At 44.3% G+C, this 230686-nt stretch carries 180 protein-coding genes, 3 tRNA genes and 1 riboswitch (1 of these 184 cut by a window edge); of the genes, 77 read left to right on the forward strand and 106 right to left on the reverse strand.

Annotated features, from left to right (window positions below):
• The 5 genes in view from A8C56_RS11285 to A8C56_RS11305 are tightly spaced (at most 58 nt apart) and all read right to left on the reverse strand, a layout consistent with a single transcriptional unit that may run on beyond the window.
• Positions 1-303, reverse strand: partial view of an MFS transporter gene (locus A8C56_RS11285; protein ID WP_084490168.1) — the start only. The gene continues 1185 nt to the left of window position 1, outside the view; 303 of the gene's 1488 nt are visible here — the first part of the coding sequence; it begins with the start codon at positions 301-303; its stop codon lies off the left edge, out of view.
• A gap of 27 nt (positions 304-330) precedes the next feature.
• Positions 331-1452, reverse strand: coding sequence for an endo-1,4-beta-xylanase (locus tag A8C56_RS11290; protein WP_067761921.1), 1122 nt, complete (start codon positions 1450-1452; stop codon positions 331-333).
• An 8-nt stretch (positions 1453-1460) separates the two neighbouring features.
• The gene (locus A8C56_RS11295; protein WP_067755882.1) at positions 1461-4034 is read right to left on the reverse strand and encodes a glycosyl hydrolase 115 family protein; all 2574 of its coding nucleotides are present in this window, start codon (positions 4032-4034) and stop codon (positions 1461-1463) included.
• Between the two features lie 3 nt (positions 4035-4037).
• On the reverse strand, positions 4038-6221 hold the full coding sequence (locus A8C56_RS11300; RefSeq protein ID WP_245645857.1) for an alpha-glucuronidase family glycosyl hydrolase: 2184 nt from the start codon (positions 6219-6221) through the stop codon (positions 4038-4040).
• A gap of 58 nt (positions 6222-6279) precedes the next feature.
• Positions 6280-7311 (reverse strand): LacI family DNA-binding transcriptional regulator, encoded by a 1032-nt coding sequence (locus tag A8C56_RS11305; RefSeq protein ID WP_067761924.1) that lies wholly within the window; start codon positions 7309-7311, stop codon positions 6280-6282.
• A 324-nt stretch (positions 7312-7635) separates the two neighbouring features.
• On the opposite strand from A8C56_RS11305, the gene A8C56_RS11310 reads away from it, so the two are divergent.
• From A8C56_RS11310 to galB, 3 genes are all read left to right on the forward strand, one after another.
• Positions 7636-10767, forward strand: coding sequence for a SusC/RagA family TonB-linked outer membrane protein (locus A8C56_RS11310; RefSeq protein WP_067755884.1), 3132 nt, complete (start codon positions 7636-7638; stop codon positions 10765-10767).
• An 11-nt stretch (positions 10768-10778) separates the two neighbouring features.
• Positions 10779-12779: a RagB/SusD family nutrient uptake outer membrane protein gene (locus A8C56_RS11315; RefSeq protein WP_067755887.1), complete on the forward strand. Its 2001-nt coding sequence runs from the start codon at positions 10779-10781 to the stop codon at positions 12777-12779.
• A gap of 614 nt (positions 12780-13393) precedes the next feature.
• Positions 13394-16147 (forward strand): beta-galactosidase GalB, encoded by a 2754-nt coding sequence (galB, locus tag A8C56_RS11320; RefSeq protein ID WP_067755889.1) that lies wholly within the window; start codon positions 13394-13396, stop codon positions 16145-16147.
• Between the two features lie 945 nt (positions 16148-17092).
• Here the strand turns inward: galB and A8C56_RS11330 are convergent.
• The 3 genes from A8C56_RS11330 to A8C56_RS25050 form a co-directional block, all read right to left on the reverse strand.
• Positions 17093-18580, reverse strand: a complete 1488-nt coding sequence (locus tag A8C56_RS11330) for a xylulokinase (protein WP_067755894.1) — start codon at positions 18578-18580, stop codon at positions 17093-17095.
• 71 nt (positions 18581-18651) lie between these two features.
• Positions 18652-19380, reverse strand: a complete 729-nt coding sequence (locus A8C56_RS25045; RefSeq protein WP_245645859.1) for an apurinic/apyrimidinic endonuclease family protein — start codon at positions 19378-19380, stop codon at positions 18652-18654.
• Entirely contained in the window at positions 19377-19979 is a 603-nt protein-coding gene (locus tag A8C56_RS25050) for an apurinic/apyrimidinic endonuclease family protein (RefSeq protein WP_245645860.1), read from the reverse strand. The genes A8C56_RS25045 and A8C56_RS25050 overlap by 4 nt, the downstream gene beginning before the upstream one ends.
• A 1745-nt stretch (positions 19980-21724) precedes the next feature.
• On the opposite strand from A8C56_RS25050, the gene A8C56_RS11350 reads away from it, so the two are divergent.
• The 3 genes from A8C56_RS11350 to A8C56_RS11360 all read left to right on the forward strand — a co-directional run bounded on the left by A8C56_RS11350 (position 21725) and on the right by A8C56_RS11360 (position 29799).
• Positions 21725-25933 (forward strand): RHS repeat domain-containing protein, encoded by a 4209-nt coding sequence (locus A8C56_RS11350; protein ID WP_067755900.1) that lies wholly within the window; start codon positions 21725-21727, stop codon positions 25931-25933.
• 67 nt (positions 25934-26000) lie between these two features.
• Positions 26001-29417: a DUF6443 domain-containing protein gene (locus tag A8C56_RS11355; RefSeq protein ID WP_084490169.1), complete on the forward strand. Its 3417-nt coding sequence runs from the start codon at positions 26001-26003 to the stop codon at positions 29415-29417.
• A gap of 4 nt (positions 29418-29421) precedes the next feature.
• Complete coding sequence (locus A8C56_RS11360) at positions 29422-29799, forward strand: toxin-antitoxin system YwqK family antitoxin (protein WP_067755905.1); 378 nt, start codon at positions 29422-29424, stop codon at positions 29797-29799.
• Positions 29800-30283: 484 nt separating this feature from the next.
• On the opposite strand, the gene A8C56_RS11365 is transcribed toward A8C56_RS11360, so the two are convergent.
• The 8 genes from A8C56_RS11365 to tgt form a co-directional block, all read right to left on the reverse strand.
• Positions 30284-30357 (reverse strand) — tRNA-Ala (locus A8C56_RS11365).
• A gap of 15 nt (positions 30358-30372) precedes the next feature.
• Complete coding sequence (locus tag A8C56_RS11370; RefSeq protein ID WP_067755907.1) at positions 30373-30846, reverse strand: hypothetical protein; 474 nt, start codon at positions 30844-30846, stop codon at positions 30373-30375.
• Positions 30839-31180, reverse strand: a complete 342-nt coding sequence (locus A8C56_RS11375) for a phage holin family protein (protein WP_067755910.1) — start codon at positions 31178-31180, stop codon at positions 30839-30841. Before A8C56_RS11375 ends, A8C56_RS11370 begins: the two co-directional genes overlap by 8 nt.
• A gap of 126 nt (positions 31181-31306) precedes the next feature.
• Positions 31307-31600, reverse strand: coding sequence for a YtxH domain-containing protein (locus A8C56_RS11380; protein WP_067755913.1), 294 nt, complete (start codon positions 31598-31600; stop codon positions 31307-31309).
• A 210-nt stretch (positions 31601-31810) separates the two neighbouring features.
• Complete coding sequence (locus A8C56_RS11385) at positions 31811-33136, reverse strand: citrate (Si)-synthase, eukaryotic (protein WP_067755916.1); 1326 nt, start codon at positions 33134-33136, stop codon at positions 31811-31813.
• Positions 33137-33357: 221 nt separating this feature from the next.
• Complete coding sequence (locus tag A8C56_RS11390) at positions 33358-33819, reverse strand: hypothetical protein (RefSeq protein WP_067761926.1); 462 nt, start codon at positions 33817-33819, stop codon at positions 33358-33360.
• 115 nt (positions 33820-33934) lie between these two features.
• Positions 33935-35041, reverse strand: coding sequence for an LptF/LptG family permease (locus A8C56_RS11395; RefSeq protein ID WP_067755919.1), 1107 nt, complete (start codon positions 35039-35041; stop codon positions 33935-33937).
• Positions 35042-35081: 40 nt separating this feature from the next.
• The gene (gene tgt, locus A8C56_RS11400; protein WP_067755922.1) at positions 35082-36221 is read right to left on the reverse strand and encodes a tRNA guanosine(34) transglycosylase Tgt; all 1140 of its coding nucleotides are present in this window, start codon (positions 36219-36221) and stop codon (positions 35082-35084) included.
• Positions 36222-36538: 317 nt separating this feature from the next.
• Between tgt and A8C56_RS11405 the strand changes: the two genes are divergently transcribed.
• Positions 36539-37660: a glycosyltransferase gene (locus tag A8C56_RS11405; RefSeq protein WP_067755925.1), complete on the forward strand. Its 1122-nt coding sequence runs from the start codon at positions 36539-36541 to the stop codon at positions 37658-37660.
• 61 nt (positions 37661-37721) lie between these two features.
• Positions 37722-38954 carry a serpin family protein gene (locus A8C56_RS11410; protein WP_067761928.1) on the forward strand — a complete coding sequence of 411 codons (1233 nt, stop codon included), beginning with the start codon at positions 37722-37724 and terminating at the stop codon, positions 38952-38954.
• A 397-nt stretch (positions 38955-39351) separates the two neighbouring features.
• Here A8C56_RS11410 and A8C56_RS11415 read toward each other — a convergent pair whose 3' ends face one another.
• Both A8C56_RS11415 and A8C56_RS11420 read right to left on the reverse strand, forming a co-directional pair.
• Positions 39352-39864 carry a TlpA family protein disulfide reductase gene (locus A8C56_RS11415; protein ID WP_067755928.1) on the reverse strand — a complete coding sequence of 171 codons (513 nt, stop codon included), beginning with the start codon at positions 39862-39864 and terminating at the stop codon, positions 39352-39354.
• Positions 39865-40056: 192 nt separating this feature from the next.
• The gene (locus A8C56_RS11420) at positions 40057-40455 is read right to left on the reverse strand and encodes a VOC family protein (RefSeq protein WP_067755931.1); all 399 of its coding nucleotides are present in this window, start codon (positions 40453-40455) and stop codon (positions 40057-40059) included.
• A gap of 190 nt (positions 40456-40645) precedes the next feature.
• Here A8C56_RS11420 and pheT point away from each other — a divergent pair, with 190 nt between their 5' ends.
• From pheT to A8C56_RS11440, 4 genes are all read left to right on the forward strand, one after another.
• The gene (pheT, locus tag A8C56_RS11425) at positions 40646-43093 is read left to right on the forward strand and encodes a phenylalanine--tRNA ligase subunit beta (RefSeq protein WP_067755933.1); all 2448 of its coding nucleotides are present in this window, start codon (positions 40646-40648) and stop codon (positions 43091-43093) included.
• Positions 43094-43129: 36 nt separating this feature from the next.
• Complete coding sequence (locus A8C56_RS11430) at positions 43130-43420, forward strand: hypothetical protein (RefSeq protein ID WP_067755936.1); 291 nt, start codon at positions 43130-43132, stop codon at positions 43418-43420.
• 16 nt (positions 43421-43436) lie between these two features.
• Positions 43437-43736 carry a cell division protein ZapA gene (locus A8C56_RS11435; protein ID WP_067755938.1) on the forward strand — a complete coding sequence of 100 codons (300 nt, stop codon included), beginning with the start codon at positions 43437-43439 and terminating at the stop codon, positions 43734-43736.
• Between the two features lie 377 nt (positions 43737-44113).
• Positions 44114-45466, forward strand: a complete 1353-nt coding sequence (locus A8C56_RS11440) for a Gfo/Idh/MocA family protein (protein WP_067755941.1) — start codon at positions 44114-44116, stop codon at positions 45464-45466.
• 64 nt (positions 45467-45530) lie between these two features.
• Here A8C56_RS11440 and aqpZ read toward each other — a convergent pair whose 3' ends face one another.
• The 12 genes from aqpZ to A8C56_RS24465 all read right to left on the reverse strand — a co-directional run bounded on the left by aqpZ (position 45531) and on the right by A8C56_RS24465 (position 59425).
• A complete protein-coding gene (aqpZ, locus tag A8C56_RS11445) occupies positions 45531-46247 on the reverse strand; it encodes an aquaporin Z (protein WP_067755944.1) in 717 nt (238 codons plus the stop codon).
• Between the two features lie 1221 nt (positions 46248-47468).
• A complete protein-coding gene (locus A8C56_RS11450) occupies positions 47469-49001 on the reverse strand; it encodes a sulfatase-like hydrolase/transferase (RefSeq protein ID WP_067755947.1) in 1533 nt (510 codons plus the stop codon).
• A 304-nt stretch (positions 49002-49305) separates the two neighbouring features.
• The gene (locus A8C56_RS11455; RefSeq protein WP_067755950.1) at positions 49306-50304 is read right to left on the reverse strand and encodes a vWA domain-containing protein; all 999 of its coding nucleotides are present in this window, start codon (positions 50302-50304) and stop codon (positions 49306-49308) included.
• On the reverse strand, positions 50301-51251 hold the full coding sequence (locus A8C56_RS11460) for a hypothetical protein (RefSeq protein ID WP_067755953.1): 951 nt from the start codon (positions 51249-51251) through the stop codon (positions 50301-50303). Before A8C56_RS11460 ends, A8C56_RS11455 begins: the two co-directional genes overlap by 4 nt.
• A gap of 13 nt (positions 51252-51264) precedes the next feature.
• Entirely contained in the window at positions 51265-52149 is an 885-nt protein-coding gene (locus tag A8C56_RS11465) for a DUF58 domain-containing protein (protein ID WP_067755956.1), read from the reverse strand.
• Positions 52150-52234: 85 nt separating this feature from the next.
• A complete protein-coding gene (locus A8C56_RS11470; RefSeq protein ID WP_067755959.1) occupies positions 52235-53236 on the reverse strand; it encodes an AAA family ATPase in 1002 nt (333 codons plus the stop codon).
• A gap of 129 nt (positions 53237-53365) precedes the next feature.
• Positions 53366-55069 carry an NAD+ synthase gene (locus A8C56_RS11475; RefSeq protein WP_067755962.1) on the reverse strand — a complete coding sequence of 568 codons (1704 nt, stop codon included), beginning with the start codon at positions 55067-55069 and terminating at the stop codon, positions 53366-53368.
• 654 nt (positions 55070-55723) lie between these two features.
• Positions 55724-56212: a ribonuclease H-like YkuK family protein gene (locus A8C56_RS11480; RefSeq protein WP_067761930.1), complete on the reverse strand. Its 489-nt coding sequence runs from the start codon at positions 56210-56212 to the stop codon at positions 55724-55726.
• A gap of 710 nt (positions 56213-56922) precedes the next feature.
• On the reverse strand, positions 56923-58086 hold the full coding sequence (locus A8C56_RS11485; protein WP_245645862.1) for a PA0069 family radical SAM protein: 1164 nt from the start codon (positions 58084-58086) through the stop codon (positions 56923-56925).
• Positions 58087-58172: 86 nt separating this feature from the next.
• Complete coding sequence (locus A8C56_RS11490; protein ID WP_245645864.1) at positions 58173-58817, reverse strand: 2'-5' RNA ligase family protein; 645 nt, start codon at positions 58815-58817, stop codon at positions 58173-58175.
• A 53-nt stretch (positions 58818-58870) separates the two neighbouring features.
• The gene (apaG, locus tag A8C56_RS11495) at positions 58871-59257 is read right to left on the reverse strand and encodes a Co2+/Mg2+ efflux protein ApaG (RefSeq protein WP_067755968.1); all 387 of its coding nucleotides are present in this window, start codon (positions 59255-59257) and stop codon (positions 58871-58873) included.
• Between the two features lie 30 nt (positions 59258-59287).
• Positions 59288-59425, reverse strand: coding sequence for a hypothetical protein (locus A8C56_RS24465; protein ID WP_157097952.1), 138 nt, complete (start codon positions 59423-59425; stop codon positions 59288-59290).
• A 48-nt stretch (positions 59426-59473) separates the two neighbouring features.
• Here A8C56_RS24465 and A8C56_RS11500 point away from each other — a divergent pair, with 48 nt between their 5' ends.
• Positions 59474-60925, forward strand: a complete 1452-nt coding sequence (locus tag A8C56_RS11500; RefSeq protein ID WP_067755971.1) for an NADP-dependent isocitrate dehydrogenase — start codon at positions 59474-59476, stop codon at positions 60923-60925.
• A 216-nt stretch (positions 60926-61141) separates the two neighbouring features.
• Here A8C56_RS11500 and A8C56_RS11505 read toward each other — a convergent pair whose 3' ends face one another.
• Positions 61142-62281 carry a serine hydrolase domain-containing protein gene (locus A8C56_RS11505; RefSeq protein ID WP_084490170.1) on the reverse strand — a complete coding sequence of 380 codons (1140 nt, stop codon included), beginning with the start codon at positions 62279-62281 and terminating at the stop codon, positions 61142-61144.
• 152 nt (positions 62282-62433) lie between these two features.
• On the opposite strand from A8C56_RS11505, the gene A8C56_RS11510 reads away from it, so the two are divergent.
• Genes A8C56_RS11510 through A8C56_RS11520 form a run of 3 tightly spaced genes read left to right on the forward strand, consistent with a single transcriptional unit; the run spans position 62434 to position 66064 of the window.
• A complete protein-coding gene (locus tag A8C56_RS11510; RefSeq protein ID WP_157097953.1) occupies positions 62434-63003 on the forward strand; it encodes a hypothetical protein in 570 nt (189 codons plus the stop codon).
• A 19-nt stretch (positions 63004-63022) separates the two neighbouring features.
• The gene (locus tag A8C56_RS11515) at positions 63023-65182 is read left to right on the forward strand and encodes a cation:proton antiporter (RefSeq protein ID WP_067755978.1); all 2160 of its coding nucleotides are present in this window, start codon (positions 63023-63025) and stop codon (positions 65180-65182) included.
• A 54-nt stretch (positions 65183-65236) separates the two neighbouring features.
• Positions 65237-66064, forward strand: a complete 828-nt coding sequence (locus A8C56_RS11520) for an SMP-30/gluconolactonase/LRE family protein (protein ID WP_245645866.1) — start codon at positions 65237-65239, stop codon at positions 66062-66064.
• A 24-nt stretch (positions 66065-66088) separates the two neighbouring features.
• Here A8C56_RS11520 and A8C56_RS11525 read toward each other — a convergent pair whose 3' ends face one another.
• The 3 genes from A8C56_RS11525 to A8C56_RS11535 form a co-directional block, all read right to left on the reverse strand.
• On the reverse strand, positions 66089-67156 hold the full coding sequence (locus tag A8C56_RS11525) for a hypothetical protein (protein ID WP_071609336.1): 1068 nt from the start codon (positions 67154-67156) through the stop codon (positions 66089-66091).
• A gap of 72 nt (positions 67157-67228) precedes the next feature.
• A complete protein-coding gene (locus tag A8C56_RS11530; RefSeq protein ID WP_245645867.1) occupies positions 67229-67933 on the reverse strand; it encodes an EcsC family protein in 705 nt (234 codons plus the stop codon).
• Between the two features lie 88 nt (positions 67934-68021).
• Positions 68022-69701 carry a sodium:solute symporter family transporter gene (locus A8C56_RS11535; RefSeq protein WP_067755983.1) on the reverse strand — a complete coding sequence of 560 codons (1680 nt, stop codon included), beginning with the start codon at positions 69699-69701 and terminating at the stop codon, positions 68022-68024.
• Positions 69702-70156: 455 nt separating this feature from the next.
• On the opposite strand from A8C56_RS11535, the gene A8C56_RS11540 reads away from it, so the two are divergent.
• Positions 70157-70378 (forward strand): cupin domain-containing protein, encoded by a 222-nt coding sequence (locus A8C56_RS11540; RefSeq protein WP_067755986.1) that lies wholly within the window; start codon positions 70157-70159, stop codon positions 70376-70378.
• Between the two features lie 11 nt (positions 70379-70389).
• Here the strand turns inward: A8C56_RS11540 and A8C56_RS11545 are convergent, their stop codons facing one another.
• The 12 genes from A8C56_RS11545 to A8C56_RS11600 form a co-directional block, all read right to left on the reverse strand.
• Positions 70390-71061 carry an FAD-binding oxidoreductase gene (locus A8C56_RS11545; protein WP_067755988.1) on the reverse strand — a complete coding sequence of 224 codons (672 nt, stop codon included), beginning with the start codon at positions 71059-71061 and terminating at the stop codon, positions 70390-70392.
• A gap of 165 nt (positions 71062-71226) precedes the next feature.
• Positions 71227-72960, reverse strand: coding sequence for a sodium:solute symporter family transporter (locus tag A8C56_RS11550; protein WP_067761935.1), 1734 nt, complete (start codon positions 72958-72960; stop codon positions 71227-71229).
• A gap of 51 nt (positions 72961-73011) precedes the next feature.
• A complete protein-coding gene (gene araA, locus A8C56_RS11555; RefSeq protein ID WP_067755990.1) occupies positions 73012-74514 on the reverse strand; it encodes an L-arabinose isomerase in 1503 nt (500 codons plus the stop codon).
• A gap of 30 nt (positions 74515-74544) precedes the next feature.
• Positions 74545-75240 carry an L-ribulose-5-phosphate 4-epimerase gene (locus A8C56_RS11560; RefSeq protein ID WP_067755993.1) on the reverse strand — a complete coding sequence of 232 codons (696 nt, stop codon included), beginning with the start codon at positions 75238-75240 and terminating at the stop codon, positions 74545-74547.
• A 2-nt stretch (positions 75241-75242) separates the two neighbouring features.
• Complete coding sequence (locus A8C56_RS11565) at positions 75243-76913, reverse strand: ribulokinase (protein WP_067755996.1); 1671 nt, start codon at positions 76911-76913, stop codon at positions 75243-75245.
• Between the two features lie 81 nt (positions 76914-76994).
• Positions 76995-77654 carry an HAD family hydrolase gene (locus A8C56_RS11570; protein ID WP_067761937.1) on the reverse strand — a complete coding sequence of 220 codons (660 nt, stop codon included), beginning with the start codon at positions 77652-77654 and terminating at the stop codon, positions 76995-76997.
• A 401-nt stretch (positions 77655-78055) separates the two neighbouring features.
• Entirely contained in the window at positions 78056-79027 is a 972-nt protein-coding gene (locus A8C56_RS11575; protein ID WP_067755998.1) for a glycoside hydrolase family 43 protein, read from the reverse strand.
• A 59-nt stretch (positions 79028-79086) separates the two neighbouring features.
• Positions 79087-79506 carry an acyl-CoA thioesterase gene (locus A8C56_RS11580; protein WP_245645869.1) on the reverse strand — a complete coding sequence of 140 codons (420 nt, stop codon included), beginning with the start codon at positions 79504-79506 and terminating at the stop codon, positions 79087-79089.
• Between the two features lie 10 nt (positions 79507-79516).
• Entirely contained in the window at positions 79517-81559 is a 2043-nt protein-coding gene (locus tag A8C56_RS11585) for a protein-disulfide reductase DsbD family protein (protein ID WP_067756001.1), read from the reverse strand.
• A 154-nt stretch (positions 81560-81713) separates the two neighbouring features.
• On the reverse strand, positions 81714-82586 hold the full coding sequence (gene rfbD / locus A8C56_RS11590; RefSeq protein WP_067756003.1) for a dTDP-4-dehydrorhamnose reductase: 873 nt from the start codon (positions 82584-82586) through the stop codon (positions 81714-81716).
• Position 82587: 1 nt separating this feature from the next.
• Positions 82588-83136 (reverse strand): dTDP-4-dehydrorhamnose 3,5-epimerase, encoded by a 549-nt coding sequence (gene rfbC / locus A8C56_RS11595; protein WP_067756006.1) that lies wholly within the window; start codon positions 83134-83136, stop codon positions 82588-82590.
• Positions 83137-83213: 77 nt separating this feature from the next.
• Positions 83214-84338 carry a DegT/DnrJ/EryC1/StrS family aminotransferase gene (locus A8C56_RS11600; RefSeq protein WP_218917279.1) on the reverse strand — a complete coding sequence of 375 codons (1125 nt, stop codon included), beginning with the start codon at positions 84336-84338 and terminating at the stop codon, positions 83214-83216.
• Positions 84339-84520: 182 nt separating this feature from the next.
• Here A8C56_RS11600 and A8C56_RS11605 point away from each other — a divergent pair, with 182 nt between their 5' ends.
• A complete protein-coding gene (locus A8C56_RS11605) occupies positions 84521-85777 on the forward strand; it encodes a 3-deoxy-D-manno-octulosonic acid transferase (protein ID WP_067761941.1) in 1257 nt (418 codons plus the stop codon).
• Here the strand turns inward: A8C56_RS11605 and A8C56_RS11610 are convergent.
• Positions 85753-86499, reverse strand: coding sequence for a hypothetical protein (locus A8C56_RS11610; protein WP_067756013.1), 747 nt, complete (start codon positions 86497-86499; stop codon positions 85753-85755). The genes A8C56_RS11605 and A8C56_RS11610 overlap by 25 nt on opposite strands.
• Before the next feature lie 92 nt (positions 86500-86591).
• Here A8C56_RS11610 and A8C56_RS11615 point away from each other — a divergent pair, with 92 nt between their 5' ends.
• The 8 genes from A8C56_RS11615 to plsX all read left to right on the forward strand — a co-directional run bounded on the left by A8C56_RS11615 (position 86592) and on the right by plsX (position 92303).
• Positions 86592-87161, forward strand: coding sequence for a thymidine kinase (locus A8C56_RS11615; RefSeq protein WP_067756016.1), 570 nt, complete (start codon positions 86592-86594; stop codon positions 87159-87161).
• Positions 87162-87227: 66 nt separating this feature from the next.
• A complete protein-coding gene (locus tag A8C56_RS11620; RefSeq protein WP_245645897.1) occupies positions 87228-87830 on the forward strand; it encodes a heme exporter protein CcmB in 603 nt (200 codons plus the stop codon).
• Between the two features lie 152 nt (positions 87831-87982).
• Positions 87983-88648: a cytochrome c biogenesis protein CcsA gene (gene ccsA, locus A8C56_RS11625; RefSeq protein ID WP_245645871.1), complete on the forward strand. Its 666-nt coding sequence runs from the start codon at positions 87983-87985 to the stop codon at positions 88646-88648.
• The gene (locus tag A8C56_RS11630; protein ID WP_067756026.1) at positions 88645-88857 is read left to right on the forward strand and encodes a CcmD family protein; all 213 of its coding nucleotides are present in this window, start codon (positions 88645-88647) and stop codon (positions 88855-88857) included. The genes ccsA and A8C56_RS11630 overlap by 4 nt, the downstream gene beginning before the upstream one ends.
• A gap of 48 nt (positions 88858-88905) precedes the next feature.
• The gene (locus A8C56_RS11635) at positions 88906-90324 is read left to right on the forward strand and encodes a Glu/Leu/Phe/Val family dehydrogenase (protein WP_067756029.1); all 1419 of its coding nucleotides are present in this window, start codon (positions 88906-88908) and stop codon (positions 90322-90324) included.
• A 127-nt stretch (positions 90325-90451) separates the two neighbouring features.
• A complete protein-coding gene (locus A8C56_RS11640) occupies positions 90452-91003 on the forward strand; it encodes a YceD family protein (RefSeq protein WP_067756032.1) in 552 nt (183 codons plus the stop codon).
• Positions 91004-91059: 56 nt separating this feature from the next.
• On the forward strand, positions 91060-91254 hold the full coding sequence (rpmF, locus tag A8C56_RS11645; RefSeq protein ID WP_067756035.1) for a 50S ribosomal protein L32: 195 nt from the start codon (positions 91060-91062) through the stop codon (positions 91252-91254).
• A gap of 98 nt (positions 91255-91352) precedes the next feature.
• Positions 91353-92303 (forward strand): phosphate acyltransferase PlsX, encoded by a 951-nt coding sequence (gene plsX, locus A8C56_RS11650; protein WP_218917280.1) that lies wholly within the window; start codon positions 91353-91355, stop codon positions 92301-92303.
• Positions 92304-92344: 41 nt separating this feature from the next.
• Here plsX and A8C56_RS11655 read toward each other — a convergent pair whose 3' ends face one another.
• The 10 genes from A8C56_RS11655 to A8C56_RS11700 form a co-directional block, all read right to left on the reverse strand.
• The gene (locus tag A8C56_RS11655; protein ID WP_067756037.1) at positions 92345-93349 is read right to left on the reverse strand and encodes a vWA domain-containing protein; all 1005 of its coding nucleotides are present in this window, start codon (positions 93347-93349) and stop codon (positions 92345-92347) included.
• Positions 93350-93436: 87 nt separating this feature from the next.
• Entirely contained in the window at positions 93437-94840 is a 1404-nt protein-coding gene (locus A8C56_RS11660) for an MBL fold metallo-hydrolase RNA specificity domain-containing protein (protein ID WP_067756040.1), read from the reverse strand.
• 311 nt (positions 94841-95151) lie between these two features.
• Positions 95152-95643 carry a DUF4442 domain-containing protein gene (locus A8C56_RS11665; RefSeq protein WP_084490171.1) on the reverse strand — a complete coding sequence of 164 codons (492 nt, stop codon included), beginning with the start codon at positions 95641-95643 and terminating at the stop codon, positions 95152-95154.
• Between the two features lie 17 nt (positions 95644-95660).
• Positions 95661-96155: a thioredoxin family protein gene (locus A8C56_RS11670; RefSeq protein WP_067756043.1), complete on the reverse strand. Its 495-nt coding sequence runs from the start codon at positions 96153-96155 to the stop codon at positions 95661-95663.
• A gap of 230 nt (positions 96156-96385) precedes the next feature.
• Positions 96386-97330, reverse strand: a complete 945-nt coding sequence (locus A8C56_RS25055; RefSeq protein ID WP_317041113.1) for a TonB-dependent receptor — start codon at positions 97328-97330, stop codon at positions 96386-96388.
• Positions 97294-98772, reverse strand: coding sequence for a TonB-dependent receptor (locus tag A8C56_RS25060; RefSeq protein WP_245645873.1), 1479 nt, complete (start codon positions 98770-98772; stop codon positions 97294-97296). The genes A8C56_RS25055 and A8C56_RS25060 overlap by 37 nt, the downstream gene beginning before the upstream one ends.
• 478 nt (positions 98773-99250) lie before the next feature.
• On the reverse strand, positions 99251-99862 hold the full coding sequence (locus tag A8C56_RS11685; protein ID WP_067756049.1) for a fumarylacetoacetate hydrolase family protein: 612 nt from the start codon (positions 99860-99862) through the stop codon (positions 99251-99253).
• Positions 99863-99892: 30 nt separating this feature from the next.
• Positions 99893-100468 (reverse strand): aminoacyl-tRNA hydrolase, encoded by a 576-nt coding sequence (gene pth, locus A8C56_RS11690; RefSeq protein ID WP_067761945.1) that lies wholly within the window; start codon positions 100466-100468, stop codon positions 99893-99895.
• 77 nt (positions 100469-100545) lie between these two features.
• Positions 100546-101121 carry a 50S ribosomal protein L25 gene (locus A8C56_RS11695; protein WP_067756052.1) on the reverse strand — a complete coding sequence of 192 codons (576 nt, stop codon included), beginning with the start codon at positions 101119-101121 and terminating at the stop codon, positions 100546-100548.
• Between the two features lie 22 nt (positions 101122-101143).
• Complete coding sequence (locus A8C56_RS11700; protein ID WP_067761946.1) at positions 101144-102091, reverse strand: ribose-phosphate diphosphokinase; 948 nt, start codon at positions 102089-102091, stop codon at positions 101144-101146.
• A gap of 122 nt (positions 102092-102213) precedes the next feature.
• Here A8C56_RS11700 and radC point away from each other — a divergent pair, with 122 nt between their 5' ends.
• From radC to A8C56_RS11740, 7 genes are all read left to right on the forward strand, one after another.
• On the forward strand, positions 102214-102903 hold the full coding sequence (gene radC, locus A8C56_RS11705; RefSeq protein WP_067756055.1) for a RadC family protein: 690 nt from the start codon (positions 102214-102216) through the stop codon (positions 102901-102903).
• Positions 102904-103170: 267 nt separating this feature from the next.
• Entirely contained in the window at positions 103171-104508 is a 1338-nt protein-coding gene (locus tag A8C56_RS11710) for a dihydrolipoamide acetyltransferase family protein (protein ID WP_067756058.1), read from the forward strand.
• Between the two features lie 353 nt (positions 104509-104861).
• Positions 104862-105395 (forward strand): RNA polymerase sigma factor, encoded by a 534-nt coding sequence (locus A8C56_RS11720; RefSeq protein ID WP_067756067.1) that lies wholly within the window; start codon positions 104862-104864, stop codon positions 105393-105395.
• 66 nt (positions 105396-105461) lie between these two features.
• Complete coding sequence (locus A8C56_RS11725) at positions 105462-106577, forward strand: FecR family protein (protein WP_067761948.1); 1116 nt, start codon at positions 105462-105464, stop codon at positions 106575-106577.
• A gap of 174 nt (positions 106578-106751) precedes the next feature.
• A complete protein-coding gene (locus A8C56_RS11730) occupies positions 106752-110072 on the forward strand; it encodes a SusC/RagA family TonB-linked outer membrane protein (RefSeq protein WP_245645443.1) in 3321 nt (1106 codons plus the stop codon).
• A gap of 33 nt (positions 110073-110105) precedes the next feature.
• Positions 110106-111659 carry a SusD/RagB family nutrient-binding outer membrane lipoprotein gene (locus A8C56_RS11735; RefSeq protein ID WP_067756072.1) on the forward strand — a complete coding sequence of 518 codons (1554 nt, stop codon included), beginning with the start codon at positions 110106-110108 and terminating at the stop codon, positions 111657-111659.
• Between the two features lie 131 nt (positions 111660-111790).
• Positions 111791-114337, forward strand: a complete 2547-nt coding sequence (locus A8C56_RS11740; protein ID WP_084490172.1) for a phosphocholine-specific phospholipase C — start codon at positions 111791-111793, stop codon at positions 114335-114337.
• Between the two features lie 224 nt (positions 114338-114561).
• Here the strand turns inward: A8C56_RS11740 and pnp are convergent, their stop codons facing one another.
• Entirely contained in the window at positions 114562-116748 is a 2187-nt protein-coding gene (gene pnp / locus A8C56_RS11745) for a polyribonucleotide nucleotidyltransferase (protein ID WP_067756074.1), read from the reverse strand.
• A gap of 255 nt (positions 116749-117003) precedes the next feature.
• Positions 117004-117273 (reverse strand): 30S ribosomal protein S15, encoded by a 270-nt coding sequence (gene rpsO, locus A8C56_RS11750; RefSeq protein WP_067756076.1) that lies wholly within the window; start codon positions 117271-117273, stop codon positions 117004-117006.
• A gap of 639 nt (positions 117274-117912) precedes the next feature.
• On the opposite strand from rpsO, the gene A8C56_RS11755 reads away from it, so the two are divergent.
• The 3 genes from A8C56_RS11755 (at position 117913) to miaE (ending at position 119492) form a co-directional block, all read left to right on the forward strand.
• A complete protein-coding gene (locus A8C56_RS11755; protein ID WP_067756079.1) occupies positions 117913-118326 on the forward strand; it encodes a DUF6157 family protein in 414 nt (137 codons plus the stop codon).
• A gap of 48 nt (positions 118327-118374) precedes the next feature.
• The gene (locus tag A8C56_RS11760) at positions 118375-118713 is read left to right on the forward strand and encodes a YciI family protein (protein ID WP_067756082.1); all 339 of its coding nucleotides are present in this window, start codon (positions 118375-118377) and stop codon (positions 118711-118713) included.
• A 170-nt stretch (positions 118714-118883) separates the two neighbouring features.
• The gene (gene miaE, locus A8C56_RS11765; RefSeq protein ID WP_067756085.1) at positions 118884-119492 is read left to right on the forward strand and encodes a tRNA-(ms[2]io[6]A)-hydroxylase; all 609 of its coding nucleotides are present in this window, start codon (positions 118884-118886) and stop codon (positions 119490-119492) included.
• A 136-nt stretch (positions 119493-119628) separates the two neighbouring features.
• On the opposite strand, the gene A8C56_RS11770 is transcribed toward miaE, so the two are convergent.
• Both A8C56_RS11770 and A8C56_RS11775 read right to left on the reverse strand, forming a co-directional pair.
• Entirely contained in the window at positions 119629-120030 is a 402-nt protein-coding gene (locus A8C56_RS11770) for a copper resistance protein NlpE (protein ID WP_067756088.1), read from the reverse strand.
• A gap of 99 nt (positions 120031-120129) precedes the next feature.
• Positions 120130-120582 (reverse strand): GNAT family N-acetyltransferase, encoded by a 453-nt coding sequence (locus tag A8C56_RS11775; RefSeq protein WP_067756091.1) that lies wholly within the window; start codon positions 120580-120582, stop codon positions 120130-120132.
• Positions 120583-120905: 323 nt separating this feature from the next.
• On the opposite strand from A8C56_RS11775, the gene A8C56_RS24470 reads away from it, so the two are divergent.
• From A8C56_RS24470 to A8C56_RS11795, 4 genes are all read left to right on the forward strand, one after another.
• Positions 120906-121043 carry a hypothetical protein gene (locus tag A8C56_RS24470; RefSeq protein ID WP_157097954.1) on the forward strand — a complete coding sequence of 46 codons (138 nt, stop codon included), beginning with the start codon at positions 120906-120908 and terminating at the stop codon, positions 121041-121043.
• A gap of 74 nt (positions 121044-121117) precedes the next feature.
• Positions 121118-121252 (forward strand): hypothetical protein, encoded by a 135-nt coding sequence (locus A8C56_RS25280; protein WP_262492402.1) that lies wholly within the window; start codon positions 121118-121120, stop codon positions 121250-121252.
• Positions 121253-121604: 352 nt separating this feature from the next.
• Positions 121605-122087: a ribonuclease H-like YkuK family protein gene (locus A8C56_RS11790; protein ID WP_067756100.1), complete on the forward strand. Its 483-nt coding sequence runs from the start codon at positions 121605-121607 to the stop codon at positions 122085-122087.
• Between the two features lie 77 nt (positions 122088-122164).
• Positions 122165-123232, forward strand: a complete 1068-nt coding sequence (locus A8C56_RS11795; protein ID WP_067756103.1) for an AAA family ATPase — start codon at positions 122165-122167, stop codon at positions 123230-123232.
• A 170-nt stretch (positions 123233-123402) separates the two neighbouring features.
• On the opposite strand, the gene A8C56_RS11800 is transcribed toward A8C56_RS11795, so the two are convergent.
• Together A8C56_RS11800 and A8C56_RS11805 are read right to left on the reverse strand one after the other, a co-directional pair.
• Positions 123403-123846: a DoxX family protein gene (locus A8C56_RS11800; protein WP_067756106.1), complete on the reverse strand. Its 444-nt coding sequence runs from the start codon at positions 123844-123846 to the stop codon at positions 123403-123405.
• A 178-nt stretch (positions 123847-124024) separates the two neighbouring features.
• Positions 124025-124960 (reverse strand): exonuclease/endonuclease/phosphatase family protein, encoded by a 936-nt coding sequence (locus A8C56_RS11805; protein WP_067756108.1) that lies wholly within the window; start codon positions 124958-124960, stop codon positions 124025-124027.
• Between the two features lie 62 nt (positions 124961-125022).
• Between A8C56_RS11805 and A8C56_RS11810 the strand changes: the two genes are divergently transcribed.
• On the forward strand, positions 125023-125727 hold the full coding sequence (locus tag A8C56_RS11810; protein ID WP_067756111.1) for a DUF2490 domain-containing protein: 705 nt from the start codon (positions 125023-125025) through the stop codon (positions 125725-125727).
• Here A8C56_RS11810 and A8C56_RS11815 read toward each other — a convergent pair.
• The 3 genes from A8C56_RS11815 to A8C56_RS11825 form a co-directional block, all read right to left on the reverse strand.
• Entirely contained in the window at positions 125724-126395 is a 672-nt protein-coding gene (locus tag A8C56_RS11815; RefSeq protein WP_067756114.1) for a YggS family pyridoxal phosphate-dependent enzyme, read from the reverse strand. The genes A8C56_RS11810 and A8C56_RS11815 overlap by 4 nt on opposite strands.
• 32 nt (positions 126396-126427) lie before the next feature.
• Complete coding sequence (locus tag A8C56_RS11820; protein ID WP_067761952.1) at positions 126428-127672, reverse strand: glycoside hydrolase family 27 protein; 1245 nt, start codon at positions 127670-127672, stop codon at positions 126428-126430.
• Positions 127673-127832: 160 nt separating this feature from the next.
• The gene (locus tag A8C56_RS11825) at positions 127833-128987 is read right to left on the reverse strand and encodes an acyl-CoA dehydrogenase (protein WP_067756117.1); all 1155 of its coding nucleotides are present in this window, start codon (positions 128985-128987) and stop codon (positions 127833-127835) included.
• A 516-nt stretch (positions 128988-129503) separates the two neighbouring features.
• Between A8C56_RS11825 and A8C56_RS11830 the strand changes: the two genes are divergently transcribed.
• Positions 129504-130337: a hypothetical protein gene (locus A8C56_RS11830; protein WP_157097955.1), complete on the forward strand. Its 834-nt coding sequence runs from the start codon at positions 129504-129506 to the stop codon at positions 130335-130337.
• A gap of 43 nt (positions 130338-130380) precedes the next feature.
• Here A8C56_RS11830 and ftsY read toward each other — a convergent pair whose 3' ends face one another.
• The 4 genes from ftsY to rpmB form a co-directional block, all read right to left on the reverse strand.
• Positions 130381-131340 (reverse strand): signal recognition particle-docking protein FtsY, encoded by a 960-nt coding sequence (gene ftsY / locus A8C56_RS11835; protein WP_067756123.1) that lies wholly within the window; start codon positions 131338-131340, stop codon positions 130381-130383.
• A gap of 142 nt (positions 131341-131482) precedes the next feature.
• Positions 131483-131656 carry a DUF4295 domain-containing protein gene (locus A8C56_RS23905; protein ID WP_018628658.1) on the reverse strand — a complete coding sequence of 58 codons (174 nt, stop codon included), beginning with the start codon at positions 131654-131656 and terminating at the stop codon, positions 131483-131485.
• Between the two features lie 97 nt (positions 131657-131753).
• Positions 131754-131942, reverse strand: coding sequence for a 50S ribosomal protein L33 (rpmG, locus tag A8C56_RS11840; protein ID WP_067756126.1), 189 nt, complete (start codon positions 131940-131942; stop codon positions 131754-131756).
• A 25-nt stretch (positions 131943-131967) separates the two neighbouring features.
• A complete protein-coding gene (rpmB, locus tag A8C56_RS11845; RefSeq protein WP_067756130.1) occupies positions 131968-132204 on the reverse strand; it encodes a 50S ribosomal protein L28 in 237 nt (78 codons plus the stop codon).
• A 538-nt stretch (positions 132205-132742) separates the two neighbouring features.
• Here rpmB and lpdA point away from each other — a divergent pair.
• Positions 132743-134146, forward strand: coding sequence for a dihydrolipoyl dehydrogenase (lpdA, locus tag A8C56_RS11855; RefSeq protein WP_067756136.1), 1404 nt, complete (start codon positions 132743-132745; stop codon positions 134144-134146).
• Between the two features lie 216 nt (positions 134147-134362).
• On the forward strand, positions 134363-135127 hold the full coding sequence (locus tag A8C56_RS11860; RefSeq protein ID WP_067756139.1) for a MerR family transcriptional regulator: 765 nt from the start codon (positions 134363-134365) through the stop codon (positions 135125-135127).
• Between the two features lie 279 nt (positions 135128-135406).
• Here the strand turns inward: A8C56_RS11860 and A8C56_RS11865 are convergent, their stop codons facing one another.
• Complete coding sequence (locus A8C56_RS11865) at positions 135407-136081, reverse strand: 2-C-methyl-D-erythritol 4-phosphate cytidylyltransferase (protein ID WP_067756142.1); 675 nt, start codon at positions 136079-136081, stop codon at positions 135407-135409.
• Positions 136082-136169: 88 nt separating this feature from the next.
• Entirely contained in the window at positions 136170-137963 is a 1794-nt protein-coding gene (gene lepA, locus A8C56_RS11870) for a translation elongation factor 4 (RefSeq protein ID WP_067756145.1), read from the reverse strand.
• A 222-nt stretch (positions 137964-138185) separates the two neighbouring features.
• Between lepA and A8C56_RS11875 the strand changes: the two genes are divergently transcribed.
• Together A8C56_RS11875 and A8C56_RS11880 are read left to right on the forward strand one after the other, a co-directional pair.
• Positions 138186-139061, forward strand: a complete 876-nt coding sequence (locus tag A8C56_RS11875) for an inositol oxygenase family protein (protein ID WP_067756148.1) — start codon at positions 138186-138188, stop codon at positions 139059-139061.
• A 92-nt stretch (positions 139062-139153) separates the two neighbouring features.
• Positions 139154-140785 carry a sodium/sugar symporter gene (locus tag A8C56_RS11880; protein ID WP_067756151.1) on the forward strand — a complete coding sequence of 544 codons (1632 nt, stop codon included), beginning with the start codon at positions 139154-139156 and terminating at the stop codon, positions 140783-140785.
• Between the two features lie 364 nt (positions 140786-141149).
• Here the strand turns inward: A8C56_RS11880 and A8C56_RS11885 are convergent, their stop codons facing one another.
• Entirely contained in the window at positions 141150-142121 is a 972-nt protein-coding gene (locus tag A8C56_RS11885) for a M57 family metalloprotease (protein ID WP_067756154.1), read from the reverse strand.
• A gap of 199 nt (positions 142122-142320) precedes the next feature.
• Between A8C56_RS11885 and A8C56_RS11890 the strand changes: the two genes are divergently transcribed.
• The 6 genes from A8C56_RS11890 to A8C56_RS11915 all read left to right on the forward strand — a co-directional run bounded on the left by A8C56_RS11890 (position 142321) and on the right by A8C56_RS11915 (position 153580).
• Complete coding sequence (locus A8C56_RS11890) at positions 142321-143034, forward strand: DUF4397 domain-containing protein (protein WP_067756158.1); 714 nt, start codon at positions 142321-142323, stop codon at positions 143032-143034.
• Between the two features lie 93 nt (positions 143035-143127).
• Positions 143128-143688, forward strand: a complete 561-nt coding sequence (locus A8C56_RS11895) for an RNA polymerase sigma factor (RefSeq protein ID WP_067761954.1) — start codon at positions 143128-143130, stop codon at positions 143686-143688.
• A gap of 9 nt (positions 143689-143697) precedes the next feature.
• A complete protein-coding gene (locus tag A8C56_RS11900) occupies positions 143698-145071 on the forward strand; it encodes a hypothetical protein (protein ID WP_067756160.1) in 1374 nt (457 codons plus the stop codon).
• A 108-nt stretch (positions 145072-145179) separates the two neighbouring features.
• Positions 145180-146679 (forward strand): bifunctional ADP-dependent NAD(P)H-hydrate dehydratase/NAD(P)H-hydrate epimerase, encoded by a 1500-nt coding sequence (locus A8C56_RS11905; protein ID WP_067756167.1) that lies wholly within the window; start codon positions 145180-145182, stop codon positions 146677-146679.
• 151 nt (positions 146680-146830) lie between these two features.
• A complete protein-coding gene (locus tag A8C56_RS11910; RefSeq protein ID WP_245645445.1) occupies positions 146831-149065 on the forward strand; it encodes a sodium-translocating pyrophosphatase in 2235 nt (744 codons plus the stop codon).
• 366 nt (positions 149066-149431) lie between these two features.
• Complete coding sequence (locus A8C56_RS11915; protein WP_067756172.1) at positions 149432-153580, forward strand: hybrid sensor histidine kinase/response regulator transcription factor; 4149 nt, start codon at positions 149432-149434, stop codon at positions 153578-153580.
• A 28-nt stretch (positions 153581-153608) separates the two neighbouring features.
• On the opposite strand, the gene A8C56_RS11920 is transcribed toward A8C56_RS11915, so the two are convergent.
• A complete protein-coding gene (locus tag A8C56_RS11920) occupies positions 153609-156287 on the reverse strand; it encodes a glycoside hydrolase family 2 TIM barrel-domain containing protein (RefSeq protein ID WP_067756173.1) in 2679 nt (892 codons plus the stop codon).
• Positions 156288-156890: 603 nt separating this feature from the next.
• On the opposite strand from A8C56_RS11920, the gene A8C56_RS11930 reads away from it, so the two are divergent.
• The 4 genes from A8C56_RS11930 to A8C56_RS11945 all read left to right on the forward strand — a co-directional run bounded on the left by A8C56_RS11930 (position 156891) and on the right by A8C56_RS11945 (position 163704).
• Positions 156891-159848, forward strand: a complete 2958-nt coding sequence (locus A8C56_RS11930) for a SusC/RagA family TonB-linked outer membrane protein (RefSeq protein ID WP_067756176.1) — start codon at positions 156891-156893, stop codon at positions 159846-159848.
• Positions 159849-159865: 17 nt separating this feature from the next.
• Entirely contained in the window at positions 159866-161491 is a 1626-nt protein-coding gene (locus tag A8C56_RS11935) for a RagB/SusD family nutrient uptake outer membrane protein (RefSeq protein WP_067756179.1), read from the forward strand.
• 23 nt (positions 161492-161514) lie between these two features.
• Entirely contained in the window at positions 161515-162348 is an 834-nt protein-coding gene (locus A8C56_RS11940) for a sialate O-acetylesterase (RefSeq protein ID WP_084490173.1), read from the forward strand.
• Between the two features lie 204 nt (positions 162349-162552).
• On the forward strand, positions 162553-163704 hold the full coding sequence (locus A8C56_RS11945; RefSeq protein WP_067756184.1) for an alginate lyase family protein: 1152 nt from the start codon (positions 162553-162555) through the stop codon (positions 163702-163704).
• Between the two features lie 44 nt (positions 163705-163748).
• Here the strand turns inward: A8C56_RS11945 and A8C56_RS11950 are convergent, their stop codons facing one another.
• Complete coding sequence (locus A8C56_RS11950; protein ID WP_067756187.1) at positions 163749-165041, reverse strand: bifunctional folylpolyglutamate synthase/dihydrofolate synthase; 1293 nt, start codon at positions 165039-165041, stop codon at positions 163749-163751.
• A 126-nt stretch (positions 165042-165167) separates the two neighbouring features.
• Here A8C56_RS11950 and A8C56_RS11955 point away from each other — a divergent pair.
• The 3 genes from A8C56_RS11955 (at position 165168) to A8C56_RS25490 (ending at position 166126) form a co-directional block, all read left to right on the forward strand.
• A tRNA-Leu gene (locus A8C56_RS11955) sits at positions 165168-165253 on the forward strand.
• 432 nt (positions 165254-165685) lie between these two features.
• Positions 165686-165871, forward strand: a complete 186-nt coding sequence (locus A8C56_RS11960) for a hypothetical protein (RefSeq protein ID WP_067756194.1) — start codon at positions 165686-165688, stop codon at positions 165869-165871.
• Between the two features lie 69 nt (positions 165872-165940).
• Positions 165941-166126: a phage integrase SAM-like domain-containing protein gene (locus tag A8C56_RS25490; protein WP_157097956.1), complete on the forward strand. Its 186-nt coding sequence runs from the start codon at positions 165941-165943 to the stop codon at positions 166124-166126.
• Between the two features lie 102 nt (positions 166127-166228).
• Here A8C56_RS25490 and A8C56_RS24115 read toward each other — a convergent pair whose 3' ends face one another.
• From A8C56_RS24115 to A8C56_RS12015, 11 genes are all read right to left on the reverse strand, one after another.
• Entirely contained in the window at positions 166229-166735 is a 507-nt protein-coding gene (locus tag A8C56_RS24115) for a S8 family peptidase (RefSeq protein ID WP_084490175.1), read from the reverse strand.
• A gap of 325 nt (positions 166736-167060) precedes the next feature.
• Positions 167061-170792, reverse strand: coding sequence for an AAA family ATPase (locus A8C56_RS11975; RefSeq protein WP_067756207.1), 3732 nt, complete (start codon positions 170790-170792; stop codon positions 167061-167063).
• Positions 170789-172042 (reverse strand): exonuclease SbcCD subunit D C-terminal domain-containing protein, encoded by a 1254-nt coding sequence (locus tag A8C56_RS11980; RefSeq protein WP_067756212.1) that lies wholly within the window; start codon positions 172040-172042, stop codon positions 170789-170791. Before A8C56_RS11980 ends, A8C56_RS11975 begins: the two co-directional genes overlap by 4 nt.
• 1097 nt (positions 172043-173139) lie before the next feature.
• The gene (locus A8C56_RS11985) at positions 173140-174513 is read right to left on the reverse strand and encodes an efflux RND transporter periplasmic adaptor subunit (protein ID WP_067756213.1); all 1374 of its coding nucleotides are present in this window, start codon (positions 174511-174513) and stop codon (positions 173140-173142) included.
• Positions 174514-174537: 24 nt separating this feature from the next.
• Entirely contained in the window at positions 174538-175971 is a 1434-nt protein-coding gene (locus A8C56_RS11990) for a TolC family protein (protein ID WP_067756215.1), read from the reverse strand.
• Positions 175972-176128: 157 nt separating this feature from the next.
• On the reverse strand, positions 176129-176788 hold the full coding sequence (locus A8C56_RS11995) for a pirin family protein (RefSeq protein ID WP_067756217.1): 660 nt from the start codon (positions 176786-176788) through the stop codon (positions 176129-176131).
• On the reverse strand, positions 176785-176913 hold the full coding sequence (locus A8C56_RS25285; RefSeq protein WP_262492404.1) for a hypothetical protein: 129 nt from the start codon (positions 176911-176913) through the stop codon (positions 176785-176787). Before A8C56_RS25285 ends, A8C56_RS11995 begins: the two co-directional genes overlap by 4 nt.
• Before the next feature lie 7 nt (positions 176914-176920).
• Entirely contained in the window at positions 176921-177283 is a 363-nt protein-coding gene (locus tag A8C56_RS12000) for a hypothetical protein (RefSeq protein ID WP_067756222.1), read from the reverse strand.
• Between the two features lie 6 nt (positions 177284-177289).
• Positions 177290-177988: a dioxygenase family protein gene (locus A8C56_RS12005; RefSeq protein WP_067756227.1), complete on the reverse strand. Its 699-nt coding sequence runs from the start codon at positions 177986-177988 to the stop codon at positions 177290-177292.
• A gap of 116 nt (positions 177989-178104) precedes the next feature.
• On the reverse strand, positions 178105-178794 hold the full coding sequence (locus A8C56_RS12010; RefSeq protein ID WP_067756229.1) for a LytR/AlgR family response regulator transcription factor: 690 nt from the start codon (positions 178792-178794) through the stop codon (positions 178105-178107).
• Positions 178795-179931 (reverse strand): sensor histidine kinase, encoded by a 1137-nt coding sequence (locus A8C56_RS12015; RefSeq protein WP_157097957.1) that lies wholly within the window; start codon positions 179929-179931, stop codon positions 178795-178797.
• Positions 179932-179964: 33 nt separating this feature from the next.
• Positions 179965-180173: riboswitch (cobalamin riboswitch) on the forward strand.
• A gap of 102 nt (positions 180174-180275) precedes the next feature.
• Between A8C56_RS12015 and A8C56_RS12020 the strand changes: the two genes are divergently transcribed.
• From A8C56_RS12020 to A8C56_RS12035, 4 genes are all read left to right on the forward strand, one after another.
• Positions 180276-182279, forward strand: a complete 2004-nt coding sequence (locus tag A8C56_RS12020; RefSeq protein WP_067756235.1) for a TonB-dependent receptor — start codon at positions 180276-180278, stop codon at positions 182277-182279.
• An 18-nt stretch (positions 182280-182297) separates the two neighbouring features.
• On the forward strand, positions 182298-183374 hold the full coding sequence (locus A8C56_RS12025; RefSeq protein ID WP_067756238.1) for a DUF5074 domain-containing protein: 1077 nt from the start codon (positions 182298-182300) through the stop codon (positions 183372-183374).
• Positions 183375-183465: 91 nt separating this feature from the next.
• A complete protein-coding gene (locus tag A8C56_RS12030) occupies positions 183466-184056 on the forward strand; it encodes a MarC family protein (RefSeq protein ID WP_067756240.1) in 591 nt (196 codons plus the stop codon).
• A 98-nt stretch (positions 184057-184154) separates the two neighbouring features.
• A tRNA-Arg gene (locus tag A8C56_RS12035) sits at positions 184155-184226 on the forward strand.
• Positions 184227-185010: 784 nt separating this feature from the next.
• Here the strand turns inward: A8C56_RS12035 and A8C56_RS12045 are convergent.
• Entirely contained in the window at positions 185011-185427 is a 417-nt protein-coding gene (locus A8C56_RS12045) for a VOC family protein (protein ID WP_067756254.1), read from the reverse strand.
• 179 nt (positions 185428-185606) lie between these two features.
• Positions 185607-186044 (reverse strand): hypothetical protein, encoded by a 438-nt coding sequence (locus tag A8C56_RS12050; RefSeq protein ID WP_067756257.1) that lies wholly within the window; start codon positions 186042-186044, stop codon positions 185607-185609.
• A gap of 606 nt (positions 186045-186650) precedes the next feature.
• Between A8C56_RS12050 and ku the strand changes: the two genes are divergently transcribed.
• The 6 genes from ku (at position 186651) to rplS (ending at position 196275) form a co-directional block, all read left to right on the forward strand.
• Positions 186651-187430, forward strand: coding sequence for a non-homologous end joining protein Ku (gene ku, locus A8C56_RS12060; RefSeq protein ID WP_067756262.1), 780 nt, complete (start codon positions 186651-186653; stop codon positions 187428-187430).
• Between the two features lie 26 nt (positions 187431-187456).
• Positions 187457-190024, forward strand: a complete 2568-nt coding sequence (ligD, locus tag A8C56_RS12065) for a DNA ligase D (RefSeq protein ID WP_067756265.1) — start codon at positions 187457-187459, stop codon at positions 190022-190024.
• Between the two features lie 175 nt (positions 190025-190199).
• Complete coding sequence (locus tag A8C56_RS12070; RefSeq protein WP_067756267.1) at positions 190200-192590, forward strand: phosphoketolase family protein; 2391 nt, start codon at positions 190200-190202, stop codon at positions 192588-192590.
• Positions 192591-192857: 267 nt separating this feature from the next.
• Positions 192858-194417: a ribonuclease Y gene (gene rny / locus A8C56_RS12075; RefSeq protein ID WP_067756269.1), complete on the forward strand. Its 1560-nt coding sequence runs from the start codon at positions 192858-192860 to the stop codon at positions 194415-194417.
• Positions 194418-194562: 145 nt separating this feature from the next.
• Positions 194563-195792, forward strand: a complete 1230-nt coding sequence (locus A8C56_RS12080; RefSeq protein ID WP_067756274.1) for a multidrug effflux MFS transporter — start codon at positions 194563-194565, stop codon at positions 195790-195792.
• Positions 195793-195885: 93 nt separating this feature from the next.
• Positions 195886-196275 (forward strand): 50S ribosomal protein L19, encoded by a 390-nt coding sequence (gene rplS / locus A8C56_RS12085; RefSeq protein WP_067756277.1) that lies wholly within the window; start codon positions 195886-195888, stop codon positions 196273-196275.
• 231 nt (positions 196276-196506) lie between these two features.
• Here the strand turns inward: rplS and A8C56_RS12090 are convergent, their stop codons facing one another.
• From A8C56_RS12090 to A8C56_RS12105, 4 genes are read right to left on the reverse strand one after another with little or no spacing between them, the layout of a single operon-like run.
• On the reverse strand, positions 196507-197613 hold the full coding sequence (locus A8C56_RS12090) for a DUF5007 domain-containing protein (protein WP_067756279.1): 1107 nt from the start codon (positions 197611-197613) through the stop codon (positions 196507-196509).
• Positions 197614-197641: 28 nt separating this feature from the next.
• Positions 197642-198361 carry a fasciclin domain-containing protein gene (locus A8C56_RS12095; protein WP_067756281.1) on the reverse strand — a complete coding sequence of 240 codons (720 nt, stop codon included), beginning with the start codon at positions 198359-198361 and terminating at the stop codon, positions 197642-197644.
• Between the two features lie 47 nt (positions 198362-198408).
• Positions 198409-199914, reverse strand: coding sequence for a RagB/SusD family nutrient uptake outer membrane protein (locus A8C56_RS12100; protein WP_067756283.1), 1506 nt, complete (start codon positions 199912-199914; stop codon positions 198409-198411).
• 23 nt (positions 199915-199937) lie between these two features.
• The gene (locus A8C56_RS12105; RefSeq protein ID WP_084490176.1) at positions 199938-203174 is read right to left on the reverse strand and encodes a SusC/RagA family TonB-linked outer membrane protein; all 3237 of its coding nucleotides are present in this window, start codon (positions 203172-203174) and stop codon (positions 199938-199940) included.
• Positions 203175-203517: 343 nt separating this feature from the next.
• Here A8C56_RS12105 and A8C56_RS12110 point away from each other — a divergent pair, with 343 nt between their 5' ends.
• The 3 genes from A8C56_RS12110 to A8C56_RS12120 all read left to right on the forward strand — a co-directional run bounded on the left by A8C56_RS12110 (position 203518) and on the right by A8C56_RS12120 (position 206344).
• Positions 203518-203751: a Sec-independent protein translocase subunit TatA/TatB gene (locus A8C56_RS12110; RefSeq protein ID WP_067756287.1), complete on the forward strand. Its 234-nt coding sequence runs from the start codon at positions 203518-203520 to the stop codon at positions 203749-203751.
• Between the two features lie 47 nt (positions 203752-203798).
• Positions 203799-205220, forward strand: coding sequence for an Asp-tRNA(Asn)/Glu-tRNA(Gln) amidotransferase subunit GatA (gatA, locus tag A8C56_RS12115; protein ID WP_067756290.1), 1422 nt, complete (start codon positions 203799-203801; stop codon positions 205218-205220).
• A gap of 74 nt (positions 205221-205294) precedes the next feature.
• A complete protein-coding gene (locus tag A8C56_RS12120; RefSeq protein WP_067756295.1) occupies positions 205295-206344 on the forward strand; it encodes a lytic transglycosylase domain-containing protein in 1050 nt (349 codons plus the stop codon).
• A gap of 123 nt (positions 206345-206467) precedes the next feature.
• Here A8C56_RS12120 and A8C56_RS12125 read toward each other — a convergent pair whose 3' ends face one another.
• Positions 206468-206872, reverse strand: coding sequence for a hypothetical protein (locus tag A8C56_RS12125; protein ID WP_067756297.1), 405 nt, complete (start codon positions 206870-206872; stop codon positions 206468-206470).
• Positions 206873-207228: 356 nt separating this feature from the next.
• On the opposite strand from A8C56_RS12125, the gene A8C56_RS12130 reads away from it, so the two are divergent.
• The gene (locus A8C56_RS12130; RefSeq protein WP_067756300.1) at positions 207229-207852 is read left to right on the forward strand and encodes an ABC transporter ATP-binding protein; all 624 of its coding nucleotides are present in this window, start codon (positions 207229-207231) and stop codon (positions 207850-207852) included.
• A complete protein-coding gene (locus A8C56_RS12135; protein WP_067756302.1) occupies positions 207849-208970 on the forward strand; it encodes a hypothetical protein in 1122 nt (373 codons plus the stop codon). Before A8C56_RS12130 ends, A8C56_RS12135 begins: the two co-directional genes overlap by 4 nt.
• 20 nt (positions 208971-208990) lie before the next feature.
• Here A8C56_RS12135 and A8C56_RS12140 read toward each other — a convergent pair whose 3' ends face one another.
• The 10 genes from A8C56_RS12140 to A8C56_RS12185 all read right to left on the reverse strand — a co-directional run bounded on the left by A8C56_RS12140 (position 208991) and on the right by A8C56_RS12185 (position 224451).
• On the reverse strand, positions 208991-209779 hold the full coding sequence (locus A8C56_RS12140) for an endonuclease/exonuclease/phosphatase family protein (protein ID WP_067756304.1): 789 nt from the start codon (positions 209777-209779) through the stop codon (positions 208991-208993).
• A gap of 147 nt (positions 209780-209926) precedes the next feature.
• Entirely contained in the window at positions 209927-212119 is a 2193-nt protein-coding gene (locus tag A8C56_RS12145; RefSeq protein ID WP_067756306.1) for a BACON domain-containing protein, read from the reverse strand.
• 21 nt (positions 212120-212140) lie between these two features.
• A complete protein-coding gene (locus A8C56_RS12150) occupies positions 212141-212527 on the reverse strand; it encodes a BACON domain-containing protein (protein WP_067756309.1) in 387 nt (128 codons plus the stop codon).
• A gap of 41 nt (positions 212528-212568) precedes the next feature.
• A complete protein-coding gene (locus A8C56_RS12155) occupies positions 212569-214044 on the reverse strand; it encodes a RagB/SusD family nutrient uptake outer membrane protein (protein ID WP_067756312.1) in 1476 nt (491 codons plus the stop codon).
• Between the two features lie 128 nt (positions 214045-214172).
• Entirely contained in the window at positions 214173-217301 is a 3129-nt protein-coding gene (locus tag A8C56_RS12160) for a SusC/RagA family TonB-linked outer membrane protein (RefSeq protein WP_067756314.1), read from the reverse strand.
• 56 nt (positions 217302-217357) lie between these two features.
• The gene (locus tag A8C56_RS12165; RefSeq protein WP_067756317.1) at positions 217358-218464 is read right to left on the reverse strand and encodes a FecR family protein; all 1107 of its coding nucleotides are present in this window, start codon (positions 218462-218464) and stop codon (positions 217358-217360) included.
• Between the two features lie 67 nt (positions 218465-218531).
• Positions 218532-219131 (reverse strand): RNA polymerase sigma factor, encoded by a 600-nt coding sequence (locus A8C56_RS12170; RefSeq protein ID WP_067756320.1) that lies wholly within the window; start codon positions 219129-219131, stop codon positions 218532-218534.
• A 385-nt stretch (positions 219132-219516) separates the two neighbouring features.
• Positions 219517-222621 (reverse strand): SusC/RagA family TonB-linked outer membrane protein, encoded by a 3105-nt coding sequence (locus A8C56_RS12175; protein ID WP_067756323.1) that lies wholly within the window; start codon positions 222619-222621, stop codon positions 219517-219519.
• Between the two features lie 56 nt (positions 222622-222677).
• Positions 222678-223784, reverse strand: a complete 1107-nt coding sequence (locus A8C56_RS12180) for a FecR family protein (RefSeq protein ID WP_067756317.1) — start codon at positions 223782-223784, stop codon at positions 222678-222680.
• Positions 223785-223851: 67 nt separating this feature from the next.
• Positions 223852-224451, reverse strand: coding sequence for an RNA polymerase sigma factor (locus A8C56_RS12185; protein ID WP_067756320.1), 600 nt, complete (start codon positions 224449-224451; stop codon positions 223852-223854).
• 606 nt (positions 224452-225057) lie between these two features.
• Here A8C56_RS12185 and A8C56_RS12190 point away from each other — a divergent pair.
• From A8C56_RS12190 to A8C56_RS12200, 3 genes are all read left to right on the forward strand, one after another.
• Positions 225058-225324: a hypothetical protein gene (locus A8C56_RS12190; RefSeq protein ID WP_157097958.1), complete on the forward strand. Its 267-nt coding sequence runs from the start codon at positions 225058-225060 to the stop codon at positions 225322-225324.
• Positions 225325-225597: 273 nt separating this feature from the next.
• Positions 225598-226608, forward strand: a complete 1011-nt coding sequence (locus tag A8C56_RS12195; protein WP_067756330.1) for a sensor histidine kinase — start codon at positions 225598-225600, stop codon at positions 226606-226608.
• Positions 226605-227324, forward strand: coding sequence for a LytR/AlgR family response regulator transcription factor (locus A8C56_RS12200; RefSeq protein ID WP_067756333.1), 720 nt, complete (start codon positions 226605-226607; stop codon positions 227322-227324). Before A8C56_RS12195 ends, A8C56_RS12200 begins: the two co-directional genes overlap by 4 nt.
• A gap of 184 nt (positions 227325-227508) precedes the next feature.
• On the opposite strand, the gene A8C56_RS12210 is transcribed toward A8C56_RS12200, so the two are convergent.
• The 3 genes from A8C56_RS12210 to A8C56_RS12220 form a co-directional block, all read right to left on the reverse strand.
• Complete coding sequence (locus tag A8C56_RS12210) at positions 227509-228798, reverse strand: anthranilate synthase component I family protein (RefSeq protein WP_084490178.1); 1290 nt, start codon at positions 228796-228798, stop codon at positions 227509-227511.
• 28 nt (positions 228799-228826) lie between these two features.
• Complete coding sequence (locus A8C56_RS12215) at positions 228827-229246, reverse strand: hypothetical protein (RefSeq protein WP_067756341.1); 420 nt, start codon at positions 229244-229246, stop codon at positions 228827-228829.
• 85 nt (positions 229247-229331) lie between these two features.
• Positions 229332-230594: an adenylosuccinate synthase gene (locus A8C56_RS12220; RefSeq protein WP_067756344.1), complete on the reverse strand. Its 1263-nt coding sequence runs from the start codon at positions 230592-230594 to the stop codon at positions 229332-229334.
• Between the last annotated feature and the right edge of the window lie 92 nt (positions 230595-230686).

A 230686-nucleotide genomic window follows, 5' to 3' on the forward strand; every position in this document is an offset into this window, starting at 1 on the left:
GATCCAAGGGCGGAATTTTCCCCATCTGGAATTGGTTCTGTCTGCCAGTGCACCAATGATGGGATTAAATCCAAACGCCGCAACCAATCCTACGATCAGTATCAGCACAGAAGCATGTTTGGGCTCAAGGCCGTAAATATCCGTATAGAAATAGGCCAGGTAAGTCATTAATGTCTGAAAAACGAGATTGGCTGCAAGATCGCCCAGGCTATAACCCATCTTTTCATATACCGAAAGCTTCCCGGGAATACGGGATGTAGTTGTTATTACCTGCTCCCCTGCTGTGAAACCCTGTTCATTCATAAACTATTTTTAGAAGATGAAAATTTATTACCGGCCGTTTGCCGTTGCAATAACCTTATAAAAAGCAGACTTGGGCTTAAAGCTCCTGTCAAACAATAAAGGGTAGTTGGTACGCCCGCTGATCGGCCAGTCGTTCAGCCACGACTGCCCGTCGTTAACCCCCCAGAAAGTGATGCGGCCTATCTGCTTCTTATATTTTACAAAAAGCTTAAACAGGTCTTCATATGATTTTGCAAGGGTTTGCTGAACCGTATCCGGCAGACCGGTCGCATAGGGGTTCATCTTTTCATTTCCCTGCGCAGTAGCGCTCACATCGGCCGTGCTATGATCCCAGGGATTGGGCAGCACCGTTAAATCCAGCTCTGTAAACAGCACTTCAATGCCCAGAGCACCAAACGTTTTAATGCTTTCTTCTACGTCTTTCAGAGGCACGGCTCCTGCTTTCCAGTGCCCCTGAATGCCTACGCCATCAATACGCACACCGGCGGCCTGTATCTTTTTGATAATGGCAATAGCACCTGCCCTTTTTGCCGGCTGTTCAATATTATAATCATTATAATACAGCTTTGTATGCGGTGCGGCTTTTTGTGCCAGCCGGAAGGCTTCAACAATGTAGTTATCGCCCAATTTATCCAGGAATACTGATTTGCGCAAAGTACCATCATCATTCAGCGCTTCATTCACCACATCCCAGGAATACACTTTGCCATCATAGCGGCCGGCAACCGTGCTTATATGATTTTCGAAATACATACGCACAGAATCGGCATCCTGTATTTTATGAAGAAAAGCAGGCAACTGGCTATGCCATATCAGCGTATGTGCATTTACTTTCATATTGTTCTTTTGTGCATACGCCACAAGCTGATCTGCCAGATCAAAATCATAAGTATCCCAGCCTGGTTGGATATTCTCGGCTTTCATACAGTTTTCTGGTGTTACAGCATTAAACTGCTGTTGAATAAGCGCATCAGCTACCGCATCTTCCTTCCGTATCTGTCTGGCATCCATCGCTGTGCCAATAAGAAAGTCATTCTTAAACAGTTCCTTTAATGACGGTATTGGTTGCGCCATCATCCTTTTGCTGCCCATACAACCAGCCAGCAAAAGAGCCGGAACAGAAAGAATAAATAATTTTCTTTTTATCATATCCGTAATCATTTATTGTTGAAAATCGTTTCCGGCGGACCAAGATAAGATGGCTTCAGTCCGCCCAGATCAAGTACTATTTTTTGCAATACTACAGCCGGGCTGATCATCCGGTATTTTATACTGTGCTTACCGGCTTTGTTTATAAAATGTTTAGTAGTTTTTATAATACAATTATCGGCCGCCCATTTATCCCAAACGCCCGGTTGGTTTTCATCTTTATTGACAGAAATAATCTGTGGAGCATCATTGTCTATTGAAACGGCGTACTGCAGGCCTGTTGAATCATTATGAAAGTTAAGTGTGGGAGAAAAAAAGGCATTCAGTATGACGACCCCGGTATCATAGGTATAAAAATCATATTGCAAATACGGCGCAGCAGAGTGAATACCCTGTATGGAAGCCGTCACCGGAAAGGCGGTAATACCATCGCCCTCTCTGCCAATACCGGGTATGTTTTTCCAGTAAATACCGGCAGTATCCTTTTTTATTGTAAAATGAGATGCCCCTATGGAAACATACCCATCCTTTTCATAAAAAACAGTACCCGTTGTTCCTGATGGTATTAATTTCTGAGCTGTTGTTACCGAAGGGGGAATGGTTCTGATACTTTGGGCAGCTGAACCAGTAACCTTTTTTACTTCAGGCATTTTTTGTACAGGAGGTTCCTGCCAGTACGTGTAACCAATATGTTTCTGGTCCATCATATGATTCCACTTACCATTATTCAGTTGGTGATATTCAATAGTCAGCAATGAATCCTTCTTATAAAATCTTTCTGCTTCCTCTGCATACCTGTTCGCAAGCGGGTCGTTCCTTTGATAATAAAAATGATTCCAGCCAACAGCTGTATATAAATGCTGAAGATTGGAATAGGCTTTTACGGGATGCAATACCAGCTGAAAATAAGCAGCCTTATAGGTTTCCGGCAGTCTGCTGTTTATTTCACCTGCATCCGCCAGCAAGGTATTCCAATCCTTTGTCACTCTCTGCGCTTCATTATAATTTTCAAGGCTGTACGTTTCAGCATTCAGCAACTCCGGCTTTTTTCCTGATGCATATTGTGCATACTTTTCAAGAATAGCAGCAATTGCTTTCGCGCAGGTTGCTCCGAATTGCTCCTTTGCCCATTGCTGATAGTACACATTCAGGTTCTCTGCGGTCCACTGATCTGTATTGTAAGCATAATCCAGAAAGAAAGAAACAGGAAATTCCATCGGTTTCAGATCGCCAACATTGACGATCCATATCTGCCTTGCATTGTATGCATAGGCAAGGTGCATCTGCTCCCAGACCCGTGCAATATTATTGGTATTGATCCATTTATAATTCCTGGGGCCGCCAACATAATCAAAATGATAATAAATGCCATATCCGCCGCTTCGGGGCTTTTCGTTCAGCTTTGGCAGCCGTCTTATATTTCCCCAGTTATCATCGCATAATAATAAGGTAACATCATCCGGTACACGCATACCCTGGTCGTAATAGTCCTGCACTTCTTTATACAATGCCCAAAGCTGCGGGGTTTCCCGGGCGGGCTTACGGGTTACTTCCTCTATAATGTTTCGCTGATCTGCAACAATGCGTTCCAACAGATCTATGGCAGTGCCGCTGGTCATTGGCTCATCGCCATCACCACGCATTCCAATAGTAATAATGCTTTCGTGATGATCCATTTTTTCAATACCCTTTTTCCAGAAAGCACGCAATACCGAATCGTTTTTTGTATAATCCCATGTACCGCTGCCGTAACGCTTCCACTCCTGTTGTGCACGCAGCATGGGTTCGTGGTGCGAAGTACCCATTACAATGCCCCACTTATCGGCCAGAACAGCATTGAGCGTATCATCGTCATTAAAAGCATTTCCCCACATGGCGGGCCATAAATAATTTGCCTTCAGCCGGAGCAACAGTTCAAATACGTGCTCATAAACACGATGATTGATGCCTCCAAATTTCTCTTTGGCCCAACCACTGAATGCTGGCGCTTCATCATTGATAAAAATACCACGATATTTTACAGACGGGGTGCCATAAGTATATGCGCCTTTCTTCACAAACACTTCCGCTTTCTTTTTTACCGGCACATCTGCCCACCAATACCACGGTGATACACCTAATTGCCGGGATAAGGTAAACACTCCATATGCTGCACCCCGCTTATCATTTCCGGCAATTACCAAAGCATTCCGGACGCCCTTAACAGGATTGCTGATGGTTTGCACCTTAAATGCCTCCCAATTATTTTTAATACGGTCAACACTGATCTTTTTTGCTGCTATTAATTGCTGAAGGGCTTTTGACCCCGCAAGGGTGCCAATAACAATAACGTCGGGGGCAGAAAAAGGAGACGCAACCATTTCAGGTTTCTTACCGGTTACGGCTGCAATATCCTGTTGCAACAAAGCAGCAGCTTTATGCACCAGCCAGTCATCCTCCTTATCTACATAAATGGCAGCAACTCCTTCCCCAGATGCTACCGGGAAATCCGATCCGGTATTTGTTTGCGAAACAAAATGTTGTGCAAACAATATACCCGTTTGCACAGCGATAAATAATATTAAAAGAACACTTCGCTTCACAACTTATAAATTTCCACCTATACCGGGTGCATAAAGGAATTTGAGGGATTTATAGTACGTTAATGTTTTATCGGGCTGCTCATACTTTGATGGTATGGCCATTTTGGAAAACGTTTGAAAATACAGCAGGCAGGCGTTTCGCCACCATACGGCTTCTTTTTCCTGTATGCCCAGCAATAGTTTAATGCTGGTGAATCTTTCTGCATCCACATAAGCGTTCAGCCTGTTCCATTGTTCCCGCATCCACCTTACTGAATCAACACCGGCGTTATATTTATAGCACAATTCATCCCACAGGCTCCGGCCGGTATTCATTTTAAAGCTCCACGGAACATGATGAAACCACAATAAATATTTTTCATCGCAGGTGCTTCTATTGTTCCATTGCTTTTGCACCTCCGGCTGGTATTGCGCCAATGCATTGCTGCCGGCGGCTGTTCTGTCAAACCCGATCCCTGCCGCATCCGCTTTATGATAGTACACCGGGTTCCAGTCTGCCCGCCCGGCATTATCCACCCAGGGAGCTGGGCCATAATGATGCCCGGTACCCATAATATGATGCAGCCCAAGCGGTGTCATATAGTTCACCACTGCTTCCCTGGACGCAAGCATGATCTTTTGAGCTGCGGCTATAAAAATCTTATTGTTTGAAAAAGTTTGCCGTAACCATTCTTCGGCAACCTGTGCGGATGACAGATGATAATCCCACGCCAGCCGGCCAAAGGCATACCAGTTGGCCTGCCCAAAGGGGTGACCCGTCCAGTTAATGTCATTCCCTATATTGGCTACACCCGCTATTCCTGTTACAGGATGGTCGTTAAGCGACCCATCGATGACCCTTGCAACAGCAGATCCGCTGCCTTTTGCATAGGTGTCTGCATCGAGGCACTCTTTAAATAATGGCGCTTCATATACCAGGTGCGTGCCCTGCCCCAGATATTCCTGCGTAAGCTGGAATTCCATCATAAGCGGCGTTTGCGGCATTGCACCAAATAATGGCGAAAAAGGCTCACGCGGCTGAAAATCGATCGGCCCGTTCTTTACCTGCAGCAAAACATTTTTTCTGAATTTTCCATCAAGCGGCTTAAACTCATCATACGCCTGCTTAAAACGGTCTTCGGCGGCGATCGCATTCCCGGTTGCTTCCTGATGACCTTCCCCAAAGTGCTCGTTGGTGTTTTGCACCCGTACATCATACACGAAAGCCCTCCACATTACGATCCCGCCATGCGGGGCCAGCGCATCTGCAAATAGATTAGCGCCATCTGCATGTGTTCTGCCATAGCCTTGCGGCCCTGGCTGCCCTTCAGAATTGGCTTTGATAAGAAAACCACCGAAATCAGGGATCAGCGCATATATTTCATTACATTTCTGACGCCACCAGTTCTTCACTTCCGCATTCAGCGGGTCGGCCGTTTTCAACCCGCCGATCTCTTCCGGCGCACTGAACTTTGCGGTAAGAAAAACCTTAATACCGTATGGACGGAAGACATCTGCCAGCGCTTTGACTTTTTGAAGGTAAGGAGCTGTAAGTGTTAATGAATTTGCATTTACATTCGTGAGCACCGTTCCGTTAATACCAACGGATGCGTTGGCCCGTGCATAATCTATATACCGCTGATCAATATAGTCCGGCAGCGTATGCCAGTTCCAGATAGAAGCGCCCGCATAACCCCGTTCAACTGTCCGGTTCAGATTGTCCCAATGATTCAGGATACGGTATTGTATCTTCGGGCTGCTTTCTATAAACAGGTCATGAATATTCTGTTCGGTTTGCAGCAGCCGTAAAAAGGCAAAAACACCATACAGCACGCCGATATCATTATCAGCAGCGATCACGATCCTGCTTTTGCTGCCTGTTTTTTCTGACTGAATGATATAACCTTCTTTGCCTGGATGATAGTTGCCCGCGTCTAAAAAGCGCTTAATAAAAGCGGATGAGGCAGGAGTACCGGCAATAATACTATTATTTTCTGTACCCTGTGTTTCGTTGATTCTGTTTCCTGTTAAGCCCTCAATGCCTTTTAAGAGTTCGTTTTTAGCAACTGATAAGGTGGCTGAGGTTGTTTGGATAGCATAATACTTTAATGCAGACTGGTATTGCTTCAGCAATACAGGGTTCTGTACTCTTACATAACGCATCCAGAGTTCGTAACCATTCTCCGCTTTCAAACATAAGGAAGCCATCAGAAAAATATATAAAAAGCAGCTCTTCATCATTACAGCAATCAAAAAAATACCGGTATCATTTTCCCTTTTTAAGAGAGGATTCCCTGACAATAAGATCAGAATTAATAATCACAGTATTGATCCGGCTGATGTTACTCACACCTTTTAAATGATTGATCAATGCTGTGGCAGCCACTTCGCCCATCTCAATGCCCGGGTAGTTGATCGTAGTAAGCGTGGGCTCTATCAGGTGGCCGATCGCATCGTTATTAAAGCCTACAACCGCCACATCGCCCGGAACAGAGATGCCGTGTTCTTTTAAGGCTTTAATAAATGCTGCCGCCACAAAATCGTTGGTAATAAAAGCGCCGTCCGGCAGCGGATCTATTGCCATCATTTTTTTTGCAGATTCGATGCCGGCCCTTTCACTAAGATCATTTACAACCACCAGCTTCTCATCAAGGCTGATGCCATTATCAAATAACGCGTCCCGGTAGCCCCTGTACCTTTCAGCATACACATTTCTGCTAAGGCTGGAAGTAACATGCAGTATTTTTTTACATCCCTGCTCTATCAGGTGGCTGGTGGCCTCGTAGCCGCATTTGTAATTATCAATAACAACAACAGTAGTGTCTTTAACTTTTTCCACACGGTCAAAAAATATAACCGGTACCCCTTTATCAATAAACGGGCGAAAATGGTCGGTGCTCCTGGTATCGAAAGAGAGCGAAGCAATAAGCCCGTCCACTCTCTTATCAAAGAGGTTTCTTGCATTTGCCGCCTCTTTCGTATAGCTTTCTGAAGAGTGCGCAATAATCAGATCATAACCGGCTTCAGTAGTAATCTTTTCCACCCCGGAAAGCACAGAATTTATAAAATTACTGTTCAGTTCATGCACCAGAAAGCCGATGGTACGGGTAGCGCCGGTTCTTAAGTTACGGGCAAACAAATTGGTGCGGTAGCCCATCTTCTCTGCCAGATCGAAGATCTTCTTTTTTGTTTTCTTACTTACAACCGGGTCATCTTTTAAAGCCCGGCTTACGGTTGCAACAGAAATATTCAATTCATTGGCAAGATCATATATCGTTACATCTTTTTCCTTGGCCATATACCTGATTTTTTCAATAAAAAGTAAAAATAAGAAAAAAAATATTGTAATCGGTTTCATTTTTACAAAAAACTTATTATTTTAGCGCCTGAATTTGTTATTGTGCTGCCTTTTGAAGGGCTGACGACAAGTTTAAATGAGGCGTATGCTTGCTTTTATAGCACTTTTGAGGTAATTATAACGATGCTATTCGTATTTAAAACTAGCCGGGAAGCTATGGCTCATAAAGATCGCTATAGTTGCTTTTGAGGATCATAACAACAATTTTTAGAAAAAAAGATGTAATCGTTTAAAGTCTGTTCATATTCAAAAAAATCCATTTTTATGCAAACATTGCTTGTTAAATTGCAAAAGGCAATACCCGCCAGACTGCAGCCCAGAATCACTCAGATGGCTGGTCTGGCAGTGCTGTTATTGCTGCTGTCCGGCCATCTTTACGCCCAGAGTAACAAAATATTGGGACATATCAGTAACGAAGCGGGAGAACCGGTGTCCGGGGCCTCTGTACAGGTAAAAGGCACTACCAACGGTGTCATCGCCGATAATTCAGGCGACTTTGTTATTACGGCCCCGGCAAACAGCACCCTGGTTATTTCTTCAGTTGGTTACATAACACAGGAATTTAAAATAAATCAACGCTCTGTTGTAAACGTCCTGTTGGTACAAAACGCCGGTGATCAGAATACCGTGGTCGTTATCGGGTATGGTAACCAGCGTAAAGAGGCAGTTACGGGCTCTGTAGCATCCATCAGCGGAGCAAAACTCAATGAAATACCCGCTGCAAACATCTCCCAGGCCTTACAGGGCCGTATTGCGGGCGTACAGATGGCACAAACATCTACCAAACCGGGCGCCACCATGCAGATACGCATCCGGGGCACACGATCCATAAATGCCGACAACGACCCGCTGATCGTATTAGACGGCATTCCCTTTGCGGGAACCATTGCCGATATCAGCCCTGAAGACATTAAAAGCATCGATATCCTGAAGGATGCTTCCGCAACCGCTATATACGGCTCCCGTGGCGCCAATGGGGTGATACTGGTCACCACCAATAAAGGCAACAGGGGGCAAAAGGCCCAGCTAACCTATAGCGGCTACTATGGCATTAAGCAGGCAATCAAATACCCGATGATGGAAACACCCGAATACCTGGCATTACGCAAAAGAGCCGGTTTAAATAAAAACCCGGGAGCAGATGAAGATACTTCCGGAGCCGTGAATACGGACTGGCAGGATCTGTTTTACAGGAACGCCATTGTACAAAACCACGACCTGAGCGTTGCAGGCGGCACCGCAAAAAGCCAGTATAAGGTAGGCGTTGGCTACTATCAGGATGAAGCCCCTATCCCCTTATCTCAATACAGCCGTTTTTCCATACGGGCTTCACTGGACCAGGAAATAGGCAAACTGTTCCGTATCGGATTTACCTCAAACAATAATTATAATATAACGGATGGCGCCAACCTGGGTATGTATGGCGTATTAAGCATGTCGCCCCTGGCCAATCCCTATAATGAAGACGGCTCTTTTAAAAGAGTAGTAGCCATGCCACAGGACGTTCAGTGGGTGTACACAAGAGGAACAATGGGGGCGCTCGGCGATCAGTATGTTAACAGAACAAAAGCCTTTGGTTCCTATAACTCGGTATATGGAGAGTTGAAGATACCCGGCGTTCAGGGCTTAAAGGCCCGTGTTAATTTAGGGGGCAACTACCGCACCAGCAATACCGGCAGTTACACCGGTATCGGCGTTTTTAACTCGGACCCTGCAAACCCTAACTCCGCATCCATCAGCAATGCGCTTACCACACAATGGACCATTGAAAATTTACTTACTTACGACAGAACCTTTGCGGGAAAGCACAAAATAAATGCGGTAGCCCTGTATTCCGCGGAGCAGATTACCTATAACAGCTCTTCCATAAGCAGGAGAAATATAGCCGGGGATAATTTTCAGTATTTCAACCTGGGGCAAACATCTTCAGGCAGCAATGATGATATTACGATCGACCCTAACAATCAAAGCTACTGGCAAAGCGGCCTGATGTCATATATGGGGCGCATTATGTATTCCTATGCTGATCGCTACATGGTAAGCGCAACGGTACGTTCAGATGCTTCCTCAAGACTGGCGCCCGGTCATAAATGGCACACCTATCCCGCAATATCTGCAGGCTGGAACATCAATAAAGAGTCGTTTCTGCAAAATGTCACCTGGATCAATGCTTTAAAGCTGCGTGCAGGTTACGGGCAAACTTCCAACCAATCCGTAGCACCGTATGCTACCTTAGGGCTGTTGAGCACAAGGCCCTATAACTATGGCGCAACCAATGCGATCGGATATTACGTAACACAGTTGCCCAACCCAAATTTAGGTTGGGAATATTCCAAGACCCAAAACTTAGGTTTGGATTTTTCCCTCTTCCAGAACCGTTTATCTGGTACGGCAGAATATTACATTACAAAAACAGAAGATCTGTTATTGAGTGTTGGGCTGCCCGCAACATCAGGCGTAAGCAGTTATACAGGAAATGTTGGTTCCACACAGAACAAGGGCTGGGAACTTTCATTGAACGGGATCATACTTGATAACAAAAACGGATGGACATGGGAAGCCGGTGTAAATATTTACCGGAATGTAAACAGGATTGTAAGCCTTGCTTCCGGCCAGACCCGGGATGAAAGCAACTGGCTTTTTGTGGGCCATCCTTTAAATGTGATCTTTGATTATAAGAGGATCGGCATCTGGCAGGCCGATGAAGCCACTGCCGTAAAGGAATATGAAGGAAGTGGCGGGCAGGTGGGAATGATAAAGGTATTATACACCGGCACCTATAACGCAGACGGCTCCCCTGCAAGAGTGATCGGGTCTGATGACAGGCAGATCCTGGATGCCGACCCTGCCTGGCTGGGAGGTTTTAATACAAGGGTAGCTTACAAAAATATTGACCTGACCATTGTAGGAACTTTTCAGCACGGCGGTATCCTTAACAGCACATTATACGGGTCAAACGGTTACCTGAACCTGGAAGACGGGCGCAGAGGGCAAATAAAAATTGATTACTGGACAGAAGATAACCCCGGTGGAAAATATCCCGATCCCAGTGGTCCCAAAAACAGCAACAATCCGAAATACGGATCTACACTTGGATACTTTGATGCATCCTATATGAAGATCCGCACCGTGTCATTGGGATATAATTTCACTCAAAAATGGATGAGATCCATTGGTATAGACAGAATGCGCATTTATGGTACGGTTCAAAATCCTTTTGTATTCTTTTCACCTTATCATAAAGAGTCCGGCATGGATCCGGAAACCAATTCATACGCTAATGATAGTTCCAATATGGCTGTAGCATATGACTACGGACAAAGAAGATTGCTGACCGTGGGTTATAACACCCCTGCCACACGCAACTATTTATTGGGCATTAATGTAACATTCTAAAATACAGAATCATGAAACGATTATATACGCACGCATTTTTATTAACGGCCTTTGCTGCTGTATGCCTCTCCGGCTGCTCCAAAATTCTTGATGAGAACCCCAGAGCTATTTTTACCCCGGATTATTTTAAAACAGAAGCGGGTGTTAAAGGCGGCATCACCTCTCTGTATGGCCACCTCAGGTTAATGTATGGCAACGGCTATTTTCTCAATGCCAATGAAATCAGTACCGATGAAGCTACCTGGGGGCAAAACTCAGACGGCAATGTAAAAAACCTGGATTTTTCAGGTGTAGGAGATATTGACCCCAGCACCAGCAATACAGGGGTCCTTTGGGGTGCTGCCTTCCCCGCAATAAATACGGCAAGCGGTGTTATTGAAAACGGTGCTGCTGTTGGCGTTGCCGATGCCTTAATTGCTGAAGCCCGGTTCTTCAGGGCGTTCGATTATTTCCTGCTGGTACAAACCTTTGGCGGAGTGCCGCTGGACCTGGGTGCAGGTGAACTGAAATTTAATACATCCACAATAAGAACTTCAAAACGCAATACAGTGCCTGAAGTATATACGAAAGCCATATTTCCGGACCTGCTTACGGCAACGCAGCAATTGCCAGATGCAGGGCGCGTTACTGGTGGTGTTACCAAAACAGCCGCCCGTCTTTACCTGGCCAAAGCCTATCTTACTTACGGCTGGTGGCTGCAAAATCCCAACAATATTCCCACCTACCCCGAAGCTGCAAGAACCGATCCGGACGGTCATGATGCTGCCTGGTATTTTCAACAGGCTTATAATACAGCTACGGATGGTATTCAGAATGCCGGAACCAATTTTGGGCTTCAGGCCACTTTTTATGATGTAAATGTAGCCACTAACGACAGGAACAATGAGCTCCTGCTATATGCCGATCATACACAAAGCAGCAGCATTTATAATGGCGGTGATCTGAATTACAGTAGCGGTGGTTTCGGAACAGATAATTTTGCCCAGTGGTTTGAGCAATGGAACTATACCAATATAAAAAGCAGCAGTTCCGGCAGTTCATGGAATGCGGTAAACTCTGTGCAGCGTGCTGCAGTACAATCCCTGGGGCGCCCCTGGACCATGCTGGCGCCCCCTCACGGAATATTCAAAAACACGTTTGCGGATAAGGACAATGACTCGCGTTTTGACGGCACATTTGTGACCAGCTACCGCAGCAACTGGGTGGAAGCAGGTTTAAAAGTAAACAACGCAATACCCCAGCATTTATATAATGCCAATTTTTTGCCGGTATCCAACGGTGATGCCATTCTCACATTCCTGAAAAATGACGTTGGCGGGGTGGACTATTCCAACACCAGATTTAACAGTACCGTTGGTGCAGGGGTTTTACCCGGCAGGGCCGATTTTGTAATAGAGCCCAGCGCCATCAGCAGGATCTGTTACCCCGGCAACTGGAAACTGGGCCCTTATCGTACAGATAACAATGGCGGTTTAGGTGCTCCTAACGGAAGTATCACCCGCCCCTTTCCGGTTGCCAAATTCTCTGAGCTGTTTTTTATAGCTGCTGAAGCCGCTGTTAAAGGCGCTGCTACAAAAGCCGTAACAGGAACCTATGCCAATGATGGTACTGCAAGAGGGCTTATTAATATAATCCGTGCCCGTGCCGGTAAATGGCGCTGGGATAATGGAGGCAATATTGCCAAAACGCAGGATAACAGTGCTGCTATGATTGCAGCAACACCCGCCAATATCGATATCAATTATATTCTTGCAGAAAGGTCACGTGAATACTATGGCGAAGGTTACAGGTGGCTGGACCTGGTGCGCACACAAAAATGGATTGAGCTCAGCAGTAGTTTTGAAATTGCGGGCAAAACCAATCCCAACGACTGGCAGGATCATACCGTAGGTACTTTTTCACGCACAATAACAGCCCAGTACTATCTGCGCCCGATACCACAGTCGCAGCTGGATGGGATGGATATGAGCGCAGATGAAAAGAAAGCCTATCAAAACCCCGCATACCAGTAAACCTGGTTACAACAGGATTTCTGATAATGATAGGTACAGGAAGCTGTTTTAAAAAAGAAGTTGTCATATCTGAAGCAAAGCGGAGGTGACTAAAAGCAGCCTTCATCAGGCTGTTAATGACAGGTATCTTATTGTATTGAAAGCCAACAATATACAAGATCGTCGTCTCGACCGAGTTCGGAGAACGAGCGGAGAGATCTCTGTAACAGATCAGATCCCCTCTGCGCACCCGCTGAAAGCGCGTTTGGTCGGGATGACGATTTAAAAAAAAACTTGTCATCCGAATGAACTTAATGCCCTTTATTTGTGTCTGGTAATGACATGTGCTCTAAGTTGTTGAGAAATGAATCTACATGAGGAATGTCATTCCGACCGAAGTTTTGCCAAAAAGCAAAACGAGCGGAGGAATCTCTGATATTACAGAGATCCCTCGACTTCTCCCGCTATCGCGGAATGCGGGGTGACGATTGAAAAGAATTTGTTATTTCAATGAACCTAAATGCAAACGCATTTATGGTTGGCTCAGGCCGGCATTACTTTTTTGCCACTTCTTAAATGACAACTTTTGATACGAATCCTTTTTTTACTGATCTGATATTATATACTTCTTTATTATGTCGCCATTACTTTTTAAACAGAGCATATACAGACAAAAAATAATTTTTATCATCACTTTGCTGGCCGTATCCCTGCCTGCATTCCGGCTTTGTGCACAGCCACCTGCAGCCCAGCCTGCGGCACGTGAGCGCATTTGCCTGAATGAGGGCTGGCGTTTTATGCGTTATACAAAAGAGCCGGACACACTGATCTATGATGAATGGCCGCAAAGCTTTGACAGGAACGATAATAAGGTGGCAGATACCAGGGCTACGGAGTCAGCTGTTGTGATTTCATCAGCCCGGTCATTAAAGAACTGGATATTGCCCGCAATCAATGAGTTTGTTAAGGATCCTGCAGCACATTACCAGCGGCCACCAGGCAACCCCGGTAAAGACTTTGCGTTTGTTCAAAATAATTTTGATGATTCAAGATGGGCATCCGTATCACTGCCACATGACTGGGCCATTAAAGGGCCTTTCTATAAAGAGGAAAATGCCATCGTTGGCGGCGGTATGGGCCGGTTGCCCATCCAGGGAGTAGCCTGGTATCGCAGAAAAATAAATATACCCGAATCAGACAAAAACAAAAATATCTATCTGGATATAGACGGCGCCATGAGCTATACTATGGTATGGATCAACGGAATGCTTGCCGGAGGCTGGCCTTACGGGTATAATTCCTTCAGGATAAATCTTACACCCTATATTAAACCGGGTGAGGATAACCAGCTTGCCATCCGCCTGGACAATCCGGCAAACTCCTCCCGCTGGTATCCCGGCGCAGGCATTTACCGGAACGTTTGGCTGGTAAAAACAAACCGGCTGCATATAGCACATTGGGGCACTTTTATCCGCACAAACAATGTATCGGCAGCCTCCGCAACAGTAAGCTTAACTGCCCAGGTTGAAAACACATCTGATGCCAATGAGCAAATCAATACGGTAACAGATATTTTTTTGCTGAACAACCAATCACAAAGAACAGGCAATAAGATCGCTTCATTTCCGGCCCGTGCAATCAATATCAATGCCCGCAGTAAAACAACTGTTGAGAACACCGTTAAGATAAAAGATCCTTTACTATGGGGGCCGCCGCCCATGCAAAATCCCAATTTATATGTAGCAGTGACCCGTTTGTACCGGCAAGGCAAGCTGATAGATGAATATGAAACCCGGTTTGGCATCCGGGAGTTAACATTTGATGCAGACAAAGGACTTATAGTGAATGGCCGGCCGGTGCGCATTCAGGGCGTTAACCAGCATCATGATCTGGGCGCAATAGGCACAGCCTTTAACACAAGAGCGGCAGAAAGACAGCTGGAACTGTTAAAGGAAATGGGATGCAACGCCATCCGGCTGGCGCATAACCCCCCGGCTCCGGAGTTACTGGATCTTACTGACCGGATGGGCTTTCTGGTAATAGATGAAGTATTTGATTGCTGGGAAAAAGGTAAAACGCCGCTCGATTTTCATCTGATATTTAAAGACTGGCACGAAGCAGATATCAGGTCGTTCATAAGGCGCGACCGTAATCATCCGTCTGTAATTGCGTGGAGCTTTGGCAACGAAGTAGGCGAGCAATATACCGGGGAAGAAGGCGCTGCGATAGCAAAAAAACTACATGCTATTGTAAAGGATGAAGACAGCACCCGGCCTGCAACCGCATCCATGAACTATGCAAAGCCCGATATGCCTTTTCCGGCGGTTATGGATATCATCAGCCTGAATTACCAGGGGGAAGGTATCCGTGATGCACCGGCCTATGCTCATTTAAAAGGAATAAAAACAACTCCGCTGTACCCTGCATTCCATCAAAAATTTCCCGGCAAAATGATCGTAAGCAGCGAAACCGCATCCACGTTAAGCACCCGGGACACCTATATTTTTCCCGTTACCAGCGGTATCAGTGCGCCCGTAAGCGATACTACCGGTGGTGATCCGCAAAACAGTTTTGTCAGTGCTTATGATCTCTATACGGCACAATTTGGCGCTTCACCGGATAAAGTGTTTGCCGCCCAGGATCACAATCCCTATGTAGCCGGCGAATTTGTATGGAGTGGCTGGGATTACTTAGGGGAGCCTACCCCCTATTATACGGCGCGGAGCTCTTATTCAGGGATCATTGACCTGGCGGGATTTAAAAAGGACCGGTTTTATCTCTATCAATCCAGATGGAGACCAAACCTGCCAATGGCACATCTTTTACCACACTGGACATGGCCCGGCCGCACCGGGAAAATAACACCGGTGCATGTATTTACCTCTGGTGACGAAGCTGAATTATTTTTAAATGGAAAATCCCTTGGCAGAAAAAAGAAAGCTCCTTTTGAATACCGCCTGCGCTGGGACAGTATTATTTATGAACCCGGCGAACTGAAAGTGATTGCTTATAAAAACGGAAAGCCATGGGCAACGGATATTGTAAACACCGCAGCAGCTCCGGCTGCGCTGCGTTTAAGCGCAGACAGGGATACAATTGCTGTTGGAAATAATGACCTTTCTTTTATCACAGCAGCTGTTACCGACCATAAAGGCACTTTAGTACCTGATGCTGACAACAGCATTCGCTTCTCGATAAGCGGGCCCGGTGAAATTGTAGCAACTGACAATGGGAACCCTGCTGATATGACCTCCTTTTCCTCCGGAGAACGGAATGCATTTAGCGGAAAAGCCCTGGTAATTGTTCGCGCAACAGGAAAAGGAGTGATCCGCTTAACGGCGGCATCCAACAACCTGCCCACAGCATCAGTAACCATCAGGACTCAATAATACCGCTTAGACTTTTATATGGCAGCAGGTGACGGTATGTCACCCTGAGGGTAAGATTACAATCGAATCATGGTTCGTCAGACTCCTTGACACTTGCTTTGATAACCTCCGGCTTATTTGTTATTTCATAGAGCATAATGCAACGCTTTTATGATTGCCTATAGTGTCATGTCCATTATAATGTGTAGGGCAATATTTCCGGCAGATTTCGCAGAAAAGCGCAGAATGATTTGATTATCTGCGTAATTCAGTGGGAGAAAATTTAGGCTTGACACGACACTAGGGAACAGTGTTCTTTTTATATCGAAATAGTATAAGAACAAAACCTTGTTTATCTGTAAAAAACGATCCGGGCGCTAATGATCCCATCAGGCTACTGACTTCAGTGTTCTAATACGGACGTGACATTTTAATCAGACCAAAAAGTCCCTTTTGTCATGCTGAATTTATTTCAGCATCTAAAATGGCATCTGATTGTCAATAGATTCTGAAACAAGTTCAGGACGACAATCTACTATAAACAGACTTTTTGGTCGGCCCCAGGTGAAATTATTATTTTTGATACAGTTCATTATCTGCTATCTGTAATCCGTAAAAGGATGCATAACATTTTTTCAGTTCGTGAGACAAAAACCGAGGCTTTTCGCTGTGGCTTCGCTGCATATGCCATGCCAGCCAAAAAGGTACTGAAGAATCCATCAGGATATATACTTCTGCCGGGTGTATAACATTTCTTTGAAGACCGCATCTCTCCCGCTGGCCTGCCTGCCGGTAGGCTGGCGGGAGTATCCGCCGACTGGCGGAAGAGTGGGAAGGCCTCCCCCGGCCTTTGCCACCCTCCTCCTTGAGGGGGACATTTATTCCTCCCATTATTTTGTTATCCATTCTAAATGGAAAATGTAATGCACTCCTTCTGTCGTTCTAAGTATAGATCCATGCGGCTGGTTATACAGCAACCTGTTGCAATTCTTTATCCAGCAGTTGCTTCCATTTTCCATATAAGTCATCATACAAACGGGTTTGTGCTGGTTGTACGCTATTTAATACTTCCTGTTTTTTAAAGGCATCAGCAGTATCCGAAAAATAACCAGATCCTATGCCGGCGCCTAAGGCAGCTCCTGTGCTTCCGTCACAGTCATACAACTCCACCGGCACCGCGGTTGCGTTTACAAAAGCCTCAGTAAATACAGGGCTTAAAAACATATTTGTGTGACCGGCTTTAATAACGGCCGGCTCCATGCCATTGCTGCGCATAATATCCAATCCGTACCGAAAAGAAAATGCAATGCCTTCCTGCCCGGCTCTGATCATATGAGCGTTGCTGTGTTTATTCAGATCTATATACCGGATGTGCGCACCAATGATCCTGTTATTGAGCACGCGCTCTGCGCCATTGCCAAACGGCAATACCAGCAATCCCTCACTGCCCGGCTTTACTGATGCAGCCAATTCATTCATTTGCGAATAGCCGGTATTGCCGGTCATATTCTTTATCCACCGGTTTAAGATGCCTGTTCCGTTCAGGCAAAGCAACACGCCAATCCTTGTACGATCCTTGCTGTGATTTACATGAGCGAAGCCATTGACACGGCTTTGAGCATCGTATGTCAGCTGGTCACTTACACCATAAATAACGCCAGATGTACCCGCCGTTGCAGCTACATCACCGGGCTCAAAAACATTCAGGGAAAGCGCATTGTTCGGCTGGTCACCGGCCTTGTAGGAAACAGGAATCCCTTCATTCAGCGATAATTCATCAGCTACTGCTTTTGATAAATTTCCATGCGTTGTAAAAACATCTTTTACTTCAGGAATATGCTCCCTGTCGAACCCGAAATAATCCATTACAGCCCCGGAAAGCGCGTTGCTCTTAAAATCCCAGAAAATACCTTCCGATAAAGCGGAAGGCGTTGTAGTTACGGTGCCTGTTAAACGTTGCGCTATAAAGTCACCGGGCAGCAGGATCTTATCTGTCTTTTCAAAAACATCCGGCTCCTTTTCTTTTACCCACGCCAGCTTTGCCGCCGTAAAGTTTCCGGGAGCATTTAAAAGGTGCTGTAAGCAATAGGTTGTGCCAAGTGCCTCAAAGGCCCTGGCGCCATAAGGCACCGCCCTGCTATCGCACCAGATGATACTATTGCGCAAAACGCCTCCGTCCTTATCCAGTAATACAAGGCCATGCATCTGATACGATATGCCGATGGCACCAATATCATTTTTATTGTACCGGCCTGTTTGGTTTACTTTTTTTATCGCCATCTTTACATCCTCCCACCATCGCTCCGGCGATTGTTCCGCCCAGCCCGGCTGAAGCGAAATAATGTCTCTTTCAGTGTCCGGGTACTGCGCCGTTGCAAGCGTTTGCCGGGTTGCCCCGTCCACAACAGCTACTTTAACAGATGAGGTACCCAGATCAATACCTAATAACAGCATAACCTTATGATTTTTTTAAAACAGCTCCTGGTACTATAAGCTGTCAAACATCTGCCCTGTGGGCATCGCCTCTAAATATACCGGTTGATGATATTTTCCAGGTATTCCTGTTTACCACTTTTACGAGCGGGTTCGCCGGCCTCAATGGCATAAGCACGCAGCGCTTCAATTGAAAGCTTACCTTCTTCAAATTCTTTTCCTTTTCCCGTATCAAAAGAAGCATACCGTTCCCTGCGGAACTGTTTATAATCCGAATGATTTAAAACTGCATCTGCTGTAATCAGTGCCCGGGCGAAAGTATCCATGCCTCCTATATGCGCATAAAAGAGATCAACCGGATCTGTAGACGACCGCCGGATCTTGGCGTCAAAGTTGATGCCTCCGCCCTGTAATCCTCCCGCTTCCAGAAAAACCAGCATCGCTTCCGTCAGTTCGTTCAGGTTATTGGGAAACTGATCAGTATCCCAGCCATTCTGATAGTCGCCACGGTTGGCGTCTAACGATCCCAGTGCATTATTATCTGCAGCCACCTGCAATTCATGCTGAAACGTATGCCCTGCAAGGGTGGCATGATTTACTTCGATATTCACTTTAAAGTCGCCCAGCAAATCCCACCGGCGCAAAAAACCGATCACCGTTTCGGTATCGTAATCGTACTGATGCTTGGTAGGCTCCATAGGCTTGGGCTCTATCAGGAAGGTACCTTTAAAACCATTTTTACGTGCATAATCTTTGGCAGTATGAAGGAAACGCGCAAAATGTTCTTTTTCACGGTTCATATCGGTATTCAGCAACGTCATATAGCCCTCTCTTCCGCCCCAGAACACATACCCGTCCCCCCCAGTTCAATTGTTGCATCAATAGCAGCTTTTACCTGGGCCGCAGCATGTGCCAGCACATGAAAATCGGGGTTGGTAGCCGCTCCGTTCATATACCTTGGACTGGAAAAAACATTGGCAGTGCCCCACAATAACTTAACACCACTTTCTTTCTGCTTTTGTTTGGCATATGCCACCAGGGCCTGCAGGCGCTTTTCATTTTCCTGTACGTCTGTTCCATAATCTACCAGATCCACATCATGAAAGCAATAAAAAGGGAGGCTCATTTTGGTTATAAATTCAAAAGCTGCATCCATTTTGTCCTTAGCGCGCTGTATAGCATCGGGATTGCTGTTCCATTCAAAAATATGCGTTCCCGGGCCAAAAGGATCATTACCGTCATTACAGAAGGAATGCCAGTAAGCGCAGGCAAAACGCAGGTGCTCTTTCAGCGTTTTACCCGCTACCACCCTGTTCTCATCATACCAGTGAAAAGCAAGCGGGTTATTACTTTCGGGCCCTTCGTATTTTACCTGAGGGATACCTTTAAAATATTCTTTATTACCTAAAAGAACGTTCATAGTTTAATTGATTTTATATATTTTTTAAAAGTAAAATTAAAATGCCGGTTTAAGCAATCCATAACAAGCTTTCGCTAATCAATAAAATATTCATTATACCGTTAAAATATCTGCAATAATATAAAAAAAATGTAACCGATTTCATAAATAGTCTTATTTTTTTATTTTTTTGGTGTATAAATTTTATTAAAATTCCTTTTTATAAGATAAAAAACCATATAAAATCTGTCGCTTTATTTTTAAAAACGATTACATTTCATAAGGCATCCACTTAAACGAATAAAACTTTCTGTTGCATTCAATACAGAAAAAATGGATTATAATAGCAAATAAATTATTTAAAAATTCTACCAATTGAGTTAATCATGGTTCTCCTATAAAGGTACCAATGCGCTTCATGATGAAAATCCTTTACAATCAGATGAATTCTATTCACCGATCCTGCAGGGTTGTTACCCTGATCCGGGCATTACCCGAAAGGAAATGATTATTTCCTGGTAAACGCTTCCTGCTCCCGGGGTGTTCCCATTTTTCATTCAACAGACCTTGCATATGATAGACTGAGTGAGGCGTTCAAATATGTATTCGGGATCACAAAGAAAACCAAGATGATTACCTGCCAATTCTGGCCCAGGCCGGTGCTCAGGCGGGGCGTATGCTTAAAGGCTACATTGGCACCCAGGTCCAGCAATGCCTGGCGCAGACCGTCTGGAGTGGCGCGGATGGTCTGGAAGTTGTACTGTACTTCCAGCCTTTGCCAGAAAGAATTGCCGCGCTCGGGGTTCTTTTTGAAGGAAGGCTTTTCTATATATATTTTTCAGCTGGAAGAGGATGGCAACACAGGCTATGCTGATGTGTTTATAAATTGCAAAGCGACGGTGAGTAAACTACTTAATAGTCAAGACAAATATTTCTTCGGTTTATACCCGGATATTGCTTTCCAAGTCGAAATATTACTTCATAACGGCTCATTCCCTGCAACTGAATATTCAATATTATTATATTTGGCTGCTCTCTGATAGTCAGGAACATTAGTTTCTTAAATAATTGCCCTCCCCTTTCCACATGAAAGACAATCTCAAACCCGCCCTGCCCGGCGAGTACTTTTTCGATTCCTTCCGATACAAAGGGGCGATCATCTACTATTGCTATCCTGGTTGGCTCCATGCTCTTAATACTGAAAAATCTACTCAAAGTGTTTGCTTCACAAAATTATAACGTCGACCTTCTACCAAGTACCGTTGAAAGACGGTTTTTAATTATTGTACGATTGGTGACGAGTTATTAATACCAAATTTTGATTAAAAAAAAATTATTTTTTTTCTATTTAATTCATTAAATTGCATATAGAGTTTTTTAATATAATTATACTGCTTTCTAAACAAAACCTTTAAAACAACAACCTAATACCATGGAAAAGTTAGACTGCTTAGGGCCGACAAGCACATCTTGTTTTAGCTTTTATGCCAATAAAGATCTACTATTAGTCTTGGACCTCATCGAAATAGAACGGATAGAGAGCTTGCACAAATCAAAGACGAAACTGCAAGCCATAGATTAACATCACCGAGCTTCTCTAGTAATCGGAATTTCAAAATCGCATCAAGTTTAGACGAAGGGACAATCTCGTCTTTATCAACGTTGTAATTCAAATGTGACAACGCTGGTATGTGATTGATATGAAATCTATGTTTATCCCTTACTCTATCGCAATTAATCAATAACAAACCATCATCATAATACGTATGTGCAACTACCTAACTAAGCTGGGCATTCAGCTTCTAATATTGTTTTCCCTAACCATTTCTTTAAATGCGCAAATAAACCAAGTCAGTAGTAGCCCTGCTTCTGCATCTTCAGATGTCGCATTAAATAAAACAACAATTCAAGTAGACAACGATCCGTTTAATGGGAAAGTAAACATATCCTGTCCTTTATTTAACTATACCTTTGAGGGAATTCTGTTTCCTGTTTCTCTTAATTATGTAAACTCAAACGGTGTAAAACCAGATCAGTTGCCCAGTTGGGTCGGGAATGGTTGGGACCTGGAAACAGGCGCCGGTTATGTCCACAGGATTGTAAGAAGTAAGCCCGATGAAATACGTGATTTTAGCACAAAGATTGAGCGAACTACTATATATACTAATGGAGTACCATCTACTACGGTAACAAAGGAAACAATAGCTAACACAACAGATTTTTCCTATTTCACGAATAAATCACTACTTCAAAATACGCAATGGAGCTCCAGTGCATTTGCAATGTCAAACAGAGGTAACACCACTTCAAACGCACCATATCCACTCTCCGCTAGTCCTGACTATACACTATTCGGCTATAATCTCTATCCATTTAAAGATCTGGCACCTGATGAATTTACATTCTCGGTTGGTAGTATTTCCGGAAAGTTTTATCTGGATCATAATAATAAATGGATAGTCGTTTCTAATGATGGAAAATTATACGATATCAAAGTAAACACGGGTCCACAAACAGTAGTAGACTATACACTTTCTCCTCCTTTCAATTTCAGATACCTTTACACAATTCCGTTAATTATAAAAAACTTCATTATCACTTCAACCGATGGAATAGAATATATTTTTGGAAATGAAAATATTAACGCTCCCTGGAATCAGCAATATCTTGAATATTCGCGAAGCTCTCTCTTAATGAACTCTATGGATGTTCCGACACCCAAGTATAGCGGAAGCGTCAAACCTGGTTATCTTGACATTGTCCCAAACGCCTGGCACATAACCAGGATCACTAACAAAAAAACAGGGTCTCAAATATTATTCAATTACAACCGGTTGAATCCAGAAATCTATACAAGCGCCAACGCGTGGAGTCCAATGCTATGGAATAACGGAAGTACATCAGCTATAATCTATCAACCATTACAAATTTTTCCTTCCAGCGATGCAAACAGTCCAGACTACTACAGTTTTTCTGCGGTAACTGGGATATGGAACAGAAAATGGACACTTGGGAGTATAATATTTCCGAACGGCGTTAGTGTTAAATTCAATACGAGCGAATCTGCTCAATTGTCGGCTGGCCAGCGTTGGAACTTTGGAGCTTATGATGAGATTAAAAATTGGCTGGAAACTAATGTGTTGATAAAACTGGATAGCATTCAATATTTTGATGGTGCCGATCTCACCAAGCAATTTGACTTTACTTATCAATTAAGTCCAAGTAGCCGTCTTCAGTTATTAAAAGTAACTCAAAAACGTTATGGCCAAGCACAAACACTTGACAGCTTTTCATATAATAACACAATACCTCTCCCCGGCTATGGGAGCAGGAAAACAGATCATTGGGGTTATTATAACAATAAAGATTTCTTCTCGTCGGTTGCCGAACCCTACAATATGACTAAAATGCAGCAATATACTACGTTTAAGGCCCCTGACACGTCGTATGTCAAGGCAGAATTACTCAACAAGGTATTTTATCCTTTTGGCGGGTATTCCGAATTTGAGTATGAACCGCATACCTATTCCAAATATAACGACTTAAGTGGTCATATTTTGAGTACCGTCAACACAATAGCTGGCGGAGTGCGTATAAGAAATATAAAATATTATCCTGCGGCCAATCAGTTAGCGACCAATACGAGCTTCGATTATACTGTGCCCGGAAGTCCTACAACGTCTAGCGGGGTTCTGGGAATAGGAATCCCTCAGTACATAATTCCAGAAACTAATGATTATTCCAAATTTCTGGCTAATGGATTCAGTCCGGTAAATTATAACGGAAATAATGTCACCTACACCAATGTGGCCGTGAAAAGAGAAGGTGCTGGAAAAATCCAATACACTTACACGAATTATGACAATGGGTTTATGGATGGCAGACCAACTGCCAACACGATAAGTTTATATACTACTAATCTATTAGGAACTATCTATTCAAATAAGGCATTCAAGCGAGGGAGGCCAACGATAGTCAGCACTTATGCAAATAATGGAACGTTATTAAGGGAGAGCAAATTTAAATACGAACATGACTTCGGAGAAAGCGGTAAAAATCAAATAAGGTCGGTCTATTACGATCAGTATGCTCCTACAACTTATGCATCTGTTACCGACACCGTTTATCAGGATTGGTTACGAGAGGAAGAAACTAATGAGCTTTATTCAGGTGCAAGCGTAACGAAGCGCACAACATATACTTATGATACATGTGGAAATATCAAGGAAACCGTACAACCGGACGGAAAAGGGGTTTATATAAAAACCAAGTATAAGTATTGCTATGAGTATGCTACAGGCACTGACGACATTTCTCTAGGCGTTGCCTACCAAAACCAATTGGGACTAAAAAACAGTATTGTAGAAAAAATTGTTATCAGGCAAAATGAAAATGCCACTGTAGCGAATGTAATAGATGCTACTTTGTATGTATATAATAAAAGTTCCGCCTGGAAAAAGCAGGAGTACAAACTTAACACTTTGCAGCCGATAGCTATAGCCTCGTTCCAGGAGTCTAAGATACAAAGCGGTACATTCTCCAAGGATGCCCACTATAGTTCGTTGCCGGAAATTGAATATTCAAGATATAATGCCTATGGCGACCTTTTAGAGTCATATCGAAAAGACAAAAAGCCTGTCAATTATATATGGGGTTATGATAACCAATACCAAGTAGCAAAAATTATCAATGCGAAAAGCTATGACCCAGTATATACTATTCAAGAACAATATAAAACAGTTTCAATTCCTTCGAATCCAAGTTACACCTTTACAAGTACAGGAGGCACTATGACACTTAAACTTCTGATAAGCGTAGGGTATATGTATAAATTACAATACACGTTGTATGGCCCATCATCAAAGGGTGGAGTATTATGTGCATCAGGTACCAATACTACCTGTACGTCCCCACAAACGGAAACTTTCACAAATATGCAACCAGGAACTTATACATTGGTAATTTCTGATTATGAATCTATGGGAATACCAAGTAAAGAACTTTCGATAACCTACTCTGGATGGGCAATAAGCGTTCCTGAAAAACGGGAATTCTTTTATGAGGGCTTTGAGGAGATCGGCAACGCGTCAGGTACACCATTTGCGGGAAAAAAATATTATACTGGAGGTTATACGGTTCCATATGAGAAGATTTCAAACGAAGTTTACGTAATTGATTATAGATACCTGGAGAATGGTGTCTGGAAGCTCAAAACACTGTCATTTGCAAACAATATGACACTTCCAGAAAATATCATCGATGAAGTTCGGGTATATCCCAAGAAAGCAGAAATGTGGACTTATACCTATGATCCGATGGTTGGCATGACTTCTGAAACAGATCCAGCCGGAAATATAGCAATCTATGATTATGATGCATTTGGGCGTCTAAGCACCGTAAAAGATGAAAAAGGAAATATTCTAAAAAAAATCTGCTATAACTACGCCGGTCAACGTGTTGATTGTTTTGCCGGAACTTCGTTAGATCAGACACCTCAGTGGGCTCCAGACGGGAATTTACGTTGCGTCACGGACGCCGGAGGTGACAATACCGGAAATCAAGAGCGAGAGGAAAAAGATATTAATACCAATAGCCAGACCTATAATCAAACTAGGTGGGTGGACAATGGTCAAGATCTCGCCGCTTGTCCTTTGCCTATACCTACGGTGAGAGTGATTTTAAAGAAAACATCATCTGGAGCTGCCGATGGCATATTAGTGAATAAAGCTACGAATCAAAGCTTCAGCATTTCTCCCATTAGTTCCGCAGCAGCGAGTACTTCAAATGGATATATTATTTATAATGTTCCACTGGGAACATATACTTTGAGTGTCTCTCCTATTATCAGCTCGCTGCCTCCTGGAAAAAGCTTTAGGTTCAATGTCAATGGTACCAACTGGACTACAAATAACCCGTTCAGCACTGATGTATCAATTCAAAGCGATTTTACTATTACTATGTCTCTCATACCGTAAAAACCCCGGATATAGATTGAATGGTATTCGAGCTTAAAAATATACGACAATCAACAACATTAATGTTATGCAAATTTCAAGTCAACACAGATTGCATTTATGGATGTATCTGAACATTCTATTGCCTGTACTTCTGGTATTACCAGGCTTCGACGCACTGGGCCAAATCTCACCATCTACTAATCAGAACTACATTTATACCCGAACAATAGTAAAAGAGGGTGTAAAGACAGTAGCTGACCTCGCAGCTCTCCCGTCAGACAGCGTCCGAGCCGAAATTCAATATTTGGATGGCCTTGGACGGCCTGTTCAACATATAGCAGTGCGCAATTCACCCAATAAAAAAGATATTATCGTTCCCATAAAATTTGACGCTTACGGAAGGCAGGACAAAACCTATTTAGCCTACGAGCATAATAGTCAGACTGGAGCTTACCAGTCTACAGCCATAGAATCTCAAGCATCTTTTTTCAACAGTGCGGGTTCCGGGTCCATCCCTAAAATTTCACTTAATCCTTACGGCCAGGTTCTGTTTGATGACTCTCCCTTAGATCGCGTGATGGAAACAGCCGCACCTGGAGATAGCTGGAAGCTCGGCGCTGGGCATACCATACGTAAGAATTACGAATCTAATAGCACTGCCGACCAGGTACGTCTATGGAATATGACAACATCGGGGAATAACAACACCGGAGCAAGTAGTTCAGGTTATTATGCCGCGGGTGAACTGTATAAAAATATTACCTGGGACGAGAACCGTAACCGAATAATTGAATATAAAGACAAAGCAGGGCTGGTTATATGTAAAAAGATACAAGATGGAGGTGATACATTAAGTGCTCCAACTTACATGATTACACAATATATCTACGACGCCTTTAATCGTTTGGCTTATATTGTACCCTCTGCGTTAGAAGCTATTTCCAGTTTTACAGAGAGTGACGCAAATTTTCTGAATTATATCTACGCTTATCATTATGATGCTAAACGAAGAGTGACCGAAAAGAAGATTCCGGGCAGCGGCTGGATATACATGGTATATAACAATGCCGATATGCCAGTACTCGCCCAGGACAGTATGCAACGGGTGCGAGGAGTTTGGGGTTTTATAAAATATGATACTTTGGGAAGAGCAATTATGACTGGTGAAACAGCAAATACCTCGTCAAGATCAGCTTTACAATTAAATGCAGACGGGAGGACCCGCCAATTTGAAAATCGAGACAGTACACTTTCCTGGGGCTATACAATTAGTGCAATTCCAACCAGCATTAGTAAGGTTTTTACTGTAAATTTCTATGATGACTATAGTTTTTTGCGTAGCACAGTTAACCAAAATCCAATTCCCTCGCTAATTACTCAGCCAGCAGGAACGGCAACAGAAAGTAACCGGACAAAGGGTTTTGCTACAATAGCAATTATAAACGTTCTGGACAGCAACCGCTATCTATACAATGTCACCTACTACGATGAAAAAGAACGTCCAACAAAAGTGGTGAAACAACACCTTTTGAATGGAGCGGATGTAACCACTAACACGCTGAACTTTGTTGGTGAAGTCACTAGTAGCACCCGCAAGCATTATGCCAATGGCAATATAACAACGCCTGTCGTTACTATTACCACAACAAATCAGTATGATCATGCGGGTAGAATCGTCCGGGCAATTGAGAAAATTGATGCTTTGACTCCGGACACGATCACCTACGCTTATAACGAGGTAGGCCAGCTTTTCCAAAAAAAAGTTGGCAACCAAACAATTGGGACCTTTTTTAATGCCCGCGGATGGGTCAAAAAGCAAACCTCTCCCTTGTTTACCCTGGAACTGAAGTATGACAGTACTGCAGTAGCAATCAATAAACAGTTTAATGGCAATATTGGCCAACAGCTATGGAAAAGCGGTTCCGGTACACAAACACAGCACACTTATACGTATTCTTATGATAAAGCCGATCGTATTACCTCCGGTATTAGCGATGAAGGTTATAACGAACAGCAGATCACCTACGATAAGATTGGTAACATTAAAACCCTTACCCGCCCTAAAGACAGTAGTATGGCTATCACTTATAGCTATGGCGCTAAGGGCAACCAACTGCAAAACGTATCTGGCGGATATGCAAGAGCCTTTACCTACAATGGTAATGGTAGTGTGCTTAGTATTACCGGAACGCAACCTTTAACTATTAGTTACAACGCTATAAATTTGCCTAAGGCAATAACAGGTAGCGCAACGGTAAGTTATGTATATGATGCAGCAGGAAACAAACTAAAGAAGTCCACTCCAACGGAAACAAGGTGGTATATTGATGGCATTGAATACATTACAAACTCCACTATTCCGAACCCAGTCATAGATCTTCTACACACTCAGGAAGGTATAGCACGAAAAAATGGAGCATTATACAACTATGAATATTTCCTGAAAGATCATTTAGGTAATACCCGAATTGTCTTTAATAAAGCGGGAACAGTATATCAGCAGACAGATTACTACCCATATGGAATGAGTATTATGAGAGCTGTTTACCCTCAAAATCGCTATCTGTATAATGGCAAGGAACAACAACAGGAATTGGGAGGCACTACTAAAGGACAATATGATTTCGGATCGAGATTTTATGATCCTATACTTGGAAGATGGCATGTAGTGGATCCGTTAGCTGAGCTAATCCCCAGACATAGTGTTTACAATTACACACTTAACAATCCTACAAGATTTGTGGACCCGGACGGTATGGCAGCGCTTCGTTGGGATGACTGGTATGAAACAGTCAATCCAGACGGGTCAATATCACGAGGATACTGGGACGCATCGGATGACGAATTAAGTTGGAATGGGCAGACCTGGCACAACGTTGGTAAATTTGAGCCTGTGGATCTGCCGGGAGGCTCTCAAATCTACGACAACATCGCCCAAGGTATATCATTTTTAGAGCTTACGAATTCCTATCTATCGGAGCTGAACGAGGCCCAGCTTGCTCCTGTCTTATCTAGCGTATATTACACCCCTCAAAGCTGGATTAACATGAATATTAACTACGGCCCCACTATGTATACAAACAAGATATTCTCGGCTGTTGACAACGCGACAGGTCTTTTCGGGGCCGCTAATGACTTAACAGCATTTGCAATGAACCCAACTAAAAACCCAATTCCACTCGGTTTCGATGCAGGGGTGATAGGAATGATGGCAAGCAATCAAAAAAACCAAGAAATGATGGAAGTAGGAGACGATATGTATAAATATTCAGTTAAACAGGGATATGAGAAATTTAGGATTTATCTCAGGAGTAAATTTAATACGGCCTATGCATATGGTTGGTCTGATACATCCTTATCTAACAATGGATATATTTTGAGGAAAGGAATAAAAGAGGAATATGACGCACCTGCAATACCGACGCGCTCATTTTTCTATTGGTATAATTCACGAGACGGAGACACAATTCGTAACTTCGGTTCATATTATACAGGAAAATAAATATATGAAAAAGATAATTTTTATTTTTGTTTTGCTATCTACATCTTGTGTCACTCAAAACAAGACTGATTTATATAATTTGTCGAACTATCAACTCGATCCCGATACAACTAATGTTCAATATCAAGGGGGGCGGTTCTACGTATATCTAAAGGACACAAATTATACGGCTGTTAAGATTGATAAAGGAGGTGGAGATAGCGCTATAGCTTTTTTTTATAAAAGAAAAAAAAATGGGCCTTTTACAACATACGTAAATGGTCATGTTTTTTTCAAAAAAAATTTCAAGAATGGTTTAGAAGATGGGATACAACTGTGGTTTGACGAGAAAGGTGACACCACAGAAAAAGAGTTCTATAAGGACGGAGCAAAGATTAGGTAGTTATTTAGTTCAGGAGACTTCCAGACAGATACGCTACTAACTTTGCAAAATAAAAGATAGGATACGGTTCTAAGCGTTAAACTCAAATTGGTCATGAAGGAAATCGACACTTGTGATAATCTGCCTAAATTGCTTTACAACATTTGGGCCTTCAAATTCTTTAGTGAAAGCGAAGAATATTTTATCAAGTGTTGGAGCAGATGAACCACAGATAAACAATAATCCATAAGTTTTTGTCGAAGTTGGAAAGTGCCAATGAATATACATAGTTTCTTTCAATCCTCGTGCTAAACAGAGATGCCCTATTTAAGCAATCTCTCATGTAAGGTCTGCCCGGTACAAATCATGAAAAGCATATAAGAAAAAACGGAGTTTCATGCCAAATCCAGTCAATATGGATTAAAATCTGGTTTTAAAATGGTTTTAAAAAAAGTTTTTTCAAAAAAATGAGTTGTGAAAAACTCACAACTCATTTATTATCAGGTGGAGGATATCGGAGTCGAACCGACGACCTCTTGCATGCCATGCAAGCGCTCTAGCCAGCTGAGCTAATCCCCCAAACGGAGCGCAAACTTAATTGATTGGCACCTTATTACCAACATTTTTTTTCGGATCCGCTGCTTTTGCCGGCAGCTTATTGTTGGCAACTGTGCCTGCTCCCCCGGAATGGCTTCCGCGGAGGATTCCGGCAAATGCATGCATCTTTTCAGCAATCTGGCCGGAAGCCTGCACGGCTATTAAATAAGTAGAAATCTTTTTTACCAGGAAAGGCGCTACAAGCCTTGGCAGCCAGCCGGCTTTTCTTAAAATACCTTTTCGTATAATCAGGTCAGTCAGCTTTTCAACCCCTAAACCAATTAAAGGAAAATCATTATCAGCAGTAAATATATCCCTGGTGGTACGGGCTGCTTTTGCTATAGGGTTCAATTCGTCTTTAATAGCGCTAAACGATTCTTTTAAATCGGTCTTTCGCTGTTTCAGGCTGGCTTTCAGGCGTTCTTTTTCTATCAGCAAATCCTCGTGGGAGCGTATAATGGGCTTAGTCATACAAATTTTTAATAATCAGGTTACGGATAAGCGGCATGATGACTTTTTTCTTCAGCGCAAGGATCAGGAGCAGCAGCAGAATCAAAAATCCGGCTACAATCAGAAAGCCCCACATAGGGTTTCCCAATGCATTACCGATCCACCAGCTTACGCCAAAACCTATAAATAAAAAGCTGAAAAATGCCAATGCCGTTACAAGGCTTACAATAAGAAAAGAAGCTCCCAGCTTACTGCCTTTTTGTACAATGTTTATTACGGATAGCTGATAATAATTCTTGGCTATTTCTTCAATATCTTCAGCCACATTCTCAATCTTGTCTTTTAATTCAAACATAAGACCTGACGTTTAAACAGTATTAAAAAAAAAGTTGTCTAAAAAGTAGATTGTATTTTAGCAAACTGCAATGCCAAACTGAACAATGAACTTATCAGACAACCGGTGAGGGTATAAATACGGTAATTATCTCACTTTATTTGCATATTCATCAGCTAAATCGTTATACTTTTCTTCGGCTTCTCCCTTAAGCTTGCTATAACCTTTTTTGGCTTTCTTCATTGCTTTATGAGAAAGGTCGGAAAGATTTTCCTTCCCGGAAGCGATCAGGCTTCCTAAAGAATCAGCCCAGTCATTGGCAGTATTCTTCATTTTTTTACGGGTTTTCTTTCCTTCGTCAGTATAAAACAACAAACCGATAGCAATTCCTGCCAAAGCAGCACCTGCAATACCAATGATGTACTTATCTCTATTTTTCATAAATGCTTTTTTTAAGTTTATAAAATAGAATACCTATATATACCGCATTAAAAACCGTACCAAAACCAATTGTTTTCTCTTTTTTCACAATATACTAAATAATAATCAGTTGTCCTATTTTAGAGGCAGCAATTCTGATATTGACAGGGTGCCCCTGTTTTTTCCGGTTCTGCTTGTTCAGACGCGGCCTCATCTTACAACTATCATCTTTTAGTCGCCCAGGTGCTCTACTTCTTTATTCAGCCACCTTTTTACAGCAGCGGTTGTTACCGATTTCGGGCGTTCCAGGGGCATGCCCAGGGCCCTGTCCCAGCAAAGGCTTGATAAAACGCCCAAAGCCCTGCTCACTGCAAAAAGCACAGTGTAATACTCATACTCTTTTAACCCGTAATGCACCAGCAGGGCTCCGCTGTGCGCATCTACATTTGGCCAGGGGTTTTTTACTTTACCAAGGGATTGTAAAATACCCGGAACGGTTTCATAAATTCTCCAGACAGTATTCACCAGCAGATCATCAGGCATATGTTTTTTCCCGAATTCCATCTGGGCAGTAAAACGCGGGTCTGTCTGGCGTAAAACAGCGTGCCCGTATCCCGGAACCACTTTTCCCTCGTTTAATGTTTTCTTTACATAATCCCCGATCTGTTCGGCGGTAGGCGCATCCGTTTTCAGTTCCTGCTGCATTTCAAAGATCCACTTGATCACTTCCTGGTTGGCAAGACCGTGCAAAGGACCGGCAAGACCGTTCATACCAGCTGCGTAACTCAAATAAGGGTCACTCAATGCAGAACCCACCAGGTGGGTAGCATGGGCCGACACATTTCCCCCCTCATGATCCGCATGTATAACCATATATAAGCGCATCAACTCCTTAAACTCTTCATTATCGTAACCCAGCATATGGGCAAAATTGGCTGCCCAGTCCAGCATTCCATCCGGCTGCACCATTTTGCCCCCTTTATATTTCCTGCGATAGACAAATGCTGCAATATGCGGCAGTCGGGCAATCAGGTTCAGCGTATCCTCCAGGGTGGCTTCCCAGTAATCCTTTTTATTCAGCCCGTTTGCATAGCGCTGTGCAAAAACACTTTCATTCTGTAATGCCATAATGCCTACTACAAACATCGTCATCGGGTGAATTTCCTCTGGTAAGGCTTCCATTGCATCAAACACATAAGCCGGAACATGACTGCGGCGCTGCAGCATGGCACTCAGGTTCTCCACATCTTTTTCCTCCGGAATTTCACCAATCATCATAAGGTAAAATAACGCCTCCGGCAGCGGTTCTGCGCCTCCTTTGGCTTTGGGCAATTGTTCCCTTAACTCCGGGATAGAGCGTCTCTTAAACCGGATACCATCCTGTGCATCTAATAAAGAGGTTTCAGTGACCAATGCCGTCATTCCCCTCATCCCCTGGTAAATCTGGGCCAATGTAGTTTCTCCGATTACGGTGTTCCCATGCTCCTGCAGCAGGGTCTTAATTTCCGCACCAAGCTTATCAGCCTGTTCTTTAAACTTCACTTTAAACTGTTCCATATATCATATACAGATTATCTATTATAAAATAGGTTTGCGCTAAAGATAACTAAAGCCAATTGCCACAACAAATTATATCTGAGTATTTTTTCAATGGCAACAAATAGTTAACAAATAAACTATAGAAGAGTTGGGGCAAAACCAAATATTCTGCACTGTATCCTCCTGCAGTTCCTGTTAAATAAGATATCCTCCGTTCATCCTAACAATAACCAAATGAATCAATCCTTCTTTTCACGTATATATTTTTCAATATTTATACGGTTTATGCCAATACTGTCGATCCGTTCAATACCGGTTATCAGCAGGGTGTCTTTATTAAGCTTATAAATAAAATGAAAATCGTTGTTTTCCCAATCCCTGGCGTTACAGTATTCCAGATGCTCTGTATAGGTGCTGTCCTTTACGGTACAGGTACCGCCGCCGGAAGAAAAGAACGCCATGGAATCCTGTCCTTTATTCAGGTCATGCCCTAAAAAAGCAAAATGCCTGCCCTGAATGATCTTGATAAACGATTTTCCCTTCTGGTAATCTGTAACCAGGGTATCCTTTTTTTCAATGGTAGTGCCGGTTATCAGCTTCCACACTCCCTGCAACGGGTTTTCAGCAGATTGCTGCACCGGGTTTTTACAGGAGGCCAACAGCAGTATATAAATAACAGCAAGCGAAAGGATCTTCATCATGAAACGGTTTTTAGCAGACAAAATGAGCATATGCCTGTTTCCGGTGCATGGCTCTGGTAATTATTACTATTTAAAAAGTTCTTTAATAGCTGCCGCCTGTTTTGCAACTGTCTTTTTATTTTGGCGCCATTTTGTACAGTTGCACAGCCACCAGCGAAAAAACAATATTGGGTATCCATGCTGCAAGCAAGGGAGGAAAATTGCCCTTCACAGAAAACACGGTTGAAAACTGATCCGCAATAATAAAAACTGCGGCAATCACAATGCCTACAGCCAGGTGCATACCACTTCCCCCGCGGGTTTTGCGGCTGGCTATTACTGCACCAATGAATGTAAGCAGCAATACCGTAAACGGCGCAGCAGTTCGTTTATATAATTCTACTTTAAGCGCATTCAACCCTTCGGTACCGCGTAACTGCTCATTCCTGATCAACCGCTTCAGATCTGGTGTGGTTAACTTATCTTTCAGGTATTCGTCCTTGATCAGTTCATCCGGCGCCATATTCAGGCGTACCACCTTTTCCGTTAAATGCCTGATGCGCTCCCCCAGACTGTCCACCTGCCGTTCCACCACATTTACAGCAATCCATCTTCTTTGTTTATTGGTAGTATCCCACCTTAAGGATTCGGCCCTCAGGTTATAGATCACTTTTCCTTTTTTTACCCGGTCCATAAAAAAGGCACCATTGCTTTTCCTGGCAGTCATATCAAAATTCTTCACACCCATATAAGTATCAGCATCCACCCTCTTATAAAAACACGTAGCGCAGGCTGCTTCCGACCGTTGTTTGAGCGCGTCGTTTTTATCAATATAGTTTTTTTTAAAGGTGCTCATGATGCCGTTTGCCATAGGAATGAAATAGGCCCGGCCAAAAAACAATATGGTCGCCAGCAATACCCCGCCTACCATATAGGGCCGGAGGAAACGGCTGAACTTTGTACCGCTGGCAAGTATGGCAATAATTTCTGACCGTAAGGCCATTTTACTGGTAAAAAAGATCACGGCTATAAAAACAAACAAGGGGAAGAGCAGGCTCCAGATAAAAGGAATAAACCCCATATAGTACTGGGTGAATATCTGCCACCAGCCTAAGCCGGATTTTACAAAATCATCTGATTTTTCGCTGGTATCAATGGCTACGGCAATTACTGTAAACAGCAGCATACAAAACACAAATGCCACCAACAGCTTGTTCAATATGTACCAGTCAAGTTTCTTCATGAACGATTCTCCTTCAAAAATAACCGAAAAACAAATAGGACTATAAACGCGTTTTTAACTTAACAATCATTTGGTTTTTCCAGGAAGCATAGCTTCCGGCCCGGATCTGCCGGCGCGCTTCACCTACCAGCCATAGGTAAAAGGCCAGGTTATGCACACTGGCAATGGTCAGCGCCAGCAGCTCCCCGCTTTTAAACAAGTGGCGCAGATAAGCTTTGCTGTACAGGTTGCTCATGGAATTGGGCAATTCTTCATCAATGGGAGAGTAATCAAATTCCCATTTTTTATTGTCTATATTAATAACGCCTCCGGTTGTAAAAAGCATGGCATTTCTTCCGTTACGGGTAGGCATAACGCAATCAAACATGTCAATGCCCATACCAATGCATTCTAAAATATTCCACGGCGTGCCTACCCCCATCAGGTAGCGGGGCCTTTGTGCAGGCAGGTGCGCACAACACCAGTCGCAGATCTCATACATCTTCTCTTCCGGCTCTCCAACGCTCAAACCGCCAATGGCATTGCCGGCCGCATCTTTTGCTGCCACAAAATCGCAGGACTCTTTTCTCAGGTCTTTAAAAGTGGCCCCCTGCACAATCGGGAAGAGGTTTTGGGTATACCCGTACCGGTCAGGCGTACTGTTGAACCGGTCCCAGCAGCGGTCCAGCCAGCGGTGCGTCAGGTCAAGGCTTTTGCGCGCATAGCCGTATTCGCTTCCCCCGGGTGGGCATTCATCAAAGGCCATAATAATATCACCGCCTATGATCCGCTGAATATCCATTACCCGCTCCGGAGTAAACAAATGCTTGCTGCCATCAATATGCGAGGCAAAAGTGACCCCCTCTTCTTTTATCTTTCTTGTACCGGCCAGGGAAAACACCTGAAACCCACCGCTGTCTGTAAGGATCGGCCGTTTCCATTGGTTGAACCGGTGCAGACCACCTGCTTTTTCCAACACTTCCAGCCCTGGTCTTAAATACAAATGATAGGTATTTCCAAGAATGATCTGTGCTTTTATATCATTTTCCAGCTGTGCCTGTGTTACCGCCTTAACCGAACCTGCGGTGCCCACCGGCATAAAGACGGGTGTTTCTATCTGGCCATGATCGGTGGTGATCAGACCCGCCCTTGCTGAGGATTGTGCATCTGTGTGTTGTAACTGAAAACTTAATTGCGCCATAACTGGCGGCAAAAGTACAGCAACGGTCAGAAATAAGGGAGATGAAATAAGGAATAAGGAATAATAAATAATAAATGTAAAATTTGGAATGCAGAATAATTTGGAGCAGCAGTCAGCCCTGATAATTATAGGGATCAGTTCTCAGCAGATAACCCTGACTCTATCAACCATGAGCCATGAACTATCCCCTCTACTTTCTACTTGCTATTCCCCACTTACCAAGACTATGAACCATGGACTATCAACTATAGACTATCAACCATCAACAATGAACCCGTTCTCTGCGAAAATAAACAATTAGCACCTATATTTGCCGCATGCTGATCCTGATCCCGGGTTACCTGTTATTTGTGGCACTGCTGTTCTTTACAGCTGTTCTCCTGTTTTATTATTGCTATTTTTTTGCCCGGCTGGTGTTTTACCGGAAAAAGAAAAGGAGCAGTTCCCAGGAGCACCCCGTAAGCATGATCGTTTGCGGGAAGAACGAAGCCGCCAGTTTTGCAAGAAACATTCCGGGGCTGATCTTTCAGGAATACCGGACCAGCCACCAGATCCTTGTAGTAAACGACAATTCGGAAGACAACAGCAAGGATGTGCTTGAAGCGCTGAATGCAAAATACCACTGTCTTACACTGGTACACCTCCGGCAAAAAGCCCTGCACATTCCCGGCAAAAAATACCCGTTGTCTGTAGGCATCCGGGAAGCGATCCATGAAATACTGCTACTGACCGATGCAGACTGTGTGCCTGCAACGGAGTTCTGGCTGCAGAAAATGCAGGAGCCGTATGATGACGATATCGAAATTGTTCTGGGCTATGGCGCTTATCATAAATACCCCGGGTTCTTAAATAAAGTGATCCGTTATGAAACCTTTCACAGCGCCCTCCAGTATTTGTCTTACGCGCTGGCCGGTGTGCCCTATATGGGGGTGGGCAGGAACCTGAGCTATAAAAAAAGCCTGTTCCTGGAGCACAAAGGATTTTCTGATATCAATCATTTGCCCGGCGGCGATGATGACCTGTTCATTAATAAAGTAGCTACCAAAAACAATACAGCAATCGTGATTGAGCCCGAAGCACACACCCTCAGCAGCCCAAAAAGAACCTGGGCCGAATGGAAAAAGCAGAAAACCAGGCACTTCAGCACTTCTAAATACTATAAAACCAAACATAAGATCTTACTGGGATTATACAGTTTGTCTCATTTTTTATTTTACTTTCTGGTGATTGGCACTGCCATCTGGTTCGACTGGAGAGCGGGGGTAACGGTGCTGGTTATAAAATCAGCCATCCAGCAATGGATCTTTGGTGACGTAATGAAAAAGCTTAACGAGGCCGACCTCAGGAAATGGGTATTGCTTTTGGATCTGTGGATGCTGTTTTATTACCTTTTCTTTGCTCCTATGCTGATCAAAAAAGAGAAAAAAACCTGGAATTAACACCACCTGCTGTTGCAGAACAGGCATTTTCTACGTTATGGTTATATATAATTATATAATCATGAGAAATCCGCTTGCAATTTCACTAACAGGCCTGGCAATAACTTTTTTAATCAGTTGCTCCAAGACTAATAACGGAGGAACAGATCCCGGGGCCGATGCGCCTATTACACCCATTGCGCTTTCCGCACCTGTACACCATTCCCTGTCTGGTTTCGCGTTTAATTGTTTCCGGCAACTACAAAAAGAAAAAGACCCGGGCGATAATATCTTTATTTCGCCCCTCAGCCTGCATATCGCAATGGGAATGGTTGCCAATGGCGCTACGGGCGACACCCGTAGCGAAATTATAAAAACACTGGGTGCGGAAAACCTGTCGATGGATGAGCTCAACCAGTCCTATCTTACGCTTTTGGAAAAGTTGCCCAAGGCAGATCCGAAAGTGAGCCTGGCCCTGGCTAATTCCATCTGGTACAAAAACAATTTTAGTGTTGAAGCATCCTTTCTCAATATCATGAAAGATTATTTTAAGGCCCAGGTCACCGGGTTGCCTTTTCAGCCTTCTGATGTAGCCACTATTAACCAATGGGCCAGCGATCATACCAATGGGAAGATCCCGGAAGTGATTGATCATTTCGACCCGAAACTTGTAATGCTCTTAATGAATGCGCTCTATTTTAAGGGCGACTGGAAATCAAAATTCAATACCGCAGACACCCGAACCGAGAATTTCACCAAACAGGGCGGCAGTAAGATGCCCGTAAAAATGATGCACCTGAAAGATACTGTGCAATATGCAGCTACTCCGGGTTTTGATGTAGTACAAAAGCCTTATGGCAACGGGCAGTTCACGATGACTATCCTACTCCCCAAACGGGTACCGGTCAGTGAGCTGTTTGCACCAATGGACGCAGATCAATGGCAAACTGTCCAAAGCGGTCTCCGCACCGCTACGGTTGATATTGGCCTTCCAAAATTTACACTGAAACAGGAGTACAATTTAAACAGCACGCTCCAGGCACTGGGCATTAAAAAAGCATTTACAGATGCCGCCCAATTTGATGGATTCAGTAAAACACCTACAAAGATCAGCTTTGTAAAGCAGAACACTTTTGCAGCAGTTGATGAAGAGGGCACCGAAGCAGCTGCCGTCACTACCGGCGGAATTGAAGTGACTTCGCTCCCTGCTAATCCGCAATTTATCTGTAACCGTCCTTTCGGGATCATTATCAGTGAAACAACCTCTAACAGTATCTTATTCATGGGCCGTATTGCACAGCCTGTAAGCCAGTAAATAAAGAACAAGCCCTCAGCTACGCCTCGTACCATCCATTTCCGGACTGCGGGGCGTTTTGCATTCTGAGAAAAAATTGCCACGAATGCATGGATAATACCGTTTGAACTTTAAAAAGACAATAGCGCCCTGCCCTGGTGAAGGACAACGCTTACATGGATCTTTGACAAAGGGTGAGGGTTCAATCAAAACATGCTTCGTTATTTTTGTCTGGAGCGCACCAATAGCAGCGCTTATTGAACCCAACCAGGCAAAAAGTTGCAGAACGGCATATGACCCGCTGTCCCTAATCTCCGGAACACAGCCTCTGCCCTTGGCGAAAGCACAGATAGAGCGCATTCATGCGTAAAGGATCTCCGTTTTTATAACTTCCCTTTTCAGGCAACAGGCGTTAATATTACTGAAGGTGCTCTTTTAAGACACTCAGCAACTTTTCAAACTCCTCATTGTCATAGCCAATAGATTGGTAGATGATCTTCCCGTCTTTATCGATGACCACATTCCTTGGAATGAACTGGTCCGCAAACTGAGAAAATATTTTCCGTTCAGGATCTGCAAGAACGGGAAATGTAAATGCTGTTCGCTTCACAAAGCTATCCAGCTTTTCCTTTGTTTCCTCCCGGCCAAAAACAAACAGGGCAAAGTCCGGGTTATTTTTATATACTTCCCATATCTCCTTTTGAACCCTGGGCAGCTCCGCCCGGCAGGGACCGCACCAGGTAGCAAAAAAATTGATCAGTACCACCTTCCCCTCATAAGCATGAATCGAAACCGAATCTGCCTGGCCTTTTGGTAAAAACCTAAAACCGGGCACCGGTGCACCGGCTGCTGCCTTCCATTGCACCTGTTTTTGGGCGGTTGTAAATAAACAGCCAATAATGGCAATGATGCCTAATGTCATTTTCTTCATTATTCAGTAAGTTAAAGCTCCAAATTAAGCACTCTATGTGGGTCGGACAAATAGTTCCGGAAAAACAAACGCTTTAGCCGGTCTTTTATTATAAACTATTTCTCTAAAAAACTGTGATATTACACCGGTTACACTGCTATGCAATATACGCAAAGTATGCAGATGACAAGCAATACTCTAATGCCTGATCTTCTATAGCTTCTTCTGTATTTGCCAGTAATGCCCAAACGGGTCTTTAATTGTTCCCTGCCTGTAGCCGTATTCGTAATCCTGTGCAGGGGTTATTTCAGTTGCACCTGCTCTAATTGCCCTGGTCATTACTTCATCCACATCAGCAACAAACAAGCCGATACAAACAGTAGTAGCATTATGTTCTTCAGGCGGAAAAAAATAGCGCTTCGCTGTTTTTTCGTGTAAATGAAATATAGATCCGCCAATGGAAAGTTCAACAACATGGATACTTCCGTCATCGTTGGAAAAGCGCATTTGTTCAGTTGCCCCGAATGCTTTCTCATAAAAAGAAATGTTTTTAACTCCATTGTTGATGAAAAGTTCCGGGGCAAAAAAAGTTTTATTATCTTTTATTATCATGCTTTATTTTTTAAAAAAGCAGAAATCTTAGTTCCGGCTATTATAAATATACAAAAAGATCAAATCCGTTTCAGCAGGCCAGGTATCATAATCCAGCGGGGCTAACCAGTATTAGCCAGTCCCCTGTTTTTAATTCCTGAAACCTAAATTGTATATTCGCAGTCCCAAATTTTATTAATAGTTAAGAAGAATGATAATATCCTATAAATGGCTGAGTGAATACCTGCCTGCCGGACAGGCCGGGCTGTCTGTACCTGTTGGTGTGGAAAGATTAAGCCAGATACTGACTTCCATAGGGCTGGAAGTAGAAGCCATCCATGAATATGAAGAGCTGAAAGGCGGACTAAAAGGGCTGGTTATTGGAGAGGTGCTGGAAACCAGGCCCCATCCAAACGCCGACAAGTTAAAACTGACCAGGGTCAATATTGGTAACGGTACGCCGTTAAATATTGTATGCGGGGCTCCCAACGTAGCAGCAGGACAAAAAGTAATCGTAGCACCGGTGGGCGCCACTATTTACCCAATAAACGGAGATCCGGTAACCATGAAACTGGCAAAAATCCGGGGTGAAGAAAGCCAGGGAATGATCTGTGCCGAGGATGAAATAGGTCTGGGCACTTCCCACGAAGGCATCCTTGTATTGCCTCCGGATGTAAAACCGGGCACACCAGCAGCAGAATACTTCCAGAGCTATTCCGATACCATTATTGAAATAGGCCTCACCCCCAACCGCATGGATGCTATGAGCCATTGGGGCGTAGCCCGGGATGTTTGTGCCTATCTCAGCCACCACGATAAAAAAAACCTGAAACCCCGGTTACCTGAAACCAATCACTTTAAAGCGCCCAAAACAAAAGCGCCGCTGACAGTTATTGTTGAAAATAAAAAGGCCGCGCCAAGATACAGCGGTATCTGCATTGATGGAGTTACCATCGCCGAATCACCCAAATGGCTGCAGCAGCGATTAAAGTCTATTGGTCTGAAACCCATAAACAATATAGTAGACATCACCAATTTTATTCAATATGAAACCGGACAACCCCTGCATGCCTTTGATGCTGATAAAATCAGGGGGCAGAAAGTCATTGTAAAGAACCTGCCGGAAGCAACTCCTTTTATAACGCTGGATGGAAAGGAGCGGAAACTAAGCGCCGATGACCTGATGATCTGCGATGCAGAAGGAGGCATCTGCATTGCAGGTGTTTTTGGCGGACTGGAAAGCGGGGTAACCAATAATACCAGGCGCATTTTCCTGGAAAGCGCCTATTTTGATCCTGTAAGCATCCGTAAGACCTCTTTTCGCCATGGTTTAAGAACAGACGCTGCAACGCGTTTTGAAAAAGGAACAGATATTTCTGCAACCGTCAGGGTATTAAAAAGGGCGGCTGCCCTGATCACTGAAACCTGCGGGGGTGAACTTTCATCGGATATCTATGATATTTATCCCGAGCCACAACCCAAAAAGGAGATTGCCCTGAAATATCATTATCTGAAAAAACTAAGCGGCAAGAACTACCACCCTGATGCGGTTAAGGAGATTCTTAAATCATTAGGCTTTGAGGTAGAAAAAGACAATATCGACTCCCTGCTGATCAGTGTTCCTTATCACAAACCGGATGTAACACTTCAGGCAGACGTGGTGGAAGAGATATTAAGAATTGACGGCCTGGATAATGTGGAGATTCCTACATCAATAAAAATAACACCATCGGCAGATGAAAATATTGGTTCAGAGTTAATTAAAGAAAAAATACAAACTTTTTTGATTGGTTCCGGTCATAATGAGATCTTAACCAACTCTATTACTAACAAGGCCTATTATGCGCAAGAGGAACTGTATACCGTAGTAAAGATGAAAAACAGCCTGAGCGCGGAACTGAATATCATGCGCCCCAATATGCTGGAAACCGGTCTTGAGGTTATACAACATAATATCAATAGAAGGAGTGAAAATTTAAGATTATTTGAATTTGGCAAAACATACAGTATCAACTTAAAAGGAAAATTTGAAGAGCCGGAGCATCTATGCATTTACCTCTCCGGCCAGGAGCAGGCAGCCGGCTGGAAACAGCCCGTTGTAAAATATGATTTTTATGCTCTGAAAGGGATCGCTGAAAACCTGCTGACACTTGCCAGTGTCAGCGGCTGGCATTATGATGAGCTGAAGGAACCGAATTTCCAGTATGGTCTCGAGGTAAAATCCGGGCCTGCCCTTCTTGGTAAAATAGGTGCCGTGCACAAAAAACTGTTAGACCGTTTTGATATTAAACAGCCTGTGTTCTTTGCAGATCTCAGCTGGAACACTATTTTGAAAGCAGCACTGAAGCACAAGACCCAGTACAGCCCGGTTCCCCGCTTTCCGGCAGTACAGCGAGACATTGCCATGATTGCTCCGCTGGAGCTTCCTTACAGTTCCGTGGAAGCTGTTATACAAAAACTAAATTTAAAAAAATTGCAATCGGTGCAACTTTTCGACGTTTTTGTAAATGACAAGCTGGGAGCAGGTAAAAAATCACTGGCTGTAAACTTTACCTTCCTTGATGCCGAAAAAACATTAACGGACCGTGAAATTGACAGCTGGATGAAAAAGATTATGCAAAGTTTGGAAAGAGATTTGCAGGTAGAAATCAGAAAATGATCCGTTACTTTAAAAGTATGCAATAAAAATTTGCCAATGAGTCGGTTAATAGAAGACAAGATCAAACAGATACAGGAAAAACTGGTGCAGCTTTGTCGCAAGAATGCTGCTATTGAAAAAGAGAACAGTGCTTTAAAACAGGCCCTGGAGGAATCGAAGGCTTCGGCAGCAGCGGCTGCCTCAAATATGGAAGCCATGCAGCAACAACTGGACATAGCCAGATATGGCAATACGCAAATGAGCCCTGAAGAGCGTAAGGCCTTTGAAAAACGGATCAACAGCTACCTGAGAGAAATTGATAAATGTATTGCTCTATTAAGTGTTTAACCGAAAAATTAAGACTATGCCGCAACAGGATAATCTGATCCCTGCCAATATTATGATCGCTGACAGGCATTTCCGTATAAAAGTGGAACCGGCAGATGAAGAAACCGTTCGCCATTCTATCAGGATCATTAATGACAAGGTCATGGAGTTCAAAAAAACATTCCCCGGCAAGGATATGCAGGACTATGTTTCCATGGTATTGATCTGGTTTGCCACAGAATTCAAGGCAGAAGCCGCTTCCTCAATTGATTCAGACAGTATCATAGAAAAGCTCAGCCAGTTGGAAGCGATCATTGACAGTGAGCTGGAACATTAAGCTTCTGGTTCTTCCGGCAGGGTGCTGTACGGCCATATTCCCGTTATGGAATAACAGAGCAGCAGGAGCACGCTATTTTAAAAGCTCACCAAAAGTATGGTCAGCCTGAATTCTGACTAAATGCAGGCTCGTTACCCACGCTGGCCTGCCGGAACACCGGGTCTTAAAGATCCTGCAAATGAGGGTACGCCTTTCTTCCCTTGAAATTACATTTTAACCTGCAGCCCTTTCACCCGCGATCCCAGCGATAAAAATGCCAGCCCCCGGATCTGCCCCCATTACAATACATAAAAAAGTGCTAAATTGGGAAGGCAATCTATCGCTGCACTGCAAACCGCAGGAAGCATAGAACATTTCATCATTTAACGATTCCTCTTATGCCTTCAAGAAGAAAATTTATCAAGCAATGCACGTTAGCCACTACAGGAACCTACCTCACCGCTGTGGGTTTTACCGCCAGGAGCTATGCCAATATCCTTGGCGCCAATGACCGGGTGCGCATAGGGGTTGTAGGGTTTTCCGACCGTCACCGAAGTTCCCATATGCCCAGTTTTATGAATCACTGCAAAGAATTGAATTTCCAGGTAGTGGCTGTTTCTGATATCTGGAAATTACGTCGGGAGCAGGGAGTTTCAATGTGGAAAGAAAAAATGCAAAATGATGTCAGAAGTTTTCGAAATAACGAAGAAATGTATAACAGTAAAATGGTGGACGCGGTTTTTATCAGCACAGCCGATTTTCAGCATGCACTGCATACCATTGAAGCCGTTAAAGCCGGCTGCGATGCGTATGTAGAGAAGCCCTTTGCAGAAACCATGGAAGATAACAGGGCGGCTTATAAAGCGGTAAACGAATCCGGGAAAATTGTACAGATAGGGTCGCAGCGCCGTAGTGGCGCCAATTATCAGGCCGCCAATGATTTTATCAAATCAGGAAAGTTCGGGCCCATTACGATGGTGGAGCTCACGTGGAATGTGAATCAACCCGGCCGCTGGCGCCGGCCTGAACTGCTGCAGGTATTAAAAGAAGAAGATACCGACTGGAAGCGTTTTTTAATGAACCGGCCCTTTGAAAAATTCGATCCCCGCATCTATCTGGAATATCGTCTGTTCTGGCCATACTCTTCCGGACTACCAGGTCAATGGATGAGTCATCAGATAGATACCGTGCACTGGTTCACCGGCCTCAAACATCCCCGGAGCGTAGTAGCCAATGGCGGCATTTATCAATGGAAGGATGGCCGACGCAATTGGGATACTATAATGGCAGCATTCGACTATGGACCTGCAGATGATCTGTCCAGCGGCTTTCAGGTAACATTTGGCTCCCGCATGCACAATGGCGATGAGCATCCGTCAGAAATATACTATTCCAACGGTGGCGAACTCAATTTAATCACCAATAAAATATCTCCAAAGGGAGGGCTAACAGAAAAAATGGCCGCAGCCATGCATATGAAGGCCAACCTGCTGCCCAATATTGAGCTGCCCAATAATGAACAGGTGGTCGCATCAGCCAATACAGGCGGCGATATCTTAACCTCCAACCACATACGCAACTGGATGGAATGTGTACGCAGCCGCAAACAGCCTCATGCTCCTGTTGAAGCAGGCTATATGCATTCCATTGCAAATATTATGACAACCGCGGCATCCAGAACCGGGATGAAGGCGACTTTTGATGAAAAAACACAGGAAGTAATGGTTGGGGGGAAAATATTTCAATACTAATAAGCAATTGCATCAATAAAAAGACCGGCGGGAGAAATTTTCTCCCGCCGGTCTTTTATGACGATTATGCTGTTGCTTTTTTATCCGGCCGCTCCAACAGTATATTCCAAATCAATGCACTCAGTATAGCACCAATAATGGGGGCTACAATAAACAGCCATACCTGGCTCAATGCCGCTCCTCCTACTAAAACGGCTGGTCCTATACTTCTTGCAGGGTTCACAGACACTCCTGTAACGGGTATGCCTACAATATGGATCAGCACCAGCGATAAGCCAATGCTTAACCCGGCAAAACCACCATGGATATTTTTGCTGGAAGTAGCACCAAAAATAACCAGCAAAAAAATAAAGGTAAAGACCACTTCGGCAATAAACCCGCTGACCATGGAATATTTTTGCGGTGAGAGCTCGCCGTATCCATCCTGGCCTAAACCTCCGGTATAATCTGCTTTACCACTGGCAATCACATAAAGCAATGCTGCGCCAATGATCGCCCCAATGATCTGGGCTATGATATAATAAGCCGCTTCGCCGGCTTTCATACGGCCGGCAACCACCATACCTATTGAAATAGCCGGGTTTATATGGCAACCGGAAATATGACCGATCGCATAGGCCATTGCCACCACACTCAGCCCAAAGGCAAAAGCTATTCCCAGTAATCCTACGCCTGTAGTGCCGTCTGCACCGGCAATAACGGCACTTCCACAGCCCATAAGGACCAATACCATGGTGCCCAGCATTTCGGCAAAAAATTTTGATACAGTTGTTACTTTCATTTTAAATTAGTTTTACGTTTTTAACATAAGGAGCAATTATCCTAATAAAGTTAGGAAAAAGGAAGCAATAGCCGCTTTTACTTTCCGGCAGGGGCACTAAAGGATGCATTGAACGATGGCCCGAGGCTACGCTTCTACATTCATTATTACACCAATTCCAGGTAATGCGTTGGTAAACTTTTCAATCCGGGAAAGCCATCGGCCCGTCCGAACGCCAGCCCGAAAGATTCATTCTGGCGGGGTTCATCCGAGCGGGCCCGTCCGCCCAGGATTCGGCCCCGTCAGTCCGGGCGGGCCTGATTTCATAGAACAACTGAGGGTGACCAAAAAGCCTGTTTATAGTAGATTGTCGTTCTGCCCGCCGGTAGGCGGATCAGCATTTATCGGCAATCAGACGCCATTTTAGATGCTGAAATAATCCCGAATCTATCGGGATAGCCTGACAAAAGGGTCTTTTTGGTCAGCCCCGGGTTAAAACATCTCTGTGAAGCGTTGATTGCCCTGGGGCCCGCCTACAGGAACAGCTACTCTGTATACACAACTTTTCTCTTCTATTACAAGGTTCGTGCAACAGTGATGTAAATTGTCTTAATTGAATTACGGAGTTATTGAAACAATAACAGACCTTCAACTCCTCTATTTTCTTTTCAACCTTTTGTCGCCACAAAAGGTTGCCAAAAAGGCTTCGTCAAACGAATGCCTCCGGCCGTTTGACTGCCCACGCACACGGACAACCACATGAAAAGTTATAGCTGGCCTTACTGAAAAGGTTCATTGAAGTACCTGCTGCCTGGCTGTTGTAGTTTCCTTACTGCGCTGCTTTTTTACGTACTCCTTTTATTTGATAAGAAAACATCCGTTGCGTAAAAAAGAGGCGCTATGAAGCCGGTTGGCTGCAGTAGTTTCAATTGTGTTCCGGAATCCGAACATTCGGATGAAAAACAAGAAAAAAGCAGCACATAATAATCAGAAACACTTATACCTGTTAGCAAAAGATATGTATACAGGATAGCTACCGGAACAGGCAGGCACGATACGTTTCTTTAGTCCTGACAGCGATACACAAAAATCATGCTTCCGCTCTTAAATTCACGGCTATGGTGCGGACATAAACTACGGCTATGCCCCGGTCATAGTCTTCACTGACCGGAAGTGCAATTACTATTTTGATTCCGGTTTATTATGAACAGGAAAAATCAATACTCCAATAAGAAGTTCAGGCTATTCTGACGCTGCCCGTACTTTTTTCAGCAGGGTTTTCAGTTGCAGCACCCGTTCCGGGTGTTTTGCAGCTACGTTATTTTTTTCACCAGGATCCGTTTTCAAATCATAGAGCTGGTCTTCTTTACTGTACCCGGTTTCTATATTCACCCCTTCCATAAATGCCCGCCCGTTAGAAGGCGTCATGTATTTCCAGCCGTCCTTTAGAATGCACAGGGCATGGTTGGCCGGTTGCTCTATAATATATTCCCTGTCTGCAGTGCTTTTGCCCAGCAGGGCGGAAAGAGAATTCCGGCTGTCAGTAAACTCTTTTGCAGGAAGCGGTATGTGCAGGAGCGCCGCAAAAGAAGCCATCAGGTCCACCTGGCTGAACAGGGCTGCTGATGTTTTTCCGGCAGCAACCTGCTGCGGCCATCGTATAATAAACGGAACCCTTGTTCCCGCTTCAAATGCGCTGTATTTGCCACCCCGGTAAATACCTCCGGGTTGATAATTTAACGAACGGGCAGTTGCTTCCGACTGATCCAGGTAGCCGTCATTCAACACGGGCCCGTTATCACTACTGAAAATAACAAGGGTATTGTTCAGCAGTCCCCGCTCCTGCAGCCCTTTCATAATAACGCCTACTGTATGATCCATTTCCAGGATCGCGTCCCCGCGGTAACCCAGCCCGCTTTTACCCTTGAACTCGGTACCGGGCATACGCGGCACATGAATGTTATGAATGGCATAATATAAAAAGAAGGGCTTCTGTTTTTTCAGGCTGTTATCAATAAAACGGAGCGCCTTGTTATTAAAAACATAACCCAGCTCCTCGTCCGTCCACTCACTGCGCTTCCCTCCCTTCATAAACCCGATACGGCCAATACCGTTTGTAATGTGCCCGTCATGGCCCTGGTTGGGATCATTAAGTATTTTCAGCAGTTCCGGGTGCTTTTTTCCCGTAAGTTCGCCCGGGAAGGGCTTTTGATAATTAACGGCGATCGGATCAGTTGCTTCCAACCCCAATGCCAACTGGTTTTCCATAAAGATCGTAGGCACGCGGTCTGCTGTTGCCGGAAAAATAAAAGAATAATCAAAGCCCACTTCAGCCGGCCCCGGCGTCACTTTTTTATTCCAGTCAACCGGTGACTGGCTGCCCAGGCCCAGGTGCCATTTTCCCACAACGCCTGTTTCATAGCCCGCCTGCTGAAATACTTTTGGAAGCGTGGTAATATCCGTTGGAATGACGAGGTTGGCATCTCCGGGCAAAATATTGGTTCCATCTTTTCGCCAGGCATACCGCCCTGAAAGCAGGGAATAGCGCGAAGGCGTGCAGGTAGAAGCTGTAGCATGCGCATTGGAGAAATTAATGCCTTCCTGTGCCAGCCGGTCCACATTAGGAGTGGCAATGGTGGTGGCGCCATTACAGCTCAGGTCGCCATAACCCAGGTCATCAGTATAAAGGATCAGTACATTGGGGTGTTGCTGTGCCCTGGAAAACAGGCAGCAGATGCATAACAACAACACTATACCAGCGGGCTTCTTTTTCATTATAAAAGATATAGATAAATTATTGTTTGTTATAAAACGGGCTGCTTTTTTATCAGGTAATTAAAAAACAGTCCCCGGTTTAAAACCGGATACGGTCCATTAAAAATACATACATTTAGGATAGCAAACAAACCTTACAGGTGCTTATAGGAACAATATTACTGCTACCAGTTACATAACGTCTTGTATGCCTGGGACCGGATCATGCTTCAGCAGCAATACTCAGCAGCAATGCTATAACAGGGCCACAACAAAATAAAGCTCCGGTACAGTACAGCCTGATAATATTTGTACACAATTTATGTTATGGGAACCCCTTAAATACCGTGTACCGCAAAACGATCTCCAGGAATAAAAGTGCCAATGCGGCCAGCACCAACGGCAGAAACATTTCTTCCACCTGTTTGTAATGAACAATCTCCACTTTGGTCTTTTCCAGCTTATCGATCTGGCTGTAAATAGACTGCAGGGAGTTTTTATCTACTGCATGATAATAACGGCCGCCTGTTTCGCCTGCGATCTTTTTCAGCAGGTCCTCATCTAAAAAGTTCCTGACACCGGATGCCATTTGCTCTTCAGTAAACTCGCTCACACCTAACCCTATACAATACACTCTTACGCCATTTGCTTTTGCTATTTCCAATGCCATCTGCGGATCAATGATCCTTGTGGGCGGTGCATCCTCTTTTCCATCCGTTAACAGGATGATCACTTTTGTTTTGCTGTTCCCTTTCCGTATCCGGTTTACAGCGGTGGCCAGGCCTTCACCAATAAGCGTCCCGGGCTCAATGTACCCGCCGTCCATTACTTTAAGATCTTCCAGTTGCTGCAGCAAGGTGCTTTTATCAAAGGTCAGCGGTACCTTTGTAAATGCCTCACCCGAAAAAATGACAAGCCCAATGCGGTCTGTTGGTCTTTTTTTTACAAAATCGACCGCTACCTCTTTTGCCACCGTAAACCTCCTGGGCTTAACATCCTGCGTAAGCATGCTGCCACTTACATCCATTGCCAGCATTATGTCGATCCCCTCTCCTTCACTGCGTGTCATTTGCTGCTGGTGCTGCGGCCGGGCCAGGGCGGTGATCAGCAATGCGATTACCAGCAGCCGCAAAATAAAAGGCAAATGCCGGAACCTTGTTTTAAATGTTGGCGGCACCTTATAATTAACACTTGATGCCATTATAACGCCCCTGCCCGTTTTATCCTTTTGCAGGTATTGCCATACCAGCAAAGGAATAGTGGCCATGAAAATAAAATTCTCCGGCCAGATGAATGTTATATTTTGGAACCATTCGTAAATCATTGCTGCTTTGTTGTTTCCTGCGCTTTGCTAAATACGGTTTCCGGATGCGGTTTCTGAACAGGATGCTTCGCCCCTGCTTCAACATGATCGATTGACTGATCAATTATTTTAAATGCTGATCCGGTCTCTGCATCCCCCGGGTCGTACTTTGCAAATTTTACCAGATCACAAAGAGACAGCACATTGCCGGTTTCTTTATACAATTCCTTATCGGAGAACAGGGGCCGTATCCTGGTGATCAGGTCGCCGGAGGTCTGGTGCAAAGAATTCACGCCGGTACGCTCCAGAAGGTATGCCCTGAATATTTCAACCAGTCTTGCATAAACCCTGTTTTTAGCTACACCGGAACGCTGCAGCTCCTTCAGCTGATGCTTTGCTTTTGCATAAGCTCCTTTAATAAGCGCTTCCTGTTTCCGGGGCTTTTTTTCTGCTGTAAGCCAGTATATGGCTACTGTAATCATTATAAGCAACAGCGCTGTAAGATACCACCACTGCTCTATTTTTTTGCTCAACCGGAAAGGCACAGTATGCACGTCCTGTATATCATGATAGGGCTGGCCGGGATCAAAAGGGCTGGTAAATACCACTTCCACAAAAAGGGCTTCTGTTTTTTTATCCGGGGTTAACGCAACCGGCGGAATAACCCAGCGGCCGGAATCAAAGCTGGTTATGCGATAGTATTGTGAAGTAACCTGCACCCCATCCACCATTTCCCTTACAATGCTATCTTTTTTCAGGAATTCAAAATGAGGCAGCGAATCTAAATGGAATTGTTCATTGCTGTCTTTGCCCGGCGCTCTTATTTCCAGTTTCAGCAGCAAGGGCTCCCCCAGCAGTATCTTCTGTTTGTTTACCGATGCCCTCACCTCCGTTTCCTGTGCAAAGGCGGGTAATGCTACCAGCAGTAACACCGACACAACAACTATTCTTGCTCCCTTCTTAAACATTCCTGCACTCCCTTTAATTAACACTCCCTTTTACCCGGCTCCTGAAAAAACGCCGCAATACATTTATATAATCATCTCCTGTTTTTAAATGCAACAGATCACTGTTGGCCTTTTTAAATATATCTGCACAATAGGCTGTAACCCTGAAGAACTCCTCCTCATACCTCCTTCTTACATAGGCATTGCCGGAATCAACCCATTGCACAGCCCCTGTTTCCGCGTCCATCAGCTGGATCAATCCTGCATCGGGCAGTTCTTTATCCATCCGGTCATATAATTTAATGCCGATCACATCATGCTTTTTGCCCGCAACCCGCAAAGCATCTTCATAATGCGCATCGATGAAATCACTTAATATAAACGCAATGCATCCCTGTTTTACAGAATTGGTTAAAAAGCGGATGGCGGTAGCGGTACTGGTGCCTCTTCCTGCAGGTTCCAGGCTCAGCATTTCCCGCACAATAAACAGGGCATGCTGCCTTCCTTTTTTGGGAGGCACATACAGTTCCACTTTATCGCTATAAAAAACAGCGCCAACCTTATCTGCATTGGCTACTGCCGAAAAAGCAAGCACAGCGGCTATTTCAGCCGCCAGGTCACGTTTACGCCCGTAAGAAGTTCCAAACAATTCACTGCGGCTGATATCAATCAGCAGCATCACGGTCAGCTCCCGTTCCTCCTCAAACACCTTGCTGTAAGGATGACCGATGCGGGCCGATACATTCCAGTCGATGAACCGCACATCATCGCCCGGCACATATTCCCTCACTTCTTTAAACGACATGCCTTTTCCCCTGAAAGCACTGTGGTACTCTCCGGAGAACAATTGTGTGGCCAGCTTCTTGCTCCGGATCTCCAGCTCCCGGACCTTTTTTAATATTTCTTCACGCGTTCTCAATACATTTTATTTTGTTTGAAAAACTGAGCCCTGAGTGATCAGGTTTTGGTCTTCTACTACCAATAACTCAACACTCAATTCTCAATTACGGTACATTGACCGCTTTTAAAATTTCATCAATGATATTTTCGGCATTGATATTTTCTGCTTCTGCTTCGTACGTCAGCCCGATCCGGTGCCTTAATACATCATAGATCACGGTACGGATATCCTCGGGTATTACAAAGCCCCGCCTGTTTAAAAACGCCTGCGCTTTGCCGGCCAGTGCCAGGTTAATGCTGCCACGCGGGGAAGCTCCATAGGAGATCAGCGGCGTCAGCTTACCCAACTGGTAACGCTCCGGGAAACGGGTAGCAAAAACAATATCCAGTATGTACTGTTCCACTTTCTCATCCAGATAAATATCCCTTACCAGCTCTTTTGCATTATTGATTTCTTCGATGCTTACTACCGGTTTTACGGGCTGCAATTTTTCCCCCTGTACGTTATATCTCAGGATCAGTTGTTCTTCCTGCATTTCCGGATAACGAACAATCACCTTCATAATAAAACGGTCTACCTGTGCTTCCGGCAGCGGATAGGTGCCTTCCTGCTCCAACGGGTTTTGTGTAGCCAGCACCAGAAAAGGATCATCCAATTTAAAGGTATTATCGCCGATGGTAACCTGCCGCTCCTGCATAGCCTCAAGCAAAGCAGACTGCACTTTTGCCGGTGCGCGGTTAATTTCATCTGCCAGGATAAAATTGGCAAAAACAGGCCCTTTCCGCACTACAAATTCGTTCTGTTGCTGGTTATAGATCAGGGTACCGATAACGTCTGCCGGTAAGAGATCCGGCGTAAACTGTATACGGTTAAAGTTGGCATGGATGGCTGTGGCCAGTGATTTGATCGTTAATGTTTTTGCCAGTCCCGGCACACCTTCCAGTAACACGTGCCCATTGCTCAGCAGGCCGATCAGCAACCGGTCCAACATATGGTTTTGCCCGATGATCACATGCCCTATTTCATGACGCAACGCATCTACAAAATAACCGGCCCCGTTTATTTGCTCATTCAATTGCCTTATTTCTTCTGCTGTTTTTGCCATATCAATAATTTCTGATTTCTAAATGCTGATACCTGATGTTTTTCAACCATTCATCCTGCAAATAACCTGCCGGAATAGCTTTTGCTCATCGTTTATAATGCATTATACATTGTTAAATGTTACTATTGGCTATGAAAGATATTTTCCGACAATCGGCATTCTTCTGCCTATACCAAATGCTTTATAGCTGACACGGATGATGGGGCAGAATTGTTTCCGCTTATATTCGTTCATATTGACCATCTTTAAGATCCTTGATACCAGTTGCTCATCATACCCCAATGCGATGATCTCCGCAGGCCCTTTTCTTCCTTCAATATATTCTACCAGAATCGTATCAAGGTCTGCATAATCCGGCAGGCTGTCACTATCTTTTTGCCCGGGCCTTAATTCTGCTGAAGGAGCTTTTGTAATGATGTCTGACGGAATTACAATACCGTTCCGGTTGATGTATTTTGACAAAGCGTATACCTGTGTTTTATACACATCTCCTAAAACACCAATGCCACCGGCCATATCGCCATACAACGTTCCGTAGCCCGTAGCCAGCTCACTTTTATTGGAAGTGTTCAGCAAAATATGCCCGAACTTATTGGAAAGCGCCATCACCAGGTTGCCCCGGCTGCGGCTTTGCAGATTTTCTTCCGCAACATTAAACGGCAGTCCTTTAAATACGGGCGACAACTCCGTTACAAAAGCATCATAAATATTTTTTATAGGTATAATATTGTACGGATTGCCCAGGTTTTTGCTTAACGTTTCTGCATCGCTCACAGAGTGTCCTGTTGAATAGTGCGAAGGCATCAGAATGGCCCATACATTTTCCTTCCCCAGCGCTTCCACGGCCAATGCCTGTACCAGAGCGCTGTCTATGCCACCGGACGCGCCCAGGATGGCTTTTTGAAAACCCATTTTTGTAAAATAATCCCTGATGCCCAGCACCAGCGCCTGGTGTATTTCTTCTATATTTTTTTCATCTGATAAATAGTCCAGGGTATTTTTTCCCAGGCCTACTTCAGATGCAGAAAAAAATACGGGCGTTTCCTGCCCTGTTCCGGCTTTTTCAGCTTTGGACAACGCATCCAGATCGGCAATAAAAAAGTCTTCTTCAAAATAGGCGCATTCCTTTACCCTGTTCCCTACGCGGTCATAGACGAGGCTTCCTCCATCAAAGACCACTTCCGTTTGGGCGCCTACCGCATTGCAATAGATCATTGGTAACCCATACTTTATTGTATGGGCTTTTACGATGCTGTTACGCACAGTATCCTGCGCATAGTTATAAGGAGAGGCCGAAAGATTGATCATGATATCCGGATGCTGTTTGATCAGCTCATCCATGGGTGTAATGCGGTAAAGCGGGTTATCGCCCATATTCCAGATATCTTCACAAATGGTAACGGCCAGCTTTTTCCCGTGAAATTCCAGCACCTGCCAGGTATCTGCCGGTTCAAAATAGCGGTATTCATCAAAAATATCGTAATTAGGCAACAGTGTTTTGTGCACAATGCCTTTTATTTGCCTGTTCTCCAGCAGATAAACCGCATTATAAAGTCTTTTTCCCTCCCGCTTTTCATTCCTGCGGGGCGCTCCGATGAGCACACCAATACCTTCTGTATGCTGACAGACCTCATTGACCGCTGCCTCACATTTATTAATAAAATCATTAAATTCCAGAAAATCCTGTGGCGGATAACCGCATACACAAAGTTCCGTAAATACGATAAGGTCGGCACCTGCCTGTTTTGCCTGCTGAATTCCTGAAATAATTTTTCCAACATTTGCATCAAAATTCCCAATATGATAATTCTGCTGTACTAAAGCAATTTTCATCGAGCACTGTTTAAAACATCATTTAATAGTTACAAATGTAACCTTATGACTACAAACAATAAAGCTAAATATACTTTAACATTTTATATAAACGGTTATACCAGGCAGATGCATAAAAATATAAAAATCTGCCACGAATATCCGCCTGAACGGAACGGGATTCGGGCGGGCATGGATAAAAAATACCGTTCTATACTTTTAATATAGTCACCAACAGCGCCTTTAGCACTCATTCGTGACTTAACATTATCGATTCCAATTACAGTTAAAATAAATTTATGCGTTCACCCTGAAGATTATACCTGTATTCAGCTAAAAGTTGCATATCGTTCTGTTGCAGCAGCTCAAAAGCGGGTTATAGAGGAAGTTTTATCCTCACTGGCCATTCCTGAAAAGGCGGTTTGTTTTTAGGATCAGTTCCGGTAAGCGCCCGTTAATGATCTATCTTCTTTTTTCAGACGGGCCTCATATCAGCAATTATGTGCAGACCATGAACCTGATCTACTCTTGTATTAACCGCGAATTCCACACCATCGATAAAAGCCCAGGGCCCGGGTATCTGGTAACTAATAGTAATAACTGGTTTTAAAACCGTACACAGGTCATTACGCCGGTACAACAGCGCACAAAAGGTCATTTCACAGGAAGTATAGTTTACTGTACCACTTTATTGGCGCAGCAGGAACTGGCAAATGCTTCGGGTTTTGCCTTAAATACAAATCCCATTCCCGTAATATACCCAATGGCCTCCTTTAAAGCATCGTGGCTTTTATACATGGGATCCGTGTTAATATCCACATGCACTTCCATATCCACCTGGTGCGATGTAAATACATTGCTGAGCGCATAAGCTACTTCAATGCTACGCGCTACTTCTGTCATCATCCGCTGACGGATGCTCATCTTTTCACGGGTGGTTTCATTGTTCAGGTACATAAAGCCTCCGCGTCCCTTACGGATAAAAACAATTGCAGTTGCAAACTCTGTATCGGCGCCTTTTACCTGGCTGTCGGTACCAATACAAACTTTTAGCTGGCTGCCCATTTCGCGTTCGCGCAGGATAGCGCCGCGTACTTCGTCTTCAATGTAGGCAGTGATCTTCTCTCCGGTTAATTTCCTCCATTGTTTTGTTCTATCGTGCATATGAAACTGGTTTTCTCTTTTTATGAAAGCGCACCACTCCTTTTCACCTATAAAATCCGGCCAATTGGAAAATTTGCAGTAAATTATCAATTCTCATCCGTCAGTCGTGAAAAATATTTTCCACCGGGTGCCGGATTATGTGGAAAACTCACTTCCAGAATTAATACCTGCTTAAACCTTTTTAGAAAGAAGATCCTTATGCCGTTTATGGTTCAGGCCATTGTTGTGGTTTCCCGGCCATTGACCAGGAACCCCCTAAGCACTCATAGCTGATCACTGAAAACCCATCCCGATAACTATCCTATCAGGTGAACATATCTCAAAAACAGTTCTGGTAACAACGGGCATCAGCTTTTCTGTTGCGTGAGAAGCATTTCCTCCGGTCATTGGCCACCCCGGCTCTGCTGCATTTTTTAATATTGCGGCGCTCCGCAGCGATGTTTCTACGTACCAAATGATAATCTCAGACAGTTATCTTTTTTATTAAAATATCCGTTCCCTGGTGGTTTGAGAATGCCTGCCATCTTTAACAGGGCAGGCAGGTCTGTACTGACCGGGAATAAAATTCATTCTGATTCCGCTTCACTTTCATTACCAAGGTGCAGCGCAGCAATATAAGTTTCCGCCGGTATGTTGCTGCCTGTAACATCATTTTAAAGAAGGAAGTTGTATCCACATGATAGGATCACTACAGGCCTCAACTTCATTTTCTAAAAAAGTGTTCCCTGCTGCCCCGGTCGCCGGAATGCGCTCCGGTCGAGGCCCGTTTCTCCTTCATTCATTTTATACAGCTTTCCGTATTTGGCATATTGCTGGGCAATGATCTGTGCAATGCTCCCCTCCCCGCGCATGCGCAGGCCCCATCGGGAATCATTTACCTTGCCATTATGGCTCTGCTCGATCATATGCCAGATCTTATCGGCCCTGTCCGGGAAGTTCTTATACAGCCAGTCATGAAATAAGAACTTGATGGCCCCGTTCAGCCGGATAAAAGTATAGGCCGTAAACGTAGCGCCTCTGTCTGCCGCCGCTTTCATGATGCGCTGCATCTCATGATCATTTAAACCGGGTATCATCGGCCCCATCATAATGCCCATGGTAACGCCTGCTTTGCTTAATTCTTCAATCACCCTTAACCGCTGCATCGCCGTGGTGGTGCGGGGTTCCATTACCCTTCTCAGCTCTTCATTAAAAGAAGTTACAGACACCATAGCCCGCACGATATTTTTCTTTGCCATTTCCTGCAGCACATCCTTATCCCTGAGAATACCGGCGTTCTTTGTAAGAATGCCAACAGGCTGGTTGAATTCATTGCATACTTCCAGCAGCCCTCTTGTAAGCCGGTATTTTTTTTCTGCGGGCTGATAGCAATCTGTATTCCCGCTCAGCATGATGGGAATAGGTTCCCACCTGGGATGCATCAGTTGCTTGCGCAGCAGCTGGGCGGCATTTTTTTTAACAATGATCTTCTGCTCAAAATCAAGCCCGGCGCTATATCCCCAGTATTCATGCACATTGCGGGCATAACAATAGATACAGCCATGCTCACAGCCTGCATAGGCGTTCATACTATACCCCATGCCCACATCCGGACTTTCCACCTTATTGACAATGCTTTTTGCTTCCTGTTCTATGTATTGTGTGGACAGGTCGGGCTCTTCCCAGTCATCAATAGCCTCCACATGTTCTTTTACCGTTTCATTTTTCAGAAAGCGGTTGCGCGTATTGATCTGCGCGCCACGGCCCTGATGATACTGCAGTGTTTCGTCCTTCTTAGAAGCTGTAACTTTAAAATGATCCTGTTGCAATTTGTTAACTGCGGTCTTACCGGCATCATTAAAAGAAGCTCCTTTATTTTGTTCGTTATTTTTCATTTTTAAGCTTTGAGAATTGAGCTATCAGCTTTCAGAAACTATTGACTATTGACCATCATTATTCACCATGAATCATGGACTATGAACTAAAACATCTGGCCCTGTCTGGGCAATACCGGCATGCCCCGGAACTGAAACCGCTCTACCATTTTATAAGGTAATTCCTGGCCTGCTCTTTTCAGCAAGGTCATGTGACCGGCTATAAATTTTCCGCTGAAGCTTTTATTACTGTATTCCAGCCAGCCACTTTCATACTGCCAGGGTTTTAACCTGCGGGCTATGGTAATGTGTGGCTCCAGGATAAAATGGGGCTTATTGTCCTTATCCAGTTTCATAAGGGCCTGTGCATCGGTGCGGATACTTTTTACCAGGTGCTGAATACTCAGCCGTGATGCTATATTGATATAAATAGTATGCGCCGGAAAACTTCCGTAATTCATCAGCTCCACACAAAAAGGCGACCACTCCTTTGCCCTGATGCGCAGCTTTTGACGGATGCGCTCTTCCGCCTCTTCATAGTGCCTGTAATGCACCAGTGTAATGTGCGGCTTGCCCCGTATAGCCTCCGCCGCTTTGTATTTTTCATAAAACAAATGTTTTTCCTGAACAATACGGTTAGAGAGATCCTCGTGAGGTTCCAGGAGTAAAAGATATTCAGCAACGGCCACCGCTTTTATAAGATCCACGCTTTGCATAAAAACAGTTTTGCACAAAGCTAATAATTTTAGCATTTAAATACTAATATTTTTAGCAAAAAATAGTTAAAAAAAAATCCCTCCGGTAATCAATTCAATTTTGAAGGGGCCAGCATTTCAAATTCAGGAATTTCAACAGAGAACAGTTGATGCGAATCCTGGTTTTCCATTTCATAAGAGCCTTTCATTTTTCCCATTTCCGAGCGCAGGTTGCACCCGCTCATATACTGATAGGTTTCACCGGGCGCCAGCACCGGCTGAACGCCTACAACACCTTCCCCTTCTACCTGTCTGTAGCTTCCGTTGCTGTCAAAAATATACCAGCTCCTGCGCAATAGTTTTACCGAAAAGGCATTATAATTTTCCAGAGTAATGCGATAGGCAAACATAAATTCAGATTGCAAAGCATTGCTGTATTCCGGCTGATAAAATACCTCAACGCTTACATGTATACCGGCTGAAATTAAGCTGCTCATGGATGGGATTTTTGGTAAATATAGTATTTTTTAATCGCGTTTCCATTTATTGCGGCCGGGTATTTTTTGTACCTTTGCCACTTTATTGAGCCCGTAAAACGGAATTACCTGTTTAACTTTTTCAGATAACAAACTATTATTATCTGAAACCCAGTAGTATTTAGGCATATGTCTTATTTCAAAAGCAAAACAAGTATACATTAAATAGCATTTTTCATGAAAATTGCAGTAGCAAAAGGTGATGGGATCGGTCCTGAAATTATGGATGCAGTTATCAATATTTTTAAAGCCGCAGCTGTGCCTTTAGAATACGCGTATGTGGAAATGGGCAAATGGGTATTTGACAAAGGCTTTAACAACGGCATGACGGATGAAGCCAAAAAGAGCATTGAAGAGCTGGGCATCCTGTTCAAAGGCCCTATGGAAACGCCAAAGGGAAAAGGAGTAAAAAGTATTAATGTAACGGCAAGAAAAACCTGGAACACCTATGCCAATAAAAGGGTTTTCCAGACATTGCACGGGGTGGACACCGTTTTCAGCAAAGCGGGCATTCCCATTGATATTACTATTGTGCGCGAAAATATTGAAGACACTTATGGCGGCATTGAGCACATGCTGACGCATGATGTGGCCTTAAGCCGCCGCTTTATTACGCGCCCGGGCAGCATGCAGGTGATCCGTTATGCTTTTGAAATGGCCCGGCAGAAAAATGCCCGCAGGATCACCTGTGGCCATAAGGCAAACATCATGAAAATAACCGACGGCCTGTTCCTGGAATGCTTTTATGAAGTGGCCAAAGAATATCCTGCACTGAAAGCCGATGATGTTATTGTTGATGACCTGTGCATGAAGCTGGTGGTACAGCCCAATAATTTTGATGTGGTGGTGCTTACCAACCTGCAGGGCGATATCGTATCTGATCTTTGCGCCGGTTTAGTGGGCGGACTGGGCTTTGCTCCATCCGCAAATATTGGCGATCACATCTGCATCTTTGAAGCCGTACATGGCACAGCACCGGATATTGCGGGTAAGAATATTGCCAACCCAACGGCCTTACTGCTGAGCGGCATTACAATGCTGCGCCACCTGGGTCTTCTGGAAAAAGCCGCACAGATTGAAAATGCCTTATTGTATACCCTGGAGCAGGGGGTGCACACGGGTGATTTTGGGAATACATCTGTTCCGCCGGTCAACACAACGGAATTTGCCAATACCATTATCGCGAATATCGGCAAAAAACCACAGCTGAATGCAAAGCCGGAACTGGCCGACGTCGCCAGCTCCTGCACGGTACTGCACCAGGAAAAAAATATCATGCTGGAATCAAAAGAAACCAGCCAGGAAAAAATTGTGGGCGTGGATCTGTTTATTGAAAGCTCAGAACTGCCTGAGGTCATTGCTCAGAAATCACAGCGCCACGCCGGTGTAAAGTTCAGGATCGTAAACGTCAGTAACCGCGGCACACAGGTATGGCCTACGGGATCCGTATATACCGATCTTGTGAATCAATACAATGTTCGTTTTGAAAGCATCGATGACCTGCCGTTGAACCAGCAGGATGTCATTGGCCTGTATGTAAGCATGAGCGGCGATTTTAAGATCTGCTCGCTGGAATTGCTGAATGAATGGGACGGGAAAAAAGCATACAGCCTGGCACAGGGGCAGTAAAGACTGATCTAATAGCTCCTGCAGCATGCGCAGAATACGCTGATGCTTTAACCTTTTCTGCGCTCATCTGCGGGATGATTCATATTGCCCAGGTTCGCAGGCCAGGGTCTCTATCATAGCACGACAGACAAAACGCTAAATTAAATAGCTCCCGCTGAATGCGCAAAACAGACTGATCATTTAAACCCTTCGGCGGTGTCTGTGAGATGGTTCTCTCTACTGCTCTGCATACAGGCTGTTCAGCCAGTTAAAGAGCGGTGTATGTGCAATGGCCAATGCTTTCGGGCCTATGCCCACCTGAGCTGTAATATCCTGGAAAAGGGCAGCGATCTTAAAATCATCCCGGTTCGAAAAGATGATCACCATTGTATTTTTATGGGGATTGATATAAACAATATTGTGGAAGCCTGTACTTTCACCAGAGTGAAAAACAGCGGTGCTTCCGTCTGCTTCCGTGCAAATAAACCAGCCCAGGTTATAACCAATACCATCCTTTACAGGAAAAGGATCTTTGATAATCGTGTTAAAATAACCGTTAGAGTCAGTTGCCGATTCTATAAGCACCCGGGCCCAGCGCGCATAGGCTTCTACAGACATATACACGCCTCCATCCCCTTTTGTAGCGCTGGTAAGGCTCTGGTCCGCAAACCGGAACCCATTCCCTTCCGGGTGATAGCCATAAGCGCGATGCGGGATGAACACCCCCGGGTGTGCAACAAGCGCTTCGTTGAGCGCTAACGGATCAAAGACCTGTTGCTTTACAAAATCTTCATACCGCATCCCGCCCAGCTTTTGTACAATCAATGCCAGTAAACAATACCCCGTATTACTGTAGCGGAACTTGGACCCCGGCTGAAAGTAAACCGAATCTTTTGTCTGGATCAGCCGCAGCACGTCCTCATCCGACAGTTGTGCATGCTGATCAGCAGGAATTAAATTTTCATAATCCAGGATACCGGAGCAATGTTGCAGCAGTTGCCGGACAGTAATGGCCCGAACGGCTTTTGGCAGATCATTAAAAAGCGTGCCCAATGCGGTAGTATACTGAAGCTTCCCGCTCCTGATCAGCTCATAAATACTCCTTGCGGTAAACTGCTTGCTTACAGATGCCAGCCGGAACTGGGTTTGTGGTGTAACGGGGAGCCTCTTCGTAAGATCGGCCAGACCATAGCCTTTTACAAAACGATCTTTACCCTGCAGAACAAATACCGCAGCGCCGGGCGCTGCCGCCGAAGCATATTGTCTCGCTACAAGCTTTTCCAGGGCAGCATCAAAACCCTGCGCGTTTGCCGATGCTAATCCATTCAACATGGTCATTGCCAATAACAGGTATAAAAAAAACGGGAACCGCATCATCGGTAGTAATGATTAAAGATACAAAATCAGGGAAAAAAATAATTCTGACCGTAATGGATTAATTCCTCCGATACCTGCCATACTTGCCGGTTCCCTTCTATTTTTCTATCTTAGCAGCAATACACCAAAACCCCGTTATAATGAAATTATGTTTGATATCAATAATAATCCTTGCATTGCTGGCCCAGTATGGGTGCGGGTTTGATGAAAGAAAGAAGCAGTTAGACCAGCGGGAGCAGGCATTGATCGCCCGTGAGCAATTGGTCATGATTAAAGAAAAGCAGTTGAAACTTCTGGAAGACAGCCTGAAAAAGAATTTTGAAAAAATTGATTCAGCCAACCTTTCCCAGGCAGAGCAGACATTTCCGCTGCCCGATTCCCTTGCAGGTAGCTGGAATGTAAATATGGTCTGCACACAAACCAACTGCACCGGCTTTGCCGTGGGCGATATCCGGAAAGAAACCTGGCAGATTGCGGGTGTAGATAATAACGTTACCATAAGGGCCCTTCAGGGGGAAAAGCTGATCCGTGTTTACACAGGGAAATTTACAGGAACCCAGTTGAAATTAGCCACGCCGGAAACGGCACAAACCGCCACTATTATGAAAGTAGAGCTAAATATAGACAATCAGAATAAAATGAATGGACAGCGCATCATTACGCAGCCAGACGGGTGCAATACCTCCTTTAAGGCAGATCTTGATAAACTGAAAACCCGTTAATCCTATATCAGGCTGTACTATGTTATTAAATATTACGGACATTACGCTGCCTATTACCGATCCGATCCTGAAGTATCTGATCGTAATACTCGTGGTATTACTGGCACCTATTCTTCTGAACAAACTAAAGATCCCGCATCTTATCGGACTGATCATTGCCGGTGCGCTGATGGGCCCGAACGGGTTTGGCGTGCTGGACAGGGACAGCAGCATTGTGGTTTCGGGCACTACCGGCCTGCTTTATATCATGTTCCTTGCCGGCCTGGAAATTGATCTTATTGAGTTTAAGAAAAACAAATGGAAAAGTATCACATTTGGTATGTACACCTTTTGCATCCCGATGATACTGGGCACACTGGGCAGCTATTACCTGCTCCATTTTGACTGGATGACCTCCATTTTATTAGGCAGCTTAATTTCATCCCATACGCTGCTTGCCTATCCTATTGTTAGCAAATTAGGCATTGCAAAAGATAAAGCCGTAAATATTACGGTTGGCGGTACCATGATTACCGATACGCTGGCCTTACTGGTTTTAGCCGTAATTGTAGGAATGACCAAAGGTGCCGTCAATACCGCTTTCTGGCTGCGGTTAACCCTGTCTATCCTGGCATTTGGGTTGATCGTATTGCTCGTGTTCCCGATCATTGGCCGGTGGTTCTTTAAGAAAGTGCCCGATAAGATTTCGCAGTTCATATTTGTGCTGGTAATGGTCTATCTCAGCGCAGTGTTAGCAGAGCTTGCAGGCGTGGAAGGCATCATAGGTGCTTTTCTTGCCGGTTTGGCGCTGAACCGGCTGATACCGTCTACATCACCACTGATGAACCGGGTGGAGTTTGTAGGCAATGCCTTATTCATCCCATTCTTCCTGATCAGTGTGGGCATGCTGATCGATTTCAGGGCTTTTGTAAAAGGAACGGAAACCATTAAAGTAGCCGCAGTATTAACGCTGGGTGTGATTCTTGCAAAATATCTGGCGGCATGGGCAACCTCCGGAACTTTTAAGCTGACAAAAAATCAAAGGAGCATTATCTTTTCCTTAAGCCTTGCACAGGCAGCCGCAACGCTGGCAGCAGTTATGGTGGGGTATAATATTATTATTTCTGAAACACCCGATGGAGAGCCGGTACGCCTTCTTAACGAAGCCGTGCTCAACGGCTCCATCCTGGTCATTCTGGTTACCTGTACCATTGCTTCATTGGTAGCGCAAAAGAGCGGTGAAAAAATCGCTGCTGAAATGGATGTGAAAAAAGAGGATACTGACAACAACAGCGAAGATGAGGAAAAGATCCTTATAGCTACCAATTCGTTAGAAAAAACAGAGCAATTGGTTCAACTGGCGCTTAGCATCAGGCCCGGGTATAAGGAGGACCAGCTCTATGCATTGAACATTATTAACAAGCAGGACGCGCCCGATGAGTCAGACAAAACAGGAAAAAAAATACTGGAGCTGGCCGTTCAGACAGGTGCGGCGGCAGATATAAAAGTAAACGATATTATCCGGTATGATGATGATATTGTGAATGGTATTACAGGAGAGCTTAAAGCAAACAAAATAACAGACCTGATACTGGGGTTCAGTACCAAACCCTACAGCTCGGCAAAGAACAGGGATTTTATGAAAGGGATCCTGGAAAATGAAAGGATCACCACTTATGTATATAATCCTGTGCAGCCCCTGTCAACCATAAAAAAGAATATTGTGGTCATACCCAGGAATGCCGAAAAGGAAGCGGGCTTTTCCTATTGGCTCACTAATATCTGGAGCCTTGCCAAGCACTGCGGCGGAGGTATCAAATTTTTTGCGCCCCTCAATATTGCCCCCCTGCTCAACAATCTTAACGAAAAGAACCCGATCGACTATAGCCTCGAAGAATTTCTTTATTGGGAGGATATCCTGATCCTGTCCAGAGAAATAACCCGCAATGACCTCATTACTTTTGTACTGAGCAGGCCTGAGCACCGCTCGTATAATCAGCATATGGATAAAATGTTCGCCTACCTGGATAAATACTTCAGGGCCAACAATTTCCTCCTTGTTTATCCGATACAACCCAAACCGGAAGAGGCTGATGACTTTTATATAAAAGACAACACCTTTCTAAACCCGACAGTGGATCTGCAGGGACTGGGGAAAGATATAGGCAGCTTATTTAACCGGCAAAAAAACAGGCCATAGCCGGTAATCGTATTTTAAAAAAAAAGCTTATATTTAACAATAATGCTGTTATATATGAAAATAAGAAAATGGATTCTCCTGCTTGCCCTGCCGGCCTTTACCATTACCGGTTTCGGGCAGCATACCATTGTGCAGAAATGGACGACCACAGACTCCATTCCTGTTCCGGAATCAGTAGTGCCGGTTGCCAATAAAAACGAATTATACGTTTCTCTTATTGATGGCAATGGCAATGAAAAAGATGGCAAAGGAGGGGTGGGCATCATCACCAAAAATGGTGCTGTAAAGGATCTTAACTGGGTTACCGGCCTAAATGCGCCTAAAGGGCTGGGACTGTATAAAAAACGGTTATACGTTGCGGATCTTACTGATGTAGTGGTCATTGATACCAAAGAAGGCAAGGTGATCAAAAAAATTCCGGTTCCTGATGCCGTTTTCCTTAATGATATTACCATAGACAGCAAAGGAGTGATATATGTTTCTGATACCCGCAAGCACAAGATCTACAGGATCATCAATGACCAGCCGGAATTATACCTCGATAGTGCAACCAACGCAAACGGGCTAAAGGCAATAGGAACCGATCTATATGTTTTAGCCGGTAAAGAACTCTGGAAACTGGACAGGAACAAGCGTAAAACCATCGTCGCTTCAGGCTTTGAGCAGGGAGGTGATGGCCTGGAACCTGCCGGCAATGGTGATTTCCTGGTTACCTGCTGGCCGGGCATTATCTACTACGTTCACGCTAACGGGCAGTTTGATAAACTGCTGGATGTGCAGGGGCGCATGAACACTGCTGATCTCTTTTATGAGGCCGCCACAAAAACACTTTACATACCCACTTTTAATAATTACAGCGTGGTGGCCTATGAATTGAAATAAACAATAGCTATCAACAGCCGGCGATTACTGGTATTGAATATATACAGGCTGCGGTTTCAGCTTTAACAATTCCGGAGGTGTAAGCATTGTACCTCCTTTTTTTGTATCATTTTTGTAAAACAGCTTAAAGCCTGCAAACTGTACCGGCTGCTTATAAATAAACGCCCTATAGGAATTTGTTTTCAGCGATTTTGACCCCCAGCCATCCATATCGATCACCACCTGTACTTCCGGAACGGTTTTAATGTTCTTATAATCCTTTACCATATCATTCGTAAACCGGTGAATGACCAGTATTTTGGGTGGCAGGTCATTTTCACGGACAATATCGGCCAGATAATCGATCACATAGTTGATATCAGCGGCATCCAGGGAGCCGATAACGCTGCCCGGCGTATCCCCGTTCTTCATTGAAAATTCCGGATCAATACCCAAATGAAATGTGGGTAATTTTAAATACTTCTTAAACCGGGGAATTTCTGCCTGTAAAGTGCTCTGCCCTACCTGCACATCAATAAAGGTCAGCGCATTGATCTCGTTTGCCCATTTTATAATGGTATCAATCTGCCGGAAAGGCATGCGCAGCCGGTATTTACCATCAGTGCCTGCGCTCCCCTGTGCCGTAACGGCAATATAATGTAAGGCAGGCAGCACAGGCGTTGCGGAATCTGCCTGTTCCCACTTCTGCACCTCCTCTTTCAGCTTTTGGATCATTTTTTCTTTGGGAAGTTCGCCAAGGATACCCATTGTTTTTGAAAAAAGATTGCCATAGTAAGCCACCACCCTGTAAAACGGGAATACAGCGCCCGGCAATGGAAGACCGGTTTTTACAGGCCATCGCCCCGATGCGTCCCCATTGGCCAGTTGTTGCATTCTTTGCTCATACTCCGCTGTATCTACCGGAAGTGCGGCCGTTATATCCGGCTGCCTGATCTTACGGGCCTTTTTATCTGTTGAATCCGGCAAGAGACCACCGGCTTTTTCATCCTGTGCAAACAGGTTCTTCGGAGCAATAAAAAAAATAGTGCTCCCTAAAATACAACCAATAATGCTGATCCTTTTGGGGAACCATCGTCCTGCGCTTTTTTTCATGTTTCAAAATAAAATCATTCATGGCATTGCCCCCGTTAAAATGAAGTTATAAAACCATGGCATACATTCCGGTTATTTCATCAAATCGTCAGGATGCCCCAGAAGCCGCATCCGGTAAGCGTTCATAGCTGTTTTTCCCAGTTTCTTTACCAGGCTGTAATTGGCGATCAGCCCAACAGGCGCACCGATCACAGGCAACAGCTGCGCCATTTTAGCCAGATCCAGGTAATCGCGGTACTCCTGCTGGAATTTCCGCCAGTCAAAATCATCCGCGCGCTCCGGCATTGACCGTGAATTTACCTCCCAGTCTGCAATTTTCCTGTAAATAGTGTTCCGGTGCTGGGCGCCAGAAAAAGCCAGCTCAAAAATACGCAGCAGATATACCCTTTCCTTATAATCCTTCAGGTCAAAGCCATAAATGGAAGCTATTTCATAAAGCAATTTCAGTTTTAAAGCCAGCAGCAGCGGAAAATCGGCCAAACCCAGCAGCAATCCTCCCGCACCGGTAATGCCTCCTTCTATAGCTGCCGTATTCCTGTAGAGCTCAATCCGCTCTTTTACTTTTTGCTCCCTTATAATAAGAGGCACATCTTTTAACGGTTTGCCTGTTGTATACCTTGCACCAAACAAAACTCCCCGGATCATTTGTTTTACGACCACTGTTATTGCCTGGTGTATCTTTTCAGGAATGAGCGCATTGATCTTATCCTGCGTGCCTTTTGAAACACGGTTCAAAATACCCGGCGGCCGCTGCATCTTCAGTTGCCAGCGCTTCATTTCATCATATGCTATTTTTTCATACAGATCCATCCTAAAACGCAAAAGCGGGCTGCCCCGCTTTTAGTAAAACCATTAACAGGATCAGTTACCAGTACACCGTATAAAGAGCTGCCAGCAATGCTACGATAATCAACGCCCCGATCGTAAAGCCTGTTGATGTTTTAAACATAGCGGCGTCTACTTCCAGGCCTTTGGCTATAATACCTCTTTTCCGGTCGGAAATACTGATGAAATACATGCCGATTGTGCACACCACAAATACGATGGCCATACGATCCAGGAAAGGTATTTCGTATACCCCGCCGGAGTTTTGTACTGCCCAGCCGATAGAATAAAGAGGCGACAGATCGACCATCTGAGGCAGGAATTTCAATATCACGGATACAATGAACCCGCCGATAGTAGCAAACAAGGCAGCATTGGATGTTGTTTTCTTCCAGAAAAAGCCGAATATGAACATGGCAAAAATACCGGGAGATACAAAACCGGTATATTCCTGAATGTACTGGAATCCCTGTTTGCCCTCGCCCATTAACGCATCTCCTATAACCAATGAAAGCAATACTGCCAGTAGCATGGAAACCACAACGGTTGTTTTTCCCACGCCTACCAGGTGCTTATCGGAAGCACTTTTATTGAACACTTTTTTATAAATATCCAACGAAAAGATGGTGGCAATGCTGTTTGCCTTGCCGGCAAGTGAGGCAACGATGGCCGCAGTAAGCGCGGCAAAGGACAGCCCCTTCAGCCCCGCAGGCAGCAGGCTTATTAATGCAGGATAAGCCTTATTAGGATCCTGAACACCGGTAGCTGTGAGCAACTGATTGCCAGTAATGCCGCCAAGGTTTTCTTTTACAATATAATACACCGCAATACCGGGAAGCACTACAATAACCGGCATCAACATTTTTAAAAATCCGGCAAATAATAACCCTTTGCGGGCAACAGGCAAGGAAGCGCCCAACGCACGCTGGGTAATATACTGGTTACACCCCCAATAGCTGAGGTTGGTGATCCACATTCCGCCAATTAAAACGCTGAGGCCCGGCAGGTCTATATAGTTGGGGTTGTCCTTTCTGAAGATCATATGAAAATGCTCAGGTGCTTTTGATTGCAGAATGCCAAAGCCGGCACCAATACCTTTTCCGCCGGAGATCAGGTTCAATGCAATATAAGTGGCTACCAGCCCTCCTAATACCAGGAAAAAGACCTGAACGACATCTGTAAACCCAATCACCTTCATCCCACCCAGCGTAATGATAATTGCAAAAATGGCCAGCGCTAAAATACAGATGTGCAGATCTATACCGGAGATACCACTAATGGCCAATGCTCCCAGATACAGGATGGACATAAGGTTCACCACAATATACAGAACAAGCCAGAAGACCGCCATAATAATGGCCACCTTTTCATTATAACGCTGGCTGAGAAATTGCGGCATTGTAAAGATCTTATTTTTCAGATATACCGGCATAAAGAACACGGCCACGATTATCAGTGTGGCAGCAGCCATCCACTCATAGGTAGCAATCGCTAACCCCAGCTTAAAACCGGAGCCGCTCATCCCGATCATTTGCTCTGCAGAGATATTAGAAGCAATCAGGGAGGCGCCAATGGCCCACCAGGTTAGTGAACCTTCCGCCAGGAAATAATCATGAGAAGCAGAAACGCTTTCTTTATTTTTCCGACGGTAAACCCAATACCCGTACGAGGCTACAACAATAAAATAGATGAAAAAAACAAGGTAATCCGTCGTTTTCATATGCTCTTCCAATTATTTATGTGTTAAAAATGTCAGCTAATATATTCTTTTTCAAAATATAAAAACGAAGTTTTTATTTCCCCGGGAAAATGAGCTTAGGAATGAGGGCGAAATACATTTCAATATTCGACCGCAAAGTGCCCTGTTTTGCCCGGCTGTGTAATTGTCCCCGCACAAGAAAGAGAAACCCTCCCTGCATTTACAATTAAATTGAAACAAGAATCCGAGGAAGTCATAACTGTTGATACGGCTATCAGGAAAAGTCTATAGCAGCCCATAGATCTGAATGCTCAAAAGACGGTTCGCTATTTTCAAAACGGGCGCCCTGAAGGCAAAAGACTGCTGGATGCGCCACTGGTAAAGATAGATCTGAAAGAATTTACTGCCAGCTCAAAGATGAAAAAACATAGAAGGCAAGAGACCGGGATGCCATAACCGTTTTTAAAACCCAGGGCATGAGCGGGGTATTGATTGCATTGCACAAAGATACTGTTATGCAAAAGCACAAAGCAAAAGGCATCATTAGCGCACAGGTACTTGAGGGGCATATCCGTTTCGCTACGAATGACCCAACGACCTCATTACTGGAAGAAGCCATGATAACGTTGCATAAAGATGTTGAACATAGTGTAACTGCGATAGAGCCCACCATGTTCCACCTGACAATTTCCGGCTGACCATGCAGTCATTATATTTCTACGGTAATTACAGATTCCGGGCTGCCGAGATTTTTCAATGCCTGCTGAACCGTTTGTACCATAAGATCAGGGCCACAGATATAAAAGTGCTGATCGAAATCGCGGATCATGTCTTTTAAATAGGCTTCGTCAATCCGGCGATGATCATAGCCCGGCGCATTTTCCTGCGTAATTGTATTGATAAAATTCTGTCCTAACATTTTTGTAAACTCATCCTTCAGGATAATATCTGCTACGGTCTTATTGGAAAAGAATAATTTATTATTCCCGGTTAAGCCCTCTTTATGCAATTGTCTGAAAATGGCAATAAACGGTGTAACACCCGCTCCGCCGGCTATAAAGCAGCCCGCTCCTTTGTATTGGATGGCGCCCCAAACATCATGTAAAATCAATTCATCTCCCGGTTGTAATAAACCCAGCTGATGTGTTACACCATCCTGGTTATCATATATCTTTATCGTAAATTCTAAGTGGTCCCATTCATTTAATGAAGTAAATGTAAATGGGTTCCGTTTATCCTGCCAGCCGGCTTTATGAATACTTATTTCTGTTGCCTGTCCGGGAATAAACCCGTAACCCTGCGGCTTTTCTACCTCAAATCTTTTCACATCATGGGTTATAGTATCCGTAGATAAGATCTTTACAATATGCTTTTCGCTCATTCTTTTGAATTATACCTTTAAAGGTAATTCATTTTACAACGGGAAAGCATCGCAAAAAATAAATACTATAAAAAGTTCAAGAGCTTATAGCAAGTATTAATGATCTTTTCATTGCAGTGAAGATCGGGTTCAGAAAATAAAAAGCCTGTTAAATTCCAGATAAAGCTACCAGAAGCGGACGTACAATGCCGCCAGTATCATTAAAGTAATCACAATAAGGACGATTGTCTGCGGCTGTAACCGGAACATGGACCGGTCAATCTCAAATGCGTTGGGATTTTCCTTTGGACCAGCCAGGCTGACAGCGATCATGACCAGTACCGTAAAAAAGAATGACCATCCCATATTGATAAGGAACGGGATCTCGGTAATCGTATGCAGCACCCCTCCTTCCATTTTCTGATAAGTGAATGCCGTGTACAACCAGGTTTCTTTTCCAAAAAGATCTACCGCATAATTATTAAAGAAGATGGCCAGCACGAAACCAAGGATCACGCCTACCAAAGCCGCCGTTCCCGTGGTCCGTTTCCAGAACATTCCCAGCAGGAACATGGCAAATACCCCGGGGCTGATAAAGCCGGTGTATTTCTGAATAAAAGTAAATCCTCCTTCGCCTCCAATGCCCAGCACATCGGTCCAGGTAAACAGCAAAGCGATCAGCATGGCAAGAATAACCGCCCATCTGCCGATACGTACCGTTTGAATTTCCGTTAACGATTTATTGAGGTACTTTTTATGCACATCCAGTGTCCAGATCGTGGCAATGCTGTTTACCTTTCCAGCCAGTGACGCCACTATAGCGGCTGTTAATGCAGCAATTGCCAGCCCTTTTAATCCTGAAGGTAAAAATCCAAGGATAGCAGAGTAAGCACCATCTTTTACCCCGCTGAATCCCGGCAAATGATTGTTCTTATACAATACATAAGCGGCAATACCGGGAAGCATTACGATGATCGGCATCAGCAACTTCAGGAACCCTGCAAATAAGATTCCTGTGCGCGCGGTCTGCATATCGGCGCCCAGCGCCCTCTGAGTGATATACTGGTTACATCCCCAATAATTCAGGTTCACGATCCATTGCCCTGCAAAATACATAGCAATGCCGGGCAGCACTACATATTTCTGCACATCCAGATTCCGGGGATGATCGATGGTTGTGGTGGTAACAGCGGGTTTGCTCAACATCAGCTTAAAATGTTCGGGCGCCTGCGCCATCAGCGTTTTAAAGCCTGTAATGGCATTGCCGCTTGCGGCCCCGTTGATGCGGACATCCACGATCTGCAGGGCCATATACACGGTGGCAAGGCCACCCAATATTAAAACGCCTACCTGTATTACATCTGTAAAGCCGATCACCTTCATACCGCCTAATGTGATGACCAGCGCCATTAGCAGCAGAACGATCATGATAATATGCAGGTAACCACCGCCAAGCAGCGCATCAATGGCTACCGAGCCCAGGTACAGAATGGAGGTAAGGTTTACAAAAATGTACAGCAGCAGCCAGAACACTGCCATGATCAGCGAAACGGTTGGGTTATAGCGCCGGTTTAAGAACTGGGGCATGGTATAGATCTTATTCTTAAGATATACCGGTATGAACCAAACGGCAACGATGATCAGCGCTACAGCGGCGATCCATTCATAAGCGGCTACGGCCACTCCTACAAAGAACCCTTCCCCGCTCATACCGATGAACTGTTCGGCAGAAATATTGGAAGCGATGAGGGAAGCCCCTATGGCCCACCAGGTAAGGGACCCCTCGGCAAGAAAATAATCATGTGAGGCCGATACAGATGCTTTTTTCTTTTTGCTGTATACCCAATAGCCATAGGAGGCTACCACAACAAAATAGATAAAAAACACCAGAATGTCCTGCCATGCCAGATTTTCTTTCATATGAAGCAATTATTGATATGAACAAAAATTTATATACAAAAAAACCTGTTCTCAGCTCCTGTTCAGCTGGTAATAAACATCGCTCCAGCGTAATTCATTTTTAAATTGATACAGATTCGTATTCTTATTGATCAGGGTAAACTCTATACCCGCCATACCAGCAAAGTCTTCCAGGTGCTCTGCCGTAAGGTTCTGGGAATAACAGGTATGATGCGCGCCTCCTGCCAGTATCCATGCCGCACAACCGGTATTCATATCAGGATAAGGCTTCCACAGTACCCTTGCAACAGGGAGCCTGGGCAGCTCATGCATAGGCGCAACAGCTTCTACTTCATTAACCAGCAGCCGGAACCGGTTGCCCATGTCCATAAGAGATGCATTTAAGGCATTACCGGAAGCCACGTTGAACACCAGTCGTACCGGGTCTTCCTTACCGCCGATGCCCAATGGATGTATCTCGCATGCGGGCTTTTTCATTGCAATGCTCGGACAGATCTCCAGCATATGAGAGCCTAATACCATTGCATCCTGCGGATCAAAATGATAGGTATAGTCTTCCATAAATGAGTTGCCTCCCTCTAATCCTTCAGCCATTGATTTCATGGCCCTCACCAATGCCGCCGTTTTCCAGTCGCCCTCCCCGGCAAAGCCATACCCCTTTTGCATCAGCCGCTGTGTGGCAATGCCCGGTAATTGCTTCATACCATGCAGGTCCTCAAAAGTATCTGAGAAACCTTTAAAGCCTCCCTGTTCCAGGAACCTGGTCATGCCTAATTCAATACGCGCCGCATCTCTCAGCGACTGATGTTTTTCCCCGCCCAGTTTTAATTCCGCGGCTACGGCATAGGCATCAAGATATTCCTGTATTAACCGGTCTACTTCTGCATCGGATACCTGGTTAATCACGGCTACGAGATCCCCGATACCATGTGTATTTACACTATAGCCCAGTTTTAATTCCGCTTCTACTTTATCGCCATCAGTAACGGCCACATAACGCATATTATCACCAAAACGCACAAACTTTGCTCCCTGCCAGTCGTTCCATCCAATGGCAGCACGGCTCCAGGCAGCAATACGCTCTAAAACAGTTCCTTCTTTCCAATGTCCCACAATCACCTTACGCTGTTTCTGCATCCTGGTCAGCATAAAGCCAAACTCCCTGTCACCATGGGCCGATTGATTGGTATTCATAAAATCCATATCAATGCTGCTCCAGGGAATGTCCCTGTTAAACTGTGTGTGAAACTGCAGCAGTGGCTTATACAGGATCTTCAGACCATTGATCCACATTTTGGCCGGCGAAAAAGTATGCATCCACGCTATAATGCCAACACAGCGCTTATTGTAATTGGCTTCTGCTAAGGTTGCGTAAATCTCTTCCGGGGTCTTTACCGTTTCTTTCCAGATGATCTTTACAGGTATCTTTGATGAAGCATTCATGTAATTGACCATTTCCTGCGAATGTGCGGCTACCTCTTCTAAAGTAGCAGCTCCGTAAAGATGCTGGCTGCCTGTAACAAACCACAATTCCGATTGCGCCTGATTGCTCATGATATTTTAATTACTGTTTATTGATCCCTTTTACTGCCCATAATAGCTGTTGGGCCCATGCTTGCGCTGATAGTGTTTTTCTATTAAAGCTTTTTTTAACTGAGGGGCCTGAGGATTGATCTGTAAAGTGATGTAAGCCATTTTGGCCACCTGCTCCAATACAGCACTGTTGTGCACCGCACGGGATGCATTTTTACCCCAGGTAAACGGAGCATGATTGCCTACAAGGATCATTTCAACTTCGTTATAATCCAATCCGTGTTGTTTAAAATGATGAATGATCTGAAAACCGGTCTGTGCTTCATAATCGCCTTTGATCATTTCATCATCCATCGGCAAAGCGCAGGGAACATTCACTATGTTGTAATCTGCATGTGTGGTTCCCAAAATGGGGATTTCCTTTTGCGACTGTGCCCATGCCGTTGCATAGGTGGAATGCGTGTGCACAATGCCCCCGATAGCCTTCCAGTGCTTATATAATACCGCATGTGTTTTTGTATCTGAGCTCGGCCGCAGCACACCGTCAACCGTATTGCCGTCAAAATCGACCACTACCATTTTTTCAGGGGTCAGTTCTTCATAAGCCACGCCGCTTGGCTTAATGGCAAATACGCCTTTTTCCCGGTCTGCTTCGCTGGCGTTACCAAATGTAAATAACACTAACCCCAGTTGTGGTAGCTGCATATTGGCCGCATAGGCCTTTTGCCGGATCTCTTCAAATTGCATGACTAAAGATTATTACTTTCTAAAAATGCCCCGATCTTTTTATACTGCTTCATCCGTTTCCTGTATAGTTCATGCCGCGCTGCATCCGGCAGATATTCCCGGTCAAAGCCCTGGCCCATAGCCAGCATGGCCTCTTCCACCCTGGGATAGATGCCGGCCACCGTTGCCGCAAACATTGCAGCACCGATGGCACAGGTCTGCTCCGATCTGTGAATGCGGATCGGCATGCCCATTACATCTGCCATTACCTGCATAATATAGGGTGATTTTTTTGCCACACCACCCACACCGATCAGCCCTTTCAGACGGATGCCTTCCTCCTCAAAACGATCCACGATCGCCTTAGCACCAAAACAGGTTGCTTCCACCAGGGCTTTAAAGATCTGTGGCGCATCGCTTCCCAGCCCCAGGCCTGTTAAGGCTCCATGCAGCAACTGGTTGGCATCCGGTGTTCGTCTTCCGTTTAGCCAATCGATGGCATACAGATCCTGCTCCTGCAATGGCAATTTTGCTGCTTCAGCAGCCAGCGCAGGAATGATTTTAGCGCTTATCTCTTCAATCATAGCATCTGCAGCTGCGGCATCTATCTTTTCTGATCCTTTAATGAGTTGCAGCGGCCAGGACAACAGGTTCTTAAACCATGCGTATACATCTCCAAAAGCGCTCTGCCCCGCTTCCAGGCCAATCATTGCGGGAATAACAGAACCCGTCACCTGTCCGCAGATCCCTTTTACGGTTTTACCTTCCGTAAGATCTTCTTTTGGAACCACAAGCATATCGCAGGTGGATGTGCCCATTACTTTACTTAAATAGTAGGGCTCAATTTGTCCGCCCACTGCCCCCATATGCGCATCCATAGCGCCAATGCCTACCAGAACATCTGAAGGCAGGCCCAGGCGCCCGGCCCAGGCCTCGCTGATCGTTCCGGCCGGTACGTCTGCTGCAAAGGTTTCTTTCGGAAGGTGATCAACAAAGCCGTCCAGAACAGGATCAAGCGTGGCAAAAAACGCATTGGGAGGAAACCCGCCAAAGGCTTCTGACCATAAAGCCTTATGACCTGCGGTACATACGCCCCGTTTCAGCCGGCTTACATCACTGCCGCCTGTAAGCAAAAACGGGATCCAGTCTGCATGCTCCACCCAGCTGGCTGCTGCCGCTCTTACAGCAGCATCCGTCTTAAAAATATGCAGCAATTTTGCCCAGTACCATTCGCTGGAATAAATCCCTCCCACATATTGCAGGTAGTTGATATCAAATTTCTTTGCATGCTCGTTGATGGCCATGGCCTCCTTTGTGGAAGTATGATCTTTCCATAAAATGAATAGGGCATTGGGGTTGTCCTTAAATGCATCGTTCAACGCCAGGGGTGTTCCGGTTTTGTCTACTGCCACGGGGGAAGAACCGGTGGTATCCACAGAAATGCTCCTGATCTGCGCGGCAACTTCAGGGCCCGCTTTTTGAATACAATCTTTTATTGTAGCTTCCAGGCCTTCAATATAATCCAGCGGGTGCTGGCGGAACTGCTTTTTTGCAGGGTCGCAGTACAGCCCCTTTTTCCATCTCGGGTAATAAAAAACGGAGGCGGCAATTTCCTGCCCGTTTAAAGCATTTACGATAACGGAGCGAACTGAATCTGTTCCATAATCCACCCCGATTACATACGCTTTCTTCATTGGACGACGATCGTTTTAAAAGTTAAATATACGATTTATTCAATAATAATTGTACTTTTTACAATTATTTTTCATCATAGTTTAATCAAGCAATGTATTCAGCACCGGGTCTGTAAAATCCCGGATATAGAAAAGGATGCGGTTAAGATGCGTAAATGCTGCCGGCTGGTGCCCGGTAGTGACGATCACCGTATCCATTCCCGCGTTCTGCGCAGCCGCTGCTCCCTTGGGAACATCTTCAAAAACAAGGCACTCCGAAGGTGGTATTCCTAATGCTTCAGCACATTTCAAAAAGGTTTCAGGGTGCGGCTTGCTCAGCGTAACATCGTTTGCGGTAATGATCGCTTTAAAGTATTTCCTTACGGACAGCTGATCGACCACAAAATCCACATTAAACGGAATGGCAGCTGTACCGATAGCCATTGCAATGCCCCGTTCATCAGCTTTTGCAAGAAAAGGATCAAGCCCGTTGATCAATTGAAGATGTGGCAGGAACGCTGCCTGGTATTGTTGCTCTTTACGAACAGAAATGGCTTTTTTTTCACCATCAGAAAACCGCCCTGCGCCAAAAATACGATCCAGCACTTCCTCATTTTTTCCATACATTTCTTTGGATACTTCTTCGGCCGTTAAACGGGCACCCAGTTCTTCATTCAGGATCCTGTGCCAGGCCCTGGTGTGAAAAGGCATGTCGTCAATAATGGTGCCATTCAAATCAAAAATAAACGCTTTATACCTCATTATGCTCATATTATTAGCCAGGTAATATACAGAGAAATGAACGGTTTTTGCCTGCTTAATTTATAAAACAATTTTAAGCAGGATGACAGATTCTTGCATCAATGCTTCCGCAGACATCGCTGACAAACACAGAAAAAATAACCTGCGCTGATCTGTGTATTCCGCGGGAGCTTTTTCTGCCCTTCCGGCGCCTTCATCAGTGATAACAAGTTTCTGAAAATCAATAAGCAGGAAATAGTTCTACGGCCGGTGAAAAAGCATCACTGTGGAAAATAAAATGATCGCCTGCCAGAATTCTGTACCAATGCTCCCGCATCGCTGACAAACGCAGGAAAAAGCAATCTGTTCTGAACTGTACATTCAGCGGGATGGCTCAAACAATCATTAAAGGGGCCATGTCTTTATGGGATCACCCTGGCCGGAACACCGGTATTGGTCAGTACAACGGGTTTGATGGCTCCATCCTTGTCAAAATACATACGCTCTATACAGGTTTCGCGGGAGTTACCGTCTTTTTCTGTAAGCGGGCGGCGATGATACACAATATACCATTCATCTTTCCCCGGAATTTTAATGACCGAATGATGGCCCGCGCCTGTTGCAATTTTGGGGTCCTGCTGCAGGATCTTTCCTACCCGTTTAAAAGGGCCTGTGGGTGCATCTGCAACCGCATAAGCCACGCAGTAATCAGGGCCGGTCCAGCCACCCTCCGACCACATGAAATAATACCGGTTGTTCCGGATAAACATTACAGGGCCCTCCACATAACCTTCCGGCGTGATCTCTTTAAACGTTGTACCCTCTTCAAGGGGAACAAATCCCGTAAAATCATTATTCAGCTTTGCAATGTTACAATGCCGCCAGCCGCCATATATTAAATAGTAGCTCCCGTCCTTATCATGAAAAACAAACTGATCAATGGGCTGCGCCCCGTTATGAAATTTGTCAACCAGAGGTTTTCCCAGGTAATCCTTAAAGGGGCCCTGGGGCTGATCGGCTACTGCCACACCTATTCCACCGGTTTCATTGTCGTTCTGGATATCATTGGCACCAAAGAATAAAAAGTAGCGGCTATCCTTCTTTATAATAGCCGGCGCCCACAGCGCCCGTTTTGCCCATTTTACGGCGGAGGTATCAATGACCCGGGGATGCTTTTCCCAGTTCGTAAGATCGGCAGATGAAAACGCATCCATAAACACCTGCTGATCGTAAGGAGCCGAAAAAGTGGGATAGATCCAATAGGTCTTATCAAAGATGGTTGCTTCAGGGTCTGCATACCAGCCCCTGAACAACGGGTTGCCTGAAAATTTCTTTTGTCCGTATGAAACGCCCAGGAATAGTAAACAGGTGAATAGTACAATCGTTTTTTTCATTCGTATGCTTTCTTTTATGCCTGCCTCACCGGCAGGCAGATTATTAAGATGAGAACTTTTTATTTCAAAAGACGGTCGGCCACAAATGTAATAGCAGTTTTGCCATGTGGCCTGGGATTGCCGTCCTTATCTAAATTGACGAATACCAGCCGGTCAATGGTCAGGATCTGCTGATGCGTCATCTTATTCCGCACTTCACAGCGGAGCGTTAAGGAAGTAGTACCGAATTTTGTTGCCACAATGCCGATCTCTATAATGTCGCCCTGTTTGGGAGATGCAATAAAGTTGATCTCCGAAATGAATTTGGTAACCACATGTGTATTCTCCAACTGTATGATGGCATATAACGCCGCCTCTTCATCGATCCATTGCAACAGGCGCCCGCCAAATAAGGAATGATTGGGGTTCAGGTCTTCCGGCTTTACCCATTTCCGCGTATGAAACCGCATTTCATTTGTTGTGTCTGTAAGATCTTCCATTGAATAGCTGTTAAGAGTTTCTTTTTTTATATTCAGCGATCACCTTCTCCAGGTGTGCTTTAAACTTACTTACAGAAGGATCATAGGGATATCCTTCCGGTGCCAGGCGCTGTTCATTCCCATCCAGGAAAAAATAAAAAGGCTGGGTGTTGGAGCCAAAACGGGATACCTGTATATCAGTGCTCAGATCCCCCAGGTCTTCTACCTGTTTTCCCAGGTCTTTTGAATAGTATTGTTCTGCCTGCGGGATGTCTACTCCGGTATGAACATCCACATACAATGAAACGATAACAAATTCATTTTTCAGTAATTTCATTACTTCCGGGTCGCTCCATACCTGTCCTTCCATTTTACGACAGTTCACACAATTGATACCCGTAAAATCAAGCATTAGCGGCTTTTTAACTTTCCGGGCTACATCCAGGGCTTCTTTATAATCAAAATAGGTAACCAATCCATTATTTACCACTACATCCGGCTCATTTTTTTTCATTACATCCGCATACTTCAACGGTGCCGGCAATGCGGCGCTGTAATGGGCGGAGCCGTCTGCCTTTCCGGATGTTTTTGATAAAGATCCCGGGTCAAAACCCGATGGCAGGTCATCCGCATTAAAGTCCTGCGTGCCCATTGGGGGCAGAAACGCAGACAGCCCTTTTAACGGTGCGCCCCAAAGCCCCGGCACCAGGTAAACCACCATGCTGAACGAGGCTATGGCAAAGAACAAACGGGTTACAGAAAGATAGGGCAATCCAAAATCATTTTTGGGCAACTCATCATCATGCCGGAACCTGAGCTTACCCAGCAGGTACAACCCCAGCAAAAAGAAGAGCACCACCCACAGCACAATAAATATTTCCCGGTCCAGTATCCTCCAGTTTTTGGCAAGATCAGCATTTGATAGAAACTTCAGCGCTAATGCCAGCTCTAAAAAGCCCAGTGTAACCTTAATGGCATTTAACCAGCCGCCGGCCTTGCCCAATACATTCAGCTTGCTGGGAAAGAAGGCGAATAATGCAAACGGCAATGCCAATGCCAGCGAAAAACCAAACATCCCTACTAACGGGCCATAATAGCTTCCTTTGGAAGCCACTACCAGCAAAGGTCCTATGATAGGCCCGGTACAGGAAAAAGAAACGATAACCAGCGTGAGCGCCATAAAGAAAATGCCCCAGAAACTGCCGGTACCGGCTTTACTGTCGGCTTTTGTAGACCAGGAACTGGGTAAAGAAATTTCAAAAGCACCAAGAAAAGAAATACCGAAGATTACAAAGATTAAAAAGAAAAAGATATTCGCGATCCAGTTCGTTGCCAGGTTATTTAATGCAGCCGGCCCAAAGATCAATGTGATCAGGAAGCCGATAAATGTAAAAATGAGCACTATTGAGAATGAATACTGAAAGGCATTTTTTATTCCCTCTTCTTTTGTTTTGCTTCTTTTTGTAAAGAAACTAACAGTAACAGGTATCATTGAATAGATACAGGGCGTTAATAATGCCAGTAAACCGCCTCCAAAGGCTGAAAGAAAAATCAGCAGCAACGATTTATTTTTTGTTCCGGCCGTGCCCGACAAACCCTCCGGACTGGTTCCGGTATTTTTTATGTAAAATTTAAAGGGGGCTTCCAGAGAAGAGAATTCCGCTCCCGATTTAAAAGTATAAGTGACCGTTCCTTTGATGACCGCGCTATCGTCCTTATTTATTTTTACAGCCTGGATCCATTGAAGGGAATCTTTCACAAAGAAAACAGCGGCATTCAGAACGGAATCATAGGCATGAATGATGTTGCCCTTTTCATGCAGACTGTCTTTCAGGTATTTTTTACCGGATGAATCAAAGGCGATCATAGAAAAAACGCTCTTGTTCTGAGGCGTTTCAAGGCTAAATAACTCAATCCCCGGTTGCACCACATGCGCTGTTATGACCAGTTGAATGGTTTCATCACCCATCTTTACCTGGCGGTAATCAAATTGAACCTTTGCAGCAGTATCCTGGGCTGTTGAACAGTGAAATAAAAAAAAGAGGGGTATGATAAATAAAACCAGTCGTTTCATGCATATACTATTTATTGGTTCACCGGGCTCAAATATATATAAATAAAAAACCGGAAAACGGTATTATACAGTATTCCAATTATTTACAGAATATTCAATATAAGATCCTTCCCTCTGAACAATCACTAATAAAAACAGCAAATCTTCCGATTTGTTATGTATTCATTAGAATTTCAATACATTTTTTTAAACTACTTTCCCAGTAGGGTATCTCTATCCGGAAGGTGTCTTTGAAGGAGGTTTTATCCAGAACAGAATAGGCAGGGCGTTTTGCCGGGGTTGGATACGCGGATGTTGGAATGGCATTTACCGTACAACTGCTCCGGATAAGCTCTTTAATGGCTACGGCAAAATCATACCAGCTGATGACGCCTTCATTGGTATAATGATAAATCCCGGGCACCCAGTTCCCGGACGCGATCACATCCAGGATCGCCTTTGCCAGGTCGTTTGCATAGGTGGGCGAGCCATACTGATCGCTGACCACATTTATGGATGACTTTTCGGTCATCAGCCGGATCATGGTTTTTACAAAATTCTTCCCAAACGCAGAATACACCCATGCTGTACGGATGATCACTGCATCGGTATTTGACGCGGCCAGCTGCTCTCCCTTTAATTTTGTTTTACCATAAACACTGACCGGGCGGGTAGGCGCACCGGGCAGGTATGGGCTGGTGGCGGTTCCGTCAAAAACATAGTCTGTTGATAGATGAATCAGCTTTGTGCCGTGCTGCCTGCAGGCCCTGGCTAAAATGCCAGCGGCATCCGCATTTACTTTTTCCGCGATCAGTGCCTCACCGGCTTCTTCTGCTTTGTCCACTGCGGTATAAGCCGCGCAGTTAATGCAGTAATCCGGCTGCAACCGGTTCATCAGTTGGTTCACAGCAGTTGCGTCTGTTATTGATACCTCCTTCTGGGTTGTAAATTCAAAAAGGAAGTCAGGATATAAAGCAGCCATGGTCTGCAACTCGGAACCCAGCTGGCCACTTGAACCCGTTACGAAGATTTTTACCGGCCTGTTCATATTAAAAATTATTTATGGCATTCTTAAACGAAGGCAACAGCAGGTCCTTATCAGAAATGATGACGTCCTTTTCAGGGATCTTCCAGTCTATTGCCAGATCGGGATCATTATAGATCACGCCGCCTTCACTTTCCTTGTTATATAATGCATCACATTTATACAGCACTGTAGCTGCCTGGCTCAAAACAGAGAACCCATGTGCAAATCCATGAGGAATGAGCAACTGTTTTTTATTGGCTGTAGAAAGTTCAATGGTAAAAACGGTTCCGTAGGTAGCCGCATTTTTACGCATGTCTACTGCCACGTCCAGTATTGTTCCTTCCAGTACGCGTACCAGTTTGCATTGTGCATGCGGCTGTAACTGGTAGTGCAGCCCCCTGATCACCCCGTAGGTTGAATAGGATTGATTATCCTGGATAAAACGGTCATGGACCCCTGCCTGGTTAAATACAGATTGATTATAAGCCTCAAAAAAATAGCCGCGCGCATCTTCAAACACACGGGGCTCAAATACAAGGAGGCCTTCCAGGCCGGTGGGTACAAATGGCATTATGAATTAATTAATAGGTTCTCGTTTTAGTTTAAATAAAAGACCCTGTGATAACAATACGGAAAGCTGTACCTGTATTACAGAGCAGAAAGCACCGCATCTTTAATAAAGGCCAGTTGCTCAGCATCCATTTCCGTATGGATCGGAAGCGAAATAACCCGATCTGTGAGATAGGTAGTGACCGGCAATTCCTGGTTGGCCACATCAAACTGAGCAAACATTTTTTGTTTATGCGCAGGCAGCGGGTAATAGATCATAGAAGGAACTCCTTTTTTCTCCAGCCGGTCTTTGAACGCATCGCGCTCTACATTATTTAAAATAAGCGTATACTGGTGATACACATGATCCGAATTGTCCGCTTTATAAGGTACCGTGATCTTATCATTTCCTGAAAAAGCCGCATTATAATAAGCGGCTACCTCCTGGCGTGCTTTGCAATAGGCATCCAGGTGTTTCAGCTTAATATTAAGTATGGCCGCCTGAATGCTGTCCAAACGGCTGTTACATCCTACCAGATCATGATAATAGCGCACTTTCTGACCATGATTGGCGATCATTTTTAATTTTTCTGCAAGCGCATCATCATTGGTGAACAGGGAACCCCCGTCTCCAAATGCGCCCAGGTTCTTGCTGGGGTAAAACGAGGTACAGCCGATATGCCCAATAGTGCCTGTTTTTTTAGAAGAACCGTCTGAGAAATGAAAATTACAGCCAATGGCCTGGGCATTGTCTTCGATTACAAAAAGGCTATGCTTTTCTGCAATTTTCATGATCGCTTCCATATTGGCCGATTGGCCGTAAAGATGCACCGGAACGATCGCTTTTGTCCGGGGAGTTATAGCCTTCTCTATAGCCGCAGGATCGATGCAAAATGTCTTTTCATCCACATCTACAAATACAGGTGTCAGCCTTAGCAGCGCCACCACTTCTGTTGTGGCAATATAGGTGAAGGAAGGGGTAATAACTTCATCCCCCGGTTTCAGCCCCAGCGCCATCAGGGCAATCTGTAAGGCATCTGTTCCGTTACCGCAGGGAATTACATGCTTTACGTTGAGATAGCCGGCCAGGTTACCCGCAAATTCCTGTACGATCTTTCCGTTAATGAACGCCGAGCTTTCCATCACCTCAATAACTGCCTTATCTACCTCGTCCTTAATTTTATGATACTGCGTATGCGTATCCACCATTTGCAAAGGTTTCATCCGTATAATTTTTATCTATTTTGACCGTCGTCCCAATCGTCAGGGATTCAGGAAAACGCCATTTAATCTTCCCCTATGTTAAATACTTTTACACAGGCGTTCCGGCACTTTATTTTTCGGCAGCAAAAGTAACTAATTTACTATTGGTAAACGATTGCTTTTATTTTTGCAGAAAACAAATTTTGTCAGTTGTTATATATACTATATTCCTGTATTTATACAGGTGGGGAATATCGGTTGCTTCGGTGTTCAATAAAAAAGCAAGGTTGTGGATCTCCGGAAGAAAGCGGTTAGCCGAATGGCTGCACCAGTCGTTTGGCAATAACAATTCCCCTGTGATCTGGATGCACTGCGCATCACTGGGTGAATTTGAACAGGGCCGCCCGGTGCTGGAGGCCCTGAAACAGCAATACCCTGGGCATAAAATACTACTCACTTTTTTTTCTCCTTCAGGCTACGAGATCCGGAAAAACTATAACCAGGCTGATTGGGTGGGCTACCTGCCACTGGATACCCCGGCTAACGTAAAGCAGTTCCTGGACCAGGTACGTCCGGAATTAGCCCTGTTTGTTAAATACGAATACTGGTATCATTTCCTGCACCAGCTTAACAGAAGAAACATCCCTACCCTTCTTATTTCAGCGCTTTTCAGGGAAAATTCCATCTTTTTAAAATCCTATGGCGGTTTCCATAGGAAAATGCTGGGTTTCTTTACGCATATTTTTGTGCAGGATGCAGCCAGTAAAGAACGGCTGGCACATATAGTGCCGGATATAAAAGTGACCGCTGCCGGCGATACAAGATTTGACCGGGTGGTGCAAATTGCGGATCAGTTTACCCCGATACCTGTAATTGAACGCTTTGCAAAAGACAAACCTTTTATCATCGTTGCCGGCAGCACCTGGCCGGAGGATGAGCACCTCCTGTCTCAATATATAAATAAAAACAAAAGAAATACATCGTTAATAATTGCTCCGCATGAAATTAATAAAGAGCATATTGACGAAATAATCAAATACTTCCCGGATGCTGTCCTTTATTCGGTAACAGAGCAGGATGCAGATGCAGCGCTGAACAGCAATATCTTAATTATTGATAATATTGGTATGCTTTCCAGGCTTTATTATTATGCATCGGTTGCTTATATCGGAGGGGGGTTTAATAAATCCGGCATCCATAATACCCTGGAGGCGGCTGTATTTTCCAGGCCGGTTATTTTTGGGCCTAACTACAGGAAGTTTTACGAAGCAATAAGCTTAATAAAAAAAGAAGGTGCCTTTTCCTATTCTACTGGTAATGAATTGGAAGATGAAATAAGAAAACTAAAAAATAATCCTGCCTTTTTAGAAATCTGTGGAAAAAATGCCGGTGATTTTGTACGGGCAGGCACCGGTGCAACAGCAATTATACTGAGTTATATTGAAGCAAACCTGCGATAGATCAGCCGGTCGAAATATTCTACATCACTGTTATTGATCCAGCCGAGCTTGGTCTTTAGCTCCCGAGTTACCCAGTATTCCGCCTGTTCCAGCGAATTGAAATTATTGATCGTTTTAATGCAACGGTTATACATTACCTCGTCGCCTCTGAACAGATTCTTTACAAACCGCTCTTTGTCTGCTTCTGAAATATCTTTTGTCAGGTCGTGGATCACCTGTGGCGATTTTGGCCGGATACCATCGTCTACGGTCTGTTCCGTTTTCACGGTCCCCCCGGTTCTGCCATTTTTTACCTGCTGGAACAAAGTAGGAACTTCAATCAATGGATCAAAGTCTTTACTTTTTATATCTTTACCATTCTTTATCTCATTTTTCCCTTCATGCTTATTTTCATCTTCTTCCTCATCCATATAAAGACCGGCATCATATTGAAGCTTCAGAATCCGGAACTCTTCTTCATCCACTTCATCTTCATTGATGCCTCCAAGAGAAAAATATTCCTTTTCCATGCCGGCTGCATCCTTTACAACAACCCGCTTGTTTAAAGAAGGCATGTTGGGCATCAGAACAGCAACATTTGTGCTGCCTAAAACGGCTGTCTCCTTCATAGCCCCGCTGATCTCCCGCTGGATCATCTGGGTGGTTATGAGCAATTGAGACAACTCTGCTTTGTTATTAAATTGAGTTCTTAATTTTTCTATCAGTGCTTCAATTCGCTGCATTATCCTACTTTTGATCAATTATGGACACAATGTATTTCATCAATATACAAATAATAGTCCAAAAAATGTTGTTAAATCAATAAAAGCAGCAAATGTTTATTGAACCGAACCTTACAGGAGAGCGGCGCGGATGGATTGAAGTGATCTGTGGTTCCATGTTTAGCGGAAAAACGGAAGAGCTGATCAGGCGGTTAAAACGGGTGCAGTTTGCCAACCTGAAAGCGGAAATATTTAAACCGGCCATAGATACCCGTTATGATGAAGAGCATATTGTTTCACATGATACAAACGTCATTCACTCAACACCGGTAGATAATTCACAGAAAATACTGCTGCTGGGCCAGAGCGTGGATGTGATCGGGATTGATGAAGCGCAGTTTTTTGATGCCGAGCTGCCCGATGTTTGCGATCAGCTGGCCTATAAGGGAATCAGGGTGATCGTTGCGGGGCTGGATATGGATTATACCGGGAAGCCTTTTGGCCGGATGCCCGATATTCTTGCAAGAGCAGACTATATTACAAAGCTGCACGCGATCTGTGTGAAATGCGGGAACATTGCCAATTACTCTTACCGTAAAATTCCGGATGACGACCAGATCATGCTGGGCGCAACAGACGCGTATGAACCCCGTTGCAGGAAATGCTATTTTGATAAAGTCTAAAACAGAATCCTTATCGCCGCAAATCATCCCATATTACAACTGATTAAAAAAGACCTGCTACTGGAAATCAGGCAGCAATACAGTTTTTATGGAATATTATTATATATAGCAGCCACGGTATTTGTATTGTTCCTGGTTATTGACGAGCCCGAAGGCAATATCTGGAACGGGCTGTTCTGGGTCATTCAACTGTTCATCTGCATCAATGCTGTTGCCAAAAGCTTTTTACAGGAAAGCCGGGGCCGGATGCTTTATTTCTATACCATAGCTTCTCCTGTCCATTTTGTGCTGGCTAAATTATTATTCAACTCGGCATTAATGCTTATGATGTCATTCATCAGCCTTTTATTGTTTTTTGCCTTGCTGGGCAACCCCGTGCAAAAAGTAACCCCATTCATCGCACTGGTATTATTAGGTGGCTGGAGCCTGAGCATGGTGTTTACCTTTCTTGCTGCCATTGCGGCCAAAGCACAGCAAAATGCCGCTATAATGGCGATCCTGGGTTTTCCGCTCATTATTCCCCAACTGATGCTGTTAATGAAAATAACTTCGGCCACCTTTAATCCTGCCCTTTCCATACAATGGAACGATATTGCGCTGCTGATAGCGCTTGACCTGCTGGTAGGTATCCTTGCCGTAATCCTGTTCCCTTTCTTATGGAAAGACTGAATATCAGGTTTGCCTGAAATAACTACCTGTATGAACCTGTTTTTTTAATTTTTATTTAATAATCAACTTTCGGCTTACATTTGCGTTTGTAGATTTCTAAGGTATACCGATAAGATTAGAATATGTATAAAAAGTGGTGGAAAATCCTTTGTGTGATTTTGTTGATTTATGCCATTGTGGCCGGAATGCTTGTCAAAACCCCCAACCTTCCTGCTCTTGATGAAACCATTCGCAACGTGTTCTATCATGTTGGCATGTGGAGCGCCATGATGGTATTGTTTATATGCTCGGTGGTGCATTCCATCCGGTACCTGCGCACCCTGGATCTGAAATATGATGTTTTAGCGCGGAACTACGCGGCAACAGGTCTCTTTTTCGGATTCCTTGGGTATGCTACCGGCGCTATCTGGGCCAGCTACACCTGGGCAGACCCCAATAATCCCGCTTTTGAATCATTTGGCGCTGTAGCACGGGACCCCCGGTTAATAGGCACCGCTGTAGCGCTTTTAATATACCTTGCCTACCTGATCTTAAGAAGTTCGATACCCGATATAGATAAAAGGGCCAAAGTAAGCGCAGTATATAACATTTTTGCGTTTGCCATGCTCTTCCCGACCATTTTTATCATCCCCAGGATCCTGCCCAGCCTGCATCCCGGCGGAGAGGGCAACCCGGCGCTGAATTTTAAGGATTCCAGCCCGGTAATGCGCATGGTACAGTACCCGGCCTTCATCGGATGGGCGCTGCTGGGCGTGTGGATCGCTACGCTAAAGATCAGGATCAGTTTATTGAAAGAAAAATCGCTATTAAAAAAATGAAACAGACAGGAACAGGGTTCATGATACTATTACTGCTGTCCTTACCGGGGCTGGCAATGGCTCAATCTTCAGTGGATTCCTTAATGAGAAGTGATGGCAGGATCTACGTTGTAATAGCAGTGCTGCTGATTATTCTGTTAGGGCTGTTTTTTTATCTGTTCCGTGTAGAGCGCAGGCTAAAAAAGCTGGAAGACCAAAACAAGGATTAGCCAAAGGAAAAGCACATCTGGAATTGCTAAATTGAAAATATAATAACTATGTCAGAAAACAATTACAGTTTTTTTGGAGCTGTTGAAAAGAGCTTCCATAAAGCTGCCCGGTTCACCAAATGGGATAAAGGATTGCTGGAACAGATCAATGCCTGTAATTCGGTTTACAGAATGCGTTTTCCTATTAAAAGAGAAAACGGAACCATTGAAGTTATTGAAGCCTACCGGGTGCAGCACTCGCACCATAAAACTCCCTGTAAAGGAGGCATCCGCTTTTCCATGCAGGTAAATCAGGATGAAGTAATGGCGCTGGCAGCACTGATGACCTATAAATGCGCTATTGTAAACGTGCCCTTTGGCGGCGGCAAAGGCGGTATTAAAATAGATCCTAAAAATTATACTCCTTACGAGCTGGAAAAAATTACCCGCCGCTATACTACCGAATTAATAAAAAAGAATTTTATAGGGCCGGCGACGGATGTTCCGGCTCCTGATTATGGTACCGGTGAACGGGAAATGGCCTGGATTGTGGATACCTATAGTGCTATGAAGCCGCAGGAAATAGATGCCGCCGGCTGTGTTACCGGTAAACCCGTAAGCCAGGGCGGTGTAAGAGGCCGCAGGGAAGCTACAGGACTGGGGGTATTCTTTGGCATCCGCGAAGTTTGTCATATGCCTGAAGAAATGGAAAAACTGGGGCTGACGCCGGGCGTGGAAGGCAAGCGTATCATTGTTCAGGGACTGGGCAACGTGGGGTATCACTCGGCAAAATTCTTTCACGATGCCGGGGCAAAAATAGTAGCCATTGCTGAATACGAAGGCGCCATCTATAATGAAAACGGGCTGGATGTGGAGGAAGTATTCCAGCACCGGAAACGCACCGGCTCTGTACTGAACTTTAAAGGAGCCACCAACTATAAAAATTCAAGAGAAGCGCTGGAACTGGACTGCGATATTTTAGTTCCCGCAGCGCTCGAAAATGTGATTGATAAGGAAAATGCCCCCAGGATCAGGGCCAGGATCATTGGTGAAGCAGCCAACGGGCCATTGACCCCCGAAGCCGATGAGATCTTCCTGGAAAGGAACATCCTGGTGATCCCTGATATGTACCTGAATGCAGGGGGAGTTACTGTTTCCTATTTTGAATGGCTGAAAAACCTGAGCCATGTACGGTATGGCCGCCTTGAAAAGCGCTTTACTGAAAACGTAAATACATCTATACTGGAAGAAATTGAAGGGCTTACCAATAAAAAAGTGGATGAAAAGAAACGTAAAATGATCATGCATGGTGCAGATGAGGTAGACCTGGTATACAGCGGTCTGGAAGAAACCATGATCACTGCCACAAGGGAAATTATGGAAGAATGGAGAAATAACCCGGAGATCCCGGACATGCGCACGGCAGCATATGTAGTGGCTATCAATAAAGTAGCCACAACATATGCAGAATTGGGTATTTTCCCGTAATCGCTAAAAAGACCCTATAAGATTTTATAGGGCTCCCCAACTTTATAAACTAATCTGCCGGTAATTAGGCCGTTTGAGATATTTTGTTTACCTTTGCATCCCTAAATTAAAGGGAGGTAGTTGAGTCATGGCTTACAGAAGGGTGTACGATATTGCTTTTGTGGGTTTAAAACCAGGAGTTCATGAGTTCAATTATGCAATAACAGACAAGTTCTTTGAGGCATTTCAGGAGCAGGACTTCACCAATTGCAAGGCACAGATCAAATTGCTGCTGGATAAAAAAAGCAGTTTTATGATGCTGAAGTTTGAAGTGGGGGGCACATTGGATGTAGTATGCGACCGGTGTAACAATCCGTTAACACTGGAGCTATGGGATGAATTTATCATTACGGTAAAAATGGTAGAAGAGCCCGGTTTAATGAACGACCAGGAAGAGGATCCGGATGTTTATTATATCAGCAGGGGCGAAAGCCATCTGAATGTAGAGGACTGGATCTACGAATTCATTAACCTCAGTATTCCCATGCATAAGACCTGTGGTTTTGATAATGCCGATGGACCGCAATGCAATAAAGAGGCCCTGAAGATGCTGAACAAGCTGGGTTCCGAAAAAACCTCTAAGAAAGAGGTCAACCCGCTTTGGAAAGATTTAGAAAAATTCAAGGGACTGGACAATTAGTAAACGTAGTTTAAAGAAAGAAAAAAATAATTTAGAACTTTTTAATTTTATCAGTTATGCCAAATCCGAAACGCAGGCACAGCCAGCAAAGAAGCGCAAAACGCAGAACTCACTATAAAGCCACTTCCACTACTTTAACCACAGATGCCACTACGGGTGAAACCCATGTACGGCACCGTGCTTATGTAAACGAAGGCAAGCTCATTTACAAAGGAAAAGTAGTAGCTGAAAAAGCACCTGCAAAAGCTTAAAAAAAACGTTAAGTCACCTTTACTTAACTTGTTCATTCCAAATTCATTGACGACCTTTGGTTGGTGATGTATTTGGAATTTTTAATTTTAGCCCGTATATGATGAATATTGGAATTGATACGATGGGTGGCGATTTTGCGCCCCTTGAAGCATTAAGAGGAGTTAAAAAATATCTTTCGCAAAATGAAGGGAACGGCATACAACTTACATTATTTGGAGATGAGGCAGCGATTAAAGAAATCATTGCAGAAGAACAGATTCCGGAAGAACAGGTTACTGTAGTTGCCACCACGCAGATCATTGGCATGCATGAGCACCCTACCAAAGCGCTGAAAGAAAAGACCGATTCCTCTATTGCCGTTGGGTTTCAATATCTGGCAAAGGGCAAAACCAATGCGTTTGTGAGCGCAGGAAATACCGGCGCCATGCTGGTAGGCACCTTGTTCAGCATCAAAACGATCGAGGGGATTTTACGGCCCGTGATCTCTTCTATTATTCCCAAAAAAAACGGTGGCACCGGCCTGGTCCTGGATGTGGGGCTGAATGCAGATTGTAAACCCGAGCAATTGAACCAGTTTGCTACATTAGGCGCCGTTTATGCAAAGCATATCCTGGAAATTCCTCATCCTAAAGTAGGGTTGATCAATGTGGGCGAGGAAGAAGGTAAAGGCAATATATTAACCCAGGGGGCTTATCCTTTGCTGAAAGAAAACCGGAATATCCGCTTTATAGGAAATATTGAAGGCAGGGATCTTTTTAATGATAAGGCAGATATTATGGTATGCGACGGTTTTACCGGCAACATTATTTTAAAGCTGGCAGAATCTATTTATGATATTTCAACAGCAGAAGCGCTGAATAATTCTTACCTGAACCGGTTTAATTTTGAAATTTACGGAGGCACTCCTGTATTAGGCGTAGAGCACCCGGTTGTGGTGGGGCATGGCATTTCAAAGGCCACCGCTTTCAGCAATATGATCCTTGTAGCTGAAAAAATGCTGCAGACCGATGTGCTTCAGAAATTAAAAGAGGCGGTTCAACAGAGTTAAACCGCCATCCGCACTTTTATTAAGCCAACGCAATAACTTTATTACTGATACGTTACAGACACCGGTACATCGATCGTATAATTGTAAGGTGTCAGCACTTTTAAAATAACATTATACGTACCCTTCGGAATGGTCGTATTGCCAACGGGTGTCATTTCCCATTCAATGGAATAGAACTTTGCAGAACCATCCAGCAGCTTGCCCAGGTTGCCAAACATGCTGATCAGTTGTTGTGCATCCTGCGCATACATAAATGCCCCTCCCGTAGCTATTGCCTGGTCAAAAAGATAGGCATCAGAAGAACTGCCCAGCCCTATATTATACAACCGCACATTTTTGGCAGTTGCTGCGCTTACTACAGCACTACTGCTTTTGGAGCTCAGGTTATCCTCACCATCCGTAAAGGTTAATAAAGCTTTTACGGATTTAGTGCCTTTCCCTGCAATATCCGTAACAGCAGCGATCTGCGAATCATACAGGCGGGTATTGCCTTTGGATTTATTGCGTACGCTTTCCACATCTTTTACTAACTGAGCAGTATCATTTGTAAATCCTGTTCCGATCTTGGCATAATTATCAGAGAACCACCATACCCAGGATTCATCCCCCTGATTCATATTCCAGCAGAAAATCTTACCTGCGTCAATCCTGAGATCGTCCGGGTCTGTGTTATCCGTGCTGCCACTCTGATCCATCAGCATAATTGAAGAATAATTGCCGGCAGCATTACCGCCCGATAAAGACGCTTTTACTGCTTTAAAAGCATAACTGCCATACAGCGTATCAATTTTAAATTCCCCGGCTCCAAAGCCGTATTCCATATTTTTTGAATCCTTAAACACGGCAAGGTCAACCGAAAAGCGCACCTTCTTCTCCCCCGCTTCCAGCACTTTTACATTATATACAGCAGCAGATGGAAGGGAATTGTCATTTAAGGGTGGTGTTATTTTAACAACATCATCTTTTTTACAGGAAAAAAGCAATACAGAGCTTAGAACAGCAGCAAAAGCAGCTTTTGCAATCAGACCGGTTTTTTTCATCATCATAATTATTTTTTGTGATGCGAAAATAGACCGGTCGTCCTGGTTATCAAATACTCAAAAACCAGTATTTTTTTATCAAGGGACCTGTCATCAGGATAACCCTGTTTCAAAATGCCTTTCAGGCACCAGTACATCCAGAAATCCCTTTTTAATTAACCGGTTTTTAAAGGCAAACTGTACTTCAGGCTCGCCATGAACCAGGAACAGTTTTTTCACCAGTTTGGGATCCTGGCAGGCCAGCCACTGGCACAGATCATCATAATCACCATGAGCACTCATGCTCCTTATCTGCCCTATTTCCGCATTCACCTGATGCTCCACGCCAAATATGCCCACTTCCTTTGCGCCTGCAAGCAGCCGGCCTCCCAATGAGTTGGGCTCACAGTAGCCGGTCATCACAATGGCATTACGGGAGTTTTCAATATTATTACTGATATGGTGTTTTACCCGGCCCGCGTCTGCCATTCCGCTTGCTGAAATAATGACCATCGGGCCATTCCTGAAGTTGAGGGATTTTGATTCCTCAACAGACTTTATATAAGTGACCCCGGGAAACATAAAAGGATCATCATCATTCTTCAGCACATTCTGGATCTGCTTATTAAAATACTGGGGAAAACGCTTTACCACATCGGTTGCTTCAATGCTTAGCGGGCTATCCACATAAAACGGGATCTTGGGAAGAACGCCCTGTGCCTCCAACTGATTCAGATCATAAAGAATTTCCTGGGTACGCCCAACACTAAATGCCGGTAAGATCAGTTTACCCTTTCGTTCCATACATACCTTATTAATCCATTCGTGCAATAGCTGCGGCGTATCTTTTACGTCTTCATGCAAAGAGTTACCATAGGTCGATTCCATAATAATATAATCTGCCTGCGGAAAAATCTCCGGAGAGCGCAGGATCACATCCCGGTACCGGCCCACGTCGCCGCTAAAGGTGATGCGGGTATCTTTTCCATCTTCTTTAACAACCAGATGCACACATCCGCTTCCGATGATATGACCGGCATCTGTAAACAGCGCCTGTACTCCCTCTATCACATCAAACCACTGGCCATATTCCACGGTTTCAAAAAGCAGCATGGCTCTTTTTGCATCTTCAATATTGTAAAGAGGCTGCAGCAGCTCCGGGGAGGTGCGCTGCCGCTTTTTTTCCAGGAACCGAGCGTCGCTCTCCTGTATCTCAGCGCTGTCCATCAGCAAAATATTGGTAAGATCTTTTGTTCCTGGCGTACAAAAAATCTTACCCTGGTATCCTTCCTTTACAAGTTTGGGAACAAGACCGCAATGATCTATATGAGCGTGCGACAGGATCATTACATCCACTTCACTGCTGATAAAGCCAAAATCATGATTCAGCTTATCAGTTTCATCACCCAGCCCCTGGTACATACCGCAGTCAAGTAATATTTTTTTTCCATTCTTCAGTGTAATCAGGTGTTTGGAGCCCGTTACGGTTTGGGCCGCACCATGAAAAGCAATTTTCATACAAGTACGTTTTAATTAGGATAAGAGTTATTTTAACAAACAAGGTAAGCAAAGAATTTTATATCCCCTACAGGTGTTTGCGTTTTATGAGAATTTGTTGATTAAACCGTGCAACTGAGAATTGAGAATCGGGAGTTGAGCATTCAGTTATCAGTCCCGGCTATGAACCATAAACTACCATTCAGCTCTCCTTACTGCCACAGCCTTCTCAGCAACTCGTGCAGTTCCTGCACCCCTTCAGTGGCGGTTTTTTCAATGGCAGCCAGGTTCGGCATGTGCTGTAAAATATGCAACCATGAGCCGGGGCTTAATTATGACAGTGCTTTATTCTTTGCTTTAAATGACCAGGTAATATGGAAGGTTGCAATCAGCTCGCCTGCTTCACTTTCACCGGTAGAAACTGCGGTCAGTTGCTGCGGCTGATCTTCTTTTATGGCTTTTTGGATCGTTTCTGAAAAAGCTACACCATCTTTGCACGTAAAAAAAGTAATGCCAGTTGCTTTTTTAAAGTAGGTTGCCTCTAATTTTACCACCAGCAATGAAATCTTTGCAGGTTGATCTATTGCTTTTGCCATCGCTAAAGCACCCGTACTTAACTCTCCGGCCATAGCCAGTGCGGCAAAATAGGTGGAGCGGAACGGGTTTTTGGTGATCCGGTTATAAGGAACGGTTACCATGCATTTCCGGTCATCAATTTCACGGATACGTACACCCGCTAATAAAGCCAGAGGAAGCTTTGACAGCAAAAACATCCTGAACTTTACAGGATGTTTCAATGCTTTTATAAACCTATCTGCTTTCATCAGTAATGCACCAGGATTTATTCCTTATATTTTTCCGGCTTTAATGCGTCCGGGGCCCAGTCATTCAGGAACCCGGATACTTTTTCTTTGCTGTAGCCTTTCCCTTCTTCCAGGTAGGCGGAGTTCTGGGTATGGATCAATTGCCCGTCGCTGGCAAGCACCAGGAATACGGGAAATCCGAACCGCTGAGGAAAAGCATATTTTGCCAGCAACGGAAGATTTTTATTTTCCTTGCTGTAATTTAAGTGGTAAACGACATAAGCGCTTTTGATCAGGGAATCTATCGAGGAGTCTGTCTTTGAAAAATGATCAAACCGCGCACACCAGATGCACCAATTGCCTCCAATAGAAATAAGAACATGCTTGTGCTCTTTTTGGGCCTGTGCCACGGCTTTTGCAATACCGGCTTCTGCATCGGCAGCGGGGTCATATGCGTTAAATGTTTTTAAATCCTGTGCCCGGCCACCCAGCATTATAAAAAAAGAAAAAATGATTATAACAAACTGTTTCATATCTTATAAAAATTAAAATCCGAACCCGGCACAAAGATAAACAGAAACGGGCGGCCTTACAGCCCTTTTTGTTTTTAAAGAACAGATAAGGTAAAGTGTAGCCGGGAGTGGAACGTAAAATGAAGATGCAGGATCCGCATAAACGATAACAGCACATCACCGGGTATCCAGACAGAAGAGTTGGGCCGCTCCTTTTTAGTCCGCACTCAGAACGTCCCCAGTTAAACGGCCTATTTCACCCTCCATTCAAACGGAATAATGATACGCGCTGTAAAGTTGCGTCCCATTTCAAAAACCCCTACCCTGCCGGTAACAGGATTTTCGGGAGCATACCGCAACCGGTTCAAAAAGTCCTGGTAAGCTACATTGCCGATATTATTCAGCGCCAGCACAATTGTAGCTCTTTTAGCGCCACCAAAATAAAGATCGCTGCCAATACCTGCATTGAACAGGATATACGATGGAGTTCCTGTTTCCGTATTATAACCGGAGAAGAAATGGTCCTGGGCCCATACATTATTCATTTCTGCTTTAGCGTAAAAATTTCTGAACGTTTTTAACTGATGCGGGAACTCTGCACGCAGCTCTGTTAACAACTTCATAGGCGGGATCAACGGAAGATTGCCGGATCCATCCACTGGTTGGGTGAATTTTCCACGGACATAGCTGAATGAATTTTCAAAATGCAGCCAGTCCAGCGGGTGCGGGTGAATATCCAAAGAGGCTTCAACACCATACATGTTAGCACTTTGCTGCGTAAACTGGTATACGGGCACCTCATTAATAGTTGAATCCGCCCCTGTGTCCGTCTGTAATTTCCGGAAATAAATATAATTGCTGATATGGCTGAAATAAGGCGACAGGTTTAATGAAACATGCTGCGTATTTACGTCAAGCCCCAGATCAAATGAATAGGAGTCTTCACTTTTTAACTGCCGGTTCCCAATCTCGTATCTGAAGGTTCCCTCATGCTCTCCATTTGCTGCCAACTCTGCCATATTAGGCGCTCTGAAACCTTTACTGGCATTGGCTTTCACCGTAACATACTCATTAATATCATGGGTAACTCCGATACTCCCGGATAAACTGGACAGGTTCTTGGTAAAAGGCTGAAACAGGTCTTCCCCTTCTGAAGCGGTCAGCTTACTGTTGATGTGCCTGCTATCAAACCGCAGCCCCCGGTAATGGTTGTTTTGTTAATGGTTTTAGAAGCGATACCATAAATGCCCCAATCAAACAGCCGGTAATTGGGTATCAATGCCTCTTCTGCCCTGATCCGGTTCTGCTGGCTCATTCCGTTTACTCCCAGCGAAGCTTTCCAGCCGTTTATAAAAGGCATCTGGTAGGCGGCATTATAATTAATCGTTCTCAGGTCAAAATAGCTTTCAGGAACATCCGGTGCTTCATAATCTCCAAACTCTTTCCGCTGGTTGCGCTGAAACCCGATCAAAGCGGTAATACGCCCGCCATTGCCCAGGTTAAAGCTGTTATCCAATGCCGCTTTAAAATGCTGAATATTCTGATCCGGCACCAGGGGCGATTTTCCTTTTTGCAGTTGAGGCGTGTTTTCATACCCGTCTATTACAAAATTGCCCGAATCATCCCTGTCGCCATCTACCATTCCCACATGCAGGTTATAATCAGAAAGGAGCAGATGGGAATAGCCCCAGCTTTTATTAACCCCAATATAACCACCAAAATTGTGCTCATTGTACCGGCTGTTCAAAACGTCTCCGTCATATTTATTCTGATAATCCCCTGCGCTCTTAATACTCCCGTAGGCATTCCAGTTAAAACCATTGATATTTCCAGCTACGTTTGCGTAGCCCCCCTGCATATTATTGTTGCTGTTAAGACTACCCGAAACATTCGCTTTGATCGTATTTTCAGCAACGGGAAGATTGGTAAGGATATTAATGACCCCGCCGGTGGCATCGCTGCCATACATTAAGGAAGCCGGGCCCCGCAGCACCTCTATTTTCTGTGCACTGTATTCATCAATTTCCACGCCATGCTCATCACCCCATTGCTGCCCTTCCTGTCTTACCCCATCATTTAAGGTAACCACCCTGTTGTAAGCCAGACCGCGGATGCTGGGCTTTGCAATTGCCGGGCCGGTTGTAATAACGGATACACCCGGTACCTTTGCTATTGCCTGCAATAAGTTAGTACCCGATGAGCGCTGCAGGTCCTTTTCAGAAATTACTGAAACATGCACAGGTGTGTGTTTAAGCTGAGTGGAGGCAGAAACGCCAGTAACCACCACCGCCTGATTTTCAACCACAGCTACATTCAGTTTAAAATCCTGAGTAGTGGCACCACTGATGGTCAGGATGCCTACATAAGACCGGTAACCAACATAAGATACCGTAATGGTAAATCTTCCGTTCGGAAGCGATCTTATAAAAAAACGGCCATCCTTATCTGTAACCGCGTCCACTTTCAGATCCGGGAAAGAGATTGTGGCACCTGGCAGGGGCAGATTGGATAAGGAATCTGTAACGGTACCTTTTAAAGAGCCGGATAGCTCCTCTTCTGCATTTTTGGGCACCGGCGATGCATAGATAATGCATCTGATCAATAGCAACACACTAAGGCTTAAAATTTTCTTTTGCATACATACATTTACTAAACCGCACCCGGGAAAGGTACTGGCGTTAAAAAATCCGGTTAGAACAATTCTGGAAGATGTATGCGGGTGGCCCTCTTAAAAAAGCATGCGATAAATGCAGATCGTGCGGCCCGTCCGCGTTTTTGCCCGATGACCTGACAGTTGTCAGGATAACTCCAATCGCAATCGGACCGCCGTTATAAACAAAAGGGAAAGTACGCTCTATACCCGTATTTATAAATCCACAACTGTACTCATACTTTACAATACTTTTCTGTTGCGGATCTGTATGCAGGAAGAGCTGATCCTTATGATGAGTAAATACGTTGTGTAAATACAATTTAGGCGTAACAGCAATCGTAAAAACGATCAGCAAACACCAGCTTAATATATATTGTATTTTCCTTTTGCCCCTCACCTTTTTGAAACTGAGTTGCAAAAATACAATAATAAATAATAATTGATTTAAAATTTTGTAAAAATGCTATTCCACCGTTAGCTGGAAAACGCTTTCATCTTCAAGGATGCCTTCAAGTACATCCCCCGGAAGCACCTCGCCCACCCCCTCCGGTGTTCCTGTAAAGATCAGGTCTCCAATATTCACTGTAAAATATTTGGAAACATGTGCCAGTATCGATTCAAAACTGTGGATCATTTTAGCTGAATTACCGTGCTGTACCAACTCATCATTTTTATAAAGCCCGAAGTTGATATTTTTGGTATTTTCAAAATCACTTAAAGGACGCCATTTCCCGATTATTGCTGAATTATCAAAAGCTTTTGCTTTCTCCCAGGGCAGGCCTTTTTTCTTCAGCTCATTCTGAATATCACGGGCCGTAAAATCAATACCCAATGTTATGGCATCAAAATACTGACTGGCATATCTTCTGTTAATATAACGTCCGTTTTTTGAAACCCGCATTACCAACTCACATTCATAATGCAATTCATTTGTAAACTCAGGATAATAAAAGGGCAAGTGAGGCCGCAATAAGGCGCTTTTAGGTTTCATAAAAATTACAGGTTCTTCCGGAACCTCATTTCCCAACTCCCTGGCATGTGCCGCATAGTTTCGCCCAACACAAATAATTTTCATAATAAAGCAGGATTTTTAAAACTCTTATAATTACAACGTATATATTTTATTATTTATTTCATTCATAGCTGCTTCAATGCCCTGGAACATGAATGTTTCTATAGCAATGACCGCCTTTTCAATTTTCAGCTGTACCAGCGCTTCTTCCTCCTTTCTCCATTTTCCTAATACAAAATCAACCTGCATACCTTTGGGGAAATCATTTCCGATCCCGAATCTTAGTTTTGGATAAGCAGTAGTATTTAATGATGCCTGTATGCTTTTCAAACCATTATGCCCTCCGTCACTGCCCTCTGGTTTTATCCTCATTTTTGATAAAGGTAATGCTAAATCATCTAAAATTGTTAAAGAACGTTCCAATGGTATTTTTTCTTTATCCAGCCAGTATTTGACCGCCTTCCCGCTCAGGTTCATAAATGTAGTAGGACAGATACAAACAGCTATGCGGCCCCTGACCTTTGCCTCTGCAACATAAGCCAACCGCTCACTCCTAAAGGTTGCCTCATGTTTGAGCGCAAAGGCTGCAGCGATATCAAAACCAATATTGTGACGGGTATGCGCATATTCATTACCAATGTTCCCCAAACCTGCAATTAAATACTTCATACTGTTTGTCAAATTTATTAAAAATAAAAAAACCTGCATCTATATGATGCAGGCTTTTTACCCGTTTTTTGTAAAAATTATTTTTTTGCTGCGGCTTCTTCCTGTTTTAACTGTCTTGTCATTACAATGGAAGCGATAGGAATACGCGGAGAGTTCATAATTTCCATATTATCAGCCTTTACGTCTTCCACGCGGATGTTCTCATTTATCTCCAGATTATCAACAGGCACTTCAATTACCTCTTTCAGGTCTTTAGGGAATGCTTTTACTTTTAATGATTTGATCTTGGAAACAAAGCGTCCGCCATCTTTAACACCTTTTGCACTTCCGGTAAATTTAACCGGTATAGCTGCTATTACTTTTTTGTTATCTGTAAGTTCCAGCAGATCTACGTGAATTAATTCGTCGCTTACTTTATCAAACTGAAGATCCTTCAGGATACATTTATAGGTAGCCCCATCCAGTTTTACCTCTGCCAGCTGAAAATTAGGCGTGTAAACCAGGCCTTTGAATACTGAGGCCGGCGCACTGAAGTTGATTTCTTTGGCACCCCCATAAATTACAGCAGGCACGGCTCCCTGAGAGCGGATCTGGCGGGTGGCTCTTTTGCCAAATTCGGTCCTCAGCTGTCCTTCGATTGTAATTGTTTTCATTTTATATTTTTGTTTTAATTTACTATGTAGTCCTCAAATTTGAGTGAACAAACAGACTGGTAATACTTTTATTTTCAAAAGCGTGCCTGATCGCAATTGCAAAAAGATTCGCTACAGTAATTACCTTTATCTTCCCTTCTGCCTTTTTTATTGGTATGGTATCGCAAACCACCAATTCATCCAAAGCGCTGTTCTCAATATTCTCGTAGGCATTCCCGCTCAATATCGGGTGCGTGATCATTGCCCGTACGCTTCTTGCCCCCTTTTCCATTATTAATCCCGCGCTTTTTGCAAGGGTACCGCCGGTATCGCAGATATCATCAATAATTATCACATTCCGATCCTCCACATCACCGATCACCGTCATACTGGCTATTTCATTCGCACGCTTCCTGTGCTTGTCGCAAATAACCATATCCGCATTAAAATAGCTGGCTATTTCCCTTATCCGGTTCGTAGCGCCCACATCAGGGGCTGCAAAGGTAAGGTTTTCCAGTTTCAGTTCCTCAATATATGGAATAAAAACTGCGTGGCTGTCCAAATGATCTACTGGAATATCAAAATAGCCCTGGATCTGTGGCGCATGCAGATCCATCGTAATGATCCTGTCGGCCCCGGCTGCAGTTAACATATTGGCAACCAGCTTACTACCTATTGCCACGCGGGGGCGATCTTTCCGATCCTGGCGGGCATAGCCATAATAAGGCATTACCACGATCACTTTGTAGGCCGAGGCCCTTTTTGCAGCATCGATCAGCAAAAGCAGCTCCATAAGATTATCTGCCGGCGCATAGGTGCTCTGGATGAGGAATACATAATCTCCCCGGACGCTTTCCAGGAAGTTCACATAAATTTCCCCGTCGCTAAAACGCTGGGTATGCACTTTTCCCAGTTCGCAGCCATAGCGGCTACAGATTTCTTCTGTTAACTGACGCGATGCCGAACCGGCAAAAATTTTGGCTGAATGCATATTAAAAACCGGAAGTTCCATTTGTTACTGAATGAGCGGCGAAGATATTAATATCTGCTTCAATTCACCAAGCAAAATATGCACGTTTTGAAAAAATATTATAGATTTTGTATCTTGTGTTGATGAAAACCAAAAACACCATCAAAGATTGGGCAGAAGACGACCGGCCCCGCGAAAAACTACTTGCCCGGGGACCACAGAGCCTGAGCAATTCCGAACTGCTGGCGATCTTAATTCATAACGGAACTCCTCAAAGAACAGCGCTGGACCTGGCTAAAGAGGTACTGGAACTTGGAAGCAATTACCTCAGTGACCTGGGGAAACTGACAATTGCCGAGCTGATGCAGGTAAAAGGCATTGGCGAAGCCAAGGCCGTAACCCTGAGCGCAGCATTGGAATTAGGACGCAGAAGGCAAACAGATAAACCTGCCCGGCTGCAAATGGCAGCCGGCAGCAAACATATAGGTGAATATCTGCAGGCAAAGCTGAAAGATTATCTTTATGAAGTATTTGCGGCTGTATACCTGAACCAGAACAATCATTTCATTCATTATGAAGTGATCAGCGCGGGAGGCATTACCGGAACAGTTGCTGATCCCCGCATTATTCTGAAAAGAGCGCTGGAAAAAAACGCAGTCGGAATTATACTGGCGCATAACCATCCTTCCGGCAATTTGTCGCCCAGCAGGGCAGATGAATTCCTTACCAATAAAATAAAAGAGGCTGCAAAATTTCTTGATATAAAAGTAATGGATCATATTATTGTAAGTGATATGGGTTATTACAGCTTTGCAGATGAAGGATTGCTTTAAGCGCTTTTCAATCAGTAGCTTTTTCAACAGGTCTGTATTTTTATTGTATCTGTGCCCGCTTTATTTGCCCGGTACCCGGCAATTATTTCCTGCTATTTTTTATTTCCTGAGGCATAAGCATTGCATCGGGTTGTAAAACAATACAATCGTTTTGCTGCAAATAACCGGCTGCTAACAAAAGTTAGCATTCAAATACCTATTTTTGTTACCTCAACATTTTTTGAATAAACATAGTTTGAATAATTTTATTCCTTAAAAATACTATATATGGCTTTAGAGGATTTGGTGATGCCAAAATTGGGTGAAAGTATTATGGAAGCCACCATTTTAAAATGGTTAAAGCAGGTAGGGGACAAAGTGGAAATGGATGAAACTGTTTTAGAAATTGCTACCGACAAAGTGGATAGTGAAGTACCCAGTACCGCTGCAGGAATCATTGAATCCATTTTGTTTAATGAAAATGACGTGGTTCCTATTGGCACCGTCATTGCCCGGATAAGAACGGAAGAAGACGGAAGCCATGAAACACCCCTCCCTCCTGCTCATGAACCGGCTGCAGCACCGGTCACAGCCGAAAAAGAACAGGAGGCCGAGGTCGTTTCTTCCGAAATAAAAAACGGAGAAGTAAACAGCAATCCTGCTGCGCCCAATAAATTTTACTCACCACTGGTACTCAATATTGCGGCCAACGAAGGTATTTCCATGAGCGAATTGGAAAAGATCCCGGGCACCGGAAAAGAAGGGCGTGTTACCAAAAATGATATACTTGGTTACATAGCATCAAGAGCCAAAAAGGGTACGGATCTGCAATCAGCATCAACAGCTTCCAACGTTTCCGTTCCTTCCATTGCTCATCATGATGTACAGCCGACTGCTGCCGACTGGAACAGACAGGATGGCGCGATTGAGATCATTGAAATGGACCGCATGCGTAAGCTGATCGCCGAACATATGGTGCGCAGCAAACATACCAGTCCGCATGTGACCAGCTTTTCAGAAGCTGATGTAACCAACATGGTCATCTGGCGTGAAAAGGTGAAAAAAGACTTTGAAAAAAGAGAAGGAACCAAAATAACCTTTACGCCTTTATTCATTGAAGCGATAACCAAATGTATTAAGCGTTTTCCGCTGGTTAACAGTTCCGTTGAAGGAGATAAGATCCTTATCAGAAAAGATATCAATATTGGCATGGCTACTGCCCTGCCCAATGGCAATCTTATTGTACCTGTAATTAAAAATGCAGATCAGTTGAACCTTACAGGATTGGCAAAGCGGGTGAACGGCCTGGCTGATGCCGCCAGAAATAACAAGCTGAAAGCGGAAGACACACAGGGTGGAACCTTTACATTGACCAACGTGGGAAGTTTTGGCAGCCTTGCCGGCACCCCTATTATTAACCAGCCCCAGGTAGCCATCCTTGCTGTTGGTGCCATAAAGAAACGCCCCGTTGTTATAGAAACGCCCCAGGGCGACAGTATTGCCATCCGCCATATGATGGTGCTGAGTTTAAGTTATGACCACCGCATTGTAGATGGTGCTTTGGGAGCTACTTTTCTTACTGCAGTAGCAAAAGAACTGGAAAGTTTTAAGGGAACCGAGTTCTAGTGAACAAGCCCATTTCCTCCTGAAACTGTGCAACCGGTTGTGCAGCTTGTAGTATTTAACGGATGAATAGCTATCTTGCTTTATGTAAGGCTGTTGTGAAACGGGATTCTGTAAATCCGGCTTGCCGGCTTGTTTGTGATACGGTTGCCTGTATGCCTGATAAGGGCCTGCTATGCCCCGCTTCTTTAAGAAGAAAAGCAGTACCGGAAGGAAATACAAACGGCCGGGCTGCGGCTTTACTGTTACAGATAACAAAATAATAATATAAAGCAGGCCCGGTACTGCTGGTAAGATACCGGATAATCGATACCTTTGGCTCCTATTGACTGCCACCAAAACGCGGTAATCATTATATGCAGTTAATCCATTCCTGGTATATCAACTTTAAAGCAAAACTACAGGCCATAGCCTGTTATTTCGGGTATACTTCAGAAGAAGCGGAAGATATTGTACAGCAGTTTTTTCTGGATCTTTTGCAAAAGAATATTACAGACAATATTCAGAATCCTGAAGCTTATATAGTTACAGCCTTTAAAAGAAAGCTGATTGACCTCCACCGGGCCAGCCAGCGCAAAGGAGCGCCTTATGAGATCGAGTCTTTTTATATTCCGTCTGCCCAGGAAATCATAGAGCAGCTGGAAACCAATGAGCACCTCGTTAATCACATTGCAGAAGCCTATAAGAAGCTTCCGGCTAGATACAGAAAGGTGATCTACATGAAATATTACAAAGGGTATTCTACTGACAAAATCGTTTCCCTTACAGGATTATCCCACCAAACGGTTTATAATAATCTTTCAAAAGGGATCCAGCACCTGCGGCAGAACCTCTGTAAGGAGCGGCTGTTTTCCAAACTGGCCAGTTTGCTTCTTTTCCCATTTATTTAAGAAAAAGTTAAAAAAAACGGTTAGGTTTTTCCGGAGGCGCCGTCTGTAATAAAAAAGGAGGCGTTGGTGATTTATACAGTAGAAGAGCTTACCATTAATGATTCGTTTATTGCCTATTGCACAAGGCAAAATGAAAAAGATATTGCTTTCTGGAATGAATATTTATATCAGCATCCTGAAGAACTGTTAACCATTGAAGAAGCCCGGAAACTAGTGCTGGGCTTAAAGTTTATGCTGCACAAAAAGCAGAATGAGCTGTCGGCCGATGACGCCCGGCTTGGCCTGGATCTTATTGCGGTTCCAGGAAAAACGCATAGTCATGATTTTTATCAGGAAAAACCAGAACAGCCAGCCCGTGGCCGGAATAAAAAAGAGTGGCTTGCTGCCGCTTCTGTTATCCTTCTATTGGGAACAGGGCTCTGGTTCCTGTATAAACAACCTTTGCGCACGGGCAACACCAGCAACAGGTTGTCTGCCGGAATTACCGCTACCGTGCCAGGAGACAGCATCGGGTCTGAACGGGGAGAATACAAAACCCTGATATTATCAGACGGAACAAAAGTGACCCTGAATGCCCAATCGGCGCTATTGGTATCAGCAGGTTTCGGCACAAAGAACCGGGACGTACGGTTAACAGGGGAAGCCTTCTTTGAAGTGGCGCACAACCGGTTACTACCATTCATAGTCCAGGCGTCCAGGTATAAAATAAAGGCCGTAGGCACCAAGTTCAACGTAAAAGATTATAAAAACGATGCTTACAGCGAAACATCGCTGCTTGAAGGAAAAGTACAGATCCTGCTTCCCAGCGGCAACCGGGACCGCGTATATAAAACATTGGAGGTGAACCAGAAATTTGTGATCCATACTACAGCGGCCCCGGAAGCACCTCTGCAGGAAAAGACGGAAATAACGCCGCTTTCTTATGACGACAGCCAACAGAATATTGAGACGGCATGGGTGGATCATTCCTTGGTTTTTGACAACACTCCTCTTTATGAGATTAAAAATATCCTTGAGCGAAAGTATGCGATCACGGTTGAAATTGCCGACAGCGATGTAGCGAACTATCGCTACACAGCAAGTTTTCAGAACGAAGGGGCAGATGAGATACTCAAAGCCCTGCAGCTTTCTTATCATTTTTCTTATAAAAAAGACGGAAATAAAATCATCATTAACAAATAAAATATGTAAACAGGAAAACAAAAAAAGGGAGAAACGGATTGCGGCCATTTCCCCCCGGTAAAAATGGAAGAAGCTGAATGTCTTCCACTTAGTTAACAAAAACCAATTAAAAGTATGAAAAAAAGCGCTTACGTAAAAAGGCGGCCGTTGCGGCTGCTCAAAAAGCTGTTGTTTATGAAGTTATGTATTGCCCTGGTGCTTATAACCGCTTCGCAGGTTGCAGCACGCGCCGGCTACGGGCAGGAATCAATCAGTTTAAAAATAGAAGAGGCCCGGCTGTCCACCGTTTTAAAGATCATCCAGAAAAAAACCGATTACCGGTTTGTATACAGCAATAAGGTTGTTGATGATTTTGGCACAGTAGACATTAGAGTTGTGAACATACCCGTTTTAGATTTATTACCAAGAGTGCTTAATGGCACAGGGCTTCAGTTTCAGCAAATAAGTGACAATCTCATTGTTATTTCAGAAAAAGCAGGCATAAGAAAAAACATTATTGTAAAAGGAGTAGTAAAAGATAAAAATGGCGATCCGGTAGCCGGTGCCACTGTTTCATCCAGTAAAGGGCAGGTTACATCAACTAACAATGAAGGTGAGTATAGCATAGAAACCGATGAATATGCTGAACTTACATTCAGCTACGTGGGCTATGCTACCCAAACCATTAAAATAAACAGCCAGCAAATTATAAATGTAGTGTTTGAAGAAGGTAACCGCGCATTAACAGAAGTAGTGGTAACAGCATTGGGCATTACCCGCGAAGCAAAAGCGCTGGGTTACGCTGTGCAAAAAGTAAGCGGTAATGAAATTCAAACCGTAAAAGGGGTGGATGCGGCCACTTCGCTTACCGGCAAGGTATCGGGCCTCGTTATAAAGAATTCAACCGAATTTAACGCCACTCCTACCATTGAACTGCGCGGGGAAACACCAATGCTGGTTATTGACGGTGTCCCATACAGTAATATGACTTTGCGTGATATACCAACAGATAATATCGAAGATATCAGTGTACTGAAAGGGCCCACCGCTGCGGCTTTGTATGGTTCCAAGGGCACCAGCGGTGCTATTATGATTACCACCAAAAAAGGAAAAGGCAGGGGACTGGCTATTGATATCAACAGTAATACCATGATTGCATCGGGATACCTGGCCATACCGAAAGTGCAAACCTCTTATGGTCATGGTATCGATGGCGAAATTTCTACCGACTATGTTTGGGGGCCAAAATTAGATATTGGCGATAGTGCCATACAATGGAACCCCATTACCAAGCAAAAAGAAATGATGCCCCTTGTATCGAGCGGTAAAAACAACCTGAAAAACTTCCTCGAAACCGGGCTGGTCACCAATAACAATATCACGGTTACCCAAAGTGGCGAAAACGGATTTTTCAGGGCAGGCGTTAACCACATTTATAACAAAGGACAGTTTCCCAATGAAAAACTGAATATTCTTAACTATACTATGAGCGGTGCGTTAAAAATAGGGCAGAAATTCAGCCTGGAAAGCAGCATGGGCTATACCTGGCAGCAATCGCCCCAGGTATGGGGACAAGGTTATGGGGCCCAGGGGTACATTTACCAGTTGCAGATGTGGACAGGACCGGATTACGACATCCGCCAGTACAAGGATTATTGGGTAACGCCCAATGAGAAACAAAACTGGCTGTATGATGCCTGGTATGATAACCCTTATCTGATTGCTTATGAAAAATTAGACGGCATTAACAAAAACAAGCTCAATGCCAGCCTTACTGCCAATTATAAGTTCACCAAAGATCTGAACCTGATGTTCCGCACCGGCTACGATTTTTATAAAGACGAGGAAACGGTACAAAGTCCTGCAGGTATTAATTCTACGCGGGGCGGATCAAGCGGAAACACCTTTAGCTGGAATTACAGTGGTAAAGGAATGTTTGGTATGAACCAGCTATGGGGCTTCAGTACCAATAATGACCTGATATTAACGTACGATAAAAAACTAAGTAATTTCGACATCAACTTACTGGGAGGCGGAAGCATTACCTATTTTGTTGACCGGGAAATGGGCGCTCAAACTCGCAATGGTCTTGCCATACCCGGATGGTATTCCCTTGCTAATGCAGTTCCATCAACAACGGCCGGCGTGGATGCCCTCATCAACAACTACGGTACCTGGCGGCAGCAGGTAAATAGTCTGTATGGTAAAGCCTCTGTTAGCTGGAACAAAATTGCCTATTTGGATATCACCGGGCGTAATGACTGGAGTTCTACCCAGCCAGCCTCGCAACGGTCTTATTTTTACCCGTCTTTTGCCGGAAGCGTCATACTTTCTCAGTTTATCTCAATGCCGCAGGCAGTAGATCTGTGGAAGGTGCGTGGCTCCTGGACACAGGGTAAAAAACCAGCGGGTATATATGACAATAACCGTACCTACACCCCCAGCACCTCATGGGGGCTGCCCAGTTCCAGCTACCCATCCAACATACTGAGCTACGACTTATACCCATCGGTAACAAGAACCTGGGAAGTAGGTACAGAGGCGTATTTCCTGAAGGGGCGCCTGCATGTAGATCTGGCTTATTTCAACAAGTATTATTATGATCAGCAAATCAGCCCCGACATTTCTTCAGCCTCCGGTTTCTCATCCACTCTTATTAACACCAAAGAAACTTATGTAAGAAAAGGTATTGAAGTAACTGTGGACGGGACTGTTATTAAAAGAAAGAATTTTGAATGGCGTTCTTTAATCAATTATTCTTTCAATCACAATTATTATGTGGATTTAGATCCGGTTTATACGGCCGATAAACTTTGGATTAAAAAAGGTGCAAGAAAAGATGTGTATGTTTCCCAGCCCTTATTAAGAGATCCCCAGGGCAATTTGATTCTTGTAGGCGGCCTGGTAGCTTCAAGCCCCTATGAAGCCAATATGGGATATACCGATCCTAAATTTTCATTCGGCTTTTCAAACAATTTTATCATCCACAACTTTATTATCGGGCTTAGCATTGATGGGCGCATAGGTGGAATTATGTATGATTATATCTGGAACAAAATGTTTGACAGCGGTACCAACCCCGAAACAGATACCAAATGGCGTTATGACCAGGTGGTAAACGGCCTTAACAATTATGTGGGTGAGGGAGTAAAAGTGGTTTCCGGAGAAGCTACCTACGATAAGTACGGACGCATTCTTACAGATACCCGCGTATTTGCCCCCAATGATGTGGAAGTAGGTTATCAGAGTTTTATGCGCGAATTGAATAATACAGATAGTTATGAGCATGGTTTAAAAAACCAATCCTTCGTTAAACTAAGAGAGATATCTGTAGGATACAAGATCCCATCAAAATTATATAGCAGAACAGGTATTAAAAATGCTTCTGTGTCTTTGACCGCACAGAATGTGTTCCTGTGGACAAAGTTCACTTTCTCTGATCCGGATCTGGGAGATGAAAATTTAAACGCTCCCTCACAGCGCATGCTGGGCCTGAACATCAAACTGGGATTATAAAAGTGAAAATCGTATACCTTAAAAAATATAATAATGAAAATTATTCAAAAGCATATAATGGTAATGTTGATAACAGCCACAGCGCTGATATCCTGCACCCAAAAATTTGATGCCATTAATACAAACCCTGATAAATCCACTTCATCAACCGATGCCTGGTTAGCCACCAATATGTTAACCTCTATAACTTCAAGTGATATAACAAGTACCAAAGGCTTTTGCCAGCCTTTTATGCTGTCGAAATATGTGTTATGGACCGAGAATCAGGTAGACTTTCAATATAACAGAATCGCCCGCACAAGTTTTGGACGCCTATCGGTTTTACGTAATGTGGCACCCATGCTTAACTATGCAGCAGCCGAGCCTGTAGCGTTAAAAAACTCTTATGCAGCGCTGGCGCATTTTATAAGAGCCTGGCAGTTTTACCAGCTTTCCATGCAGGTAGGCGATATTCCTTATTCTGATGCCCTTAAAGGAGAAACGGAGGGTATCATTAAACCCAAATATGATAGTCAGAAAGATGTATTCAAAGGCATTCTGAATGAACTGGACAGTGCCAATATTTTATTTGCATCAGGTACCGATTTTTCAGGTGATTTTATATATAAAGGAAGTGTGGATAAATGGCGCCGTCTTACCAACAGCTTTGAACTGCATGTGCTGATGCAGTTATACAAAAAAACAGGTGATGCTGATTTAAACGTAGTAAACCGGTTTAAGGATATTGTGGCCAACAGGCCACTTATGCGCGATTACAATGATAATTTTGCAGTAACCTATGTAAATACTGCAGGATATGCATATCCCTGGAGCAACACGCCTGTACAAATCAATTCATTTACAATCTACCCAATGATAGGGGCTACATTGATTACTCCTTTAAAAGCCTTACAGGACAGGAGATTGTTCTATTATGCCGAACCTGCGCCCGCCCAGATTGCCGCAGGTAAAGCTGCTTCCGACTGGGACGCCTATATTGGAGTAGAGTCTTCCGATGTGTTTGCCAGCACTACTTCTGCAAGGGCCACTGGTAAGTTCTGCGATTTCAACAAACGTTATACAGATCTGTATAATGCAGAACCGGTAGGATTATTAAATTACTGGGATATTCAATTTGTTTTGGCGGAAGCTACTGTAAGAGGGTGGATTACTGGAACCTCAGCACAGGCATATTATGCGGCAGGTATTCAAAGCTCTATGAGCTTTCTGGCAAACTACACTCCTGCCGGTTATAATCATGGTATAGCAATGGATGCTGCTTATATTGCCAGTTATCCTGCATCGGCAGCAGTAGCGCTTACCGGTTCTACAGACAACCAGATCAAACAGATCATCACTCAAAAATATCTGGCTGGTTTTCTGCAGGGTGTTGATTACAATGCCTGGTATGAAAACAGACGCACCGGTTACCCTGCATTCGTGTTAAATAGCGCTACAAACCGTAATACGCCCTCTGATAAGTTTCCTGTGCGCTGGCTTTATCCTCAGGCTGAATTAGACCATAACGGAGATAATGTAGCTGCTGCTATTCAATCACAGTATGGAGGTGTTGATGATGCAAACCAGGTAATGTGGCTGCTTAAGTAATTTTTTACTCTGAAAAGAAAAGGGATGGTCTCAAAATAAAGAAAGCTGTCATATCGTCCCAATTGTAATCGGGACGATATGACAGCTTTGATATCTTTCCGTTATATTCTATCGTATAAAACGCTATTCATATGGCTATTGATTTTTCAAGAAGGGATTTTTTAAAGAAGACAGGCCTGCTGGCCGGTGGCGCGGGCGTTTTTTCCGCGCTTCCTGCTTCTATACAAAAAGCGCTGGCCATTAATCCGCCCAAAGGTTCCACCTTTGAAGATGCAGAGCATATTGTATTGCTGATGCAGGAGAACCGCTCTTTTGACCATTGTTTTGGCACCCTGAAGGGAGTAAGAGGTTTTAATGATCCGCGCGCTTTAAGGCTGGCAAACGGGAACCCCGTATGGCTGCAGACAGACCAGCAGCAAAACACCTATCACCCCTTCCGGCTGGATATGCAGCAAACCCGGATCACCTGGATGGGAGGCCTTCCCCACACCTGGAAAGACCAGGTGGATGCACGCAACAACGGGCAGTATGATCAGTGGCTGATAGCCAAAAGAACAGGATATAAAGGTTTTGAAGAACAACCGATGACACTGGGCTATTATACCCGGGGAGACGTTCCTTTTAACTATGCTTTTGCAGATGCATTCACTGTTTGTGATCAGCACTTCTGTTCCTCTCTTACCGGTACTACTCCCAACCGGTTGTACTTTTTTTCCGGGGCGCTCCGGAAAGACGGATCCGCCAAAAATCCTGCCCTGGTACGAAACGAAGAATCAGATTACAGGGCAGAATCCGACTGGCAAACCCTTCCTGAACTGTTGCAGGATAACGGCATCTCCTGGAAAGTATACCAGAATGAAATCAGCCTTCCATCGGGTCTTAGTAATGAGGCCGAACCCTGGCTGAGCAATTTTACAGACAATCCGCTGGAGTGGTTCACCCGGTTTAAGGTGCGCCGCTCCCGGAAATATGAAGTTTACCTCGTAAACAGGCTGGCCACTTATGATAAAAATCTAAAGGAACTGGAAGAAAAAATCATAAAAAACCCGGACGATCAGAAGGCCAAACGGGTACTGAATGGTCTGCGCGAACGCAAAAAATACTATGAAGCAGAGTTGGAACGCTGCCGTAAAGAACTGGCAGCTCCTTTGAGCGATTATGAACAGATACTGCATAATAATGCCTTTGCCACAAATGATTTTGACCCGGATTATCATCAAACAGAAACCCTGGAATATAATGACCACGGAACTCAGCGAAAGATGCAGGTGCCCAAATCGGATGTATTGGCCAATTTCCGCAAAGATGTAAAAGAAGGGAAACTTCCGGCCATATCCTGGCTGGTAGCACCGCAGTATTTTTCAGACCATCCTTCTGCCCCCTGGTTCGGCGCATGGTATGTTTCTGAAGTACTGGATATATTAACGCACAACGAAGAACTCTGGAAAAAAACGATCTTTATTCTTACTTATGACGAAAACGATGGATATTTTGACCATATTCCGCCGTTCACTGCACCAGACTACCGGAATCCCGCTACAGGCACCGTATCCGCCGGCATCAAAAATATTGATAAGGAATTTGTAACAATGGACGATGAACTTCAACAGAAAGGCGTGTCAAAAGAGAATGCGCGGCAAGGGTCCATTGGCCTGGGTTACCGTGTTCCCTTTGTGGTAGCCAGCCCCTGGTCAAGAGGAGGTTATGTAAACTCACAGGTATTTGATCATACTTCAGTAGTTCAGTTTATTGAGCATTTTGCTTCCCGCAAAGCAGGCAAAAAAGTACAGATCTCCAATGTTTCCGAGTGGAGAAGGGCCGTTTGCGGAGATCTTTCTTCCGTTTTCCGGCCTTATAATGGTGAAGTCATCCGGCAGCCGGAATTCCTGAAAAGAAATGCTTACCTGCAGCGTATTGACGAAGCAAAGTACCGCCCTGTTCCCAAAGCAATAAAGCCGCTTTCGACAAATCAGGTCCACGCCCTCCAACTGAATTATAAAGAAACCCGCAGGTATTTCAGACAGGAGAATGGTACAAAACCCTCCAATGCACTCCCCTATGAACTGTATGCGCATGGAAGCCTGGACGATGCCGGAGAAAAGATACGTATTACCTTAGAAGCAGGAACTGCCCTTTTCAAAGATCGGTCCGTGGGCAGCCCGTTTTCCTTATATGCCTATCTTCCCTATGCGGATGCAGATGCTGATCATCAAAAGATCATCAATCGCAACTGGTCCTTTGCTGTAGCGGCCGGAGAAAAGCTGGAATATGATATTCCACTGAACGGCTTTGCCGGAAAAGAATATCACCTGGCGCTTTTTGGCCCCAATGGCTTTTACAGGGAACTGAAAGGGCATGCAGGGGAAGAGCAGATCATAGCAACTTGCGGATATAACCATTCACCCGGCAAAAAATACGGGCAGTTGCTATTGACCATTCACAATTGTTCTGCAAAAAGCCGGCAGGTCATCATTAAAGATAACAGCTATGAGCAGCAGGATATCCGTAAGGCCGTTGCGCCTAATGCCATATTGAACCTTGTTCTTTCTTTAGAAAAAAGCTATGGATGGTATGACTGCTCTGTATTATTAAAATCCCATCAGGGCTTTGAACGTAGATTTGCCGGCAGGGTGGAAACCGGTAAGGAATCGTTCAGTGATCCGGCAATGGCACAGTAGTAATACACCTCCTTCAACAGCAGCAAAGGAAAAGCTTTTGAAGAAGGAAAATGATTACCGGAAGCCCTCCGGGCCTATGTTATTGAAACAGGGAAACCCAAAGTCATCAGTGCAGACAGGAATACCTGCAAAACAGCATTAACGGATATCTTTAATTTACCTGAACAGTATAAAAAACCTCCGCCGGAGCGAAGGTTTCCTGTAATCAAATTCAATGCTGAAGATCAATTATTTCCGGATGCCGGGCTGGATGCTTCCCCCTTGTTCTCTTTTTTCTCCGGGCGGGGAATCAGTGCCTTGCGCGACAATTTAAACTTGCCGGATTTAGGATCTGTACCGATCAGCTTTACTTTCATAGAATCACCTTCTTTTACTACCCCATCCAGGGTTTCCAGGCGCTTCCAGCTGATTTCACTGATATGTACCAGGCCCTGTTTGCCGGGCAGGAATTCCACAAAAGCTCCAAATTCCTTAATACCTTTCACAACGGCATCATATACTTCACCTACAACAGGAACGGCAACAATACCTTTGATCCAGTTTTCTGCCTTTTCAACAGCAGTCTTCTCAATACCAAAAATGCTGATCTCACCCCTGTTATTGACTTCTTCAATATTAATGGTGGTTCCGGTTTCCCGTTGCATTTCCTGGATCACTTTACCACCAGGCCCTATCACAGCACCAATAAATTCTTTGTCGATAAACATTTTCACAACACGTGGTGCATGCGGTTTTACCTCAGCACGTGCTTCCGGAATTGTTTTATACATGGCTTCCAGAATATGCAGACGGCCGGCTTTTGCCTGCTCCAGGGCCTGCTTCATTACTTCCATAGGAAGGCCGTCTACCTTTATGTCCATTTGTACACCGCAAATACCATCACGGGTACCGGTAACTTTAAAGTCCATATCGCCCAGGTGATCCTCATCGCCTAAAATATCACTTAAAATAGCGAACTTTTCTTCTTTGGTAATCAATCCCATAGCAATTCCGGATACATGCTTTGGAATGGGCACACCCGCGTCCATTAACGCAAGAGAGCCGGCGCAAACAGTAGCCATAGAAGATGAACCATTCGATTCCAGAATATCGCTCACCACGCGAACCGTATAACCAAAATCATCCCCGCTGTCCGGCATCATTTGTTTCAAAGACCGCATGGCCAGGTTGCCATGTCCTACTTCTCTACGGCCGGGGCCCCGCATCATTTTCACTTCGCCGGTTGAGAACGGAGGAAAATTATAATGCAGAATAAATTTGGAATATTCTGATTTGGCAGCTGATTCCACCAGTAATTCATCTAAAGCTGTACCTAAGGTAACAGTAGTTAATGATTGTGTTTCACCACGTGTAAATAATGCTGATCCGTGGGGAGAAGGTAAAACATCCACTTCCATATCCAGCGGCCTGATCTCTGTTAAAGAGCGGCCGTCCAGTCTTATGCGCTCATTCAGGATCATGTCTCTTACCACGTCATACTGCAGGTCATGAAAATAGTTTTTCGCCATTTTCTTTTGTTCATCGGTAAAAGGAGCTTCTTCGGTGGCGGCTTCTTCAAAGCTTTTCAGCATTTCTTCCTCAATAGCTTCAAAGCGGTCAGTACGTTCATGTTTGCCCAGCTTTCCTTTAGCCACTTCATACACTTTTGACTGTGCAAAGCCGTACACTTTTTCACGTAACGCTTCATCCTGGGCTGGTTTGGTGTATTCCCTTTTTCCGGAAACACCTTTAAGCGCACGTAGTTCTTCCTGCGCCTTAATCTGAACACGGATGGCTTCATGCGCCACACCCAATGCTGCCACCAGGTCATCCTCGCTGCACTCTTCAGACTCTCCCTCTACCATCATCAGGTTCTTTTCAGTAGCCGCAATGATAAAGTCCATATCAGAGTTTTCCATTTCAGAACGGGTGGGATTTATTTTAAACTGTCCGTTCACGCGGCCAATCCGCACTTCGCTGATAATTTCTTTAATAGGCACATCAGACACTGCCAAAGCAGCAGATGCAGCCAGGCAGGCCATAGCATCCGGCAATATTTCAGGATCACTGCTGATCAGCGTTACCAGCACCTGCACCTCGCATAAATAATCATCGGGGAACAGAGGACGCAATGCCCGGTCAATCAGCCGGGAGGTCAATACCTCATAATCGCTCAAACGGCCTTCCCTTTTAAAGAAAGAGCCCGGTATACGGCCGGCAGAAGCAAACTTCTCCTGATAGTCCACCGTTAAAGGAAAAAAGCTCTGGCCTTCCTTGGGTTCTTTATTGGCTACTACAGTAGCCAGCAACATACATTTACCCATAGACACCGTCACTGATCCATCGGCCTGGCGGGCCAGGCGGCCGGTTTCTATGGTCACTTCTCTTCCATCTCCTATATCAAATACCTTTCTGATAGGTTGTTGTAACATAAAATAAACTTGATTTTTTTTAATAAATGCGCCCGGTCTTAACAGCCGGCATTCACCAACTGCCTACTGGCAGTACATCCGGCAGCATCGTTTTCCTGATATTGGATCACTTTATTCAGTTAAAACGGGCAAGTATAAAAACAGCTATTCCCAACATCCTGCGGACATTGGGAACAGATTATTATAAAAGCATTGATTGCAACAATCAAAACCGGATAAACACAATTCGCCAATACCCTTTGGGATTGGGAAAATTTATTTTCTTAAGCCCAGTTTCTCAATTAATGCACGATATCCTTCCAGGTTGTGTTTCTGAAGGTATGCCAGCAAACGTTTACGTTTACCAACCAGTTGCATTAATCCCCGGTTGCCTGAAAAATCTTTCTTATTTTCTTTTAGGTGTGCACTTATTTGTGCAATGCGCTCAGTAAGCTGAGCTACCTGGCCTTCAATAGACCCGGTATTTGTAGCTTTACCACCAAACTCTGTAAAAATTTCTTTGTTTCTTTCTTTTGTAATTGGCATCTTTAAACTTTTAAAGGATCATCCGATTTTTTCTATTCAATATTTTCGGCTGCAAAGGTAACGCATAAAAAGGAAATTTCAAATTAATTGTTACCGATATTGAACAGGCATCATCAAAACATTTTAACGATTGATTTTCAATAAGTACAGCGCAATTTGCTCGGTTAAATAATCCTACAGATGTACTTGTATTATACAGGAACATTTATCCTTCTCTCTTGGTGTTCTATCGTGTGAACATATCTCTGAAATAGTTCTGATAAAAACGGGGTATCAGGCTTTCAGCTCCGTCCGAAGTATTCCCTCCGGCCATTAACTATATTCGCTCCACCTTATTCTTAATATCGCGGCGATACGGGCCTCTTAGGCTATGGTAGATTGCTGCTGCGAACCTTTGGCCACTCTGCAGCTATGCTTTCTATATAGCATGGTAAAAGTGCAGCGCACCGGCGCACTATTTATAGATCCGTACAAAACAACTACAGAGCCGCAGCACAGCGTAATATAAATTTTGAAGAAAATAGTACGTCTGCATAATAAGACATATTTATCAAAGGTGGTTTGCAGCAAAAGTTGCCCGGCGTGCTATTGTTAATACCACAATAGATTAAAAAAGGCTGTTTATCTTTACGCAAAAAGATGAAACCACATACTACTAATTATTTTGATACATTTATCCGGGTTGCAGAAGACTGCCCTGTACAACAGGGCCAGGTTCCCCCTTTAAAAGACAACAAAAAAACTGCAGCCAGCATCCAGTTTGAAATGATTCATAAGAATCCCTATAAATATACCTCGGACGATGTGCTGTTTCAGGTATATGCCTGTAAAAATGATCTTACCAGAGCACAATATAAAAAGGAGCAGGAAAAGTTCTTTTCAAAGGGCCAGCCATGTTTGCGGGCCTCCCCGCTTACCAAACGTTACGGATGGGGCATACACAGCAATGCTGAAGGAAAAATAGCCCTCTACAGTGTCGGGTCAAAAGAATATGAAGATTTTTCAAAAGATAAGAGGTTAAAGGTTCTGAAGGCGATGCGGTCCGGCCGGTAACCTACTGATCTAAAAAGCTATTTATAACTTAATAAAAAATTCCAGTAAATGAAGTATATCGTTTTATTTCGCGAGCCTGATGGCAGAAAAGAGCAGCACACCCCGGAAGCCATTCAACAGCACCAGGAAAACTGGAAACAGTGGATGGATGAGCTGATCAGCAAAGGCACGATTAATGGAGGCAGCGGACTAACGCTGAATGGCAGAATGATTGCACCGGATGGTAATACCATTACAACTGATATTCATAAAAACGGAGAAGAGATTGTTGGTGGTTTCCTCCTGATCAATGCAGGAGACCTGGATGAAGCAGCCGGCATTATTAAAAGCTGCCCTATTTTTGAGTTTGGAGGATACGCAGAAATACGGGAGCTTCAGAATCAATAACGGGCATTCTTACAGTAAAACATCGATACAGACTCATTCATTGGGATGCCCGACTGAAAAAGCAGTTCTTATAGTACCGGCAGTTTATAACCGGTGCAAAAAAATAAAATTGCAGATCTGCTGCTGTAATAAAAGCCCGGAAGCGTATAAAACTAACTAAATTCGCATCCATGGAACTTTCACAGGATACAAAAAACATCTTGGGACTGCAACTGCCTACAGACCCGCGCTGGGTCAATCTTGCAGAAATATCCCTGGAAGCTATTCTTACAGATCATGCTTATTGCGAGCAAAAAGCAGCTACCAGCTGTATTTCCATTATACAGCGTTATAGTGATAAAGATAAACTGGTAAAAGCCCTCGCTCCGATTGTTACAGAAGAATGGGGCCATTTTCGCCTGGTATTGCAGGAACTGGAAAAAAGAGGATTACAACTGGGCCGGCAGCGTAAGGACACATATGTAAATGCCCTGCTTCAGTTTCAGTCAAAAGGGGGCAGCCCCGATGCTGTTTTTCTGGATAAACTGCTGACCATGGCAATGATAGAAGCAAGAAGCTGCGAGCGTTTTAAACGCTTAAGCGAGGGGTTGAACGATGCCTACCTGAGCAGATTCTATCGCCGCTTTATGGAAAGCGAGGCCGGTCATTACACCTTATTCATAGAGTTAGCGGAAGAATATCTGCCCAAAGACCAGGTACGTAAAAGATGGACTGAATGGCTGAAGCATGAAGCTTCCATTATGCAGGAAATGGAACTGAGAGGTGATCGCATTCATTAACTATACAAGCGATACAGCTTTTCATTAATGGCAAAACCCGCAATCAATTGCTGATCCATAGCAGTTAGTAAAACAAACATGGTCTGCTGAGGGAAGATCAACCGCATGTTCCTGCCTAAAATGAGGCCGCGTACCTTTAATGTATTTTTTTAAGGATATACCGGCCTGTACTGCTGCCTTTGATTGACGTTCCGTTCTGATCCAGTTGTATTAATTGCCCCACCGCAACTTTAAAAAATCGCTTTCCGTTCTTTAGGGTAAGCACCATTGTTGTATCAGCAGGATGCAGTTCAAAGGCTCCTTTTTCCTGGTATATGCCTTTACGCCCTTCATATTTCTCCGTAAGAATAAACAGTGAGCTGTCTTCCAGCAGCCTGAGATTTGTTTGTATGCCCGGGCAATCTGCGCAAGGCAGCACGCCCTCATACTCGCTAATGCCGGTCACAACAGGTGCTTTGGCACTTTCACTTTCTTTATCTGGCCCCGTATTGCAGGCCAGCAACAAGGTAGCCGCTATTATTTGTACAGCTTGTTTCATCTATTATTTATTAATGTGCATTTGTAAAAATACCGCTTTCGCTCCTTATCCGCATCCCTCTCAAAAAGAGAATCTGTTGAATTGTTTAGTTTCCTGCCTTCAATAGGCAGGAATAGCATCTAAAAAGATCCGCATATGATGATGCGGCACACCAACTTCCACAAATGGTTCATCATAGATCTCAAAACCATTTTTTAAGTAAAACAGGATCGCTGTGTCCTGTGCATGACAGGTGATCTCTCTGAATTTCTTTTCTTTTGCAAATACCAGTAATGCTTCCACCAGCAACCGGCCAATGCCTTTATACTGGCAGGTCGTTTCCACTGCCATTTGCTTTAGCTGTGCGCTCCGGTGCTCCTGATCCAGCGGCACCAGGATCACACATCCTACCACTTTATCCTTTTCCACTGCAACAAAATGCCAGGCTTTATGATCATCCATCTCCCAGCCATGATCCGGTAAACCGATCGGCCGCAGCAGAATACGGTTCCGTAAATCCTGTTCCTGTTTGTAAAGCCTGTCCTGCATCTCAATCTGCTTTATTATGATCATGATTTTTTATTTGTATTTCAAAAATAATACAACAACGGTATTTCATACCACTTACAGCTAAACACAAAACATATATGTTGTTATACAAAAAAATATCAAAAAAAATTTTGTAATATAAAAAAGGAGTTACAACTTTGCATCCGCAAATAAAAACAATATAAAATGCAACGCAATTATTTATATATTGAAACAAAAGCGTGGTTCAGCCCGGAAGGGCTGAATACCCGTTGCGGGGCATTAGCTGCAGAAAATTAAAAAATATCTTTTTTAATAAAACACAGGCCCCGCAAGCAATTGCGGGGTTTTTGTTTATACGCAAAAAAATGAAACGGACAGAATTATCCAGTCGATTTACAATAGCGGCACAGTTCCCCTGCTGGCCCAATGGCGGAGCTATGCACCTGCGCATTCGTAAATCAGCAAACCCAAGACCGGAGTTTTTATATCAGCATCAGGAATAGAGCTGCATGTGAGCATAATAAAAACCCGGTCCGGAAAAGACCGGGTTTTTTATTATTCAAAAAGGAGGTATGCTATGAACATCATTTTTATAATTATCCTGTTGGTATTTATAGTGGAAAGAATAACCGGCAGCAAAAAAACGACTAATATAAAAAACGAATCTTCCGGAACGCGGATCGATGACCCTGCTTCTGTAAGATTACGGTAACCGGTTAATTGCAGAGAAAGGAGAAACATGCCCCGCGGATGCAGCGGGATGTTTATGCGGATCAGAGCTTAACAGATAAAGTGCCATAACCAATACGGCCTGGTGTAAGGGCAACCTGCTCGCTCTCCTTTCTTTTTGAAAGGTAAATACTGATTGATCGTCTTCTGTTCGGACCTGAAAGCCGTACGATCTGATTGGTACTGAAGACAGGACAAAAAGGTTTGAGTCCTTTGGGCACTACCGATATATGGATTGGGTATAAGGGTCAATATGATCTACGCAATCATTGATACAGGTTTGATTCCTGTGTTAAAAACAAAAATGAACAGATTGATGACTAAAATTAAAACCGATGGAACAACAACAATGGCAGCGGTTCGGTGGAACATTTTTAAGCGGACCGGTTGCTGAAGAAGTGAACAAGGCATTAATAACGGAACAGGAAGCCGGCAATACTATACAGGTATGCCTGGGCACCGACAGCCAGGTAAAAGGCGCCGTTATTGAATTTGCAACAGTGATCGTTTTTGTACGAAGAGGAAAGGGCGCTTTTCTTTTTCTGCAGAAAGAACTGCTGCATAAAAAAATGAGCATCCGGGAGCGCCTGTTAATGGAAGTAGATAAAACCGTTCAGCTGACGTTACAACTGAATGAGGTCTTTAAAAGACACAGGATCGCTCCGGAGCTGCATATAGACATTAACACTTCTGCTGCATATAGAAGTAATGCCGCGCTCCACGAAGCCATAGGGTACGTTTCAGGAATGGGCTGGACCTGTAAGGCAAAACCAAACGCCTTTGCAAGCTCCAGCTGTGCCAACAGAGTTGTTCAATAAGGCCGTTGCAAAAAGCACCAATATCAACCACTTTATAGCCTCCTGTCTGATGAGGTACTAAAGTTAAAAAACAAAAAATGGAACAGGAATCAATACAAAAAGTAATCAACACCAATGAGCTTTTCGGAGATGCGTTTATCAATGCAAAAGTGCTGTATCTTCATGAATTCGGCAAATTGCCCTGCACACTGTTCATAGGTCAGCTGGATGGCAGTAAGGCTTTTACTGCATTGAAAGAACTGCTGGCCGGTCGGACCAGGCACATTTTCCAGCGTCAATGGTTCAAGCGGAAAAATAAAAAGTTCCAGTATGATACAGCGATCTTCCTTTTAAACGACGGCTGTATCCTGGAACTGGATGAGTACTGGTGTGAGATCCTGCACGATGGAAACAATGATCTGCTGATCCGGGAAATCGTGCACCTGCTGCAGCAATTCCACGAAAAGAAAAAAAAGGAGCCACTGGAAATTAACCTGATCGTCCGCGACGGGAACAGGCTGCTGCTAAAATCAATGGAAATAAAAAGAAACAGGCTCGATCTGGATCTTTTTTATGAAGATGATTTCAAAGCAGTGGACTCGTGTATCCGCCAGCGGCTGAACCGGAAAAAAGATAAGGGCATTGTACTGCTGCACGGCTTGCCCGGAACAGGGAAAACCTCGTACCTCAGGTACCTGGTGGGAAAGATCAGAAAGCGGGTGCTTTTCCTCTCACCTTCCGTTGCAGGCAACCTGATCAGCCCGGATTTTATCCAGTTGCTGATTAATAACCCGGATACGGTACTGATCATTGAAGATGCTGAAAATATTATTATGGACCGTCGCTACAGCTCCGGTTCATCGGTATCTGATCTGTTGAATATATCAGACGGGTTACTGGCCGACTTTTTAAACATTCAGCTCATCTGCACTTTTAACAGCGCACTCACCCTTATTGATGAAGCACTGCTGAGAGAGGGCCGGCTCATTGCAAAATATGAATTCAGGAAATTGAGCGTGGAAAAGGCCCGGGCGCTGGCATGCCATCTGGGATACCCGCAAAACATTACAGAGCCCAGCACTTTGGCGGAGATCTGTAATTTTGAACCGGTTGCCGGAAAACAGGCAAAACCGGCCCCGATCGGCTTCCGGCTGGCAACCAGCTAAAGCAAATAAGAACATCCGGCAGCAATAACCGGATGTTTTATTATTCCATAAGAATATCAGACCAACATATAATGTAATGACAACCTGATTGACGATCCCAAAAGCACGGACCTGCCGGTAATAAATAACAGGACTGCCGGTTCAATAGAAATGATCCATGTTATGTTACTTTACTTTTCTGCTTCACCTACATGCATTGCATCAAAAGACCATGTCCCGTTACCTGCAATAAGAAAATAGATCAGCAGCAATAATACAATAATTGCCAGGAACAGGTTAGAGAACGGGAGCATAACATCCGGAAGCTCCTGCCCGAGGAAAACAGCTCCCAGCAAAACAGGGATCTGCATAATACAGGCAGCCCTTGTAAGCCAGCCCAGGGTAAGCAGCACGCCACCCAATATATGTGCGCCTACAATATAATGGCCTACCAGCAGTTCAGAAAAAGAGCCAAATGACATCCATCCCGGCATAAGGCTCATCAGAACAGTATAGTTCTGAGCAAACTGAACACCTTTATAAATCAAAAAAAGGCCAAGACCTATCCGCACAATATCCATCCACTTGGGATGGTGCGTTTCGCCCCAGAATCCGATACGATGTAAAACTGTCATAACGAAACGTTTTTAGATGAAAAAATGAAAGAAAAGAACTTTGGTAAAGTTACAATATACAACAGGCCAAATACAAATTTTTTAAGTGCCAGTAAATCATTGTTTTGAAATTAAATAACCGGCCATTTTATTACTACAGACAGAAAAATCGTGCCGTACAGGGGCCCTCAGGCCTCCATTAATCAGTAACCCGGAAAACAGAAGACACAGGGTAATGATCTGAAGTATTATTTGTTGTATAACGGGGCACTATAAGCTGCACATCGGTTCTTATCTGAACAGAGTTGCTCATATACCATTGCTTCATATTACCGGTAACAATCTGCTGATCAATAACGGAATTGGGATACCCAATAGTAGACTGGTGCCCCGGACTGTTAAGCGGTAAGGTTACCGGTAAATAGCTTAAGGTATCATCCGTAAAGTTTTTATAAGGTGATATCCTGCCTTCCAGGATGCTGTTATTAAAATGGTCATTATAATCGCCAAGTATCATACCATCCTGATCACTCCAGTAATGATCCAGGCTATCTTTCAGTTCTGCTGAACCATCAAGCCGGTGCGTGTAAGCTTCAACCGTTGTTCCGGATTTTGCGTGCAGCAGAATAAGGTATACCCGTTTCCTTGTGCCGTTAACAACGGCATCCGCCATAAATAAAAAAGGGAACCGGCCATTTGCAAAACTTACCGCGGCTGTAGCGCTCACCGCCATAAAGGGCCGTGCGCTTACATTCCTGAAAATATTCCGGTTATAAACAATCGCAAGCTTCTGATCAATTTTTGGGTAAGGGCTTATCAGGTACCTGAACTCATTTCCCAGGTATTGCCGGATCATATTGCCAAAGCGGGCCGTGTCCACCACTTCACACAAACCATACAAATCTGCTTTCAGGTAGTTCAGGATCAGCCCGGCATTTGCAGCCTGTTCATTAAGGTCTCCTTTAAAGGCCGAAGCATCTCCAAACCATTCCATATTCCAGTTTACGATGGTAAGGTTTTTATTATAGTTCTTTAATTGTGTGGTATCTTCAGGAGAAGGGTTGCCCGGAACGGTTTCTTTTTTACAGGCCCACAAGCTGGTTAACAGCAATAAGGTGTATGCAGTGTATTTCATATAGTATTTTTCTACTCAAATTTAAACAATTCTTTCGGGAGTCTGTTTTAAAAAATAAACAAATGCTGATCCGGATACTCGTTTTAGCCCTGCTGTTCTATCTGCCCTTTAAGGCTTATTGCCAGACACGTTATGAGCAAACCGGCTGGGCAGCCTGGTTTAATAACACAAAACTAAATGCCAAATGGGGATTGTATTTTGATGTACAGATGCGTACTTACGATAACTGGACCCGGATACGCAATCTGTTGCTGAGACCGGGGATCAACTATTACATCAGGCCCAACCAAACAGCCACAGCAGGGTATCTGTATACACCCACTTTTCCTGCTCCAACAGCAGCTAACGGCAAAACGCTGACAGAGCACCGCATCTGGGAGCAGTATACGATCAGCCATCCTGTGCGGAACGGCTCCCTGAGCCATCGTTTCCGGCTGGAGCAACGCTTCATAGGGCGTACCAACGAAACACTCTTTGCGCAGCGCTTCCGTTATTTTTTCCGCGATATACAGCCATTGATACCAACTCCCAATGGTTTTAAAAAGGGCCCCTTCATTGCCTTACAAAATGAACTCTTTTTTAATATCCAGAATAAAATTAAGGTCAATGGATCCGTCTTTGATCAGAACCGTGCATATATAGCCGCCGGATTCCGTGCCAGTTCCAAACTGGATATAGAAGCTGGTTACCTGAACCAAATGATCAAAGGAGCTGACAATAACACAATGAACAATATTATACAGATAGCAGTCTACACGCGGTTTTAAGCTCTCGCACCAAACAGCAGGCTTCCTACCCGCACCATAGTGCTGCCCTGTTCAAGTGCCAGCTCATAATCGCCGCTCATGCCCATTGACAGGATCCGGAAACAGGGATTTTCAGTTTGAAGCCGGATAAAGAGCCTGCTCAAATATTCAAACTCCCGTTGAACCAGAGCCGTATCATCCGTAAAAGAGGCCATACCCATCAGGCCGCAAATATTTATATGCTGTAATGCCTGCAACTGCCTGTATTTACCAATTGTATTCATCAGCTCAAAAACCTCTTCCTTATCAAATCCGAACTTGGTCGTTTCCTTTGCTATATGAACCTGTAACAGGCAATTGATGATCCGGTGATGTTTGGCTGCCTGCTTATCAATCTCGGTCAGCAGCTTAAAGCTATCCACCCCGTGGATCAGATGTACAAAAGGGGCTATATATTTTACTTTATTGGACTGCAGGTGTCCGATAAAATGCCAGTGGATATCTTTTGGTAAAACGGCCTCCTTCTCTACCAGCTCCTGTACATAATTCTCTCCAAAAGCACGCTGGCCCAGGTCATACAGCATTTGAATATCACTTGCAGGTTTTGTTTTGGAAACGGCAACCAATGTAGCATGTGCAGCAGCCGTTTTTTCCAGTATTGCTTTATAATTCTTTTCATTTACAGACATGCCGTAAAAATACAACAGATTCTGCTAACAGATTACTGCGGCTGTTTCCCAGTGGCATACTGGAATACATTGTAGGGCAACGATACACCTTTTGCTATAAGCACAATAACCCCGTGGCCGGGCACTTCAAAAGATTGTACGGCCTGCCGGGTTATTGCTATATCTTTTTGCTCCCATATATTATGCAGGGTATAGCCTTTTTTACTATCGATGCTTAAATCATCCATGTTAAAAGAAATATTCTTTTTTGTTGCAGACCGGTTCAGGAGCGCTATTGCAATTTCACCGCTCATCGTATGCTTCAGCGGTCTTGCCCATACTTCCTGGTCACCATAATCAGCCAGGCGTCTTGCCTGGTATACCAGGGGATCCTGGTTAATGGCGATCATTTCCCTGTTGGTAAGGATTGAGCGGGTTTCTTTGCTCATACGGGTAAGATCGTTGCCTGCCAGCAACGGGGAGTTGAGCATACACCACATAGAAAAGTGAGCTTTATCTTCTTCAAAGCTCATCCCTCTTCCTACCTGCAGCATATCCATGTCATTTACGTGCCCGGGGCCGGAGTACGGCCACAGATCTGCATTCAGGTCAATGATCTTCAGGATCGATTCAAACGAGGCGCTGATATCTGCCGAAACGCGCCATGAGTTAGCAATATGCACCACCCATTTGCCTGGGAATTTCCAACGACATACATTATACAGGGCTCCGGGTTTTATTTCCTGTATGAGCCGCCCGATTTCAGTATACCGCGTCTGTTCATCCAGCCCCAGCCAGTCGCCCCCGCACCAGTCTACTTTTATAAAATCAAATCCCCATTCCTTTAAGAGCCGGTGCAGATCCGCTTTTTCATGGCCATATAAACCCATGCCAATACTTATGCTGTCATGATCCCAGTAAGAACCGCAGGTATTGATCCCCGCATCACTGTAAATACCGGCACTTAGCCCCTTTGAATGAATATAACGTGCTATAGCAGCCATACCGGCAGGAAATCGTTTACTGTTAAACAATAAATTCCCATCTTTATCCCTGCCGCCAAAAAAACCGTCATCAATATTTATAAACCGGTAACCGGCAGCCTTCATGCCACTGGCAACCAACGCATCAGCCTGCGCTTTAATGATCTTTTCACTAATCCCCACATGAAACTGGTTCCAACTGGACCACCCCATCATGGGCGTATGAGCACCCTGTTGCTCAGTTAGGTCATTGCCCTGTGCGCCTGCATTCATAAAGGCTGACAGCAGCAGCCAGAGAATAACCAGTTGTTTCATACTGTAAAATCTTAAAAACATATAATAACAAAGTTCTGTATTACCCCTTCGCTATGGCAACCTCTTTATATTTTATTGCTTTATTTTGAGCAACAGACCAGGGCTGGATCAATACTTTTTAATATCATTCTTATGACAGATCCACTTTTATATCCCAAAATCATTGCAGAATCCCCCTGCTGATCACAATCCGCTGCACTTCGCTGGTACCTTCATAGATCTGGGTAACCTTTGCATCGCGCATCAAACGCTCTACATGATATTCCTTTACAAACCCATAGCCTCCATGCACCTGAACGGCTTCAATAGCAGCCCACATAGCCGTTTCCGAAGCATACAGTTTTGCCATAGAAGAGCTGATGCTGTAGTCCTGGTGATTGTCCTTTTCCCATGCTGCCTTTAAGCAAAGCAGCCGCGCGGCTTCAATTTTCAATGCCATATCCGCCAGTTTAAAAGCAATCGCCTGATGGTTCATAATTTCCGTTCCAAATGACTTACGTGTTCTGGCATAATCCCGTGCACGTTCAAAAGCACCGCCGGCAATGCCCAACGCCTGTGATGCAATGCCAATGCGGCCTCCGGCCAGTGTTTTCATGGCAAATTTGAATCCAAAGCCCTCTTCCCCTATCCGGTTCTCCCTGGGTACTTTTACATCAGAGAACAGGATCGTATGCGTATCGCTGCCACGAATTCCCAGCTTGTTCTCTTTAGCCGCAACAGTAACACCCGGCCAGTCTTTTTCTACAATAAAGGCATTAATGCCTTTTGCCCCTTTTGCCTTATCTGTCTGGGCCATTACAAGATATACAGAGGCACTGCTGCCATTCGTAATCCAGTTCTTGGTACCGTTAATTACATAATGGTCTCCTTTATCTTCCGCAGTTGTTTGCTGACTGGTGGCATCACTGCCCGCTTCCGGCTCACTCAGTAAAAAAGCGCCAATGTATAACTGGCCATCCTTTTTCCCCTGTGCCAGCGGTTTCAGATATTTTTGTTGCTGCGCTTCAGATCCGTATTCCTGCAACCCGTAGCATACCAGGCTGTTGTTTACGCTCATACAAACGCTCACACTGGCATCCACCTTTGAAATTTCTTCCATCGCAAGCACATAGCTGATCGTGTCCAGCCCGGCACCACCATATTCAGGCCGTACCATCATTCCCATAAAACCAAGGTCTGCCAGCTTTTCAATCTGTTCCCTGGGAAATTTTTGTTGCTCATCCCGCTCAATAACACCCGGCAAACATTCCTGTTGCGCAAAATCCCTGGCCGCTTGCCGGATCATTTGTTGTTCTTCTGACAGCTGGAAATTCATAACGGATCGTTTTATTTTCTACAAATATAAAAGACTGCATCAGTAAACGAACAACCGTTCACAAGTTTACTGCACTATAATAAAGAAATTGACAGGGAACAATTCCGGTTACAATATGCCTGGCAGTTGACTATTTTTATTTTAACCACAGCTGTTGTGCTGATGACATCCAGGTTCTTTGCCTGACCGGCTCGCCCATTCAGGCGGTCGTTGCACTCTTGAGCCGTCGTGTACAGGACATCAAGGTATAATTATCAGATACCAGTTATCAGTGGAGAGTTATGAGTTGATTAGTTGAGCGCTTCAGCTGTTTGGCCTTCCTCATAAAAAAGAAGTCTGATGAAAAAACACTCAAAAAATGAATATCCCGGATCCTGACAAGCTGTTCAATCTTATAAGAAAGAGCATTTATTTAAAAATACCTACAAATAGCGATGGTCTCTGACCGGCAATCGTAATAGCTTTATATAAATAAATATTTTTCGGCCTCATAAATTTTATCCGTTTAATTAAATCGTGACAAACCGGTTGTTGTTCATATTATTGTTTTTTGCTGCTGTTGTTTTAACGTCCTGCAACAGTAACCAAAACACTCCTGCTCAAAACAGCACTGATTCCGCTGTTATCCCCGAACCAGCCACGGAGGATACGATAAGCAACAGTACCGACACGGCTATTATCCCAAAAAATAATACAGATGGCCCTGCACGCCGTTATCATAGATTTACACGGGACGACAGCTCTAAAGTGGCTCCAACCCCTCTGATCCAACCTGCAGCAAAGGCTGATAGTGCACAAACAGGTTATGCACTGGTGTACTGTCCGGATAAAATGATCAAGAACAGTCAGAATATAATAACGGCAAGAATCACAAAAAATGAACTAAACAAAGCGATTACAGACCTGGTCACGGACCTCAGCAAACAGGAAAATGAGAATACCGGTTCTATAAAAGACAATCTTTACCAAAAACAATTGCAGGTATATAATAAAATGGAAGTGCAACTGCAATGTGATGAAAGCATTTTTACGGTTACTACTACAGGCAGTGATTCCATTCAATCCTTTGCCCCGGGCGAAAAAGAACTGGAATGGAACTGGGAACTGAAGCCCAGATCGGTAACTGGTAAAACCGTTATCTCATTTATTTTTAAAGGTATTGACCGGTATAACCAGCCCATAAAACTGGGGGAAAAAATGTTATATGTAACGGTGCAGGTGGATGTCCGGTCTTTCTGGTCTAAATGGATGGAGTTCTTATCAGACGATCCAAAATATACCATCACAGCTATTATTGTTCCACTGGTTACCTTTTTGGGCGGTTATTTTCTCAAACGCAGATCTTCCTAGCAGGCAGGGTAAGCACCCGCGGCTATTCCATAAGGACAGGGGGCTATTTCAAACTGAACAGGCTGTCTACAAACTCATGCTTATCAAATACCAGCAGGTCTTCCATTTTTTCACCTACACCAATAAACTTTACGGGAATCTTAAACTGGTCGGCAATAGCCAGCACTACGCCTCCTTTTGCCGTGCCATCCAGCTTGGTAATGGCCAGTGCGGTTACATCCGTTGCCGCTGTAAAATGTTTTGCCTGTTCCAATGCGTTTTGCCCCGTAGACCCATCCAGTACCAGCAATACTTCATGTGGGGCAAAGGGAACAAACTTTTGCAGTACGCGCTTGATCTTATTCAGTTCATCCATCAGATGCGCTTTGTTGTGCAAACGCCCGGCAGTATCTATGATCACTACATCACTGCCCCGGCTCATAGCGCTTTGAGCCGTGTCAAAAGCCACAGCAGCAGGGTCACTGCCCATTTCCTGCTTTACAATAGGCACACCTACACGTTCGCTCCAGATGGTCAGTTGGTCTACAGCCGCCGCGCGGAAAGTATCAGCGGCACCTAATAATACATTCTTACCTGCTTTTTTAAAGTTATAGGCCAGCTTACCGATGGTAGTGGTCTTGCCAACACCATTTACGCCCACCACCAATATGATATACGGTTTCGCGGGCATTTCCCCGTCAAAGGTGTAGCTCACAGCAGAAGGGGCTTCCACGAGGATGTTTTCAATCTCTTCCTGAAGAATGCGGTTCAGCTCACCGGTGCCCATGTATTTATCCTTTGCCACCCGCTGCTCAATACGGTCAATGATCCGCACAGTGGTATCCACCCCCACATCTGCACTCACCAGTGCTTCCTCCAGGTTATCCAGCACTTCCTCGTCAACCGTATTTTTACCGGCAATTGCTTTACTTATTTTAGAAAGGAATCCTTCCTTGGTTTTTTGCAATCCCTGGTCAAGCGATTCTTTTTCCTTTTTACCAAACAGTTTTTTAAAAAGACTCATACTTATTTATAGGTTTATGGTTTGAGGTTGTTTTCCGGCAAAGATGCAACAACAATCAGGAACCGTCAAACTTCAAACAAAAAAACAAAAGCCATTCGTTATTGAAACGAACAGCTTTTCCAATATCATATTAAAGGCAGATTTATTTCTGAGCTAAAAAGTCTTTTACCTTCTCTTTATGCACAATCTGCTCTTTGAAAGTATAAGCGCCTGTTTTAGGGCTGCGGATCGCACGGATCACCTTCGTCCAGTTTTTAGACTCTGCTGCTGCTTTAGCATCTTTTACCTTCGCGTTCTTTGAAGCTGCTTTTGCCATTTTATAGTAATTTAAAAATGTGGGAATGTAGGAAATGTGGGAAATGTGAAATAAAGATCATTTACATATTTTCACACTTACGCATTTCACATTTAAATTATTTAATTTCCTTGTGAACCGTTACTTTCTTCAGAATAGGGTTGTATTTCTTCAACTCTAAACGTTCGGGGTTGTTCTTCTTGTTCTTTACGGTAATATACCGGCTGGTACCGGGCATGCCGCTGGTTTTATGCTCCGTGCATTCCAGTATTACCTGAACCCTGTTTCCTTTTGCTTTCTTAGCCATTGTATAATGCTTTTAACTGCTTTAGTTAGATTTTTTCGCCTTTAGCACGCAATTCCTTTACTACAGCGTATAAACCGTTTTTATTAATCGTACGGATAGCATCTGTAGATAACTTTAACGTGATCCATTTGTCTTCCTCAGCCAGGTAAAACTTCTTTTTTTGCAGATTCGGCAAAAAACGGCGTTTTGTCTTAATATTGGAGTGAGAAACCTTGTGGCCTCCAATTGGGGTTTTACCTGTAACCTGACATACTCTTGCCATAGTAAATAAAAATTTAGGAGTGCAAAGGTAAGTATTTAAAATGGCATTTAAGCATAATCTTTCAATTATTTTAAAAATACCTTTACAAAAGAGGTTATTCCTTAACAGCACATTGCGTCCTTTTCTTTTTCTTTAAAATAGATACCAACAGGGCGCCTGTTGTCGTCCCGGTCATAGCTTGAAAAAATAAAGCAGGTCCCGGAGCGGAACCAGCAAACAATTTCGTTACTTCACTGAAAATCACAGCGCTGTATGCAACCTTCTGCTCTTTGCACAGCCATTCCTCACTCCTGCCTGCCGGCATTAATGCTTCTGCCCGGAGCTCTATAACCACAACCATGCCCGCGCTTATCCAATAATGCCCATCAGACTTTAAAAAGTATTATCATCTTCTCCCTATAACTGCGAAGCGTTATTCCCTGAATGCCTGTACATTGAAATCAGCGAATGCGATGGTGCATTTTGCCCGTTGCCGTAATTCAACTAAATTCGCATTCTTACTATTAAAAATATTTTAATCATCTAAATAGCACATTTTATGGCATATGACGTAATAGTTGTAGGAAGTGGCCCGGGCGGATATGTAGCCGCTATACGCGCTTCACAACTGGGTTTAAAGACTGCAATTATTGAAAAAGAGAGCCTGGGAGGTATTTGCCTGAACTGGGGGTGTATCCCAACAAAAGCGTTGTTAAAAAGCGCACAGGTATTTAATGATATCCAGCATTCGCAGGAATATGGAATTGAAGCATCCGGCAAGCCCAATTTTGAAGCTATTGTAAAACGAAGCCGGGGTGCGGCAGACAAAATGAGTAAGGGTGTCCAGTTCCTGATGAAAAAAAATAAAATTGATGTGATCATGGGCTTTGGCACCCTGAAGGGTAAGGGCCAGATAGAGGTAAAGGGCGCAGACGGGAAAACAACATTGGTAGAAGGAAAGCATATTATTATAGCAACCGGTGGCCGGAGCCGCGAGCTGCCTGCATTAAAGCAGGATGGTAAAAAGATCATCGGCTACCGTGAAGCAATGGTATTGCCCCGGCAGCCCAAAAGCATGATCGTTGTAGGCAGTGGAGCTATCGGGGTAGAGTTTGGTTATTTTTACAACAGCCTCGGCACCAAAGTGACCATTGTGGAATTTTTGCCCAGGATAGTGCCTGTAGAAGATGAAGAGATCTCTAAAGAGCTGGAAAAGAACCTGAAAAAGCAAGGCATTACCATAATGACCGGCAGCGAAGTAACTTCTGTTGATACATCCGGCAATGGTGTAAAAGCAAAAGTAAAAACCCCAACGGGGGAAGCCATCCTGGAAGCCGACATCCTGCTAAGCGCTGTAGGTGTGGCTGCAAACATTGAAGGCATTGGCCTGGAAACAGCAGGTGTAAAAACAGACAAGGGCAAGATCGTTGTAGACAAATTTTACAAAACAAATGTAGAAGGCATTTATGCCATTGGCGACTGTGTTCCGGGGCAGGCCCTGGCGCACGTCGCATCAAAAGAAGCTATCATTTGTGTAGAGAACATTGCCTTTAATGAAAAGAAATACAAGCATCAGCCTGAAGCCCTGGATTATAATAATGTTCCGGGCTGTACCTACTGCTTCCCGGAAATAGCCAGTGCAGGCTTTACGGAAAAGGCGGCTAAGGATGCAGGCTATGAGATCAAAGTGGGCAAATTCCCCTTAACAGCAAGCGGAAAAGCCACAGCAGCCGGTCATACAGAAGGGTTTGTAAAAGTGATCTTTGATGCCAAATACGGCGAGTGGTTAGGCACGCACATGATCGGTTATAATGTAACGGAGATGATCGCCGAAACCGTTGTAGGCCGTAAACTGGAAACCACTTATCATGAAGTGCTGAACAGCATACATCCGCACCCAACCATTAGTGAAAGCGTAAAAGATGCCATTGAAGCGGCATATGGTGAAGCCATTCATTTATAATATTAAGATGGGTTTGTAACGCCTCCTCCTAACCGGGGAGGTTTTTTTATGGGTAAGCCTCAACACAAAAATACAGCGCCGGATAGTATCAGGGCTAACGACCCGGCAGCGGTGGGTGGCCGTTAAATAATTTTCTAAAAAAGTCAGAAAAAAATTTGACCCTTACCTTAGGTCATAGAATAGCTTTGCACCTGAAACATTGATCAAATCATTTTTGTGAAGCAACTCTCTGTAAAAGAACTGGCCAATGCCGCAGGCGTAACAGTGCGCACGTTACACGTTTACGACAAGACGGGTTTATTGAAACCTGCTATACGAACCGACAAGAAATACCGATACTACGGACAGGCAGAACTCTTAAGGCTGCAACAAATTCTTTTTTATAAAGAATTAGGATTAACACTTGCAGAGATCAGCTCGCTTTTGGATACACCGGATTTTGATGTAATAAAAGCGCTCACCGGGCATAAAAAGGCATTGCGCAAAAAACAGGCGCGCATTGCAAAAATGATCGCTACAATCGACAAAACCATTCTAAACTTAAAAGGTAAAATTAAAATGACACACAAGGAATTATATAATGGATTACCAAAGGAACAGGCCTTGCAATGGAGAAAAGAGGCCCTCGAAAAATGGCCGGGGCAGGTAAAACATTCGGAGAAAATGCTTTTGAATATGAGCAAAGCAGAATTTGCAGAACTTCAGGACAATTTCAGGCAAGTAAACAACCGCCTGGCGCTCCTGTCTGACGAAGACCCAAAAAGCGATCCGGTACAGCACGAGATCCGAAAGCACTATCAGTGCATTCTCAAATTCTGGGGTAAATCAAAAAATATAGCCACTGCGTATAAAGGCCTGGGCAGCTTATATGTTTCAGATAACCGGTATGCGATGATTAATGGCGAAGGCAGTCTCCGTTTTGCACAGTTCCTCAATGAAGCAATGAGCTACTTTGCAGACACTCAATTACAAAATAAATAAAGACTATAATTAGTTCAGAAACAAGACCGGCTGTTTTATATTCCGGCAGTTAAGAACCAAAATAATGGTTTGCCTGTTTGTTTTGCCCTCAAAACAATTTCAGAAACACAATTAGTTTTTGAACATCCACAACACGACTTTCCGCAAATCATTTCCTACACAAAAATTACTGCAGACTTTTTGGTAGCCGAAATTTCGGGAACTAAAGACGGGCAGGAACGCAAACGAATTTTCTCGATGAAACGGGTAAAATAAAAGGGTCCATGAGGTACAATACCCTTATAAAGCGGAAGACGGCAGTAAAGCTTCTGCCATAACCAGGTCAATGGGATGGGTGATTTTTATATTGTTCTGCTCTCCTTCCACCAGGGATACTTTAATGCCAAACGCTTCCACAACAGAAGCCTCATCAGTGAATTTTCCTTTTTGCTCAATGGAAAAGGCCGGAACCAGTATCTTGCTGTGAAAGACCTGGGGCGTTTGCACCAGTACTATTTTTTCCCGCTCAAGGGCATCGCTCCCCTCTTCTGTGATCAGGCGCACGCTATCACTGCTGGGGATCACAGGGATCGCGCTCCCTGTTTCCAGTGCCTGCTCATAGCAACGCCGGATCAGCCTTTCAGAAACCAGGCAGCGTACTGCATCATGCACAAAAACAATGGCCTCCTCATGAACCTGCTGTAAACCGTTCTTTACAGACTCAAAACGCGTAGCGCCACCGATAGTGATCCGGACACGGTCCTTGTCAAAATAGGCATCAATGATCTCCTGCCCCATGTCAACATAGGCCTCCGGAAGCACCAGTATGATCTCCAAATCATCATACGCTTTCAGGAACACATCGATTGTATAAAATAAGAGGGGTTTGTTTTTCAGCAATAGGAATTGTTTGGGCAGCTCACTGCCCATTCTTACCCCTGTACCTCCTGCTACAATAACCGCTGTTTTCTTCATCCGATTTCCGGTTTCTTATTGCTGATTGCTTATTTTCTGATCGCTGATCCCGGCCATCGGAACTGATCACTGAAAACTAATAACGCGCCTACTCATCCAGCTTCAGCACTGCAAGGAATGCTTCCTGCGGCACTTCCACGTTACCGATCTGGCGCATACGCTTTTTACCTTCTTTCTGCTTTTCCAGCAGTTTACGTTTACGGCTGATATCGCCTCCATAACACTTGGCCGTTACATCCTTACGCATGGCCGAAATATTTTCCCGCGATATGATCTTGGCGCCGATCGCTGCCTGGATGGCGATCTGGAACTGCTGGCGGGGCAGCAACTCTTTTAATTTTTCGCAGAGCTTTCTTCCAAAATCCTGTGCCCGGCTCCGGTGGATGAGCGCACTGAGCGCATCGACCTTATCCCCATTCAGCAGGATATCCATTTTTACAATATCACTTTCGCGATAGCCCAAAGGATGATAATCAAAGGAAGCATAGCCGCGGGTCTGCGATTTTAATTTATCATAGAAATCAAAAACAATCTCCGTTAAAGGCATTTCAAAGATCAGTTCTACACGGGAGGTGGTCAGGTAACTCTGGTTCACCAGAATACCCCGCTTGCCCAGGCAGAGTGTCATAATATTACCAATATATTCCGGCTTGGTAATGATCTGCGCTTTGATATAGGGTTCTTCAATACGTTCTGTTTTTACAGGATCAGGGAACTCTGTAGGATTATTTACGATGATCTTTTCGCCCCTGGTAGTGTAGGCAATAAAACTTACGTTGGGCACGGTAGTGATCACCGTCTGGTTAAACTCCCGCTCTAAACGCTCCTGGATAATTTCCATGTGCAGCATTCCCAGGAACCCGCAGCGGAAGCCAAAGCCCAGTGCCTGGGAAGTTTCCAGTTCAAAGGTCAGTGAAGCATCATTCAGCTGCAGCTTGTCCATGCAATCGCGCAGCTCTTCAAATTCATCCGTATTTACCGGATAAATACCCGCAAATACCATAGGCTTTACCTCCTCAAACCCTTTGATCGCAACCGGGTTGGGATTGCTGGCAAGGGTGATGGTATCGCCCACTTTTACTTCTTTGGCGTTCTTGATGCCTGTAATAATATAGCCTACATCACCTGCCCGCACCTCGTTTTTCTCGGTCATTTTCAATTTCAGAATGCCGATCTCATCTGCCTCATATTCCTGGCCGGTGCTCACAAACTTTACCTTATCTCCCTTGCGTAATACTCCATTAAGAATGCGGTAATAAACAATAATGCCCCGGAAACTGTTAAACACGCTGTCAAAGATCAGGGCCTGCAAAGGAGCCTGCATATCCCCCTCCGGCGGAGGGATTTTATGAACAATCGCTTCCAGTACCTCTTCCACTCCCAGGCCGGTTCTGCCGCTTGCCAGTAAAATATCTTCCGGTTTACAACCAATAAGATCAATGATCTGGTCTTTTACCTCGTCGATCATGGCCCCCTCCATATCAATTTTATTAATTACGGGTATGATTTCCAGGTCGTTATCAATTGCCAGATAAAGATTACTGATCGTTTGCGCCTGTATCCCCTGGGTAGCGTCTACCAGTAGCAACGCGCCTTCGCACGCGGCCAGTGCACGGCTCACTTCGTAACTGAAATCTACGTGGCCGGGCGTATCAATCAGGTTCAGTACATAATTCTGTCCATCCTTTGCTTTGTAATTGATCTGGATAGCATGACTTTTAATAGTGATCCCTTTTTCCCGTTCCAGATCCATATCATCCAGCACCTGGTCCATCATTTCCCGGTCGCTGATGGTATTGGTTGTTTGCAATAACCGGTCTGCCAGGGTACTTTTACCATGGTCAATATGTGCTATGATACAAAAATTCCGTATATGCTTCATGCGTCAACCCTTATTTTCAGGGGCTGCAAAGGTACGATTTCAGGGGCAATAAGGCTTCAATTTCTTTTGCAGCAGTATTGCTGCGGCCCCACTGTTACTGAATGTTAAAACCAAGGCGGTTAAAATCAATTTTTGTCCGCATCAGCACCTTTTTTAAGATAATTTAATTAGCTTACACATATTATTGAAACGATTCTATTTTTAACAGCACAAACCGCCATTATGAGCACACAAAATAATAACAATGCCCCGCTTGCCAGCCTGGATGAATGGGAAGACGATCTTTTAAAAAGATATCCGGACCCTGAAGCCATTGCCACTTCCAAATCAACGGAAGCATACCGCAATTATGAGAACCCGGAAAGAGATACGGTAAAGGAGTTTTACCGGCTGAACCATACCTGCCAGACCTATGATTTTGTGATGGGCAAACGGGCCGATTTCCTGCAATTTAACCGGAAAGAAATGACCGTTTGGGATGCATTTGATTTCCTGAACCAGTTGGTAGACGATTCTGATCCTGATACCGACCTGGATCAGTTCCAGCACCTGCTGCAAACCTCAGAAGCCATCCGCAGGGATGGTCACCCGGACTGGATGGTACTGACAGGCCTGATGCATGATATGGGAAAAGTGCTCTGCCTTTTTGGAGAGCCGCAATGGGCCGTTGTAGGCGATACCTTCCCGGTTGGCTGTGCCTACTCCGACAAAATTGTGTACCCCGAGTTTTTCAGGAGCAACCCGGATTATAACAACAGCCGCTACAACACAAAACTGGGCGTATATGAAACGGGATGCGGGTTAAGCAACGTTTATATGTCCTGGGGGCACGATGAATATATTTACCAGATCCTGAAGGATCATCTTCCGGAAGAAGGTTTGTACATGCTTCGCTATCACTCCTTTTATGCCTGGCACCGGGAAGGCGCCTATGCCTATCTTACAGATGATCATGATAAAAAGATGCTGAAATGGGTACAACTGTTTAATCCTTATGATCTGTATTCTAAAAACCCGGAACCTCCTGACTGGAGTAAGCTGCGGCCTTATTACGAAAAACTGGTGAACAGGTACCTGCCGGCAACATTAAAATTTTAGAAATTGTAACACGCAGGAAGTGAATAGCAAGATGATCCTTTTCACTATTGACCATGAACTATTGACGATTAACCATTGCCTGTTGACCTTGCATGCATCAATTGCAACCGCTTGATTATATTGTTTTTTTTATTTATTTCATAGCCGTATCGGCTTATGGCTATTATGTTTATCGCCGTAAAAAATCTGAGACCACTGATTCAAAGGATTTTTTTTTAGCAGAAGGATCGCTTACCTGGTGGGCCATAGGCGCTTCCCTGATCGCTTCCAATATTTCCGCTGAGCATTTTATTGGTATGAGCGGATCGGGCTTTGCCCTGGGCCTGGCCATTTCTTCCTATGAATGGATGGCGGCCGCTACCCTGATCCTTGTGGCCGTATTTATGATCCCGGTTTATCTGAAGAATAAGATCTTCACCATGCCACAGTTTTTATCGGTACGCTACAATGACCAGGTCAGCACTATAATGGCCATCTTCTGGTTGCTGGTATATGTTTTCGTAAACCTCACTTCTATCATCTATCTTGGTGCACTGGCCATTTCCTCCATCAGCAATTTAAGTTTTGAAGCCTGCATCATCGGGCTGAGCCTGTTCTCTGTTATTGTAACACTGGGCGGCATGAAGGTGATCGGTTATACGGATGTGGTGCAGGTTATTGTGCTGATCATCGGCGGTCTGATTACTACTTACCTTGCCCTGTCATTGCTTGCTGATCATTTTGGTTTTAACGGGAATATCTGGAAAGGGCTGGGCATATTACGAAAAGAAGCGCCGGAGCATTTCCACATGATCTTTAAAAAAGGAGATCCTTATTATTACGAGTTGCCCGGCATGTCCGTGCTCATTGGCGGAATGCTGATCAATAATCTTGCCTACTGGGGATGCAATCAATACATTGTGCAACGTACGCTGGGGGCAGACCTGAAAACGGCGCGCAAGGGCATCCTGTTTGCTGCTTTTTTGAAACTGCTGATACCTGTTATTGCAGTAGTACCCGGCATTACCATGTTTGTGCTGCATAAAAACGGCTTGTTCCGGCAGGAGATGGCGGATGCAGCCGGAACCTTAAAACCGGATCATGCCTACCCTGTGCTGATGAACCTTTTGCCCCAGGGCCTGAAGGGTGTTGCTTTTGCTGCATTAACGGCAGCCATTGTGGCTTCGCTGGCCGGTAAGGCCAACAGCATTTCCACTATTTTTTCACTGGACATTTATAAAAAATTCTTCAATAAAGAAGCTTCTGAACAAAAGCTGGTCCGCACGGGCAGGTGGGCCGTTATTATTGCAATGCTGCTGGCCGCCATTGTTACCCCTGCATTAAGATCCCTGGACCAGGCGTATCAATTCATACAGGAATATGTAGGCTTCTTTTCACCGGGCGTTTTAGCCATCTTCCTTTTGGGCATGTTCTGGAAGCGCACTACCACCACTGCTGCGCTCGCCGGAGCGGTATTAACAATCCCCTTTTCTACCATACTAAAGTTCCTGCCCCGGTGGACAAACGGCGCTTTCCCGGACTATCCGTTCCTGGACCGGATGATGATCACCTTTTTTGCGGTAGCCCTGGTAATGATCGTCATCAGCCTGGCAGATCGTAGATCTGCCCAACCGGCCGCTGCGATCAAAGCAGATAAAAGCCTCTTCAGGGTTTCACCCGGTTTCTTAATGGCCTCCCTTATCATCTGCGGCGTGCTGGCTGCGTTGTATACCATCTTCTGGTAAAAAGTAAAAAGGTATTAAACCCAAGCGAGCCCTTGACCCGTAGTCCAGGGCAAGTCCCGGGGTATTAAACCGGTTTGGATTTTATCACAAAACGGCTAAAATGCCAAAAAAACCAGATCGCGGATAGTCATTATAAAATTTATAATAAATCAAGATGTTATTGGCGAATCCTTATGCAAAAGCTTAGCTAATCCAATTATTACACACAATTGTAAATTAAAATAACGATCATTTTTTACAGGTATCAACAAGACATGAATATAACCTAAACTCAAAACAGTTATACAAAACAGGGCTACTCTAATTACAAAGCAGCCCTGCTACCTAAATAGCACCTCTTTTAATGTTTAAAAAACATCATCTGTTATGGAAATAATGTTACAAGAGCCGTTACATCATTCGAAGTAAATGGCCTATTAACGCCAGATCCTATGCAAGCTAACATCCAACTATTTGCATCTTCGGTAGTAGGCGTTCCAGGTATATGAACAGCCCCCGTCCTTGTGGTACCTTCATTGTATCCACCAGGGAGATTTGAATCGTATGGACACCCACTATATGCTCTGTTAAAATAATCTGTATGACGGAACCCTAACATGTGTCCTATCTCATGAGCCATCACAGTAGCCAGATAAGATTGTGCAGCATTAGTACCAAGTGCATTGACATTTAAACTGATAGTATTATAGGGGTATGCAGGAAAGTCTCCATTACGATTTGGCCATCCTCCTGATAACCCTAAACTTGGCAGATTATTATCCATTTTAATATTTATGTCTACCGGAGTAGCTGCATTTTGGGGATTAGACGTACTAACTGTCGAAAAATGTATACCTATATCTAAATTATTATAACGCTGGCATGCTTCGCCTAAAGCTTGTTCATATACTGAAGGAAAGCCGGGATAGATATTCACCCAAATACCACGAACTGAAGCACCATGTTTACTAATATAATGGTTGGTTCGATAATGGGCAATAGGATCTGCAGGATTAAATTCAGAAATGCCCTGTTTATCATTACTCATTATAGTATTAGGCTTAGGCAATGAACTTTCTAAAGTTTCAACAAAAATATTCCCAGCCTTACTTACACGATTATTCCATCCAGCCTTGCTACTATCGCTAAAATATTCTTGCGGAAAAAATAAGTCACCTTCAACTATATAACCTCCATCATGGGCAACTACATTATATGTGCTGTAATTTTCTTTTGAAAGTCGATCGTACACATATTGAGGAACATCATTGTTCTTAGCTTTGAGGGATAAATCATTTTTTTTGCAGCTAATTGCCAAAATAAGCAATCCCGTAAAAAATAAAAGTGTTTTTTTCATAAAATCAATTTTAGTTAATTAATAAAAACAAATAGGTTAATTAATAAAAACAAATAGGTGCTATTAAGTTATTTATTTGTAGGAATTAGAATGCCAAGCAATTATTCAGGAAAAATAAATTACAGTTACAATGTTGCGCTTTCGTATTCTAGTACGTTTCTTTATTTAAAAATAAGTTTTATTTCTTAAAGTTAGTAAAATGAAAACAAAGTATTTAGTAAGTTATTTTCTTTTATTACTCGTAAGTATTTCTTTTACATCTTGCCTAAAAGACCATGACAAATATTGGGACAATCCTGATCTTCAGAATTCCGCAGCAGTCAGCGTGGTAAACGGGGCCCCGGTCAGCCTGCCGTTAGATTTCCAATTTAACGGAACTCAACGCTTTTTATTCCAGGACTTTAGTTACACATATAGAACTACTTATTTACCTGTAATGGCCGGCAACAGAACTTTCTATGTATACAACCGCGGAGAAAAGGATAGTCTTTTTGCCAAAAACCTCAGCTTTGAGGTTCGTAAAAGATATTCCATATTCATTGTAGACACTTTACGCAAAATGGATGCGGTACTGGTGCGCGACAGCGTGATGTATCCAACCGGGGACTCTGTATACCTGCGCTTTGCTAATATGAGCCCTGATGCAGGTGCCCTGGATCTTTATATTCAGGGAAATAATACCCCCATTGCCACAAAAGTTCCTTACAAGGGCGTAAGCCTGTTCAAAAGCCAAAAGTCGGCAGGCAACGTGGTCTTTGAGGTGCGGCCAACGGGTTCTACCCATGTGCTGGCCACATCCGATGAAGGCGAGAATTTATATACCGGAAATCAATATACAATCTGGACAAGTGGTTTTAAATCAATGAATACTACTAACGGGAAGCTTATCGTAAAAAAAATAAGGCATTATTAGTATATCCCATAATCAGCATCAGCCACTATTGTCTTCCCGATAGCTGGCTGATTTTTGCTATATTTAAAACGAAGTTTAAAATTAAAAAGACTTTTGGGAATACACGATGCTGAGCTTGAAGGGATACTGAAGCAATGCAAACAGGATTCAGTATTACATAAAGAGGCGCTTTATAAAGGCTATTATGGCTTTATAAAAAGCGTAGTGAAGCGTTATGTAAATGATTATCATGTAACTGAAGAACTGATCAATGATTCGTTCATTAAAATATTTAACAACCTGGGCACTTTTAAAGCGCCCGACACTTCAGCGGATGTACCACAATCGTTCAGGGGATGGGTGGCAAAGATCGCATCCCGGACCGCAATTGATTTTTTAAGAAAAAAGAAAATGGATTTCACAGATGATGAACCTTCCGAGCATCATTTTACCGACCCGAATCCAACGGCAGTTTACAGTAATGAAGTGAAAGACATTCTGTCATTGCTGGATCAATTACCAGACACACAGAAAACAGTATTTAATTTATACGAGATCGAAGGATTCAGCCATGAAGAGATCGCCAGGCTGCTGAATATATCTGAGAATGTATGCCGGGTATATCTGTCAAGGGCAAAGAATAAATTAAAGACACTATATATAAAACATTTTTAAAAAAAGATCATGGAAGAACCCGCAGATGATTTTTTTGAACATATAAAACAAACGCTTCATAACCATGAGGAGGAGTACCGGGAAGGTGCCTGGGAAGCCTTTGCTCAAAAACACCTGGCCCCGCCGCCGGCCAAAACGGCACCGGTCATTGCGGCCTGGAAATGGATAGCAGCTGCTGCTGCAGTGGTTGCCGGCCTGCTTTTTGCCATTCCCTATTTTACAGCACAGCACAAAACAGATCCTGACCATGCAACCGTAAACGTAATGACGCCGGAAAACCAACCCGCCAGCGGGCCCATAGCAGACAGTAATCAGACAATCCATCCCGACCATGCACCTCAGGTTGCACAACAGCAACTTACCCCCGTGATCACTAACAGCGATATCTGGAAAGAACCGGAAAGCATGCACCGTACAGCACCTGTATTCTTTAATAATATATCAAAGGGCGCTCCTATGCTGTATTCTATGGCTCCTGTCAGCGCTCCTCAGCAAATTACCATTGCCACAGCTGCACCCCAGGTTCCCCCTGGTCAGCAGCCAACAGCCAATAACCCTGCTACCGGCTTCTGGAAGAACCGGATCATTACCAATGAGGCGCCTGCTCCGCAACAGCATCCGGCACCTGTTACGACCCCTTACCCCATGATGGCGCAAAATCATCATCCGCAGGAAAAAGAAAGCAAAAGTTCCAGGAAATGGATCCCCAGCCTGTACCTCTCACCAATGTTTGCAGAAAGCGGGGTCAATATGGGGTATGGTATATCCTTAGCCTATGCTATCAATGACAAGATAAAGATCAGCGCCGGCGTGGCCCATAATAAAATAACCACGTCAAGAGATTTTGACGCAGCGCCCTCACCGGCAGCACCCACTTTGAATGCTCCGGGCGGTGATGTATCCCTGGCTTCCAGATCCCTTCTTGCCGCAGCAAACACTACGGCAACAACCCCAAGACTGGAAAGCGTACAGGGTGCCTTATCCGGTTTTGATATCCCATTGGATGTAAGCTATAACATCTCTAAAAAATTCTATGCAACAGCAGGCGTTTCCGGGCTTGTTGTTGTAAACGATAATACCAATTATACCCTTGTAACAAGTACCAATACAAGAATTTCGGTAGAGAACAGCCAGGGCATTTTACAGGAAGACAAAAGCATTGTAACCAATACCTATTCATCCGCTAATGCATTGCCCGGGGACATCAGTCATGAAAAGACTTCTTTCCTCGGGTTCTACAATATTTCTATGGGCTATAAGCAAAAGATCACCCCAAAAAATAATGTTTCCATCGAACCTTTCCTGAAAGTTCCCGTTAAAAATGTAACCAACCAAAACCTTAATTATACCGGTATGGGCGTTCGGTTGAAATTTGATTTTTAAAGTCTGATGTTTATTATATTTGTTATTATAAAAGTGCGAAGTCGGGGGCTTCGCACTTTTACTATCAGCAGCAAAAATGAACAGGAATGAATTATCATTAAGATCCGTATGAAATTATTCAGTGCAGAGCAAATAAGACAGTGGGATGCGTTCACCATAAAAAACGAACCGGTTTCCTCTCTTGAGTTAATGGAAAGGGCCGCTAATGCCTGTACACGCTGGATCGTAAAAAATACACTTGCCGACTCCTATTGTATTTTCTGCGGCAAAGGCAATAATGGCGGCGACGGTCTGGCCATAGCCCGTTTACTGTACAATGCCAACAAAACAGTTACTGTTTTTATACTGGAATCAGCCACCGGCGGGTCAGACGACTTTAATTCCAACTTCAATATCCTGCATCATTTATCAGCGATCCCGGTTTACAGCATCCGGTCAGAAAAGGAACTGCCGCAACTGCCGCCGGATTGCATCATCATTGATGCCCTGTTTGGCACGGGGTTAAACAGGAGGCTTACCGGGCTGGCAGCTACGCTTGTTGAGCACATCAATAGTTTCCGCATGCCGGTGATCGCTATTGATATGCCCAGCGGTCTTTTCTGCGATCAGTCATCTCTTGGCAATCCTATTATAAAAGCAAGCCACACCCTTACCTTTCAGGTGCCCAAGCTGGCATTCCTGGTTGCTGAAAATGCTGATTTCTTTGGCCAGGTGCATATTATGGACATTAACCTGCACCCCGGGTTTTCTGAAAAAACACCGGCAAAATTTCATATAACTGATTCCTCACTGATCCGCTCCATTTATCAACCCCGGAAAACATTTGCGCATAAAGGCAATTTCGGGCATGCACTGATCATAGCCGGAAGCACGGGGAAAACCGGGGCTGCCGTACTCAGCACAAGAGCCTGCCTGAAAACCGGGGCCGGACTGGTATCTGCACATATACCCCGCCAAAGCCTTCCGATCATCCAGATGGCAGCCCCCGAAGCAATGGCTTTTCCGGATGCAGAAGACCATTACATAACCCGGATGGATTATGAACCGGATGATTTCAGCAGCATTGGTATGGGGCCGGGGATCGGCAAAGAGCTTAAAACACGGTTTTTGTTAAGAGAACTGCTGGAAAAGATCAAAAAACCGCTGGTGCTGGATGCCGATGCGCTCAATATAATAGCAGCAACAAAAGGATACTTAAAGCTGATCCCTTCCAAAACCATTATTACCCCCCATCCCAAAGAATTTTCAAGGCTTTTTGGCGACACTGCCAATGATTTTGAAAAAATTGAGTTAGCAAGCAGCAAGTCAATGGAAATGAATATTATAATTGCCTTGAAAGGGCACAATACATTTATTGCACACCCTAATGGTGCCGGTTATTTTAACCATACCGGCAATGCCGGAATGGCCAAGGGCGGCAGTGGCGATGTGCTTACAGGAATGATCACCAGTCTCCTTGCCCAGGGTTACACGCCGGAGCAATCGGCCGTTTACGGGGTATACCTGCACGGACTTGCGGGCGACCTGGCTGCCAGGGACCGCGGCATGGAAAGCATGATCGCCTCTGATATTATTGAACATATTGGCAACGCTTTTAAACAATTATAAATGAACCGCCCTTTACTGCTCTCTGTTTTAAAAAAATCGCATTTTTACGCCTCCTTTTCAGCATAAATAACATTTTTGGTTTTGAATGCAACGCTTATATTTGCAGCCTTGCTTATGATCATTATCATAATTTAATATTTGTCAAATTTATATGCAACATCTGATCTATCTCGTACCACTTATGGCCATTATTGGCCTGGTTTACACTTTATTAAAATTCCGATGGGTTGTTAAACAGGATGCAGGAACACCAAGAATGAAAGAAATCAGCCGTCATATTGGCGAAGGTGCCATGGCCTTTCTGAAATCAGAATGGAAAATTCTGGCCTACTTTGTAATTATTGTGGCCATTCTTTTAGGAGTACTGGCCAATGCTAATCCACACTCCAACTGGTTAATCTCTGTTTCTTTTATTATAGGTGCGGTACTGAGCGCTTTTGCAGGATTTATAGGAATGAAAGCCGCCACCCTTGCCAATGTACGCACGGCCAATGCTGCCCGGAGCAGCCTGGCCAAAGCCCTAAATGTGTCTTTTGGGGGTGGTGCTGTAATGGGTGTTGGTGTTGCAGGGCTGGCAGTGCTGGGCCTTGGAGGGCTATACATTGTGTTCAAATATTATTTTGCGCCGGATGCAGCCCTGAATTCCTCTGAAATGGTGACTACTATTGAAGTGCTTACCGGCTTTTCCCTGGGCGCTGAGTCGATAGCGTTATTTGCACGTGTTGGAGGCGGTATTTATACAAAAGCCGCTGATGTTGGAGCAGACCTTGTGGGAAAAGTGGAAAAAGGCATACCGGAAGATGATCCCCGCAACCCCGCCACGATTGCGGATAATGTGGGCGACAATGTAGGCGATGTTGCCGGTATGGGAGCAGACCTCTTCGGTTCTTATGTAGCCACAGTGCTGGCCACCATTGTTTTAGGCCAGCAGATACATATAACCGGCGGGTCCGATTTTCTGGCAGGCTACTCTCCTGTTGTATTACCAATGCTGATTGCAGGCGTTGGTATTTTATTTTCTATAATAGGTACTTTCTTTGTTAAGATCAGTGAAAACGCCGGCATCAGTACCAAAACCGTTCAAAAAGCGCTGAACATGGGCAACTGGGGCTCTATTATTTTAACCGCTCTTGCTGCTGCCGGGCTGGTACTCTGGATCCTGCCCGATCAAATGGAACTGCGCGGGTTTATATTTACAAAGACCGGTGTGCTGGGCGCTATCATTGTTGGCCTGCTGGTGGGCGCTTTAATGACCGTTATCACTGAATATTACACCGCAATGGACAGAAGGCCGGTAAATTCTATCATCAAAAAATCGTCCACCGGACATGCTACAAACGTTATCGGGGGGTTAGCAGTGGGTATGGAATCCACTTTTTTACCGATCATTGTACTGGCGGCCGGTATCGTAGCCTCTTATAAATGTGCAGGTTTGTATGGTGTATCCATTGCAGCAGCGGCTATGATGGCCACCACTGCCATGCAATTGGCAATAGATGCCTTCGGACCTATTGCCGATAACGCCGGCGGTATTGCTGAAATGAGCGAGCTGCCCAAGGAAGTGCGTGAAAAAACAGACGTACTGGATGCTGTGGGCAACACAACAGCCGCAACCGGTAAAGGTTTTGCTATTGCATCGGCCGCCTTAACCGCACTGGCCCTGTTTGCCGCGTTTGTAGGTGTTGCAGGCATTAAGGGGATTGACATCTATAAGGCGAATGTGCTGGCCAGCTTATTTGTGGGAGCAATGATCCCCTTTATTTTCTCCTCACTTGCGATCCGCGCAGTGGGAGAAGCCGCTATGGCCATGGTGGAAGAAGTAAGAAGGCAGTTCCGGGACATTCCGGGCATTATGGAAGGAACCGCTACCCCGGAATACGATAAATGTGTAGCCATATCTACGGAAGCATCCATCCGGAAAATGGTGGTGCCAGGAGCCATCGCAATTATTTCCCCGATCATTATCGGTTTTTTACCCGGGTTTGGCGCTGAAGCGTTGGGGGGATTTTTAGCAGGCGCTACCGTATCCGGTGTATTATTAGGCATGTTCCAGAACAACTCCGGCGGCGCCTGGGACAATGCAAAAAAATCATTTGAAAAAGGAGTAGAAATTAACGGGGAGGTTTTCCATAAAAAATCAGACCCGCATAAAGCCTCTGTAACGGGAGATACGGTTGGAGATCCGTTTAAAGATACCTCCGGCCCGTCCATGAACATCCTCATCAAATTAATGTCGATCGTTTCACTGGTCATTGCTCCCACGCTGGCACAGGTAGAAGGCAATACCGCCCGGCACAATGCGGCACCCGCAAAACAGGTCTTTGCAGGAACAGTTCATCAGCAACCGGCTTTACCTGTTGCCCCAAAAGCAGTGCTCTTTAAGTAATTTTTATACATAGTATTAAAAGCCGGGTCCTGCTGATCCGGCTTTTTGGGCTTATTGCATGTAGCAACTTAAACAAACATAGGAGACATTAAATCCGTTTAATAAGCAATGTCGTGGCGAGCTTGTCGAACCATAATTCATTTGACAAACTTCCTTCGTCAGGATGACAATACTTTTTTAATCTAACTGGTATTAAACCCTGATGAATCTCTGAATCCCGGGATATCAAATACACCCGATTATTGCTTATATTTGAATGAACAAGTGGTGCGCCTTTTCAAAAACAAAAGTGAAACTGATCTTCTGTTTTAAAACATTCGGAACTTTTCCCCTGATTAAATTGCTGATAAACTTTTAAATAAAAAATTGAAGAAGATTTATTTGTACCGGTCCGGTTTTTTAAGAATTGTATTTTTATTGATCCTCCTTGCTATTATTCCAAAAGTACGGTTGACGGCACAGCTTAAGTTTAAGCATATAACTATCGATGAAGGGCTGTCTCAAAACAGCGTTTTATGCATGGTTCAGGATAGAGAAGGGTATATATGGATCGGCACAGAAGATGGATTGAACCGCTATGACGGATATGAATTCCGGTATTATAAGCATGACGCCCGCACCCCCAAAACAGTCAGCAACAGTATTATCAATGCTATTGCAGAAGACAAACACGGAAACTTATGGATCGGCACTGCGGATGGGCTAAACAGGCTGGACAAAAAGAGCGGAACTTTTACCCGTATTAAAATAACTTCAGAACAGGCCCTGCTGCAAAACCGTGATTTTATAAATTCCCTTTTCCTGGACACAGCCGATAATCTTTGGATCGGCACCATTGAAGGGTTGAAGTGCTATTCATTAAAATCAGGGCAACTGACCACTTTTTCTTTGCAACCGGGCAATACAGGGATCAATACGGATAACAGGCCACAGGCTATTTTTAAGGATAGTGAAGGGCAATTGTGGGTAGGCACTACAAGCGGGTTATTTCTTTACAACCCGGCAAATGGCCGGCCACTGAAACTTCCGCCCTCCCTGGAACGTTTACAAAAGGATTATATACGCGTAATTAAACAGGATTCAGAAAAGCGGATATGGTTTGGATCCGAAACCCGGGGTGTATTTGTTTATGACCCAGCTGATCAAAGCTGCGTTAATTTTACGAGGGGCAGGTTCTCTGCTAATGGCATTTCAGGCAATACGATCCGTGATATTTTTTTTAAATCAGAAAAAGAGGTATGGTTAGGCACTCCGGAAGGTCTGGGGATATTGAATGCCACTACAGGTAAGTATAGTATTCAGGCATATAACTCAGCCGATGAGCAGGGAATCAGTCACAATTCAATCCGTAATTTTTTAAAAGATAATGCCGGTAATATATGGTTAGGCACCTATGCCGGCGGTATTAATGTTTATTACCCGGACAATTTAAAGTTTAACCTTATTCCGGCTAAAAGCAAGTATGGCAGCGGGCTTACGCACCCGGTTGTAAGCAGTATCCTGGAGGATGAAAGTCATAATTTCTGGATCGGGACAGAGGGCGGCGGTCTGAATTATTATAATGAAAAGCAGTCTTTATTCTCCAGTTACCGCGTACCTTCTCCGTTTTTAAACAGCAATAACATCAAGTCTTTAGCCTGGAAAAACAATTATTCTATCTGGGTGGGTACATATAATGGATTAAACCTCTTTAATATCATTAATAAAACTTTTACAAAATATAGCGCAGGCGATGACCGGTTACTGGGATCTGATCAGATCTATGCTTTAGTGAATACCCCTGATGGTTTGTGGATAGGTACAAATGGCGGAGGATTAAGATTCCTGGATCATTCCGGCAGCATTCAGATATACCGGTACAACCCAAAAGATCCTAACAGTTTAAGCTCTAATAATATCAATGTTATGATACAGGATCCGCTTAACAACCTTTGGATCGGGACCCAGAAAGGTTTAAACTATTTTGATACCCGGTCTAAAAAATGTATCAGGTATTATAATATACCCGGGGAAAGGCAAAGCCTGAGCAATAATTCTGTCCTTTCCCTCTATGCGGATTCACGGCATCGGATATGGATCGGCACTGAAGGCGGGGGCCTGAATCTGCTGGATCCCAAAGCAAACAGATTTTATGCTGTAACAGAAGCTGACGGTATCGGAAATGACGTGATACATGCTATTAATGAAGATGCAAATGGAAATATCTGGGTAAGCTCTAACAAGGGATTGTCCCGCATTAAACTGAATAAGCTGTATGGCCCTTTTGCATCTTCCGATATAGAGGTGCTTAATTATATAGCAGCAGACGGGCTTCAAAGCAACCAGTTTTCAACCGGGGCCGGCTTTCGTTCGCAAAACGGGACGTTGTACTTTGGAGGGATCAACGGAATAAGCTGGTTTGATCCGGATGATATTATTATGAACACCCGCAAACCCGCTATTGTTTTTACAGATATCCGGATCCGGAATAAAAAAGGCAATCAAACAGATGACCAGTTTTTGTCCGGAGACAATCTATTAGCATTGCCCTATGACCATGGCTCCGTAATATTCAGGTTTGCCGCATTAAATTTTATTACCCCGGAAAAAAACAAATATGCTTACCGGTTGCAGGGATTAGAAAATGACGAGGGCTGGCATTATGTAGATGCCCGGCAGCGCCTTGCCACTTATACCAATCTAAGCCCCGGCACGTATTACTTCAGGGTAAAAGCCTCTAATAATGATGGCATCTGGAATACGAATGAAAAGGTCATTAAAATAATTGTTTCGCCGCCATTCTGGAAAACCTGGTGGGCCTACCTCATTTACCTGTTCATAATAGGCGGGCTTTTATATCTTTTTTATCATTATTCGCTCAAAACGGCCAGATTGAAGAGTGCGCTTCAGTTTGAGCATTTGAACCATGAAAAAGATATGGAGCTGGCACAGCAGAAAATCAATTTCTTTACCAATATTTCTCATGAGATCAAAACGCCGCTTACGCTTATTTTAACACCACTGGAAAAGATCATCAGATCCGGTAGGAACAGCAAAATAAAATCACAGCTGCAACTCATACAACGGAATGGCGAGCGGCTTAGCCGGCTGGTAAACCAGTTATTGGATTTCAGGAAACTGGAATCCGGTAAAATGACCTTGCGGAATACGGAAAATGACCTTGTGGAATTTCTTAAAGAGATCTGTTTATTATTTGAAGGGCTGGCCAGTCAAAGGAATATAACAGTACAATTTGAATCGTCTTATAATGTACTCTTGCTTTGGTTTGACGCTGAAAAATTAGAAAGAGTGCTCTATAATCTCCTGTCCAATGCGGTTAAGTTTGGGCGTGATAAGGGAACCATTACAGTGCGGCTGAAGCCGGATAGTAATGCCCCGGGCTTTGTTTGTATAGAAGTGGAAGATGACGGTATTGGTATTGATAAGGAAAATCAGTTCCATTTGTTTGACGGGTTTCAGACCAACCAGGATAAGAATATCAATAGTACCGGAACAGGTATTGGGTTGGCTTATTCAAAGGGATTGGTTGAACTGCTGGGAGGAACAATCAGTGTCAGCAGCCGTTTGGCAGAAGAAGGCCGGCCCGGCTACACCTGCCTTACCGTAAAACTGCCTGTTCAAAAAGAATATTTGATCATTGACACACCTAATGATACTTTCCGGGAAGACTTGTTTTACCGGGAGAACCGGGTGGATGAGGAATTGGCTTTTACAGATCATCAGAATAACAGTGAATATGCTGAAAAACAAATCATGCTGGTTGTAGAGGATAATAATGATCTTCTACTCTTTATGGCAGATACTTTTTCAAAAAAATTTATAGTATATACAGCCGGCAATGGAAAAGAAGGAATGCTTCGCTTAAAAGAAATACAGCCTGATATAATCATCAGCGATGTAATGTTGCCGGAAATGGATGGGATCACATTTTGCAAAAAAGTAAAAGCAGATTTCCGGACCAGTCATATCCCTTTTATTTTATTAACAGCAAGAACACCTGTAATGTATAAAATAGAAGGATATGAAACGGGAGCCGATGATTATATTACCAAGCCATTCAGTCTGGAATTACTTGAAGTGCGGATCGATAATCTGATAGCATCCCGGAAAGAGCTGGCCCAGCACTTTAAAACCACATTGCTGACATCGCCTCAGATAGCGATCACATCTCCAGATGATGCGTTTTTAGCTAAAGTGATGGCATTTATTGAAGACAACGTTACAGAACCGGTATTAAACGTAGAGCAACTTGCAAAAGAACTATGTATGAGCAGGGGCGCTTTATACAGAAAGGTAAAAGCGCTGACGGGCCAAACTACCATTGAGCTTATCCGGGGCATACGCATTAAGATAGCAGCCCGGCTGCTGCTCCAAAAAACCATGAATATTAACGAGGTGGTTTATAGCGTAGGCTTTACTGATGCCGATTATTTCCGGAAATGTTTTAAAGAACAGTTTGGTGTTACCCCGCGGGAATATATGAACCAAAAAAATACTGAGCGTATAGAAGAATAAAAAACCGTTTAGCTGTATCAACAGCAGCTTAATATATTTTTCTTACCTGGATCCCATTGAGCACAGGTTCTCCTTCAATAGGAGTAAATACAATAGTGATCCCCTTATTCTGTTGTGCACTTACGGTAGTGGTAAAACTTACGGCACGCTCCGGCACCATGTATTGCTGATTGGATAATGGTGAAAGGAACGGTCCTCCGTTTATGTCTACATTAAATGTACGCACACTAAAATGATCCGGTGCAGCTTCACTGCCTGACAGGTTATAAACAAGGGTTTCGTGTTGCCGGGGTGAATGGAGCTCCGCAAAATGCAATGTAATGGTATAGACTCCATCAGGAACATCCATTTTAAATTGTTTGATGCCTTCCCGCTGGGTAGCATATACCGGGTCCAGACCGGTGCCCAGCATATTTTTATCAGAGCCATAGGCTACCCTGCTGTCTTTCTTTTTAAACACATGACCTCCTATATATCCCCAACTGCCTTTGGCATATTCTTTTTCCGGCAGCCATATTTCATGATCTGCCGGATCGTAAAAATAGCGTTGATCCCCCAGGTTTACATTTAATGAAGTAAACGGCAGGTCTTTATCATTAAGCCGCGTGGGTATTATTTGAAAATCAATAGTAGCCTGATCAGTAACCTTTCCATCTCCGGAAGCAGCCTGCAGCAGATTGGGGCCATTTATAAAGGGTACCTGAAAAACAGCAATCCCAGACCGGGGTTTTGCAGTGCCCAGCGTTTGGCCATTTAATTTCAACACTATCTCCTCCTGATTGCTGAACACCTGTACAGGTTGCGTACAGACCGGCTTATTGCCTGGCCGGGCAATACCGGCTCTCAGATCCCATTCAGGTGAACCGATATGCAGGTAAGGCGTTTTTAACAGGTTGGCCTGGTAAAAACGGTACGCATCTTTTACTTTTCGATCCATTGTTAAAACCCCTTTGCTGTTGATATGCGGGGTACTTTCGGCGCGCGTTTCAGAGCTGAAATCCGCCAGGTTCCAGATCACAGCACCGGCTATAAAGGGTTTGCTGCGGATCGTTTCCAGGTAAGCCCGGTGGTAAGCCGTGGCATATTCTACTGTTTTATCAAATCTTACCGGAGAAGAGCTATGCAGGCGATTGTCTGCATCTGCGCCATATTCGGTAATCAGCAACGGCTTCTGCGGCAGTTCCCTGTGGTGCCATTCTACAAACCGCTCAAAATCCTTAAAGTTCCCGGTGTACCATCCCTGGTAGCAGTTCCAGCCTACCAGCATCGGGATCTTTGTCAGCTGAAGCCGGTTGTATAAATCAAAATCAGCATGGTTCGGGATTAGGGTATACCGGTAAGGGTCTTCTTTACGGGTAAGCAGCTCCAGTTTCCGGGCCAGGCTGGTGATTTTCTTAAAATAAGCTTCCTGTTCAGGGCTTCCTTTCTCATACCGGGGCCTTAACAGCACTTCATTCATGTAGGCCCATATGATCAGGCTGGGATGATTAAAATTCTGACGGATCATTTCCAGGTGCATATTCAGGGCATTACGGGCAAAATCTTCAGATTCAGAGATCCTGTTAACAACAGGCGTTTCAACAGATGCGAGGATGCCGAGCCGGTCACAGGCTTCTATTACAGCCGGATCCTGGGGATAATGAGCAATACGTAAAAAATTGCCTCCCATTTGTTTTAACAGCTCTACATCATGTATATGCATTGCCCTGGACAAAGCATTGCCCATACCTGCATAATCCTGGTGGCGGCTGGTTCCGATGAGCTTTAAAGGTTTACCATTCAGAAAAAACCCTTTTGCTGCATCAAACCGATACCAGCGGAAGCCCAAAGGGTTTACTACTTCATCAAGTATCTTCCCGGTATGACGATCGGTTAACTGCGCGCTGATTCGGTACAGGTAAGGCGCATCGGGCGACCACAACCTGGGATGAGCAACATTCATATTCCGGAGAAAAGCTGTTTTTTCGCCGGGATTTACGTGGTACACGATAGTGTCCTGTGCAATAGTCATACCGGCTGCATCCGTTAAACGGTGGGTAAGTGTAAGTTCTTTCCGCTGCCCGGAATTGTTGACAAAGCTCCCCCGGATCGTTACGGATGCCTGCTCCGCACTAACGGTAGGCGTGGTAATAAAGACCCCGCCAGAACCATGATCGCCCATGTTGAAATGGACCTTATTCAGCGCGATGACCTGTACATCCCTGTAAATACCTCCGAAAAAAGTAAAATCGCCTGATAAAGGAGGGATCGTTTCGTTTTCACTGTTATCCGCCTTTATAAGCAGCTCATTTGCTGCACCCGCTTTATAAGAAAGATACGCTGACGCCGGAATGCAAAAGGCGGTATACCCTCCTTTATGACTTCCCGCAGGTTTACCATTTATATAGACATCCGCCTGTTGGGCCACACCATTAAAAAAAAGATAGATATCCTTATCCTTCCACCCGGATGGGATATATAATTTTTTTTTGTACCAGCCGGTGCCCCGGTAATAGCCGGGTTCATCATCTTCGGTGTCCTGCGTATTCCAGGTATGCGGAACAGTAATCCATGTCCACCCGGCTGCATTACTATCAGCCGGCTGCATGCTTTCGTTACCTAAATGAAATTCCCAGTTGCTGTTCAATGTTTGCGTTATTCTTTGTGCCTCAGACGGCATCGCAACAGCTAACAACATAAATAATGGCAACAAACTCCTTTTGTTCATGTATGGATCCATTTTTATCGGGATGACTGGATAACTGCGGTGGCTGCGCGTGGGATTATTCCCCGGGTACTTCAAACAATACCCTACCACGCGGTTTCCTGATGCCGGCAGTTGTCCGGCCTCAATATTAGATCATAACAGCAAATCAGATACAGGTCATTTGGCGCTGTTTTACCGGTCATTTTCATCATATTATGGGCACACTATTTTGTAGTTAAGCCATGATCCCGGGTTTTCATGCAGCAGTTATTGGTGCATCTGTCGGGTAAATTTGGATGAAATGTCAGGTAGGTCTGCTTCAGTGCGCGCTTATCTTTGACGGTATAAACGTTACTACCTGTTTACGTTCCTTTTTTAACGATTGCCTGATTGATTCCGCTTGCTGTTCACATATTAATATATGAATCGAAAATTATTTATCCTATTGCTTGTTGTGCCTGCGGCTTGTTTAGCAGCTGCCTTTGATAGTGCAGAGGCCCGCTTCAAAGCGGCCCTGCAATTTAAGATCATTAAAAGGGTTCCCCGGTACCGGAAAGCAATCAATTGCAAAGAAGTATTAAAAATCGGTTTAAGTCCGCTTTCAGAATATCAACCAATATACATATGAAGCATTTTTATCAAAAGATGATGGGGCTGATGACGGTGCTCCTGCTGTCTTCGGCGTTTCTGTCGAATTTTAGTTACGCCCAAACAGGCATAAGGGTAACCGGCGTGGTAACAGATGAAACCAATATGCCGCTTACCGGCGTTAGTATTACTATCCCGGAGCGAACAGGCGGTACCCTTACTGACGTAAACGGAAACTTTTCCATCACGGTTCCTGATGAACAGTCAGTATTGCAGTTTACCTATACCGGTTTTACAACACAGGAACGAAAGGTAGGATCGACCCGTAATTTTAAAATAGCGATGCAGGCCGATTCCAGGAGCTTAAACGAGGTAGTAGTGGTGGGTTACGGTACCCAAAAACGAAAAGACATAACCGGCGCGGTGGTGTCAGTAGACCGTAAACGGCTCGAAAACCTGCCGAACACCAACATATCGCAGGCTTTGGAGGGAGCTGTGCCGGGCCTTACGGTTACCCAGACAGCCGGAGGAGCAGAAGGGAACAGCAACACCTTATTAATAAGAGGCAAACGATCCATTACAGCCAGCAATAACCCACTGCTTATTCTGGACGGTATCCCCTATAACGGGAGCCTCACCGATCTGAATCCTTCAGACGTTGAAAATATAGAAATCCTTAAAGACGCATCTGCCGCCGGCATTTATGGTTCACGCGGTGCCAACGGGGTTATCCTGGTTACAACAAAAAAAGGGCGGAGCGGGAAGCCCGTCATCAGTTACAACGGCAGTTACGGTATTGAAAAAATGGGGATGGTGCCCAGAGTGCTTTCACCAACGGAGTTTTACAACTTTAAGAAAGAACGGAACCCGTCAACCATTACCCTTTCCGAGCAGGAAATCTATGATTCGGGCAATTTTCCCAATTACCTGCAATTAGCTACACGCACTGGCAGCCGTAATCAGCAGAACATTTCTGTAAGCGGCGGTGGCAACCATTCCAGATTTTATGTTTCAGCGGATTACCTGGATGTTGCCGGCATTGCGATAAATGACCATTTCCGCAGAGTAAGCACAAAGGCGAACATCGATGTGGATATTACGAAATGGCTTAGTTTCGGAACAACAAACACGCTTACTTATGATGACCGGAGTGGCTTATCCCCTACATTTACGGGCGATTACAGCGTAATCACTTTTAACCCGCTGACGAGCCCTTATAACCCCGATGGTTCCCTTACAATATACCCCTGGCCGGAGACGGTTTATTACGCGAATCCTTTGGCGCCTACCCTTGCCTCCAATTCAAATCATACCTATTCAATATTCAATACCAGTTATGCCGTTATCCGGTTCCCTGTAAAGGGATTATCGTACCGGATCAATACAGGCATCCGGTATGCATCCGCTCAAAATAATACCTATTACGGGCGCAATACCAAAACGGGTCTGGAAAACCAGGGCAGCGCTACCACTGACGCCAGCCTGGATCTTGACTATACCATTGAAAACCTGTTGTATTACAACCGGATCTTTGGAAAGCATAAAATAGACTTTACCGGTCTGTATAGCCTGGAAAACAACCGTTCAACGGACAATACTTTAAAATCCAGCGGCTTTCCAAATGATGTGCTTACCTGGTACCAGGCAAACGTTGCTCTAAAACTCGTTCCCAGCAGCGACTATTCCAACAGGACGTTGCTGTCTCAGATGGGAAGGCTGAACTATAGTTATAATGAAAAATACATGGTTACCCTTACCACCAGGCGCGATGGATCTTCCGCCTTTGGAGAGAACCGGAAGTATGGATTCTTTCCTATGGCATCCCTGGGGTGGAATATCAGCAGTGAGCCCTTTATGAAAGAAATAACGTTTGTAACAAACCTGAAATTACGCGTTTCCTGTGGTAAAAACGGGAACCAGGCGGTAAGTCCGTATAATACCCTGGCGGGTCTTACTACCCGTTCCTATGTTAACGGCGTCAATCCTGCGCCGGGATACATCCCTACCAAACTGGCCGATAAAACCCTGCATTGGGAAACCACCAAAACCTTTAATACAGGGCTTGATTTTGACCTGTTCCGGGAACGGATCACCGGTTCTATCGATGTTTATTCAGCAAGAACCTATGACCTTTTGCTGCGGCGCTCCGTATCCACCATATCCGGTGTCAGCAGCATTGTTCAGAATATTGGAAAGACCGCCAATAAAGGTATTGATCTGGGTATTAACAGCATCAACATAAAAACAAAAGCCTTTAGCTGGTCCAGCAATATTACGTTCTCCCTTAACAGGAACAAGATTGTAGACCTTTATGGCAATGGGCAAAATGACACGCTGAACAACTGGTTCATCGGTCACCCCATCGATAATAATTTTTCCTACAAGTACGGCGGTGTGTGGCAGCTTACCGATGATGTAAGCCAATCGCCGCAGCCCAATACCCAGCCCGGTTATGCCAAGGTGGTGGACATTAATGGAGATGGAAAGATCACCGGTTCCGACCGCACCTTACTACCGGGGGTACAGCCGGCATTTACTTATGGTTTGGGAAACACTTTTGAGTACCACAATTGGTCGCTTTATGTTTTCGTCAACGGCGTACAGGGCGTAACCAAGCAAAATAATACCCTGTATGATGCCGTTAATACAGCCGTTGAGAAAAATACGTTTGCAAAAAATTACTGGACTCCTACCAACCCAACCAATGAGTATTATGCAAATGCAAACATCCCCGAAAATTATAATCCTAATATTTATGGTGTACGCATTTTTCAAAATGCAAGTTATCTGCGGGTGCGGGATATTATACTGACTTGCTCCCTACCGGCCGGCTTCCAAAAAAACATAGGAACCAGCCGCTGCAAAGTTTACCTGGAAGCCCGCAATCTCTTTACCATTACTCCCTGGAAAGGCTTTGACCCGGAACTATCAAGCTCAACAGAGGGCATCCCGCTTCAAAAGGAATTTGTTTTTGGCATTAATGTAAGCCTGTAATTATTAAAAAAATCACTATGAAACTATATAAAATTTTGACCGGCTTGTCTTTGAGTGTTGCCCTGATCGCATGTAAGAAAGGCTGGCTCAATGAAAACCCGCCTAACCTGATCGTGGCCGATAACCTGTATGTGAATTACGATGGATTTCAAAACGGGCTTAACGGGCTTTACTATGAAGTTCGCCGGAGCAGGTCGGGCATTGATCAGACAGACGCTACCAATGACATTGCATTTGAAATGAATGTAATAGGTACCGACAATGGTTATGGTAATTATGCCAGTAATAAAGAGCTGGTGTTTAATAATTGGGGAGCGCAGTTAAATCCATCGGTAACTTATATCAATCAACATTGGAGTTATCTTTACGAAACTATAAATGCTGCCAATACCATTATAGATCGTGCTACGGCAAGCGACAATCTTACTGATGCTCAGAAAAACTCCATACTGGCGGAAGCACGTTGTATACGCGCGTGGGCCTACCGACACCTCACCTGTCTTTATGGCGATGTACCGCTTCAGCTCCACGAATCGGGAGGTGATAATATCCGTACAGACTATGACCGGGCTCCTGTTGCCCAGGTACGCGCACAGATGAAAGCAGACTGGCTGTTTGCAGAACAATACCTCCCTGAAACAGATGCCAATAACGGAAAACTTATTAAAGGAGTTGCCCAGCATTATCTTGCAGAAACTTATCTCGCAGAAGGAAAGCCCGACTCTGCAAAAATATGGGCTACAAAAGTGACAACAAATGCAAATTATAAGCTGGTTACTGAACGATACGGTGTAAACGCAACAAAACCGGGCACTCCCTTTACTGATCTATTCCTTGATGGCAACTCCAATCGCAGTGAGGGAAATACGGAGGCGCTCTGGGTATTGCAGAGCCAGGAAAACGTAACAGGCGGCACAGGCAATGTCATCCTGCGCCGCTACTGGGTGAACCGGTATTATTCATATGTATTGAAAGGAACGGATGGTAAATCAGTCAACCCTTTTGCCGTCAGCGCTGATTTTGGTGGCAGGGGAATTGGCAGGTTGGCCCCCACAAAATGGGCACTAAGCATTTATGATACAACAGATGACAGGGGCAGCGATTTTGCCTGGAGGTTTTCTTACCCGATCAATGCACAGGTACCAAAGGGTTATACCTCAGGCCAGGTTATTGAGCTTAACAGAACAGCCACTGAGAAGATCAATAACCCGGACTGGCCCAGCACCCGTAAATGGGATTATACTTCTCCAACCGATATTAACGGCAATGTAAACTTCAATGATGTGATCTATCTCCGGTCAGCCGATACCTACCTGTTGTTAGCGGAAGCCGATTTCAAACTCGGAGATATTACCGGTGCGCTGAACGCGATCAATGCGCTGCGCAGCCGTGCACATGCACAACCGGCAACAGCATCAGATATTACCCTGGATTATATCCTGGATGAGCGTTCGAGAGAATTGTTTACCGAAGAAGACCGTCGCTATACGCTTTTACGTACAGGCACCTGGTTAACAAGAACAAAAGCGCATAATGCGCTTGCCGGTGCTTTTATTACAGACCGGGATCAGTTAATGCCCATACCCCAGGACGTTATAGACGCCAACCTGACAAAAGTATTTCCCCAGAACCCGGGTTATTAATAATTTTACAACTATCAACAATCATGTACAGGATCTTTACTTCTTCATTAGCAATTTTGTTGCTTGCTGCTAACGCCCGGGCGCAGGGTATTCCGGAAAAATTAGACCTATATATCCTGATGGGGCAAAGCAATATGGCAGGGCGGGGTCCGATCACCCCGGATATAGCAGCCGAGCATAGTGAGCGCGTTTACATGTTTACTAAAGATACGAAATGGGTCATTGCCAGGCACCCGCTACATTTTGATAAGCCTGCTATTGCCGGCGTGGGGCCCGGCCTCAGTTTTGGCATAGCAATGGCAGCTGCTGATTCTTCTGCTAAGATCGGTTTGATACCCTGTGCTGTGGGAGGAACGCCCATTGAGCACTGGAAGCCGGGAGCCTATGATTCCATATCAAAAACGCATCCCTATGATGATGCTGTAGCGCGCATTAAGGCGGCCATGAAATATGGCACGATAAAGGGAGTGATCTGGCACCAGGGAGAATCGGACAGCCAGCCTGAAAAAGCAAGCGTTTACCTGTCTCAGTTATCGGTTTTGATAAAACGGATCCGTGAACTCGTTGGCAATCCCGGGCTGCCTTTTGTAGTGGGGCAACTCGGCAGGTATCGCCCGGTTTATGCCAACATCAATACGGAGCTTGAAAAGTTACCGGAGCTGGTACCTTTTACGGCTGTTGTAAGCTCCGAAGGGCTTGTTCATAAAGGAGATTCCACTCATTTTGACGGACCATCTGCGCAGGAAATGGGACGCCGGATGGCCGCCGGAATGATCCAACTGCAGGCGGACCGCAGATCAGTTCCAGGTCAGGCGCGCCAGGCACTACCTGCAAAAAAGAACAGCAATAATCTTTAAATGCACAAAGATGTTGCTTCGCACAAACTTTATAAATCATTGCAGCAATTTTATTAGAACACCTGCAATCACAAGTGGTTTGAGCAGACCTGCCTTTGACTATTAATACAAACCCAGCCTGAAATCCATGCATATAAAGGGTTTTAAAGAATCTTTATGCTTTTAGGGTCAAGAATATCCTATCATATTAAATCGATAAAAACGATGAAAACAACAAATAGTACAAAGTATTTTGTAGCAGCATTGCTTATTACATCAGGCTGCTATTTCGTTCGTTGCGCCAGAAACCAGGTTATTGAAGATAAAAAAGTTCCTGCTGATGCATCTGTGGTTCAGCTGAACTCGTCAGGGCCTTTTGTTCATCCGGGTATTTTAAATACCAGTACCACGCTGGATTTTATCAGGTCAGAAGCAAACAGTACAACTACAGACAGGTATAACGATTACCAGGCCACCATAGTTGCTTACACAGATACAGCTACCCTGCCCACCAGCTTTCCGTCTGTTGTTACGGTTAAAGGCTCCGGCACAACGGCAACAGAAACACAAATTAAAGAAAATGCAGTGTTCGCATATGCCCTGGCGCTCAGATTTGCCAAAACCGGCGACACCGCCTATTCTCATAAAGCAAAAATTATTTTGAACGGATGGGCTTACAATTTTGATCATTATGAGGTTGCATCTGGTACAACGGCAACACAGCCGGACCTGGAAGCATCCTGGGTAGCGCCGACCTTTGTTGCTGCTGCTGAGATCATCCGGTATTATCAACCCAGTGGCCATAGTGCCAACTGGGCAGCTACAGACATTACCCAGTTTAAGGTATTCTTAAATAATCTGAAAGATAATTACATCAACAACACCCTGACCTCGGGGCATAAGCAAAACTGGATCATATCGGCAGGCTATGCGAAGGTTGCTCTTGGCGTATTTCTTGACAGCAGAACTGTGTACGACGCGGGTTTAAAAATACTTACGGATAGTATTGGTACGGTCATTTATGCTGATGGCACCATGCCTGAGCTTTGCTCGCGTACAGACTGTGTCCATTTTCAATATTCCCTTAACGGGCTTACCTATGCTGCCGAAATTGCCCGCGAACAGGGCCAGAACACCATTTTTACAATTGACCGACTGTCTTTAGGCTATGGCTTTATGTGGAAAGCTTATCACGATCAGTTTAGTTGCAAACAGTGCTCCACCGCAAAAGTTTATCCGGCAGTTGAAGTAGCGCATCGTTATTACAGCTCAGATACAACAGGGTATTTGCGCGGACGGCAGCCACCTTACGGCCCTTCGTCAGATAATACGTTTTTAGGGTTTACAACCTATACACACAGAGGGGTTCCGCTTTAAATAAATTTATCAGGCACATTCATCGGGGCGTATTTGCATTCTTTTCAGGAACGGTCTACCTCTCCTATCAGGAATACGCTGCCGCAAACCAATATCAGATCTTCCTTATGCGCTGCGGCTTTTGCCGCACTGAGCGCAGCATTGACATCTGGCCAGGCAGCACCTTCTAACCGGTATCCGGCAGCTTTTTCTTTCAGTTCCTTACCGGGCAGTGCCCTGGGAATATCTGCATTGGTAAAATAATACAGCGCACCGGAAGGCAGCATGGATAAAATTTTATTTATATCCTTGTCTTTTACCATTCCCAGTACCATATGTAATTTCCTGTAGGGGGTTAGCTCCAACTGGTTGAGCAACTCACGAACCCCGTCTTCATTATGTGCCACATCCAGCACAATTGCCGGGTTCTTTTGAAGGGTTTCCCAGCGGCCGTGCAGCCCGCTTATACGTTTTGCATGCGCAATACCTTTTACAATAAACGCCTCATCCAGAGCAATGCCTGAAGCATTCAGTTGCCTGCAGCATTCCAGAACGGTCAACAGGTTATGCACCTGATAGGCGCCCGGCAGATCCAGCCGGTACACCCAATGATCTATTTCATCGCTTTTTGACACTTCCACAACAAGTTCACCCGCCTCATGATGCCATTCTTCCACATGAAACTGCTTATCTGCAAAGCTGATGGGAGCTTTTAATTCATGAGCCTTTGTAAGAAAAACCGGCGCTGTTTCCGGGTGGCTTTCTCCAATAACAACGGGAACCCCCTGTTTAATGATCCCAGCTTTTTCACCGGCGATCTTGGACAAGGTATCGCCCAGTAATTGCATGTGATCGAATCCTATATTTGTAATAACAGAAAGTACCGGCCGGACAATATTGGTACTGTCCAAACGGCCGCCCAGTCCGGTTTCTATTACTGCATAATCAACAGCGTTGGCAGCAAAATGGTCCAGCGCCAGGGCAACGGTTATTTCAAAAAAGCTGGGGCGGATGCACTCAATTTCCGGCTGTGTCTTTTTAATAAAATCAATCACCTCCTGCTCGCTGATCATCCTGCCATCGATCTTTACCCGCTCCCGGAAGTCTGTTAAATGCGGTGAAGTATATAAACCCGTTTTATACCCCTGTGTTTGCAATACCGATGCCAGCATATGGCTTACGGATCCCTTTCCATTTGTTCCCGCCACGTGGATAAATTTTATTTTTTCCTGCGGATCGCCTAAAGCAGCACAAAGTGCCAGGATGTTATCAAAACCATTTTTAATAGCGGCAGCACCTATCTTGCTGAACATGGGCAGCCGGGCATATATATAATCAAGCGTCTGTTGATAAGTCATATAGAACTACAAATATACTGTGTCAACAGACTAAAGATCAGTAAGATTTTCAAAAATGCAGGCAGAGAATGTAATTATAATCAATGAATGTAGTATTTTCGCAATCCCTAAGTTCTTTACCCTGATGCCCGGGTGGCGAAATTGGTAGACGCACCACCTTGAGGTGGTGGCGCTGGTAACACGGCGTGCTGGTTCGAATCCAGTCCCGGGCACACCATAACCCTTGTAAAGAATTGATTTACAGTGGTTTTTTATTTTCTGCATGTCAAAAAAGTAGCGCTTTTTAACGCTTCTTTTCGCATTTTTTGACACACAAACGACACGCAGAATGACACGCACTTTTGTGGGAACATTTGCTGGTATCAAACCGGCACAATGTTCCTATCCGACTGTTCACCACCTGGTGAAGAGAAGAAAAAATCCATTCCCAAAAACATCATGGCGCGGTTTATTTACATCAATTGCTAATCTAACGGTTCCTAAAAAAACTCAACTGTTTTTAAGCGATCCGTTTCTTTTCATTTCATTCCGTTTTTTTCCACAGACAATTTTTCCCTCCATTATTCGCATGTATCGGGCCTGAAAAACCCGCTTGTGGCATCGGGATTGAACTCACTTTTCATAACCTATAAAAATTGTGCGTTATGAATTTGGGAGAACGATTAAACAGAAAAGGTAATAAGAAATTCTTTTATTATGATCTTGGCAGGGGAAAAGGTAAAAGACCAACAACGGGAATATTTATTTATACATCACCCAAAAACCCCGAACAAAAGGAACACAATAAAGAGGCTTTAAAACTGCTGGAGGTAAAAAAAGTCAGGCAATAATTGACCAGCAAACAATAGGGACGCCTTTTATCCCCAGACATAGGTTTAAGGAGAACTTTCTTGATTTTTATGACGAATAATGTAAATAATCATAAGAAAAAAAATAACCGCCACCTGCCTACCAGTTTTAAGCATTTCAAAACATTTCTTGGAAAAGATTACATTTCTCCAACAGAGATAACTGAAGATTTGTGCAAGCGATTTCGTACCTATTTATTAGAGCGATTTACAGGGTTAACGCCAATGGATTATTAAGCAAAATACTTTCCGGAGAACCCGGTTGATGAAGTATTTGCACAATCAAACCCCTGCGTAAAACTGAAAGAAATTGTAGAAGTTCCAGACTACTATGCTTTATTAGCTACTCCTTGCCATAATGAAGAAGTAAGTCATGCTTTTATATTTTGCCATTATGGCAACACCGCAGGCATGGGGTGAAGCTTGTGAAGTACCAGACATTGTTGTATAGCCGCCATTTTTATAGATCGAATACACATTAACTTCTGGTGCAGCATAATCAACAGTAGCACCGAAATTGCTAAATGAGGCAAAGTTATCATTAGTTTGGTCAATGGCAGATATTACGTAAATATTACTATGATTAAAGTGGGCCATTGGAAAGTTTACTACGTTAGCCGATCCATTTCCCGCAATAACAAAAATTTTAGCACCTTGATTAGCCAGGTTTACAAGTGCCGTATCTACCGTCGGAGCCGTACCCCCAGAAGGGAACCAAAGGCTGATATTAACAAACTTTGTTCCTGTTGAAGATGATGTATAAACATAATCGATCCCTAAAAGTAGTTCGGCTATAGAAAGTTGGCCCGATGGATTAGTTACTTTAACAGGAATAAATAATTTAATTCACTTGTCATTAACAGCTTGTCGAACCATAATAATTCATTTGACAAACTTCCTTCGTCAGGATGACAATACTTTTTTACATCTAATTGGTATTAAAAAATGGCCGGCGGCTTCTGTTTTGTCTGAAAATAAAAAAAACGCTTTCCTGATCTACAAATTGCTGTATAGCAAAAACCTGATCAGAAAATCAAATTCTATAACAAACATTCTATTCCGCATTTGCGGAAACAAGAAATGAGCCGGCTGCTCCCGAGAATTGTTTTCCGTTACAAAACTCCTTGCAGCAAACTTTTATGATTGCGGTTCGTGCTCTTTTTCACTTTACTTACATCCCCACTACTTCTACCTTACTCTTTCCGCTCTGCCGCTTACTTACCCTGATCTGTACAGGTACCCGCTCTGTCATTTCCTGCACATGAGAAATCACACCCACCTTGCGCCCCTGGTTGTGCAGCCGCTCAAGAGCATCCATCGCAATGTTCAGCGTTGCAGGATCGAGCGAACCAAAACCTTCATCAATGAACAGGGATTCTACCTTCATACGATTGGATGAAAGCGAGGCCAGGCCCAGTGCCAGCGCCAACGATACCAGGAAGGATTCGCCACCGGAAAGGGAATATACCGTGCGCACTTCATTGCCCATATCCTGGTCAAGCACCTGCAGGCCCAGCGAGTTGGGGATCCGCTGTAATACATAACGCCTGCTAAGCATCTCCAGGTGCACATTTGCATAGCTCAGTAATACATCCAGTGTATATTCCTGCGCAACCTGCCGGAATTTTTTTCCATCAGCAGAACCGATCATTTCATTGAGCTTTGCCCAGTTGTCTACTACCTGTGACTGCCGCTCAATGTTCTCCAGGAGCTGACCGATCCGTTGCTTATTGACTTCATCATCTTTTATTTTAAAATCAATTTCATTAGCAGTTTGATTATTTTGCTTCCATGTTGCCTGAGCTTCCGTTTGCAATGCGATCAATGCTTCCAATGTTCTCTCCGAGAGACGTTGGGCTGTATGATTTTCCAGGGCTTTTACCCGTTCCTCAAAAACTGACCGGGCCTGCATCACCGCATCATCTATGGCGCGCAGGCCTGTCCGTTCTTTTTCTATCCAATCCCGGGTAAAAGCTAATAATGGTAACAATTCCGTTTCTGTCAACGTAGTTTCATACTGTTGATTGTGGTTATTCAGCCACTCACCAAGTTTTTCTTTTAACTCTGTTTCCTGTTTTGACAGGAATGTACTGTCCTTTTCCAGCTGTTCGCTTTGAGCCGTATTCCGGGTGATATTGCCCTGTACCAGTTCTGCCTCTTTCTTTTTTTGTTCCGCTAACTGCCTTGCTGAAGAAACAGCATTCTTTAAACCTGTTTCAATACCGGTTACAGGCGCTCCGTTGAATATAGTTTTCCTCCGCTCAGATAAACCGTTCCTCTGAAGCTGTAACGATGATAACTTTTGCTCTTTCAGCGCTACTTCTTCCCTTATAGTATCCGCCTGCTTCCGTATCCCTTTCAGCTTCTCCACTAATACATGTTGCTTCCGGATATTCTCCTCCAGCCTTTCCATACTGGTTTTCCATTCAAGGGCAAACTCCGTAATGTGCTTTGCAAACGTTTCCGGATTGCTCTGCCAGTTTTGAAACCATTTTTCTGATGTGAAGTAACCTGATAATGTTTCTTTTAGCTTATCCAGCTTACTTTCCGCTTTTTGTCGTTCGCCTTCATCATGTGCCTTTTGTTCCTGTAAAGATTTCAGCGCTCTGCCAATATCCTTCGAATCATTTTCAGCATCATTGAATCGTTTCTCCAGCGCAGTCAGCTTTGTTTTATGAACTTCTAAGTTGTCTTTTTGTTTGCCATAAGACTGAATCTGTTGCTGCAATTGCTGCTGCTTTTCTTTTTGCAGCTGTAATTGTTGCTGCAGCCAGTTACCGGTTTCTTCAACAGGCAGATTCACGCATCTTTTGCTGATACCGAATTCAGTCCATTTGTGCGTTAATTCCTCAATGGTTTTTGTCTTGTCTGCAACACTTGCTTCATATACGGATATGTTTTTTCTTATCTGAATGCAAGCCTGGTTTAAGCTGCTATGAGCAGCCAACTGCTGTGCATATCCTGATTCAGCCTGCCGATAGCTGACTTCCAGCCCGGCAAGCACCTGCCCAAGCGAGGGATCATGCAATGCATAGGGATGTTCTGTACTTCCGCAGACCGGACAGGGTTCTCCAGGCTCAAGCTGACTCCGGAGCTTTTCTATACTCCCGGCAGCAATTAGTCTGGCTTTTTCCAGTGATTTCAGGGAAACGTCCCTTTCTGCTTTCTTGATCTCAAGCAGCCTTTCAGCCGCTGTCAGCTTTTCTGTTTGCTCCCCAAGTTCTTTTTGATGTTGTGTTAATGACTGTTGGCGTGCCTCTTTTTCTTTTATAGCAGTGTATAAGAGTCGCCAGTGAGCGGTCGCTGAAATAATATCTCCTACTAATGTATCTGTTGCAGCCTTCTCTGCTTCAATATCCTGTATCGGGATCTTTAATAAAGCAGTTTGAAATGCATTGTAACCCTGCTGCAACTGTTGTAACGATTTCCGGACAGTTTCCTTTTCTTTCTCCAGTTGCTGCGCCTGCTGTTGATAAGCTGCTGTTTCCTGCTCCGCATTATGAATGCGCAGGGCGTAATGATGCAAACTTTCCAGTACGCTTTCAGCATCTCCCAGTTTAGACAGGATCATGCGTTCCTGTTCTGCAACCGGCCGGCGGGCTTCATGATCAATCTTCCACTGAGTAAGTTTTGTAACCTCCTGTTCTAATAAATCCGACTCTTTTTGAGCCTGCAACAATTGGCCTGACAGCTCTTTCTGCCTGGAATGTATCTGCTCATTTTCCTCAGCAGCCTGTTTTATCTGTTCCGCTTTTTCAGATAATTGTACATCCAGTGCTTTTGCCTCATCGAGCAGCGGTTGTGCGTCCTCTTCTTCTTTTATTTTTGTGCCCAGATCATTGATTGCCTTTTCTATTGCAACATCCAGTATTTGTTTTTGCTGCTGCAAGGTGGATAACCGGTCGTTCAGCTCCGCTAATTGCTTCGATTTCGATTCCAGTTGTTCCTGCACATTTTGCAGGTTATTGATAAGCGGTCTTACCGGCTGAATACGGTCAACAACCTGTAAATGTTGCTCACGTGGCGCTGCGGCTTCTTTGTTCCGGTTTGCCTGGTCATAGGCCAGCCGGGCAGTTTCAACCCCTTCCTGAAATTTCACCCGTTGTTCATGCCAGTTGATTTCTTTACTTAAATCAGCCAATTGCTGATCACCTGCTTTTATTATAGCCGTCAATGCAATTCTCTGTTCCTGTAAGGCATCTAATTCTTCCATAGTAAGGGTAGCAATGCCCTCCCGCCGCAGGCGCAGCTCCCGTAGTTTTTGCTGCTGCTCCCGGTGATTTTCAAAAATCCGTTTTGAAATTTCCGAATAAATAGATGTACCGGTAAGCTTTTCCAGTAAAGCCGATTTTTCGTCCCTGCCTGCTTTCAGGAAAGCTGTAAAATCGCCCTGGGCCAGCAATACCGAGCGGGTGAACTGTTCAAAATTCAGTCCCACCAACCGTTCTATCTCTTCCAGCAGCTCTGTTTTCTTACCCGGAACATTTGTATGGGTGCTCATATTCTTAAGGGTAATACCAAAAGCCTGCAGGCTTCCTTCTGCCTTGTTATAAGCCCGCCTCACCGTCCAGGTTGCCCTGTAATGCTGCCCGTCAATACCTGCAAAATCCACTTCTGCATACCCGTCTGCAGTGCCATCGCGCAGTATGCCCCGTACATCTCCCTGATGGATCGTGCTACCCTGCACATCTTTGATCTCGATACCGCTTTCGGCCATCCTGTACCGGGGCGTTTTGGCATATAAGGCCAGGCAAAGCGCGTCCAGGATCGTTGACTTACCTGCGCCTGTAGGCCCGGTTATGGCAAATATACCGGCAGAAGAAAGGGGCTCCCGGGTAAAATCGATCTCTGTAACGCCATCCAGAGAAGCCAGATTTTTGATCCGTATTGCAAATATTCTCATGGTGCAGCCTCGCTTTCGTTTACTTCCCGGATCGCCTGCTGAAACAATTGCAGCAGCGCTTCAGGAACAGGATTGTTATATTTTGTGAGGTACACCCTGCTGAATACATCCAGAGGTTTCAGATCGCTAAGCGGCGCCGCATTTACGATCGCTGGTGCTCCGGATTCCGGTGAAGCCGTTTTATAGCGTACATCAATTTTTGCCAGCCTTACGTGTTTGCCGGTAATGGCAGTTTCTATCTTATGCCGGAGGCCGGGTTCCGGCCCGTTCAACAATACTCGCACTTCCAGGTACGGCGCAGTGGTGGCATCGGCTTCAGCCATCGGCAACTGTGCCAGGGCATCCAGTACTGCTGCCAATGAGCTATGAACTGCAGGAATGTGCTGAAGCGGTACTGATACCGGTATTTCTATTGTTTTCAGATGCTCAATTCCTTCGCTTTTTAAATCAAATACAATTACCTGGTGCTTATAATGCACCTCGGAAAAGGACATAGGCAACGGGCTTCCGCAATAACGGATATGCTCCTTTCCGCCAATACGCTGTGCTTTATGTATATGCCCTAAGGCAACATAAGCAATGGCATCGTCAAACGCTGATGCTGAAATACACTCTGCTCCGCCCATGATCAGCCGTTCCATTTTATCAATATCACCCACTTCAGCCTGCCGGGTATGCAAATGGCCCATTGCAATAATTGCCTGGCCGGCCTGTTTTTGTGCCGACACCTGCCGGTAAGCCCCTTCATAAAAAGCTGTAACGCCCGCAGCGTAAGGGTTATCCGCATCCGGTATTACCGGGTAATCGCCCATACGTAAGAAAGGAGCAGCTATGCACCAGGCCTGTACAGTTCCTTTTTTATCCTTTAAAGGGATAAGGATCTTCTTATAATCGATCGCCCCGTTTTCATCCCTTTCCACCAGGCCTATAATATGAATATTCGATGACTCCAGAAACGGCTTGGGCGCTTCCAGCCGGGAGGCTGAGTCATGATTGCCCGCAGTAACAATGATCTGCAGATCAGGGTTCAGGGTTGCAGCCTTACTTAAAAAGGAATAGAAGATCCTTATGGAGGCTGCTGAAGGATTGGACAGGTCAAATACATCGCCGCTGATCAGCAATACATCAATCTGCTCCTGGCTGAGCGTCTTTATCAGCCAGTTCAGGAACTGCCGGTGCTCATAGGTACGGTCGTACTCATAAAAAAGCTGGCCTATATGCCAGTCGGCTGTATGCAAAATCCTTAGCATATTCTTTTGTTTATCCTGCTACCGATCATTACTTTTTGTATTTGATACATGTTTTCAAAAATACAAAATAATGCTCCATCCTGCTTACCCTCCTTTCTTACCGCTTCTGACACCTGTAATATGCAAGTGAAATTTATTATAGCCCTAAACAAAGCGTTACGGCTAAGTTGCCGGGGCATTAAAGATTCCTAAAAGCACATGGATCTATTTTAGGATATAGCATTTCCAATACCCCCGGATTTTCAGGCAGTACAAAAAGAAAAGGCCCGTGCCATTCAATGCTCCCGCAGATTCGCACCTGCCTGCCGGCGAGCTACGCTATACACACAACTTTTCTCCCCTAATACTGGGTTCGTGCAGTAACAGTAATTGTATGTTGTCTTAATTGAGTTGCAGAGTTATTGAGACAATGACAGACCTTCAACTCCTCTATTTTCTTTTCAACCTTTTGTCGCCACAAAAGGTTGCCAAAAAGGCTTCGTCAAACGAATGCCTCCGGCCGTTTGACTGCCCACGCACACGGACAACCTATATGAAAAGTTATAGCTGGTGTTACTGAAAAGGTTTATTGAAGTGCCTGCTGCTGATTGTCGTAATTTCCTTACTGCGCTGCTTTTTTACGTGCTCCTTTTATTTGATAAAAAAACATCTGTTGCGTAAAAAAGAGGCGCTATGAAGCCAGTTGGCTGCAGTAGTCGCAATTGTGTTCCGGAATTGAGAAACAAGAAAAAGGCAGCGCATAATCATTAGAAACCTTTATACCTGTTAGCAAAAGATATGTATACAGGGTAGCTACCGGCGAGCAGGGAGCAGGGAGCAGGGAACAGCGCAGACAACCGTCCATCTGCGCTTCCGCAATGGCGGAAGTCTGCGTTCCGAAGGTTCGGAACAGCAGGACGTAACACGACCAACAAAAAATCGTTGCGTCTTCGGGAAACTTTTCGGTCTGATTAAAATGTCATTTCCGTATAACCTGTCATCCGGCTTGATGACAGTGAAGTGCAAGGAAATAAATTAAAATTAACCAGGTTTATAAAAAGTTGAATTAGTACCGGAATGACAAAATAATATTTTACAGGTTTACGCTTTGCCCTGGATTATTTCGCCTTGAACAATTCTTCCTTGGGCACGATCTTTACCCTTGTATCGTCTTTCAGTGTTTGACTAACGGCACTGTAGGGCGCCGTTACCACCAGATCTCCGGCTTTGAGACCGGCTCTGATTTCTATATAATTAATATCCTGTATACCGGTTTTTACAATCCGTTTTTTAACCACATTATCTTTCATTACTATATAGACCACCTCTTCCATTTCGCCGGCCTTACTGTCTTCATCAGCGGCATTGTTAGCCGGATCCTTTTGGTCCTTTCTGGTATCAGACAGGCTTTTATCACTACCCTTTATCCTGGCATTAACAGCAGCAATAGGCACTGTTACAATATTATCCTTCCGCTGTGTCTTAATGTCGGCACTGGCATTCATACCCGGCCGGAAGGGAAATTTTCTCGGGTGGGTCGGGTCGATCAGATCCTGGTAGGAGTTTTTATCGATCCGGATCCGCACTTCATAATTGGTAACATCATTGGAACTGGTGCCAGTGCCGGTTGTGGTGCCCAGAGCAGATTTTACGCTACTGGCTATTTTAGTAACGATGCCTTTAAATTTACGGCCATTATAAGCATCTACTTCAATATCAGCATTATCGCCAATGCTCACTTTTACAATGTCATTTTCACCTACGTTTACCCGCACTTCCATTGTGCTCATATCGGCAACCGTCATCATTTCGGTACCTGCCATCTGTGCCGTTCCAACTACCCGTTCTCCCTTTTCTACTTTTAAGGAGGAAATGATGCCGCTTATCGGTGAAACGATTGTTGCCCTGCCCAGCACTTTATTGGCAGCCATCAATCCTGTTTGGGAAGAAAGCACCCCGGCCCGCAGGCTCCGTATATTCTGCAGGCTTGCGTTATAATTTGCCTGCGCAGAGGCGAGGTCAGTTTCATATTGTTCAAACTCGGCCTTTGAGATCACCCGGTCGTCAAACAACTTTTTATTACGGTTATACGCCTGCTGCGCCTTGTCCAGCATTGCTTTCTGAACTCCAAGCGCGGCCTCACTATTTGCCACGTTTGCCTGGGATTGCCCTAATCGCGCAGAGGCCTCATCCCTGTCCAGGGCATAATTATCAGCATAAACCCGCGCCAGTATCTGCCCTTTTTTAACACTATCTCCTTCCTGCACATTCAGATCAGTGATCTCACCGCTTACATCCGGGCTGATCTTTACTTCATATTCCGGATAAATCTGCCCGCTTGCAGTTACTGTTTGGGTAATGGAACGTATCGCTGCCTTTTCTGCAGCAACTTTTATCAGGTCCTTATCTTTATTTGAAACAACAGAATAAATGATCAGTAAAGCAATCACACATCCTGCAATGATCCATATCCGTTTCCATTTTTTACTCATACCGCAAATTTAATTTTGCCCTGTTTAATTATGGAGCTTGATGCCCTGTCCTTTATAAAACTCCAGCAACTTTATCTTAAAAACATAATCATAGTGGGCAGACAACATATTGATCTTGGTCGTGAACAGGTTGTTCTGATTCACAATAAGGTCTATGGGTTTCAGCAACCCCACATCAAAACGTTTGCGTGCAAAATCGTATGCTTTCTGGGCTGAGGCCAGCGCAATCTTTGAGGCATTGTATTTTTCAATTGCTGCAACCGCGTTGGTATGTGCCTGGTAAATATCCTGCTTTAACTGTTGCTGATCCTGGTCGAGTTGTAATTGCTGTGCCTCCACATTCAGCTTTGCCTTTTTCCAGTTGGTACGGGCCATATTCCCGTTAAAAATGGGTATATTAATCCCCAACCCGATATTCTGGCTGAAGTTATTGCTGAGCTGCCGGAAATAAGTGTTTTTATTAAACCCCATCGGAATATTTTCCTCGGTATTCACGATATAGTTTGTACCGTTAATATTGACAAAACCAACCGGAACAATCCCGTTTTGGAAATTGGTCGGCAGCAGTTTCTGTGCGTTGGAATAACGGGTGTCCAGTCCTCCAAACAATCCTATGGTAGGATACATATCGGCTTTTGCTACCAGCACATTTTTTTCCGCAGCTTTTACATTCAGCTCATTGATCTTTTGCTGGGGAAGGTTGTACAGGGCAGAATGAAAGACCACATCCGGCTCCAGTTCTGCCAGCGGCTCAACAGGAATGCTGTCTACGGGAGGTGCATCAATATCAAAAGAAGCTGCGGCATCCAGGTTCAGCAGAGCTTGTAGCTGCAGCAGGTTTAACCTGAAATTGGCCCGGGCGTTGATCAAAGTAGCGCTGTCATTGGCCAGTTGGGTTTCCATTTCCGCCAGGTTCAGCTCAGGCAGGGCGCCGGCTTTTACCTGTTTATCCACATCATTTCTCTGATCCCTGCTTTGTCCCACCTGAACGGCTGCCGCATTGATCTGTTCTTTGGCCAGTAAAGCAGACAGGTAAGCATTGGCCACATTGAGCGAAATGTCATTCCTTGCCTTTTCCAGTTGTGCTATGCCCGCCTGGTAGCTATAGGCATTGGCCGCAATGGTGTTCTTTTTCTTAAACCAGTTAAAAATATCTGCATTCAGGTTCAGCGAATGGTTGGCTGCCAGGATCTCATTGGTGGTAAACTGGTTCGATGTGGGGTCAATGGAGCGCCCGAACTGGTACCCTACATTGTGCTGTGAGTTTGCTGTCGGGTACAAGGCCATTTTACTCTGCTCCAGTGTGAGCTTATTAATACGAGCCTGTACGTCTGCCTGTTTTACGGATATATTATGTTCAATAGCATACTGCACACAACGCTCCAGGCTCCATTTTTCCTGGGCGTTTAGTTCAGCAAGTGCCAAAAATCCGGCAAGCGCCAGTAAAATTCGCTTCATTGAACAAAAATAGAAGAAAAGAAAGCAAATTTTGTGCAAAACCGGCAATATTCTATCTGTAGAATATAGGAAACTTTTGACAACCCGCTACCGGAACAATAAAAAAGGCCATCTAAGAATAGACGGCCGGAATTGAATCAAAACCAACTACACCTGATTATTTATAATGAACAGTTTCTACTACCAGCAGGATCGTTTCTGAACCGAATGATTCGGTTTCAAACTGCACCGTATTCCATAAGGCCAATCCATCCCCGCTGTGCAATAATCTTCCTGCTATTTCAGCCGCCCCCTGTATGATATAGCAAAATATAACGGCATTGCTTAGCCGGGTCGTATAAACTTTCTCATCCCGCATTCCCAACTGCTGAATGCGCACCGTTATTTCCGCCGCAGCGATGACCGTATTATCCCCGTTTTTATGCAAATCAAAAGAAAAGAGCTGAACCGGGTCAACACCCGGAGTCCCGGCTATATTGAATGGCAGGAGCAGAAATTTCACTAATGCATCTTTATACCGGTTGCGGATGCTGATCGTTGCTCCATTCAAAAGAGCCATCTGCCCGCACTTTAATTCTTTGGGCTCTTTATGGGTCAGCAGTTCCAGATCACCGACTACAGGGATCAGTAATAACAGCTGCCCGGGCTGTTCTGTTTTTTTTGAAATCCCGGGAGCGAGCGTTTCTTCATCAACTTCCTGTAACTTACCTAACTGAGCAGCCTGGCTACAGCATATCCTTATTGTCCGGAACGTTTCATCCGCGATCACGCTGTTGTTTGCGCCCAGAAATATATGTGCGGGCGATTGCCGGATCACTTTATATCCTTTACGGAATAAATACTAATAAAAGGTTTCAGGGGTAAGAGCTCTGTGAATACCTCGTCATTTGCCTCTTTTAATAACAGCAATAGCTGCTCACCAATGGCATCGATCCAATACATCCGGTCGCTATAAAAAATCACAGCGGTCCTTTGCCCCCGACTGAGCGCGGATGTTTGAACTGATCATTTCAAAGCGATAATTATGAAAAGGCAGGAACTTCTTTCCCAATACATTTTTCACATCGGGGAACAGATTGCTTAACTGCTTCCTATAACCGGTGATAGCAGTGCTTACCAAAAAATCAAGCCGTTGAGAACCGGGAACCTGGTGCACTATTTCTGCATATGTACTATACTTTTGCCGCCGGTCAAAATGCTGTACCTGCAGCAAAAATTTCCGGTAAGTATCAGCAAACACCAGTTGTTCCCAGGCGCCGGAATCATCAGCGCTGATTATTTTACAGTAACAGATCCTGATCTCCCTGTTCATAATCGGTCAGGCTTTTACGGCTATGGTATGCGTTAAAGTAAACCCTTCGCTCAAACTTCCGGAAATGCTGCTTAGTTCCGCAGCATACCCATCGCTAAAAACATTGTCGTTGGCATTATAGGTATAGCCGTTCATGCCCCTGTAGCCGGAAGCTGCATTTACCAGAACCACTGCACTATTATCTCCTTCCGGGAAAGCGATCTGGGTTACCAGCAGCGACTTACCGGTTGTACTGTAAATATGCGCATGAATATGCGTAGCCCTGCCATTATACCAGCCCGGGAAAATACTGGTGAAAGTCACCAATCCATTGGAGTCAGTTGTCTGCCGCCCCCGCAGCCAGGTGGCACTTTGATAATTTGTGGACTGCATACTGCTGCCGCCATACTCAGAATAATTTCCTTCTTTATCACAATGCCAGATGTCAACTATAACATTCGCTAAAGCCGCGCAGCTGTTACTCAGATCAGTAACTGAAATTTTAATAGTAAACGCAACCCCCGTACGGTCTCCGGTAATGTTGGATCTTACCAGTTCTGATGCATTCTTTGTTGGAAAAGGGCCTTCCGTTTCAGGCGGTGTTGCCGTACAGGTACCGGAACCGGTATCAGCAGCATCCGATTTGCTGCAGGATTTTGCCAAAGGAGCAACAAATGCCATTCCTAAAGCCGTAATGCCCTGTTTTAAAAAAATTTTCCTTTCCATCTTTTCTATTTTCAGGGTAAAGCTTATTGCCGGTACAATATTATCCCGCCCTTGCTGCCAGGAAAAATTTAATAGGTGAATACGGAAAGAATACCGGCAAACTCTTTAACGGAATGTTAAGAAGGCTTTATCCATTTCAGCAATGCCCCCAGGTAGGTTTCACCAACGGGCAATTCTGCCCCGTTGCTGATGCGTAATTTTCTTCCTAAAAAGGAAACAGCTTCTTTTATGGAAACAATATAACCTCGGTGAATACGGGCAAACTCCTGTTCCGGCAGGCGTTCCAGCACTTTTTTTAATGACAGCAGCGTTAGGACAGAACGTCCGTCTTTCAGATAAATTTTTATGTAATCGTCCAGGCTTTCTATATAAAGAATATCTGAAAACAGGATCTTTATCATCCTGTATTCCGCATACACCAGCAGGCTGTCTTCCTTTTTTTCCCGGATGCCCCTGTAATATTTCTCCGCCTTCTCAATGGCTTTTTTAAAACGTTCAAAGCTAAAAGGTTTTAATAAATAGTCGACCGCTGACAGTTCAAAACCCTCCAGGGCAAATTCTTTATAAGCGGTCGTAAAGATGATCATCGGGTCATAGGTAAGGCCGTTCACAAGATCCAGCCCGTTTATATCCGGCATATTAATATCAACAAATACCAGGTCCGGCTGCGCCTTTTCTGCAAATGTCTTGCCTGCAACAGCATTATCAAAAATTTCCAATAATGCTATCCCGCTGCATTGTTTGCAAAATGTACTGATAACATCCAATGCCAGCGGCTCATCATCTATTGCAATTGCTTTTATCATTTATTGGACAATTGGTACTACTTTTAATTCCACAATATAAAAACCGGCCTCCTCTGTGATCTGCAACTGATAATTGCCGGGATATAAAAAATCCAGCCGTTGTTTTACATTCCTCAACCCTACCCCTTCCCTTTCCGTTGACGGGTGTTTCCGGAATATCCGGTTTTTGGTATAGAGCGTAATATACGCCGGGGTTATATCAATTCTTATGTTAACAGGAACTGCTGCATTGTTGCTGATGCCATGCTTAAAAACGTTCTCCACAAAAGGCATTAAGATCAATGGCGCTATTTGTACTCCATTCGTTGATCCGCTGACCTGGTAATTCAACTGTCCGCTTTTACTTAAACGCAATCGCTGCAGTTCAATAAAATCGCTGATGCATTCCAGCTCTTTTTCTACAGGAACAAAATCTTTTGGCGCATCATCTGTAATATAACGCATAATGCCGGAAAGCCTTAAAATACCGGCTGCTGTATCATCGCTCTTTGCCATTGCCAGCGAGTAAATATTATTAAGGGTATTAAATAAGAAATGCGGGCTGACCTGCGCTTTCAAAAAAGAAAGCTCGGCCTGGGCCTTATCCAGCTTAATGTGCGCATTCTTGTTCTCTGTTATGCGCCATTGTTTTGAAATAAAAATAATGGTGCTGATGGCCCATACAACCAGGAACAGGGTGATGCTCATCAGATCAAAATGGCCTTCCCGGAAACCGGGACCGTTTTGGCGGGGGCCGGGCGGCAGATGATCAGCATCCGGCAGATCCCGGGGCCGCTCCATTTGTGGCGGAGGCCGGTGAGGGCCATCAGACCGAAAACGCTCTGCCTGCCGGTTAGAATTGAGTAATACATCAAATGGTTTTAAATAAAAAGTAGCCCCGGACAATAACAGAACAAAAATACCATAGATGATAAATTTGTCCCGGACCAGGAAGCGGGGTAATAAAATAAACAGATTGCCATAAAAAAGACAGCCATAGAAAAACAAAAATGCAATAAAAGGCCAGGAAAAAAGCAACCGGTTAAACCGCCCAACGCCGAAAGAACCTGATTCAATGAATACAAGAATAAGGCCCAGGCCCAGTACCCACCCCAGTACGTGGGCGGTTACCAGGATCGTATTACGGTTCACAACCATAATCAAACTTAAAAAAAATCACCCATCTTCCCTTACATTTGCAGCGAATCTGGTTGGCGCTGCTGCGCCATGAAAAGGGAAGCCGGTGTAAATCCGGCGCTATCCCCGTAGCTGTAAGGTGCCGGATCCTTTTTAACAGGGGTCCTGAAACGCTTTAATAACGGCCACTATGGCGCAGGGCGCCATGGGAAGGCATTAAAGCAGGCCCGAGCCAGAAGACCTGCCAGGTTCTATTATTCATCAGCGCTTTCGGGATGAAAAGCGGGAATAACAACGCAGATGCATCATTGCGGTGTTGCTCTCTTTTTCCCTGGTGCTTTTATATGGTTATCAATATCAGGTAATTGAGGTATCTGCAATATATACTACTACTCATCCTGGGAAGCCAGTGGCATCCCGTTCTGGGGCAAACCACCACAAAGGATACGCTTTTACCTGAAGTAAACATCAGCGGAAAAAATCAGAAGCAGAATATTACCGGCATTCTTCCACAACAAACCATTTCGGGCGATGATTTAGCAAAACTAAACAGTCTTTCGGTTGCTGATGCCGTAAAATACTTTCCAGGCGTAAATGTAAAAGACTATGGAGGGATCAGTGGTTTAAAAACAGTTTCTGTGCGCAGCCTGGGGGCCAATTATACAGCAGTTCTTTACGATGGATTAGCCTTGCCCGAAGGACAGGGCGGCCAGATTGATCTGGGAAAATTTTCCATCAGCAACCTGTCCGGTATAACCCTTCAGAATGCGCAGCCATCGGAATTGCTCAATACAGCCCGGGCATTTGCTTCTGCATCGGTGGTATCCCTGCAAACCACCGCCAACAGCTCCACTCCGTATCTATCCGACTCCTTTAATATCGGCCTGCAGGGAGGTTCATTCCGCTATATGAACCCCAATGCCGATATCACCGTAAAGCTTGCCGACAAATGGGGGTTCAATGCAACTGCAGACTATACCAATACCGAAGGCGATTATCCTTATACCGATTATACCAATAATCTGAAGCTCAGAAGAAAAAACAGTGATATAACATCTGTAAGAGCAGAAGCCAACCTGTTCTACAGAGAGGCGTCCGATAATAAATTCAACCTAAAGACTTATTATTATTATTCTGACAGAGGCTTACCAGGAGCAGTCATTTATGATAATTTTTATGCTGCAGAACGCCTGAAAGATGAAAATCTTTTTTTACAAAGCAGCTATCAGAAGAAAATAACGGCAACAACACAGGTCCTGCTCAACGGCCGTTTCTGGCATTCAATGAATGATTACCGGGATCCTCATTTAACAGACAACAGCCTGAATTATGAAAACCGGTTCCTACAGAATGAGTTTTATTTGTCCGCAGCCATCCAACAACAGATCTCAGGCCGGATCAGTGCGGCTTATTCCGGAGACTATTACTATACCAACCTGTTCCGGAAAGATTCCTTTGCAGAAAGGCAGTCGTTCCCCGCACCTTCCAGGGATACCTGGCTTAATAATCTTTCACTGAAGTTTGCAGCCGCCAACCTGGAACTGCAGGCGAATCTGCTGCATACCTATATTCGGAACCATACCCGACTGGGGGAAGCCGGAACGGCTTTAAACAGGCTCAACCCCACTGTTTCAATAAAGTGGCAGCCTGTTGCCGGCCTGCCGCTCCGGTTGCGCATGTTTTATAAAAATATTTTTCGCGCGCCTACTTTTAACGACCTTTACTATACCACTGTCGGCAATACCCAACTGAAACCGGAAACCGCCAATCAATATAATATCGGGGCAACGTACGCGCTCCATGTGGGCAACCTTCTCAGAGAACTGAATGTAACTGCAGATGCTTATTATAATGATGTAAAAAACAAGATCATTGCAATTCCGCGCCAGAACCTGTTTCAGTGGAGCATGCAAAACCTGGGCATTGTACAAATCAGAGGCATTGATATTGCTGTTGCCACCGTTTTTGAAAAAATAAAGCGCTGGGAAATAAAGGCAGCGCTGGCCTATACCTACCAGCATGCAACAGACCATACAGACCCCGGCAAAGCGGCTTATGGCAACCAGATCCCGTACACCCCGGAGCATTCAGGAAGCCTTCGTCTGAGCGGGAGCAACGGCAGGTTTTCTGCATCCTACAATATACAGGCATCCTCTTACCGGTATACCACAGGAGAGCAGCTCAGCGATGGGTATCTGAAAGGATGGGGCCTCCACGATATCAATTTCCGGTATGCCCTGCCGCTCCGCAGCACACGGCTTCTTTTTTCAGCAGAGCTCAATAATATTTTTAACGCACAATACGAAATTGTAAAATTTTACCCTATGCCGGGAATCAATTACCGGCTTGGAGCAGCCGTTCAATTTTAAACCCTTCAATTTAATACGATGAAAACAGTAAGAAAAAATTTACACAGGCTTTATGTTCTTTTTCTTTCAGTGGTAATGCTTTACTCCTGTAGTAAAGAGGATGCCCCGCAACCGGTTGTAAAGCCAACTACCGGCCTTTATGTTTTGTGTGAAGGAACTCCTGATGCCAATAACAGCAAATTAGGATTCTATGATTTCTCAACCGGGACTTATAGCGGCGATTTTTATAGCACCACGAATCAAACGGTTTTAGGTTCCATTGCTAATAACGCTGTTATTTACGGTGCAAAGATCTACATTGCTGTTGATAATTCCGGTATTGTAAATGTGTTAAATGCCGGAGATGGCAAATTAATTAAAAGCATTTCTTTTAAAGATGAAAGCGGAGCTTCCAAAGGCCCGAGAAGAACCGTTCCTTTCAACGGGAAAATTTATGTACCCACTATCTGGGGAAAATCGCTGGAAGTTATTGATACGTCCAGTCTGGAAGTAACCCAAAGCTTTTCGCTACGGTCTTCCGCAGAAGATGTAGCATTTTACAATGACCAGGCATTTGTGGTTTTACAGGGAAATTATAAATCGGGCTATGACTCCACCATTGCTGTTTTAAATGCGGCTACCGGTACCGAAGTAAAGAAAATCAATGTGGGCGTTAATCCCGGGCGGGTTTGTATCGACAATCAGGGGAACCTGTTCATTCCTGTTATTGGCGATTACGATAAGGTGCAGCCTTTTCTTGCCAAAGTGGATGCTAATGGTACCCTTGTAAAAAAAGTAGATGGCAGCTTCGACAAAATGGCGTTCTATAACAACCAGCTGTATATTTTAAGCGGCTATAACGGTTTTACAGGCGTAAGGATTTACGATCCACAGACAATGAACCTGATCCAGGACAACTTTATCAAGGATGGTACAACAATAAAAATTCCTTATGGAATCAGTATTGATGAATTAAATGGCGATGTTTATGTTACAGATGCTATTGACTATACGGAATCCGGAAAAGTGTTTGCCTTTGACAAATCAGGAAAACTCAGGTTCTCTTTTACAACAACCGGGGGAATAGGCCCCAATACCGTTCTTTTTAAGCGGTAGCACCAACAGCCTGCTAAAAAGCTGTGCTGCCAACAGGTACCCCAATAGCACAGCTTTTTGTAAAAAATAGCCTTTACCTTTGTCCCAAAAAATGGATTCAGTAAACTATAAGGCGATACTAACGGTAACATTTACCCTGTTTGCCATTATTGATATTATTGGTTCCATTCCCATTCTTATATCCATAAAAAACAAAGTAGGCGGCATCAGGGAGTTCAGGGTCACGCTGATCTCCGGGTCGCTGATGATCCTGTTCCTGTTTTTGGGCGAGCCCATCCTGAACGTGCTGGGTCTTGATGTAAAATCCTTTGCCGTTGCAGGCTCCATTGTTATTTTTATCCTGGGACTGGAGATGGTGCTGGGCGTTGAATTCTTTAAATCGGATGACGATGTAAAAGCAGCTACCCTGGTGCCCCTGGCTTTTCCGCTGATTGCCGGCTCCGGAACGCTTACGACTATTATGTCCTTAAAAGCCAATTACAAGGAAGTGACCATTTTAATTGCCATTCTTTTGAATCTGCTGGTGATTTACATCGTATTGAAATCCCTTGCCCGGCTGTCAAAATTATTAGGGCAAAGCGGATTAATAGCCATAAGAAAATTTTTTGGCGTAATATTGCTGGCTATTGCAATAAAAATATTTGCATCCAACGCAGCCGGTTTGTTCCAGCATATGCAGTAATTACACCAGAGTTCTTTATATTTGCCGACCTTTAAGAGAAACAGGTTAAAAGTTCATAAGGTTTCAATTCGTCCTTATCAACATTTTAACTGATCAACGGCCTCGTAGTACAATGGATAGTATAAGAGTTTCCGAAGCTCCAGATACAGGTTCGATTCCTGTCGAGGCTACAAAATTAATTGATTACCATAAACTTATGTAATCAGGCGCCAGTTTTGCTGTTTTTATTATCTTAGTCCGCCCTTTTGCCTGTTTAGTGAGCATTTTTATAAACCCTCGCTCACGAGCCTGCTTGTCGCCCTTTATCTTCCCTCATTATTGCCTGCATTCGTTTTTCGTTTTGTCCTTGTGGTGTTATAATCTATGGAAAATTAGATTTCGCTCGTTGCCTGATAGTTCTATCTTATAGAGTTCTGATGATCTAATACATTCAAGAACTTTCTTATAGAGGTATGCGTTTGATTCGTCTGTAATGTTATCGGCTCCAGGAGATCCGGTCTTTAGAGGAACAAACATCAGATAAAGGTTGACATTTTTAATAAGTAGCAGGTAATATATCCTAAATCCACCTCTGCCTTTTAGCCTCTTTTTAACGTAGGGCTGCTCGTCACTGTTGTTAAGCCTAACACCAGCTTTTAATTCATCCACCGACTTGCTAAAGAAATATTCTATAATTTCTGTCTTGATACTCTTGCAAGAGTTTTTTTGCAATCAATTTTTCAAACTCAACCTTAAAATCCTCAATGCAATAGACGCTCATTAAACGAGAGACAATTGTTTTATTGTTTCGGTAAATTCGGGCATTTGAGGTAAAAAGAAAAATACAGATTCCAAACCTTCGTGAGATTCTTTAAGCTCATCGATAGATTGCCTAAAGTCTTTGATTTCGTCTTTCGCTATTCCCTTATTTTTAATAAGGTTAACACCGGACCGGGCTTTTGCTTTAAAAATACGTTAAGCACCTTTATCACCACCAGATCGTTGTATCGCTTCTGTTGTAACAGGCGTAAAGAAATTAACAAGATTGCCATCCGGATCCCGGAACAAAAGGGACCGGTTGCCCCAGGGCATTTGGGTAGGTGGCTGCACAAGATATGCGGCAAGAAACTCCTTTAACCGGCTGTACACTTCCTCAACATCCTTAACGCGGAATTCAATAATGACAGTGCGGTTTTGCGCGGCACCGGCCACGCCCTCTCCGCCAAAGAACTGCAGGGTTCTGGTGCTGCCTATTGCCAGGGTGGCAACAGTTGTACGGAGCTCTGCAAAATCCGGCGTATACTGAATGGCTTTTTGCCCGGTAATCTGCTCGTAAAAAGAGATAAGCTTTTTAACATCCGCTGTGATGATCCTGGTAGAAATAAGATCCATAATCCTGTTGTTTTGAATGCATCAAAACTAAACAGGAACGGTGACAACTGTATGTCAGGAGCGGCTGAAGTTTCTTCTGTTACCAAAAATCGCACAGGCATTGTGCGGAGGAAAGGCCCCGGCATCAATATGCAGAACCATTAAGATCACTCTTTGCACTACATCAGGTTTCTTATATTTTATTGCTGCAGCACTTCTAATTGCCCTCCTGCGGAGTAACCGCTAAACTGGCAATAAACAGAGTGCCCGTCCTCCCTGTGAATCACATATACCCATACCTTTTCGTTCCAGTAATCAATGGCACCTTCATCGCCAGAATAAGTTGCTTCCTCTTCAATCCTGTCCAGCTCTGCTTTTGGCACTTTTCCCTCATAGATCTTTACACCGCCAGGCCGGCTGATTTCGGCAGCAACCGATTTTACAAAATAATCGTACGACCATCCGTTACCAATACTCCCGTCATTTGCAATAAATGCCCGCCAAACATGCCCGTCCAGCCGTTCCATTTTGCCATCTATCGGGAAAAAAAGAAAATCCTGAGCGTGCCCATAGGGTTTGCCATTAAGTAATTTCAGCCCTTTCGGCAGTTGTATGTAAGGAAAATCCCCAAGCGGCACTTTTGAAAAGGGAACTGGATCAATATTGAATTTATGTGTAGCAGCAGCCTGTTGCTCCTGAGCATAAAGATTAATAACACTACAGGAAGATGAATGCAGCTATAAAAGCGATCATTCTTAAATAGTTTTCATAACGGGGATCTTATTTCTCATTAGTTTTTACCATCCCTTATCAGCAATTTTTATGCCAGCGCCAGGTAATAAACTCTATATATGTGCTATTTATGTCAGGTTTTATAAAAAGAAAAGAACATTTTAATATGCCTGTAAATCTTTAAACATGTTGTAAGTATCCACCAATCCTAATTCCTTATGCCGAAACCCCTTTGGAGTCCCTCCTGCTGTTTTAAAACCAAATTGCTGCCAAAGATGCACAGCAGCCTTGTTGATGTTTACAACAAATATTAAACCGGATACCTGGATAGCCCTTTCCTTCAGCAAAACGGATGAATGTGCGCAAATTTACCATTTCTGTCCGGCTGAATATCAGCATGGTTTTTGAGCTTCCTCAGGTAAGCCTTTAAATTAAATAATATAATACAAAGCAAATTCTGCAGTTACAGTCTGCAACAGGATAAAAAAATCTGTAAATTTAAACTTATTGATATGAAAGCTATATGGACAGGAGCAATCGGGTTTGGGCTTGTAAACATCCCTGTAAAACTGTACACGGCTACGGAAGAAAGCAGCCTGGACCTGGATATGCTGGATAAAAAGGACCTGAGCAATATCCGGTTTAAAAGGGTGAACGAACATACCGGGAAGGAAGTAGCCTGGGAAAATATTGTGAAAGGCTATAATTACGACGGCAAATATATTGTGCTGAATGAAGAGGACTTCGAAAAGGCAAGCCCGGAAAAATCGCAGCTGTTGTCTATTGACCAGTTTGTAAAGATGGAAGAGATCGACAGCATCTATTTTGAAACCCCTTATTATATAGAGCCGCAAAAAGGAGGAGAAGCGGCCTATAACCTGCTGCGGGAGGCGCTGAAAAAGACGGGCATGGCCGGTTTGGGCACATTTGTGATGCGTGGCAGGGAGGTGTTAGGCATCCTCCGTCCTTTCAATGAGTTGTTGCTCTTTCAGCGGATGAGGTACAGCCAGGAGATCCGGAACACGGATGAACTGAAGATCCCCAAAGGATCCGTAAAGCCTGCCGAACTGAAAATGGCGGTAGCATTAATTGCCCAGCTTGAGCAGCCGTTTGACATCAGTGCCTATAAAGACGATTATACGGCTGCCCTGATGAAGATCATTCAGTCAAAAGCAAAGGGCAAAAAAACAGCAGCCCCGTCAAAAATGCATGTGGCTTACAGTAAAACCCGGGATCTGATGGAGCAGTTAAAAGCAAGTTTGTCCGCATCAAAAGGTAAAAAAATCTCCTGACCGGTTATTTACAATTGCGCACAGCTATGGCAACCCTGAAGAAATATAAAGAAAAGAGGAACTTTGGACAGACCCGGGAGCCCAAAGCAAAGATACAATCAGCCCGGAGCACCCAGCTGCGTTTTGTAGTACAGCGCCATGCGGCTACCCGGCTGCACTATGATTTCCGTCTGGAAATGGAGGGAGTGCTCAAAAGCTGGGCTGTGCCTAAAGGGCCATCTATGAATCCGGCAGACAAACGGCTGGCCATGATGGTAGAAGATCATCCTTATGACTACCGCACCTTTGAAGGAACCATTCCGGAAGGGAATTATGGCGCCGGCGAAGTGGAAATCTGGGATGAGGGCACTTATGAAGCGTTGCAGAAAGAATCCCGGAAAAAAGAGGAGACCGTTTTACTGGAAGAATTAAAAAACGGATCGCTTAAATTCATCCTGCATGGCAAAAAGCTGAAGGGTGAATTTGCACTGGTACGCATGAAAACCGCACAGGACAGTAATGCCTGGCTGCTGATCAAGCACAGGGATGCATTCGCTACCAGTGAAAAATATGATGCAGAAGCTCTTACGGCAAAAACCTCCAGAGTAACAAAGGCAGTCGAGAATAAAAAGACTGAAAAAAAAAATCCAGGAAAAAAGATCCGGATAAATAACACGGTACCAGATCTTTCCGGTACCCGTAAATATACCCGGTATATAAAACCGATGCTGGCCAGCCTCAAAAAAGATAACCAGCCTTTTTCAGATAAAGACTGGGTCTTTGAGATCAAATGGGACGGATACCGCGCCATAGCAGAACTAACGGATCACTTTCGCCTGTATTCCCGTAACGGCCTCAACTTTGAAAAACGCTATGCACCGGTTGCAGAAGCCTTGAAAAAGCAGCAGCATGAAATGATCCTGGACGGAGAAATTGTAGCTTATAATGATAAAGGAATGCCCAACTTTCAGGCCCTGCAACTCTACCAGGAACAGCCCGGTACTCCTTTGGTGTATCAGGTATTTGATCTTTTATATCTGAACGGGCACAGTACCGAGTTGCTTACACTGCTGGAAAGAAAAGAGCTGCTGAAAAAGGCGCTTAAGCAAAATGATATTATAAAATACTGCGATCATGTGGTACAGGACGGAACCCGTTTTTTTAAAGAACTGGTGAAGGCAGATCTTGAAGGAATGATTGCTAAAAAAGCAGATAGTACCTATACGGAAGGAAGGCGCAGTACCGAATGGCTGAAAATAAAATATCATAACATAGAAGAAGTAGTTATTGCAGGATATACCGCACCCAGGGGCAGCCGCAGCAAATTTGGTGCTTTGATCCTGGGCAGGTATAAGGAAGGCCGTCTCCTGTATGCCGGCCATACCGGAACAGGGTTTAACGAGGTCTCTTTACAGGAATTATTCAAAAAAATGCAGCCCCTGGTCATCAGTAAATCGCCCTTTGCAATTGCTCCAAAGACCAATATGCCCGCAACCTGGCTGCGACCCAAACTGGTAGGCGTTATTAAATATTCGGAACTGACCAAGGATGGCATTTTCCGGCACCCGGTCTTTGAAGGGCTGAGGGAAGATAAACCTGCGAAAGAAGTTGTTATTACCCCAAATACGATAAACATGCCAGCATCAAAAACGACTCCGGAAAAACAGGAAAGCAAACCGCGTACTGCCCCTGCTGCAAAGGGAAATGCGCAGGATCAGACAGTAAAACTGAACGGTCACGAAGTAAAGCTAACCCACCAGCAAAAAATTTACTGGCCGGAAGAGGGCTATACCAAGGGGGACCTGATCGGCTACTATAACAATATATACCGTTTTATACTGCCCTATCTTAAAAGCAGGCCGGAAAGTATGAACCGGTTCCCCAACGGGATTGCCGGGGAAAGCTTCTATCAGAAAGATATAGGAGCGTCGGTACCGGATTGGCTGCACACGGTTCCTGTCTTTTCTGAAAGTAATCAAAAAGAGATCCATTATGTTGTCTGTAATGACCGGGCTTCACTATTGTACCTGGCCAATCTGGGGTGCATTGAATTCAATCCCTGGAACAGCACCGTACAAAAACTGGACTTTCCTACCTATATGATTATTGACATCGACCCCTCAGAAAAAAACAATTTTGACCAGGTCATCGATACAGCACTTGCTGCAAAACAGGTGCTGGATGAATGCGGGGCTGTATCCTATTGCAAAACATCAGGTGCTTCGGGCATGCACGTGCATGTACCACTGAATAACCAATACAGTTACGATCAGGTAAAGGATTTTGCACATTTAATTGCCATTAAGATCACGGAATTATTACCGGACAGTACCACACTGGAGCGGAACCTGAAAAAAAGAGGCAACCGGAAAATATATGTTGATTATTTACAGAACCGGAAAGGCCAAACCATTGCCAGTGCCTATAGCGTACGTCCCAAACCGGGGGCAACAGTTTCCACTCCCTTACACTGGAAAGAAGTAAAAAAAGGCCTGCATCCTGCACAATTTACCATGCAAACCCTGCCTAAACGGCTGGAAAAGCTGGGAGACCTGTTCAAGCCGGTTTTAGGCAAAGGCATCAATATGCTAAAATGCATTGAACAGATCCGGTAACTGCAATATACGGGTACTATCATTGATGCAGAAAGAGGTGCAGTAAACGGGGCTGAGCTATCGGCCGCCATAGCAAAATAAAAGTATACAGGATTTCAACAAATAGAGGATTGATGATTGCGCAAACAACTGTGTAATCATATATAAAAAAATACGAACTAAAAAACAGTACAATATGCAACCGCTAAACGAAAAAATAGTTGAAACCGACCTATCGCAGGACTTACTATTAAAAATGAACGCCTACTGGCGCGCTGCCAACTACCTTTCGGTAGGACAGATTTATCTGCACGATAACCCTTTGCTGCGGGAGCCGTTAAAACCGGAGCATATTAAGAAGATGCTGCTGGGCCATTGGGGCACTACGCCCGGGCAGAATTTTATCTATGTGCACCTCAACCGCGTTATAAAAAAATATGACTTAAATATGATCTATATATCGGGACCCGGGCATGGCGGGCCGGCGTTGGTTGGTAACACTTATCTGGAGGGGACTTATAGCGAGATCTACCCGGAGATAACGCAGAATGAGGAAGGCCTGAAAAAATTATTTACCCAATTTTCATTTCCGGGCGGCATCCCCAGCCATGTATCGCCTGAATGCCCCGGTTCTATGCACGAAGGCGGAGAACTGGGCTATTCTTTAAGTCATGCATTTGGCGCCGTGTTCGACAATCCGGACCTGATAGTTGCCTGTGTAATTGGCGACGGAGAAGCAGAAACAGGCCCTCTGGCCACCGCCTGGCACTCCAACAAATTCCTCAATCCCCTTACAGATGGAGTTGTGCTGCCTGTATTGCATTTGAACGGATATAAAATAGCCAATCCTACTCTTTTTGCAAGGATCGGAAATGATGAACTGGAAGAGCTTTTTAAAGGTTACGGATGGAAACCCTACCTTATTGAAGGGGAAAAGCCGATGGAAGTACATGCAAAAATGGCCGGCCTGCTGGATCAGGTCATCAAAGAAATTCAGCTGATAAAGACCACGGCCCGGGAAAACCCTGATATCAGCAGACCGCGCTGGCCGATGATCATTCTTAAAACGCCAAAAGGCTGGACAGGCCCCAAAACAGTAAACGGGCTGCCGGTTGAGGGCACCTTCAGAGCGCACCAGGTACCTATAACGGATCCCGCTACCAATGACCGGCACCTTAAGCAACTGGAAGAGTGGCTGAAAAGCTATAAACCCGAAGAGCTGTTTGATAATAATGGAAAATTGCTGCCGGAATTGCAGGAGCTGGCCCCTGTTGGGGAGCGCAGAATGGGGGCCAATCCGCATGCGAATGGAGGCGCCGTTTCCTATGACCTGATACTGCCCGAATTTTCTGAGTATGCACTGGAATTGAAAAACCGCGGCCAGGTTGGCCCGGGCGATACATTTGTCCTGGGCAGTTTTATAAAAGATGTCATTCAACTGAACAGTACTCAGAAAAACTTTCGCTTGTTTGGTCCGGACGAAACCTTATCCAACAAGCTGAACGCAGTGTTTGAAGTTACCAACAGGCAATGGGAGGGAGCAACTATTGCTACAGATGAATTCCTGAAAAAACAGGGCCGGGTAATGGAAGTGCTCAGTGAGCACCAGTGCGAAGGGTGGCTGGAAGGTTATACCCTTACCGGGCGGCATGGCCTGTTCAATTGTTATGAGGCCTTTATTCATATTATAGACAGTATGTTCAACCAGCATGCCAAATGGCTGAAAGTAACAGCAGAACTGGACTGGCGCAAAAAACTGCCATCGCTGAATATACTGCTGGCGTCGCACGTATGGCGGCAGGACCATAACGGCTTTACGCACCAGGACCCGGGCTTTATTGATCACGTGGTAAACAAAAAAGCTTCTGTAGTACGGGTGTACCTTCCGCCGGATGCCAATTGCCTGTTATCTGTAATGAGCCATTGCCTGCAAAGCCGCCATTATGTGAATGTGGTAGTTGCCGGTAAGCACCCCTCCCCTCAATGGCTTAACATGGATGAAGCAATCGTACATTGCACAAAAGGCATCGGCATCTGGAAATGGGCCAGCAATGATGAAGGCACCGAGCCGGATGTGGTAATGGCCTGCGCCGGGGATGTGCCCACTTTGGAAACGCTGGCTGCTGTTTCCATTTTGAGGGAACGGTTGCCTGGTCTTAAAATACGTGTTATCAATATAGTGGACCTGATGCGCCTGCAACCTGAAAGCGAGCATCCGCACGGACTGAGCGATCAGGACTTTGACGCGCTTTTTACAAAAAGCAAACCGGTCATCTTTGCCTTCCACGCCTATCCATGGCTCATTCACCGGCTCACTTACAGGCGCACCAATCATCATAATATCCATGTAAGAGGCTATAAGGAAGAAGGTACCATTACTACTCCCTTCGACATGACGGTACTGAACCAACTGGACCGGTTTGACCTGGTGCAGGACGTGCTGAACCGCCTGCCACAGCTCAGCGATAAAGCCGCCTATTTAAAAGAAGAAATGAAAGACAAGCTGATAGCACACCGGCGTTATATTACTACATATGGGATTGATATGCCTGAAGTAAGAGACTGGACGTGGCCACGTTCTTACTAAAAAATGCTTTATACAGGCCAGGAAAGAAGATAATAAGCTGCCGGGTGAAAACAGTGCCCATTTTGAATGCGCTGCATGAATGATCCACGTGCCGGCCTGCCTGTTCATTGCCTGTAATCAAAATTTACTTTTGGCACTTGTATTTATTTGACTCCGCTTTTGTATCTTCGCCGCTATGCCTGTTGGCTTATTTTTTTTGCCGACGGGATTGACATTTAATGAATTGTAAATCTTTTTCTGAAAAGAAAAATTAAAAACGGACTATTAATGGATTTATTTATAATTGTTTATATCCTGGTGGGCATTGTACTGGGAGTAATAGCGGGAAAATTCATCTTTGCCAGAAACACACAGCAAAAAATTGACGAAGCCGAGTTACAGGCAAAAAACATCCTCAAAGAGGCGGAATTAAAGGCAGAGACCATCCGCAAAGAAAAAGAGCTGGAAGCCAAAGAACGTTTTGTATCCCTTAAGGCAGCGCATGATAAAGAGGTAAATGAGCGGAACCGGAAATTATCGGAAGCCGAGAACCGGATCAAGCAGAAAGAGCAGTCGCTGAGCCAAAAGGAAGCAAATGCAGAAAAGCAGATCAAGGAAAATGATGCCATCAAAGAGAACCTGAACCGCCAGATCGAGCTGGTCAATAAAAAGCGCACAGAGCTGGAAAAGCACCAGGAAGAACATATCCGCCGGCTGGAAAAAATTGCCGGCCTTTCAGCCGAGGAAGCCAAAAGCCATCTGGTAGAAAGCCTTAAGAACGAAGCCCAGACACAGGCCATTGGCATCCAGCAGGAAATCATTGATGAAGCAAAATTAAAAGCCAATAAAGAAGCCCGTAAAATCATCATCCAAACCATACAACGCACCGCAGCAGAACAGGCCATTGAAAATTCCATTACGGTATTCAACCTGGAAAGCGATGAGGTAAAAGGACAGATCATTGGCCGTGAGGGCCGCAACATCCGTGCGCTGGAAGCCGCTACGGGCGTAGACCTGATCGTTGACGACACACCAGAGGCCATTCTTCTTTCCTGTTTTGACCCCCTGCGCAGGGAAATTGCGCGTTTGAGCCTGCAGCGGCTGGTTACCGACGGTCGCATCCACCCGGCACGTATTGAAGAGGTGGTGGAAAAAACACGCAAGCAGATCGAGGAACAGGTAATGGAAATAGGCGAACGCACAGTCATTGACCTGGGCATTCACGGGTTGCACAAAGAGCTGGTGAGGATGGTAGGACGCATGCGCTACCGCTCTTCCTACGGGCAGAACCTTTTAATGCATAGCCGTGAAACGGCCAATCTTTGCGCCATTATGGCTGCCGAGCTGGGTTTAAATCCAAAGCTGGCCAAGCGCGCAGGTCTCTTGCACGATATTGGTAAGGTTCCGGATGAAGAATCTGAACTCAGCCACGCGCTGCTAGGAGCAAAGCTGGCAGAAAAGTACGGGGAAAACCCTGCCGTGGTCAATGCTATTGCTGCACACCATGATGAGGTAGAAATGCAATACGTTATTTCTCCCATTGTTCAGGCCTGCGATGCCATCAGCGGGGCAAGGCCCGGAGCCCGGAGGGAAATTATGCAGCAATACCTGCAACGCATCAAAGACCTGGAAAATCTGGCCACCAGCTACCCCGGCGTTGAAAAAGCCTATGCCATCCAGGCCGGGCGCGAGCTGCGCGTGATCGTGGAATCCGACAAGGTATCTGACCAGGAAAGCGACAAATTATCCTTTGAAATCGCCCAGAAGATCCAGACCGAAATGACCTTCCCCGGCCAGATCAAAGTAACGGTGATCCGGGAAAAGAGAGCCGTAAATGTAGCCCGGTAAAAAGTACTTATACGATCATATTCAAAAAAGCCTCGTACAAAACGGGGCTTTTCTATTCCGATATATTATTTTATGGAATGATAAATTTTTAGCATCGCACGGGCGAAAAATTTTTCGCTCCGACCCGTACCTTTGCTGTTTCTTTATGAGGAAGCAACGATTTATCCGTTTACTGATATTAGGACTACTTTCTGCGATCGGCCCTTTTTCCATTGATATGTATTTACCTGGGTTCCCTGATATTGCAAAGGATTTGCATACAAATATCAGCAACGTATCACTTACCCTTTCAGGGTTTTTTATCGGCATTGCCGCCGGTCAATTGTTGTACGGCCCACTACTGGATAAATACGGCCGCAAAAAACCAATGTGCATAGGTATTGCACTATACATACTGACTTCTTTTGGATGCATGTTTGCTACTTCTATCGAAATGCTGATCGCGTTGCGTTTCCTCCAGGCCATAGGTGGCTGTGTGGGCATGGTAGGCTCGCGGGCTGTAGTCCGAGACCTGTTTGATGTGACCGAAAACGCCAGGATTTTTTCACTGCTGATGCTGGTGGTAGGCGTCTCTCCCATTATTGCTCCCACCGTCGGCAGTTACCTTTCAGCCGCTTTTGGCTGGCGCTCCCTGTTCATGGTGCTGGGCACAATCGGTACCGTTATTTTGCTAATGGTCATCATCTGGCTGCCGGAATCAAAAAAGGCAGACCCTCATTATTCCCTTTACCCAAAAGCCATCTTGGGTAAATTCGGAACCGTGCTCCGGCAACGGCAGTTTATTGTTTATACGATCTCCGGTTCCTTTACCGCAGCAGGCCTGTATGCTTATATTGCCGGCTCACCCCATGTTTTTATGGAAATCTTCGGGGTAAGTGAAAAAGCCTACGGATGGATTTTTACCATTGTTGCCGCTGGTCTGATAACCGCCACCCAGATCAATGCATTTATTCTCAAAAAACGCTCCAGCGCGTATATCATTTCAAGGGCGGTTAGTTTTCAGACCCTGACAGGGATCTTGCTGGTAACGGGCTTTGCGCTGAACTGGTGGAGCCTGTATGCAAGCATTGCCCTTTGCTGTATCTTTCTCGCCTGCCAGGGTTTTACTTTTCCCAATGCATCGGCGCTTGCTATAGCTCCCTTTCATGAAAATGCGGGCAGTGCTTCTGCCCTGCTGGGCTGTATTCAGATGGCTATAGGCTCATTCAGCACGGTTATGGTCAGCATATTTCATAACAATACAGCCGTGCCAATGGGAGGCATTATGGCCTTCTGTGCTGTTACCGCACTGTCTGTGCTATTCCTGGGCAGAAGGCGTGAAAAGGTTAACGATACAACCGGTAGTTCATTACTGCCTACTGAAAACCAGGTATAAATTGCTGCACGATTCTTTTTTTTGGAAGATATTGGTTTCCTTACTACCTTTGCATCCCGATAATTTAAAAACAGGGGACTAAAATTTTGAGATATGAGCAGCGCTATAGATTTCGTACACGAGCAACTAACTCCCAAAAAGGTATTTCCTGCCTTTAAAGCCGGTGATAATATCACCGTTAATTACAAGATCATTGAAGGTAATAAAGAAAGGATACAGTCTTTTAAAGGAGACGTTATCAAAAAACAAGGCAAGGGCAGCACTGCTACTTTCACTGTAAGAAAAATTTCCGATGGTATTGGCGTAGAACGGTTATTTCCCTATTCTTCTCCTAATATTGATTCTATTGTATTAAATAAAGTAGGCCAGGTGCGCAGGGCCAAGCTCTTTTATCAGAGAGAGCGTTTTGGTAAAAGTGCCCGTATCCGTGAAAAACGGATGTCTGTTGCTGCGGAGCAGGCAAAAAAAGCGGCTAAAGCATAGGCTTCTGAAAATAATTGATTAAAAAAGCAGTTTCGGGAATATCCGAAACTGCTTTTTTATGGTAAGTTGATGAGGCTCCGGACGTGTCATCTACCGGTTTACAAAATCTTTAAATAGCTCGATTATTCATCCTTTTCCAGCATGAACATATTATTTTGCACAAAAAAATACAGGTTAAATAATTAAATTATTCAACCTGTATAAAAATTTCAGGTAAAGAACAGTTAATTATTATTGGTGCGTTGCATTTAATAATCTTACAACCAGCCTGTAGGAACCCGGTACAAAGATGCGCATTGGAATACGTATTGCATAATCAAATTTACCACTGGTATATACTCCCAAATAGTGAGTATCTGCGGTTCCTTTATAAAGATCACCTGCGGCATTACTGCTCCAGGCAGACGTACTGTCGATCTGAACATATTTTGTGGGAATCCGGTAATACATATTGAACCCGTTACCTAAAGACTGCAAAGGGAATGGGACCAAAGGATATTTAAGGATCATAGCAGTATCCAAAGCCTGAAAGGTATCAGGGGCATAATCCTGGAGATTCTGTAAAAACGGAGGGTCCGGATTAAGACCAGAGTTCGGTCTCTTTGCAAGCTCACCTTTCTTAGGGTTAAACACCACTCCGTTTCTGTCTACTACTTTTAAAACAAAAACGTTAGGCGTGTCGGCAAATCTTGTTATTGTATAATCTACAAAAGGATTGTTATTACCATTAAACAGAGTACCATTATTGCTTCCTCCAGCAGCCCCGGCCCCGCCTGCCGTTCCTGCAACTAATAATGAAGCACTGAAAGCGCCTGTTTCCGGAGTAATTTCAACGGGTTTACCATCCACTAAAGTAATATTTATGATCTTTTGCACGATTTCAGATCCGGCCTCGTTAGATACCTGTAAATCTACAGAATAACTACCTAAAGGCAGGTTTAAAGTTCCTGCATTGGCTTCCAACACGCCACTGGATTCATTTACAACGATCGGTGGTAACTCTACTGTCTTCCGCTTTGCCATGATGGCCGCATAATTGGTATCGGTTTTAGGGTCATACATACCGGACCATACCTCTACAGGGTAGGTTCTGGTGAACATATCGTCAACAATATCCCCATTTTCATTATACACATGCATCAGCTTTATTTTCATGGGCAGGCTGGAGCCATCTGTAACCAGTGTATAAGAACTGCTGACCCTGCCTCTGATCACTGTAAAATCGCTGGCATATTGAACATAGGGACTCAAAAAGCCGCTACCGATTTTTGTGCATCCTACAAGTACAATGGTAAGAACCGATACACTTACCACAAATAATATGATTTTATTTTTCATTTTAAAAATGATTTAATAGCTGTATAATTTAGTTTGAAATATTATCGGGCCAGTCAGCAAAAAATAACGTGTGTGCAGGTTCCAATTCATCGATAATCCCGTTTTTGGTCAAGATGCCGGATGTTTTGCACAAAACCCTGTAGCCAAGGTCGGAAGGGATATCGCTGGCAGGGTTTTGATCACTTAGATTGTAATTACCTGTTAGATAACTTAGGTATACTAATCGAGGAACTGTTGACACCAGAGGATTATAGCCCATATTGGGATCCCTGGTTTCTTCATAAGAAACGATTACTTTTTTATTGGGCAGCCCCGTCTCATAAAACCTGCCTGTTGTAGTAAGATCACTATAATTCAATGCCGGTTTTACTATATAAAGCTTTAATGAATCTTTGGTTCCATTAATATTATTTTGCAAATAATACTTTAAAGAATCCATTCCAAATTTTTTTGTATCACCGTAGGCAGACTGTACATATCTTGTCCGGTCATTCAGGTAATTAAATATGGCAAAATCACTAGGTGCAAAAAGGGTTGTATTCGCTTCATTGATGTCATTCTGCAGACCGGCCGCGTCAATGAGCTGGATTAGTGAATCGTAGACAGGATCCTGTTTCAGCACATCGTAAGTTAAGGTGTTTTTATAGATGCTCTCATCCTCGTTTTTGCCTCCGATAACATAATCCTTCTGGCAGGATGTAAATAATACAACTACTGCTGTCAAGGTATATAAAATTTTGTTTAACATATAATTTCTCTTTTAAGTTTTTGCTGATAAAATATGCGTACAATTATTTATTTATTCTTAGCCCACCAGGGGTTTTGTGTCAGCAGTTTGTCTTCCGGGAATAATGTACCCATATCCAACGGCCAGTAGTACCCTTTGTTGGTCTCATTCACTCTGTCTGACGGATACCCCACATATTCCAGCCACCCCTGTGTCTTATTCGTTCTTATAAGATCATAATACCATTGCCCTTCACCAATTAATTCTCTTCCCCGTTCCATAACCACTTCATCAATAATATCATACTGGCTGGACACATCATTATACGATGAAATCCCGGCCCTGTTTTCAGTCATAGACAAATTGGCCTTTGCTCCGGCAAGATCATTGGTATATGCAAGCGCTTCTGCATTTAACAGGTAAATATCAGACAAGCGGAACATTGCAAGGTTATTATTAATGAATGGATTGGACTTTGTCTCAGGAATTGAATATAAAAAATTGGTGTATTTCAATAGCAGGTAACCGGCAGGATCCCCATTGGAAGCATTTACCTTGGCAAAAATGCTTTTAAACCTCTGGTCATTGGTCTTATCAAAAAACTGGTCTACAAATCCATTGGTTGGAGAAACCCAACAGTTAGACGATCTGGCGTCAACCCATGAATCTTTCAGAAAAGTGGCAAAAAAATCATAGCTGGCTTCTGCATTACCCTCCAGCGATGCCGTCATAGCAAGTTCCCATATATTCTCATTTGAGGACTTGCCCTTCCATATATTGCTATAGGTAGCCATGGGCTCCAATACATATCCACCATTATCAATGATATCCTGGCAGGCCTGATGCGCATTTATATAATCATGCTTCCAGGCATACATATGTGCCATTAATGCCATTACAGCTCCTTTTGATGCACGCGGCACTTTACTAAGATCATTGGTATATTTTAGATAGCCTGACGCGGTTTTTAGATCTGCCAGGCAACTGTCAATAACAACTCCTTCAGCAGTTCTGGCTAGCGGGGGTATATTGCCGTAATCGGCATCATCATAAACGCTGGTTACAAAAACCGGATCCCCCCAAACGCGGATCATATAAAAATAAGCAAAGGCCCGTATAAATAAGGCTTCGCCGAGATACGCATTGCGCACATCCTCGCTCGCAAAAGTTCCGGAAGGCATTGCCGAAACATTCTTCAATATAATATTGGCCTCGGCTATCAGCTTATAAAACCGGGTCCAATCCTGCAATTCCGGAAGATAGGGTGTATATGAAAAATTAAATGGCGGATTATTAGCGGCTCTCAATGTCTGATAGTTCCACCAAGTGGATGGTATAAATGTGCCTGCGACCAGGTCTCCGTTGATAAAAAATGACCGGCTGGCCCTCAGGTTATCACGAAGCTGAAGATACATGGCATTAGTTGCCTGTTCAGCTGCAACAGCTGTTGTCCAAAATTTTTCTCCGTAGGTAGAAGTAATCGGCCCCTGATAAAGATACTTTTTACAGCCTCCTCCCACAAACAGGAAAAGGGAAAGAAACAGAATCGTATATTTTGATGAATAGATTTTCATGCTGTTATATTTTTATGCATTATTTAAAATTGTACATCTACCCCTAGTGTAAACTTCATTGGGGTTGGGTATGCGCCACCTGTATAAACACCTAGCTGATCTACAAGCTCCGGGTTGGGCATGGTGCTATTTTTAATGGTCAGCACATTATCCACCATTCCGTACACCCGTGCCCCTTTTAGTTTAACCCTATCGATTAACCGCATCGGGATCATATAACTTAAGGTAACATTCTTTACTTTTAAATAACTGCCATCTTCATTAAACATACTTGAGATGGGGATGAATTGATAATAAGAAGGGCCAAACGGATTGAGACTTGGGTATCCTGCTTTATAACCCGGGCTCTGCGCCTTTTCCGGTGTCCAGTAATCCACTCCATCCAGGTTAGGCAAACGTCCACTTGCGAAAGTATAAATGCTGCTTGAATATCCCCCTACGATATTACTAATCTGAGTTTGATAATAAGTATTGATTACATCCCTTTTCCATGTAAAGATGCTAAGTATTGTTAAGTTAAAATTCTTAAAAGAAAAATCATTCACCCAGCCTCCTGTGAATTTCGGGTTAGGATCTCCGGTGGGAATACGATCGCCATAAGCGGCTCCGTTATCTTCACCAGTCCATACATCCCAATCATTGTTTACATCGCGCCATTTAGGATCACCAGGCACTACTGTATGATTACCTTTATAATATGTAAGTCCTTTACCTGTTAAAGGATTAAAAGGAATTTCACCTGCATTGTTATAAACTCCTTCATATTTAATCTGGAACATCTCGTACACAGGCTGTCCTACAGCGTAAATGCGCGAATAGCCATGACCATCATCTAATACCAGTGTTCGGTTGTCATTAGGCAGTTTTGCAAAAAGATTTTTATTATAGGAAACATTTAATTGAGAGGTCCATTGAAACTTACTGCCTGGAGCAAGCGGACGAACGGTCAACTGAAATTCGGCACCTCTGTTGCTTACCCAAAGATCATGAGCATTAAAATTGATTTTATCAAACCCCGTATAGAAGGGTAGAAAGAAATCATAAAATCCATCCTTACTTAGTTTATCATATACATCTACAGTCAAATTGATCCTGTTTCTAAACAAAGCAATATCCAGTCCGAGGTTTTTCTGTATTACCCTGGACCATGACAGGTTATCCTTTGTAAGACCGTTATTATAATCTGGCTGAATAGCAGTTCCTCCGTTATAAGTACCCGAAATAATATAAGAGTTATAAGGCCCGTAATAGTTGGGAGAATTATCCCCCGAAACCCCATAGCTAAACCGCAGTTTCATAAAGGATATGGTATTCTTTAATCCTTTCATAAATTGCTCATCCGATATAACCCAGCCAGCGCCCAATGCAGGAAAAGACCCCCACTTGCTGTTTTTTCCAAAACGGGAAGAAGCATCCGTTCTGAATGATCCATATAAGATATATTTCCCGTTATAATCGTATTGCAACTGCCCCAAATAAGAAAGCATGGCACTTGCCAGGTAATTTGAATTAGTGTTATAGGCATCGTAATTCGAAGGCTGAAGGGCATTTTTACCGGGTATTACATGTATATCATTAGAGGGTATATCATAGGCTCCTAAATAATTGCTATTAACAACATCTGAGCTGAATTGCTGTCCGGCAGTAAACAGGATGTTATGCGCGTTACTATTACCAGTAATAAATTTTTTGTTCCAGTTAAGCGCGTTGGAAATAAAATATTGAGAATAGGTGCCCTTTTGAGAAATGGCATGAGAAGATGTAGGCGTATTATCCGGATCCAGATCAGCTACGGCATCAATATTTGATGGTTCAAAATAATCCTGGTTGGAAGCCGTTACATTAGCACTGGCCTGTAACGTATATTTCAGCTTGGGAAGTATATTATAATTGATGGTTAATGCAGCCAAATAATAATCATCTGAATTATCATTTCTTAATTTACTGTATAAACCATTAAAGTTTAAGGAATCAAAACTTGTGAGATGATATAAAGAAGATGGCTGGTCCGAACCGCTTACAGGAGTATTGTCGTCACTATTATTTTCATATTTACGCCCTCTTTCCCTGTTAGATTTGGATAACCCGATAACCAACTGGCTATTCATCTTGGGGCCCAGTTTAAAATCAAAATTGCCCCTGAAGCTATATCGTTGAAATCCGAAAGAGTTAATGATGCCCTTCTCATTGTAATAGTTCATACTGACCCTGTAGTTTAAAAGATTTGAAGCTGCAGACATTGAGGCATCTACATTCTGAATAGCTCCATTCCTGTAAAACAATCCCTGCCAGTCCGTAGCATTATTAAACGCGGGGTTAAACCGGTCCGTTAACATCTGGGGCAACGATGCCATTTGTGCAGGTGTGGCGTATTGGCTAAGTATATCTATTTTTTGCTGCCGCTCAGCCGCCCCAACAGTTGTTGTTAAAAGTTCTGGTTTTTTAACAAGGCCTCCGTATATATTTACCCTGAACTCGGGTTTCAGCGAACGTCCTTTCTTTGTTTTTATATAAATTACCCCGTTTGCACCTCGTGAGCCCCAAGCCGCAGTAGCTGCCGCATCCTTCTGAACATCCACGCTTTCTATATCGTTAATATTAATACCCGCTAAAAAGTTGGTACCGGTTGCTCCAAGGTTGGATGAAATATCATCAGAATTAACAGGGATTCCGTCTATAACATACAAAGGACCGCTTAAGGCCCTGGCTTGTGCTACATTGGGATCATCAATTGAGGTGCTCACCCTGGAGTTCCCTCTTACCACCATTGTCGGCGCCACACCCGGTTCACCGGAGGTTATCTGAACGTTCAGACCTGGCACACGCCCTTGCAACAACTGATCCACACTTGGCGCAGGCTGATTTTCGATGTCCTTTGCCAACACACCGGAAACAGCCGATGTTGCTGTTCGTTTGGTTTGAGCCTGCATTCCCACTATCACTACTTCTTCCATATTATTCTGCTGAGTGGGAAGCAGCTTTACCTGAAGTTCTTTACCAACTTCAACATTCATTTTTTGACTGATAAAGCCAATCAGGCTGACTTCAATTCTGACCGTAGACTTTGCCGAAGATGTCGATAGAGAAAATCTGCCTTCGTTGTCTGTAATAGCTCCCTGGCGGGTAGCTAAATTGATTACAGATGCGTTAACCAATGGCAAACCGGAAGTATCTGTTACTACCCCTTTAATAAAAATGTTTTGGCCTTTTACAGCAGTCGTAAACAAAATAACCAAAAACAATAATAGAAAGTTTCTCATTCTTATTTTGATTTTATGTTAAAACATAAACATATTGTAAAAACTTTAACATTTTTTGTGCAATCGTTTGCCTAATTCTGATTTTATTTAGTTATTTGAGGTTTAATACAGAGTGCAATCGTTTGTGCAGTATCCGTTTGGTTTACAGAGAGGTTCCTATTGTTTCCGGCATTAAAAAATTTAGCCATCCGGTTTCCTGCACTTTTTAATCAGACTTTTTAATCAGACTTTTTTAAACAAATAGCCCTTTTTAGCGTAATAATTTTAGGAATTCTTTAAACTTATATTTAACCGCTCAGATTACGATACAAACCGTATATTTGACTATTAATTTTTAATTATCATGGCAAATTTTCAATTATTGGGTGCTTTGGGTACAAATGAGATCATTATCATTATGGTGATTGTGTTGTTGTTATTCGGAGGCCGTAAAATTCCTGAGCTGATGAGAGGTTTGGGAAAAGGGGTGCGTGAATTCAATGATGCAAAGGATAATGTAAAAAGAGAGATCGAAGAAAGTGCCAATAACATGACCGCTGAGCCCAAAAGACCAGCCACTTCTTCCAATCCCGAATAAGACCCGGTTCCAATATATCAGTATCTGACTACAAAAGCTATTTTCTTTTGCAGGATTTTATTTCTATTTCCGACTATCACGAACGGTTAAAAAAAGGTTTTACCACTTGCAAGGCTACGGTTGCGGAATACCTGGAAAAAATTAAGACGCATCAACATCTCAATGCATTCATTGAAATATATGAACAGGAAGCCCTGGCCAGGGCCCAAGCATTGGATGCACTTCCGTTTCCGGCAGGAAAGCTGCATGGTGTGGTAATTTCGTTGAAAGATGTTCTTTGCCATAAAGGACATCAATTGTCTGCTGCTTCAAAAATCCTAGAAGGTTTTACTTCCGTTTTCTCTGCCACAGCCGTCCAGCGCCTGCAGGCAGAAGGCGCTATTATTATAGGCCGTGTGAATTGTGATGAATTTGCAATGGGATCCACCAATGAAAACTCCGTTTACGGCAAGGTGCTGAATGCTGCCGATGAAAGCCGCATCTCCGGCGGTTCTTCCGGTGGTTCGGCCGTTTCAGTGCAGGCCGGCCTGTGCATGGTTTCCCTGGGAAGCGATACTGGTGGCTCTGTACGGCAACCGGCAGATTTTTGTGGTATTATTGGGCTGAAACCCACTTATGGCAGGGTCTCCCGGTATGGACTGATCGCTTATGCCTCCTCCTTTGATCAGATCGGCATCTTTGCAAAAAACATTCCTGATACCGCTTTGGTGCTGGAAGTCATTTCCGGTGCAGACGATTTTGACAGTACCGTTTCTAATGAGCCGGTGCCCGTTTATTCCGGTGCATTAACCTCCGGATCTTCTTACAGGATCGCTTATTTCCCCGAAGCCCTGGATCATGAAAGCCTGGACCCGGAAATAAGCCGGGCCATAAAGAAACAATTAGCGGACTGGGAAGCAGAAGGACATACAGTACAACCGGTTCACTTTGACCTGCTGGAGTATATTGTGCCTACCTATTATGTGCTGACCACAGCAGAGGCTGCTTCCAACCTCTCCCGGTATGACGGGGTAAAGTACGGATACCGTTCTGCAGGTCCCCAACCGGAACTGGATGATTTCTATAAAAAGAACCGGTCAGAAGGATTTGGAAAAGAGGTAAAACGTCGCATCCTGCTGGGTAATTTTGTGCTCAGCTCCGGTTATTATGACGCCTATTTTACCCAGGCACAAAAAGTGAGAAAAATTTTAACAAATAATTTACAATTGATTTTCAGGGACTTCGATTTCATTTGCCTGCCCGTATCCCCTTCTGTAGCTTTTAAGATCGGGGAAAAAACCGAAGATCCGATAGCTATGTATATAGCTGACATTTATACAGTTATGGCAAACCTTGCCGGTATCCCGGCTATTGCCGTTCCAAAATTTACCCACCCGGTGCACCGGATGCCTTTTGGGTTCCAACTGATGGCGGCTCCGTTTAAAGAAGTATCTTTACTTGCTTTCAGCAACAATATTTTGAGCAAATAGCCGTTCTTTTAGATCTACTACTATCCATGCTGCGTTTTTAAGAACCATTTGTTTATTAAAACACAACAGACATAATGACGAGGAAAAAGTTGGCTTCATGTATAAAAGGATCTCTTGCCATTACAGCAATAACTGCCGTTATCAGCGCTCATGCCCAGTTAAGCCCTGTTAAGGAAACTTCAGCAGCGCCTGAGGCAGACAATACTCCTAAAATGGTAAAAGCAGACCCCAAGGAGGGCTTTAAGGACCTTTTTGAAAACACAGCGCTTAAAAGCGCCAGCTTTAACGGGATCAAAACGGATCATCTGAACCCGAAAGCAATCAGCTTTGTAAAAGATTATATTGATAAAAACGCACGCGAACTGCGTGAGCTGAAATCCTGGGCCCGCCCTTATTTTGATATGATGGATGATATCCTCACCCAAAACGGCATCCCCAAAGAATTAAAGTACCTGGCAGTAATAGAATCCCATTTAAGGTCCAACCTGGTTTCCTGGGCCGGAGCAGTAGGCCCCTGGCAGTTTATGCCGGAAACGGCGCGTACACTGGGCCTTACGGTTACCAAAGGCAGGGATGAAAGAACCGATTATTTAAAAAGCACAAGAGCTGCCAGCAAATACCTTACTTATCTTTTTAACATTTATAAAGACTGGTTACTGGTGGTAGCTGCCTATAACTGCGGGCCCGGCCGTGTTAATTCCGCCATCAATAAGGCCGGCAGTAATGATTTCTGGGATCTGCAATATTACCTGCCCGCAGAAAGCAGGAATCATGTAAAAAAATTCATTGCAACCCATTATATTATGGAAGGCCAGGGCGGCGTTACTACGGTTTCAAGAGAACAGGCTCTGGCAATGATGAAAACCATTAAAGATGAAACCACCCAGCAGGATGTAAAGGTGCAGACCATCAGCGGCCGTTATAATTCAAAGGCAATTGCCAAATACCTGGATATGACGCCCGCAGCTTTTGATAAGCTAAACCCCAGCCTGGACAAGGTATTGGCCTCAAACAGCACCTATCAGCTAAAACTGCCTGAAGATAAAATGCAGGCCTTTCTTTCAAAGAAAAATGATATGCTGAATGAATCCATTCAGATGCTGATCAACCCTGAATACAGGTAATCAGGCTTTGCTGAGCAACCGGACAAGCCGATGGGAAATGCCCGCAGGCATTCAATTCATTCATGCCTTTTCAAAAACAAATGATCCTGTATTATTTTCTGGTTCAAACAGGTTTGTAAAAATCTACGTTGATAGAAACTTTTTAATTCGCTTTATTTTCCATTGTCGTTCCAGCGAGTAAATATCTTCTCCCCTTTCCAGGTATTCGTAAATAGTTAAACATTTTTCATACAGTTTTTTTCTGTCTTTATCTTGGGAATCATCGGCAATCAGTAAAAGTATATCTGCAAGTTTTTCCAGATTTTCGTTGCTGAACTCCTTTTTTGTTTTGAGCGTGTTTATAAAATCGTCCAAAGGAATGTCAAGCAATTTCTGAATATCGAGGTCCAATTCGCCTTTTAATGTTTGATTCGTAAGCTCTATTCCATTAGCTACCTGTCCTTTGCCTTTTAAACCAATCAGGCCGGAAAGTATTTTACCCAGCACCCGTCCAAGCTGGTCAATTTGTCTTTCTAAGTGGTCTTCCATATTTACTTGTTTCCAGTCCCCACTTCATAATAGGCGAACTCATCGTTTAGTGAGCAGACGCTCTTTTAAAGTTAAACAAAATTTTGATGATAAAAAGCTAAACAAGACTATCGGTTGCATAACATTTTTACATTTAAACCGGATAACAAAATAACGTGAGGAATAGATGTCCCCCTCAAGGAGGGGGTAGCCGCAGGCCGGGGGGAGGACTTTCCACCCTTTCGCCAGTTGGCGGATACTCCCGCCAGCGGGAGATATGCGGTCTTCAAAAAAATGTTATGCACCCAGGCTATCCCAAACATTAACAAAACCGAACAGCGAAAATTTTATAATTTACAGGGCATCAACAATACTGCATGATCGCAATTTCAAACCTTGTAAAAAAATACGGTCAGCAATTAATATTGAATATTCCTTCGTTTCAATTCAATAAGGGTGTTTACTGGATAAAAGGTGCAAACGGTTCCGGCAAGACCACCCTTTTAAAAATACTTGCAGGACTGATACCCTTTGAGGGCTCGGTTTCAGTTGAGGGTGTTTCTCAAAAACAACATCCGCTCAGTTACCGGAAGCTGATCAGCTGGGCGGAGGCAGAGCCCCTGTATCCGGACTTTTTAACGGGTAAAGAACTGCTCCGTTTATACCAGCAGATCAGAAATGCATCAGACGCTGAAGTGAACGGGCTCACCCGCCTTTTCCCGATCAATTCTTATGCCGGCAATAAAACGGCCACCTATTCGGCAGGCATGTTAAAGAAATTATCCCTGACACTGTCATTTATAGGAGGCACCCGGCTGATCTTACTGGATGAGCCCTTTATTACCCTGGATGCAGACGCCTGCAAAATATTGGGCGCTTATATCTCCGCCAGGCATAAAGAAAACGGCACCACATTTATACTGAGCTCCCACCAGGACCCCCGCAAGTTCCTGGATACCTGTACAACACTGTCTATTCAAAACCAAACCCTGCTCCCGTGAGTCCTGTTTCAAAAATACTTTACAAGTCCTTTATCCGGCCTTTTTACAGGGAAAACGCCGGCACCTTTGTATTTGTTTTTACCATGTTCTTTTTCATTGTTGGAACGGTTGATGGCGCAGGACTTTTTAAATACCATTACACTTTAATAAAGGGAATATTGCACATAAAACTATTTTTAGCTGGCATCCTGTTGTTGTGGATCTTTTATGTAAGAAAATGTGCCCTGTTCATTATCGATTGTATGCGGCAGCCGGCTTACCAGTTCCTTTTCATTTTCAGGATCCTTCCAAAGCAACAGCAATACCGGCTGTTCTTTGTCACCAATGTTATATTGTTTTTACCCATGACCATTTATGTACTGCTGGTTATAGCAGAAGGTATTTATCTGGGTACCTGGCCATCTGTGATCCTTATCGTTATCTTTATGATAACGGCCTGCCTTTTTTGCCCGTACCTGCATATACGGTTACTCAATAATCCCGGGCACAAAACAACGGGAAGCACTTTCCGCCTGAACCGTAATCATTCTTTATCTGTGTTTTATCCGAATATCCTGCTCCGCTCAGTATTTAAATTGCAGAAACTGGTATGGCTGGGCATTAAATTATTTACCTGCAGCTTTTTGTATTTTATGGCCGTTAATAATACGCTTACGACAGACGATACACGCATCACTTTTCTGTTCTTTAGCTTTGGCATTCTTGCCAATGGTGTATTTGTAAACCGGCTAAGGATGTTTGAATACCGGTACCTGGCTTTTTACCGCAGCCTTCCGGTGCCACGCATAAAACGGTTAATACAATATGCCTGCTTTACGTTACTGTTGCTTTTACCGGAAATAATTACACTTGGTTTCATTACCCCCGCTCATTTGGGTGTTCATGACGCTGTTGCTTTTGGCGGTTATGCGGTAACAACCCTCCTTTTATTAATTGCCATCAGTTTTATCAGGCAAATGGCATTAAAGCACTTCGTAAGAATACTCCTGCTGTTGTTCTTTGCCGGCTATTTTATAATGCTGTGCTCTGGCATTCCTTTTATCTGCATTTTATTTATGATATGCGCTGTCCTTCTGTTTCATTTTGCCTATTATCAATTTGAAGCCACGGCATCCTGAGCATGACCTGCAATTTAAAATTACCATGTAATGACCAGGTCGGCAATAAGCGGCAAATGATCATCATCATTCAACCCAGTAAAAGGAGCTGTAACGTGCATTATTTTGATGTTCTTACTGGTGATGATGTTATCAATATTTATATCTGTTTTACCTAATGTTCTGGAAGTGGGAGCCGTACAAAACCAGCCCATATTGCCGCCATTGGCAATATTAAAACCTGCTTCCTGGAATTTTTGCTGCTCTGTATTGGCGGCATTCATATCGCCAAAGCAAATAAAATACTCATATTTCCTTAGCTCTTTGATTAAACCGGCTAATGCGGAAGGATGAGCATCTTTCTGCCAGGGAATATGAGTAGATATGATGGTGATGATCTTATTGCCTATTTTAAGATCGCCGATCAATGCATAATAATCTCCCCAGGAATAGTTCATTCTTATATTGGTTAAACTATAGTTAGTGGCAATGCCGTTATAGATCCATTTATGCCGGTCTCCAAAATAGATATTGTTATAATACGGTTTTAATAAAGCATCCGTAGCGTTTAGGGTACTGTCTTTATCAAAATTGCTGTTCCACTCATTCATGCTGAAAATGTCCAGACTTTGCTCTCCTATCCACTTACGCCACCGGAATAGCTCGGCCTTCGGATTCTGCCCGCCCGGGTAACCACCGGGCGCTCCCTGGTTAAAATGCCCTACATTATAGGTAGCTACTTTCAGCCTCATTGGGAACCTGTCTGCAGTTTGCCCGTTGGTTACGATTGCAGCCAGCAATGCTGCATAAAAAAATAAATTTTTCATCATATTGTTTTTTAATAAACCGGACTTTATTTAAGTTTTTAAAATCAAAGCCTACCCTTCCGGACGGACACATAGATTTATAATTTTATAGGCCAGGTAAACGCTGAAATATTCATTACCAAATATTTTTTTCTTTACCGCAGTCACCTGCTACTTATTATACCGGACGGCCAGGTACCCGATAGAGCTTCCTATGGATTGGGTAATAGGAGCCGTAGCATAGGTATTACCGGTACTGCATAAATTCTTATCAACGATCAGCCGTATATAAACATTAGGCTTACCCAAAAGAGAAAGCGGCAGCGGTATATTTATATTTTTATAGGCCGCCAGTTGATGATAAAGCGTATTGGAATAATAGGCCACATCCGGTACGGTGTAGTAAGCAACGGTATGCCACTCCCCATCCATATCTCCCGTATCGGACCAATCTACCCTCCAGAAACGGGGAGTACCGGCTCCTGATCCGGGCCTGTTCAATGCCGTAAACTGCAAAGACAACCGGTCCGTGCTGATGCCTGCCGTAGAAAGCTGCAGGATCCAGGCTTCTCCCCTGTTTTTTTCATTATTCCACCATACGCAGGCCGTGTTCAGCGCAGCATTGGAGGCTGCACCCTTACCATCTGAATTGGTAGTACCTGCCGTATTTTGCCTGGTGCCGTCCGGCAGCAGTACCCCATTCCCCAGAGGATTGGTATTGCCCAGGTTGGCAGCCCCACATAAACCCAGGTAGGACCAATCGCCCGTTAATGTTATTGCAGAACCGGCAGAAGATCTTAAAGACCCATTGGAGCCATTGGTAGGATAAGCCACTCCGTCAGTAATTTTGGGATATTGATATTCCACCAGCAAACCGGAAAAACTGTTTGAGAAATCAACAGCCAGTTGAAGATCAGACTTGCTTACATGCCGCAGCTGATACCGCCCGATATTGCCATAATCACTTTCATCAGGCGCATCTTCATACTCAAACCTGGGAAAAAGTTCATGCACCACAATACCGGAGATCTTACCCGAACCATAAGGCAGCATGGAGCCATCTCTTCTGTAAGGGCAGGTCATATTGGTAAGCAGGAACATGCTGGCTCCGTTGCGGTCCCGCATCAGCAAAGGGTATTTGGTAGTTCTGTTGGCATTATACAAAATCGTATAGCCTTCGTTCACCGGAGTTAGCGGCCCTTTGCGTATGGGCAATTCACAATCGGTTAAAGTGGTATAGGTATAAATATCATCATCTGTAAGCGCCGCCATCGTTTTTTCCTTTTTTGGCAGATCGGCATCAGATCCTGCTACCTGGCTCATCACCATGCTGGACGTAACGCCTGTAATGGTATACCGGTTGGGGTTTTGCTCCAGCTCTACCGAAGTTCCCTTTAACAATATCTGTACCCGGCTGTAGCGGGTAAAAATATTGTCACTGGCCGTGGCCGTAAGCATTTTAAACCCATAATTCCCATCAGGGCTTTCTATATAAACCGTAGTATTATTGGAGGAATAATCGATCACCGTTGGTGTTGTTTGCCGGATATCGCCCATATTCTGGCTGGATTTATCGCTTACTACAATACCTTCAATAAAAATGTCAGAAACGATCCTGCCGCCGGCCCATGCCCTCACATCGGTAAAGGAAGCCTTCGTGCCAAAAAGGTTCTGGGCATTGGATTGCAACAGGTACAGGGTGGCTACATGTTCTACCTGCCAGCCATCTGTATAAGACAATTTCAACTGGGCGCTTCTCAGCTGGGTTTGTGACGGATTGGCTTTAACCGTGAAAGACAAAAGGGAATCCTTTGTTAATTTCAGATCATCCGCAACCCAACCCTGCGCAGAATCCAGGTAAATTACTTCCCGCTTTAGCTGGTTCAGCGGTATATTGGTCTTTAATACGGTTTCAACGGTGTTATCCGTTTTACCCAGCACCGAGGCATTGGTATTCACAAACTGAAGCACAGGGTCCAAAGCTCCTTTTTGCCTGATCAGCACTGTATCATACCGTTGCGCTGCCTGTGCATATAACACTATTTTTCCCATGCGGGGTAAACCCGGATTAGCATCATAACGCACAGTAAAAGTAGAATCGCCGGTAATAGTTCCAACACTATCCAGATGGATCCATGCAGAAGAATCATTTGCCAGCGACAATTGCACCTTATCATTCGTGTATACCTGTATAGCCACCTGCCCGGCCTCCTGGGGAACCGTATATTCCTTTGAAACAGCGCCCAGCTCTGAAAAACGCACCAGATCTCCGTTATCCCTTTTACAGGACAAGGCAGCAAACAGCAATAAACAAAACAGCGCTGTAACAAAAGCGGTTACCGGTTTATTATTCCTGAAGTTCATACCAACTGATTTTATAAACTGCTAATGCCCTTTTTGATTAATCACAATTTCCCTTACCAATGTATCGCGGGATATAACAATGGTAGCGGAGCGGGCCGTGTCATAATTGGCCTGGTAGCTCAGCACAAAATCACTGTTACCCTCTCCCTCTGTTTTATTAAGCGTGGCCCAACTGGTTGCTGTTTTAAAAGCCAGGTTCCACTTTCCGGTAGCATATACCATAATATGCGTGCTGCCCGCCGCAGTATCCAGATCCAGCGTGGTATTATTCACCGCCAATGAGAGGGACAGCCCTTCATACTTTTTGTAGCAGGAGCCGAATAAGACCACCACTGTCAATAAAAGGGTGGGAGCGATTATTAATACTGTTTTATTGAAGCGTTCCATCGGATTTAAAAATTTCCTCATTCTTTACTATTTTTTGTTGTGACTATTGACAGTCGGCCCGTTTACCGGGCATATGCATCATAAGCGTTATTATCCAAAGCATGGCCCGACTTGGCTACTTCCACATCCGGAATAGGATAATATTCATGACAGGGAAGCATATTGGTCTTAACGGCCGAATAGTCTGTATAATCATAAGTGGCCTGGTACCAGATCCCCCAGCGCACCAGGTCATATTTACGCTGATATTCTCCCAACAGCTCTCTTGCCCGCTCTTTTTGTATTTCATCCAGCAGTGCATCCCAGTTCTTAAATGTATAAGGGATAAGGCCGGCCCGGGTCTTTACCATATTCAGGTACCGGATGGATTCAGATGCATTCTTCAGCCCCCAGTAATTTTCTGCCTGCATTAACAACGCGTCTGCATAGCGGAACACCCGCTGGTTATTTCCATCAGCGGAATTGATCATTCCATAACTCCAGAACTTTGGCCCCGTCCAGGGCACGGTTGCCACACTTTTAAACGGCGTGCCGTTATAATCCCACGCCAGATTGAGCGGTTTTCTTAAGTCATTACCATCCTTCCGCATAATGGATTGCACGTAGTATACATTAGGTCTTAACGCTGTATAGGTAGTGGCGGATGCGCCTAATTCCGGTATACTTACGCCATCATAAACAGCCCCGCTGCCCCTCATGGGCATACAAATACAGGCGGAACTGGTAGTAACTTTTAAACCGGATTCGGAGTAGGTAAACTGCACTTCAAAAATGGACTCCGGTATATTCTTGTTTTTAAAAGGCAGATCAGATAAAGGATAGCCGGAAAGATCGCCATAAATAGCTTCCAGGTGCTCCATCGCATCACGGGCGATGTCCCATTCCTTATTCCATTGTGCTAACTTGCCAATCAGCATCCAGCCCATTGCTGCGCCCAGGCGGTTACCGGGATTATCGCTGGTGCGGATCTGCGGCATTTTTGGCACATAGATCAGGAGCTCCCTAATCAGTGAATCTCTTGTAGCCGTGGCAGGCATGCGTCCCAGCCTGCCCACGCGGTCTAAGGTTTCCGCGTCTGACACATCTTCCGTATAAAAAGGAACATCTCCAAAATTGCAGGTAAGGAACCAATAGTAATAAGCCCTTAAAATAACGCCCTCGCCGGTAAGATTATTTTTTATTGAATCACTTAACGGCGCGCGCTGGATGGCGGCTATAATGGAATTGGCATACATCACGCCTTTGTAACCCTGCGTCCACATGGTAGCTCCGTAACGGGGCTGCGCCGGCGACAGATCCAGCTGCGCATCCAGGGTGCCGGAATGGATATTCATCAAATCGGTCACACCTTCCGTTACAATAAGGTAAGTGTAATTATAGATAGACTTTAGCGGGATGTAGCAGGAGTTTAAACCGGAAATACATTGCGCTTCTGTAGTATAATAATTACTGGTGTTTACAAAGGAAGTAATATCTTCCTTTAAGGTACAACCCGACAAACAATATAAAAAACCTGCAATAATCAATAGTTGTTTCATCCGTTAATTTTTATCGTTTTTAGCCGAATGGGACTTATCATGAATAAGAGTTTTCATTCCCGATATGAAAAAAATGAAAATTTTTATAGGAACGTTTCATCATTTTTATTCTTTGATGCTGATTATTTTTAAAACCGGGCCTGAATGCTGAACGTATAGGTCCTGGGCTTGGGGTAGGCACCTATATCCACCCGCCGCAGCGTGGAGGAACTGCCGCTGGAGGATACGTCCGGGTCAAAGCCATTATAATATTTCCATACAATAAGATTATCCCCGCTCAGCACCAGCTGTACATCGCGCACCGCGTTCCGGGTCAGCTTTGCTGTATTCCAGGTATAGCCGATCGCAATATTTTTTAACCGGAAAAAGCTGGCATCATGCACCATCCTGTCTGAGGCAATGCCATCATTGCTGCCCGCCCTCGGAATATCGGATGAAGGATTACGGACAGGATGCCAGGCATCCAGCATATAACGGTATTGATTGGTAAAAGGCGATCCGTTTCCCAGCCATTGTTCAGCAACATTATAAATTTTGCCACCCAATGAATAACTAAAGAAGGTGCTGACAAAAAAGCTCCGGATGCGGAAATCATTCTGGATCCCCCCATAAATATCCGGGTCCGCATTCCCCAGGTATACCAGGTCCTGTTCGTTAAAAATGCCGTCATGGTTCACATCTATATACCGGGCAGATCCGGGGGCATATTGCGCATTAGATGCAGAAATGTAGGCATTGGTAACCTTATTGCGGTTGATTTCATCAGTCGACTTCCAGGTTCCTGCATATTTAAATCCCCAAAGCGCATTCAGCGGGTAACCCACTTTGTAGCCATACATCATGTAGCTGTTATTTCCGTATGCCCCGTATACATTTACATAACTGTAATTGCCAATATCATCTACCCGCTGCCGGTTGTGAGAAAGGGTCAATACTGAAGACCACAGGAAAGAAGGTTTATTGATATTGGTTGAAGATACCGTAAGCTCAAACCCCCGGTTATTGGTCTTGCCCACATTGGAGAGCTGCGTGGTGTAGCCGGTTTGTGTGGGCGTTTGCACATCCAGCAGCAGGTCACTGGTATACGACAGATACCCTTCCAGTGTAATGGACACCCTTTTATTGAACAAGGCAATATCTGTTGCAAGGTTATACATATCGGTCTTTTCCCAGGAAAGATTATTATTGGCCAGGCGCAACGGATAAAAAGCCACCGGTTGTGAACCGTCAAATAAATACCCTGTGGTGGTAGACGTTAAGGCAGAAAGGGACCGGTAAGCACTAATGCCGCTATTACCAGCTCTGCCTGCACTTAACCGCATAGAAAGCTCATCGATCCATGACACATTTTTCATGAATTTTTCACTGCTTATCCGCCATTTCAATGCTGCAGACGGGAAAAAGGCCCATTTTTTGTTCGCTGCAAAGTTGGAGGCGCCATCCTGCCTTGCTGTAACAGTAGCATAGTAGCGGCTTTTATAATTATAGTTGAGCCTTGAAAAATAAGACATCGATTGGGTAAGGGCACTGCTGGAGGCAGGCGTTAAATTTTCCTTATCAGGAATGGCTCCCATATTGTTCCAGGTAATATCATCAGAAAGATATCCTTTGCCCTGCAGGGAAAAGTAATCCGCTTTCGTTTTTCGCCCTGTAAAGCCGGCCATCGCATCCATATGATGCTTTCCCCTCCAGTCTTTATTATAAGTAAGCGTTGACTGCAGCATCAGGTTCTGACTGGTGTTTTCTCCCCGGTAAGCAGTGCCTCCTTCATTTTCCGCTTTTGCGGGCAGGCTGCCGGGTTCATACCGGAACGCATGAAGCGCATACTGATAATAGGTAAACTGGGTATTCCACTTAAAGTTCCGGGCAGGTGTAATATCCAGGTTCAGCGAATGTGTGGCCATATTCCGTTTTTCCCAGTTCTGAACATCAAAATCCAGCATCGCCCTTGGAGAATTGAATTTCTGACCGGAATACCATAAATCATTAAAATCGCTATTGACCTTTAAAAGCGGGTTCAGGAATACGGCAGCATTCCACCAGTTGGTGCCACCGATCGTAACCACATTCTTGCGGTCGTTCCGGTTGGTATAGTTGTACCCATACCCTACTTTCATCCATTTAAACAGCTGGTAATCCAGGTTCAAACGCCCGGTGTAGCGTTGTGCACCACTTTTCTGAATAATCCCCTGTGTATTATTATAGTTGAAAGAAGCATAATAGTTGGCTTTGCCGCTGCCTCCGCTTAAAGTCAGCAGGTAATTTCCATAGCTTCCATTACGTGTAATTTCCTTTACCCAGTTAGTACCGGCGCCCATTGAAAGCGGGTCGGGATAAGGGTATTCGGACTGCGGCGTAGTGGGACCGATCTGGCCATAGTTGTCAGACGTGGCAAAATAGGCGTAATCATTCCGGTATTGTGCAAACTCAGAAGCATTCATCAGATCCAGTTGCCGGGGCAACTGGGAAATGCCCATATCTGTTTTCAGCGTAATATTCGGCCTGCCCTTCAGCCCTTTTTTGGTGGTAATAATGATCACCCCATTGCTGCCCCGGGACCCGTAGATGGCGGCGGCAGATGCATCTTTAAGCACACTGATAGACGCAATATCTGCCATGTTGATGTCTGTAAGGCTGCTAATGGCGTCATACACGCCGTCTACCACAATCAACGGTTCATTGGTAGCAGTCACCGAACGTGTTCCGCGTATGCGGATGGAAGCTTCTGCGCCCGGCTCCCCGGAAGAAGCCAGTATATCCATACCCGCAACCCTGCCCTGCAATGCCAGGTCTGCCGACATTACCGAAGTATTCTGCAGCACATCTGTGTTCACATTGGTTACCGACCCTGTAAGATCTTTCCCCTTCACCTGTCCATAACCAATAACCACCACTTCCGGCATGGAATCCTGGGCAGGCACCAGCTGCACAAAAAGCGAATTTTCATGCCCGCTTTTCACCAGTATATTTTTGCTGAACTTTTTAAAGCCTACATGCTCCAGATCTACCATATATACAGAGTCGGCCATCAGACGGCTCAACTCAAAACGCCCTGTTGAGTCTGAAAGGGTCCGCGCCACTATTTTCCCCGCAGGACTTGAAGCCGTAACGGTTACCCCCCGCAGATTACTGTTGTCCGAAAGCGAAGTAACGATACCTTTTATGGTACCCGTCTGGCCGGGAACCTGGGCACGCGCAGTACCGGAAACTATAAAAAGCAGCAATAGTAAAACAGAAGAACAAAAAAGCTTACACATATCAAATCAGTTGGTACAGGCATTGAGTCATTCCAAATTCCTGGTAATTTTTTTAGTTATTTTTTGAGTACAACGGTTGAACCGGAATAATACACTTTAAGGTTATAAGAACGGGCGATGACATCCAGGATCTTCGCAAGGCTCATGTATTCCAGGAACTGCCCGGTAAATAACAGGTCTTTGGCAGGTACCTGCTTTATCATAATGGTTACCCCAAATTCCTTTCCAAGCTCTTTTACAACCTCACCAATGGGAGCGCTGTTAAAAGACAGCTCTCTTGTCAGTAACATTTGATTTAAGTCCGGATGCTCCTCATTTTGTTTTTTCCTGCGGGGCACCACTTTATTCTGAACAGCATAAGCCCCGGTAGCCGTATTCACATTAATTTCCTGCCCCGGACTAAGCACAATCTCCGGTATGCTTACGGATGCTTTTAAAGAGCGGACCAGTATTTTTCCCTTAATAAGGCGCACTTTTAATTTCTTTTCAGCTGACTGTACATAGAAAACGGTTCCCAGGTCGCGCACTTCCATTCCATCAACATAAACAGAGAATGGTTTTGCAGCTTTTTTATGTACGGAGAACTTTCCAGCTCCCTGCAGAAAAACGATCCTTCCATCAGCCGCAAAACCTTTTTTATAGTAAACAACGCTTTGCGGTGCAAGCTCTGCCAGTGAACTGTCCGGCAGTAAAAATGCCTGAAAATGCTTACTGGTATTAACGATCGTATCAAACTCCGTGCTACTGCTTCTTAACGGGTGTTGCTCTTTACCGGCTAACAAATCCTTTCCTGCCCCGGCACTACCGGAACTTTGAAATAAATAATAAAGACCTGCAGCAATGACTAATAGCGCGGCAGCACCTGCAATAAATCTTAATAATCGTAGGGGCCGTGGTCGTCCGGCACCTGTTGAGGCCGGCTTATTGTAAGGCCCTATATTCAGCTTTTGAGTGATCTTTTTATAAATACGATGCTTTTCAGGGTTAGTTTGGGAACGGTTAAACGACGCACTGTACTCTTCATAAAAGTCCTTCCATGCCGATTCCAGCAGTATTGCTTCTTCCTCCTGTAGCTGAAGAAAGGCGTTTCTTCTTTCTTCTATCGAAAGACTTTTATCCCGAACAATATTCTGAAGCCGTTCAATTTCCTCTTTACTTAGCATATACCCTTAAAGCGGTATAAACGCCAAAAAGGGTACGGGTAAAAAAGTTAATAAATTGTTAAGAACCCTAACGCGATAAGCAAAAAACAATGATACAAAGGATAGAAAGCTCCTTATCAGAAATTTTTACCAGCTTTCTGAGATGATTCATGGCCATTTTAACGTACTGCCTTACAGAAAATTCAGATATGCCCATTTGCCGGGCTATTTCAACATATGGCAAGCCTTTTACCTTATATAAGATAAATGCTTTCTTTTTTTGCTCCGATAGTAATTCTATAGCTGATTTAAGCCTGCCCAATTTTGAAACATACAGCGCTTCTTTTAACAGGATGTCTTCTTCATCCGGCATCCGGTGCAATTGTTCAATACTATAATTTTCAATGGATCTGATAGGCATTTTCAGCGTTTTCCTCAAATGGGACATGGTCATATGATAACTGGTTGTAAACAGCCATCCTCCAATATTTACGTTTGGGGAAATATGTTCTTTTTTATTCCAAAGTTCCATAAAAACTTCCTGTAAAATGTCTTCCCGGCTGTTCAGGTCAGCCTCCCACTTTGAAATATTTTTCAGAACAGGATCGTAATAGCGATCATAGATTTCTCTGAACGCAGTTTCATCACCCTCTTTTAATAATTCTATAAGTGTACTGTTTGAATACATGAGTACAGGATTAGTGTTTTAAATCAATTGTAATAAACACCAGAAAGCAACCATCATTAAGGAGTTCTATATTCTTATACAATAAAAGATGCATCTGAACCATTCATTTTTTTGTATCCGGGATCCGGCTGTTTTTTAGCCAGTTAAGCATAAGCCTGTATTACGTTCATGCTGTATATATCTGTCATTCCCCTATTCTGCCCGGGTTGGCGCCCTTTCAATTTCAGCTTATGCCACAGCAAACCTTTTAAAATTGTATTATACTGATGCACACTCTAAATCGCTACAAAGGAAAAAGACTTATTTAAATTAATTGTTACCAAACAATGAAAATAAAATAAATAAAATTAAACATTAATAAACAACGATCGTACGTAATTTAAAGTTAATTAAATATTGCAAAACACAAAATATTATTAGGCACCCGCCGCAGCGTGGAGGAACTGCCGCTGGAGGATACGTCCGGGTCAAAGCCATTATAATATTTCCATACAATAAGATTATCCCCGCTCAGCACCAGCTGTACATCGCGCACCGCGTTCCGGGTCAGCTTTGCTGTATTCCAGGTATAGCCGATCGCAATATTTTTTAACCGGAAAAAGCTGGCATCATGCACCATCCTGTCTGAGGCAATGCCATCATTGCTGCCCGCCCTCGGAATATCGGATGAAGGATTACGGACAGGATGCCAGGCATCCAGCATATAACGGTATTGATTGGTAAAAGGCGATCCGTTTCCCAGCCATTGTTCAGCAACATTATAAATTTTGCCACCCAATGAATAACTAAAGAAGGTGCTGACAAAAAAGCTCCGGATGCGGAAATCATTCTGGATCCCCCCATAAATATCCGGGTCCGCATTCCCCAGGTATACCAGGTCCTGTTCGTTAAAAATGCCGTCATGGTTCACATCTATATACCGGGCAGATCCGGGGGCATATTGCGCATTAGATGCAGAAATGTAGGCATTGGTAACCTTATTGCGGTTGATTTCATCAGTCGACTTCCAGGTTCCTGCATATTTAAATCCCCAAAGCGCATTCAGCGGGTAACCCACTTTGTAGCCATACATCATGTAGCTGTTATTTCCGTATGCCCCGTATACATTTACATAACTGTAATTGCCAATATCATCTACCCGCTGCCGGTTGTGAGAAAGGGTCAATACTGAAGACCACAGGAAAGAAGGTTTATTGATATTGGTTGAAGATACCGTAAGCTCAAACCCCCGGTTATTGGTCTTGCCCACATTGGAGAGCTGCGTGGTGTAGCCGGTTTGTGTGGGCGTTTGCACATCCAGCAGCAGGTCACTGGTATACGACAGATACCCTTCCAGTGTAATGGACACCCTTTTATTGAACAAGGCAATATCTGTTGCAAGGTTATACATATCGGTCTTTTCCCAGGAAAGATTATTATTGGCCAGGCGCAACGGATAAAAAGCCACCGGTTGTGAACCGTCAAATAAATACCCTGTGGTGGTAGACGTTAAGGCAGAAAGGGACCGGTAAGCACTAATGCCGCTATTACCAGCTCTGCCTGCACTTAACCGCATAGAAAGCTCATCGATCCATGACACATTTTTCATGAATTTTTCACTGCTTATCCGCCATTTCAATGCTGCAGACGGGAAAAAGGCCCATTTTTTGTTCGCTGCAAAGTTGGAGGCGCCATCCTGCCTTGCTGTAACAGTAGCATAGTAGCGGCTTTTATAATTATAGTTGAGCCTTGAAAAATAAGACATCGATTGGGTAAGGGCACTGCTGGAGGCAGGCGTTAAATTTTCCTTATCAGGAATGGCTCCCATATTGTTCCAGGTAATATCATCAGAAAGATATCCTTTGCCCTGCAGGGAAAAGTAATCCGCTTTCGTTTTTTGCCCTGTAAAGCCGGCCATCGCATCCATATGATGCTTTCCCCTCCAGTCTTTATTATAAGTAAGCGTTGACTGCAGCATCAGGTTCTGACTGGTGTTTTCTCCCCGGTAAGCAGTGCCTCCTTCATTTTCCGCTTTTGCGGGCAGGCTGCCGGGTTCATACCGGAACGCATGAAGCGCATACTGATAATAGGTAAACTGGGTATTCCACTTAAAGTTCCGGGCAGGTGTAATATCCAGGTTCAGCGAATGTGTGGCCATATTCCGTTTTTCCCAGTTCTGAACATCAAAATCCAGCATCGCCCTTGGAGAATTGAATTTCTGACCGGAATACCATAAATCATTAAAATCGCTATTGACCTTTAAAAGCGGGTTCAGGAATACGGCAGCATTCCACCAGTTGGTGCCACCGATCGTAACCACATTCTTGCGGTCGTTCCGGTTGGTATAGTTGTACCCATACCCTACTTTCATCCATTTAAACAGCTGGTAATCCAGGTTCAAACGCCCGGTGTAGCGTTGTGCACCACTTTTCTGAATAATCCCCTGTGTATTATTATAGTTGAAAGAAGCATAATAGTTGGCTTTGCCGCTGCCTCCGCTTAAAGTCAGCAGGTAATTTCCATAGCTTCCATTACGTGTAATTTCCTTTACCCAGTTAGTACCGGCGCCCATTGAAAGCGGGTCGGGATAAGGGTATTCGGACTGCGGCGTAGTGGGACCGATCTGGCCATAGTTGTCAGACGTGGCAAAATAGGCGTAATCATTCCGGTATTGTGCAAACTCAGAAGCATTCATCAGATCCAGTTGCCGGGGCAACTGGGAAATGCCCATATCTGTTTTCAGCGTAATATTCGGCCTGCCCTTCAGCCCTTTTTTGGTGGTAATAATGATCACCCCATTGCTGCCCCGGGACCCGTAGATGGCGGCGGCAGATGCATCTTTAAGCACACTGATAGACGCAATATCTGCCATGTTGATGTCTGTAAGGCTGCTAATGGCGTCATACACGCCGTCTACCACAATCAACGGTTCATTGGTAGCAGTCACCGAACGTGTTCCGCGTATGCGGATGGAAGCTTCTGCGCCCGGCTCCCCGGAAGAAGCCAGTATATCCATACCCGCAACCCTGCCCTGCAATGCCAGGTCTGCCGACATTACCGAAGTATTCTGCAGCACATCTGTGTTCACATTGGTTACCGACCCTGTAAGATCTTTCCCCTTCACCTGTCCATAACCAATAACCACCACTTCCGGCATGGAATCCTGGGCAGGCACCAGCTGCACAAAAAGCGAATTTTCATGCCCGCTTTTCACCAGTATATTTTTGCTGAACTTTTTAAAGCCTACATGCTCCAGATCTACCATATATACAGAGTCGGCCATCAGACGGCTCAACTCAAAACGCCCTGTTGAGTCTGAAAGGGTCCGCGCCACTATTTTCCCCGCAGGACTTGAAGCCGTAACGGTTACCCCCCGCAGATTACTGTTGTCCGAAAGCGAAGTAACGATACCTTTTATGGTACCCGTCTGGCCGGGAACCTGGGCACGCGCAGTACCGGAAACTATAAAAAGCAGCAATAGTAAAACAGAAGAACAAAAAAGCTTACACATATCAAATCAGTTGGTACAGGCATTGAGTCATTCCAAATTCCTGGTAATTTTTTTAGTTATTTTTTGAGTACAACGGTTGAACCGGAATAATACACTTTAAGGTTATAAGAACGGGCGATGACATCCAGGATCTTCGCAAGGCTCATGTATTCCAGGAACTGCCCGGTAAATAACAGGTCTTTGGCAGGTACCTGCTTTATCATAATGGTTACCCCAAATTCCTTTCCAAGCTCTTTTACAACCTCACCAATGGGAGCGCTGTTAAAAGACAGCTCTCTTGTCAGTAACATTTGATTTAAGTCCGGATGCTCCTCATTTTGTTTTTTCCTGCGGGGCACCACTTTATTCTGAACAGCATAAGCCCCGGTAGCCGTATTCACATTAATTTCCTGCCCCGGACTAAGCACAATCTCCGGTATGCTTACGGATGCTTTTAAAGAGCGGACCAGTATTTTTCCCTTAATAAGGCGCACTTTTAATTTCTTTTCAGCTGACTGTACATAGAAAACGGTTCCCAGGTCGCGCACTTCCATTCCATCAACATAAACAGAGAATGGTTTTGCAGCTTTTTTATGTACGGAGAACTTTCCAGCTCCCTGCAGAAAAACGATCCTTCCATCAGCCGCAAAACCTTTTTTATAGTAAACAACGCTTTGCGGTGCAAGCTCTGCCAGTGAACTGTCCGGCAGTAAAAATGCCTGAAAATGCTTACTGGTATTAACGATCGTATCAAACTCCGTGCTACTGCTTCTTAACGGGTGTTGCTCTTTACCGGCTAACAAATCCTTTCCTGCCCCGGCACTACCGGAACTTTGAAATAAATAATAAAGACCTGCAGCAATGACTAATAGCGCGGCAGCACCTGCAATAAATCTTAATAATCGTAGGGGCCGTGGTCGTCCGGCACCTGTTGAGGCCGGCTTATTGTAAGGCCCTATATTCAGCTTTTGAGTGATCTTTTTATAAATACGATGCTTTTCAGGGTTAGTTTGGGAACGGTTAAACGACGCACTGTACTCTTCATAAAAGTCCTTCCATGCCGATTCCAGCAGTATTGCTTCTTCCTCCTGTAGCTGAAGAAAGGCGTTTCTTCTTTCTTCTATCGAAAGACTTTTATCCCGAACAATATTCTGAAGCCGTTCAATTTCCTCTTTACTTAGCATATACCCTTAAAGCGGTATAAACGCCAAAAAGGGTACGGGTAAAAAAGTTAATAAATTGTTAAGAACCCTAACGCGATAAGCAAAAAACAATGATACAAAGGATAGAAAGCTCCTTATCAGAAATTTTTACCAGCTTTCTGAGATGATTCATGGCCATTTTAACGTACTGCCTTACAGAAAATTCAGATATGCCCATTTGCCGGGCTATTTCAACATATGGCAAGCCTTTTACCTTATATAAGATAAATGCTTTCTTTTTTTGCTCCGATAGTAATTCTATAGCTGATTTAAGCCTGCCCAATTTTGAAACATACAGCGCTTCTTTTAACAGGATGTCTTCTTCATCCGGCATCCGGTGCAATTGTTCAATACTATAATTTTCAATGGATCTGATAGGCATTTTCAGCGTTTTCCTCAAATGGGACATGGTCATATGATAACTGGTTGTAAACAGCCATCCTCCAATATTTACGTTTGGGGAAATATGTTCTTTTTTATTCCAAAGTTCCATAAAAACTTCCTGTAAAATGTCTTCCCGGCTGTTCAGGTCAGCCTCCCACTTTGAAATATTTTTCAGAACAGGATCGTAATAGCGATCATAGATTTCTCTGAACGCAGTTTCATCACCCTCTTTTAATAATTCTATAAGTGTACTGTTTGAATACATGAGTACAGGATTAGTGTTTTAAATCAATTGTAATAAACACCAGAAAGCAACCATCATTAAGGAGTTCTATATTCTTATACAATAAAAGATGCATCTGAACCATTCATTTTTTTGTATCCGGGATCCGGCTGTTTTTTAGCCAGTTAAGCATAAGCCTGTATTACGTTCATGCTGTATATATCTGTCATTCCCCTATTCTGCCCGGGTTGGCGCCCTTTCAATTTCAGCTTATGCCACAGCAAACCTTTTAAAATTGTATTATACTGATGCACACTCTAAATCGCTACAAAGGAAAAAGACTTATTTAAATTAATTGTTACCAAACAATGAAAATAAAATAAATAAAATTAAACATTAATAAACAACGATCGTACGTAATTTAAAGTTAATTAAATATTGCAAAACACAAAATATTATTAGGCAGCCGCCGCAAGCATACCAGGCCAATAATTGTTGAAGGCTGCCCGGTTTTTGTCGCAACAATTTCCGGATTGATCTACAGACCGCGGCGGCGGGCTTCACTGCAGTCTATTTTTGTTTTGCAATGCTGCTGAACAGAAAAGCTTCTTAACAGCAGCCATTATTCAACATTCAAAAACAACAGTCATGTTTATTACTTTCTTTATCATCAGCCGGATCCTTTTAATAGCCTGTTTTGTTTTGATCCTGGGATACCTGTTCGGATCCTTTGCCCATCATAAAACACTTACGGTTCTTACTAAAATTGCAGCGATCCTGTTGCTCACAGGCTTTATTATTTCCAATATTTTTATTTTCCGTTTTCGCCAGGGCAACCCGCGTTTTAATGACAGGCACTGCTGGGCGCACCAGCAGGCAGATTCCGGTTACTACAAAGGGAACCGCTTACCTTAAATGATCTTTTCCCATTGTTGTTATAGGGGCTGATCGAAGTTTTGTCACAAAAGCAAAAACGAGCGGAAAAACGATTTCACCGAAGACAACCGCTCTGACAACGCAGCGATCTTTAGACTTCGCTACGCGATGCTGTCAATAACAGTTGTATAAGGAGCAATTACTCTCTTACGCCGTGCCGGGCATAGCCCCGGCCGGCCGGTAGCGGGGGCCGTTAAAATTTTGTAGCTTTATTTTTAAAGAGCGGCCGGTTATTTTGCTATTCGGATAATAATGACCATCCATAAACAGCATATCAATGTAATTTTCCATATACTCATATGGAGTGTTCTGTTGCTGCTCCCCTACTTTGTTGGTTCTGCAGACGATCAATATAAAATAGGATGGATGCCGGGGTTTGTTTTTACGGCATTCGGAATGCTTCATATGTTCATCTTCTATGTCAATGCTTATTATCTTGCTCCCAGGTTTTTAAATATCCGGCGCTGGTGGTTGTATATACCTTTAGCAGTATTGTTGCTGGGGCTTTCCTTTATTTTAAAATTTGCGATCCTGAAAACCGGGTACCCGCAGCTGCTGCAATATCCCGCTGTATACCGTTTTTCATTTGCCCCCTCAGTAGGCGTGTTCATCATCAGCATTGTTTACCGGAAAGTGATCGACCGCATCCACTTTGAGAGAAAACAAAAAGAAAGAGAAGCGGCAATGCTGATGACAGAATTAAAGTTTCTGCGGTCACAGATCAGTCCGCATTTTCTTTTCAACGTAATGACCAACCTTGTATCCCTTGCCCGGAAGCGGTCTGATCAGCTGGAGCCGGCCCTTATTACACTGTCTGAATTTATGCGTTACATGGTATATGATACACAGGGCAAAAAAGTATCCCTGCTAAAAGAAACAGCGCATTTAAAAAATTATATCTCATTGCAAAAAATGCGGTTTGGGAATGAACTGGTCGAAGATGACATTGATACGGTAGCGGATCACTACCTTATTGAACCCATGCTGTTGATCCCGTTTGTTGAAAATGCCTTTAAACATGGAACGGCACAGGGCACAGGAGTCCGTATAACCATCCGGTTGGCGGTAGCTGATGACCGGCTTTTCTTTGATGTCCAAAACGGCATTCCGCTTCATCAGGACAGTGCGGCATATGAACAATCAGGTGTGGGGCTCCAAAATGTAGTATCAAGGCTGGAGCTCTTATACCCTCAAAAACATGAACTAAAGATCACCCGGAAAGACAATGTCTTTCACGTGCAATTAAAACTGGAGCTATTATGATCAGAACAGCTATCGTAGATGATGAACAGTTAATAAGGGAGTTGCTGCAGGACAACCTCAGCCGCATTCCTTTTATAGAGGTGGTACGTGTCTGCAAAAATGCATTAGAGCTTTCCCAGTATTTGCAAACGGAGCCCATAGACCTGTTGTTCATGGATATCCAGATGCCGGGAATTAACGGCATCCAGTTTCTGAATACGCTGGAAAACCCGCCCCTGATCATTATGGTAACAGCCTATGAAAAATACGCTTTACAGGGTTTTGAGCTGAATGTTGTGGATTATATTTTAAAACCTTTTAGTTTTGAGCGGATCTTAAAAGCCTGCAACCGTGTATCAGAGCTGTACCAGCTAAAAAAAGCCAAAACAACCGGAACAGATCTCCGGGAGCAATACCTGTTTGTAAATGTAGAATATACGCTTGTAAAAGTGGCGATTGCGGATATCACTTATATTGAAGGGCTCAAAGACTATATAAAAATTCACCTGGCTGGCTCTTCCAGGCCTATACTCACAAGAATGACGATGAAAGCCATGGAAGAAAAACTTCCGCAGGGAATGTTTATACGTACGCACAAATCTTACCTGGTGGCATTGTCAAAAATAACAGTCATTAAAAGGGACCTGGTCTGCATCGGCCCTGTTGAAATTCCTGTAAGTGAATCCTGCAGGGATGCTTTTTTACAGGCAGTAAAACGGTCTGAAAACAATCAATAATATTCCGGGCTTGCTTTTATCCGCCGCAAATACATGAATATATCTTCCGCACAGTGTTTTGTGCCGCTATTGTTTAATGCCTGCAGGTATTTTTGCGGATTACAGGAAAAGGACTGCAGGAAAAATCCTATTTCCGCGCAGTTGTACAAAGAAACGGCAGCCGGAGGGTGGGTTTGCCGAAAGCTCATATCCCTTTGAGCACAGCCCCGATCGCTTTTGCTTTTAAAAGACACTCTTCCCATTCCTTTTCAGGATCACTGTAAATGGTAATCCCCGAGCCTGCTTTATAGGAAAGATAGCGGGTGGAGCTGTTATACATCAGGCTCCTGATCACCACATTCAGATCAAAATCCCCATTGGGTTGCACATAGCCAACAGCACCTGAGAAAATGCCCCGCTTATTTTTTTCATAACGGTCTATCAGCTGCATGACGCTGATCTTGGGCGCTCCTGTCATGGAGCCCATCGGAAAGGTTGCCTTTAATATCTCTGATAAAGTAACAGTGTCGTTAATCCTACCGGAAACCGTGGAGATCATCTGGTGCACCTGTGCAAAACTGTAAATACCAAACAGTTCATCAACCTGTACCGTTCCTTCTCTGCAGATCCTTGAAAGATCATTGCGCACCAGGTCTACCACCATTACATTTTCAGCCCGATCCTTCTGACTCCTGAATAATACTTCCCTTTCCTTTTGTAAACCGTCCGCCGTGCGAGCCTGTCTTGAAAGCGTTCCTTTTATAGGCTGGCTCATCAGATGAGCTCCCTGTTTTTTCAGATACCGCTCAGGGCTTGCACAGATCAGCCATTGATCCTTTAACCGGTACAGGCCTGCAAAAGGAGCAGGGCTCATTTCCATCAGCCGTCTGTAAATTTCAAATGGCGCTATTGCTGCCCGTTCTGCAAAGAACTCCACACAATAATTTATTTCATAGCAATCACCACGATGCAGATGCTGCTGTAGCTGCTCAATGACTCCCCTATATTCTTTTAGATCTATGCCCGACCGGATCGCTGAAATGCTGCCTGCTGTACGGTTCGGTCTGGGTGTGCTGCTCTGTATCTGATCAAAGATCCTGTGAGGAGCGGCGGCGGCAATAGACAACTGCATACCTTTTAGCTGCACAACAAATTCAGGCTCAAAAAAACAGATATCCGGGAACAAAAGCGCATCTTCTTTTTGAGAAGCAGCAAATGTATGGCTGGTCTGCAACTCGTACCCCAGATGCCCGAAAAGCCATCCTTTTTGCTGTGTATAATATTCCTGAAAGCCGGAAAGTGCATCCGGCGCTGACGATGCATACATTGAGCATACGCCCGCACCCGCAATAAAACCGAGCTGATGCCCGGGAAAGCCACAGGAATCCAGAAAACAAAAAGTGTTAAACTGTTGTAACCAGTTTAACACCTTGCTCTTTATTAAGGCAGCATCACTTATATGAAAAACATGCGCGTCCTTAACTGTTCTGTTCAATGTTTACTATTAATCATTTCATAATGATCTACCTGAAATCATCATCGTCAAAATCGTCATCATCATTGCCAAATAAATCGTCAAACTCTTCATCAGGCTGGAAGTCATCATCGTCATCATACGATTTTTTTCCTTTGGTGCCTCCGGATTTTGTTTTTGACTTTGGGATATCAAACTCTTCAAAGTCCTTATCCCAATCTTCCTCTTCTTCTATTTTATCCCAGTCATCATCCGTATCGTCAAAATCATCCTCATCGTCGTCATCATCATCAGACGCTTTCCCTTTCCTTCCCTTCTTTGGTGTTTCATCTTCATCGTCCGGATAGTTCTCATCATCATCCTCTAATTCCTCATCCTGCTTCTTTGATTTTGAAGAGGCTTTCTCCGCAGGCGCTTTTCCTGCTCTTGTCTTCTTGTCTGTTCCTGTTGACTTATTTGATTTTGCCATAACCTAAATAAAATCTAATAAATGAAAATGTAAATTTTAATCGAACTTTTTAATTCTCCAAATTTTTAAACTTCTTTTTTATAAATCAGATTTTGATCAGTTGCTCTCTTTCCGGCCCGTTTGAAATATACCTTACATCAACCCCCAGGTACTGGTTAATAAACCGGATATATGCTTTCATTTTCTCCGGCAGCTCGGCATAGGACTGGGCACCGGTAATGTCTGTATGCCAGCCATCAAACGCTTTAAACCGGGCTTTATAATCGGCCAGGTCCAAACGTAATGGAATCTCTCTGATTTCCGTTCCATCCAGCTCATAAGCCGTGCATACTTCCAGTTTTTCAAAGTGATCCAGCACATCTGCTTTGGTCATAACTAATTGGGTTACACCATTGATCATACAGGCAAAATTCAGGGCTACCAGGTCAATCCAGCCACAGCGGCGTGGCCGGCCGGTTACGGCCCCGTATTCGCGGCCAATATCGCGTAAACGCTGCCCGTCTTCATTTTCCAGTTCTGAAGGAAACGGCCCGCTTCCCACACGTGTGCAATAGGCTTTGGTAATGCCTATTACCTCTTTGATATACTGTGGTGCCACTCCCAAACCATTGCAAACCCCGGCAGAAATGGTATTGGAGGAAGTTACAAACGGAAAAGTGCCAAAATCCACATCCAGCATGCTTCCCTGGGCGCCTTCAGCCAGTACCTTTTTCCCTTCTTTCAGTAATTTATTGATAAAATATTCGCCGTTTACAATATTGAGCGTTTTTAAAAATTCAATCGCTTTGAAGAATGCCTGTTCGTCTGCGCTGATATCTTCATCAAACCCATAAGTGTTCAGCAGCACATAGTGCTTTTCTTTCAGCGCTTCATACATATTTTTAAAGTCGGGGTTCAGGATGTCGCCAACACGTAATGCATTACGGCCTGTTTTATCCATATACGCCGGGCTGATGCCTTTTAACGTGGAACCGATCTTGCTTTTGCCTTTTGCCTGCTCTGAAGCTTTGTCCAAAGCCCGGTGTGTGGGAATGATCAGGTTCGTTCTTTCGGATACATAAAGGTTCTTTTTCAGATCCCCTTCAAATTTTGTCAGTTGCTCACATTCCTGTTCCAGCGAAATCGGGTCCAGCACCACCCCATTGCCGATCAGGTTTATTTTGCCTTCGTTAAAGATACCGGATGGTATCTGGCGGAGCACCAGTTTTTCCCCGTTCCGGTACAGTGTATGGCCGGCATTGGGCCCACCCTGGAAACGGGCTACTACATCATAGTCCTTTGCAAAGAAGTCTACAATTTTGCCTTTACCCTCATCGCCCCATTGCAGACCCAAGATTACATCTATCATTGTGATTTTTTTATTAACTACCCTAAAATAAGGTTACAAAAATAGAGGTTTGGAGGTTTATAAATTAAAAAGTTTATAAGGAACCAGCCGGC

Source organism: Niabella ginsenosidivorans (assembly GCF_001654455.1).
In the GTDB taxonomy this organism is placed as follows: domain Bacteria; phylum Bacteroidota; class Bacteroidia; order Chitinophagales; family Chitinophagaceae; genus Niabella; species Niabella ginsenosidivorans.

Bases quoted from the DNA above. Each gene is read 5' to 3' on its own strand.
- A8C56_RS11535 (WP_067755983.1), bottom strand. From the start codon at position 69,701: ATGAAAACGACGGATTACCTTGTTTTTTTCATCTATTTTATTGTTGTA.
- aqpZ (WP_067755944.1), bottom strand. From the start codon at position 46,247: ATGAAAGTAACAACTGTATCAAAATTTTTTGCCGAAATGCTGGGCACC.
- ftsY (WP_067756123.1), bottom strand. From the start codon at position 131,340: ATGAGTCTTTTTAAAAAACTGTTTGGTAAAAAGGAAAAAGAATCGCTT.
- A8C56_RS11770 (WP_067756088.1), bottom strand. From the start codon at position 120,030: ATGAAACAAGCTGTACAAATAATAGCGGCTACCTTGTTGCTGGCCTGC.
- A8C56_RS11630 (WP_067756026.1), top strand. From the start codon at position 88,645: ATGAAACAGACAGGAACAGGGTTCATGATACTATTACTGCTGTCCTTA.
- A8C56_RS23905 (WP_018628658.1), bottom strand. From the start codon at position 131,656: ATGGCAAAAGCAGCTTCAAAGAACGCGAAGGTAAAAGATGCTAAAGCA.
- A8C56_RS12165 (WP_067756317.1), bottom strand. From the start codon at position 218,464: ATGCTAAGTAAAGAGGAAATTGAACGGCTTCAGAATATTGTTCGGGAT.
- miaE (WP_067756085.1), top strand. From the start codon at position 118,884: ATGGAACTTTCACAGGATACAAAAAACATCTTGGGACTGCAACTGCCT.
- A8C56_RS12010 (WP_067756229.1), bottom strand. From the start codon at position 178,794: ATGATAAAAGCAATTGCAATAGATGATGAGCCGCTGGCATTGGATGTT.
- A8C56_RS11685 (WP_067756049.1), bottom strand. From the start codon at position 99,862: ATGAAAATTATTTGTGTTGGGCGAAACTATGCGGCACATGCCAGGGAG.
- A8C56_RS11735 (WP_067756072.1), top strand. From the start codon at position 110,106: ATGAAAATTATTCAAAAGCATATAATGGTAATGTTGATAACAGCCACA.
- A8C56_RS11775 (WP_067756091.1), bottom strand. From the start codon at position 120,582: ATGATCATAATAAAGCAGATTGAGATGCAGGACAGGCTTTACAAACAG.
- A8C56_RS11930 (WP_067756176.1), top strand. From the start codon at position 156,891: ATGAAGCATTTTTATCAAAAGATGATGGGGCTGATGACGGTGCTCCTG.
- A8C56_RS11820 (WP_067761952.1), bottom strand. From the start codon at position 127,672: ATGAAACAACTGGTTATTCTCTGGCTGCTGCTGTCAGCCTTTATGAAT.
- A8C56_RS12005 (WP_067756227.1), bottom strand. From the start codon at position 177,988: ATGGAAAGGAAAATTTTTTTAAAACAGGGCATTACGGCTTTAGGAATG.
- pheT (WP_067755933.1), top strand. From the start codon at position 40,646: ATGATAATATCCTATAAATGGCTGAGTGAATACCTGCCTGCCGGACAG.
- A8C56_RS11810 (WP_067756111.1), top strand. From the start codon at position 125,023: ATGCTGATCCGGATACTCGTTTTAGCCCTGCTGTTCTATCTGCCCTTT.
- A8C56_RS11920 (WP_067756173.1), bottom strand. From the start codon at position 156,287: ATGAACAAAAGGAGTTTGTTGCCATTATTTATGTTGTTAGCTGTTGCG.
- A8C56_RS12090 (WP_067756279.1), bottom strand. From the start codon at position 197,613: ATGAAAAATAAAATCATATTATTTGTGGTAAGTGTATCGGTTCTTACC.
- A8C56_RS11655 (WP_067756037.1), bottom strand. From the start codon at position 93,349: ATGATGATGAAAAAAACCGGTCTGATTGCAAAAGCTGCTTTTGCTGCT.
- A8C56_RS11515 (WP_067755978.1), top strand. From the start codon at position 63,023: ATGTTATTAAATATTACGGACATTACGCTGCCTATTACCGATCCGATC.
- A8C56_RS11730 (WP_245645443.1), top strand. From the start codon at position 106,752: ATGAAGTTATGTATTGCCCTGGTGCTTATAACCGCTTCGCAGGTTGCA.
- A8C56_RS11890 (WP_067756158.1), top strand. From the start codon at position 142,321: ATGAAAACAAAGTATTTAGTAAGTTATTTTCTTTTATTACTCGTAAGT.
- apaG (WP_067755968.1), bottom strand. From the start codon at position 59,257: ATGAGCAGCTTAATTTCAGCCGGTATACATGTAAGCGTTGAGGTATTT.
- A8C56_RS11310 (WP_067755884.1), top strand. From the start codon at position 7,636: ATGCAAACATTGCTTGTTAAATTGCAAAAGGCAATACCCGCCAGACTG.
- A8C56_RS25490 (WP_157097956.1), top strand. From the start codon at position 165,941: ATGACGAATAATGTAAATAATCATAAGAAAAAAAATAACCGCCACCTG.
- A8C56_RS11430 (WP_067755936.1), top strand. From the start codon at position 43,130: ATGAGTCGGTTAATAGAAGACAAGATCAAACAGATACAGGAAAAACTG.
- A8C56_RS11580 (WP_245645869.1), bottom strand. From the start codon at position 79,506: ATGGAAGATCTTACAGACACAACAAATGAAATGCGGTTTCATACGCGG.
- lpdA (WP_067756136.1), top strand. From the start codon at position 132,743: ATGGCATATGACGTAATAGTTGTAGGAAGTGGCCCGGGCGGATATGTA.
- pth (WP_067761945.1), bottom strand. From the start codon at position 100,468: ATGAAGTATTTAATTGCAGGTTTGGGGAACATTGGTAATGAATATGCG.
- A8C56_RS11375 (WP_067755910.1), bottom strand. From the start codon at position 31,180: ATGTTTGAATTAAAAGACAAGATTGAGAATGTGGCTGAAGATATTGAA.
- rpsO (WP_067756076.1), bottom strand. From the start codon at position 117,273: ATGCCAATTACAAAAGAAAGAAACAAAGAAATTTTTACAGAGTTTGGT.
- A8C56_RS12030 (WP_067756240.1), top strand. From the start codon at position 183,466: ATGGATTCAGTAAACTATAAGGCGATACTAACGGTAACATTTACCCTG.
- A8C56_RS11460 (WP_067755953.1), bottom strand. From the start codon at position 51,251: ATGTTTAAGAAGGGAGCAAGAATAGTTGTTGTGTCGGTGTTACTGCTG.
- A8C56_RS12195 (WP_067756330.1), top strand. From the start codon at position 225,598: ATGACCATCCATAAACAGCATATCAATGTAATTTTCCATATACTCATA.
- A8C56_RS11900 (WP_067756160.1), top strand. From the start codon at position 143,698: ATGGAAGAACCCGCAGATGATTTTTTTGAACATATAAAACAAACGCTT.
- A8C56_RS11610 (WP_067756013.1), bottom strand. From the start codon at position 86,499: ATGCAGCGAATTGAAGCACTGATAGAAAAATTAAGAACTCAATTTAAT.
- A8C56_RS11615 (WP_067756016.1), top strand. From the start codon at position 86,592: ATGTTTATTGAACCGAACCTTACAGGAGAGCGGCGCGGATGGATTGAA.
- A8C56_RS12180 (WP_067756317.1), bottom strand. From the start codon at position 223,784: ATGCTAAGTAAAGAGGAAATTGAACGGCTTCAGAATATTGTTCGGGAT.
- A8C56_RS11435 (WP_067755938.1), top strand. From the start codon at position 43,437: ATGCCGCAACAGGATAATCTGATCCCTGCCAATATTATGATCGCTGAC.
- A8C56_RS11290 (WP_067761921.1), bottom strand. From the start codon at position 1,452: ATGATAAAAAGAAAATTATTTATTCTTTCTGTTCCGGCTCTTTTGCTG.
- A8C56_RS11980 (WP_067756212.1), bottom strand. From the start codon at position 172,042: ATGCTAAGGATTTTGCATACAGCCGACTGGCATATAGGCCAGCTTTTT.
- A8C56_RS12110 (WP_067756287.1), top strand. From the start codon at position 203,518: ATGGCAAATTTTCAATTATTGGGTGCTTTGGGTACAAATGAGATCATT.
- A8C56_RS11575 (WP_067755998.1), bottom strand. From the start codon at position 79,027: ATGAAAAAAACGATTGTACTATTCACCTGTTTACTATTCCTGGGCGTT.
- A8C56_RS11805 (WP_067756108.1), bottom strand. From the start codon at position 124,960: ATGAAATACACTGCATACACCTTATTGCTGTTAACCAGCTTGTGGGCC.
- A8C56_RS11540 (WP_067755986.1), top strand. From the start codon at position 70,157: ATGAGCGGGGTATTGATTGCATTGCACAAAGATACTGTTATGCAAAAG.
- A8C56_RS12025 (WP_067756238.1), top strand. From the start codon at position 182,298: ATGAAAACAGTAAGAAAAAATTTACACAGGCTTTATGTTCTTTTTCTT.
- A8C56_RS12125 (WP_067756297.1), bottom strand. From the start codon at position 206,872: ATGGAAGACCACTTAGAAAGACAAATTGACCAGCTTGGACGGGTGCTG.
- A8C56_RS11455 (WP_067755950.1), bottom strand. From the start codon at position 50,304: ATGATTTACGAATGGTTCCAAAATATAACATTCATCTGGCCGGAGAAT.
- rplS (WP_067756277.1), top strand. From the start codon at position 195,886: ATGAGCAGCGCTATAGATTTCGTACACGAGCAACTAACTCCCAAAAAG.
- A8C56_RS11505 (WP_084490170.1), bottom strand. From the start codon at position 62,281: ATGATGCGGTTCCCGTTTTTTTTATACCTGTTATTGGCAATGACCATG.
- A8C56_RS11585 (WP_067756001.1), bottom strand. From the start codon at position 81,559: ATGAAACGACTGGTTTTATTTATCATACCCCTCTTTTTTTTATTTCAC.
- pnp (WP_067756074.1), bottom strand. From the start codon at position 116,748: ATGTTACAACAACCTATCAGAAAGGTATTTGATATAGGAGATGGAAGA.
- A8C56_RS11440 (WP_067755941.1), top strand. From the start codon at position 44,114: ATGCCTTCAAGAAGAAAATTTATCAAGCAATGCACGTTAGCCACTACA.
- A8C56_RS11665 (WP_084490171.1), bottom strand. From the start codon at position 95,643: ATGAAAGCAGATAGGTTTATAAAAGCATTGAAACATCCTGTAAAGTTC.
- rpmB (WP_067756130.1), bottom strand. From the start codon at position 132,204: ATGGCAAGAGTATGTCAGGTTACAGGTAAAACCCCAATTGGAGGCCAC.
- A8C56_RS12080 (WP_067756274.1), top strand. From the start codon at position 194,563: ATGAGGAAGCAACGATTTATCCGTTTACTGATATTAGGACTACTTTCT.
- A8C56_RS11415 (WP_067755928.1), bottom strand. From the start codon at position 39,864: ATGAAGAAAATGACATTAGGCATCATTGCCATTATTGGCTGTTTATTT.
- A8C56_RS11760 (WP_067756082.1), top strand. From the start codon at position 118,375: ATGAAGTATATCGTTTTATTTCGCGAGCCTGATGGCAGAAAAGAGCAG.
- A8C56_RS11990 (WP_067756215.1), bottom strand. From the start codon at position 175,971: ATGAAGCGAATTTTACTGGCGCTTGCCGGATTTTTGGCACTTGCTGAA.
- rny (WP_067756269.1), top strand. From the start codon at position 192,858: ATGGATTTATTTATAATTGTTTATATCCTGGTGGGCATTGTACTGGGA.
- A8C56_RS11385 (WP_067755916.1), bottom strand. From the start codon at position 33,136: ATGGAACAGTTTAAAGTGAAGTTTAAAGAACAGGCTGATAAGCTTGGT.
- A8C56_RS11755 (WP_067756079.1), top strand. From the start codon at position 117,913: ATGAAACCACATACTACTAATTATTTTGATACATTTATCCGGGTTGCA.
- plsX (WP_218917280.1), top strand. From the start codon at position 91,353: ATGATGAATATTGGAATTGATACGATGGGTGGCGATTTTGCGCCCCTT.
- A8C56_RS11525 (WP_071609336.1), bottom strand. From the start codon at position 67,156: ATGAAAAAAAGCGCAGGACGATGGTTCCCCAAAAGGATCAGCATTATT.
- A8C56_RS11880 (WP_067756151.1), top strand. From the start codon at position 139,154: ATGCATCAATTGCAACCGCTTGATTATATTGTTTTTTTTATTTATTTC.
- A8C56_RS11905 (WP_067756167.1), top strand. From the start codon at position 145,180: ATGAAATTATTCAGTGCAGAGCAAATAAGACAGTGGGATGCGTTCACC.
- A8C56_RS11960 (WP_067756194.1), top strand. From the start codon at position 165,686: ATGAATTTGGGAGAACGATTAAACAGAAAAGGTAATAAGAAATTCTTT.
- A8C56_RS11795 (WP_067756103.1), top strand. From the start codon at position 122,165: ATGGAACAGGAATCAATACAAAAAGTAATCAACACCAATGAGCTTTTC.
- A8C56_RS11815 (WP_067756114.1), bottom strand. From the start codon at position 126,395: ATGTCTGTAAATGAAAAGAATTATAAAGCAATACTGGAAAAAACGGCT.
- A8C56_RS11350 (WP_067755900.1), top strand. From the start codon at position 21,725: ATGTGCAACTACCTAACTAAGCTGGGCATTCAGCTTCTAATATTGTTT.
- A8C56_RS11390 (WP_067761926.1), bottom strand. From the start codon at position 33,819: ATGATGAAGATCCTTTCGCTTGCTGTTATTTATATACTGCTGTTGGCC.
- A8C56_RS12145 (WP_067756306.1), bottom strand. From the start codon at position 212,119: ATGAACTTCAGGAATAATAAACCGGTAACCGCTTTTGTTACAGCGCTG.
- lepA (WP_067756145.1), bottom strand. From the start codon at position 137,963: ATGAAGCATATACGGAATTTTTGTATCATAGCACATATTGACCATGGT.
- A8C56_RS11600 (WP_218917279.1), bottom strand. From the start codon at position 84,338: ATGAAACCTTTGCAAATGGTGGATACGCATACGCAGTATCATAAAATT.
- A8C56_RS11570 (WP_067761937.1), bottom strand. From the start codon at position 77,654: ATGAGGTATAAAGCGTTTATTTTTGATTTGAATGGCACCATTATTGAC.
- A8C56_RS24470 (WP_157097954.1), top strand. From the start codon at position 120,906: ATGAAACGGACAGAATTATCCAGTCGATTTACAATAGCGGCACAGTTC.
- A8C56_RS11360 (WP_067755905.1), top strand. From the start codon at position 29,422: ATGAAAAAGATAATTTTTATTTTTGTTTTGCTATCTACATCTTGTGTC.
- A8C56_RS12200 (WP_067756333.1), top strand. From the start codon at position 226,605: ATGATCAGAACAGCTATCGTAGATGATGAACAGTTAATAAGGGAGTTG.
- A8C56_RS11355 (WP_084490169.1), top strand. From the start codon at position 26,001: ATGCAAATTTCAAGTCAACACAGATTGCATTTATGGATGTATCTGAAC.
- A8C56_RS11380 (WP_067755913.1), bottom strand. From the start codon at position 31,600: ATGAAAAATAGAGATAAGTACATCATTGGTATTGCAGGTGCTGCTTTG.
- A8C56_RS11660 (WP_067756040.1), bottom strand. From the start codon at position 94,840: ATGAAAATTGCTTTTCATGGTGCGGCCCAAACCGTAACGGGCTCCAAA.
- rpmG (WP_067756126.1), bottom strand. From the start codon at position 131,942: ATGGCTAAGAAAGCAAAAGGAAACAGGGTTCAGGTAATACTGGAATGC.
- A8C56_RS12150 (WP_067756309.1), bottom strand. From the start codon at position 212,527: ATGAGGAAATTTTTAAATCCGATGGAACGCTTCAATAAAACAGTATTA.
- A8C56_RS11370 (WP_067755907.1), bottom strand. From the start codon at position 30,846: ATGACTAAGCCCATTATACGCTCCCACGAGGATTTGCTGATAGAAAAA.
- A8C56_RS25050 (WP_245645860.1), bottom strand. From the start codon at position 19,979: ATGAACGTTCTTTTAGGTAATAAAGAATATTTTAAAGGTATCCCTCAG.
- A8C56_RS12130 (WP_067756300.1), top strand. From the start codon at position 207,229: ATGATCGCAATTTCAAACCTTGTAAAAAAATACGGTCAGCAATTAATA.
- A8C56_RS24465 (WP_157097952.1), bottom strand. From the start codon at position 59,425: ATGCCTAAATACTACTGGGTTTCAGATAATAATAGTTTGTTATCTGAA.
- A8C56_RS11560 (WP_067755993.1), bottom strand. From the start codon at position 75,240: ATGCAATTTGAAGAGATCCGGCAAAAGGCCTATGCGGCCAATATGCAG.
- A8C56_RS12100 (WP_067756283.1), bottom strand. From the start codon at position 199,914: ATGAAAATCTATTCATCAAAATATACGATTCTGTTTCTTTCCCTTTTC.
- A8C56_RS11405 (WP_067755925.1), top strand. From the start codon at position 36,539: ATGCTGATCCTGATCCCGGGTTACCTGTTATTTGTGGCACTGCTGTTC.
- A8C56_RS12120 (WP_067756295.1), top strand. From the start codon at position 205,295: ATGACGAGGAAAAAGTTGGCTTCATGTATAAAAGGATCTCTTGCCATT.
- A8C56_RS12105 (WP_084490176.1), bottom strand. From the start codon at position 203,174: ATGAGAAACTTTCTATTATTGTTTTTGGTTATTTTGTTTACGACTGCT.
- A8C56_RS11450 (WP_067755947.1), bottom strand. From the start codon at position 49,001: ATGAAAAAGAAGCCCGCTGGTATAGTGTTGTTGTTATGCATCTGCTGC.
- A8C56_RS12095 (WP_067756281.1), bottom strand. From the start codon at position 198,361: ATGTTAAACAAAATTTTATATACCTTGACAGCAGTAGTTGTATTATTT.
- A8C56_RS12160 (WP_067756314.1), bottom strand. From the start codon at position 217,301: ATGTGTAAGCTTTTTTGTTCTTCTGTTTTACTATTGCTGCTTTTTATA.
- A8C56_RS12000 (WP_067756222.1), bottom strand. From the start codon at position 177,283: ATGAACAGGGAGATCAGGATCTGTTACTGTAAAATAATCAGCGCTGAT.
- A8C56_RS25045 (WP_245645859.1), bottom strand. From the start codon at position 19,380: ATGACGTTGCTGAATACCGATATGAACCGTGAAAAAGAACATTTTGCG.
- A8C56_RS11315 (WP_067755887.1), top strand. From the start codon at position 10,779: ATGAAACGATTATATACGCACGCATTTTTATTAACGGCCTTTGCTGCT.
- A8C56_RS11945 (WP_067756184.1), top strand. From the start codon at position 162,553: ATGAAAACAACAAATAGTACAAAGTATTTTGTAGCAGCATTGCTTATT.
- A8C56_RS12175 (WP_067756323.1), bottom strand. From the start codon at position 222,621: ATGTGTAAGCTTTTTTGTTCTTCTGTTTTACTATTGCTGCTTTTTATA.
- ligD (WP_067756265.1), top strand. From the start codon at position 187,457: ATGGCAACCCTGAAGAAATATAAAGAAAAGAGGAACTTTGGACAGACC.
- A8C56_RS11910 (WP_245645445.1), top strand. From the start codon at position 146,831: ATGCAACATCTGATCTATCTCGTACCACTTATGGCCATTATTGGCCTG.
- A8C56_RS11395 (WP_067755919.1), bottom strand. From the start codon at position 35,041: ATGAAGAAACTTGACTGGTACATATTGAACAAGCTGTTGGTGGCATTT.
- A8C56_RS11950 (WP_067756187.1), bottom strand. From the start codon at position 165,041: ATGACTTATCAACAGACGCTTGATTATATATATGCCCGGCTGCCCATG.
- A8C56_RS11330 (WP_067755894.1), bottom strand. From the start codon at position 18,580: ATGCTGTTATTAGGTATTGATCTGGGTACCTCATCTGTTAAAGTAGCT.
- A8C56_RS25285 (WP_262492404.1), bottom strand. From the start codon at position 176,913: ATGTATTGGATCGATGCCATTGGTGAGCAGCTATTGCTGTTATTAAAA.
- galB (WP_067755889.1), top strand. From the start codon at position 13,394: ATGTCGCCATTACTTTTTAAACAGAGCATATACAGACAAAAAATAATT.
- A8C56_RS11485 (WP_245645862.1), bottom strand. From the start codon at position 58,086: ATGAAAAATAACGAACAAAATAAAGGAGCTTCTTTTAATGATGCCGGT.
- A8C56_RS11490 (WP_245645864.1), bottom strand. From the start codon at position 58,817: ATGCTAAAATTATTAGCTTTGTGCAAAACTGTTTTTATGCAAAGCGTG.
- A8C56_RS12190 (WP_157097958.1), top strand. From the start codon at position 225,058: ATGTTTATTACTTTCTTTATCATCAGCCGGATCCTTTTAATAGCCTGT.
- rfbD (WP_067756003.1), bottom strand. From the start codon at position 82,586: ATGAACAGGCCGGTAAAAATCTTCGTAACGGGTTCAAGTGGCCAGCTG.
- A8C56_RS25060 (WP_245645873.1), bottom strand. From the start codon at position 98,772: ATGCAAAAGAAAATTTTAAGCCTTAGTGTGTTGCTATTGATCAGATGC.
- tgt (WP_067755922.1), bottom strand. From the start codon at position 36,221: ATGGCGCAATTAAGTTTTCAGTTACAACACACAGATGCACAATCCTCA.
- A8C56_RS12220 (WP_067756344.1), bottom strand. From the start codon at position 230,594: ATGATAGATGTAATCTTGGGTCTGCAATGGGGCGATGAGGGTAAAGGC.
- A8C56_RS11720 (WP_067756067.1), top strand. From the start codon at position 104,862: ATGCAGTTAATCCATTCCTGGTATATCAACTTTAAAGCAAAACTACAG.
- A8C56_RS12015 (WP_157097957.1), bottom strand. From the start codon at position 179,931: ATGGTTGTGAACCGTAATACGATCCTGGTAACCGCCCACGTACTGGGG.
- A8C56_RS11975 (WP_067756207.1), bottom strand. From the start codon at position 170,792: ATGAGAATATTTGCAATACGGATCAAAAATCTGGCTTCTCTGGATGGC.
- A8C56_RS12155 (WP_067756312.1), bottom strand. From the start codon at position 214,044: ATGAAACAACTATTGATTATTGCAGGTTTTTTATATTGTTTGTCGGGT.
- ku (WP_067756262.1), top strand. From the start codon at position 186,651: ATGAAAGCTATATGGACAGGAGCAATCGGGTTTGGGCTTGTAAACATC.
- A8C56_RS11935 (WP_067756179.1), top strand. From the start codon at position 159,866: ATGAAACTATATAAAATTTTGACCGGCTTGTCTTTGAGTGTTGCCCTG.
- A8C56_RS12185 (WP_067756320.1), bottom strand. From the start codon at position 224,451: ATGTATTCAAACAGTACACTTATAGAATTATTAAAAGAGGGTGATGAA.
- A8C56_RS25280 (WP_262492402.1), top strand. From the start codon at position 121,118: ATGAACATCATTTTTATAATTATCCTGTTGGTATTTATAGTGGAAAGA.
- A8C56_RS11875 (WP_067756148.1), top strand. From the start codon at position 138,186: ATGAGCACACAAAATAATAACAATGCCCCGCTTGCCAGCCTGGATGAA.
- A8C56_RS12215 (WP_067756341.1), bottom strand. From the start codon at position 229,246: ATGGCAAAATCAAATAAGTCAACAGGAACAGACAAGAAGACAAGAGCA.
- A8C56_RS11410 (WP_067761928.1), top strand. From the start codon at position 37,722: ATGAGAAATCCGCTTGCAATTTCACTAACAGGCCTGGCAATAACTTTT.
- A8C56_RS11800 (WP_067756106.1), bottom strand. From the start codon at position 123,846: ATGACAGTTTTACATCGTATCGGATTCTGGGGCGAAACGCACCATCCC.
- A8C56_RS11530 (WP_245645867.1), bottom strand. From the start codon at position 67,933: ATGAAGCGCTGGCAACTGAAGATGCAGCGGCCGCCGGGTATTTTGAAC.
- A8C56_RS11565 (WP_067755996.1), bottom strand. From the start codon at position 76,913: ATGAAGAAAGCGTATGTAATCGGGGTGGATTATGGAACAGATTCAGTT.
- A8C56_RS12070 (WP_067756267.1), top strand. From the start codon at position 190,200: ATGCAACCGCTAAACGAAAAAATAGTTGAAACCGACCTATCGCAGGAC.
- A8C56_RS11865 (WP_067756142.1), bottom strand. From the start codon at position 136,081: ATGAAGAAAACAGCGGTTATTGTAGCAGGAGGTACAGGGGTAAGAATG.
- A8C56_RS11790 (WP_067756100.1), top strand. From the start codon at position 121,605: ATGGAACAACAACAATGGCAGCGGTTCGGTGGAACATTTTTAAGCGGA.
- A8C56_RS12045 (WP_067756254.1), bottom strand. From the start codon at position 185,427: ATGGATCTTATTTCTACCAGGATCATCACAGCGGATGTTAAAAAGCTT.
- rfbC (WP_067756006.1), bottom strand. From the start codon at position 83,136: ATGCCATTTGTACCCACCGGCCTGGAAGGCCTCCTTGTATTTGAGCCC.
- A8C56_RS11520 (WP_245645866.1), top strand. From the start codon at position 65,237: ATGAAAATAAGAAAATGGATTCTCCTGCTTGCCCTGCCGGCCTTTACC.
- A8C56_RS12140 (WP_067756304.1), bottom strand. From the start codon at position 209,779: ATGATGAAAAATTTATTTTTTTATGCAGCATTGCTGGCTGCAATCGTA.
- A8C56_RS11885 (WP_067756154.1), bottom strand. From the start codon at position 142,121: ATGAAAAAAACACTTTTATTTTTTACGGGATTGCTTATTTTGGCAATT.
- A8C56_RS11500 (WP_067755971.1), top strand. From the start codon at position 59,474: ATGAAAATTGCAGTAGCAAAAGGTGATGGGATCGGTCCTGAAATTATG.
- A8C56_RS11420 (WP_067755931.1), bottom strand. From the start codon at position 40,455: ATGATAATAAAAGATAATAAAACTTTTTTTGCCCCGGAACTTTTCATC.
- A8C56_RS11545 (WP_067755988.1), bottom strand. From the start codon at position 71,061: ATGAGCGAAAAGCATATTGTAAAGATCTTATCTACGGATACTATAACC.
- A8C56_RS11985 (WP_067756213.1), bottom strand. From the start codon at position 174,513: ATGAGTAAAAAATGGAAACGGATATGGATCATTGCAGGATGTGTGATT.
- araA (WP_067755990.1), bottom strand. From the start codon at position 74,514: ATGAGCAATCAGGCGCAATCGGAATTGTGGTTTGTTACAGGCAGCCAG.
- A8C56_RS11300 (WP_245645857.1), bottom strand. From the start codon at position 6,221: ATGGCTTCCTTATGTTTGAAAGCGGAGAATGGTTACGAACTCTGGATG.
- A8C56_RS11550 (WP_067761935.1), bottom strand. From the start codon at position 72,960: ATGAAAGAAAATCTGGCATGGCAGGACATTCTGGTGTTTTTTATCTAT.
- A8C56_RS11695 (WP_067756052.1), bottom strand. From the start codon at position 101,121: ATGAAAACAATTACAATCGAAGGACAGCTGAGGACCGAATTTGGCAAA.
- A8C56_RS11305 (WP_067761924.1), bottom strand. From the start codon at position 7,311: ATGGCCAAGGAAAAAGATGTAACGATATATGATCTTGCCAATGAATTG.
- A8C56_RS11710 (WP_067756058.1), top strand. From the start codon at position 103,171: ATGGCTTTAGAGGATTTGGTGATGCCAAAATTGGGTGAAAGTATTATG.
- A8C56_RS11740 (WP_084490172.1), top strand. From the start codon at position 111,791: ATGGCTATTGATTTTTCAAGAAGGGATTTTTTAAAGAAGACAGGCCTG.
- A8C56_RS11635 (WP_067756029.1), top strand. From the start codon at position 88,906: ATGTCAGAAAACAATTACAGTTTTTTTGGAGCTGTTGAAAAGAGCTTC.
- radC (WP_067756055.1), top strand. From the start codon at position 102,214: ATGAAAACCAAAAACACCATCAAAGATTGGGCAGAAGACGACCGGCCC.
- A8C56_RS11640 (WP_067756032.1), top strand. From the start codon at position 90,452: ATGGCTTACAGAAGGGTGTACGATATTGCTTTTGTGGGTTTAAAACCA.
- A8C56_RS12170 (WP_067756320.1), bottom strand. From the start codon at position 219,131: ATGTATTCAAACAGTACACTTATAGAATTATTAAAAGAGGGTGATGAA.
- rpmF (WP_067756035.1), top strand. From the start codon at position 91,060: ATGCCAAATCCGAAACGCAGGCACAGCCAGCAAAGAAGCGCAAAACGC.
- A8C56_RS11480 (WP_067761930.1), bottom strand. From the start codon at position 56,212: ATGCACGATAGAACAAAACAATGGAGGAAATTAACCGGAGAGAAGATC.
- A8C56_RS11670 (WP_067756043.1), bottom strand. From the start codon at position 96,155: ATGAAACAGTTTGTTATAATCATTTTTTCTTTTTTTATAATGCTGGGT.
- A8C56_RS11700 (WP_067761946.1), bottom strand. From the start codon at position 102,091: ATGCATTCAGCCAAAATTTTTGCCGGTTCGGCATCGCGTCAGTTAACA.
- A8C56_RS11475 (WP_067755962.1), bottom strand. From the start codon at position 55,069: ATGAAAATTGCTTTAGTACAGCAGAATTATCATATTGGGAATTTTGAT.
- A8C56_RS11940 (WP_084490173.1), top strand. From the start codon at position 161,515: ATGTACAGGATCTTTACTTCTTCATTAGCAATTTTGTTGCTTGCTGCT.
- A8C56_RS11470 (WP_067755959.1), bottom strand. From the start codon at position 53,236: ATGGCAAAAACAGCAGAAGAAATAAGGCAATTGAATGAGCAAATAAAC.
- A8C56_RS11825 (WP_067756117.1), bottom strand. From the start codon at position 128,987: ATGAATTTCCAGCTGTCAGAAGAACAACAAATGATCCGGCAAGCGGCC.